Source organism: Streptomyces sp. NPDC001828, from assembly GCF_042892175.1.
Taxonomy (GTDB): Bacteria; Actinomycetota; Actinomycetes; order Streptomycetales; family Streptomycetaceae; genus Streptomyces.
Window position 1 is genome coordinate 169,297 of sequence record NZ_JBIATV010000005.1, and the last position, 227,147, is coordinate 396,443.

Below are 227,147 nucleotides of genomic sequence, written 5' to 3' on the forward strand. Positions count from 1 at the left end.
TGCCTGGACCGGGACTTCCACCGGCGCCGAGATCGAGTTCCCCGACAGCAGGCCCGGTGAGCCCGAGGTCTCGCCGTCCGTGGTGGCGGCCTGGGCGTAACTGCCGCTCATCGAAAGGACACTCGTGGCTGCCACGGCAGTAAACAGGGTCTTGCTGATGACCTGGCGCAATGGGCTGTCTTCCGTGTCGCAGGGAAAAACTGGAGGAAAACCGGAGGGAAAACCAACTTTGGGGCGTGCGGAGGGCACGCCCCAAAATCGGAGTGGAGAGTCCTGGTGCTACATCACTTGTTGATGCAGGTGTTGCCGAACGCCGGGTTCAGCAGCGCGATCACGTTGACGGTGTTGCCGCACAGGTTGATCGGCACGTGGACGGGGACCTGGAGCAGGTTGCCCGACAGGACACCGGGGCTGCCGACGGCCGCACCCTTGGCGCCGGCGTCCGCGAACGCCGGGGCGGCCGCGCTACCCGCGGCGATGACCAGACCGGTCAGAACCGTCGCAGCCTTCATGTACTTCACGTGTGTTTCCTTCCCTCAGTCAAAAAGTCGCGCAACCAGTCGTTGCTCACGGCGCGTTGCCAGAGCTTTCGCCCAAGGAGCCGCTGACAACGTGGTAACGACTGATCCGGGCAAAGGAAACCGAATGGGAAGTGCCCCGCCGAGTTCCTCACCCAAATGGCAGGAGGTAACGCCCCGCACTCTTACGCGCTTTCCCTGAAAGATATTTGACGCAAAAAAACTCGGGCTGCCACGCTCCCCGGAGGGGACCGCGACAGCCCGAGCGGCTACGTACGAGATCAGCCGTTCGCGGCACCGTTGCCGGACAGGACCGGGATCTGGTCCAGGATGTGCGAGAGCGGCTCGTCGCCCTTGGCCTGGGTCGAGTTCTCGGTGCACTGCTGGTTCTGCGGGGCCGAGAGGACCGGCACGTCCTGGAGGACGGTGACCGGCACGAGGCCGACCAGGGACGCCAGGTTGGCCTTGACCGGAACACCGAGGCAGGGCTTGTTCAGCGTGCCCTGGACCAGGGACAGCTGGGGGCTCATGTCGCCGTCGGTCTTCGAGTTGCCGAAGGCCTGCTTCGCGCCGTTGCCGCTGAGCGAGGTCGTGCCGCCGTGGTCGCCGATGGCCATGGCCGGGGAGGCCAGCATGGCGGAGGCGCCGACGAGCGAAACGGTGGCAGCGGACGCGGCCATAACCTTCTTGAGCATGGTCTTCCCTTTTCTTGGTGGAGAGCACGTGCAGTACCGCGCTCTTATTCCACTGCGCCGTACTACTGCCTGGTCAACTTCGCCGCACTGGTTTGGTTCCGGCGCTTCACCCGAACGGTTCCGCAAGAGGCGTCAGGATGCCGAACAATGCCCCGAACGCAACGCCGGAAAGCCGCGATCGGTTCTCCATATAATCCCAGCCTGGAATCGCCGCAGGAACCCGGAAGGTCGCATTTTCGTACGGCCGAAAGAGTGAAGGGCAGAAACCAATCCTCGGTGCGGCCAGTTGGGCAGGTGGCTCCGTATGGGGCATCCACCAGAAAGGGACCAGCGTGATCAAGAAGGCTATGGCGGCAGCAGCCGTCGGCGTGTCCGTCGTCGGCGCGTCCGCGGCGATGGCGCCGCAGGCGATGGCGATCGGCAATGGCGGCGGCACCAGCTCGGTCAGCGGCAACGGCGCGATGCAGGCGTACGGGAACTCCTCCACGTACGGCAACATGAGCCCGCAGATCGGCCTGATCCAGGGTTCGTTCAACAAGCCCTGCATCGCCCTGCCGGCCAAGGCGAACCTGGCCTCCCTCGTGGGTCTCGTGCCGGTCACCGTGCTCCAGGACGTGCCGATCCTCTCCGCGCCGCAGACCCAGCAGTGCACCGAGAACTCGACGCAGGCCAAGGGCGACGAGCCGCTCTCCCACATCCTGGACAACATCCCGGTGCTGTCCGGCAACGGTGCCGCGAACCACTGAGACCAGGGTTCCCAGGACAGCCGGACCGCTGTCAATCCCTTCGGTGGTCCGGCACCCTGATTTCCACGGCCGGATCGCCGGTGAATTCCGGCGATCCGGCCTTTTGCCGTGCTTGGCATTGCTCGGCACCCGACGGCGTAATTCAGCCCGCTTTACGTCGGCCAGCAGGAACCGTTGACGATTTCGTTCCATTCCCAGTCGGGGCGGCCAGGCACCGTACGCCCTTCTGCGGCCCAGGAACGCACCAGGCCCGCGTAGAGGGGCTCGGCCGCCGCCTCGCTCTCGAATCGTCGACGGGTGATCGGGATGAAAGTCTGCCGGCGCCAGGCACCCTGCGTCTCAGTCATGTTTCCTCACCATCGGTCGTGGTGACTGCCTAATACCACGGCCGGGCGGATTTGAATTCCGCAATGCTCTGTCCGGGGGACAGGGCGCAACTTAAAGAGATTCTTTCCGTTTCTCTTCACAGATCCCCGTCAGTGGAATCAGACCAACAGGAGTAGACATGCAGAAGTTGTGGTCGGCCGCAGCCGTCGCCGCAGCCGTTTCCGGTGTCGCGATGATGGCCGCGCCGCAGGCGATGGCGATCGGGGACGACGCCGGTACGACGTCGCTCAGCGGCAACGGCAGCGAGCAGGCCTTCGGCAACGCCAAGACCGAGGGCGACATGAGCCCCCAGATGACCCTGGTCTCGGGCTCCCTGAACAAGCTCTGCGCCGGCGTCCCGGTCAAGGCCAACCTGGCGTCCCTGGTCGGCCTCGTGCCGGTCACCGTCCTCCAGGACGTGCCGATCCTCTCGGCGCCGCAGAACCAGCAGTGCACCGAGAACTCGACCCAGGCCAAGGGCGACGAGCCGCTCTCGCACATCCTGGACCAGATCCCGGTCCTGTCCGGCAACGGTGTCGGCAACGGCTGAGCACCAACCGCCTGAACGACGGCCGGTCCCGGGTCACCCGGGGCCGGCCGTTCGCCGTGGTCAGGCCAGCACCTCGTCGAGCAGCACCGCCCACTGCGCCACCACCCGCTCACGGCGGGCCGCGTCATCGGTCAGCAGATTCGCGAGGCCCAGGCCGCGGGCCATGTCGAGGAAGCCCTGCACCGTCTCCCGCACGCCCGGCACCGACTCGTCCGCGCCGAGGAGTTCCACCGCGATGCGGTGCGATTCACGGCCCACCTTCGCCTCCAGGTCGGTCACCCGGGCGTGCAGCTGCGGCTCGTTGGCGGCCGCGACCCACAGGTGCAGCGCGGCCCGGAACAGCGGGCCGGTGTACAGCCCGACGAGCCCGGCCACGACCTCCCCCCGGTCCCTGCGGTCCAGGGCCCGCAGCGCGAACGAGCGCTGCTCGGCGACGTATTCGACCGCCGCCGTGAACAGGTCCTCGCGGGTCGGGAAGTGGTGCTGGGCCGCGCCCCGCGAGACCCCTGCGCGCTCGGCGACCACGGACACCGTCGAGCCCGCCCAGCCGTGCTCGGCGAGGCAGGCGACCGCCGCCTCCAGAAGGCGCTGCCGGGTGGCCCGGCTGCGGTCCTGCTTCGGGGTCTTCGGTGGGGTCACAACACCCATGCGGGGTCCCGTCGTTCGAGGAAGGCCGTCACTCCCTCCCGCGCCTCGGCGGAGGCGAAGAGGGACGCCGAGCGGGCGGTCAGCTCCTTCGACCAGCGGTCGAAGGTCTCGGACACGGTAGCCGTGACCAACGCCTTCGAAGCGGCCAGGCCCTCGGGGGAGGACCGGCGCAGCCCGTCGAGGACCGGTTCCAGGGCCGCGTCGATGCCGTCGTCGGTGGCGACGGCCAGCGTGACGAGCCCGGTGCGGGCCGCCTCCGCCGCGTCGAACCGCTCGCCCGTCAGGTAGTAGCGGCTCGCGGCGCGCGGATCCATGCGGGGCAGCACCGGCATGGAGATCACGGCGGGTGCGAGGCCGAGCCGCGCCTCGGTGAACGCGTACGAGGAGCCGGGTCCCGCGACCGCGATGTCGCAGGCGGCGAGCAGGCCGAGGCCGCCCGCGCGGACGTGTCCCGTCACCCGCGCCACGACCGGTTTGGGCAGCTCCACCACCGTACGCATCAGGGCGACGAAGGCCTCCGGGTCGGGCGGCGCCTTCAGGTCGGCGCCCGCGCAGAACGTGTTGCCGGTGTGGGTGAGCAGCACGGCCCGTACGCCCGGATCGCCGGCGCTGTGCGCGAGCGCCGCGCCGAGCTCGGCCACCAGGGCCGCCGACAGGGCGTTGCGGTTGGCGGGCGAGTCGAGGGTGAGGGTGGTGATGCCCCGCTCGTGGGTCTCCTGGATGACTGTCACGCCCGTCCCTTCCACCGCTGCTGTCGGCCGCTCCGGTTCATGCCCGGTCCTTCTCTCGCTGTCGCAGTTCACGCCGCAGGATCTTGCCGGACGCGGCCCGGGGCACGCTCTCGACGAACTCCACCCGGCGCACCTTCTTGTACGGGGCGACGCGTTCGGCGACGTACGCCGTCACCTCGTCCGCGTCGAGGTCCGGCGCCCCCGCCTGGCGTACGACGAAGGCCTTGGGCACCTCGTTGCCGTCGGCGTCGTACACGCCGATGACCGCCGCGTCCGCTATGGCGGGGTGGGTGAGCAGGAGCGCCTCCAGGTCGGCGGGGGCGACCTGGAAGCCCTTGTACTTGATGAGTTCCTTGACCCGGTCGACGACGTACAGCCAGCCGTCCTCGTCCACGCGGCCGACGTCGCCGGTGTGCACCCAGCCGTCCGCGTCGATCATGTCGGCGGTCTCCCCGGGCCGGCCGAGGTAGCCCTTCATGACCTGGGGGCCGCGGATCGCGACCTCGCCCTCCGCGCCGGGTTCGGCGTCGCGGGCCGGGTCGTCGAGGCGCAGGATGCGCATCTCGGTGGACGGAATCAGTTTGCCGACCGCGCCGGGCGGCGGGTCAGGGGTGGCCAGCGGGACGGTGTGGGTGCCGGGCGAGAGCTCGGTCATGCCGTACGCCTGACGTACCGGCGGCAGCTTGAGCCGGGCCGAACAGGCCGCCGCCAGACGGGAGTCGAGGGGGGCCGCCGCGCTCATGACGTACTCCAGGGAGGACAGGTCGTACTGGGCGACCGCCGGGTGCTTGGCCAGGGCGAGCACCACGGGCGGGGCGACGTACAGGCCCGTGATGCGGTGCTTCTCGATGGCGCCGAGGAACTGGTCGAGGTCGAAGCGCGGCAGCACCACGACGGTGGCGCCGCAGCGCAGGGGCGCGTTCATGAGCGCGGTCATGCCGTAGATGTGGAAGAACGGCAGGACGGCGAGGATGCGGTCGCCGGACACCATCGGGACCAGCGGGTGGAGCTGGGCCAGATTGGTGGCGATGTTGCGGTGGGTGAGCATGACGCCCTTGGGGACGCCGGTGGTGCCCGAGGAGTACGGCAGGACGGCGATGTCCTCGGCGGGGTCGAAGGTGACGGCGGGCTCGGGGGCGTCGGAGGTCACCAGGTCGTGGACGACCGAACGGTGGCCCTCGGCCCGGTCGCAGACGAATATCTCCTCGATGCCGCCGACGAGTTCGGCCGCCCGGCGAGCGGTCTCCAGGAGCGGGGACACGGTGACGATCCAGCGTGCCGAGGAGTCCTTGAGCTGCTTGGCGAACTCCTCGGGCGTGCTGAGCGGATGCACGGTGGTGACGGCGGCCCCGGCCCGGCTCGCCCCGTGGAACACCACCGGATAGAGGATCGAGTTGGGGCTGTGCAGGGCGAGGACGTCACCCTTGCACAGCCCGGACGCGGCCAGCGCGGCCGCCAACTTCCGGTGCCAGACGTCGATTTGGGCATACGTGATGGCGGTCGCGCCGCTCGGGTCCGTGCCGTCGACGAGGGCGACGGTGTCGGGGTAGGTGGCGGTCGAGCGGGCGAGCACCGCCTCGTGGATGGGCTCGTCGACGACGGACACGTCGGCGTACTCGCTGCGGAAGACGCGGGGCGCGCTGGGCGCGGGAACGGCGGGGGAGTCCATGGAGGGGTCTCCTAGTACGGCTGAGGGGACTTGTCGAGGCCCGGAGGACTTGTCGAGGCCCGAAGCACTTGTACGGGCCGGAGGACTTGTCGAGGCCCGAAGCACTTGTACGGGCCGGAGGACTTGTCGGGGCGCGCGGGCAGCGCGCGGCCCGCGCGCCCCGCGAAGCGGTCAGTACGACTTGGGGAGACCCAGGGACTGGTGGGACACGTAGTTGAGGATCATCTCGCGGCTGACCGGCGCGATCCTGGCCACGCGGGCGGCCGTGATGAGCGAGGCGAGCCCGTATTCGCGGGTCAGGCCGTTGCCGCCCAGGGTGTGGACGGCCTGGTCGACGGCCTTCACACAGGCCTCGGCGGCCGCGTACTTGGCCATGTTGGCGGCCTCGCCGGCCCCGATGTCGTCCCCCGCGTCGTACAGCGCGGCCGCCTTCTGCATCATCAGACGGGCCAGTTCGAGCTCGATGTGCGCCTGCGCGAGCGGGTGGGCGATGGCCTGGTGGCCGCCGATGGGGAGCTTCCACACCTGGCGCGTCGTGGCGTAGTCGACGGCCTTGGCGAGCGCGTAGCGGCCCATGCCGATCGCGAACGCGGCCGTCATGATCCGCTCGGGGTTGAGGCCCGCGAACAGCTGGAGCAGACCCGCGTCCTCGTCACCGACGAGGGACTCGGCGGGCAGCCGCACATCGTCCAGGACGAGCTCGAACTGCTTCTCCGCCGCCTGGAGTTCCATGTCGATCTGCGAGCGCTGGAAGCCGGGGGTGTCGCGCGGCACGATGAAGAGGCAGGGCTTCAGGCTGCCGGTGCGAGCGTCCTCGGTGCGGCCGACGATGAGGGTCGCGTCCGCTATGTCGACGCCGGAGATGAAGACCTTGCGGCCGTTCAGGATCCAGCCGTCGCCGTCACGCCGTGCGGTGGTGGTGATGCGGTGCGAGTTGGAGCCGGCGTCGGGCTCGGTGATGCCGAACGCCATGGTGAGCGTGCCGTCGGCGAGTCCCGGCAGCCAGGTCCGCTTCTGCTCCTCGGTGCCGAAGCGGGCGATGACCGTGCCGCAGATGGCGGGCGAGACCACCATCATCAGGAGCGGACAGCCCGCCGACCCCAACTCCTCCAGAACGATGGACAGTTCGGCCATGCCGCCGCCCCCGCCGCCGTAAGCCTCGGGCAGGTTGACGCCGAGGTAGCCGAGCTTGGCGGCCTCCGACCACAGCGCCGCGCGGTCGAAACCGCGGCCGTGCCGGGCGCCGAGCGCGGCGACGGCGGCCCGCAGATCCTTGTTCTCCTGGCTTTCGATGACACCGCTCATGCTTCTTCGGCCTCCGATACGACAACGGCGAGCAGGGCACCGACCTCGACCTGGCGGCCGGGGACGGCGTGGAGCGCGGTGAGCGTGCCGGAGGCGGGAGCGATGACGCGGTGCTCCATCTTCATGGCCTCCAGCCAGAGCAGCGGCTGCCCCGCCCGGACGCGGCAGCCTTCCTCGACCCCGTCGGCCACCCGCACCACGACCCCCGGCATGGGGGCGAGCAGTGAGCCGGGCGCGACGAGGTCGCTGGGATCGGTGAAACGGGGGTGGGCGGTGAGGGTGTGACACCCGGAAGCGGTGTCCACATGGACGGTGTCGCCGTAGCGATCGACCGTGAACTCCCTTACCACGCCGTCGATTTCGAGGCGTACGCGACCGGGCTCGGCCGAGTCGAGCCGCACCTGCGGATGGCCGTCCGCTTCGAGGCCCCGGCGGGTGAGGCGGTAGCGGACCTCGTGTTCGCCGTACCGCTTGACCTGTGGCTGGGACGGCACATTGCGCCAGCCGCCGCCGAACCGGCCGCGCCGCGACGCCGCGTCGGCGAGGGCGGCTGCGAGGGCCGCGTGGTGCGCGCCGGGGAGGGGGGCCGTGAGTTCGGGGAGGTTGCGGTCGTAGAAGCCGGTGTCCAGGCGGGCGGCGTCGCGGTCGGCGAAGTCGGGGTGGCGCAGGGAGCGTACGAGCAGGTCGCGGTTGGTGGCCGGGCCGTGGATGCGGGCGCGTTCGAGGGCGCGGGCCAGCTTGCGGGCGGCTTCGGCGCGGGTGGGGGCGTGGACGACCGCCTTGGCGAGCATGGGGTCGTAGTGCACGCCGACGGTGTCCCCGCAGGCGTACCCCTGGTCCAACCGGACCCCGTCGACGGCCAGTTGACGGATCGTGCCGGTCTGGGGCGCCCAGTCGGCGGCCGGGTCCTCGGCGTAGAGGCGGGCCTCGATGGCGTGGCCCCGGGGAGCGGGCGGGGCGGCCGGGAGGGCCTCGCCTTCGGCGATGCGGAGCTGGAGGGCGACCAGGTCGATGCCGAACACGGCCTCGGTGACGGGGTGTTCGACCTGGAGACGGGTGTTCATCTCCAGGAAGTGGGCCCTGCCGTCCGCGACCAGGAACTCCACGGTCCCGGCGCCCCGGTACTCGGTGGCCTTGGCGGCCCGTACGGCCAGGGTGTGCAGCTCGTCGGTCAGGTCCGGCCCGAGCCCGGGCGCCGGAGCCTCCTCGATGACCTTCTGGTGGCGGCGCTGGAGGGAGCAGTCACGGGTGCCGAGGACCCAGACCGTGCCGTGGGCGTCGGCGAGGACCTGCACCTCGACATGGCGCCCGCCCTCGATGTACGGCTCGACGAACACGTCCCCGTCGCCGAAGGCACTCAGCGCCTCGGCGCGTGCGGCCACCAACTCGCCTTCCAGTGCTACGAGTTGACGGACGACCCGCATGCCGCGCCCGCCGCCTCCGGACGTGGCCTTGATGAGCAGGGGAAGGTCGGCCTCGGCGACATCGGCCAGGTCCAGGGGCGGCAGCCCCATGAGGTGCTTGGCCCGGGTCTTGGAGGCCATGGCCTCGATGGCCTCGGCCGGCGGCCCGATCCAGACGAGCCCGGCGCCGGTGACCGCGCGCGCGAAGTCGGCGTTCTCGGAGAGGAAGCCGTACCCCGGGTGCACGGCGTCGGCGCCGGCGGCGAGGGCGGCCTTCACGATGAGGTCGCCGCGCAGATACGTCTCGGCGGGCGTGGCCCCCGGCAGCCGTACGGCGCTGTCCGCCTCCCGCACGTGCAGGGCACCCGCATCCGCGTCCGAGAACACGGCGACGGTGGCGATGCCCAGGTCGCGGCAGGTGCGGAAGACGCGGCAGGCTATCTCGCCCCGGTTGGCGACGAGCACCGACTTGATCATGGCTTTCGGCTCGGTCATGGCCCTCACATCCGGAAGATGCCGAAGCCGCCGCGGGCGCCTTCGACGGGAGCGGTGTGGATCGCCGACAGGCACAGGCCCAGGACGGTCCTGGTGTCGCGGGGGTCGATGACCCCGTCGTCGTACAGGCGCCCCGACAGGAACATCGGCAGCGACTCGGCCTCGATCTGCTGCTCGACCATCGCGCGCAGGCCGGCGTCCGCGTCGTCGTCGTACGGCTGCCCCTTCGCCTGCGCGGAGGCCCGGGCCACGATCGACAGGACGCCGGCGAGCTGCTGCGGCCCCATGACGGCGGACTTGGCGCTGGGCCAGGCGAACAGGAAGCGGGGCTCGTACGCCCGCCCGCACATCCCGTAGTGACCGGCCCCGTAGGAGGCGCCGACCAGCACGGACAGATGCGGCACCTTGGAGTTGGACACCGCGTTGATCATCATCGCGCCGTGCTTGATGATGCCGCCCTGCTCGTACTCCTTGCCGACCATGTAGCCGGTGGTGTTGTGCAGGAACAGGAGCGGGATGTCCCGCTGGTTGGCGAGCTGGATGAACTGCGCGGCCTTCTGCGACTCGGCGGAGAACAGCACGCCCTGCGCGTTGGCGAGGATGCCGACGGGATAGCCGTGCAGCTCGGCCCAGCCGGTCACCAGGCTCGTCCCGTACAGCGGCTTGAACTCGTCGAAGTCGGAGCCGTCCACGATGCGGGCGATGACCTCGCGCGGGTCGAACGGCGTCTTCAGGTCCTCGGGGACGATCCCGAGCAGCTCCTCCTCGTCGTACTTGGGCGGCTCGGCGAGACGGGCCGGATCCGGGTGCGCCTTGCGGTGGTTGAGGCGGGCGACGATGCGGCGGGCCTGGCGGATCGCGTCCCGCTCGTCGACGGCGAAGTGATCGGCGAGCCCGGAGGTACGGGCGTGCATCTCGGCGCCGCCGAGCGACTCGTCGTCGCTCTCCTCCCCCGTCGCCATCTTGACGAGCGGCGGTCCGCCGAGGAACACCTTGCTCCGCTCCCGGATCATCACCGTGTGGTCCGACATGCCGGGGATGTACGCGCCACCGGCCGTGGAATTGCCGAAGACGACGGCGATGGTGGGGATCCCGGCGGCGGAGAGCCGGGTGATGTCCCGGAAGATCGCGCCGCCCGGGATGAAGATCTCCTTCTGCGAGGGGAGGTCCGCGCCGCCGGACTCGACGAGGCTGATGCAGGGGAGGCGGTTGGTGTACGCGATCTCGTTGGCGCGCAGTGCCTTCTTGAGCGTCCAGGGATTGGACGCGCCGCCGCGCACGGTGGGGTCGTTGGCGGTGATCAGGCACTCGACACCCTCGACGGTGCCGATGCCGGTGACCATCGAGGCGCCCACGGGGTAGTCGCTGCCCCACGCCGCGAGCGGGGACAGCTCCAGGAAGGGGGTGTCCTCGTCGAGCAGCAGCTCGATGCGCTCGCGGGGCAGCAGTTTCCCGCGCCGCCGGTGCCGCTCGGTGTACTTCTCACCACCGCCGGCGAGGGCCTTCGCGTGCTCCCCCTCCAACTCGGCCAGCTTGGCCCGCATGGCTGCGGTGGCCTGCCGGAACTCGGGGGTGGTGGGGTTGAGGGTGGTGGGGAGGGTGGGCATGGGACTCCTTGGGGGGCTTGGGGGGAGGCTCCTTGGGGGGTGCGGGTGGGGGCGCCTGCGGCGGGCGAGTTCCCCACCCCGCCCCTTCCCGAGACCCTCCGGGGGAAGTGGTTCGGCTGCGGACCGTGCGTGGCTGGTCGCGCCCACGCGGCGGAGCCGCATATGTCACAGCCCCGCGCCCCTAAAGGCCTTGGTGCGGGCCCGCGTCGGGGCATTTCAGCCCGTCATGGGGGTCCCCCCGGCCCTTGAGGCCTTGGGGGAGTTTGAGGACGAGCGCCCTCAAGGCGCGAACGGGGTCTGGGGCGGAGCCCCGGGGGTCTTCCACCCCCGGAGGGTCTAGGGAAGGGGCGGGGTGGGGAGTGACTCACCCCAGCAAATCCACCGGCACCGCGACGACCCTCCCCCGCAACCACTCCCCCACCCCCTTCCCCTGAGGATCGAACCGCGCCTGCGAAGCGACCCCCTCCCCCAACAACCCCTCCACCAAGAAGTTCAGCGCCCGAAGGTTCGGCAGAACATGCCGGGTGACGTTCAACTCGCCCACCTCGGGCAGCAGTTCACGCAGCGCGTCCACGGTGAGCGCATGCGCCAGCCACGCCCACGCCGCCTCCGACCGCGCCCACACCCCCACGTTCACGTCCCCGCCCTTGTCCCCGCTCCGAGCCCCCACGACCGCCCCCAACGGCACCCGCCGCGTCGGCCCCGAGGGGTCGAACGGAGGAAGGGCCGGCTCCGGGACCGGGCCGAGGGCGGTGCTGCGGGGAGCGGGAGGTATCAACTCCCTTACGCCGTCCGCCAGTACGGCGACCTGTGTGACCGAGCCCGCCGCCACGTACTCCGCCGAGAACACCCCGTACGGCGCCCCCTTCGACGGCGGGGCCGTCACATGGAAGCCGGGGTAGCTGCCGAGCGCCAGCTCGATGGCGGCGCCGCTCACCACACGGCCCACCGCCTCGGGGTCGGCGTCGCGCACGACGAGCCGCAGCAGCGCACTCGCGCACTCCTCGGTGGACGCGTCCGGCCGGTCCGTGCGGGACAGCTCCCAACTGACCACCGCAGGACGGGATTTGGCGTGCTCGAAGGCGTCCTCGATCTGCGCCCGCACCAGATCGGCCTTCGCCTCGATGTCGAGCCCGGTCAGCACGAACACGACCTCGTTGCGCCAGCCGCCGATCCGGCTGATCCCCGCCTTGAGGGTCGGCGGCGGCGCCTCGCCCCGCACCCCGGTGATCCGCACCCGGTCGGGACCGTCCTGGTCGAGCCGTACGGTGTCGAGCCGCGCGGTGACATCGGGCCCGGCGTACCGGGCGCCGGACGTCTCGTACAGGAGCTGGGCCGTGACCGTGCCCGTGTCGACGAGGCCGCCGGTGCCGGGGTGCTTGGTGATGACGCACGAGCCGTCGGCGTGGACCTCGGCGAGGGGAAAGCCGGGGCGGACCAGATCGCGGCTCGGAACGTCGGTGAAGAAGGCGTAGTTCCCGCCGGTGGCCTGGGTTCCGCACTCCAGGACGTGCCCGGCGACGACCGCGCCGGCCAGCGCGTCGTAGTCCTCGGGCCCCCAGTCGAACCACCATGCGGCGGGGCCGGTGACCAGTGCGGCGTCCGTGACCCGCCCGGTGACGACGACGTCCGCCCCGCCGCGCAGGCAGGCCGCGATCCCGCCGCCGCCGAGGTAGGCGTTGGCGGTGAGCGCGCCCTCGGGCAGCGGCAGCGCGTCCCCCTCGACGTGGGCGACCCGTACGGGGACGCCCACGCGTGCGCTCAACTCCCGCACGGCGGCGGCCAGTCCGGCCGGGTTGAGCCCGCCGGCGTTGGCGACGATCCGCACTCCGCGCTCCTGGGCGAGCCCGAGGCACTCCTCCAGCTGGCGCAGGAACGTCCTGGCGTACCCGAGCCGTGCGTCGCGCAGGCGGTCGCGGCCGAGGATGAGCAGGGTGAGTTCGGCGAGGTAGTCGCCGGTCAGGACGTCGAGGGGGCCGCCGGTCAGCATCTCCCGCATGGCGTCGAACCGGTCGCCGTAGAACCCGGAGGCGTTCCCGATGCGCAGTATTCGCCCGCCCTCGCTCATCGGTCCGCCTCGGCGGTACGGGGCGGGCGGCCGGGTCCGGCGGGGCCCGCGAAGGCCTGGGCGATGTCGAGCCAGCGGTCGGCGTCCGGGCCTTCGGCACGTACGGCCGTGTCGTCGCGGTGCAGCCGCTGGGTGACCAGCAGGCAGAACTCCAACGCGTCGCCGGTGACGCGCTGTTGGGCGTCCTCGGGCCCGTACGCCCAGAGGCCGTCGCCGTCCGGCGCGGTGAGCTCGACCCGGAACTCCTCGGCCGGGGGCGTCAACCCCCGTACGGCGAAGGCGTAGTCGCGGGCGCGGATGCCGATGCGAGCGACGTGGCGGAGCCGGCCGGTGGGGCGGCGGGTGCGGCCGAGGGCGTCGAACACGTCCTGGCCGTGCGCCCAGGTCTCCATCAGGCGCCCGGTCGCCATCGACGCGGTGGACATGGGCGGCCCGTACCAGGGAAACCGCGCCCCAGCGGGGGCCGCCCGCAGCGCGTCCTGGAGCTGGACGCGACTGTCCCGCCACCAGGAGAGCAGCTCGGCGGGCGGGAGCAGGGCGCCCGCCTCGGCCCCGTCGTCCACGAAGGTGTCCGGCGCGGCGGCGGCCTTCTCGACCTCGGCCGCGAAGGCTTCGGGGTCGGTGACGGAGAGCAGGGCCGCGGTGTCGGTCCAGGCGAGGTGGGCGACCTGGTGGGCGATGGTCCACCCCGGCGCGGCGGTGGGCGTGGCCCACTGGGCCGGGCTCAACTCGCCGATCAGCACGTCGAGTTCGCCGCCCTCGGCACGCAGATCGTCAAGTACGGCTAGCACGGCGTCGGTTGGACCGGCCGGTTCGGACACGGTGCGCTCCCCTCCGGGACAGCGGACAGTGGACAGCGGGTGTGCCCCGGAGCATGGCAGTCGGCCACGAAACAAGCAAGCGTGCTTGCATGTATTTTCGGCCGCGGACGGGACGCCTTGGCGAGCGTCAAGATCTCTCGGGTCACGGCCTTGTCCCAGGCGCCCTGGAGAGGGAGTTGGCGGCGAAGGGCGGCGGAAACCACCGTCCCGCCCGGGCCGTGGCACGCCCCCCGGCGGCGACCAGCACGGAGAGCCGCGCCTGTGAGACGACTGTGCGTGTAACAGGAATGTCTTAGGCGGCGGGCGGGAGGAACGGTTCGCCGGGCCGTGTGGTCCTGTTGGGCACAAGCGTTCGCTGGTACCGACCCGTACCGAGCGGCCCGTACAGCCAACCGATACTGAGGAAGAATCGATGCGCGTTCGCAAGCTCACCTTCGCAGCCCTGGCCGTCGCCGCGGGTCTCTCGCTCACGGCCTGCCAGAGCGACGACGGCTCCACGGCGCAGAACGACCCGTCGGCCCCCTCCACCGCGGCCGCCTCGGGCGGCGGTTCGGGCTCGGCGGGCGCGAACGCGGGTACGGGGGCGAGTGCGGGCACGGGCTCGGACCAGGGCAGCGGCAAGGGCACGGGCGGGACCGGCGGCAAGGGCACGACGGCCGGAACCGGCTCCAGCGGATCCGGCTCCGGCGGCAGCGCCAAGGGCGGCAAGTGCCGCACCGGCGACTTGAGCATCACGGCGAAGGACGCCACGGTCGGCGGCGACGCGGAGCGCACCGTGGCCGTGGAGTTCAACAACACCAGCGGCCACGACTGCATGGTGTCCGGGTTCGCGGGCGTCGACCTGAAGACCAACTCGGGCACCATTTCGGCCAAGCGGACGGGCGAGTCGGCCACCCCGTACACCCTCAAGAACGGCAAGTCGGTCTACTTCGGCATCACGTACCCGGTCAACGACACGGGCGGCTCCGGCATCCGCATCACGGGCCTGCTCGTGACCCCGCCCGGAGAGACGAAGACGGTCACCCTGGCCTGGCCGGGCGCCTCCTCGCTCCCCGTCACGGAGAGCGGCGGCACCCCGGTCAAGGTCGGCCCCATCGGCAGCGCGGGCCAGGGCGGCGCGAACTGACCCAAGAATCCCGCCCGAACGGCCCCGCCCCGCGCGGGCCGGACGCGGCCGGGGCCGGGCGGGGGCTGAGCCACAGGGGGGCGCAGCCCCCGCCGGTCGTGGGGGGCGCGGGCTCTGGGGGCTGTGCCCGGGGGGGGTCGGCCGGAGGTGACCGGCCCGGGGCGTGGGCGGGGCCGGGGGTGCGGCCAGGGTGGGGGCGGGTGGGCAGACGCCGTCGGGGCCGCGCCGAGGGGGCCGGCACGGGGAACGCCCTCCGGTAAGGGAGCCACCCCGCCGCACCCGGAGCTAACCCGAGACCACCCGAATCTGCGTCCGCACCGCCCCCATACTCGCCCCGATCACCAGCCCGATCGCCAGCGCCTGGGGCCAGGACAGCGCCTGGTTCAGGATGAGGAAGCCGGCCGTCGCCGCGATCGCCGGCTCCAGGCTCATCAGGATCGCGAAGGTCGATGCGGGCAGGCGCCGCAGGGCCAGGAGTTCCAGGGTGTACGGCAGCACCGAGGACAGGACCGCCACGGCCGCGCCGAGCGCCATCGTGGAGGGGACCAGGAGTTTGCCGCCGGCCTGCGCGATGCCGATCGGCAGGAACAGCACCGCCGCCACCGCCATGGCGAGGGCAAGCCCGTCGGCCTGCGGGAACCTCCGGCCCGTACGCGCGCTGAACAGGATGTACACCGCCCAGCACGCCCCCGCCGCGAGCGCGTACGCCGCGCCGACCGGGTCCAGGCTGTCGAAGCCGCCCCCGCCGAGGAGCACGACGCCCGCGAGGGCGAGCGCGGCCCACAGGACGTTGACCAGGCGCCTGGACGCGAACACCGAAAGGGCCAGCGGGCCGAGCACCTCCAGGGTGACGGCGACGCCGAGCGGGATGCGGTCGACGGCCTGGTAGAACAGCCCGTTCATGCCCGCCATCGCCACGCCGAACGCGACGACCGTGCCCCAGTCCGCCCGCGAGTGCCCCCGCAGCTTCGGCCGGCAGACCAGCATCAGCACGACCGCCGCCGCCACGAGCCGCAGCGTGACGACTCCGGCGGCCCCCGCCCTCGGCATCAGCGTGACGGCCACGGCCGCCCCGAACTGCACCGATATGCCGCCCGCCACCACCAGCGCCACCGGACCGAACGCCGCCCGGCGCCCGCCCCGGCCCGACGCCTTCAGCGCACCGGCAGCCTCCGGCACGGCGACGGCGGCCGCCGCGACCGGCTCCGCCGCACCCGCGCCCTTGACCGGATTCACCGGCGCTCACCTCAATCGGCCCCTGAGGGCTAGTTCATTACATTGGACTTATGGATTTAGTATTCTGCACCCACTCCCTGCTCCGCAACCGCCTTTTCGACGGTGGGCGCAGTGGCTCCCTCCCTCCAATGTAAGCGGGCCGTGTAAGCGGCACCCCCGCCCGGTACCCCTCACCCCTCGCCGCCAAGGCCCTCCGCGAGCACCTCCGCGAGATGCCTCGCCCGGTGGCCCGCCAGCTGGGCCAGCTGCGTACGGCAGGAGTAGCCGTCGGCCAGGATCTCCGTACCGGGAGCGGCGGCCCGTACCGAAGGGAGCAGCTGGTCCTCGGCGCAGGCCAGCGACACCTCCCAGTGCCCGCGCTCGAACCCGAAGTTCCCGGCGAGACCGCAGCACCCGCCGCTCAGCTCCCCCGCCAGGCCGGCCCTCTCGCGCAGCCGGCGTTCGGCGGCGTCACCCAGGACCGCGTGCTGATGGCAGTGGGTCTGCCCGGCCACGGGCCGGTCGAGGCGCTGCGGACGCCAATCGGGCGCGCACTCCTCCAGCGCCTCCGCGAAGGTGCGTACCGAGGCGGCGAGCCGGGCCGCACGGGGGTCGTCGGGGAGCAGCTCGGGCAGGTCCGCGCGCAGGGCCGCCGCACAGCTCGGTTCGAGTACGACCACGGGACGGGCCTCCTCGCCCCCCGCACCCAGGTACGGCTCCATCGCGTCCAGGGTGTGGCGCAGCACCACCTTCGCGCGGTCCAGCTGTCCGGTGGACACATAGGTGAGGCCACAGCAGACCCGGCCCGCCGGAAGCTCCGCCTCGATCCCCGCGTCCGACAGGACGCGCAGCGCCGCCCGCCCCACCTCCGGGGACAGGTGGTTGGTGAACGTGTCCGGCCACAGGAGCACCGCCGCCCCGCCCGGCACGGGCCGACCGCGCAGCCCGCTCAGGAACGTGCGCGGCGCCAGCGGCGGAATCGCACGCTCCGGGGCGATGCCCGCGAGCCGTTTCGCGAATGCCGCGAGCGGCCCGACCCGGGCCGCCGCGTTCAGCGGACGGGCCAGCGGCGCGGCGAGCCGCAGCCACTCGGGGAGCCGTCCCAGGGCGTAGTGGGCGGCGGGACGGCGGCGCCCCTCGTAGTGGTGGTGCAGGAACTCCGCCTTGTACGTGGCCATGTCCACGCCCACCGGACAGTCACTGCGGCAGCCCTTGCAGGAGAGGCAGAGGTCCAGCGCGTCCCGCACCTCCGACGACCGCCACCCGTCCGTGACCACCTCGCCCGCCAGCATCTCGTGCAGCAGCCGCGCCCGCCCCCGCGTCGAGTGCTCCTCCTCGCCGGTCGCCCGGAAGGACGGACACATGACGTCCCCCGAACCGCTCTTGCTGGTACGGCATTTGGCGACGCCCACACATCTGCGTACCGCCGCCGAGAAGTCGCCGCCGTCGTCCGGGTAGCCGAACTCGACGTCCACCGGGCGCCCGGGCAGCACCTCGAAGCGCAGGTTCTCGTCGAGGCGGGCCGGGCGGGCCAGGACGCCCGGATTCAGGATGCCGTCCGGGTCCCAGAGGTCCTTGAACTCACCGAACAGGCCGACCAGTTCGGGCCCGTACATCTTCGGCAGCAGTTCGGCGCGCGCCTGCCCGTCGCCGTGTTCGCCGCTCAGCGAGCCGCCGTGGGCGACCACCAGGTCGGCGAGGTCCTCGGAGAACGCGCGGAAGCGTCCGATCCCGGCGGGGGTGAGCAGGTCGAAGTCGATGCGGACGTGGATGCAGCCGTCGCCGAAGTGCCCGTACGGGGTGCCGTGCAGACCGTAGGAGTTCAGGAGAGAGCGGAACTCCCGCAGATACGGGCCCAGTTGGGCGGGCGGCACCGCGCAGTCCTCCCAGCCGGGCCACGCCTCGGTGCCGTCGGGCATCCGGGTCGCGGTGCCCGCCGCGTCCTCGCGGATCCGCCACAGCGCACGCATCCCGGCCGGGTCGCTCACCACGAGGGAGTCCAGCGCCCCGCCGCGCCGGGCCAACTCCCCCGCCCGGGAACGCGCTTCGGCCTCCGTCGCCCCGCCGGTCTCGACGAACAGCCACGCCCCGCCGCGCGGCAGACCCGCCCCGCCCCGCACCCGTACGAGATCGGCGGCCATGCCCTCCACGGTCAGCGGGCCGTGCGGAAGCAGGGCCGGGGCCGCTTCGGCGGCCGCGCTCTCGTCGGCGTAGCCGAGTACGGCCAGGGCTCGGGCCTGCGGGGACTCCACCAGGCGTACGGTCGCCTCGGTGACCACGCCGAGCGTGCCCTCGCTGCCGCAGAACGCCCGGGCCAGGTCGGCCCCGTGCTCGGGGAGCAGGGCGTCCATCGCATAGCCGGAGATGCGGCGCGGGAGGTCCTGGGGGTAGCCGGTGCGGAGGGCTGACAGATGACGGATGACGAAATCGCGTAGCCCAACAGGCGATGTCGAGTTCTGCCAGCCCCGCGCCAGGCGGTGCGTCCCGCCCCCCGCGCCCACGACCGTCAGCTCGTGGACGTTGTCCGCCGTGGTCCCCCACGCCACCGAATGCGCCCCGCACGCGTTGTTGCCGATCATCCCGCCGAGCGTGCAGCGGCTGTGCGTCGAGGGGTCGGGGCCGAAGGTGAGGCCGTGGGGTGCGACCGCGTCCCGCAGCACGTCGAGCACAACTCCCGGCTGCACCACGGCCGTTCGGGTCGCCGCGTCCACCGAGACGAGCGAGCGCATGAAGCGGGTGAAGTCGAGCACGATCCCGGTGCCGGTGGCCTGGCCCGCGATCGAGGTGCCGCCGCCGCGCGGCACCACCGGCACCCCGTACGTCCGGCAGACGCCGAGGACCGCCGCCACGTCGTCGGCGTCGCGCGGGGCGACCACGCCGAGCGGCACCCGGCGGTAGTTCGAGGCGTCCATCGTCGTCAGGGCGCGGGCGGTGACCCCGAGGTCCACCCGGCCCCGCACCACCCGCGACAACTCCCGCTCCAGCTCCCGCGAAAGCCCCCGCTCCGGCCCCCGTCCCCCCGCCCGCACCCCGCCGGATCCGCGCCCGGGGCCGTGCCCCGAGCCGCGCTCCGAGTCACGCCCGGAGCCGCGCCCCGAGCCGCGTTCGGACTTCGGTCCCTGCCCCTTCGCCGCATCTTCCATGGGGCCCAGGATGCCCCCGCCCACCCCTGGTGCGCGGGCACCACGACGTCACTCCGCGCATGTCCTGAAACCGCCAGGATGACCTGAATGCGCCTGGCCAACGGTCCCAATGTGCGGGAATGTTCACCAAGAACTATCCAATTCGATCACCAACTCTCCTATAGTTGCCCCTCGTTCCCTGTGAGACAGGAACGGCACCTTCCCTTTCACCCGCCATAAGCGCTGTAAGGCATTGATCGATGACGGCGTCGCCCTCCCCCATCCGCCCCTCCGCGCTGGCCCTGTTGATCACCGCGGTGGTCACCGGCGCGTTCTGCACGGCGGCGGTGGTCTCGGCCGAGCCGGGCTCCCGTGCCGTACTCGCCTGGAGCCTCGCCATCGCGGCCGCCCTGCTGAGCGCCGGCGCGTACGCCGTGACGCACAGCGTGCTGCGCAACCGCGTCCTGCGTGAGCGCCTCGCCGCGCTGAACGCCCAGATCGGCGCGCAGGAGGCGAACGCCGCCCGGCGCAGCGCCGACGCGGTGCGCCTGGACGCGGCCCATGCCGCCGAGCGAAAAGCCCTGCTCGCCGCCCACGCCGCCGAGCTGCGCCGCGCGGAGTCCGCGCGCGCCGCGGCCCTCGCCGCCACCGCCAACGCGGCCGGACGCATGCAGGCGCTGGCCACCGGCATGCTCGCCGACCTGCGCGACATGGAGCACCGGCACGCCGACGAGGAGGTGCTGGGCGACCTCCTGCACCTCGACCACCGCACCGCGCAGGCGGGCCGTCTCGCGGACTCCATCGCCGTACTGACCGGGGCCCGTTCGGGCCGCCGCTGGGCACGCCCGATCGTGATGGAGTCCATCCTGCGCGGCGCCATGGGCCGCATCGGCGGCTACCAGCGGGTGCGCCTGCACTCCACCAGTGACGCGGCCGTCGCCGGGCACGCCGCCGAGGGCGTCATGCACGCGCTCGCCGAACTCCTCGACAACGCGGCCAACTTCTCGCCGCCGACCGCCGAGGTCCACGTGTACGTGGAGGAGGTGCCGGCCGGGGTGATCATCACCGTCGAGGACAGCGGTCTCGTCATGAGCGACGTGCAGCTGCGCCGGGCCGAACAGGCCGTCTCCGGACGCCTTGCGGACCTCGCGGGGCTCTCCGGGACCCGGCTCGGCCTCGCGGTCGTCGGCCGGCTCGCCCGCAAGCACGGCCTCACCGTGTCGTTCCGGCCCTCCGCGCGCGGCGGCACCGGCGCCCTGATGCTGCTCCCGCACGAGCTGGTCACCCATGTCGCCACCACGCCCGCGGCGGCCCCGGCCGCGCCCGTCCTCGACGTACCGCGGGACCTGCTGCCTCCGGAGCCCGCCACGGCGGAGTCCGGGACCCCGGCCGCGACCCGGGCAGCCGCTCAGGACAGCGAGCCGGAGACCGCTCACGAACCGGCCGCCGAGCCCGCGTCCGGCACCACCGCCCGCCCCGCCACCGCCACCCCCGGATCCGGCGGCAACGGCAGCGAGACCAGTGGCGAATTCCCGGAGTTCGGCGAGAGCGGGCTGCCCAGGCGCAAGCGCGGCCGGGCGCTCGCCGCAGCCCATCCCGAGGGGCCCGACGCCCCGGCGGCCCCGGCCCGCGCCGCGGCCGCGGCCTCGGACGCGGCCGCCCGCTTCAGCAGCTTCCGCCAGGCCGTACGCGCGAACTCCCCCACCCCGGAAGGCAACTCCGAATGACCGGCACCACCACCGACGAGAAGCTCAACTGGCTCCTGGAGAACCTGCTCCAGCGCACTCCCGGCGCCCGTCACGCGCTCGTCCTGTCCCGTGACGGCCTCAAGCTGTGCCGTACGCCGGAGCTCTCCGTCGACCAGGCCGACCAGCTCGCCGCGATCGCCGCGGGCATCCAGAGCCTGTCGCACGGGGCGTCCATGGAGTTCGGCGACGGCAGCGGCGGGGTGCGCTCCGCGATGGCCGAGTTCTACGGCGGCATCCTGTTCATCGTCGAGGCCGGCGAGGGCGCGCACCTCGCGGTGGTCGCCGCCGAGGACGCGGACGCCGGGCTCGTCGGGCACAACATGTCCGAGCTGGTGGAACAGCTCGGCGAATACCTCAGCGCCGAGCCGCGGGCATGAGCCGGCCGGGCCGGGACGACTCGCCGGACCGGCTCTACACCCTCACCGGCGGGCGCAGCCGCTCCGGCTCGGACGCCTTCGACCTGGTCACCCTGGTGGTCACCGAGTCGGAACCGGCACCGGGCATGCAGTCCGAGCACGCGGCGATCCTGCGCATGTGCCGCTTCCCGACCGCGGTCGTGGAGATCGCCGCCGAGCTCGGCCTGCCCGTCACGGTGGTCCGCATCCTGCTCGCCGACCTGCACGACACGGGCCGCATCAGCGCCCGCCACCCGCGCACCGCACACCGCCTTCCCGACCCCGACATCCTGGAGCAGGTGCTCGTTGGCCTCCGAAATCTCTGAACGGCCCGCCCTCGCGGGGACCGCCGACAACGGCCTGAAAATCGTGGTCGTCGGTGGTTTCGGCGTCGGGAAGACGACCATGGTGCGCTCGGTCAGCGAGATACGTCCGCTGAACACCGAGGAGACCATGACCAAGGCGGGCGAGGCCGTGGACGACCTCGACGGGGTCCGCACGAAGACGGCCACCACCGTCGCCTTCGACTTCGGCCGCATCACCCTGGACGCGCGCAACGTGCTGTACCTGTTCGGCGCGCCCGGCCAGGAGCGGTTCTGGTTCCTGTGGGACCGCCTGTTCGCGGGCACGCTCGGCGCGGTCGTCCTCGTCGACACCCGGCGCCTCGCCGACTCCTGGTACGCCATCGACCGCCTGGAGCACCACGGCACGCCGTTCGTCGTGGCGTGCAACGACTTCGGCGGGCCCGCGCACACCGAGGCCCAGGTGCGCGAGGCGCTCGACCTGCCGGCCGAGGTGCCGCTGCTGCGCTGCGACGCCCGCGCCCGCGAGTCCAGCAAGACCGTCCTGATCGCCCTCGTGGAACACCTCGCACGCCTGCGACAAGCACCGGAGCTCATACCGTGACGTGCCCCATCCCCGCCCCCGTCCCGCTGAGCGGCCCCCGGTTCCAGACCGAGCCGAACGAGCTGTACCGCGACCTGCGGCGCGACCACGGCGCCGTGGCGCCCGTGGTCCTGGACGGCGACGTGCCGGCCTGGCTGGTGCTCGGCTACCGCGAACTGCACCAGGTCACCAGCGACCCCGCGCTGTTCTCGCGCGACTCCGACCTGTGGAACCAGTGGGACCGCATCCCGGCCGACTGGCCGCTGCTGCCGATGATCGGCCGCAAGCAGCCGTCGATCCTGTACACGGTCGGCGAGCGCCACCGCGAGCGGGCGGCGATGGTCTCCGACGCCCTGGAGGCCGTCGACCCCTTCGAACTGCGGGCGCACGCCGAGCGGTTCGCGGACGAGCTGATCGACGCGCTGTGCGGCGCGGGCGGCTGCGACATCGTCGGCCAGTACGCGATGCTCCTGCCGGTACGCGTCCTGGCCCGGCTCTACGGGTTCGCCGACGAGCAGGGCCCGGGCCTGGTCACCGCCATGAACGACATGATCAACGGCCGGGAGGGCGCCCTGGAGGGCCAGCGCCACCTCGCCGAGTCGATGTACGCGCTGCTGACCGCGAAGCAGGTCGAGCCGGGCGAGGACGTGGCGTCCCGGATGCTCGCCAACCCGTACGGCTTCACCGTCGAGGAGGTCGGCCAGGACCTGATGGTGATGATGGCCGCCGGCCACCAGCCCACCGCCGACTGGATCGGCAACTCGCTGCGCCTGATGCTCACCGACGACCGGTTCGCGGCCTCGCTCGCGGGCGGGCGGCACAGCGTCGGCGAGGCGATGAACGAGGTGCTGTGGGAGGACACGCCGACCCAGAACGTGGCGGGCCGCTGGGCCGCCCGCGACACCCGCCTGGGCGGCCGGCACATCCGGGCCGGCGATCTGCTGCTTCTCGGCCTGGCCGCGGCCAACGGCGACCCTCAAGTGCGCACCGACGCGGGCGCGTTGACCGGCGGCAACAGCGCGTTCTTCTCCTTCGGGCACGGCGAGCACCGCTGCCCCTTCCCCGCGCAGGAGGTCGCCGAGGTCATCGCCCGGACCGGGATCGAGGTGCTGCTCGACCGGCTGCCGGACGTCGATCTCGCTTCCGCCGCCGGGGAGTTGACCCGGCGCCCGTCCCCGTGGCTGCGGGGCCTGACCGAGCTTCCCGTGACGTTCACTCCCACTCCCGCCCTTGGAGCAGCCAGATGAGCAGCCCGTCGCAGTGCCCCGTGGACCACAGCGGTGCCATCACCCTCGACCCGTTCGTCGCCGACCTCGACGCCGAGAGCGCGGCGCTGCGCGCGGCCGGCCCGCTGGTACGCGTCGTGCTGCCGGGCGGGGTGGCCTGCTACTCGGTGACGCACCACGCGGAGGCCCGCAAGCTCCTGACCGACCCGCGTCTGGTCAAGGACATCGACGTGTGGGGCGCGTGGAAGCGCGGCGAGATCCCGCAGGACTGGCCGCTGATCGGGCTCGCCAACCCGGGGCGCTCGATGCTGACCGTGGACGGCGAGGAGCACCGCCGCCTTCGCGCGCTCGTCGCGCAGGCGCTGACCGTGCGCCGGGTCGAGCGGCTGCGGGCCGGCATCGAGGCGCTCACCACGTCGATGCTGGACCGCCTCGCGGCCCTGCCCGAGGGTGAAGTCGTGGACCTGAAGGCGGAGTTCGCCTACCCCCTGCCCATGAACGTGGTCAGCGAACTGATGGGCGTGGACGCGGCCGACCACCCCCGTCTGAAGGCCCTGTTCGAGAAGTTCTTCTCCACGCAGACGCCGCCGGAGGAGGTGCCGCGGATGATGGCGGACCTCGGGGAGCTGTTCGCGGGGATCGTCGAGTCCAAGCGGCGCGAGCCGGGCGACGACCTGACGAGCGCGCTGCTCGCCGCCTCCGAGGACGGCGACCACCTCAGCACGGAGGAGATCACCAACACCCTCCAGCTGATGATCGCGGCGGGGCACGAGACCACGATCAGCCTCATCGTGAACGCGGTGGTGGCGCTGGAGACGCATCCCGGGCAGCGCAAGCTGGTGCTCGAGGGGGCGGTGCCGTGGGAGAACGTCATCGAGGAGACCCTGCGGTGGTCGACGCCGACCTCGCACGTGCTGTTCCGCTTCGCGACGGAGGACGTCGTGGTGGGGGACCGGGTGCTTCCGGCGGGTGAGGCGCTGATCGTCTCCTTCGGGGCGATCGGGCGGGACGAGGCACAGCACGGGGCGACGGCGGGGGACTTCGATGTGACCCGCGCGCCGAACCGGCACATCTCCTTCGGACACGGCCCGCACGTCTGCCCCGGCGCGGCGCTGTCCCGCCTGGAGGCGGGGGTGGCCCTGCCGGCCCTGTACGCCCGCTTCCCCTCCCTGAACCTGGCGGTCCCGGCGGACGCCCTGCGCAACAAGCCGATAGTGACCCAGAACGACCTCTTCGACCTCCCGGTCCGGCTGGGCTGAGCCCGCGGCCCCTGGAGTACCCCGGTGGCTTCGCCCCCGCCCCGTTGTTCGTCTGCGGCCCGGCGGGGGCCGTTCGCGCAGTTCCCCGCGCCCCTGAATGTCGAGCGCCGTTCAGGCGCGATACGGGGGTGCAGGGGGCGGAGCCCCCGCCCGGGGTCCGGGGCGGAGCCCCAGGGGGCCGGGGCTGTGGGGGCCGTCTCATCGGGCGGACCCGGGGGACCGGGCGGGGCGGAACCGGATACGCTCCCGGACGTGGCTGAGATCCAGATTCCCGCTGACATGAAGCCCGCCGACGGCCGTTTCGGCGCGGGCCCCTCCAAGGTGCGTACGGAGGCGCTGGACGCCCTGGCCGCCACCGGCACCTCCCTCCTCGGCACCTCCCACCGCCAGGCCCCGGTCAAGAACCTGGTCGGCGAGGTGCGCCAGGGCGTCCGGGACCTCTTCTCCCTCCCCGAGGGCTACGAGGTGATCCTGGGCAACGGCGGCTCCACCGCGTTCTGGGACGTCGCGACGCACGGCCTGATCGAGAACAAGTCCCAGCACCTGAACTTCGGCGAGTTCTCGTCCAAGTTCGCCAAGGCGGCCAAGCTCGCGCCGTGGCTGGCCGAGCCGACCGTGATCAGCAGTGACCCGGGCACCCACCCGGACCCGAAGGCCGAGGCGGGCGTGGACGTGTACGCGTTCACGCACAACGAGACCTCGACCGGTGTCGCCGCCCCGATCAAGCGCGTGGCCGGCGCCGACGAGGGCGCCCTCGTCCTGGTGGACGCGACCTCCGGCGCCGGCGGTCTGCCCGTCGACATCACCGAGACGGACGTCTACTACTTCGCCCCGCAGAAGTCGTTCGCCTCGGACGGCGGCCTGTGGCTCGCCGCGTTCTCGCCCGCCGCCCTGGAGCGCGCCCAGCGCGTCCACGCGAGCGGCCGTCACGTGCCCGAGTTCTTCTCGCTGCCGACCGCGATCGACAACTCGCTGAAGAACCAGACGTACAACACCCCCGCCCTGTCCACCCTGTTCCTGCTCAACGAGCAGCTGAAGTGGATCAACGGCCAGGGCGGTCTCGACTGGGCGACGGGCCGCACCGGCGCCTCCTCGCGCACCCTGTACGGCTGGGCCGAGGAGTCCAAGCACGCCTCCCCCTTCGTCACGGACCCGGCGAAGCGCTCGCAGGTCATCGGCACGATCGACTTCGCGGACGACATCGACGCGGCCGCGGTCGCCAAGGTGCTGCGCGCGAACGGCATCGTCGACACCGAGCCGTACCGCAAGCTCGGCCGCAACCAGCTGCGCGTCGCGATGTTCCCGGCGATCGACCCGGCCGACATCGAGGCCCTGACGGCCTGCGTCGACTACGTCATCGAGCAGCTCTGAGCATCCCGCGGCAGGCATCTCGCCTCCGCACACGAGGGCCCGGCACCGGTCACGGTGCCGGGCCCTCGTGCGTGCCCGGGTGCCCGGATACCGGGATCCGCGCCGGGACCTACGTCCCAAAAATGCAGGTAAAGCGGGCGTATGGGGTGGGTCATGAGCGCAGCGGCCGGGCCGTTCGCGGGGCCGGGACCTTCGGCAGGGCCCGTCCGGCGGTGCTCGTACCGGCGAAACCAAAGCGCGCGGCAACTCCTCCTTATCGGTGCATCCGGTGAACAGCCGGACAAAAAGGGAGAATTGATTATGCGCAAGGCATTCACCGCTTCCGCCGTCGTCGTCGCCACGGCGCTCGCCCTCGCCGCTCCGGCCACCGCGTTCGCCGCCGGGACCGCGTCCGCGTCCCCGACCGACTCCGCGTCCCCCTCCTCCGGCTCGGCCTCCCCGAGCTCCTCGGCCTCGCCCTCGGGTTCCCCGACGCCCACGCCCTCCGCCCCGAGCGTGACGCTGTCCTCGGACACGGGCCGCCCCGGCGACAAGATCACGATCACCATCCGGCAGAGCGGCCACAAGGGCACCGCCCACGTCGTGTCCAAGGCGTTCGGCGGCCGGGTGAACCTGGCCCCGGACGCGAAGGCGACCGGGGTGTGGCACGGCACGGCGACCGTCGCCAACTACCCGCGGGACTACTTCGGCGTCCAGGCCTTCGTGGACGGCAAGCTCTTCGACACGGTCAAGTTCACCGTGGGCGAGCCGAGGGACGACCACAAGGACGACCACCACGGCAAGGGCGACCACGACACGACGCCCCCGCCCGCCCCGCACCACGACACGACGGCCCCGCGCCACCACACGGCACCCAAGGGCGGGGTGAACACCGGCATGGCGCCCGCCCCCGAGGACCACGCCGCGACGAACTCCGCGCTCGCCCTCGGCATCACCGGCATAGGCGCGAGCGCGCTCGGCGGCGCGGGTCTGCTCAACCGGCGCGGCCGGAAGCAGGACTGAGCGCGTGACCGCCCGCACCCCCTCCGCACGCCCGGGCGCCCGAGCCCCCTACCGCCACTCCCGCCGGGGCGCCCGCGCCGCCGCCCTGGCGGTGACCGCCGCCCTCGCGGTGGCACTGGCCGCGACCGGATGTTCCCGGGGCGACGGCGGCGCGGCGGGCTCGCGCGCGGCGGCGGACGTCACCCCCGTACCGGCGCTCGCCGCCTCCGTTCCGGACCGCGTCACCATCCCGGACATCAAGGTGGACGCCCCGCTGGGCGAGGTCGGCCTCGCGGCGGACGGCACGATGCGGACCCCGCCGTTCGACCGGCCCCAGGAGGCCGACTGGTACGAGGAGGGCCCCACTCCGGGCGAGCGCGGACCGGCCACGATCGTGGGCCACATGGACACGGCCGATACGCCCAAGGCGGTCTTCCACGACCTGGCCGGGCTCAAGAAGGGCGAACGGATCGAGGTGCACCGCAAGGACGGCGCCGAGACCGTGTTCGCGGTGGACTCGGTGGACACCTTCAAGAAGGACGACTTCCCGACCCAGAAGGTCTACGGCGCCACCGACCGGCCCGAGCTGCGCCTGATCACCTGTGGCGGGTCGCTGACCAAGGACCGCCACTGGGACTCCAACGTCGTCGTCTTCGCCCATCTGACGGGCAAGGCGTAGTGCCTCCGGCGGGCGTCGGGGCGCGGGCACCGGCCCGCGCCCCGGCCGCCCCGCACGGCCAATAACCGCCCTATCCCGCAAGGGAGTTGCTCCCTACCATCCAAAGCGATCCGGCGCGTACCGCACCACGCCCGGACCGGTCCGAAGGTTTGACATGTCCATGCCTCAACTATGTCTCTTCGAAGACGTACCGGGGCCATGGGCGCTCGGCTGGACTCCCCACATCCACGCAAGGCCACCGACAACCGATCGGAGCATCATGCCCGGTGCACTTCTCGCAGGCGGCGCGACCGCGGCGTTCCTCGCCTCCACGCTCTTCACCCAGGCGGCCCCGGCCGCACCCTCCTCCATCGTCGCGCCGCCCGACAAGATCGTGATCGAGGTCGCGACCGTCAACGGCTCCGGCTGTCCGATCGGCACCGCCGCGGTCGCCGTCGCCCCGGACAACACCGCCTTCACCGTCACCTACAGCCAGTACATGGCCCAGGTGGGCGCCGGCGCCAAGCCGACCGACTTCCGCAAGAACTGCCAGCTCAACCTGATCGTGCACGTCCCCTCGGGCTTCACCTACGCCGTCGCGAGCGCCGACTACCGCGGCTACGCCCACCTGGAGAGAGGGGCGAGCGCCACCCAGAAGGCCTCGTACTACTTCCAGGGCTCGCCCGACACGGCGAGCAGAACGCATCCGTTCAACGGCGCCTACGACGACGACTGGCAGGCCACCGACTCCACCGACTGGGGCCAGCTCGTGTGGGCCCCCTGCGGCGTGCAGCGCAACTTCAACATCAACACCGAGCTGCGGGTGAACCTCGGCACCTCGGACCCGAAGACCAACAGCTTCATGGCCATGGACTCCACCGACGGCGACATCCAGACCGTCTACCACCTGGCCTGGCAGGCGTGCCCGCCGCGGCGCTGAGCCGCGAACGCCGGGGCCCGCGCCCGCGCGGCGCGGGCCCCTCAGCCGGGCCGCCGCCGCAGCATCCGCTTCGCGCCCAGGCCGAGCACGGTGGCGCCCGCCAGAACCATCGCGCCGAGCAGAAAGTTCCCGCGACTCGCCCCGCCACCCGAACGGGTGGAACTGCCGCCCGCCGAGGGCGACTTGGCGCCGTCCTCCTTGAGGGGGACTCGCACCACCTCACTGTCGGCGCCCTCCGAACCGACCATCAGGGCGCTGCCGTCGGGGGTGTACGTCACCGATTCGGACTGCCCCTGCACGGGCGTGCCCGGTACGGCGTGCCAGTCGCCGAGCGGGTCGCCGGCGCCGCCCTTCCAGGCGTATTCGGCCAGCGCCAAGTAGCCCCGCAGCGCCAGCTTCGTACCGTCCGGCGAGAAAGCCCCGTCGGTCACCCAGGGCACCTCGCCGACCCGGCGGAAGACGTTCGTGCCGGTGGCGGACAGCCTGGCCGGGCCCTCGTAGAGGCCGCCGCCGCCCTCCCGCTTGGAGGCGATGTAGACCCGGCCGGTCTTCGGATGGACCATCAGCGCCTCGGCGTCGCGCGGCCCGTCGGCGTACTGGACGGTGAACTGCGTGGCCTTGACCGTCTGGTCCCTCAGCTGGGCGGGCTCATGGAAGCGGTAGATCCAGACGTGGCTCCAGGAGCCGTCGAGGTTGTCCCCGATGTCACCGACGTACAGGTCGCCGTCGGGCCCGATCGAGATCGCCTCCACATCGCGCGGGCGCCCGACGCCCTCCAGGGTGATCCGGGCGAGGGTCTGCCCGGTCCGCGCGTCGACGGCGTAGACGTAGGGGCCGTCGCCGCTGTCGTTGTGCGTCCAGTAGACGCCCGGGTGGGCGCGGCTCGCGGCCAGGCCGCTGGACTCCTTGATCCGGGGGTCCTTGATGGTGAACCCGCCGTCGTCGGCCGCCGCCGGCCCCGCCGCACACACCAGGACCAGCCCGGCCACCCCGCACACCCTCCACAGCGAACGCATGCCCCCAGTGTCCACGGCCGTCTCAGGACGCCGTCGGGGTGCCCACCGCGCCACGTTGCGCCCTGGGTGTCCGCCCTGCCCCGCCGTCACCGTGTCCGGGGTGTCCACCGTCACGTCGCCGCCCGGCGTACCGATCGGTAATGATGACCCCCATGCGTTTTCTCTTCGTCGGCGACTCCATGACCATCGGATGCCCCGGCGACTTCACCTGGCGCTACCGCATGTGGCGCCACCTCGAGACGTCCTTCGACGGCCCGTACGAGATCGTCGGGCCGCGCACCGCGCTGTACGACCCGGCGGCCGGGGCGGCCGTCTCGCACACGTACGCCGACCCCGGCTTCCCGGCCGCCGCCCGCCGTCACCTCGCGGGCTGGGGCGAGGGCTGGCTGCACATGGCGCCGGTGATCGGCCCGGCGGTCGCCGAGGGCCGCGCGGACGTGCTGCTCGTCTCGCTCGGCCTGATAGACCTCGGCTTCTACACGGACGCCGTCCAGACCGCCGCCAACGTGCGCGCGTTCGTCGAGGGCGCCCGGGAGGCCAACCCGCGGATCCGTGTCGTGGCGCTGCCCGTCATCCCGAACATCCGGGCCGAACAGGACGCGCCGTTCGCCGCCGAGGTGGACCGCTTCAACGTGCTGCTCGCCAAGTCGGTCGCCGACCTCGACACGGCCGCCTCGCCGCTGCTGCTCGCCCCGGTCGCGGACACGTACGACATCCACCGGGACACCTACGACGGTACGCATCCGGGGCCGAGCGGCGAGCACAAGCTGGCGGCCGCGTTCGCGGACGCGCTGCACGGCGCCTGGGAGCTGGGCGGGCGCTACGCGCCGTAGGAGGCCCAGTTCCGGACCGCGAACCTGCTTCCCTCGCGCAGGACTTCGAAGGCGCCGGGGCCGCCGAAGTGCGCCGGCACGACCAGTTCGCGCTCGTCGGCGGCCCGGCCCAGGATGCGGTGACGGGTCGCCTCGGCCCGCGTCCCGTCCTCGCAGAAGCAGCTGTTGTGCGACGGGTGGGCGATCTGTACCGGGCTGTGCAGCAGATCGCCGACGAACACGGCCCGCTCGCCGCCGGATTCGAGCCGCAGCACGGACGAACCCGGGGTGTGTCCGGGCGCGGCCTCCAGGACGAGGTTGTCGTCGATGCGGTACTCGCCCTCCCACAGCACGGCCTGCCCGGCCCGCACGACGGGCGCGACGCTGTCCTCGAACAGGGCCACGTCGTCCGGGCGCATGGCCCGCCCGTTCGCCGGGTCGAAGTGGGCGTGGTCGGCGGCCGGCATGAGGTAGGTGGCGCGGGGGAACGCGGGTGCCCACACGCCGGGCCCCTGCCCCACCGTATTCCAGCCGACGTGGTCGGCGTGCAGATGGGTGTTGACGACGACGTCGACGTCCTCGGGCCGCACCCCAGCGGCCGCCAACTGGCCCAGGAAATCGGTGTTCCGGTGGTGGAACATCGGCATGCTGGGCCGTTCGCGCCCGTTGCCGACGTTGGTGTCCACGAGGACGGTCCGGCCGCCGCTGCGCAGGACCCAGGTCTGGAGCGCCCCGATCCACTGGTCGCCGTCCCGCTCCCAGAAGTGCGGCGCGAGCAGCTCCTCGTGTTCCTTCCACGTCTCGATCCCGGCCCCGGGCACGATCCTGCGGGCGGGCCCGAAGGCGCCCTCCCACTCCACGACCCTGATGATCTCGACCTCGCCCAAGGTGATGCTCCGCATGCCCCGCCGCCTTCCGCTCGCCCCACGCCGTCGCTCGCCGTCGCTCGCCGTCCGTCGGTTCGACCCTAAGCGGCCCGGAGTGAGCCGTTCAATGCTTCCTCGGCTCATCCGAATACGCGGACGTCTCACCGTCCGGCGGCTGCCGCCTAAGCTGGCGGCATGGACCTGGTGAGCGACGCGATCTCGGCGGTACGGGTGGGGCGGCCCTCCTCCACCAGGCTGCGCGTGGGCGGGAGTTGGTGCGCCCGGCTCGACCCGTACGAGGGCGCGGGCTTCCACGTGGTCCTGGAGGGAAGCTGCTGGATGCGGACGGAGGGAGGATCGGCGGTCGCCCTCGCCACGGGCGACGCGGTGCTGCTTCCGCACGGCAGCGGGCACGTCATCGCCGACCGCCCGGCCGACCCGGCCACCCTCGCCGGAGCCGTCGACTTCGCCACGTGGTCGCGCGCGGCGGCCCCCAACTCCCGCACAAACAGCGGGGATACGGAGCTGCTGTGCGGAAAGTACCGGCTCGACCGGCGCCACACGCACCCCCTCATGGCCGACCTGCCGGACCTCGTGCACATCCCGAACCGCCCCGGCCACCACGACGAACTACGCGCTGCCATCGGCCTGTTGGGCCGCGAGGTGGGCGCCACGCACCCCGGCTCGGCCGTCGCCCTGCCGAGCCTGCTCGATCTGCTGCTCGTCTATCTCGTACGGGCCTGGATGGCGGACAGCACCACCGCGCGCTGGCCGGCCGCGCTGCACGACCCGGTGGTGGCCGCGGCCCTGCACGCCCTGCACGAGGACCCCGCCGCCGGCTGGAGCAACGAGCGCCTCGCCGCCCAAGTCGGCGTGTCCCGGGCCACGTTGGCGCGCCGCTTCACCGCACTGGTGGGCCGCCCGCCGATGGCGTACCTCACCTGGTGGCGCCTCACCCGGGCGGCGGCGCTGCTGCGCACCACACCGGACGCGCTCGACGCGATCGCCCCGCAGGTCGGCTACAGCACCCCGTACGCCCTGTCGCACGCCTTCAACAGGCAGTACGGCACGACGCCGGGGCGCTACCGGGCCGGGCTCACGGCGTGAGGACGAGCTTGCCCCGGGTGTGACCGCCCTCGCTCAGTTCCAGGGCCTTGGCGGCCTCGGCGAGCGGGAACGTCTCGGCGTGCCGGACGCGCAGCCTGCCCTCGGCGGCGAGCCGGGCATGGGCCTCGAAGACCGGCACCGGGTCCGCCATGGCCTGGCCGCTGAACGGGACGCCGTGCTCGGCGGCGGCCGTGTCGGCGATGGTGACGATGCGCGTGGCGGTGCCGCCGCGCAGCTCGATGGAGTCGGGCAGCGCCCCCTTGCCGGCCGCGTCGTACACCGCGTCGACGCCCTGCGGCGCCACCTCGCGCACCCGCTCGACCAGGCCGGCCCCGTACGCCAGGGGGATCGCGCCCAGCTCGCGCAGGAAGGCGTGGTTGTCCGGCGAGGCGGTACCGATCACGGTGGCGCCCCGGGCCACCGCGAGCTGCACCCCGACCGAGCCGACGACGCCCGCGGCTCCGTGCACCAACAGGGTCTCCCCGGCGGCCAGTTCGAGCTGGTTCAGGACCCGCTCGGAGGTCTCGCCCGCGATGGGGAGGGCCACGGCCTGCTCCCAGGTCAGCCCGGACGGCTTGGCCACGACATGGGTGGCCAGGGCGTACTCGGCGTAGGCGCCGGTGTCCGAGTGTCCGAACACCTCGTCGCCGACCGCGAACGCGGTGACGCCCGGGCCCAGTTCGTCGACGACGCCCGCCAGCTCAAGACCCGGGATCGCCGGGAAGGTCACCGGGAAATTGTGGCGCATCCAGCCGTTGCGGATGCGGTAGTCGACCGGGTTGACGCCGGCCGCGGCCACCTTCACCCGCACCTGGCCGGGACCGGGGCTGGGCTTGTCCGCCTCGCCCAGGGCCAGCACCTCGACGCCGCCGAACCGCTCGTAGACGATCGCTTCCATCACAACTCCTCGCATCGCTCGCCACGTCATGGCCGGCGTGGTGGATCCAGCGTCCATCGCCTCCCCGCCCGATCCGGCCCGCCCAACGGCCAGTTCGACCTGGCCGCAAGACGGGGCACGCACGGCAGCGGCGACCGTACGCTGGGGCGATGGAGCCCCGCACGAGCCGCACCGCACCCGCCGCCGCCCATGCCGCGACGCCCGCCGCCCTCGTGCTAGCGCGCGCCGCGGAACTGGTGCGCGGCCCGATGCACGAGATCCTGCCGACCCTGTCCGCGGCACTCGCCCCGCTGGCCGCGCACACGGTCGCCGCCGAGCTGTCGGGCCAGTGCGCGCACTCGCCGTTCAAGGTGCACGTGCCGCACGGCGACGCGGGGTCGGCCCCCCGGATCACCGTCGCCGACCTCCAGGCGCTCGGCCCCCGCGTCACCCCCGGCCACCCCTGGCAGGGCACCGCCGTGATCGGCGGCGCGGAGCGGGCCGTGGTCGCGGTCGCGAGCGAGGCCGCGCCGATGGCCGGGCAGCCACCGCTCCTCGTCCTCGTACGCACCTCGCCCGGCGCCCTGTTGACGGACGCGGACGCGGAGACCGCACAGCAGCTGTGGGACCTGGCGACCGGACACCGGGCCCGCCTCACGTCCGAGGCCGTGCCGGGCGCCCTCGCCCAGTCCCGGTCCACCGCGGCCGAGCGGGCCCGCGTGATCGCCGAACTCGGCGAGGCCCACGAGGCCGCGCTCACCGCGCTGCTCGGCGTGCTGCGCAGCAAGAGCCTCGACGACCGGGAGGCCCGCTCGCGCGCCGTCGACCTCTCGGTGTCCGCCCTGGTCGCGGTGCGCACCGAGGCCGACCGCAACCAGGAACTCACCGAGGAGCCGGCCGCCGAGGCCTTCGCCCGGCTCGCCGACTCCCTCAAGCCTCTGCTCCGCCACAGCGAGGTGCGCCTCGAATGCGCGCCCCCGGAGGCGGAGACCGCCGAGACATCCATCGCGGCGGACGTCGCCCACCTCGCCCGCGCCGCCGTACGCGCCGTCGTCCTCGCCATGGCCGGCCAGCAGGGGGTGGGCCGCATCCACGTCCGCTGGCGGCTCGCCGACTGCCAACTGACCGCCGCCGTACGGGACGACGGGCCCGGCGAGCTGCCGCGCGCCGCCCTCGACACCCATCGCGTGGCCCAGCGCCTGGCCGCGCTCGGCGGCACCCTCGCCGTGGACGCGCTGCCCGGCTGGGGCACCACCGTCACCGCGACCCTGCCGCTCGGCACGGCCCCGGGCCCGCGCCTCGACCCGCTGTCCGGGCTGCATCCGCGCGAGGCGGAGGTGCTCGGCCATCTCGCCCAGGGCCACCGCAACCGGACGATCGCCGAGGAGCTGCACATCAGCGAGTCGACGGTGAAGTTCCACGTCGCGAACATCCTGGCCAAGCTCGGGGTGAGCTCCCGGGGGGAGGCGGCGGCGATGCTGCACGCGGTGGCATAGGACCCGGCCCGGCCCGCTCGGGCCCGCCGGGGCCCGCTCCGGCCCGCCGCCGGGGCGGCTGCGGGCCGTTGTCAGTGCCGGGTGCGACCCGGCCGCCGGGGCGGCTGCGGGCCGTTGTCAGTGCCGGGTGCCAGACTCGATCGCGTGAACGAACGGTGGGCCATCGAGGCGACCGAGGGCGGCGGGGCACGGCTCGCACCCCTGGGGGACGACGGGCTGCCCACGGGCCCGGTCCGCGAGGAGGCCGACCTGATCGCGGCCGTCCGCCGGCGCCCCGAGGTCGGCCGCTGGGTGTGGCGCTCCACCGCCGGGATCTACCCCCGGCTGCTCGCCGCCGGTGTCCGGATCGAGCGGTGCTACGACATCGAGGACGCCGAGCTGCTGCTGCTCGGCCACGAGGGCCGCTCCGGCGAGCCCCGCTCGGCCGCGGCCGCCTGGGCCCGCCTGCACGACAGACCCGTACCGGCCGACCCGCCCCCACGCGCGGCCGAACCGGGCTCGCAGTCCTCCCTCTTCGAGCCCCAGAGCAGCTCGGGGCTCCCCTTCGACGCGCTCCTCGAGGTGTACGCGGACCAGCAGCGCCGGCACGACCGCGCCGAGCACCCGGGGCGGATGCGGCTGCTCACCGCGTCCCAGTCGGCGGGGATGCTGGTCGCCGCCGAGATGAACCGGGCGGGCCTGCCGTGGCGGGCCGACGTCCACCGCGCGCTGCTGCACGGCCTGCTCGGCGAGCGCTACGCGAGCGGCTCCCCGCGCACCGGGAGCGGCGGCGAGCCGCGCCGTCTGGCCGAGCTCGCCGACCAGGTGTCGGCGGCGTTCGGGCGGCGCGTCCGGCCCGACCTGCCCGCCGATGTGGTCAAGGCGTTCGGAGAGGCCGGGATCCGCCTCAGGTCGACGCGGCGCTGGGAGCTCGCCGAGGTCGACCACCCCGCCGTGGAGCCCCTGATCGAGTACAAGAAGCTGTACCGGATCTGGACCGCGCACGGCTGGAGCTGGCTCCAGGACTGGGTGCGCGAAGGCCGCTTCCGCCCCGAGTACACCCCCGGCGGCACGGTCAGCGGCCGCTGGACGACCAACGGCGGCGGCGCCCTGCAGATCCCCAAGGTCATACGGCAGGCGGTCGTCGCCGACGACGGCTGGCGCCTGGTGGTGGCCGACGCCGACCAGATGGAACCCAGGGTGCTCGCCGCGATCTCCCGGGACCGGGGCCTGATGGAGGTGGCGGGACACGACGGCGACCTGTACACTTCGCTGTCCGACCGGGCGTTCTCCGGCGACCGCGAACACGCCAAGCTGGCCCTGCTGGGCGCGATCTACGGCCAGACCTCGGGCGACGGCCTGAAGAACCTGGCGGCCCTGCGAAGACGCTTCCCCCTCGCGGTGGCGTACGTGGACGACGCGGCGAAGGCCGGCGAGGAAGGCCGCCTCGTACGCACCTGGCTCGGCCGGACCAGCCCGCCCGCCGCCGGCGCCGGCGAGGCCGACGAGGCGGGCATCCCGCAGGAGCAGGAAGTCCAACTGCCCGGCGCGGGCGGCGAGTTCACGCCCGGCTACGCCTCCAGCGACGCCCGGGCACGCGGCCGGTTCACCCGCAACTTCGTGGTGCAGGGCAGCGCCGCCGACTGGGCCTTGCTGCTGCTCGCCGCGCTGCGGCAGGCGATCTCCACGGCCGGGCTCCGGGCCGAGCTGGTCTTCTTCCAGCACGACGAGGTGATCGTGCACTGCCCGGCCGAGGAGGCCGACACCGTGGCGAAGGCGATCCGCGAGGCCGGCGAACTGGCCGGACGGATCGCCTTCGGGACCACACCGGTGCGCTTCCCCTTCACGACGGCGGTGGTCGAGCGCTACTCGGACGCGAAGTAGGGCTGTGGGCGCCCTACTTGAAGGTCGCGCCCGCGCCACGTGAAGGCCGTGCTCGCCCTTCTTGAAGGCCGTGCACGCCCTGCCTGGGGGCCGTGCACGCCCTGCCTGGGGGCTGGCCGTGCACGCCCTGCTCGCGGAACGTGCGCGTCCTACTTGAAGGCGGACCAGTGCGGGTCGAGGGCGATCGTCCGCAGTTCGTCCAGGGTGAGGGCGGGCTCGGCGCGGGTGGCCGGCTTGCTCTGGTTCCCCGTGTTGAAGGCCGATACGACGACCCGGAACCCGTCCGGGCGCACGGTGTCGGCGGTCCACGTCACGACCCCCGCGCCGCCCTTCTCACCCGGCTGCTTGTCCAGGCCGATCCGGGTGCCGTCCGGCAGCGTCGAGAGCTCGCCCTGCGGGGTGACGTCCGACATCCGGGACTGCACGTTGATCTGCACGAGGCTGCTCCCCTTGCCGTCGTCGACCACGGCGAAGGCGAAACCGTCCTGGTTCCCCCGGTCGACGACCTTGAGGCCCCTGCCCGCCGGGAACAGGGCGATCAGCTGCTTCTCGATCGCGCCACCGGTGTCGGCCGGTCTGCCCTGCTTGGGGGCCTCGCCGAGCCCGTCCGCCACCGCGAGCCACTGGGGAGAAGTGGCCAGCGCCTTGAGCTGGGCAAGGCCCAGCGGCGGGGTGTCCCGGGTGGTCGCGGCGCCCTTCTCCGAGGGCGCGTTCCACTCGCTCACGTCGACGAGGGCGCCTTTCGGGGTGAGCAGAACGGCCCGCCACCGCTTGGTCGGCTCGCGCCGGTCGGGGTACTCATAGCCCTGGAACAGCATCAGCCGGGAGCCGTCGCCCAGCTTCTCGGCCGTGCACGCGTCGAAGTCCACGAAGGCCTTCGCCGGGCAGGCGACCTGCTGTCCGCTGGACTCGGCGGCCGGGTCGGCCCTGCTCACCGACAGCGCGATCGCGCCCGCGCCCTTGCCGTCGTCGAACACCACGGACGCGGTCGGCGCGGCCGCACCGGGCCGCTCGGAGGGCGCCGGGTCACCCGGCCCGCTCCCCTGCTCCTCGCTGACGTCGCCCTTGGGCAGCAGCGACTTGAGGAGCTCGACCATCCGCGCCCCGCCGACCTTCCCGGCCACCGCCTGGGCCGGATGCGTCGGCGCGGCCACCGAGGCGCCCCCGCCCCCGTGCCCGTCCTCGCCGCCGACCAGCCCCGAGGCGTACGCGCCGCCGAGGCCCACGGTGGCGAGCGCGAGCACGCTGCCGGTGACGGCGGCCGTCCGGCGTCGGGCCAGGCGGCGCCGGCCCCGCACGAGTCCGGACTCCACCAGGTCGCGCCGGCCGTCGAGTTCGAAGCTGTCCCCGGTGTGGTGCATGGCTTCGCCGAGTCGGTCCTCAAAGGGCATGGCAAACCACACCTTCCTGTTGCGATGACTGAGAGATTTCAATGCCGCCGGACGCCGAGCGCCAACTGGTCGCTCCCATAAGGGCGTTGGGGTCAGGGTGCGGCGTATTCGGCCAGTGATCCGCCGAGCCGCTCGCGCAGCTTGGCCAGGGCGCGCACCGAGCGGGTGCGCACGGCGGCCGAGCTGACGTTCAGAGCGTCCGCCGTCTCCTCGATGCTGCGGTCCTCCCAGTAGCGGAGCACGATGACCGCCCGGTCCTTGGGCGAAAGCCCGCCGAGCGCGTCAAGCAGGGCGACGCGCAAGGCCGGATCGTCACCGGCGGCGACCAGGCGGTCCGGGACCTCACCGAGCGGCCGCTCGGTGGCCGAACGGCGCCGGCGGTGCGTGAGGAAGGCCCGCACGAGCACCGTCTGCGCATAGGCCGCCGGATTGTCGATCCTGGCGACCCGCCCCCACAGCGCGTACATCCGCCCCAGCGTCTCCTGCACGAGGTCCTCGGCGAGGTGGGTGTCCCCGCTGGTCAGCAGGCAGGCGGAACGGAACAGCTGCCCCGCCCGCCCGGCCGCGAACTCCCTGAACTCCTCGGCCCGCGACAGCCGCGAACCCCCCACCGGCCACCCCCGTCCCCCCGACCACACCACGGCTCCGCCCCGCCCCCCGCTCCTCACGCATCCCCCTACACCCCACCGACGCGCTGAACCCCCCACAATGTTTCACCCCACTTTCCGAAGCGTCGGCGCCGGGCCCCCGCAAGCCCAGAACTCACACGCCGTACCCGCCGAACTCGGCCGCGTACTGCTCCGGGAACCCGGTCCACTTGAGCGCGGGGCGGTCCCCGCGACGGGCCCGGTGCAGTGGGCCATCGCCTCGCGCGGGAGCCGGTCCCCCGCCTCCCGCTCCCCCCGGCTCCGGGTCACCGAGGAAGCCGAGGATGCGGTCCGCTTGGGCGGCGGGGAGTTCGGCGCGCTCCGGCCAGTACGGGACGTAGTCCCCGGCCCATTCCGCCTCCTGCGGCACCACACCGTCCAGCTAGGCCGCGACGAGGCGCGCGGTCTCGGCGGCCTGGCCTGCCGCCGGCCGGCCTCGGTGAGCAGGGTCGGTATCTGACGGTCGGTATCTGACCACCGGTGTCTGACAGTTGACGCAGCCCCGCACGTGATCGGTTCGCCATCGGTTCGCCATCGGTTTGCCATCGGCTCGCAGCCGGGCAGCAGACCCTCGAACCTGAAATTTGTTCACTTTCCATTGACAGCGCACACCCCGGGGCCCAAAAGTTCCCCCATGACGCCGCCGCCCCTGCCGCCGCTGCCCTCTTTCCCGCCCGACTTCCTGTGGGGGGTCTCCGCCTCCGCGTTCCAGATCGAGGGAGCCGTGGACGCCGGGGGGCGAGGGCCCTCCGTCTGGGACGCGTTCACCCGGGAGCCCGGCCGGATCAAGGACGGCTCGCACGCGGACGTGGCCACCGATCACTACCACCGCTATCGCGAGGACGTCGCGCTGATGGCCCAACTGGGCGTCGGCGCCTACCGCTTCTCGGTGTCCTGGTCCCGCGTCCAGCCCTCCGGCGAGGGCCCGGTCAACCAGCGGGGGCTCGACTTCTACGACCGCCTGGTCGACGAGCTGTGCGCCGCCGGCATCGCCCCGGTCCCCACCCTGTTCCACTGGGACACCCCGCTCGCCCTGGAGGAGCGCGGCGGCTGGCTCGACCGGGACACGGCGTACCGGTTCGCCTCGTACGCCTCGGTCGTCGCCGAGCGGCTCGGGGACCGGGTCCCGCGCTGGATCACCCTCAACGAGCCCGCCGAGATCACGCTGCTCGGTTACGGGATCGGTGAGCACGCCCCGGGCAAGCGGCTCGTCTTCGACGCGCTACCGGTCGCGCACCACCAACTCCTGGCGCACGGACTGGGAGTTGAGGCGCTGCGCGCGGCGGGGGCGCGGGAGATCGGGATCGCCGCGTCGCACAGCCCGGTGTGGACGGCGGGGGAATCCGAGGAGGACCGTGCGGCGGCCGAACTGTACGACACGTTGATGAACCGTCTCTTCGCCGACCCGATCCTCACCGGCGCCTACCCCGAGGGCTGGGCCGAGTTGATGCCGGGCCCGGTCGCCGAGGACCTGAAGGCCATCGCGGCCCCGCTCGACTGGTACGGGATCAACTACTACAACCCGGCCCTGGTCGGCGCGCCGAAGCCGGACGCCCTCACCAGCCTCGCCGGGATCGAGCTGCCGCCGGACCTGCCGTTCGGCCTGCACGAGATCGAGGGCCGCGAGCGCACCGACTTCGGCTGGCCCGTCGTCCCGGAGGGATTGCACGAGCTGCTGGTCGACTTCCGTGCCCGGTACGGGACTTCACTGCCCCCGGTCGTCATCACCGAGAACGGCTGCTCGTACGGGGACGGACCCGATCCGGCGGACGGCGGCCGGGTCGCCGACGCCCGGCGGATCGCCTACCACGACGGCCATCTGCGCGCCCTGCACCGGGCGATGGCGGAGGGCGTCGACGTGCGCGGCTACTTCGTGTGGTCGATCCTGGACAACTTCGAGTGGGCGGAGGGATATCGGCAGCGCTTCGGCCTCGTCCACGTCGACTACGAGACCCTGGCGCGCACGCCGAAGGACTCCTACGCCTGGTACCGGGACGTGATCCGCGCCGGACGCCCGGGCGGTTCCGGAGGCGCCCGGTGACAGCGGAGCCCGGGGCCGAGGCCCTGGGCGGGCCGGCGGAAAGCGTCGAGGGGGAGCCCGGCGGCCGCTGGGTGGGGGCACTGTCGCTGGCGAATCTCGGGGTGTGGGTGGGCTGGTTCGGCCCGCTGCAACTACTCCTGGCCCGCCAGGCCGAGCACTTCACGCCGGACCACAAGGCCTCAACCCTGGCTCTGGTGACGGGACTTGGGGCGGCCGTCTCGATGGTGGCGAACCCGGTGTTCGGCGCGCTGTCCGACCGTACGACGGCACGGGTCGGGCGGCGCGTCCCTTGGGTGGTGGCGGGCGGCGCGGGCGGGGTGGTGGGACTGCTGGTCCTGGCGTGGGCGCCGGACGTGGCCGTAATGGCGGCGGGCTGGTGCCTGGTCCAGTTGGCCCTGAACGCCTCGTTCGCCGCGCTGACGGCCGCCGTACCGGACCAGGTGCCGCACCGCCGGCGCGGCATGGTGGGCGGCTGGCTCGGCGTGTCCCAGGTGGTCGGCATCCTGGTGGGCACGGCGCTGGCGACGGTGGCGGGCGGCATCACGGCGGGCTATGTGGCGTGTGCGGCCTTCTCGCTCCTGTCGATCGTCCCTTACGTGATCATGCGCAGGGACTCCTCGCTGCCGCCGGGTTCCCAATCCCCTTTCCAGTGGCGGGAGTTCGTGCGGGGCTTCTGGATCGACCCGCGCCGCTTCCCGGACTTCGGGTGGGCGTGGCTGACGCGCTTCCTGATGAACCTGTCGTACTCGATCAGCACGATGTACCTGCTGTACTACCTGACCGACGCGGTGCGCTACACGGGCGACGCGGACACCGGTGTGCTGATCCTGACCGCCCTCGACGCGGTGACGCTGCTCGGCACGGTGGTGATCAGCGGTGTCTGGTCGGACCGTACGGGCCGGCGCAAGGTCTTCGTCGTGTGGTCCGGGCTCGTCATCTCCGCGGCGACGCTGCTGCTCGCGGTGTGGCAGACGTGGACCGGGGCGGTGGTGGCCTCGCTGGTGCTCGGCGTCGGGTACGGGGTGTACACCTCGGTCGACTTCGCGCTGCTCACCGACGTGCTGCCGAGCGCCGCCGACCGGGGCCGGGACCTCGGCGTGATCAACATAGCCAACGCCCTGCCCCAGGTCCTGGCCCCGGTCGTCGCGGCCCCCGTCGTCACCCATCTCGGCGGATACGGGGTCCTGTACGCGCTGGCGGGCGCGATCGGGGTGGGCGGGTCGGTGCTGGTGGGGCGGATTCGTTCGGTGCGGTGAGGCGGGGCGGGGCTGGCTGGGCCGGCGGCCCGGTCGGCGGGCCGGGAACCCCGGAGCGGGGGGGCGAGGGGGCCGGGGGGCGAGGGGGCCAGGGGCTGGACAACGGGGCCGGCGTCCGTCATGATCATTTTACTAACCCTTGACCCTTCTTCGCGACCTCTGCTAAACAGTCCAATGTCTTGAACGGAGCCCCGATCGGGCCTTGAATGGCGCCTTGCGGGATGCCGTGCGGGACGTGGCGGACACGGCCGTTCCGGACGGGACTTCGACCTGGCCAACTGGGCCATGGGAAGCAGAAGTTGAGGCTTCCGGCAGCAGGAGGGCGGATTCGATGGACGGCGTTCCGCGCGTGCCCGGCCCCCTACCGGCGGCGGCATGCCGGGCGCCCCGCCCCCGCGTCGTCGTCACCGGCCTCGGCGCGGTCACCCCGCTCGGCCTCGGCGCCGAGGTGCTCTGGCAGGGGCTGCTCGAAGGGCGCTCGGGCGTCCGCCCGCTGGAGGGTGAGGAGTTCGCCGACCAGCCCGTACGCATAGCCGCGGCCGTCCCCGTCGACCCGGCCGAACTGCTGCCCAAGCCGCAGGCCCGGCGCATGAACCGCGCGGCCCAGTTCGCGGTCCTCGCCGCGCGCGAGGCCTGGCGCGACGCGGGGTTCGCCCCGTCCGGCACCGCCGCCAGCGGCATCGCCGCGGAACGCGTCGGGGTCTCCCTCGGCACCATCATCGGCGGCGCCCGCGTGCTGGTCGACGGCGACCGGCGGCTGCGCGACAAGGGGCCGCGCGCCATGTCGCCGCTCACCGCCCCGATGACCGTGCCCTCGCAGGCGGCGGCCCAGGTCTCGCTCGACCTGCGGATCACCGGCGAGGCGCGCACGATCGTGAGCGCCTGCGCCTCGGGCACCGAGGCCATAGGGCAGGCCATCGACCGCATCCGGCAGGGACATGTGGACGTCGTGCTCGCGGGGGGTGCCGAGGCGACCATCACGCCGGCCGTGATGGCCTCGTTCGCCGCCATGCGCGCGCTGTCCACCCGCAATGACGAGCCCGCCGAGGCGTCGCGGCCCTTCGCGAAGGACCGGGACGGGTTCGTGCACGGGGAGGGCGCCGGAGTCCTCGTCCTGGAGCTGGAGGAGCACGCCCGGGCGCGCGGCGCCCGCATCTACTGCGAGGCCGCCGGCTGGGGTCTTTCGGCCGACGCCCACCACCTCGCCGCGCCGGACCCGTCGGGCGACGGGGTCGTACTCGCGCTGCACCGCGCGCTCGCGGACGCCGGATCGGGCCCGGCCGACGTCGTCCACATCAACGCGCACGCCACCGCCACGCGGGAGGGGGACCTCGCGGAGGCCGTCGCACTGCTCAGGCTCCTCGACGAACGCCCCGCCGACGCCCCCGACGTCCCCGTGACGGCCGTCAAGGGCAACCTGGGCCACCTCCAGGGCGCGGCGGGCGCGGTGGAGGCGGTGGTGGCCGCACTCACCCTGCACCACGGCCGCATCCCGCCGACGCGCGGCTGCGAAGTCATCGACGCGGCCTGCCCGTTGGACGTCGTCACGCGCACACCCCGTCCGCTGTCGCCCAGCGGGGACATCGTCCTGAGCAACTCCTTCGGCTTCGGCGGCCACAACGCGGTACTCGCCCTGCGGCGCGCGGGTGCCGGCCCTCTGTCGGCCGAGGGGACGGGGACGGGCCGCCCGGGGGGCGAGGGTACGGGGACGGGCCCCTTGGGGAGCGCGGGTACGGAGACGGGCCGCCCGGGGGGCGAGGGTACGGAGTCGGACTCCTTGGGTACCGGCGGCCCGGGAACGGGCCCCTTGGGGACTCACGGCCCGGGGACCGAAGGCCTGGGGGCGGACCGCTTGGCGGACCTCGCGCACGAACTCGCCGACGTGGTCTACACGGCGTACCGAACGGCCTTGTCGTACGGCATCGATCTGGACGCGGTGATGGCCGAGGCCCACCGGGCCCCCGACTCCGAAGCGGGCTCCGAAGCGGGCTCCGCACCGGGCTCCGCCTGATCCAGGGGCACTGCCAGCGGGAGGGGGAGGGGGAGCGGCAGGGGCTGGGGGATGGCCGCCGCCATCAGGCGCAGCGCGTCGGACTCGTCGGCACTGGCCGGGATGACCAGCAGGTCCCACCTGCCCCTGCCGGGTGCGAGCAGGCAGACCGTGTCCGGGGCGTGCCGGGCGGTGGCGCGGTGCAACTGGATGACGTGGTTGGCGAGCAGGATCCGGCCGGGAAAGGCGGACCACATGGCGGCGTTCACGGTCGCGTGCGCGATCTGCGGCCAGCTGTGGGGCAACGCGCGGATCAGGTGCGGCAGTTCGACGGTCAGGTCGTCGGAGCGCGGCCACCAGAGGCCGTCGATGGCCTGCGGGCCGCCTTCGCCCGGCGTCAGCCGGAGGCGTGCCGTGCCGGGTACGGACAAGGGGTGAAGCGGTGTGGTGGTCATGATCGCGGTGCCTCCGGTGCGGGCGATGGTGCCGGGCCTTTCGGTGCTCGGGCGCGGCGGGGTCCCCCTGCTCGGGCGAAGCCGAGAGCTTGGGGGCGGGTGGTCGCAGTGGTGCGGGTTGTGCCGGCTCCCGCCGAAGGGGAGCGGGGCGGGGACCACAGGTTGGCGGCCCGGTCGTGGCGCCGGGGGCAGCCATCCGCCGCCGAGCCCCAGGAACGGCACGACGGCGCTGCCCCCGGCCACCGCCGCGTCCAGCTGCTCGGCGCCGGTGCGCGCGGGCGCCGGGAGGCCGCGGGGGAAGGGCGCCTTCCCGTCGTACGCCTCGGGAGGGGGCTCGTCGGCCTGGCTCGGGGCGGCCGCCGGTGGGGTGGCGGTGAGGGGCTTCCCGCAACTGGCGGACATGTAGGGCTCCTTGGCCTCGGTCGGTTCGCTGCGTTCGATGCGGCCGGGGTCCGGGGCTGCGGGAGTCGAGTTGGGGTGTGGTGCCGGGTGATGGACGCTGCGGCTATCGGTGCGGTTGGCGGCGCACTAGGGGCCGGGGCGGAACCGGCCGAGGTCGGAGTGGCCGGTTCCCCGGACACGTCGGGTCTTATGGAACGGTTGAACCCGTTGAACCCGTTGAACCCGTTGAACCCGTTGGACCCGTTGGATCCGCCGAGCCCGTTGGACGTTGAGCCGCTGGATCGCGTGTGCCGTGCCGACGATGAGGATCATCAGGACGGCGACGGTCAGGAACTCGGTCACGCCGGTCACGCCGGTCACATCCCCATGATGAGACGGCTGGCCGGGACCGGAATCGCGACGCGGGCCGGGGGCGCGCCGCCCTCGTGCTCCCCCGACGCCGAGGCATCCTCCGCCCCGCCCTCCACCGCCGCCCCGAACCGTGCCTCCGCCGCCATGAGCGCGCCGGCGGTCAGTGCCGGCCCCGCCGGGTCGCTCGCGGCGGCCATCAGGCGGGCGGCCGAGGCGGCGGGGGTGTCCGGCGGGATCACCAACAGGTCCCAGCGTCCAACGGTGTTGGACAGCAGGAGCAGCTTGTGCGGATCCTGCTCAGCCTTGAACCAGCCCACCTTCACCACGTGCCCGCGTACGGGCACCTTGCGCGGGACGACGGGCCAGTACCGCGGGTTCACGGCGATACGGGTGACCCGTCCCCACAGCGGGTCGAGTACACCGATGAGTGCGGGGAGTTCAACGGCCAGATCCCGCGATCGCGGCCACCAGGCCCCGTCGAGAAGCCCCCGCGAGCCGTCGCCGCCCTTCAGCGCGACACGGGCGGCCGACGGCGCGCCGGTCTCGTGCGAGGAAAGCCGGATGTCGGGGGTGGCGCCATCAAGACCGGTGCCGATGTCGGTACCGGTAGCGGTGTCGGTGGTCGCGGCCATGTCGCGGACCTGTCTCCGGGTCGATGAAACGCCGCCCGGGATATTCGCTCTCACCGAGAACGACGCCGACGTGGCAGCCAGTGTGCGAAATGCCCTCGATGCGCCCAGGCTACTCCCCCACCCGGCCGGCGGACCGCGAGCAGACCCGAACAAAAGCAAAAGCCCCAGGTCACGGCGAGTGAGTCCTGGGGCTTCTACAGAGCCGCCTTCGGGCCCGGCGTCACTGACCCGGATCTGACGGATCAGCTTCCACGTCTCCGGCTGGCTCGGCTTCCGGCACTGCACTCATCGAATCGCCGGCGCGGTAGTACCGCCAAGCACTCTTGTACTCATTCGGGCTGTCGTCATACATGATCACGTAACCCATGAGGGCCGTGACCTGCCAGCCCTCCGGTGCCTCCGCGGAGATCAAGTGGAAGGCCTCATTGGCCGTCATCGCTGCCGTCGGCACCCGAAGGTGGCGAGCTTTGAACTCCGCCGACTTCCCGTACCTGAAGTTGTACGGGAGGCCGGCCTTGACGGCCTCCATGAGCGCGTGCAGTGACGTCTCACCGGGCTCCAGACCCTCGATCGGTCGATCGAGATCGATGGGAAACAAGACATCGAAGTGGTTCTGCTTCAGGACCGTGCTGTCCCGCTGGCGGCCGGGGTCCTTGTTGCCGAAGCCGTTGTTGTTCCAGGGGATGTCGCCCATGCCCTTGTGGTGGCTGATGAGTAGCTGTTCCGGGGCGAGGGCCGAGAAGTCCTCCGCCACGTACAGGCATGAGAAGGCCATCTCGGACGGGGAGATGTTCCGGCGCCCCGAGATCTTGCGGAGGTGATCGCGAAGGCGGGCCGGCAAGGACTTGTCGGCCTTGCCGACGTAGACGAACTTGCCATTCAGGTAGAGCTGGTAGACCCCGGGCTTCTCCTTGAGTCGCGCGATGGACTCCTCGGTGAGCGTGGCCCTATCCAACCCCTTGAGTGCCGCTGCCAGCTGGTCACCGAGGGCCTTGGTGATGCTCAAGGTGAAGTCCTTGTGGTACTGGGTCCCGTCGTCAGCGCTAACCACCGGCGTCATCCGTCTTACTCCCCTGGTCGACATGATCCCGGGGCACCTTATAGCCGGCCCGTGACCACCAACGGTTCGTCTCCTCAGAATGGCCGGAAGATCCACAACTCCGCGGTATGCTTTTGCAATGGGTGAGCTGCAAGAAGATCCAAAGAGCAATCGCACGGCCGTCGAACTCTTCGCTGGTGCTGGGGGTCTAGCCATGGCCGTACACCGCGCCGGCTTCCGCCCTCTCCTCTTCAACGAGTTCGCCAAGCGGGCGTGCGAGACCTTGGAGGCCAACGGTGCCGCGCGGCTGCCCGAGGGTGAGAAGCCCACTCGGGCGCCTGAGCTCGGCGAACGCGTGCCGCTCGTCGCGGGTGATGTCCAAAATCTCGACATGGACTACCTTGCGGGCGAGGTCGACGTGCTCGCTGGCGGTCCTCCCTGCCAGCCGTTCAGCCTCGGCGGCGTCGCCAAGGGCGACGAGGACAAGCGGAACATGTTTCCGCAGATGTTCAAGGCAGTCCGTCAGATCCAGCCGAAGGCTGTGATCTGCGAGAACGTGCGTGGGTTGCTCAGGCCATCGTTCCGTCGCTACTTCGACTACATCCAGCGCGAACTGGAACTGCCCTTCGAAGAGCGAGCCGATCGCACCTGGGAACAGCATTACGATTACTTGCTGGAGCGGCGCGAGAAGGAGCCGGACGACCCCACGAAGCGGTACGACATCGTCATGATGCCGGTCAACGCCGCTGACTACGGGGTACCCCAAATCCGCAACCGCGTGATCATCGTCGCGTTCCGTCGTGATCTGAACGTCGACATGAACCTGTTCAAGCGGCTCGTGAAACCGACCCACTCCGAGACTGGCCTGTTCCGGTCCATGGAGGACGGAAGTTATTGGGAGCGGCACTCGAATGTGCCCGACCACGTGCGCGAGCGGGTCATGGCTCGCCTCCCGAAGTCCATGCCGATGGACGACGGACTGCTGCCCTGGCACACCCTGCGTGACGCGATCGCCGGCATCGGTGACAACAAGCCGCTACCGGAGGTACCGGATGAGTGGCTCGACCGCACGGAACATCTTCTCGGCGGATTCACCGAACACATTGGCTGGCCCGGAGCTCGCGTCTACGACGGACACACGCCCAACGAACTCGACCGACCCGCGAAAACCGTCAAGGCGGGCGTGCACGGTGTACCTGGCGGGGAGTCGGTCATGCTTCTGGACGAGGTGGTGGCCGACAGGGCCCATGGGGGCGTCCAGTACAAGCACAGGTACATGACGGTCCGTGAAACCGCCCGGGCCATGACCTTCCCGGACACTTGGGAACTCAAGGGCCCCCGCGGGGAAAAAATGCGCCAGTTGGGCAATGCCGTACCCGTCGCCCTCGGAGAGGTCTTCGCCAAGGCGGTTGCCGCCGTGCTCGATGACGCGGAGGAACGCCAAAGGTGAGCGGTCCCACTCGCAGAGCGCAGCGCCGCTGGAAGCACGATCCGCCGCCAATCCAGGCATGGAAGGGGCGCCCCGGGAGGACACGAGCCGCCATCGCGGCTGAACAAGATCGCGCTGCCGGGGGTCGCCACCGCCGCTCCGTAGACCTTGGCGAGGGTCGGCTTGCCCGGGCCTCGGTCGAGCTCAAAGTACTTCCCGACACACGACGCATTCGCGCGTACTTGCGCTGGTCCGACAGTGGCAGGTCTCCCGCCCGCTACCTGGGCCATGTCGAGCACGACACTCGGGCCGCGAATCTTGCCGAGGGCTGGAAGATGGCCTGGGAAAAGGGCCTTCTCCGCGAGGATGTGGCATCAGAGGGGTCTTGGGCTTCCTCTCCAGCGGTACGTGCCTCGATGCGGGGCAACCGGAACAAGGACACCAAGCCCGAGCTACGCCTGCGGTCACTGCTCCACAAACAGGGCCTCCGCTACCGAGTGGCATCACGCCCTCTGCCTGAGCTGCGGCGCACCGCTGATGTCGTCTTTTCGAAGGCCAGAGTCGCGGTCTTCGTCGACGGTTGTTACTGGCATGGCTGCCCGGAACATTTGCGACCTTCCAGCGTGAACGTCGAGTTCTGGCGCGAGAAGATCGCAAGCAACCAGGCCAGGGACTTGGAGACGGACCGCCTCCTGCAAGATGCTGGCTGGACAGTCGTGCGCGTCTGGGAGCACGAGGATCCCGACACAGCTGCCGCACGTGTGATCAGCACGGTGCGAGGCTCGTCACCGAACCAACACTGAACCGTGCCTATGGTTTAGCCACGCGGACTGCGGTTCTCAGTCTTCCTCACCAAACCTACGGAACGCTAGGGTGGGTGAGGGGATGGCCGCAGCGATAAGTAAAATTCAGCGCATGGTCCCCAGCTCCAATGGCACGATGCCTACACACTTCAACCCGTTGGGCATTGATTTGCTCAGCAGAAATCTCCGGGAAGAGATGGACGGGCGCCCTCGCGTTCCCTTGGGAGAGGTGAAGCGCTTCATGGGCGCAGGGCTGTATGCGCTCTACTATAAGGGCGACCTTGAGATCTACAAGGAATTGAAAGATTCCGATTGCCCTATATATGTAGGGAAGGCCGCAGCCGGAAATAGTAGCTACGGCGACTCCCCAAACCTCACCGAGCCCAAGCTATTCGAGCGAATAAACGATCACCGCAGAAGCATTAATGAAGCACCCAACCTTGGCGCCTCGAATTTCGATGTCAGATATCTTACCCTAGATGACATCTGGATAGTCTTGGGGGAACGGGCCCTTCTCCGTACCCACAGCCCCGTTCTTTGGAATACCGTCATGACAGGCTTCGGCGCCAACCCTCCAGGCGGAGGGCGACGGAACGCCCGCTCAGTCTGGGATTCGATTCATCCTGGCCGCCAACGAGCGGCAAATTTGCTGTGCAACCGTAGCTACAGTCGCAACGAGATGAGGAAATTGATCTCAGACGGGATCAAAATTTCCCTCATGCCCGCCAGTCCACAACGCGACCATAAATTGTCGGAGCTTCGCAACCGTCCCGTCAAAACGATTTGGCAGGAGGCGAAGGGATCGGGCGGAGCAAGCAAACCTGTCCACGTGTTCCGGGAGGAAGTATTCTTGGAAGAGAATAGCCACTTCGGAGTGGACACCGATACCATCAATTGGATGTCGATGGAAACGCCAGAGCAGGAAAGCTCACCAACGGTCACGCTGGACACCGTAGAGGACTGAAATCCACGACTGACGGCAGCGCAATTAATTCGGGTGCGCTGCCCATTCTAACGTAAATCCATGCGCCGCCGCTGCCTCAGCGGCGGCGCATGGTCAGCTGCTACTCCTCTTCCAGCCCCTTCACGTCTTCCCAACTATCTGAGTGGGCTTCCTCTGCCGCCTCAGCGATTGCCGCATACATCTTCAAGCGTCCGCTGATTTTATCAAGGCGCAAACCCAGGTCCTCGGCATGCACTTGAGGCCATCCTTGCTCTCTGACGAACGCGCGGCTATGCCCACGCACACTTTCGGCTGCCACGAGCGCGCTCTCCAGAGACGCCACCAGGTTCGCAAAGTGCGCCTTGGCTGCTTCAAACTCGCTTTCCGGGGTGGTGACATCACCCTCGACGGGCGAGGATGCGACAGACTCTCCCAGTGCGGTAAACGTGGTCCGCAGCCACTGGTCGTCCGCTTCGATGGGCTTGCTACTCAGGTTTAGCTGAGGTGTTCCGCTCTCATCAACCCTTTGGGGTTTCCTGTTTTGGCGTCCGTCGACAATCGCCCTGTGCAGAGTCCTGATTCCGTGGGCGCTCTCCGTCATCCGCTGTAGCACCGATGAGGGGGTGCGATAGTCGACAGTGCGTCCTCGTGCCTCTCTGACGAGAATCCCGTGCACCGCCAGGTAGTAGCCGCCGCGGACACCCAACTCGACGCCAGCCGCTCCTGCCGAGCCGGCTTTCGCCAAATTGCCGAGTGCCGATTCCAACATCTTGTCAGGATCGTTGTCGCCGCTGATGTGCCACCCGGGAGCTTGGAGCGGCGTCCACTTCAGCATGCGCTGCAACGTGCTGCGAGTCCCGCTTACCCGGTCTGCGCCATCAGCATCGGCGTGTGTCGCACGCCAAGGTCGCAGGATCATTTCAGTGACAACCTTGGCCTTGAAATCCCCTGTGACTTTGCTCTTGGCCGTGATCCTCAGTACACCCCGACGGAAGATGGCATGATCTTCCGCGCTGAGGAATGTGGAGACGATCTCTGCCACTCGGGTGTCGGCCCACGGATCGAGGACATTCGACTGCACCTGTTCGGGCGTCAGGTCGGCGGCGAACCACTCCGCACGTGTACGGGTGAGCCGACCAGCTCCCAGGAACTCTTCGATGACAGGGTCCGCCAATGCGTCATTCTCACTCGCCGTTCCCCAAGGTTTTGGGGGCTCGACGTGAGTGATACCGACGATGAACTTGACAGCCTGGTCGTACTTTAGCGCAGAGCGCTCGTCCGGGATGAATCGCAGCACCAGGGTTGCCGGAGCTACGAGCGACCGTGCCCTCTTGACATCTTCAGAAGTGACCTCTTCTCGAGGCCGTTCGCCAGTACCCAAGACCTGGCTCAACAGCTGACGATACTTGCGGTCGTCTCCCGGCAAGCCATACAACACATCGCTAGCGCCCAGCGCGTGAATCCGGTGACTCGCGGAGATCCTGCTGCTTCCGTCGGCACCGGCCAGGGCCCATACAGGCTGCTCGTACTCGGATTCGTGATCGATCCTGACCACCGTAAGCAGCAGCTCTCTTAGGATTCCGTGCTGCCCGATTGTCTCTACCAAGTCGTTATGCCTGGCGAGAAATCCGTTCGACCTGTCCATGGCGCTCACCACATGAGCGCGCGACTGTGCGCCTAGGACGAGCTCTCCCGTTTCTCCTCGCGCCGCCTCAAGGCCACGCAAGGGAGGAAAATGGCCGGGCGCCAGAGCACCCGAGAGGGGATATACTCTATAGCCAGCCTCTCGATTGTTTCCAGGGAAATGACATACGGCAGGCGCCCAGACCTGAGTGGTAATCGTGTGAAGGACTCCTCCGGGAACACGCATGACGTCGGGATTTTGGAGCCGCTTCCTGGCTTCTTCCGGCCGCGCGATTGCCCGGGCGATAGCCGTAGCCGCCCCCTCGCTAAACCCCTGAGTTACTAGAGTGCTGGCGAGTTTGCGCACCGCCGGGGTCCTCGGGAGTGCGGGCAGCCCGTCTGGCAGAGATGGAAGATCCTCGTCCATACGGTCAATGTCATCCGTACCTGGATCTGGCATCTTTAGAGAGGCAGGGCTTCCCGTGCCTGCCGAGCCGAAATCTGGTTCAGATTCGCTGGCCAAGGACTGAACATCATGGTCGTGGTTCTCCTCCACAGCATGTCCTTCCGATCTTTGTGAAAAGAACTGCGGCAGCGCCGGTGTTCGTTGAGGCGATCGGAACCTTCTGAGCAGAATGCCGTTTCGGACAAACAAAAGGCCCTACCGCCTCGCCTGGAGACGTAGGGCCGAATTACGACCAACTGTCCCCGCTGTGGCATCCCGAGAACTTCGGTGTTGCCAAGCGGCCGTTTTCAGTGCCAATCGCCTGTCGGGTCCTCGGTCTAGATGACGGTGCGACCACTGCCAACACACGGGAGTTGAGCCATGTGTCGCGGCGTGTTGGGACGGAAGACGCCCAATTCCAAGATCCTGGCACGTCTGCAGACACATCGCCGAGTTTTCATGTATTTTCCCCAGATCCCATCGATATCTGCTATGAGGACATTCGGCAGGGTCCTGTTGATCAAGCTTTCGGTGGCAGACGCGCGCGTCACGGCACCGCCGGACAACGATCAGGCGCCAGCGGTCTGCCTGGCCCACGCGCTCCTACGGAACTCCTAGAGGAGACCTGCCAACGGCAGCCCCCTCACCTGCCACCCACTTGACCGATCACATCCGCATGCTGAAGTTTGGCCAAAGCCTCACGGACTGCGCGTTCAACTAATCGCCGAGTCAGCAGGAGCCGGCGGCGTACGCGAAGCACTTCGTCCCATCGGCAACTGCCCTCCCAGAGCCTCCGCCTCGGGGGCAGCCGGGTTGGAACAGTCCAGCTCGCACCTCGGGAAGCCAGAGGTGAACGTCGTGCTCCCTGTTACGGGTTCGAACTAGCCCTGTCCGTAAAGCCGATGACTTGGTGAGAGTGAGGCGAGCCAGCCCGGTGATGCTCACCCGCCGCACCTGACCAAGTTGTCGCTCGGTCATAGTTACTGCGTTCCACACTCGCTCATCATGTGCCTAAGCAGCGCCTACCCCGACGCTCGGTACAATTACATGACCGATCAGGAGAGCAAGGCGCCCACGAGTACCGCGCTGTAATGCACAGCCTGATGCCAGCGCTTGCAGTAGCGCTTCGGACGCCACAGTGAACGTCGCGTGAATCCCCTTTCACACCAGACGCACGGCCGAGCCTTCGCATCCCCCATGGCCCGACTCTAACGGGCCTTCCACGCAGTCATCTTGCCTGACCGCAGTTCTAACAGTGACCACCGTGCCTGCAACTTCCTGCGGGAGCAGGGAACATCATGGCTGAGGTGGACGTTCCGGACGACGGGGAGACGAAGCGAGCGCATGGCCGGGACCGAAGGGCGCCTTCGACTCGTTTAAGCTGCCCTCGGCTCCGCCATCCGCGCCCAAACGGCTGTGAAGGCTGACTAGCGCGGACGAGGCTGTCGCGTTCCCGCAGCCGATTGATCGTGACCGCGACGGGCAGCGTATCCGTGGTCGACTTGCCATAGGGCAGGATCAACCGCTGTTACGCCCGACGCTCAGCAAGATCGCATCCGGAACTGGTATCGCTGTCACTTGGCCGTCACGCAGGTCAGCGGCGGTCGCGTCAGGGCAGGATCTAATCTGCTCGCGCCATCACGCGGAACTGCATGTCTGCCCGCACGTTTTCCGTGGAAAGGCCTCGCCGTACTGGTGCGAGGCCGCGCTGGTCGCGCACCGCCTGAGGCGCCCGTTTGTCCGAACTTCCTCTGCGCGTCCACTCATAGGGCGAGGACACTCCGGAGATCAACCGGGGCGAGAAGCCGAATATACGACTCACGCTGTTCGTGGTCGATGAGGATTAGGAGTACTGGCCGTAACCCGGGGCATGGCGGGGGTACCTGCCTTCCTCCGGGCCTGCCTCACCCCAGCAAGTGATGACGTCCGCTCGGAAGCTGGACTACAGGGCTGGTTTCCAGAAGCGCCGCGACCATTACCCGCACCGTTTCGCGCACCTTCGGTCGGCGTCCACACCTTGAGCACGCCTCTCGATGTTGTTTCGTACTCAGTAGGCCTGGGCCCGTCGATGCCGTATCCAAAAATAGCAAAAGCCCCAGGTCACGGCGAGTGAGTCCTGGGGCTTCCACAGAGCCGCCTTCGGGATTCGAACCCGAGACCTACGCATTACGAGTGCGTTGCTCTGGCCAACTGAGCTAAGGCGGCACCGCTCTGCGCACCATGGTGCGAGCAGCAGCGTCGCCAAGTCTACACAGTTTCTGGAGTGGTCCCGACCAGCCCCGGGGTGGGCCGCTGCGGGGCTATGAGCAGCGCTTTCCCTTGGCCGGCGGGGTGCCGTCGAGGAGGTAGGTGTTGATCGCGGTGTCGATGCAGTCGCTGCCGCGGCCGTACGCGGTGTGGCCGTCGCCCTCGTAGGTGAGGAGGGTGCCGGAGGAGAGCTGGGAGGCGAGGGACTCGGCCCACTTGTAGGGGGTGGCGGGGTCGCGGGTGGTGCCGACGACCAGGATCGGGGCGGCGCCCTTCGCCTCGATGCGGTGCGGGGCGCCGGTGGCCTTGACCGGCCAGTACGTGCAGTTCAGGCCGGACCAGGCGAAGCCGTCGCCGAACACCGGGGAGGCCTGCTCGAAGGAGGGCAGGGTCGCGGACACCTGGGCGGGCCCGGCGTAGGACGGTGGCAGGTCGAGGCAGTTCACGGCGGCGTTGGCGAACATCAGGTTCGCGTACTTGCCGCTCTGGTCGCGCTCGTAGTACGAGTCCGCCAGGGCCAGCAGGCCCGCGCCGTCGCCGCTCATGGCGCGGGTCAGGGCGGTGCGCAGTTGGGGCCAGGCGCCCTGGTCGTACATCGCGGCGATCACGCCCGTGGTGGCGAGGGACTCGCCGAGCGTGCGGCTCTGGCCGGTGGGGATCGGCTTGGCGTCGGTGTCCTTGAAGAACTTCCGCAGCCGGTCCGAGGCGTCCGACACGGACTCGGTGCCCAGCGGGCAGTCCTTCTGTTTGACGCAGTCCGCGGCGAAGGACTGGAAGGCGGTCTCGAAGCCCGCGGTCTGGTCGCGGTTCATGTCCAGGGAGGACAGCGACGGGTCCATCGCACCGTCGAGAACGAGCCGGCCGGTGCGGGTCGGGAACAGCTCGGCGTACGTGGCGCCGAGGAACGTGCCGTACGAGGCGCCCACGTAGTACAGCTTCTGGTCGCCGAGCGCCCCTCGCAGGACGTCCATGTCGCGGGCCGCCTCGACCGTGGACACATGGGGCAGGATCTTGCCGGACTTGGCCTCGCAGCCGTTCGCGAAGTCCTTGAACGCCTTGGCCAGGGCGTCCTGTTCGGCCGGGTCGTCGGGGGTCTGGTCGACCTCCGTGTAGGCGTCCATCTGCTTGCCCGTCAGGCATTCGACGGGCTCGCTGCGGGCCACGCCGCGCGGGTCGACGGCCGCCATGTCGTAGCGGGCCCGTACCGGCGCGGGGTAGCCGATGCCCGCGTACGACTGGAGGTAGCCGACCGCCGAGCCGCCCGGGCCGCCCGGGTTGACCAGGAGCGATCCGATCCGCTTGCCGGGGCCGGTCGCCTTCACACGGGCCACCGCCAGGTTGATGGAGGGCCCGTCGGGTTTCGCGTAGTCGAGCGGCGCCTTCATCGTGGCGCACTCGAACTTGCCGACACCGCAGGCCCGCCAGCTCAGCTTCTGTGTGTAGTAGGGGGCGAGGGCCTGCGACGTCGCGGCGTCGCCCGGGCCCGCCTTGCCGGCGTCGTGCGGGGAGGCGTTCGCGGACGTGGACGAACTGCCCGACGAGCAGCCGGAGATGAGCAGGCCGGCCGTCGCGGCGGCGATGGCTGAGGTACGGAGCAGGCGCCTTGGGTCCATCTGCGGAGCGTATCCGTCCGGTGACGTGATGTGCGCGGCGCGCGGCGGTGCGGCTCGTACGGGTGATCCCGTCAACCTCGTCCGTCCCGGCGTCCCCCGCGCCCGCATGACCCGCCCCCTTCCGCCCTGGCTCAGCCCGCTCGCAGCGCCAGGGTCATCGACTCCATCGCCAGGAGCGGGGCCACATTGCGGTCCAGGGCCTCGCGGCAGGCCAGGATCGACTCGATGCGGCGCAGGGTGCGCTCGGGGCCGGACGCTCTGGCGATCCGGTCCACCGCGTCCCGTACGTCGTCGTTGGCGATGGCCACTCCGGAGCCCAGTTGCAGCGCGAGGACGTCGCGGTAGAAGCCGGTCAGCTCGGTCAGTGCCAGGTCCAGGCTGTCGCGCTGCGTGCGGGTCTTGCGGCGCTTCTGCTTGTCCTCCAGCTCCTTCATCACCCCCGCGGTGCCTCGGGGCATCCGGCCCCCGGCGACGCCGCCCATCGCGGCCTTGAGGTCCTCGGTCTCCTTGACGTCGACCTCCTCGGCCATCTGCTTGGCGTCCTCGGCGGCGGTGTCGACCAGCTCCTGCGCGGCCTTGAGACAGCCGCCCACGTCGTCCACGCGCAGCGGCACCTTCAGGACGGCGGCCCGCCGGGCCCGGGCCGCGGCGTCGGTGGCCAGGCGGCGGGCCCGGCCGATGTGGCCCTGGGTGGCGCGGGCCGCCGCGTAAGCGGCCTCGGGCTCGATGCCGTCGCGCCGGATCAGCACATCGGCGACCGCCTCGACGGGCGGGGTGCGCAGGGTGAGGTGACGGCAGCGGGACTTGATGGTGGGCAGCACGTCCTCCAAGGAGGGCGCGCACAGCAGCCACACCGTGCGGGGGGCGGGCTCCTCCACGGCTTTGAGGACGGCGTTGGCCGCCTGCTCGGTGAACCGGTCGGCGTCCTCGACGATGATCACTTGCCAGCGGCCGCCGGACGGCGACATCTGGGCGCCGCGCACCAGCTCGCGGGTCTGCTTGACGCCGATGGTGAGGCCCTCGGTAGTGATGACCGTGACATCGGCGTGCGTACCGATCAGGGCCGTATGACAGCCGTCGCAGAACCCGCAGCCCGGTTCGCCGCCCAGCGCGCGGTCCGGGCTGACGCACTGCAGGGCGGCCGCGAAGGCGCGCGCGGCGGTGGGGCCGCCCGAGCCGGGCGGGCCGGTGAAGAGCCAGGCGTGCGTCATCTTCGACGCCTCGGGGCGCGGCTCGCCGGAACGCTCGGCGGTGACCAGCACATCAGCGTCCCGGGCGGCGGCACCCAGCTGCTCCTGCAATTGGTCCTGGCCCACCAGGTCGTCCCAAACGGCCATCTGCTGCCCCTCCGTCCCTCTGGTCGCTGCTGCGCCCATTGTGCGCCACCCCACTGACAACGGACGCCAGTGGGCAAAACCCCGCAGGTCAGGGCGAGGGAACGGTCCCTGTCCCCGGCCTGCGGCTGCCCTCCGCGCGCACGCCGCTGCCGCCCTACCGCACCGCGACCGGCGCCCCTCGTCACGCGCGGACGCCTGCCCACGGCACCACGACGGCCAGCTCTCGGCACGCATCGGAGCGCGCCCCGCGAAGCCGAGACGGCTGCTCGTAGGCGCTCCCGAGCCGGCCGGCGACCGGTTGCTGGCCGGCTGCCCTGCGGCACTTGCGACTCTAGAAAATTCCGGGCCCCCAAACGATCGTGCTGGCACGCGACCTGCTCTGCGTGCCAGCACGAATGCCGGGGCTACGGGGAGCCCGAGGGCTCCCCCGGGATCAGCGCCTGCGGCGGCCGCCCCGCGGGTTGTCGTCCTCGTCGTCGCGCGGGCCGAGCAGTTCGTCGGCGAGCGTCGGCAGGTCGTCCAGCGGGGTCTCCTCCGCCCAGTCCGAGCGGCGGCGCGGCCGCTCCTGGCCGGTCTCCGGGTCGATCTGGGGCAGTTCGCGCGTGCGCTCGTTGCCGCCCTCGGCCGGGTTTCCGGCGTCGCGCTCGTCACGGAACAGGCCCGGCGGCACCCGGTCGGCGGGAGTGTTGCCACGTACCGGCGGCAGGACTGCCGTCTCGTCGGCGGCCCGGGCGTCCCGAGCCGCGTCCCGGCCCGCGTCCCGGCCGACGTTCCGGCCGGTGTCGCGGCCCGCGGCCGGCACCGACGGCAGCACGGTCGTCTCCTCGGCGTCGGGGGAGTGAGCGGACTTGCCCGCCGTACCCGAACGTCCAGCGCCCGCCGCGCGATTCGTACGTTCCGCATCCGGCTTGGGCACCGGCACCGGCTGGGTGATCTCGTTGGGCTCGGCCACCGGGACCGGCTGGGTCACCTCGTTCGGGCTGATGACCGGCGTCTCGACCGTGATCTCCGACTCCGAGACATCGGCCGGACCCGCGGACCGGTCGGAGTGACCGGAACGGTCCGTGCGGTCCGGGCGGTCCGAGCGCTCGGACCGGTCCGGGCGTCCAGCGCCCGTGCCCTCGGCAGAGCCCGCCGAACCGACCGCACCCGACGCGTTCCCCGCGGCGGCCGCCCGGCGCTGCCTGGCCGCCGCTTCCTCGGCGGCGGCGACGGCGGCGGCCTCCGCCAGACGGCGGGCCTCCTCCGCGCGCAGCAGCGCCTCCTCGGCCTTGCGCTGCTTCTCCAGGCGGCGCGCCTCCGCCTCGGCGCGCAGCCGGGCCTCCTCCTCCGCCTGCTTGCGCAGGCGTTCCTGCTCGATGGCGCGCGCCTTCTCCTCGGCCTCGCGCCGGACCCGCTCCTCCTCGGCGAGCCGCCTGGCCTCCTCGGCCCGCTGCCGGGCCTCCTCCGCCTGGCGCTCCTCCTCGCGGCGGCGCGCCTCTTCCAGCTCGCGCCGCTTGCGCTCCTCCTCCTCGGCGCGGAGCTTGGCGAGCTGCTCCTGGCGCTCGCGCTCCAGGCGCTCCTCCTCGGCCTTGCGCGCGGCCTCTTCCTCGGCGCGCTTGCGGGCCTCTTCCTCGGCCTTGCGGCGCGCCTCCTCCTGGGCCCGCACTTCGGCCTCGGAGAGCGGCAGCATCCGGTCGAGCCGGTGGCGTACGACCGTGGTGACGGCCTCCGGCTCCTGGCCGGCGTCGACCACCAGGTAGCGGGAGGGGTCGCCGGCGGCCAGGGTGAGGAAACCGGACCTGACCCGGCCGTGGAACTCCGGCGGCTCCGACTCGAGACGGTCCGGCGCCTCCGTGAAGCGCTCGCGGGCCGTTTCGGGCGAAACATCGAGCAGAACGGTCAGATTCGGTACGAGTCCGCCAGTTGCCCACCGGTTGATCCGGGCGATTTCGGTCGGAGACAGGTCACGACCCGCCCCCTGGTAGGCCACGGACGAGTCGATGTAGCGGTCCGAGATGACGATCGCGCCGCGTTCGAGAGCGGGCTTCACCAGCGAGTCGACGTGCTCCGCGCGGTCGGCCGCGTACAGCAGCGCCTCGGCGCGGTTGGACAGGCCGGCCGACGACACGTCGAGCAGGATCGACCGCAGCCGCTTGCCCACCGGCGTGGCGCCGGGCTCGCGCGTGACCACGACCTCGTGTCCCTTGGCCCGGATCCACTCGGCGAGCGCCTCGGCCTGGGTGGACTTGCCGGCCCCGTCGCCGCCCTCCAGGGCGATGAAGAAGCCGGTCGCGGCCGGGGACTGCACCGGGTCGGCGCCGCGCACCGCGTCCGTCAGGTCGCGCCGCAGCGGCACGCCCTGGCGGTCGTCGGCCTTGGCGAGCACCACTGCGGCCAGGGGCAGCAGCAGCGCGCCGACCAGCATCAGCGTGAACCCGGCGCCGCCGTGCGCGAAGACGAACGAGCCCGACTCGACCCGGTGGCTGCCGATGGCCGCGGCGAGCAGCGGCGCGACGATGGCGCCGAGCCCGATCGCGACCCGTACGACCGCCTGGAGGTGTTCGGCGGTGCGGGCCCTGCGGTACTCCTCGGTCTCCTGGTCGACCAGTACGTGCCCGGTGTTGGCCGCGACACCGGCGGCGACGCCCGCGATCAGCGCGATGAACAGCACCGTCGCGAGGTCCGGCACGAGGCCTATGGCGAGCAGGGCGATGCCGGTGACGGCGATGGCCAGGGCGAGCAGCCGGCGCCGGGAGAGGACCGGAAGAATCTTGGCGGCGGTACGGATGCCGAGCACCGTGCCGCCGGTGAGGGCGAGGACCAGGAGCGCGAACGCGGCCGGGCCGCCGCCCAGGTCCATGGCGTGCAGTACGGCGACCGAGGCGGCCGCGGCGATGGCGGCGGCGATGGCGGCGCAGGCGAGGACGAGCAGCGGGATGGCTCCGGTGCGGCCCTTGTCGGGGCCGCTTGCGGTGCTGGGCCTGCGCAGCCCCTCCAGCGGCGAACGGGCGCGCGGGGTCTGGGTGCTGGGCAGTTCGAGCAGCGCGACCACGGAGATGGACGCGGCGAAGAGCCCGGCCGCCAGGTACGAACCGAGCGCGGCCTGGTGCAGCTTGAACCACTCGATGCCCGCCCCGAGCACATTGCTGACGAGGGCGGCGACGAGCAGGGCCGCGGCGCCCAGCGGGATGGCGACGAAGGTCGTGCGCAGCGAGAGCCTGCGCAGCGCGTCGAGGTGGTCGGGCAGCGGCCGGACGGCGGCGCCCTCCAGCGGCGGGGCGGGCAGCAGTGCGGGGGCGGCGCTCTCCTTGGCGACCGTCCAGAACCGCTCGGCCACGCCCGCCACGAAGGCGGTGACCAGAATGAGGAGCAGTGCGTTGCGGGGGGTCCAGTCGATCCACAGGGGCGCGACGATCAGCAGCGCGGCCCGTACGCCGTCGGCGCCGACCATCGTCCAGCGCCGGTCGAGCGGCCCGCCCGGCGCGGTGAGCGCGGAGACCGGGCCGAGCAGCGCGGCGCCGAAGAGCACCGTCGCGAACGCCCGGGCGCCGAGCACCGCGGCGACCGCGAAGGCGGCGCCCCGGTATCCGCCGCCGAAGGACTGCTGTTGCAGGGCGGCCTGCAACGCGAGGAGCAGCGTGACGAGTACGGCGAGCGCGTCGCCGATCCCGCCAACGAGCTGGGCGCTCCACAATCGTCGCAGTGGGGGGATGCGCAGCAGGGCGCGTACGGCGCGCTCGCGTGAGTCTGCGGCTAGGCCGTCGGTGATGGGGCTCACGACCGTGGGTGTCGCCCCGGCTCCTTCAGAGCTTGGGGGTTGCTCGGCTCCTCGCGTCATCCGCCCAGCCTATCCGGAGCGTGCGGGTCCCGGCGGGGGTGCCCGAACATATGGGCGGACGACGCGACTCGGGCTGCACCGGGCCTCGACGCGGAACGGGGGGCCGGGGCGTGTGCCCCGGCCCCCCGCCCGTCGTCGGACCTACTCCGAGGGCGCCGTCTTCTTGGCGGCCGCCTTCTTCGCCGGGGCCTTCTTGGCGGCCGTCGTCTTGGCCGCGGTGGTCTTGGCCGCCGCCGTCTTCTTGGCGGGCGCCTTCTTGGCGGTGGTGGCCTTCTTGGCCGTCGCCTTCTTCGCGGGGGCCTTCTTGGCCGTCTTCTTGGCCGGGCCCTTGGCGCGCTTCTCGGCGAGCAGCTCGTAGCCGCGCTCCGGCGTGATGTCCTCGACGCTGTCGGCGGTCCTGAGCGTCGCGTTGGTCTCGCCGTCGGTGACGTACGGGCCGAAGCGGCCGTCCTTCACCACGACCGGCTTCTCGCTGACCGGGTCGACGCCGAGCTCCTTGAGCGGCGGCTTGGCCGCGGCGCGGCCCCGCTGCTTGGGCTGGGCGTAGATCGCGAGGGCCTCGTCGAGCGTGATGGAGAAGAGCTGGTCCTCGGTCTCCAGGGAGCGCGAGTCGGTGCCCTTCTTCAGGTACGGCCCGTAGCGGCCGTTCTGCGCGGTGATCTCCACGCCCTCGGCGTCGGCGCCGACCACCCGGGGCAGCGACATCAGCTTGAGGGCGTCGTCGAGGGTGACCGTGTCGAGGGACATCGACTTGAAGAGCGAGGCGGTGCGCGGCTTGACCGCGTTCTTGCCGGTCTTCGGCGTGCCCTCGGGCAGGATCTCGGTGACGTACGGGCCGTAGCGGCCGTCCTTGGCGACGATCTGATGGCCGCTCACCGGGTCGGCGCCCAGCTCGAAGTCGCCGCTCGGCTTGGCGAGCAGTTCCTCCGCGTACTCCACGGTCAGCTCGTCGGGCGCCAGGTCTTCCTGGACGTCGGCGCGCTGGTGGCCCTCGGAGTCCTTCTCGCCGCGCTCGACGTACGGGCCGTAGCGGCCGACGCGGAGCACGATGCCCTCGCCCACGGGGAACGAGGAGATCTCGCGGGCGTCGATGGCGCCGAGGTCGGTGACGAGCTCCTTGAGCCCGCCGAGGTGGTCCCCGTCGCCGTTGCCGGCGGCGGAGGCGGTACCGGCCGTCGCCGCGTCGCCCTCGCCGAAGTAGAAACGCTTCAGCCACGGCACCGACTGGGCCTCGCCCCGCGCGATGCGGTCGAGGTCGTCCTCCATCTTGGCGGTGAAGTCGTAGTCGACGAGCCGGCCGAAGTGCTTCTCCAGGAGGTTGACCACGGCGAAGCTCAGGAACGACGGGACGAGCGCCGTGCCCTTCTTGAACACATAGCCGCGGTCCAGGATCGTGCCGATGATCGAGGCGTACGTCGAAGGACGCCCGATCTCGCGCTCTTCCAGCTCCTTGACCAGCGAGGCCTCGGTGTAGCGGGCCGGCGGCTTGGTCGCGTGGCCGTCCACCGAGATCTCCTCGGACGACAGCGCGTCGCCCTCGGCCACCTGCGGCAGCCGGCGCTCGCGGTCGTCGAGCTCGGCGTTCGGGTCGTCCGCGCCTTCGACGTAGGCCTTCATGAAGCCGTGGAAGGTGATCGTCTTGCCGGAGGCGCTGAACTCGGCCTGCCGGCCGTCGCTCGCCCGGCCCGCGATCTTCACGGTCACCGAGTTGCCGACCGCGTCCTTCATCTGGGAGGCGACGGTGCGCTTCCAGATCAGCTCGTAGAGCCGGAACTGATCGCCGGTCAGGCCGGTCTCGGCGGGAGTGCGGAAACGATCACCCGAAGGACGGATCGCCTCGTGCGCCTCCTGCGCGTTCTTGACCTTCCCGGCGTACGTGCGCGGCTTGTCCGGCAGGTAGTCGGCGCCGTACAGCTGCGTCACCTGGGCCCGGGCGGCCGAGATGGCCGTGTCGGACAGCGTCGTGGAGTCCGTACGCATATAGGTGATGAAGCCGTTCTCGTACAGCTTCTGGGCGACCTGCATGGTCGCCTTCGCTCCGAAGCCCAGCTTGCGCGAGGCCTCCTGCTGGAGCGTCGTCGTACGGAAGGGGGCGTACGGCGAGCGGCGGTAGGGCTTGGACTCCACCGAGCGCACGGCGAAGGAGGAGTCGGCGAGCGCCGCGGCCAGGGCCCGCGCGTTCGCCTCGTCCAGGTGCAGGACGTCGCTCTTGAGCTGTCCGTCGGGGCCGAAGTCGCGGCCCTGCGCGATGCGCCGGCCGTCGACCGTGTTGAGCCGGGCCACCAGCGTGGACGGGTCGGAGGCGTCGCCCGCCCGGCCGGTGGAGAACGTCCCGGTCAGGTCCCAGTACTCAGCGGAACGAAACGCGATGCGCTCGCGTTCCCGCTCCACGACGAGCCGGGTGGCCACCGACTGGACGCGCCCGGCGGACAGCCGCGGCATGACCTTCTTCCACAGGACCGGGGACACCTCGTAGCCGTAGAGGCGGTCGAGGATGCGTCGGGTCTCCTGGGCGTCGACCATGCGCTGGTTGAGCTCGCGCGGGTTGGCGACGGCGTCCCGGATGGCGTCCTTGGTGATCTCGTGGAAGACCATCCGGTGGACGGGGACCTTGGGCTTCAGGACTTCCTGCAGGTGCCACGCGATGGCTTCGCCCTCGCGGTCCTCATCGGTGGCGAGGAAGAGTTCGTCGGACTCGGCCAGAAGCTCCTTGAGCTTCCTGACCTGGGCCTTCTTGTCGGCGTTGACGACGTAGATCGGCTGGAAGTCGTGTTCGACGTCCACGCCGAGACGGCGCACCTCGCCGGTGTACTTCTCGGGCACCTCGGCGGCGCCGTTCGGCAGGTCGCGGATGTGCCCGACGCTCGCCTCGACGACATAACCGGGGCCGAGATAGCCCTTGATCGTCTTCGCCTTGGCAGGAGACTCGACGATGACGAGTCGGCGGCCGCCCTTTGCGGTCTCGCTGGTCGGGGACAACTTCGCTCTTCTCTCCGGTCGGCTCTCGGGTGTCAGTACGTGACGCTGCGGAGTGTGACGGTACAACCCGCCCCCGTGTCAAACAGCAAAAGCCCGCAGCGGCCACTCGAACGGTAACCCGACTTACCGCGATCCTGCCGCCCGGACCGTCCCGAAGCCTTCCGAAAAGCGTTTCATCCCCTTTCGGGCTATATGCGAGCGAAGCACCACAGCCCGAGCAGCAGGAACGCGGCGCCGAAGACGCTCGCGAGCACCGCGGCGGGGAGCGGCGGAGCGCCGTGCGCCACCGGCGTGCCGCGGCGTACACAGGACGCGGTCCACAGCAGCAGGGCGGCTCCGAACAGCGCGAACACCGCCCCGGCGAAGACGGCCGGCCCCGTCTCGGTCCCACCCATAGCGTTCATGGGCGCGATCCTGACCGGCGCGGCGCACCCCCGGGCAGAGCGCGGGCCGCATCCGGGACAACGGCGGGTGAACGGTGACCCGATCATGCACATTTCAGCCAGATCCCCCGGGCGTGGAGCCTCCCGGCGTGCCCCCGAGGCGTCATGCGTCACATCGGCGCCGCGCGCCACATCCCATCGAGCGTGGCCAGCGCGCCCGGCCGCCCCCGCCGCGGCACCCGCCGGGCCGCTTCCGCCGCGTGTGGCAGCGGTCGTACGTCACCCGGCGTACACACCTCGACCGGGCGGCACCTTCGCGGCGCCCATCGGGCCGCCCGTCGGATACGGCGTACGGCCCGGGGTGCCGCCGCCCCTGAGCGGGCAGGGGTTCGCCGCCGGGGGCGAACCTCCGCTCCCGGAGCGGCAGTTCAGCCCCGGCTCACTCGCCCACCGGCTCCAGGAAGCCCTGCTCCACCAGGAGGCGGATGGCCTCCGGTGTGCGGTCCCGCAGCAGCACCGGGTCCTCGTCGATCAGCTGGGCGATCGCGTCCAGAATCCGGCCCGCCGGCAGCTCGCCGTCGCAGACTCCGGCGAACCCGGCGCCCACCGTGTCCACCTTGGTGGCCCGGCGCATGCCGCGGTTCTGGCGCAGCACCACGTGCTCCGGGTCCTCGGCGCCCGGCCGGCCCACCTGCTCCTGCACCACCTCGTCGGCCAGCCGGAACCGGTCGGCGAGCAGCGCCGCGTCGTCGTGGCGGCGCAGATAGTCCTGCCGCTCGAAGTGGCCGCGCACCGCGTCGCCGAGCGGCTGCTCGACGGGGTGCGGCCACTCCTCGGTGACGATGGACGGCCGGTCGCTGTCGGTGCGGCGCAGGGTGATCCAGCCGAAGCCGACCGCCTTGGTCTTGCGCGCCTCGAACTCGTCGAGCCACGCCTCGTAGCGCTCCGCGTACCGGGCCGGGTCGCTGTGGTGGTCCCCGGCGTCGCGCAGCCACAACTCGGCGTACTGGGTGATGTCCTGGACCTCGCGCTGGATGATCCAGGCATCGCAGCCGCGCGGAACCCAGGAGCGCAGCCGGTCCTGCCACTCCTCGCCCTCGACGTGCTGCCAGTTGGCAAGGAACTGGGCGTATCCGCCGGGGTTGAGGCGCTCCCCCGCCTGCTGAACGAGCGTGCGGCACAGATCGTCCCCGCCCATGCCGCCGTCCCGGTAGGTCAGCCGGGCGCCGGGCGAGATCACGAACGGCGGGTTGGACACGATGAGGTCGAACGTCTCCTCGCCGACCGGCTCGTACAGCGAGCCCGTCGCCCGCTCGGCTTCCGGCGCGCCCGACAGGGCGAGGGTGAGCCGGGTGAAGTCGAGGGCCCGCGGGTTCAGATCGGTGGCGGTGACGCGGGTCGCGTGCTGTGCCGCGTGCAGCGCCTGGATGCCGGAGCCGGTGCCGAGGTCGAGGGCGGAGCCCACGGGCAGCCGGACCGTGATGCCCGCCAGGGTGGTGGAGGCGCCTCCGACGCCGAGGACCATGGCCTCGTCGCGCCCGCTCGCCCCGCCCGCGCCGCCGACCGCGCAGCCCAGGTCGGACACGATGAACCAGTCCTGCCCCTCGGGCCCGCCGTAGGGGCGCACGTCCACCGTGGCCCGCACCTCGTCGCCCTCGCGGACCACCCAGCCGTCCGCGAGGGCCTCCTCCAGGGGAAGGGCCGCACGCGCGCTCTCGTGGGTGACGGGCTGCTGGAGCAGGAAGAGCCGCACCAGCGTGTCGAGCGGGGTACGCCCCCGGGTGGCGCGCAGGGCGGGGACGGTCTCGCTGCGGGCCAGCGCCGCGTAAGCCGGCGCGCCAAGGAGGTCGAGCAGGCCGTCGGCGGTGAAGGCGGCGGCGAGCAGGGCGTCACGCAGGCGGGCTGCGTGACCGGGCGCGGGAAGACTGGTCGTACTCACCCCGCCATTGTGGCCGCTGCCTCTGACAATCACCCCATCACGCCCGTGGCCCGGCCCCCGCTGAGGGGCCGGGCCACGGACGAGGGCGCGTACGGACTACGACTTGGCGCTCTCCGAAGGAGAGGCCGCCGCGGAACCCGAGGGCGACGCGGAAGCCGACGGCGAGGCCGGGCCGTCGGCCGGCGCACCCGCACCCGACGCGGGGGCGGACGGCGTCTGCTTCTGGCAGCCGGGCTGCTTCTGCATGGCCTTGCCGACGTCGCCGGCCTCCAGCTTCTTCAGGGACGCGTCACCGGTCGAGCTGATCTTGCCGAGCTCGGTGGCGATGTCCTCAAGGCCCTTGGCGAACGCGGCCTGGTCACCGGCGTTGAGCGCGTCGACCTTCTTCTTCAGGTTCGCGTACGACACGGAGGAGGCGTTCAGCTCCTTGACGGCCTCCTGCTGGGTGGCGGCGCCGTCCTTGACCGGCGGAGCGCCCGCCTGGTCGACGGCCGAGCCCAGCGCCTTGTAGGCGTCCGAAATCTGCTGGAAGGCGTTCGAGTCGGTCTTCTGCACGTCGGCCGGCTTGCTGTCGTCACGCGTCTGCGCCTGGATCGCGGCGTTGGCGTCAGTGATCTTCTTGAACTGGGGCTGGGCCGAGTTGCAGAAGGTCTTCGCCCAGTCGTCGACCTTCTTGCTGGAGTCGTCGCTGCAGCCCGACAGCGTCAGGATCAGTACCGCACCGCCGGACAGTGCGGCTGCAAGCTTCTTGTTCACCGGTTTGGTCCCTTCCAAGGCTCTCGGCCCCGGAACATACACGCCAAGTGGGCGACAATCGCTTGCCGTCCGTGTGATCTGCCCCCTATTGCAGCCATTTGCACCAAGCAGAACGGGCGGACGGTGTGTCAAACCCCACCGCCCGCCCGCCCTTTGCCGATCCTGCGGCTACGAAACCACCGCCGGGTCAGCGGACTTCGCGACCCGCTCGTTGTTGCCGTCGTCACCCACGGCCACGCTGCGCCGCTTCGACACGTACACCGCGCCGATGATGACGAGGATGGCGAGCGCCGCCACGATGCCCCGCACGAGCGGGTTGGCGTCGTCGCCGTAGCTGAACTTGACGATGGCCGGCGCGATCAGGAGCGCCACCAGGTTCATCACCTTCAGCAGCGGGTTGATCGCGGGGCCCGCGGTGTCCTTGAAGGGGTCGCCGACGGTGTCGCCGATGACGGTGGCGGCGTGGGCCTCGCTGCCCTTGCCGCCGAAGTGGCCGTCCTCGACCAGCTTCTTGGCGTTGTCCCAGGCGCCGCCCGAGTTGGCGAGGAAGACCGCCATCAGGGTGCCGGTGCCGATCGCGCCCGCGAGGTAGGAGCCGAGCGCGCCGACGCCGAGGGTGAAGCCGACGGCGATGGGGGCGAGCACCGCGAGCAGGCCGGGGGTGGCCAGCTCGCGCAGCGCGTCCTTCGTGCAGATGTCGACGACCCGCCCGTACTCCGGCTGTTCGGTGTAGTCCATGATCCCGGGGTGCTCGCGGAACTGCCGCCGCACCTCGAAGACCACGGCACCGGCCGACCGGGACACGGCGTTGATCGCGAGCCCCGAGAAGAGGAAGACGACCGCCGCGCCCAGCATCAGCCCGACCAGGTTGTTGGGCTGTGAGATGTCCATGCTCAAGGTCAGCTCGTTCGCCTTGGCGTGGACGTCGCCCACGGCCGTGGCGATGGCGTCCTTGAAGGAGCCGTAGAGCGCCGCGGCCGCGAGGACGGCCGTCGCGATGGCGATGCCCTTGGTGATGGCCTTGGTGGTGTTGCCCACGGCGTCCAGGTCGGTGAGCACCTGGGCGCCCGCCCCCTGGACGTCGCCGGACATCTCCGCGATGCCCTGGGCGTTGTCGGAGACCGGCCCGAAGGTGTCCATGGCGACGATCACGCCGACCGTGGTGAGCAGGCCGGTGCCGGCCAGTGCCACCGCGAACAGCGCGAGCATGACCGAGGTGCCGCCGAGCAGGAAGGCCCCGTATACACCGAGGCCGATCAACAGGGCGGTGTAGACGGCCGATTCGAGCCCGATGGAGATGCCGGCCAGCACGACGGTGGCGGGTCCGGTGAGCGAGGACTTGCCGATGTCCCTGACGGGACGCCGGGTGGTCTCGGTGAAGTACCCCGTCAACTGCTGGATCAGCGCCGCGAGAACGATGCCGATGGCCACGGCGACGAGCGCGAGGATCCGCGGGTCGCCGTCGTGCGTCTTGATCACCTCGTCCGTGACGCCGTTCAACTTGGCGTACGAGGACGGCAGATAGACGAAGACCGCGACGGCCACCAGGGCGAGCGAGATCACCGCGGAGATGAAGAAGCCGCGGTTGATGGCCGACATCCCGCTGCGGTCGGCGCGCCGCGGGGCGACCGCGAAGATGCCGATCATCGCGGTGACCACGCCGATCGCCGGGACGATCAGCGGGAAAGCGAGGCCCGAGTCGCCGAACGCCGCCTTTCCGAGGATCAGTGCCGCGACCAGGGTCACGGCGTACGACTCGAACAGGTCGGCCGCCATGCCGGCGCAGTCGCCGACGTTGTCGCCCACGTTGTCCGCGATGGTGGCGGCGTTGCGCGGGTCGTCCTCCGGGATGCCCTGCTCGACCTTGCCGACCAGGTCGGCGCCGACGTCGGCGGCCTTGGTGAAGATGCCGCCGCCGACACGCATGAACATCGCGATCAGCGCGGCGCCGAGCCCGAAGCCCTCCAGGACCTTGGGCGCGTCGGCCGCGTACACGAGCACGACTACGGAGGCACCCAGCAGGCCGAGGCCCACCGTGAACATGCCGACGACGCCGCCCGTACGGAAAGCGATCTTCATGGCCTTGTGGGAGACCGCGGTGAGATCCCTTTCGGGTTCGCCCTCGGCGGGAGTCGCCTCTCGGGCGGCCGCCGCAACGCGCACATTCGCGCGCACGGCGAGGCGCATCCCGATGTATCCCGTCGCCGCCGAGAACACGGCGCCGATCAGGAAGAACACGGAACGGCCGACGCGCTGCGACCAGTTGTCGGACGGCAGCAGGAACAGCAGGAAGAACACCACGACGGCGAAGATGCCGAGGGTGCGCAACTGCCGGGTCAGATAGGCATTCGCGCCTTCCTGCACGGCAGCCGCGATCTTCTTCATCGAATCGGTGCCCTCGCCCGCGGCGAGGACCTGGCGCACCAGCAATTGGGCGACGATCAGGGCCGCCAGCGCGACAGCCGCGATGACGATCACGATCGTCCGGTTGCCGTCGGTCAGTACCGCGGCGGCCAGGGATGTGGGGTGGTCGAGTTCCGTTGGGTTGAAGAGCCCCGCCATTCGTCCTCCTTGACGCTCAGAGCTCAAGATGTGGACGGATTGTAGGTAGCGGAACACGATCAAAACAGGGCGCCGCAAATGGAATTGACCTTCATCGGCTCATCAGAGAGAGATCCGGTCACGAAAATGCCCCCGAAAGCGGTAATGGGGCAAAAGCATTGACGCTTGATCAGCGATCTAGGAACGGCCGGTAACGATCGGCGGCCGACGGCCGAAATCCGGCTCAGAAAATGAAAAAGGCCCTGCTCAGCAGGGCCCGTCTCAATATCGAAAAAAAGTGGATCAGGGAAGCAGCGCGGCCGGTGTGGTCGGCCAGCTCATCCGGATGACACCCCCGGACTCGCCGGAGGTGACCTCCACATCGTCCACAAGACCACTGATGACGGCGAGGCCCATTTCGTCCTCCGCGCCGTCGTCGCTCTCGTCCTCGGGGCCAGAGGCGCGCACGCCCGGCACCGACGAGGCGCCGCCGCCCGATCCCGGCACCTCGTCGCCGACCTCGATGGAGAACAGCTTCTCCTCCTCGGTCAGGACGACGTGGACGGGGGCGTCGATGCCATGCGAACGGTGCAGCCCGACAGCACGGCTGCACGCCTCACCGACGGCGAGTCGGACCTCGTCGAGCACGGCCTCGTCGACCCCGGCCCGGCGCGCCACGGCGGCCGCCACCAGACGGGCCGTCCTGACGTGTTCGGGCTGGGCACTGAAGCGGAGTTCAACGGTGGCCATGGGCGATCCCCCTCGAACGTACGGGCGTACATCTCAGGGGCCCCGGGCCACAGTGCCGCCCGGCGCCCCTGTCCTTCCTCCGGAGCCGTCGAAGGACGGCCCCGTCAGTCGGTCGCGTTGACGGCCTCGTCGACCGAGCCGTGGATCGGGAACACCTTGGTGAGCCCCGTGATCCGGAAGATCTTCAAAATGCGCTCCTGGTTGCAGACCAGGCGCAGCGAGCCCTCGTGCGCGCGCACGCGCTTGAGCCCACCGACGAGCACGCCCAGGCCGGTGGAGTCGAGGAAGTCCACGCCCTCCATGTCGACGACCAGGTGGTAACTGCCGTCGTTCACCAACTCGACCAACTGCTCGCGCAGCTTGGGCGCGGTATACACATCAATCTCGCCACCGACCTCGACGACCGTACGGTCGCCACCAGGGCCGGACACATTGCGAGTCGACAGGGACAGGTCCACGGATCCTCCAGCACCTTGCTATCGAGCGGCCGCCCCCTGAGACTCCCCGGCGGAGCCAGAGAACGGATCGCCAGCCGCGATGGCATTCAATCACTTACCAGCAGCCATGCACGACGCCTTGGGACCATTGTCCGCTACGCCAGTGACACACTCGGTGCCGATGGCCAGGAAACTCCGCCCCAGAACACCCGCCGACAGCACGGGTGAACGACCCGACCCCGGCACGGTCCTCGACCGGCTCACCGCAGGGGCGGGCCGGGCTGCGCGCATCACTCATACGGAGCACTTGCCCCCGCGTGCGGGCCGTCATGCAGTCTGGCCGCACCTCATCCGCCCGGAAGTGATCAACGCCATTCAGGCCGCCGGCGTCGAGCACCCCTGGGCCCATCAGGCGGCCGCCGCCGAGCACGCCCTGAACGGCGAGTCGGTCGTGATCGCCACCGGCACCGCCTCCGGCAAGTCGCTGGCCTATCTGGCGCCCGTCCTCAGCACCCTCCTGGACGGCTCCGAGGCCCCGAACGGCCGGGGCGCGACCGCCCTCTACCTCGCCCCGACCAAGGCCCTCGCGGCCGACCAGCGCCGCTCGGTGAAGGCACTCTCGGCCCCGCTGGGCAACGCGATCCGGCCCGCCGTGTACGACGGCGACACCCCGGTCGAGGAACGCGAGTGGGTACGCCAGTACGCCAACTACGTCCTCACCAATCCGGACATGCTGCACCTGGGCATCCTGCCCTCCCACCCCAGGTGGTCCTCCTTCCTGCGCTCCCTGCGCTATGTCGTCATCGACGAGTGCCACACCTACCGCGGCGTCTTCGGCTCCCATGTCGCCCAGGTCCTTCGCCGCCTTCGCCGTCTGTGCGCCCGCTACGGCGCCGACCCGGTCTTCCTGCTGGCCTCGGCCACGGCGGCCGAGCCCGCCCTCGCCGCGGGCCGCCTGACCGGCCTGCCCGTCGTCGAGGTCGCCGACGACGCCTCCCCGCGCGGCGAGCTGGTCTTCGCCCTGTGGGAGCCCCCGCTGACCGAGCTGCACGGCGAAAAGGGCGCGCCCGTGCGCCGCACCGCCATCGCCGAGACCGCAGACCTCCTCACCGACCTGGCCGTGCAGGGCGTCCGCACGGTCGCCTTCGTCCGCTCCCGGCGCGGCGCCGAGCTCATCTCCGTCATCGCCCAGGAGCGCCTGTACGAGGTCGACCGGACCCTCGCCCGGCGCGTCGCCGCCTACCGGGGCGGCTACCTCCCCGAGGAGCGCCGCGCCCTGGAGCAGGCGCTGCACTCCGGCGAGCTCCTGGGCCTGGCCGCCACCACCGCCCTGGAACTCGGCATCGACGTCTCCGGGCTCGATGCCGTCCTGATCGCCGGCTACCCGGGCACCCGGGCCTCGCTGTGGCAGCAGGCCGGCCGGGCCGGGCGCTCGGGCCAGGGCGCCCTGGCCGTCCTGATCGCCCGCGACGACCCGCTGGACACGTATCTCGTCCACCACCCCGAGGCGCTGTTCCAGCAGCCCGTCGAGTCCACCGTGCTCGACCCGGACAACCCGTACGTCCTCGCCCCGCACCTGTGCGCGGCGGCCGCCGAGCTGCCGCTCACCGAGCCCGACCTCGAACTGTTCGGGCCCGCGAGCCCCGAGCTCATGCCGCAGCTGGAGCGGGCGGGGCTGCTGCGGCGCCGCAGCAACGGATGGTTCTGGACCCGCCGCGAGCGGGCCGCCGACCTCACCGACATCCGGGGCGGCGGCGGCCGCCCGTTCCAGATCGTCGAGGCCTCGACGGGGCGGCTGCTCGGCACGGTCGACGCGTCCGCCGCCCACACCGCCGTCCACGACGGCGCCGTCCACCTTCACCAGGGCCGTACGTACCTGGTGAAGCACCTGGACCTGGAGGACTCCGCCGCCCTCGTCGAAGAGGCCAGCCCGCCCTATTCGACCGTCGCCAGGGACACCACCTCCATCTCCGTTCTGACCACCGACACCGAGATCCCCTGGGGAGCCGGCCGCCTCTGCTACGGCTCCGTCGAGGTCACCAACCAGGTCGTCTCCTTCCTGCGCCGCAGACTGATCACCGGCGAGGTGCTCGGCGAGACCAAACTCGACCTGCCGCCCCGCACCCTGCGCACCCGGGCCGTGTGGTGGACGGTCACCGAGGAGCAGCTCGACGCCGCCCGGATCAACCCGGAGATCCTCGGCGGCGCCCTGCACGCCGCCGAGCACGCCTCCATCGGGATGCTGCCGCTCTTCGCCACCTGTGACCGCTGGGACATCGGCGGCGTCTCCATCCCGCTGCACCCGGACACCCTGCTGCCGACGGTCTTCGTGTACGACGGCAACCCCGGCGGCGCGGGATTCGCCGAGCGCGCCTTCCACACCGCCGCGAGCTGGCTGACCGCGACCCGCGAGGCGATCGCGTCCTGCGAGTGCGAGGCCGGCTGCCCGTCCTGCATCCAGTCGCCCAAGTGCGGCAACGGCAACGACCCGCTGCACAAGCGCGGCGCCGTCCGCCTCCTCACGGAACTGCTGCGGGGAGCCCCGGAAGAGCCAGCGACGGCCCCGCCCGGGCCCTGACACTGGGCGCGTACGGGCCGAACTTCGCCCGTACCCGTACGTCCGCGATCTCCCCCGTCACCGTGCAGCGCACCAGCTCGGCGCCCTGCGCCCGGGCCACCTCCAAGGCCTTGGCGCAGGAGTCCGGCGCGCCCCACAGGGCCCGGTCGGCGGCCGCGAGCGCGGCCAGATCGGCGGCCCCGCCGGCCCGGTGCCGGGCCGCGACCGCCTGGCCAAGGCCCAGGACGGCCGCGAACACCGCGCACATCGTGGCGGCGGTCAGCGCCACCCACACGGTGGCGGAGCCCCGGTCACCACACCCCGCGCGCGCCGCGCGGCGAACGCCACAACTCCGGTCCCCCATGCGATGGGCGCCACAACACCCCTTCTCCGTAAGCCGGTTGACCAGGCCCGGTATCCATCGCCCCAAGGCGCCACAACCTCCCTCCGCCGTCAGCCGGTTGACGAGGCCCCGTATCCGTCGCCCCAAGGCGCCGCTCCGCACCCGCACGTTCACAGGCCCTCCCCCACCGTGTCCTCGGCGAGGGCCGCCGCCTCCGCGCTCAGCGTCAGGGCCAGCTGGTGCGGCCCCGGTGTGGCGGACTCCACCCGGACCCGCCACAGCTCCCCGGTCCGCCGCACGGTGACCGTGGCGCCCTTCGGCGCCGCCGAGCGGGCCGCCGCCACCGCGACGGCCTCCGGCTCGGAACGGGCCACCGCACGGGCCCCGGCCCTGGCCGCGTCCACGCAGCGGATCTCGGCGGAGGCCGCCGTGAGCGCCCAGAGCAGCGCGAGCGCGAATCCCACGAGGGCCGGGATCGCGACGGCCGTCTCGGCCGTCACGAACCCCCCGTCACCCCGGCGCAACCCACCGCCCCGCTCAGAACTGCACATCGAGCGCCTTGGTGATCAGCTGGGTCAGCGCCGTCACGACCCCGTCACTGGTGACGACCTTGTACAGGATCGCCGCGAAGGCGCAGGCCGCCAGCGTCCCCACGGCGTACTCCGACGTCGACATCCCCGCATCGCCCCGCACCCGGCGCCGCACGGCAAGACCCCACCGCCGCACCCGCCGCCTGACTGCGTCCGCCTGCCGGTTCACGATTGCGTCGCTCATGATCCTCAACTCCCTTTGCCTGTATGACTGCTGACTGCTGACTGCTGACTGCTCGACGAGCGCTTACCTCTGTGTGTTTGCTTGCTCGCCGACTTACTTGCTTGCTCGCTAGTTGGTTGGTTGGCCCGTGCAGTGACTGGGCCGGCCCGGGCGCCGGCGGGACCGTTATTGGCCGGCCGGCCCAAGCGTGGGCTGGGCCGCGAGGGGCCGACCGGCCCGCTCGCCTTCATTGCCGCGCCCCCGACGAGCCGCCCCTCCGGCGGAGCCGTACCGCGTTCACCGCCGGAGCAGGCCGCCCGCCAGGCCGATCACCACCGGGGCGACCCCCGCCGCCAGGAACGCTGGCAGGAAGCAGAGGCCCAGCGGGCCGGTGATCAGGACGCCCGCGCGCCTGGCCCGCGCCGATGCCCGGCGGGTTCGTTCGGCCCGGCAGCGCTCGGCCACGCGGGCGACGGGGCCGGCCGCGGGGGCTCCGGACGCGGCGGCCCGCTCAAGGCAGCGGGCCAGCTCGGACGCCCCCGGTATCGCGCCCAACCTCCCCCACGCGGCGGCTGGTTCGCCGCCCATGCGAAGCTCGGCGGCGATGCGCCCGAGGCGTGCGCCGACGGGCCCGGCCAGCGAGGCGCCGACCGCTCCCGCCGCCTCGCCCGGCCCGGCGCCGGCCGCGAGGCAGGCCGCCAACAGGTCGGCGGCGAGCGGGAGTTCCCGGGCCGCGGCCCGCTTCACCTCGGCTCCGTCCCCCCGGTCCCCGCGCCGACGCCCCCACACCCGGGCCCCGTACGCCGCCACCAGGCCCGCCAGGATGCCCGCCGCCCCGCCGACCAGTACGTATCCGGTCGCCAACGCCCCCAGCGGCAAAGCCCATTGCCCCAGGCCCGCCGCCCATCGCGGGCTCCAGCGGCGGCGCCGAGTGGCCGGTGCGCCAAGGGCCAGCAGCGCGGCCACCCGGCGCCGCACCCTGCGCTCCTCGCGGCGCTGGGTCACCTCCGCGACCGCCCACAGGGCGAGGGTGCCCGCCCCCAACACCGCCCCCAGCCTGTGGACAACGTCCGGCCCGAACGGGGTCACCGCCCCTCCCCCGCCCGCACGATCCGCGCCGCCCACCACACCCCGGCGGCTTCCAGGACTCCGGCCACCACCAGGCACCCGAACCCGGCCGCGCTGTGCAGCAGCACCTTCAGCGGGCTCGCGCCCATCGCCGTGCCGAGCACGAGGCCCAGGGCCGGCAGGAACGCGAGCAGCAGCACGGTGGTGCGCGGGCCCGCCAACTCGGAGCGCAGCGCGTCCTGTTGTTCCCGCTCGGCCCGCAGTACGCCTTCCAGGCGCTCAAGGCCGGAGGCGAGACCGGCCCCGCCGTCCACCGCGACCTGCCAGCACGCGGCCACCCCGGCGAGACCCTCGGCGCCCGGCTCCCCGGCCGCCTCGCGCAGCGCCGCCGGCACATCGCCGCCGAACGTGGCGGCCGCCACCACCGGTGCCGTCGCCGCGCCCAGGGCCGCCGTGTCCCGGGCGGCCGCGGCCAGGGCCCGGCCGGGCTGGCGGCCCGCCCGCAGCTCTCCGGCCACCGCGGCACACCAGGCGATCACCTCGTCGGCCCGCCGCGCCCTGGCCCGTTCACGCTCCCGGGCCCGCAGTCGCCGCCCCACCAGCGGCACCGCTGCCGCCCCGGCCACCAGCGGAAGCACCGACCCGCCCAGAAGGGCGAGCACCAGGCCCAGCGGCAGGCACAGCCACTCCATCCGCCGGAGCGCCCGCCTCCGCTCCTTCTCCAGCCACCGCCCGAGCGGCGACGCCGTGAACGCGGCTCCCCCGCCCGGCGCGCCCCCGTCTCCGCCGCCGCCTCCGCTTCCGGCGCCCGCGAACATCAGCCGGGCCCGCCGCATCCCCTGGTCCTGGCCCATCCACAGCCAGGCCGCGGCCCCCGCGCACATCGCCGCCCAAGCGGGCAGTCCCATCGAATGACCCGTCACCACGCACCCCCGATCAGCGCCCGCAGCCGCTCCCACCCCGAGTCGCGGACAAACCCCTGCGCGCCCCAGCGCAGCGCCGGAACCGTCCTCACCAGGCCCGCCTCGTCCCGCTCCAGGACACGCACCTCGGCGATCCGGCGCTGCCCGTCCCGGTCGCGTACGAGATGGACCACCACCGAGAGCGCGGCCGCCAACTGGCTGTGCAGCGCGGCCCGGTCGAGGCCGGCCGCCGTACCCAGCGCTTCGAGGCGGGCCGGCACATCGGCCGCCGAATTGGCATGAACCGTCCCGGATCCTCCTTCATGGCCCGTATTCAGGGCGCCCAGCAGATCGGTCACCTCGGCGCCCCGCACCTCGCCGACGACCAGGCGGTCCGGCCGCATCCGCAGTGCCTGGCGCACCAGGTCCCGCAGGGTCACCAGGCCCGCGCCCTCCTGGTTGGCCGGCCGTGATTCGAGGCGCACCACATGCGGATGGTCGGGTCTCAACTCGGCCGAGTCCTCGGCCAGTACGATCCGTTCGCCCTTCCCGACCAGGCCGAGCAGGGTCGAGAGCAGCGTGGTCTTGCCAGTGCCCGTGCCGCCGCTCACCAGGAACGACACCCGGGCCTCGACGAGGGCCCGCAGCAGCCGCTCGCCGCCGGGCGGTACCGTCCCGGCCGCGGTGAGTTCGGCCGGCGAGAACGCCCTGGGCCGCACCACCCGCAGGGACAGGCAGGCCGAGCCGACGGCGATCGGGTCCAGGACGGCGTGCATCCGGGTGCCGTCCGGGAGGCGGGCGTCCACCCAGGGGCGGGCGTCGTCGAGCCTGCGTCCCGCCACCGCGGCGAGGCGCTGGGCCAGCCGGCGCACCGCGATCGCGTCGGCGAAGCGGATCCCGGTCAGCTCGAGCCCGGCCCCCCGGTCGACCCACACCCGGTCGGGCGCGGAGACCAGGACGTCCGTCACGTCCGGGTCGGCGAGCAGGGGCTCAAGCGGCCCGGTCCCCACCAGCTCGGACCGCAACTCCTCTGCTCCGCCCAGGACTTCGGCGTCACCGAGCAGCCGTCCCTGCGCGCGCAGGGCGGCCGCGACCCTGGCCGGTGTCGGCTCGGCCCCGCTCTCGGCCAGGCGCTGGCGCACGGCGTCGAGCAGCGGCGGTCCGGCGCCTCGAACGGTCCCTCCCGTGGCCCACGCCCCGGCACCGGCCGGCGTCGGCGCGCTCGCGGAGCTCCAGCCCCCGGTCATGACGGCACTCCGCCCGTGAGGCCGCCGGCCAGCGCCTGGTCCCAGAAGGCCGTGCAGAATCTGGCCAACGGCCCCCGTGCCGCGCTCCCCGGCGGAGCCCCGCCCTCCTGGGCCTCCAACAGTCCTGATTCCACAGGCAGTTCACCCGCCAGCGGGAGGCCCAGGGCATCGGCCACCCACTGTTCGTCGAGCCCGGACGCGTAGGGCCCGCGTACGACCGAACGGAGATCGCGCAGCACCATGCCGACCGAGGCCGCGACCCTATTGGCCGCCGCGACCGCGCGCAGCTCGGCCGGGACGACGAGCAGGCCCAGGTCCAGCTGGGCCAGCGCCTCGACCACCGCGTCGTCGACCCGGCGCGGCAGGTCGACGACGACCACTCCGCCCCGGCGTCGGGCCGCCGCGAGCACCGCGCGCATCGCCTCGCCCGGGATCACCACGGAGTCCCCGCGGTCCCAGCTGAGCACCCTCAACTGGTGGAGGTGCGGCAGGGATTCCTCCAGGGCTCCGCCCGCGACCCGCCCTCGCGAGGCGGCGAAATCCGGCCATCGTCGACCGTCGGCCTGCTCCCCGCCGAGCAGCACATCGAGGCCGCCGCCGAGCGGATCGCCGTCGATCAGCATCGTGCGCTGCCCGGCGCGGGCGGCGGTCACCGCGAGGGCGCAGGCCAGCGTCGAGGCTCCGGCGCCGCCGCGACCGCCGATCACGCCGACGGTCAGGGCGGGGCGGCCCACGCCCTCGGCCGCGTCCGCGATCCGGTCGACGAGCCACGGCTCGGCGTCGGGCAGCCGCAGCACATGGTCGGCCCCGAGCTCGACCGCCGCCTGCCACACCCCGGGGTCGTCCTGGTCCCGGCCCACCAGGAGCACCCCGCGTCTGCGGGCCGAACCGAGCAGCCGGGGCGCCGCGTCGTCGCCGACCAGGATCAGCGGCGCGCTTTCCCAGCCTCCCCTGCGGTCGGGCACCCCATGACACACCTCAGGCTCGGTGCCGGCCGCGGCGCACAGCCGCAGCAGATCATCGAGCAGTTCCTCGTCCTCGGTCACGATCAGCGGTCCGCCGCGCCGTCCTTCCGCGCCCGGCGGCCGATCGGAAGCCATGACTCCGTCCACGATTTCCGCCCCCTCTCAGTGCGATTCCCGCGTCCGCGTTCTTCGCGAACTGGAATCACGGTGGAGGGAGACCCGAAATAATGTGGATCTTGATCCAAATCTGTGGACAACATCGACGTTGTGAATATCCCGTTCACCCATACCGGCGACTTCCGGAGCGCAGCGCAACCACTACACTCAGTAACCAGCCACGGGCAGGGTTGCGCGGTGCGCGAGAGCGCGAGGAAGAGCGGGGAAGGGGGACGGCGATCGGATCCAGGGGCCGAAAACGCATCCGGACATGCGACGACCCCCGCCGGGGGGGAGAGCGGGGGTCGTCCCCACGGTCTGACTCGGGGGGGGAGGAGCCGGACCGGGTTAGCACGGTCGCGAACGATCCGTGACTTCCATGGTGTACCCGAGAGCCTTCTCAGGCAAACCCACGCGCCTCAGCTTACGCCGAATGGTGGGCGCCTATGCTCGGGCTCGTGGAAAACCACTCGCTGCCGCGCACCGCCGCCTTCTTCGACTTGGACAAGACAGTCATTGCCAAGTCGTCGACGCTGACGTTCAGCAAGTCCTTCTATCAAGGAGGGCTGATCAACCGCCGCGCCGTACTGCGTACCGCGTACGCGCAGTTCGTATTCCTCGCGGGCGGCGCCGACCACGACCAGATGGAGCGGATGCGCGAGTATCTGTCCGCTCTCTGCAAGGGCTGGAACGTCCAGCAGGTCAAGGAGATCGTCGCCGAGACCCTGCACGATCTGATCGACCCGATCATCTACGACGAGGCCGCCTCCCTGATCGAGGAGCATCACGCCGCGGGCCGGGACGTGGTGATCGTGTCGACCTCGGGCGCCGAGGTGGTCGAGCCGATCGGCGAACTGCTGGGCGCCGACCGGGTGGTGGCCACCCGAATGGTGGTCGGCGACGACGGCTGTTTCACGGGGGACGTCGAGTACTACGCCTATGGGCCGACGAAGGCCGAGGCCGTCAAGGAGCTGGCCGCGTCCGAGGGGTACGACCTCGCGCGCTGCTACGCGTACAGCGATTCGGCGACCGATGTCCCCATGCTGGAATCCGTCGGCCACCCCTACGCCGTCAACCCGGACCGGGCGCTGCGCCGCGAAGCGACCGCCCGGCAATGGCCGGTTCTCGTCTTCAGCAAGCCGGTCAGCCTCAAGCAACGGCTGCCCGCCATCAAGATGCCGCCGCGCTCGGCACTGCTGGCCGCGGCGGCGGTCGGTGCGGCCGCGGCGACCGCCGGCCTGGTCTGGTACGCCAGCCGCCGACGGGACGCCGCCTCCGTGTGAGCCGGCCGGCCACCCCGCACGGCGGGTGCGGGTGCGGCCCGCCCACGGGAACACCGGGATGCGGACGACCGTTTCGCCCCTGTTTGAACCTAAAAGTAAAGAACTGTGGTCAGGGGTTTCGCTTCCCGCCGGACGGGAGTAGAAAGGACTCAACGGCCCGCGAGACCTGGGACATCCGAGAGGATCACCTTCTACGCAACAAGGCCCCACGGACCGAGCATGGACATCGAGCACCCACGCGACGTCGACCCGTCGATTACGGGCCAGCCGCACCAGGTGAACGGGCAGAGAATCCCGGCCTGATGGGCAATATTCGAGGACGCTTGGTAACACGGTGGACATGCCAGCGGCGGTATCGGACATCGATACCGCCGCAACCCTTTTCCCGCCCGCGCGGGCGGAGTTCACCGCCTAGGCAGCGCCGCGCTGCAGCGCCTCGCAGACCGCCGTGGACTCGCGGGCGCCCAGCTCGACGGCCTTGCCGCAGTGGGTGATCCAGGCCGCCATGCCCTGCGGGGTGCCCGAGACGTACCCGTCGAGCGCCGCCGCGTAAGCCGCCCGGCCGAGTTCCGCGTGGCCGGTCTCGGAGGGGCAGACCGCCTTGGGATCCAGGCCGCTTCCGATCAGCACGATCCGCTCGGCGGTGCGCGCGACAAGTCCGTTGTGCGAGGTGAAGGGCCGCAGCGCGAGCAGCTCGCCGTGCACGATCGCGGCGGTCACGAGCGCCGGGGCCGAACCGCCCGCGATGATCAGCCGGGAGAGGCCGTCGAGCCGGCCCGCGACCTCGTCCGCGTCGGACAGCGGGAGTTCGATCAGGGGCTCGTCGACGCTCTCGCCGCCCTGCCGGGGCCGCCCGACCGCGTCACCGGAGTCCGCGGCCGCGACCAGATGCAGCCGGGCCAGCACCCGCAGCGGCGACTGCCGCCAGATGGACAGGAGTTGACCCGCCTCCGCGGCCAGGCGCAGGGCCGCGCCGACCGTGCGCGCCTCGGGCTCGCTGCCGAAGTCGGTACGCCGCCGCACCTCTTCCAGGGCCCAGTCCGCGCCGGACAGGGCCGCGCTGCCGCGGGCCCCGCGCAGCGCCGCCTCCGAGGTGATCTCGTTGCTGCGGCGCCGCATCACACGGTGCCCGTAGACCCGGTCCACGGCTTTGCGCACGGAGTCCACGGCGTCCGGGACGCCCGGCAGCCCACCGAGGGCGACAAGAGGGTCAGCGGCGTTCGTACTCATAGGTAAGGAGGCTACGCGTCCGCAAGCCCGGCCCCACCTTCGAGTGGTCTTCTTCACTCGCCTTGCATACTTACCGCCACCATGCGATTACCGTTGGTGAACATGAAGATCGCTTTCGTGGGGAAGGGCGGCAGCGGCAAGACGACGCTGTCCTCGCTCTTCATCCGCCACCTCACCGCCAACGAGGCCGCCGTCGTCGCGGTCGACGCCGACATCAACCAGCACCTCGGGGCCGCGCTCGGGCTCGACGACGAGGAGGCCGCCGCGCTGCCCGCGATGGGCGCGCACCTGCCGCTCATCAAGGAGTACCTGCGCGGCACCAACCCGCGGATCGCCTCCACCGAGACGATGATCAAGACGACCCCGCCCGGCCACGGCTCCCGGCTGCTGCGGGTGCGCGAGGCCAACCCGGTGTACGAGGCGTGCGCGCGCCGGGTCGCCCTCGACGACGGGGACATCCGCCTGATGGCGACCGGCCCGTTCACCGAGTCCGACCTCGGCGTCGCCTGCTACCACTCGAAGATCGGCGCGGTCGAGCTGTGCCTGAACCACCTGGTGGACGGCGTGGACGAGTACGTCGTGGTCGACATGACGGCGGGCTCGGACTCCTTCGCCTCCGGCATGTTCACGCGCTTCGACATGACGTTCCTGGTGGCCGAGCCGACGCGCAAGGGCATCTCGGTCTACCGCCAGTACAAGGAGTACGCCCGGGACTACGGGGTCGCGCTCAAGGTCGTCGGCAACAAGGTGCAGGGCCCGGACGACGTGGAGTTCCTGCGTGCCGAGGTCGGCGACGACCTGCTGGTGACGGTGGGCCACTCCGACTGGGTGCGCGCCATGGAGAAGGGCCGTCCGTCCCGCTTCGAGCTCCTGGAGGCCGACAACCGGCTGGCCCTGCAGACGCTGCAGGACGCGGCGGACGATTCGTACGGAAACCGCGACTGGGACCGCTACACGCGGCAGATGGTGCACTTCCACCTGAAGAACGCGGAGAGCTGGGGCAATGCGAAGACCGGGGCCGACCTGGCCGCGCAGGTCGACCCGGCCTTCGTACTGAGCGAGCGGCTGCTCGACGAGGTCAGTGAGCCGCAGCCTGCCTGACGGCGGGCTCCGCCGGCTTCAGCGGGGCCACCGGCTTGGCCGGAGCCGCGGGCTGGGCGGCCTCCAGGGCTGCCCAGCCGCCCTTCGGCGCCTCGCCCACCTTCAGCGAGTTGAACTTGGCGAGCACGGCCGGGTCCTGGGCGTCCAGCCAGTCGGCGAGCTGGCGGAACGAGACGCAGTGGACGTCGCGCTTCACACAGACCGTCCTGACGGTCTCCTCGACGGCCTTCATGTAGGCGCCGCCGTTCCAGGACTCGAAGTGGTTGCCGATGATCAGCGGGGCGCGGTTGCCCGCGTAGGAGCGGTCGAAGGCCTGGAGGAGGCCGTCGCGCATCTGGTTGCCCCAGTACTCGTGCTGATCGGCGTCACCGGTCATCGCGTTGGACTGGTTCATGTAGAAGTTGTAGTCCATGGACAGGGTCTCGAAGCCCCGGCCCGGGACCGGCACCAGCTGCATCGACAGGTCCCAGACGCCGTTGTCGTTCTTCTTCGGCCAGACCTGGTCGTTGACGGCGCTGGTGTCGTAGCGGAAGCCCAGCTGGCCCGCGGCCGCGACGAAGTTCTTGCGGCCCTCCAGGCACGGGGTGCGGCCGCCGACGAGCTCCTTGTCGTAGTCGAACGGAAGCGGCTCCTCCGCCTTCAGGCCGGAGTTCGTCTTCCAGTTCTTCACGAAGGACTTGGCCTGCGCGATCTCGCTCTTCCACTCGTCCACCGACCAGGTGCCGACGCCGCCGTCGGGCCCGCAGTAGTGGCCGTTGAAGTGGGTGCCGATCTCGTTGCCCTCCTGCCACGCCGCGCGCAGCTGGGTGACGGTGTCCTGGATTCCCTTGAGGTCGTTGAAGCCGATGTCCGAGGTGCCCGCGGAGTGCTTGGGCGCGGTGTACAGCTTCGCCTTCGCGTCCGGGAGCATGTACACGCCGCTCAGGAAGTACGTCATGGTCGCGTTGGACTCCTTGGCGACCTGACGGAAGTGCGAGAAGAGCTTCTGGCTGTCCTCACCGGCGCCGTCCCAGGAGAACACCACGAACTGCGGTGGCTGCTGACCCGGTTTCAGCTTCTGGGCCTTGAGCAGGTGCGGCTGGAGCCCGGTGTAGGCGGTCGAGCCGTCCCCGATGAGGTGGGGGACGAGGTTCGGGGCGGCGGCCGCCGGCGGGCCGCCCGGGGTGCCCGGCTTGGCCGGGGTGGTGCCGGAGGAGCAGCCCGCGGCTCCGACGGCCAGCGCCGCGGCGATGACACCGGCAGCGATCCTCTTGGTGGCGTGCGTGGCGGCGATCATCCGCCCACCTCTTCCTTGCGGTTATGTGCGTTGAATGCCGTCACGGCGCCGCAAAAGTCGCACGGGGGCTGAAGGCCGAAGGTACGACAAGCCGCACGAAAAGCGTTCTATTCACTCTCCGGAGTGAATCGCTGCCCCATATGCCCTAAACACGAAGTAAGGCGCTTTACTCTGCATTACGATTCGTTTACCGAGAGTTGAGAATCCCGCCGCTGCACTGCCGTGACCCACGGCCGCGACCCCACGTTCCGCGACCGCGCTGCCCCGGAGGAGACGGGAACATGCCTGCTTGCGTACCCACTCGCGCCCAGCCCCCAGCTCGCCCGCCCCGCCTCCGGCGTCCGCGCAAGCCGGCTCCCCCCGGGGGCCGGTCCGGGCGCCGCTTCCAGATCAGGGGCGCCGATGTGTCGGCGTCCATCACCGTCTTCCTGCTCGCCGTTCCGATGTCGCTCGGCCTCGCCGTCGCCATCAACGCGCCCCTGGAAGCCAGCCTCATCGCCGCCGGCGTCGGCGGGATCGTCGCCGGGCTTCTCGGCGGCTCGCCCCTGCTCGTCAGCGGGCCCTCGGCCGGACTGACCGTGGTGTCCGCCGAGATGATCCAGACCTACGGCTGGCGCACCACCTGCGCCATCACCGTGTGCGCGGGCCTGCTCCAAGTCGCCCTGGGCTGCCTGAAGACGGCGCGCTCCGCGCTCGCGGTCAGCCCCGCCATCGTGCACGGCACCCTGGCCGGGATCGGGGCGGCCATCGCGCTGGCCCAGCTCCACATCGTCCTCGGCGGCTCCCCGCAGAGCTCCGCCGTGGCCAACGCCCGGGCGCTTCCGGGCCAGTTGGCGCAGGTAGGCCCCGCCGAGCCGCTCATCGGCGCGCTGACCCTCGCCGTACTACTGCTGTGGCCGCGCCTTCCGGGGCGGATCGGAAAGGCGGTGCGCCGGATCCCGGCCGCGCTCGTCTGTGTGGTGGTGGCCACCGGCGTCGCCGCCTTCGCCGCCCCCCGGATCGCCCGGGTCGACCTGCCCTCCTGGGGCTCGCACGTACTGCCCGCGATGCCCCACGGGCCGGTGCTCGGGCTCATCACCGCGGTGCTCACGGTGACGCTGGTCGCGAGCCTGGAGTCGCTCCTTTCCTCGGTCGCCGTGGACCGGCTGGCGTCCGAGCGGCCGGGCAGCACCGTCCCGCGCGCCGACCTCGACCGCGAACTGCGCGGCCAGGGCATCGCCAACGCCGTCTCCGGACTGCTCGGCGGCATGCCCGTCTCCGGTGGCGCGGTGCGCGGCAGTGCCAACGTCCGGGCCGGCGCGACCGGCCGGGCCTCGACCGTGCTGCACGGCGTGTGGGTGCTGCTCGCCGCCGGGCTGCTCGTGACCGTTCTGGAGTGGATCCCGCTGGCCGCGCTCGCCGCGCTGGTCATGATGGTCGGCATCCAGATGGTCAACTTCGCGCACATCCGCAACGTCCACAAGCACCGCGAATTCCTGGTGTACGTGGCGTCCGTCGGCGGAGTGCTCGTGTTCGGGGTGCTGCAGGGAGTGCTCCTGGGGATCGCGGTGGCCGTGGCCGTCGCGCTGCACCGGCTCTCCCGCACCCGGATCATCACGCATGAGGGGGCCGACGGTGCCTATGTGGTGCGCGCCCGCGGCCAGTTGACGTTTCTCGCCGTGCCCCGGCTCACCCGGGCGCTCGGCCATGTTCCCCAAGGAGCGGACGCGATCGTGGAGTTGGACGGGTCATTCATGGATCACGCGGCCTTCGAGGCGCTGCAGGGCTGGCAGGACGCGCATCGCGCGCGCGGCGGCAAGGCGCGGATCACCGGGCGCGCCGGGGCCAGGGTCGCCGAGCCCGCCTCCGCCGCACAGAGCTGCTGCCGCCCCTGGACGCCGTGGCGCAACCACCACTGCCACGACCAGCCGGCGCAGCGCGCCCACGGCCATCAACTGGCCAGCGGGCTCAGCTCGTTCCAGCGCAACACCGCTCCCCTGGTCCGTGACGAGCTGGCCCGGCTCGCCCGCGAGGGCCAGCGGCCGCAGCAGCTCTTCATCACCTGCGCGGACTCCCGTCTGGTCACCAGCATGATCACCTCCAGCGGCCCGGGAGACCTCTTCACCGTGCGCAACATCGGCAACCTGGTGCCACCGCCGGGCGCCGAGGGCGCGCCGGGCGCGGACGACTCGGTGGCGGCGGCCATCGAGTACGCCGTGGACATCCTCAAGGTCCAGTCGATCACCGTCTGCGGGCACTCCGGGTGCGGTGCGATGCAGGCGCTCATGTCCGGCAAGCCCGATGCGCCGATGACGCCGCTGCGCCGCTGGCTGCGGCACGGCCGGCCGAGCCTGGAGCGGATGGCGAGCCGGCACCACGCCTGGGCCCGGATCGCCGGGCGGCTGCCCGCCGACGCGGTGGAGCAGCTCTGCCTGACCAATGTGGTCCAGCAGTTGGACCATCTGCGGCAGCACGAATCGGTCGCCCGCGCACTCGCGGCCGGCACCCTCGCGCTGAACGGCATGTACTTCCACGTCGGCGAGGCGCAGGCCTATCTGCTCTCCGCCGACGACCACGAAGAGGTCTTCGAGGGCGTCGGCGTCAACCTCCTGGAGGACACGCACGCCTGAACTCGCGGCGCCCAGCCGATCACGTACGGCCTCTTCCGCCCCCGGGAGAGGCCGTACGCGCGTCATGCCGGTGACCAGGAACCTCTACAGGTCTAAACCAATTTCCTGGAGCCCCTTGTCACCCGGGCCGCGGCCTGATGAGCTATGGCCCGGGACACATACGCACAGAGGACGCCCTGGGAAAGGGAGATGTCGTGAGCAACGAAAGCCTGGCCAACCTGCTCAAGGAGGAGCGGCGGTTCGCGCCGCCCTCCGAGCTGGCCGCGAATGCCAACGTGACCGCGGAGGCGTACGAGCGGGCCGAGGCGGACAGGCTGGGCTTCTGGGCCGAGCAGGCCCGGCGCCTGACCTGGGCCACCGAGCCGACCGAGACGCTCGACTGGTCGAACCCGCCGTTCGCGAAGTGGTTCGCCGACGGCAAGCTGAACGTCGCGTACAACTGCGTCGACCGCCATGTCGAGGCCGGGAACGGCGACCGGGTCGCCATCCACTTCGAGGGCGAGCCCGGCGACAGCCGCTCGCTGACTTATGCCGAGCTCAAGGACGAGGTGTCAAGGGCCGCCAACGCCCTGACGGAGCTGGGAGTTCAGGCCGGCGACCGGGTCGCGGTGTATCTGCCGATGATTCCCGAGGCGGCCGTCGCGATGCTCGCCTGCGCCCGGATCGGCGCCGCGCACTCCGTGGTCTTCGGCGGCTTCTCGGCCGATGCCGTCGCCTCCCGCATCCAGGACGCCGACGCCAAGCTCGTCATCACCGCCGACGGCGGCTACCGGCGCGGCAAGCCGTCCGCCCTGAAGCCCGCCATCGACGACGCCGTCGCCCGCTGCCCGCAAGTGGAGCACGTCCTCGTCGTGCGCCGTACGGGCCAGGACACCGCGTTCACCGAGGGCCGCGATGTGTGGTGGGACGACATCGTCGCCCGCCAGTCGGTGGAGCACACGCCCACCGCGTTCGACGCCGAGCACCCGCTGTTCATCCTGTACACGTCGGGCACGACGGGTAAGCCCAAGGGCATCCTGCACACCTCCGGCGGCTACCTCACCCAGGCCGCGTACACCCACCACGCGGTGTTCGACCTGAAGCCCGAGAGCGACGTCTACTGGTGCACCGCCGACATCGGCTGGGTCACCGGGCACTCGTACATCGTGTACGGGCCGCTCGCCAACGGCGCGACCCAGGTCATGTACGAGGGCACCCCGGACAGCCCGCACCAGGGGCGGTTCTGGGAGATCGTGCAGAAGTACGGCGTGACCATCCTCTACACCGCGCCCACCGCGATCCGTACGTTCATGAAGTGGGGCGACGACATCCCCGCAAAGTTCGACCTGAGCAGTCTGCGGGTCCTGGGTTCGGTCGGGGAGCCGATCAACCCCGAGGCGTGGATGTGGTACCGCAAGCACATCGGGGCCGACAAGTGCCCGATCGTGGACACCTGGTGGCAGACCGAGACCGGCGCGATGATGATCTCGCCGCTGCCCGGAGTCACCGAGACCAAGCCCGGCTCCGCCCAGCGCGCGCTGCCCGGCATCTCGGCGACCGTGGTCGACGACGAGGCCCACGAGGTGCCCGACGGCGGGGGCGGCTACCTGGTCCTGACCGAGCCGTGGCCCTCCATGCTGCGCACCATCTGGGGCGACGACCAGCGCTTCATCGACACGTACTGGTCGCGCTTCGAGGGCAAGTACTTCGCGGGTGACGGCGCCAAGAAGGACGACGACGGCGACATCTGGCTGCTCGGCCGGGTCGACGACGTCATGCTCGTCTCCGGCCACAACATCTCGACGACCGAGGTCGAGTCCGCGCTCGTCTCGCACCCCTCGGTCGCCGAGGCGGCCGTGGTCGGCGCCGCCGACGAGACGACCGGGCAGGCCATCGTGGCCTTCGTGATCCTGCGCGGCAGCGCCGCCGAGACCGAGACCCTGGTCGAGGAGCTGCGGGCGCACGTCGGCTCCGCGCTCGGCCCGATCGCGAAGCCCAAGCGCGTCCTGCCGGTCGCCGAGCTGCCCAAGACCCGCTCGGGCAAGATCATGCGCCGCCTGCTTCGCGACGTGGCCGAGAACCGCGAGCTGGGCGACGTCACGACCCTGACCGACTCCTCGGTCATGGCGCTGATCCAGACCAAGCTGCCGAGCGCCGCCAGCGAGGACTAGGCGGCAGCAGTCGCTCGAAGGGCCCGGCCGCACGCGCGGCCGGGCCCTTGTGCGTGCCGGCTTTTTCGACGCGCCCGCTCCCGGCGGGCCCTCGTGCGTGCGGCCCGTTCGCGCGGCAGCTCCGACGGGCCCTTCTCGCGCGCCGTGCGGACGGTATGCCCCTAGGGTGATGATCACCGGATACACCCAGACGACGCACCGCTCGGTAAAGTTAGGTAAAGTAAGGAAAGCGTCAAGGACGCGACAAGAAGGTCAGGTGCGCCGGGAAGTCTGGTCGGCAACGAGCTCAGTCATGCCCGCCGAACCGACCGGAGGTCGCCCTCGTGGCCACACCCACCCCCAGCAAGCCGAAGTTCCTGCGCCGCCTCTCGCTCCCCGAGCGCAACTTCGTCGCCGAGGCCCTGCGCGCCGAGACCGTCGGCGGCGTCCTGCTGCTCGTGGCCGCGATCGCCGCCCTGATCTGGGCGAACACCCTGGGTTCGAGCTACGAGTCGGTCCGCGGCTTCCATCTGGGCATCAGCTCCCTGGGCCTCGACCTCTCCATACAGCACTGGGCGGCCGACGGGCTGCTCGCCGTGTTCTTCTTCGTCGCCGGCATCGAGCTCAAACGAGAACTCGTCGCCGGTGAACTGCGCGACCCCAAGGCCGCCGCGCTGCCCGTGATCGCGGCGGTCTGCGGCATGGCCGTCCCCGCGCTCGTCTACGCCCTGGTGAACGTTTTCGGCAGCGGATCCCTTGACGGCTGGGCCGTGCCGACCGCTACGGACATCGCGTTCGCCCTCGCCGTACTCGCGGTCATCGGAACCTCGCTGCCCTCCGCCCTGCGCGCCTTCCTGCTCACCCTCGCCGTCGTCGACGACCTGTTCGCGATCCTGATCATCGCGGTCTTCTTCACCAGCAGCATCAACTTCGCCGCCCTCGGCGGAGCCGTCGTCGGGCTCGCCGTCTTCTGGCTGCTGCTCAGGAAGGGCGTACGGGGCTGGTACGTCTACGTCCCCCTCGCGCTCGTCATCTGGGGCCTGATGTACAACAGCGGCGTCCACGCCACCATCGCCGGTGTCGCGATGGGCCTCATGCTGCGCTGCCACCGCGAGGAGGGCGAGGAGCACTCCCCCGGCGAGCACATCGAGCACCTGATGCGCCCGGTGTCGGCCGGTCTCGCGGTGCCGCTCTTCGCCCTGTTCTCGGCCGGTGTGGGCATCAGCGGAAACACCCTGGCCGACGTGTTCACCCGGCCCGAGACGCTCGGCGTCGTGCTCGGCCTGGTCGTCGGCAAGGCCGTCGGCATCTTCGGCGGCACCTGGCTCGCCGCCCGCTTCACCAAGGCCGAACTGAACGACGACCTGGCCTGGCCCGACGTCTTCGCCGTCGCCTCGCTCGCCGGCATCGGCTTCACGGTCTCGCTGCTCATCGGGGAGCTGGCCTTCGACGGCCAGGACCAGCTGACCGACGAGGTCAAGGCGGCCGTGCTCGTGGGCTCCCTGACCGCGGCGGTGCTCGCCTCCGTCCTGCTCAAACTGCGGGTGCGCAAGTACAAGGCGCTCGTCGAGGACGAGGAGCGCGACGACGACCAGGACGGCATCCCCGACATGTACGAACTGGACAAGCCGGAGTACCACCTGCGGATGGCCACGATCTACGAGAACAAGGCCGCCGAACACCGCAGGCTGGCGCAACTGGCGGGGGCGGGGCGCGACGACGGCGACAGTCCGGCATGATCTGACCACGGACCTGTAGGACTGGTAGGACCCGTTGGACCCGTCGGTAACCGAGTAGAGATGAGGGAGTCAGCGATGAGCGACCCCAGCCACAACGCCGGCAGCGCCGAGCGCAGCCTCGGCCAGCTGGTCGCCTCCGCGACCGCGGAGATGTCCGCCCTGGTGCACGACGAGATCGCGCTGGCCAAGGCCGAGCTGCGGCAGGACGTCAAGCGCGGAGCGGTCGGTGGCATCGCCATCAGTACGGCCGGCGTGCTCGCGCTGTTCTCGCTGCCGGTGCTGAGCTTCGCGGCCGCGTACGGCATCCACAACCTGGGGCTCGGGCTCGCCTGGTCGTTCCTCATCGTCGGCGGCGCGTTCCTGCTCCTCGCCGCGCTGCTCGGGGTGCTCGCGGTGACCAAGTTCAAGAAGGTCAAGCCGCCGGAGAAGTCGATCGCCTCGGCCAAGGCGACGGCCGCCACGCTCCAGGGCGTCAAGCCGCATCCGCGTCCGGCCACCGTCGAGATCGCGGTCACGGACACCGGCGTCGCTGTGGCACGCTCGTCTGCATGACCGCACCCGATACCGGCACCGGAAGCCCCGGCGGCACCGGCAGCCCCGTCCGCATCGATGGTCCCTGGACCCATAGGGACGTGGCGGCCAATGGTGCGCGCTTCCACATCGCCGAACTCGGCGACGGGCCACTGGTGTTGCTGCTCCACGGCTTCCCGCAGTTCTGGTGGACGTGGCGCCATCAGCTGACCGCGCTGGCCGACGCGGGATACCGCGCGGTCGCGATGGACCTGCGCGGCGTGGGCGGCAGCGACCGCACCCCGCGCGGCTACGACCCGGCCAACCTCGCGCTCGACATCACCGGCGTCGTACGGTCCCTCGGCGAGCCGGACGCGGCCCTGGTCGGCCACGACCTGGGCGGCTATCTGGCGTGGACGGCGGCCGTGATGCGCCCCAAGGTGGTGCGCCGGCTCGTGGTGTCGTCGATGCCGCACCCGCGCCGCTGGCGCTCGGCGATGCTCGCCGACTACAAGCAGACCTCGGCCGGCTCCTACGTCTGGGGCTTCCAGCGGCCGTGGCTGCCGGAGCGTCAACTGGTCGCGGACGACGGTGCGTTGGTCGGCCGGCTCGTACGGGACTGGTCGGGTCCGCGCCAGCCCGAGGACGAGGCCGTGGAGACCTACCGGCGCGCCATGTGCATCCCGTCCACCGCGCACTGCTCGATCGAGCCGTACCGCTGGATGGTGCGCTCGATGGCCCGGCCCGACGGCATCCAGTTCAACCGGAGGATGAAGCGGCCGGTCCGGGTGCCGACGCTGCATCTGCACGGATCGCTCGACCCGGTGATGCGCACCCGCAGCGCGGCGGGCTCGGGCGAATACGTCGAAGCCCCTTACCGCTGGCGGCTGTTCGACGGTCTGGGGCACTTCCCGCACGAGGAGGATCCGGCCGCGTTCTCCACCGAACTCGTCAACTGGCTACGGGATCCGGAACCGGATCGCTGAGTTCCGGTGACACTGTGGGAACTGCTGTCCTACGAACGGCCAAATGCCCGGCGCATAGGCCAATTGGCCCCCTCCGGAGCGGTTACCGACCATGGGCCCCGGGCACACGTCGGGGTATGGGCTGGACGCACGACTACGGTGATGCAGCACGCAACCGCCGAACGGCCGCAGGGCCGGTCTCGTACGAGAGGGGCGGCCCTCAGGGGCAGGGGCTACAACACCCCTCCCCGGATTCCCAGGAGGTGGGCATTCCGCGCATCCTGCGACGCCGGGCCCGCTGGGTCTCGGCCCGGCTGCGCCACGTGCGGACCTAATCGACCCTGAGGTAGCCGAGGCCGGGGTGGGCGCCGCGATAGCCGTCCAGAAGCCTTCGGGCGACCTGGACGGAGTCGATCAGCGGGTGCAGGGCGAAGGCCTTCACCGCCGCTCGCACCGATCCGCTCGCGGCCGCCTCCAGGACACACCGCTCGACCGCCTTCACCGCGCTGACCAGGCCCGCCTCATGGCCCGTCAGTTGCGAGACGGGCAGCGGGCGGGGGCCTGACGCATCCACGCGGCAGGGGATCTCGATGACGGCCCGCTCGTCGAGCGCGCGCAGGGAGGTTCCGTTGCGCACGTTCAGGATGAGCGTCGCCGCCTCGTTCCTCGCGATGGCCCGCATCAGGGCGAGTGCCACGTTCTCGTACCCGCCCGACTCCATGTCGTCGTCGTCGCGCGAGCCGGCCCCCGACACGTTCCGGTTCGCGGCCATGTACGTGGCGTCGCGCTCGGCCCGGGTGCGGTCCCAGGCCGCCCACACCGAGGCGTCGGGGACGGTCTCAGCGGTGGCGTAGAAACGTGCCTGCTGGTCCTTGAGGAAGGCGCCCCGGGTCTGCTCGGCCCGCTGGTAGGCGTTCACCGCCTCGCGGTTGAAGTAGTAGTAGTGCAGATACTCGTTCGGCACGGAGCCGAGCGAGCGCAGCCAGTCGGCGCCGAACAGCTTGCCCTCCTCGAAGGAGGTGAGCACCTCGTCGCCCTGCTCGAACAGGCTCGGCAGCACGTTCTTCTCGCCCTCGTACAGGCCGTGCAGCCAGCCCAGGTGGTTGAGGCCGACATAGTCCAGACGCGCCGTCGCGGGGTCGACGCCCAGCGTGCGGGCGACCCGGCGGGCCAGGCCCACCGGCGAGTCGCAGATGCCCACCACGCGGTCGCCGAGGTGCTCGGCCATCGCCTCGGTGACCAGGCCGGCCGGGTTGGTGAAGTTGATGACCCAGGCGTCGGGGGCGAGCGCCCTGACCCGGCGCGCGATCTCGGTGGCGACCGGCACGGTCCGCAGCCCGTAGGCGATGCCGCCCGCGCCGACCGTCTCCTGCCCCAGGACGCCTTCGCCCAGCGCGATCCGCTCGTCGGCCGCGCGGCCGTCGAGACCGCCCACGCGGATCGCGGAGAAGACGAAGTCCGTGCCGCGCAGTGCCTCGTCGAGGTCGGTGGTGGTGCGCACCGAGGGGGCGTCCTCGATCCCGTACGCCCGGTCGGCGAGGACCCGGCCGATGGCGTGCAGCCGCGCCGCGTCCAGGTCGTACAGGACCACCTCGGTGACCCGCCCGGGCGCGCGGTCGCGCAGCAGGGCGCCGTACACGAGCGGGACGCGGAAGCCGCCGCCGCCGAGGATCGTCAGTCGCATCGGAGCCTTCTCGTCAGGTGGTCATCAGGAGGTCGGGGGTCCTGTGGAGTTCAGGGGCCTCAGGAGGTCAGGGGTCCGCAGGTGGTCACAGGGCGCACTGCTGGCTGTCGACCTGCTGACTGGCCGTGCGGCCCTGCTGGATGTCGGCCTGGATCTCGTCGGCGGTCAGCGCGTAGCCCGTGTCCGGGTCGTCCAGCGACTTGGCGAAGACCACCCCGTACACCTTGCCCTGCGGAGTCAGCAGCGGGCCGCCCGAATTGCCGGGGCGGACCGTGGTGAACAGCGAGTAGACATCGCGGCGGACCGTGCCCCGGTGGTAGATGTCCGGGCCCTTGGCGCTGATCCGGCCGCGGATGCGGGCGGAGCGGACGTCGTAGGGGTGGTCCTCGGGGAAGCCGGCGACGATCGCGCTGTCGCCGGTGCGGGCGTCGGCGGAGGAGAACTCCAGGGGGGGCGCCTTCAGGTCCGGCACGTCCAGGACCGCGATGTCCCGGCGCCAGTCGTAGAGCACGACCTTCGCGTCGTACGTACGCCCCTGGCCGCCTATCTGGACGGTCGGCTCGTCCACCCCGCCCACCACGTGCGCGTTGGTCATGACGCGGCGGTCGCCGAAGACGAAGCCGGTGCCTTCTAGGCGCTTGCCGCAGCTCGGGGCCATGCCGACGACCTTGACGATGGACTTCTTGGCGGCGGCCACGACCGGGCGGCCGACGAGCTTGGGATCGGGTGCCTGGACGTCGGGGATCGACTCGTTGGAGAACGGCGTGAAGACCTGCGGGAAGCCGTTCTGCGCGAGGACCGAGGAGAAGTCGCTGAACCAGGTGGAGGCCTGTTGGGGCATCACATTGGACACCCCGAGCAGGACCTTGGAGTTGCGGACCTCCTTGCCCAGCGTCGGCAGGGCCGTCCCGGCGAGGGCGGAGCCGATCAGCCAGGCCACGAGCAGCATGGCGAGGACGTTGACCAGGGCGCCGCCCGTCGCGTCCAGGGCTCTCGCGGGCGACCACGTGATGTACCGGCGCAGCTTGTTGCCCAGATGGGTGGTGAGGGCCTGGCCCACCGAGGCGCAGACGATCACGACGACGACCGCGACGACGGCCGCTGTCGTCGAGACCTGGGACTCGTTGGTCAGCTGGTCCCAGATGAGCGGGAGCAGGTACACGGCGACGAGGCCACCGCCGAGGAACCCGATCACCGACAGGATGCCGACGACGAAGCCCTGGCGGTAGCCGACGATCGCGAACCACACGGCGGCGACCAGCAACAGGATGTCCAGCACGTTCACGAGCCCCAGCCTGTCACGCGTGCCAGTCGAGCGGCACCCGCTTGGCCCGGTCCCACGGGCGCTCCCAGCCCGCGTAGTGCACGATCCGGTCGATCACACCTGCCGTGAACCCCCAGACCAGCGCCGATTCGACCAGGAATGCCGGGCCTGCGTGTCCCTTCGGGTGGACCGCGGTGGCGCGATTGGCCGGGTCCGTGAGATCCGCCACGGGGACCGTGAAGACACGGGCCGTCTCGCCGCTGTCGACCGCGCGCACCGGCGTCGGCTCGCGCCACCAGCCGAGCACGGGCGTCACGACGAAACCGCTCACCGGGATGTAGAGCCGGGGCAGCACGCCGAAGAGCTGGACGCCGGCCGGGTCGAGCCCGGTCTCCTCCTCGGCCTCGCGCAGCGCGGCCCGCAGCGGGCCCGTGGTGGCCGGGTCGCCGTCCTCGGGGTCGAGGGAGCCGCCCGGGAAGGAGGGCTGGCCGCCGTGCGAACGGAGCTGGCTCGCCCGCTCCATGAGGAGCAGCTCGGGGCCGCGCGGGCCCTCGCCGAACAGCACGAGCACGGCGGACTGCCGCCCGTCGCCGCTCTCCGGCGGCAGGAACCGGCTCATCTGCTCGGGCGCGACGGACTCGGCCGCCCGCGCGACCGGCGCCAGCCAGTCGGGCAGGCCTTCGCTGCTCACGGTGAGGCCGTGCCCGTCCACCCGGCTGCCCGGCTCGGCACCGGCAGCCCGGCCGTGCTCCACCCGGCCGCCGGCGGCGGGCTCGGGGGCGGGCTCGGTGACCTCGGGGGCGAGCGGTCCGGCGGTGTCCTGTGCGGGCCCGCCCGTGCCGCGCTGGGCGTCGGGCACGGCCTGGCCGCGCTGGGCTTCGGGCCGGGCCGGAGCGTGCGGGGCGTCGGACCCGGCCGGTCCTTCGGCGCGGTCCACGGCCGTCGCGTGGCCGGGGCCGCCGACGCGGCCGCTCGGGGCGCCGCCAAGGCCGCGCCCGGCGTCCGTCCGGCCGGCCCGGCCCGCGGCGCGGCCGAGGCCACCGACACCGCTCAGATCACCGTCGTACGTCTCGCTCGTGTGCGTCATCTGCACCCCCGTTCGTTTCATCGACCACAACGCGTGTGCCGGTCGCTTTCGTTCCGGGCCGCGCCGGCGTCCGTCTTCCGGGTGACGTCAGCCGGCTCCCAGCGGCGGCGCGGGCAGCCCCGGGTAGTCCGGCGGCGGGCTCAGCCGCTGGCCGGGCAGCCCGCCCTTCTCGTACTTGAGGAGCTTGCGCGCCTTCTCGGGGTCGGTCTCGCCCTCGCCGTAGGACGGGCAGAGCGGGGCGATCGGGCAGGCGCCGCAGGCGGGCTTGCGGGCGTGGCAGATGCGGCGGCCGTGGAAGACGACCCGGTGCGAGAGCATCGTCCACTCGCTCTCGGGGAAGATCGCGCAGATCTCCGCCTCGACCTTCACCGGGTCGTCCTGATCGGTCCACCCGAACCGGCGCACCAGCCGCCCGAAGTGGGTGTCGACGGTGATCCCCGGCACGCCGAACGCGTTGCCCAGCACGACGTTCGCGGTCTTGCGTCCGACGCCCGGCAGCTTGACCAGATCCGCGAGGCGGCCCGGCACCTCACCGCCGAACTCGTCTCTGAGGGCGATGGCGAGGCCCATGATCGACTTGGTCTTGGCCCGGAAGAAGCCGGTGGGCCGGATGATCTCCTCGACGTCCTCGGGGTTCGCCGCGGCGAGGTCCTCGGGGGTCGGATAGGCGGCGAAGAGGCCCGGCGTCGTCTGATTGACCCGCAGGTCGGTGGTCTGCGCGGAGAGGACCGTCGCGACCAGCAGCTCGAACGGGTTGCGGAAGTCCAGCTCGGGATGGGCGTACGGGTAGACCTCGGCGAGCTCGCGATTGATCCGCCGGGCCCGCCGCACCATCGCCGCGTGCGACTCGGGCTTGCCGCCCGGGCCCTTCCCCATGACACCCCCGGCCCCGCTGCCGGCCCCGGCCTTCTCCGTGGCGGCGACCTTCTTGGCGGCGGCCCGGGTCGAGGCGGCCTTCTTCGTCGCAGCGGCCTTCTTCGTCGCAGCCGCCTTCTTCGTCGCGGCAGCCTTCGTCGCGGCAGCCTTCTTCGTCGCAGCCGCCTTCTTCGTCGCGGGCTTCACGGCAACGGCCTTCTTCGTCGCAGCGGCCTTCTTGGCGGCCCCGGGCGCTTCGGCGGCCTTCTTGGAGGCCGGCTGCCCAGCGGCCGCCTTCTTGGCGGCGGGGTCCTTGGTCATGGCCGCCTTCTTCGAGGCAGGGTCCTTGGTCGCGGCGGACTTCACCGCGACGGCCTGCTTCGTCGAAGCCGCCTTCTTCGTCGCGGCCGCCTTCTCGGAAGCGGGGTCCACGGTCGCGGCCTTCTCGGTCGCGGACCGCTTCGCGGTGGGCTTCACTCGGGCGGCCTCTCCGTTCGGGTCGGCGGGGTTGACGACCGGCTTGGCCGCCCGTGCCGACGGGGTGGCTCCGGGGCCCCGCGAGGCCCGCTTCGCGGGCTCTTTCGGCTTGGACGCGGGCTGTTCGCCCACAGCGGAATCGTTCTCTGCGGACACTCTTCCAGCCCCCCTGGCCTGCGCTCTCACCGGCGAATTGGACACTCGGCCAGCCTAAAGCCCGACACTGACATCCGCCCCGGCCACCGCGAATCACAGCCCCAATCGGCCCCCTGACTCACGGTCCGGCACTCCAGTACGTCATCCTGTGATTGATCGCACTGTTTATACCGTCCGGCAAAATGGGGAGCTGGATCCCCTGATAACCGGTCACAAGGAGAGATTCGTGGACGACGTTCTGCGGCGCGCCCCGCTCTTCGCGGCGCTCGATGACGAGCAGGCCGCGGAGCTGCGCGCCTCGATGAGTGAAGTGACGCTCGCCCGCGGCGACGCGCTCTTCCACGAGGGCGACCCGGGTGACCGCCTGTACGTGGTCACCGAGGGCAAGGTGAAGCTGCACCGGACCTCACCCGACGGCCGCGAGAACATGCTGGCCGTTCTCGGCCCCGGTGAGCTGATCGGCGAGCTGTCGCTCTTCGACCCGGGCCCGCGCACCGCCACCGCGACCGCGCTGACCGAGGTCAAGCTGCTCGGCCTGGGCCACGGCGACCTTCAGCCCTGGCTGAACGCCCGCCCCGAGGTGGCCACCGCGCTGCTGCGCGCCGTCGCGCGCCGGCTGCGCAAGACCAACGACCAGATGTCCGACCTGGTCTTCTCCGACGTGCCGGGCCGTGTCGCCCGCGCGCTCCTCGACCTGTCGCGCCGCTTCGGCGTGCAGTCCGAGGAGGGCATCCACGTCGTGCACGACCTGACGCAGGAGGAGCTGGCCCAGCTGGTCGGCGCCTCCCGCGAGACGGTCAACAAGGCCCTCGCCGACTTCGCCCAGCGCGGCTGGCTGCGCCTGGAGGCCCGCGCGGTCATCCTGCTGGACGTGGAGCGCCTGGCGAAGCGCTCGCGCTGACCCGCTCGTACGCGAAAGGGGCCGGCCCCGCACGGGACCGGCCCCTTTCGCCTGCCCGCACGGACACCGGGCCCGCCCTCAGATGAGCCCGTGCTCCCGCAGGTACTCCAGCTGCGCGCGCACCGAGAGTTCGGCGGCCGGCCACAGCGAGCGGTCGACGTCCGAGTAGACCCGGGCCACCACGTCCGCCGCCGTGCGGTGGCCGTTCTCCACCGCCGTCTCCACCTGGGCGAGCCGGTGGGCGCGGTGGGCCAGGTAGAACTCGACGGCTCCCTGTGCGTCGTCGAGGACCGGGCCGTGCCCCGGCAGGACGGTGTGCACGCCGTCGTCGACCGTCAGCGAACGCAGCCTGCGCAGGGAGTCGAGGTAGTCGCCGAGGCGGCCGTCGGGGTGGGCCACCACGGTCGTGCCGCGCCCGAGGACGGTGTCGCCCGTCAACACCGCCCGGTCGGCGGGCAGATGGAAGCAGAGCGAGTCCGCCGTGTGGCCGGGCGTGGGCACCACCCTCAGCTCCAGGCCGCCGGTGGTGACGACATCGCCGGCCGCGAGGCCCTCGTCCCCCAGGCGCAGGGCCGGGTCCAGGGCGCGCACCGGGGTACGGGTCAGCTCCGCGAAGCGGGCCGCGCCCTCGGCGTGGTCGGGGTGTCCGTGGGTCAGGAGGGTCAGCGCGACCCGCTTGCCGGCCTTCTCGGCCGTGGCGATGACATGACTGAGGTGCCCGTCGTCGAGCGGCCCGGGGTCGATGACGACGGCCAGGTCGGAGTCGGGCTCGGCGACGATCCAGGTGTTGGTGCCGTCCAGGGTCATCGCGGAGGCGTTGGGCGCGAGGACGTTGATCGCACGGTCGGTCGCGGGGCCCGAGAGGACCCCGCCGCGCGGCTGCCCGGGAAGGGCGGCGGCGTCACTCATACGGCACCTCCGGGGGTGGCGGGGCAGGCGGTGGGAGCCATCAGGACCGGCCCCCGGCCGGGATGTGCTTGGTGAACTCGTCGTGGCCCGGCCAGCTCAGGATCAGTTCCCCGGTGTCGGTCAGGCGGGCCCGGGCGAGGACCGGGGTCAGATCGCGTCCGGCGGCGGCCGCCAGGGCCTCGGCGGCGCCGGCGTACGGGAGGAGGTCGCGCAGGGTGGAGATGGTCGGCGGCATCATCAGGAGCTCGCCCCTGTCGTAGCCGGCGGCGGCTTCGGCGGGGCGGATCCAGACCGTGCGGTCGGCCTCGGTCGAGGCGTTCCGGGTCACCTGGCCCTCGGGCAGGGCGGCCACGAAGAACCAGGTGTCGTACCGCCGGGGCTCGAATTCCGGGGTGATCCAGCGCGCCCAGGCGCCGAGCAGGTCCGAGCGGAGCACGAGGCCGCGCCGGTCGAGGAACTCGGCGAAGCTCAGCTCGCGGGTCACCAGGGCCTGGCGGTCGGCCTCCCAGTCGTCGCCGGTGGTGTCGCCGACGACGGTGGTGGCGTCGGGGCCCGCGAGGAGGACGCCCGCCTCCTCGTAGGTCTCGCGCACGGCGGCGCAGACGACGGCCTGGGCGGCGGCGGGGTCGGTGCCCAGGCGTTCGGCCCAGGTCTCGCGGGTCGGGCCCGCCCAGCCGAGCCGGGCGTCCTCGGCGTCGCGGGGGTCCACGCCGCCGCCCGGGTAGGCGTACGCGCCGCCGGCGAAGGCCATGGAGGTGCGGCGGCGCAGCATGTGCACGGCGGGGCCGGTGTCCGGGCCGTCGCGCAGCAGCATCACGGTCGCGGCCCGCCGCGGCTCGACCGCGGTGAGCTCGCCTGCGGCGAGGGCGCGGATGCGGTCCGGCCACTCCGGCGGGTACCACTGACCATTGGGCATGGGCGGATGCTACGGGGTGGCGTGCGGATGTTCGAGGGGGTGCGTGTAGGTGACATCCCTTTGACACGTCCGACGGCGTTCGGCACGCGTCCGGCACGCGGAGGACCCGCGGGCCGTCGGATCGACGAAGGGCCGGCCCCTGGGGGCCGGCCCTTCGCGACAGGCGGTCGGTCCTCGGCGGACCGGGACCCGGGATCAGGCCTGGACGAGTTCCACCTGGATCTCGACCTCGACCGGGGCGTCGAGGGGCAGCACCGCGACGCCGACGGCGCTGCGGGCGTGCACGCCCTTGTCGCCGAGGACGGCGCCGAGGAGCTCGCTGGCGCCGTTGAGGACGCCGGGCTGCCCGGTGAAGTCGGGGGCGGAGGCCACGAAGCCGACGACCTTCACGACGCGCGCGATGCGGTCCAGGTCGCCCACGACGGACTTGACCGCGGCGAGCGCGTTGAGGGCGCAGGTGGCGGCCAGTTCCTTGGCCTCCTCCGCGGTGACCTCGCCGCCGACCTTGCCGGTGACGGGCAGCTTGCCCTCCACCATGGGGAGCTGGCCGGCGGTGTACACGTACGCCCCGGACCGCACGGCCGGCTGGTACGCGGCGAGCGGCGGGACGACCGACGGGAGGGTCAGGCCCAGTTCCGCCAGCTTCGCCTCGACGGCGCTCATGCCTTCTCCCGCTTCAGGTAGGCCACCAACTGCTCGGGGTTGTTCGGCCCGGGGACGACCTGGACAAGCTCCCAGCCGTCCTCGCCCCAGGTGTCCAGAATCTGCTTGGTCGCGTGCACGAGAAGGGGCACGGTCGCGTATTCCCACTTGGTCATGGGCCCGACTGTAGCCGCTGCCCGCCGCCCCCTCGCGCGGGCTCCTTACCCGGACCACATGCGTAGGTCGCGGGCGGACTGGTTAGGCTCGAAGGTGTGAGCAGGCTCCAGGTCGTCAGCGGCAAGGGCGGTACCGGCAAGACCACGGTCGCCGCAGCACTCGCGCTCGCCCTCGCGACGGAGGGCAGGCGCACGCTCCTCGTCGAGGTCGAGGGCAGACAGGGCATCGCGCAGCTCTTCGAGACGGAGGCCTTTCCGTACGAGGAGCGCAAGATCGCCGTGGCGCCCGGTGGCGGGGAGGTGTACGCACTGGCCATCGACGCGGAACGGGCGCTCCTCGACTACCTCCAGATGTTCTACAAACTGGGCGGCGCGGGCCGGGCGCTGAAGAAGCTCGGCGCGATCGACTTCGCGACGACCATCGCGCCGGGGGTCCGGGACGTGCTCCTGACCGGCAAGGCGTGCGAGGCGGTGCGCCGCAAGAACAAGCAGGGCGCGTACGCGTACGACTACGTCGTGATGGACGCGCCGCCCACCGGGCGCATCACCCGCTTCCTGAACGTGAACGACGAGGTGGCGGGCCTGGCGAAGATCGGCCCGATACACAATCAGGCGCAGGCCGTCATGCGGGTCCTCAAGTCCCCCGAGACGGCAGTGCACTTGGTGACGCTCCTGGAGGAGATGCCCGTCCAGGAGACGGTGGACGGGATCGCCGAGCTGCGCGGGGCCGAACTGCCGGTCGGCAAGGTCATCGTGAACATGGTCCGCCCGCACCTCCTGGACGAGGCGGCGGTGCGGGGGGTCACCGGCGACCGGCGCAAGGAGGTCGTCAGGACGCTGACGCGGGCCGGGGTGACCGGCTCGGCGAAGCTGGTGACGCCGCTCCTCGAACAGGCCGCCGAACATGCGGAGCGGGTGGAGCTGGAGCGTGAACAGCGCGCTGCTTTGGGCACGTTGGGACTCGCGACGTACGAACTGCCGCTGATCGGCGAGGGAATGGACCTGGCCGGGCTCTATCGCCTGGCCTCGGAACTGCGCAAGCTCGGGGTGGGTGAGTGACGTTGGACGCGGCCGGGGCACTGGCGATCGATCCACTGCTCGACGATGCGGGCACCCGCATCATCGTGTGCTGCGGATCGGGCGGAGTCGGCAAGACAACTACCGCCGCCGCACTGGGAGTTCGGGCCGCCGAGCGGGGCCGCAAGGTCGTGGTGCTCACCATCGACCCGGCCCGCAGGCTGGCCCAGTCCATGGGCATCGACTCGCTCGACAACACCCCCCGCCGGGTCAAGGACGTCCAGGGCGAGGGCGAACTGCACGCCATGATGCTCGACATGAAGCGGACCTTCGACGAGATCGTCGAGGCGCACGCGGATCCCGAGCGGGCCAAGGCGATCCTGACGAACCCCTTCTACCAGTCCCTGTCGGCCGGCTTCGCGGGCACGCAGGAGTACATGGCGATGGAGAAGCTGGGACAGCTGCGGGCCAGGGACGAGTGGGACCTGATCGTGGTGGACACCCCGCCGTCGCGCTCCGCGCTCGACTTCCTGGACGCGCCCAAGCGGCTCGGGTCGTTCCTGGACGGCAAGTTCATCAAGCTGCTGATGGCGCCCGCGAAGATGGGCGGCCGGGCCGGGATGAAGTTCCTCAACGTCGGCATGTCGATGATGACCGGCACGCTCGGCAAGCTGCTCGGCGGACCGTTCCTGCACGATGTGCAGACCTTCGTGGCGGCCATGGACACGATGTTCGGCGGGTTCCGGACCAGGGCCGACGCCACCTACCGGCTGTTGCAGGCGCCCGGCACGGCGTTCCTCGTCGTCGCGGCGCCCGAGCGGGACGCGCTGCGCGAGGCCGCGTACTTCGTGGAGCGCCTGGCCGCCGACGACATGCCGCTGGCCGGGCTCGTACTGAACCGCGTGCACGGCAGCGCGGCCGCCCGGCTCTCGGCGGAGCGCGCTCTGGCCGCGGCGGAGAGCCTGGAGGAGGCCCCGGAGGGACCTGCCGAAAATCTTGACGAACGCGGCATTGTGGATCAGGAGGCCGGGAAGGCTGGAGGTCGTGGCTCCGGCGTTTCCTCTCCCGAGACCGCTACAGCCGCCCAAGCCACCGAGGTTCCCGAAGGCGTTGCCGACGCTGCCGAGCCCGGGGATTCCCCTTCGGCGGACGATTCCGTCGAGCGGCTGACCGCAGGGTTGCTGCGGCTGCACGCCGAGCGGATGCAGGTGCTCGCGCGTGAACAGCGGACGCGCGACCGTTTCGCCGCACTCCACCCCGAGGTCAAGGTCGCCGAAGTGGCCGCCCTGCCGGGCGATGTGCACGACCTCGCGGGGCTGCGGACCATCGGGGAACGGCTCGCGGCCGGTGGATCTCCGGCCGGAGCTTCCTGAGTTCCCGGCTCCGTCAGCCCACCGCCGCGTACGCCTCGTCCCCGAAGGAATGCGGGTAGTCGTAGTCCGAGTCCTCCTCCGCGCACACGGGCAGGATTCCCGTGCTGCGCTCGTACTCGGTGCGCGCGGTCTCCAAGAGGCGGTGCCACGAGGTGACGGTGGGGCGCCTGCGCAAAAGGGCGCGTCGCTCCCGTTCCGTCATTCCGCCCCACACGCCGAATTCGACGCGATTGTCGAGCGCATCGGCCAGGCACTCGGTCCGCACCGGGCAACCGGTGCACACCGCCTTGGCCCTGTTCTGCGCTGCGCCTTGTACAAACAGTTCGTCCGGATCGGTAGTGCGGCAGGCTGCCTGCGCACTCCAGTCGGTTACCCAGCCCATGCCGGCGCCGTCCTCTCCCGAATCGAGGCTCCCCCACGGCGGCAGAGGCATATTCACCGCTGCCAGTTGAGGACGTTACGGAAGGTGGGCACAGCGCAACACCCCCGTCGGGCCCAATCTTGAATGGCCCGAACGGACTATGCGTACGCGGCAGATCACCCAACGGAGTGACCGGAGGACATGCGTGACCAATCCGAAATAACGGGACGTATCAGCTGAGGCGCAACGGACACCGGGTGACGCATGAGGTGCAATCGGACATCAACTGGGCTGATTCTCGCCGGATTCGGGGACGGCGGAACACTCCCCAGTGCGGCCGGGGTCTTGATGCGCAGCCGCACTGCTGTGACAGTTGAGAGCAGCTTAGGCCAGAGCCTTCACCTGTGTCCGGCGATTGAGAACGTAGGCTGCCCCCCATGGCAATGAAGCGATCGGGCGGAGGCCTGACCGGGACCCAGCAGGCGGCCAAGTTCCTTGGCGTGAGTGTGTTGGCGGGGGCGGTGCTCGCCGGGATCGCCCTGCCGGCGGCCGGCGCACTGGGGCTCGCGGCCAAGGGCACGGTCGAGGGGTTCGACGAGATCCCGGCCAACCTGAAGACCCCGCCGCTGAGCCAGCGCACCACGATCCTGGACAACAAGGGCGGCACGATCGCCCAGGTGTACTCGCGCGACCGCACCGTGGTGCCGCTCGCCGACATCTCCCCGTACATGCAGAAGGCGATCGTCGCGATCGAGGACTCGCGCTTCTACGAGCACGGCGCGATCGACCTCAAGGGCGTCCTGCGCGCGATGAACAAGAACGCGACCAGCGGCGGTGTCGCCCAGGGCGCGTCCACGCTGACGCAGCAGTACGTGAAGAACGTCTTCGTCGAGGAGGCCGGTGACGACCCCGACAAGGTCGCCGAGGCCACCCAGCAGACGATCGGCCGCAAGGTCAAGGAGCTGAAGTACGCGATCCAGGTCGAGGAGGAGCTCGGCAAGAAGAAGATCCTGGAGAACTACCTCAACATCACGTTCTTCGGGCAGCAGGCGTACGGCATCGAGGCCGCCGCCAAGCGCTACTTCTCCAAGCCGGCCAAGGACCTCACCCTGGACGAGTCGGCGATGCTGGCCGGCATCGTGCAGTCGCCCAGCCGGTACGACCCCGTCAACGACGCGCAGGAGTCCAAGAAGCGCCGCAACACGGTGCTCCAGCGGATGGCCGACATGAAGGACATCTCGCAGGGCGAGGCCGACAAGGCCATGGAAGAGCCGATCAAGCTCAATGTGAGCCGGCCCAAGAACGGCTGCATCACCGCCGTCGAGGGCGCGGGCTTCTTCTGCGACTACGTGCGCGAGGTCTTCCTGTCCGACCCGGTCTTCGGCAAGACGAAGGAAGAGCGCGCCAAGCTCTGGAACCAGGGCGGGCTCACCGTCCAGACGACGCTCGACCCGCAGGCCCAGAAGTCGACGCAGGAGTCGATCAAGGCGCACGTCTACCAGAAGGACTCGGTCGCGACGGCCGTCACGCTGGTCCAGCCCGGCAGCGGCAAGATCCTCGCGATGGGCCAGTCCAAGCCGTACGGCTTCGGGGACAACGAGACGCAGATCAACTTCTCGGTCAACCGCCAGATGGGCGGCTCCAACTTCGGCTTCCCGGTCGGCTCGACCTTCAAGCCGTTCCTGGCCGCGGCGGCGATCGAGGGCGGCAAGCCGCCGACCCAGCAGTACCCCGCGCCGTACGAGATGGACTACCCCGCGTCGGTCCAGACGTGCAACGGCAAGCCGTGGGTGAACGACCCGAAGCACCCGGCGCACCTGGAGAACGAGAACGAGAGCGAGATCGGCCCGTTCTCGCTGAAGGACGCGATGGCCAAGTCGGTCAACACGTACTTCGTGCAGATGCTCGGCGACATCGGCATGTGCCCCGTCTCCCAGATGACGGACCGGCTGAAGGTCACCCAGGGCAACGGCGACAAGCTCCCCATGGTGCCCTCGGCGCTGACGCTCGGCTCCACCGGCATCTCGCCGCTGACGATGGCCTCGGCGTACGCGGCCTTCGCCAACCGGGGCACGTACTGCACGCCGATCGCCATCGAGTCCATCAAGAAGGTGGACGGCTCCCCGCTGCCGGTGCCGAAGACGGCCTGCTCGCAGGCGATGCAGCAGAGCACCGCGGACAGCATCAACACGCTGCTGCGCGGCGTGGTCGACTCCGGTACCGGTACCGAGGCCGGCCTCAAGGACCGTGACAACGCGGGCAAGACGGGTACCACCGACGCCCGCAAGAACGCCTGGTTCGTCGGCTACACCTCGAACCTGTCGGCCGCGGTGTGGGTCGGCAGCCCGTCCCAGCGGGTCGAGATGAACAACATCACCATCGGCGGCCAGTTCCAGGAGCAGGTCTACGGTGGCCAGGTCCCCGGTCCCATCTGGCGCGACGCGATGACCGGCGCGCTCCAGGGCCAGAACTCGCCGCCCTTCGTCAGCGTCAACATCCCCGACAACGGCGGCCAGAAGCCGGGCGGCGACACGACGACGACGGCCGGCGCGCAGGGCAACAACGGCGACAAGAGCAAGAACAAGGGCAAGCACAAGCCGAAGCCGGGCGGCGACAACAAGCCTCCGGGCCGCGGCGGCCAGGACCCGTTCCCGGGCATCTCCCTCCCGCCGGGCGTGGTGGGCGGCGACACGGGCGGGTGGCCGCAGTAGCGGCGGTGACGGTGTCGCGTTCGTAGTCCTCGACACGTGAAGGGGCGCCCCGGGATGTGGATCCCGGGGCGCCCCTTCGGCGTACGTGCTGTGCCGGAGGTCAGCCGGCCAGGCGCTGCTTCACCGCGGCGGCGACGCGCCCGCCGTCGGCGAGGCCGGCCACCTTCGGGTTCACGATCTTCATGACGGCGCCCATCGCGCGCGGCCCCTCGGCGCCGGCGGCCTTCGCCTCCTCGACGGCACTCGCGACGATGGCCGCGAGCTCGTCGTCGGAGAGCTGCTTGGGCAGGTACGCGTCGAGGATCTCGCCCTCGGCCAGCTCACGCGCGGCGGACTCGGCCCGGCCGCCCTTGTCGAAGGCCTCGGCCGCCTCGCGGCGCTTCTTCGCCTCCTTGGCGATCACCTTGAGGACCTCGTCGTCGGAGAGCTCGCGCGCGGACGTGCCGGCGACCTCTTCCTTGGCGACGGCGGTGAGGGTCAGCCGGAGCGTGGACGAGCGGAGCTCGTCGCGCGCCTTCATGGCGGTGGTGAGGTCGTCCTTGAGTCGGGCCTTGAGCGTGGTCATGTCCCCAGTGTGTCAGGTGCCGTGCGCTGCCCGCCCGCCGATTGATCCCGCGCGGTTGATCCCGCCACCGCCGGGTCTGCGACGATGGACGCATGCGCGCGCGATACGGAATTCCCTTGGGTATCACGGCGGTCGGGGCCGCCGGCTTCGCCTATGCGGCCGGCTTCGAGGTGAGATCGTTCCGGCTGCGCCGGGTGACGGTGCCCGTGCTGCCGCCGGGGGCGCGCCCGTTGCGCGTCCTCCAGGTCTCGGACATCCACATGGTGTCCGGCCAGCGCAAGAAGCGGGCGTGGCTGCAGTCGCTCGCGGGCCTGCGCCCCGATTTCGTGGTGAACACCGGCGACAACCTGTCGGACCCGGAGGGCGTCCCCGAGGCGCTCGACGCCCTCGGCCCCCTGATGGAGTTCCCCGGGGTCTACGTCTTCGGCTCCAACGACTACTACGGCCCGAAGCTGCGCAACCCGGCCCGGTACCTGTTCGAGAAGGCGCAGGGCAAGCACGGCCTCAACGGCAACGCGCCGGCCGTCGGCGTCGTCCACAACCCGTGGGAGGACCTGCGGGACGCCTTCGACTCGGCGGGCTGGGTGAACCTGAGCAACGCCCGGGGCCGCCTCAAGCTCGACGGGATGGAGCTGGCCTTCACCGGCCTGGACGACCCGCACATCAAGCGCGACCGGTACGAGCGGGTGGCCGGGGGCCCCGAGACGGGCGCGGACCTGTCGATCGCGGTGGTCCACGCGCCCTACCTGCGCTCCCTGGAGTCCTTCACGGCGGACGGCTATCCGCTGATCCTGGCCGGCCACACGCACGGCGGCCAGCTCTGCATCCCCTTCTACGGCGCTCTGGTCACCAACTGCGACCTGGACACGGACCGAGTGAAGGGCCTGTCCACGCACGAGGCCGACGGCAACCGCGCCTACCTCCACGTCTCGGCCGGCTGCGGCACCAACCGCTACACCCCGGTCCGCTTCGCCTGCCCCCCGGAGGCGACGCTGCTGACGCTGGTGGGCCGGCGGTAGGGCGGCGCCGCTTCAGGGGGCTCTGCCTTTAGGGGGCTCGGGGCGGGCTTGCGGTGCGGGGGGCGCGGGGGGCGCGGGGCTGGCTTGGGCTTGCGGTGCCGGGCGGGGCTGGCCCGCTCTGCGGCGAGGTCCGGCATGGGCGGGGCCGGGATGGGGACGGGCCAGGCACCGTCGAGGGACCGGGCACGGGCTGGGCTGGGCTGGGCTGGGCACCCTCGCGGGACCCGGCACGGGCGGGGCCAGGGGCAACCCCCTACCGTGAACCCATGCGTAACGACCACATTTCCCCCAATACACACCAGACGCCCCAGACACCCCAAACAGCCGGGACGTCCTCTACGCCCGGGTCAGTGCGGGGTAGGTCGGTGCGGGGCGGGTCCGTACGGGGCGAGTCCATGCGGGGCGGGTTCGTGCGGGGTAGGTCGGTGCGGGGCGAGTCGGTGCGGGGCAGGTCCGTGCAGGAGGGGCGCGGGGGCGGCCCGGCCGACGCACCCGCTTCCGCCGTCCTGCCGACCGCCCGCCGCCCCTACGCGGCAGCCTTCCGCGCGCTGATCTGCGCGGCCGCGGTGGTCGGCATCGTGATCGACCTGCTGACGGGCAGCCCGCCGCGCGTGCTGAGCTACTTCACGATCCAGTCGAACGTGCTCGTGGCCGTCGCCTTCGGCTGGTCGGCGGTACGCGCCTGGCGGGGCCGGCCGCCGCTCCCGGCCCGCGTCACCGGGGGCGTACTCCTCTACATCTCGATCACCGGCCTGGTCTACCACCTGGTCCTCGCCAACAGCTCCAGCGGCTTCTCGATGACGGGCGACCAAGCGGTGGCCGTGACCGGCTGGCGAACCGTGTCCAACCAGCTCCTGCACACGGTCACGCCGCTCGGCGCGGCCCTGGACTGGCTGCTCCTGACCCGCCCCGGCGGCCTGCGCCCGCGCCACGCCGCGCAGTGGCTCCTGTATCCGCTGGCCTACTTCGCCTTCGCCCTGATCCGAGGCGCCCTGCTCTCTCCCGGCACCACGGCCCGCTACCCGTACCCCTTCCTCGACGTCGCCCAGCACGGGTACGCGGCCATCCTGACCAACGCGGTGGTCCTCGGCCTCGCCTTCTACGCACTGGCCCTGTTGATCACCGGCCTGGACCGCGTCCGCCCCTGCCTCCGGGGCCCCGAAAACCGGATTTCGTCTCCAGCCGCCAGTGGGCTAAAGTAAACGACGTCGCCGCGACAAGCGGAGACGATCGGGGTGTAGCGCAGCTTGGCAGCGCGCTTCGTTCGGGACGAAGAGGTCGTGGGTTCAAATCCCGCCACCCCGACAGCCGAAACACCAGATCAGGCGAGTACTCACGCGAGTACTCGCCTGATCTGTTTCTGCCTGTGGGCCGAGCCCCGGCCCCGACGAACCCGGCCGCTTCCCCAACGCGCAACCTGGCGGCGCTCCGCCCTCGGAGTCATCATCCTCGGCAGGCTCCCTTGATCGGCCTGATGAGGATGCGGTCATACGATCACCTCTGCCTTACCGAGCAACAGCGCCCCACCCGATCCGTCGCTGAGTGCCGTGGCCAGCCAGGGGCCATGTCTGATCAAGCTTGGGACGGCGAAACCGACTACACCAGGGCTCAAGGGTGGGCTCGGATCACGACCGTGATCGCATTGGTCTGCTCGCTGGGAGTCATTGCACTTGGAGTCGTCGCCGTCTTGGGCCTGACGCGCTTCATTTACCTCGTGGATGCGCTCAGCGGTTAGCCCGCTGCCGCCGGCCTCCGCGCCCCTCCCGTGGCCAACGCCCTCTCGATCAAACGGGCTTGGCCGAACAGTGCGTGGGCGCCTCGTCGGCGTACGTGCTGAGCTCGCCGATGAACTCACGGTAGCTGTCGAGGGCGCTGCGGTCCTTGCTGGGCGGCTCGCCGATCCACTGCTGCCAGAGTGTGCGGCCAGCCCCACTCCGTGCCGAAGAGCGGCTGTGACACGAGGCTGACGAGGCCCTGGGCTCCTATGACGTAGCCGATGCTTTCGACGGCGTATCCGATGGTTGCTCGCACGGATCAACGTTCTCGCGGGCGGGCCGCAAGGGCGTCCTCTTCAGGGCCGATCGCGTAGTAGGCCAAAGGATGTAGAGGGTGTAGCGGATGTAGAGGACGTAAAGGATGCGGTCGGCGAACGCCCCGGCCCGGCGCCGTCGGCAAGCGCCCCGGCCCGGCGTCCTTCCACAACTGGTGTCCCGGAAAAGACCCGTTGAGGGCGGGCGGGAGCCGACCGGGGCGGCGCACCATGAGTATGTGGGGGGCTTCCGATATGCGACCCGTCGCTGATCCACTCCGCGTACCTTCGGATAGCGGCGCTGGTGACGGGGCTGCACCAGGGTTCGGCCGCGCGTACCAACGCCCGGTCAGGGAGCCTGGTTTGCCGAGTGGGAACCACGGCACCGGCACGGCCGGAACCGGTGGACGACGAAGGAGAAGCGAAACGTGATCATCGCACTCGATGGGCCCGACGGCGCGGGAAAGTCCACTCAGCTCGCCCGGCTCGCGGACTGGGCCGGCGAACTGGGCGTGTCGTTCAGGACCGTCAGCAAGTGGCAGCTGTTCGACGAGACCGTGATGCCCGAGGCCCGGTTCCTGCGCGGGTCCCGGCAGGAGGAGATACGGGTGTGCATCGCGGAAATGCCCTCTCCGGCCCGCATGCTCTTCCTCGGCTGGATGAACACGATGGCCGCCCACTACGCGGCCGCCGCCCAGGAGGAACTCGTCGTCCTCGACGGCTACTGGGCCAAGCACGCCGCCGCCGAGCTCATCTCCGGCACCCACCGGGGTCTGGTGGAGGCCATCGTCGAGGCCATCGCGCCGGTCGACCGGATCATCTACTTCGACGTCGCGCCCGAGGAGGCGCTGCGGCGCAAGAAGGGCGACCTCGCGCCCTACGAGTGCGGATGCGACCTGGAGTGCCGCCCCGAGAACTTCCTGCGCCACCAGAGCGCGGTCCGCGAGGTGTTGCTCGGCTGGGCGAAGGAGTACGACTGGAGCGTGATCCGCACTGATTCTCCCGGGTCGGCCCAGCAGGAGCTGAAGACGATCGTCGCGGCGCTCCTGAAGGACCAGTGATGCGGCGCAGCCTCGCGGCCGCGCTGTTCGTCCGCTATCTCGGCACGGGGGTGTGGGCCCCGCTCCAAGTGCTGTTCCTGGTAAGGATCGTGGGGCTCGACACCTCGCGGGTCGTCACCGGGCTGACGGCCGCGTCCCTCGTCGGCCTGCTCGCGGGGCCGGCCGCCGGACGCCTCGCCGACCGGTTCGGTCCGCGCGAGGTGGGGGTGTCGGGTCTGCTGGTGCAGGCGGTCGCGTCGGCGCTGCTGCTCACCGTGGGCAGCTTCGAGGGCTTTCTCGCGGTGATCGTGCTGGTCGCCGTCGGCAAGGGCGCCTTCCCCGCCATCACCGGCGCCCTGATCGCCCATGTCGGCGGCGACGACAAGGTCATGTACCGGGCCAGGCTGTACTCGCTCCAGAACCTGGCCATGGTCAGCGGATCGCTGCTCGGCGGCATCGCGCTGCAAGTGGACAGCAGGACGGGCTACACGGTCGCCGTGCTGGCCGACGTCTGCTCCTACCTCATCGCCGCCGGTCTGGTGTGGCGGCTGGGGCATCTGCCGCCGGTGGAGCGGGACGCCACGGTCTCCAGCAAGCGCCAAGCCGCCCTGACCGACCGCCCGTTCGTCGCGGTCAGCCTGCTCGCCGGGGTGCTCGTCATGTTCGAGACGTTCCTCGCGGTGCTGATGCCGGTGTGGATCGCGGAACACACCGACGCCCCGCGCTGGACCGTGTCCCTCACCTTCGCGCTGAGCGCGGTCCTCGTGGTGGTCTTCCAGACCCGGGTCGCGCGCGGGGTGGAGACACCACGGGACGGCGCCGTCGCCCTGCGCCGCAGCGGCCCGGCCGTCGCCGTCGCCGTACTCATGGTGTACCTGGCCGCACATGTGTCGGGCGCGGCCGCGATGGCGCTGCTGCTGGCCGGGACCGCCGTGCTGACGCTGGGCGAGATGGTCTTCACGGCGGGCGAGTACGCCGTGTCGTTCGGCCTGGCACCCGACCACGCGCAGGGCGAGTACCAGGGCGTGTTCGGTCTGGGCACCGGCCTGGGCACCGCCGTGGCGCCCTCGCTCCTGAACGCGCTGTGCCTGATGGCCGGCCCGCTCGGCTGGCTCGCGCTGTGCGGGATTCTGATATCGGCGGGGGCGGCCGTACCACCGGTGGTACGCCGCGCCGAGACACGCTCCCGGGCGGCGTAGCGGTGGAGTGACCGGTCCTCAGCGGGGGGAGGCGATCCAGGTGCGGAACATCATCCGCGCCTCGGACGCCGCCTCGCCGTCCTCGAAGGGCGTACGGCCGTGGATGACGGACCGGTTGTCGATGAAGACCATCTCGCCCGGCCGCAGCCTGCCCAGCGTGTGCAGCTCCTCGCGCTCCAGCAGGGCGTCGAGGTGGTCGAGGGCGGCGGTCTGTTCCGGGGTCAGCGGCGGGACGCCCTCCTGGCGGTGCCCGGCCTCGACGTACTCCCGCAGGTAGTGGACGCGGGCGGAGCCGTCCGCGAAGTCGAGGACCGGCCGCTCCACGGTCCGGGGCGCGTCCGGGGTGTCGGCGCGGGTGTCGAAGTGGAACGGCCGGCTCAGCACGTCCAGGACGTCGGGCCGGGCCCGCAGCTCGGCGAGGACGTCCTGGACGTGGACCATGACGAGGGAGCCGCCCCGGGCGGCCTGGCGCACACAGAACAGCGTGAAGTAGTCGGGGACCGTGCCCGGACGGTGGAAGCCGTCGGTGTGCAGGTTGCCGCCCTGCCGCGTGTCGGAGTACCGGGCCGTGGCCCGGTCCAGGCGCACCCCGCGGTCCTTCACCTCGCGCACCAGGGCGCCGGTGAAGTCCTGCGGCATGACGTCGCCCAGCATCCGCGAGGCGGCGACGGTGAAGTGCCGCGCGGCGGCGAAGGACAGCCCGCCGAGCCCGGTGAGCACGAAGCAGCCGGGCCGCCGGTCGAGCCGCTCGGCCGCGTGGGCGCGCAGGCGCAGCGCGAACTCCTCGTGGCGCGCGTCCGGTTCACCGCGCTCCTCCGCCTCGGCGATGCTGTCGGCCAGTCCGGGATCCACGGCGAACCGCACGTCCGGGAAGGAGTCCTGGTCGTCCTTCATCTCACCCTCCTCGGGTTCTCACACATGGGTGGTCACATGCCCGCCGGCCCAGGCCGCGATCTCGTCGCCGTAGTGCCGTATGCCGGACACCTCGCTCGCCGCGAGCGCCGCCATCGTGCGGCCCACGGCCTCCTCGCGGGTGCCGGCCGTGGCCAGAACCTGGACGAGCATGCTCTCGTGGCGCACCTGCCGGGTCACGTCCAGCGTGCAGGCGTACGACACCCCTGGTCGCTCGGCAAGGCGCAGCACGCTGAGGCGGCCGGGGCGCGGCGAGTCGGGGCGGACGAAGAGGCGGGCCTCCACGACGTGCGGGGCGGGGTCGTCGCGGACCGCCCATTCGTCCAGCAACTCGCCTTGAGCCAGGGCGAGTTGTAGTGCAATCAGGTCGATGCCGGTCTGCGCCTCGCACATGCGGTAGGCGCCGGTGAGTCTTGGGTTGATCTCCAGGAAGTGGTAGCCGTCGGGGCTCACCACGAACTCCACGCTGCTGACCCCGCGGAAGTCGAGCCCCTCGGCGAGGACTTGGGTGTGCCGCCGCATCGCGGCGGCCATGTCCGCGGGCACGTCCAGGACGGGCGCGGCATCCAGGAGTTTGAGGTGGCCCGCGACCAACAGGCTCTCCCGGGAGCCCAGATGTGCCACGCGGCCCTCTCGGTCGACGGCGACGGTGACGCCGACGATGCGGGCGTCCTCCACATAGCGTTCGGCGTACCAGGTCATGGCCCCCGGATCGGGGTCCGCGTCGAGGACGAGCCGCAACTGGGCTTCCGTGTACACGACTTGGACGCCCTGGCCGTAGCAGCCGCTGCGCGGCTTGAGGACGAGCGGGAAGCCGGCCCGGGCGGCAAGCTCCATGATCGCCGCCCGGCCGTCGGCGTGCGGCAGCACCGGTACGCCGAGCCGCTCGGCCGCGGCCACCGCGAGGGACTTGTCCCCGGCGGTGGTCAGCAGCTCGGGCCCGGCCCCGGCGCACACGATGCCGGCCTCGGCGAGCAGGCGCGGCAGCTCCGGGTCCTCGGCCAGGGCGCCGTGCCCGGGGTGGACGAGCCCGGCACCCGAGCGCACGGCCGCGCCGACGATCCGCGCCACGTCGTCGTACGGATTGGCCCCGGCGAGCGGCTGGAGCCGCTCGACGGCGTCGGCGCCCAGCGCATGGGCCTGTTGCGGATCCGCCGCCGACACCACGGCGACCGGGGAGAGCCCCGCCGCCCGGGCGCTCTCGACCGCCCGGGCGGCGATGGCGCCACGGCCGGCTATCAGGACTCTTTCCATCAGGGCGTCCCCATGTCAGACGATCACGCGGTAGTGCGTCACGAGGCGCCGTTCGTCGTCGAGGATGTGGAAGGCGATCAGCGGCGGCAGGTCGTAGTCGACCTCCGGGCGCCCCTCGAGCGGCAGCGGCACCGTGGAGGCGATGCCGGGGCCCACGACCAGCGGGCGGCCCGCGAAGGTCGTGGCCGCCGCCGTGTGGGAGTGGCCGCACAGCACGGCCACCACCTGGGGGTGCCGCTCCAGCACCGCGGCCAGCCGCTCCTCACCGGACTGCTTGATCCGGTCGACGTACGGCAGGTGCAGCACGACCGGCGGGTGGTGGAAGCAGACGAAGACCGGTACGCCGTCGGCGAGTTCGGCGAGCGTCGAGTCCAGCCACTGGAGGGTGTGGTCGGTCAGGAAGCCGTCGTCCTGGCCCGGGATGGTCGAGTCGCACAGCACGAAGACCGCGCCGTCGGTGCGCACGACCCGGTTGATCTCCTCGTCGGTGGCGGCCTCGCCCAGCAGCCCCTTGCGGAACTCGGCCCGCCGGTCGTGGTTGCCGGGCAGGGTGAGCACCGGGTAGGGCAGCTCCAGCAGGGCAGCGGCCTCGTTGTACTCGTCGGCCGTGCCGTGGTCGGCGATGTCGCCGGTGGCCAGCACCACGTCGACGGGCCCGGGCATGGAGCGCAGGAAGGACGTGACCCGGGAGGCGCGTTCGGTGGCCCGGGGGCCGCCGTCCAGGTGCAGGTCGCTGATGTGCGCGATGGTGATCAATGCAGTGACTCCTCGACGCTGGTGCTCGACATGGCGGCCGCCTTCTGGAAGCGGGCCCCGATCTCGCCGTCGCCGTGCGCGGAGGTGACCCGGGGCGGGGTGCGGCAGCAGCCCCGTCGGATCGTCACCCCCGCCATGTGCGGTCCTGGCGACGTCCCGTGGACGCGCGGTCGGTCCATCCGCCGTCGAACGGGTCCGCGCGGCCCGGCACGGCCCAGGGAGAGGACCGGTTCCGCCCGGCGCGGCCGGGAGGCCCGCCGGCCGCCCGTGGAATCGTACGCGCCGTTGTCGAGGTCGGTCCGTACGAGTGCCACGCCCACGTACGCGGGCGTGGCACTCAGGTCGCTAACGAACGTTGGCGACGATGGTGGCCTGGTCCACCTTCTTGGCCTCGGGCTTCGTGTAAGCCTTCATGTCTGTCACCCCCCTGCCGTGCTCGTGCGGCGTACTTACGGATCGACTGTCCCGATTCGTGGTGGCGCGGCGGTGGTCCGGCGGAAGTTCGACGGCCCCGCGCCTTCGCGTGAGTGGTGTGCGGCATCCCCAGCCTCCAGCCATGGAGGCGTGAACAGGGTTGTCAGGCAGGGGAGTTGGTGACCTTGGCCCGTCTGGAGAGCGCCCCGAATCCGCTTCCCGCGAGGGCGAACACGGCTCCCAGCACCAGCCAGCCGAGGTCCCCCCGCGCGAGCACCACCCCGATGAGGAAGACCGGCCCCACCACGCGCTGCAGCCCGTATCCCATGCTGAAGGCCGCCATGTACTCGCTGCGCCGAGCCTCGGGCGCCCAGGCGAAGGAGACCTCCCAGCTCACCACGGAATGGATGTTCTCGGCGATGGTGAGCAGCACGACCGCGAGCGCGCACACGGCCACGGCGAGCCCGGTCGGCATCCTTCCGACGGCCACGCACAGGGCGCAGAAGACGACCAGCAGGACGACGGACGCCCACAGCAGCTCACGGGTGCGGCTGACCAGCCCGTTCATCCGGCCGAACAGGACCTGAAGTCCCACGCTGAGCGCGGTGTTGACGACCAAGAGGACGGACATCACCACCGGGGAGAGACCGATCGCGGTCACCATCCACAGCGGCAGCAGTTCGTTCAGGACGGAGTCGTGCAGGAAGAGCAGGCCGTTGGCGCCGACGAGGGCGAGGAAGCGCAGGTTGCGCAGGACGGGCGGGGCGTTCGTCGTCCCGGCCGGTCCGGCGGATCCCGGGTCGGCGGACCCCGCGTCGACGGACCCCGGATCGGCGGACCCCGGGTCGGGCGTCCGTTTCCTCTCGTCGTCCAGCCGGCGGCCCAACCGGGCCACCACGGCCGCGAACACGAAGAACGACAGCCCGTTGACCGCCAGCAGCGAGGCGTTGACCAGCCGCGAGTCCGTGGCCAGGGCCAGTCCGCCGAGGAGGGTGCCGGCGCCTATCGCCGCGTTGCGCACGGCGCTGATCAGCGACATGGCCCGCACCCGACCCGCCTCGTCGAGGAGGCCGGCCACCAGCGACTGCTGGAGGGAACTGGTGGTGGTCTCAAGTCCCATCAGCAGCAAGGTGATCCCGAAGAACCAGGCGTAGTCGTCGACGAGTGCGTACCCGAGGAAGCCCACACCGCGCAGGCACAGCGCGCCGACGTACACCCCGACCAGACCGACGCGGTCCGCGAGCCGTCCGACGGGGATCGGGGTGAGCAGGCCGAGGACGGCTCCGACCGACATCGCGGCCGTCACCGACACCACGTCGAAGCCGACGATCCGCACGAAGTACAGCAGGACGACGACCGTGCTCAGACCCGTGCCGAGGGAGTCGACGGCCGCCCCGAAGCCCAGCCAGCGCACGTGCGAGGCGGCGGCGGGGCGCCCGGGTCTCGGGGTGCGCGGATCCGACAGCACCGTCATGCCAAGGCCTCATTCCGCGGTCGCGGGGGTGGACGGTCGATCGTCGGGCGACCCGGTGGTCCCCCGGTGGTTTCCGCCTGGTGCTTCCGGGCGCCGACCGGCGTGGCCGGTTCGGCCCCGGGCCGAGGCTCCCCGCACGGCGCCCGGGAGCGCGCGGTCACGGCCGCCCGAGCGCGCTGGAAGCGGTCGGACAGAGGTGAGCGGGCCCCGGCCCCACGCCGTGGCAGACTCGGCTGGGGAACCTGGCGAAGGGGGAAGGCGTGGGGTCGTCGGAGTTGCTCATCGTCCTCGACCGGGACGGCGGCACGCCGTTGCAGCAACAGCTCTGTGAGCAGATCACGGCCCTGGTCCGGGCCGGCCAGCTGCGCCCCGGCGACAGCGTGCCCGCGTCCCGCGAGCTCGCCCAGCAGCTCGATGTGTCGCGGACCGTCGTCACCCGGGCCTACGAACTGCTGCGGGCCAACAGCATCATCATCGCCAAGCGCGGCTCCGGCACGAAGGTCGCCCCGCTGGCCGGAGGCGGCCCGCCCTCCCAACGCCCCTCCCCACAGGCCGGGTTCGCGCCCCAGCCGCCCAGGGCCACCGACGGGAGCAGCGCGCTGTGGCAGCCGTGGGAGCCGCCGCCCACCCACCATCCGAGCAGCGCCCTCGACTTCCGGCACGGCACCCCGGCGCTCGCCGAGTTCCCCGTCGCGCGCTGGCGCCAGTCCCTGCACGACGCGTACGGCCGCGCCGATGTCGCGTCCCTCGGGTACGGGCCGGCCGAGGGGTCCTCGACGCTGCGGACCGAGATCGCCACGCTGGTGCGCCAGAGCCGGGCCCTGGACGCCTCGCCCGACCACATCATGGTGACGAGCGGCGCCACCCAGGCCCTCGACATCCTGGTCCGGATGCTGGTGGGCCCCGGCGACGTGGTGGTGATCGAGGACCCGAGCCACACCGTCCTGCGCCAGGTCTTCGGCTGCTCGCAGGCGCACGTGGTGCCGGTGCCGGTGGACGAACAGGGGCTGCGGGTGGACGAGATCGACGCGTGCGTCCGCGCGCACGGCCACGACCCGGCGCGCGTGAAGCTGGTGTACGTGACGCCCTCGCACCAGTTCCCCACCGGCTTCATCCTGTCCGAGGGGCGGCGGCGCGGCCTGTTGCGCTGGGCGTACGAGCACGGGGCGATCGTCCTGGAGGACGACTACCACAACGAGTTCACGTTCACCGGCGAGCGGCTGCCCGCGCTCGCCGCCGAGCGGCACCGCGACACCGTGGTGTACGTCGGCAGCTTCAGCAAGACGCTCTTCCCCGCGCTGCGCATCGGCTACGCGGTGCTGCCGCCGCACCTGGTGCGGCCCTTCCTCGGCATCAAGTGGATCACCGACCGGCTCACGCCCACGGTCGCCCAGGACGCGCTCGCCGACTTCATCGCCACCGGCGCCTACGCCCGCCACATCAGCCGGATGACCCGCCTGTACCGCCAGCGCCGCAGCCGCCTCCTGGAGGCGCTGTACGAGCACTTCGGAGCGGAGGTGCGCATCTCCGGGGAGGCGGCGGGCCTGCACGTCCTGGTCACCCTCACCGGTGCGCGCGGCATCCCGGAGGAACGGATCGCGGAGGCCGCGGCCGGGCTCGGGGTGCGGATCTACCCGGCGTCCGGCTACTTCGTCCAGGACCCCCCGGCCGAGCCGACGTTCCTCATGGGGTACGCGGCCCTGCCCGCCCCGCGCATCACCCGTGGCGTCGCCCTGCTCGCGGACGCGGTGCGCGAGGCGACGGGGCGGGCGGGGCACACGGGCGGGGCCGCCACGAGCGCCTGGCCCGGCAAGGCCGCCGCGCCGGACCTCAACTCCCCTGCGCCTGCGGCTCGGTGAAGCGCGGGCGGTGGAAGCGGGCGCGCAGGGCGTGCGGGACGGTGCAGTCGAAGTGGGCCTTCGCGGTGCGGCCGTCCGCCGACAGGTTCGGCGAGTACGCGGTGGACTGCGAGGGGTCGAGCGGGAAGCCGAGCCGGTCGGGCAGCACCGCCACGTCACGGTCGGCCTGGAGCCGGGTGGTCATCGCCCACCACAGGTCCGCGTCCGACTCGAGGTCGACGTCCTCGTCCACCGACACCGCGAGCTTCGCCATCCGGAACTCCTCCAGGACGGACTCGGCGGCCTTGCGGACCACCTCGTCGTCCGCGGCCGACCGCTTGGCCCGCCACTGCAGGACGACCATGAGCTGGCCGCCGCCCGCGGTGTGGCAGTGCACTCCCTTGACCGGCGCGTCCAGCTCGCGCAGCCGGGCGAGCACCGCCGCCTCCATGCCGAAGCCGAGCAGCACCGACTGTTCGTGGCCGGGCCCCGAGACGGTCTGCAGGATCGCGCCCTCGCGCGCCGTGATGCCGGTGACCCGCACGCTCGGAAGCCCCGGGTGGGCGCGGCCCCGATAGCCGAGGAACTCCGGTGTGGCGTACGGGCCTTGGGGGTTCTCGGGGGCCGTGTCGGCGAGCAGCTCGCCCTCGATGACGTACTCGGCATGCGCTATGCACTCCGCCGCCACGGTCCGGCAGTCCGTCAGCTCGACCGGCGCCCCGCCGAGCGCGCCCGCCACCCCCAGCTCGTCGACACCCGCCGGAACCAGCGAAGTCGGGCAGCACGACGAGAGCAGGACGGCCGGGCCGAGTCCCAGGTGGATCGCGACGGGCAGGTTCTCGCCCCGGCGCCGGGCCGCCTGGTGGGCGGCTTCCAGATCGCGGCCCGGCACCATCCAGATGGAGAGCCGGTCCGGGCCCTGGACGCACATCCGGTGGATGGACAGGTTGCGCACCCCGGTGTCCGGGTCGGTCGCGAGGACCGAGCCGAGCGTCAGATACGGGCCCGCGTCCTCGTCGGTGAGGACGGGCACCGGCAGCGCCGTCAGGTCCGGCGGGAGCAGGGTGCGCACCGGCTCCCGGCCGCCCCGGCTGCGCACCGGCGCGACCGGGGACTCCACCGCGTCCAGGATCCGCCGGGGCAGCAGGCCCGGCGTGGTGCCGAGCAGGGCCGCCGCCCGGCGCCGGGTTCCGTACAGGCCGATGAGGACGGCCCGGGCGGGCGCCCCGCCCTCGGGGACGACCCGCTCGAAGAGGACGGCGGGGCCGGGCCCGGTGGGCGGCGGGGCGGGCGTGCCGGCCCACTTCGCGTAGCGGGCCGAGACCCCGAACCGGGCCGGGACCTCCGCCCGCTCCCGCACCAGCTCGCCGGGCATGGGGTCGAGCCCGGCGAGCGCGGTGCGGAGGTCGGCGAGCCGGCGCCCTGTCATGCCGCGCCCTCGCGGGTACCGGCGGGTTCGGCCCGGTGTTGGGCCGATGCCCTGCGTTCGGCGAGCAGCTCCATCTGAAGGTCCGTCAACTCGGTGATCAGGACCCGGTAGACGCTCTCCGCGATGCCCGGCGGCATGCCCTCCTCGACGGCGAGCCGCCGCACCTTCTCGATGACCTGGGCCACCCGCCCGGGCGAGCGCACGGTCTCCTCGTCGTTCTTGAAGGCGGTCAACTCGCGTACCACTACCGTGCGTTGGGCCAGCAGGGCGACGATCTGGCGGTCGAGCGCGTCGATGGACAGGCGCAGCTCGTCGATGCGCTCCGCCCCGGTGGTGGCTCGGGTCACGGGGCGGGGACCTCGTCGATCACGTAGACGACGGTCGGCTCGTCGTCGGAGCCCTGGGAGCGGTGCCGCTCGTCGCCGGGGATGATGAAGCCCATGCCGGGGCGGCACGGCACCGAGCGGTTGTCGAAGTGGATGGTGAACTCGCCCTGGAGCACCCAGCCCTGGTGGCCGCGCTCGCACCACTCCAACTCGTTGAAACCGGCGGGCAGTTCCATCAGCCGGACCCGCTTGCCACCGGTGTAGGCGATCTTCACCCGGCCGTCGGCGCCGGGCTTGTTCCATTTCTCCCACGGGATGGCGTCGAAGTCGATGCCGACCAGGGCGGGCGTGGTGGTGCTCACAGGGCTCTCCTCGGAGGTTGGTTCGGGTCGGGTCGGGTCAGGTGTGGCTTCAGGACAGCGAACGGCTGCGCTCCACGCGCTCGTTGCGGTCGTCCAGGGGAAGCACCGGCTCCCCCGTGTCCGAGCGGTGCTTGCGCAGCAGCAGGGTCATGTCGATCATCCGGTGGGCCATCCGCTCCAGGGCGTCGACGCCCTCCGGGTCGTTCAGGCCCGGCGTTCCGGTGGTGTTGCGCAGCAGCGCCGGGAAGCCGCTGCCCACCAGGATCATCCGGTTGAGCAGCAGGTTGTCGACGAGCTGGTTGTGCACGGAGGCGTCGCTGTAGCGGCGGCCCGTGACGATGATGCCGCCGACCTTGTTGGCCAGCGGGCGGTCGAAGCGCAGGAATCCGACACCCGCCCGCTCTATGAATATCTGCATGAGGTGCGCGAGGCCGAAGCCGTGCACGGGCACCGCGTAGATGATCCCGTCCGCGCGCTTCATCTCCTCGACGATGCCGGGCATGTCGTCCGGCAGCGCACACGGCAGGGTCCGGCTGTTGCAGTCGCCGCACGGGCTGCACGGCGAGATGCGGTGGTCGCGCAGGTGGACCGTGCGGAACGTGGCGCCGCGGCCCCGCACGAGTTCTCCCGCGTATTCGAGGGCGAGGTCGGTGTTGCCGCCCGGCCGCTCGGAGCCCGATATCCCGAGGATGACGGGTTGGTCGGAACGTACTCCCTGCATGTCTTTCCCCCATTGACCACTGGTCCTACGGGGGCGGGCCGTCCGGGCCCGCCCCTCCCCCTGACGGCCGGCTCCCCTCGGCCGTCAGTCGTGCCCTCGCGTGTGTGCGTCAGTCCGTGAGCTTTCCGGCGAAGTAGTCGATGTAGGCCTGCATGTCGAAGTGGCCGTGGCCGGAGAGCGAGAACAGGATGCTCTTCGACTCGCCGGACTCCTTGCAGGCCAGCGCCTCGTCGATGGCCGCGCGCACGGCGTGGGTCGACTCGGGCGCCGGCACGATGCCCTCGTTGCGGGCGAAGGTGACCCCGGCCTCGAAGCAGGCGGTCTGCGGCACCGCGCGCGCCTCCAGGAGGTCGAGCTCCTTCAGCTGGCTGATGATCGGCGACATGCCGTGGTAGCGCAGGCCGCCCGCGTGGATGCTCGGCGGCACGAAGGTGTGGCCGAGGGTGTGCATCTTGGTGAGCGGGGTCATCCCGGCCGTGTCGCCGAAGTCGTACTCGAACTTGCCCTCGGTCAGGGTCGGGCAGGACGACGGCTCGACCGCGATGGCCCGCACCGAGCGGCCGCCGCGCAGCTGCTCGCCCAGGAACGGCAGGGCGAGCCCGCCGAAGTTGGAGCCGCCGCCGGCCGCGCCGATCACGATGTCCGGGTAGTCCTCGGCCAGCTCCATCTGGAGCAGGGCCTCCTTGCCGATGATCGACTGGTGCGTCAGCACGTGGTTGAGGACCGAGCCGAGCGCGTACTTGGCGGAGCCGCCGCTCTTGACGGCCGCCTCGACCGCCTCGGAGATCGCGAGGCCGAGGCTGCCGGGCGAGTTCGGGTCGGCGGCGAGGGCGGCCCGGCCGGCCTCGGTCAGCTCGCTCGGGCTCGCGGTGACGCTGGCCCCGAACGTCTCCATCAGGCCGCGCCGGTACGGCTTCTGCTGGTAGCTGACCTTCACCATGTAGACCTCGCAGATGAGGCCGAAGTACTGGCAGGCGAGCGAGAGGGAGCTGCCCCACTGGCCCGCGCCGGTCTCCGTGGTGAGGCGCTCCACGCCCGCCTGCTTGTTGTAATAGGCCTGCGGGATCGCGGTGTTGGGCTTGTGGCTGCCGGCCGGGCTGACGCCCTCGTTCTTGAAGTAGATGCGGGCCGGGGTGTCGAGGGCCTTCTCCAGGCGCCGGGCCCGCACCAGGGGGCTCGGCCGCCACTGCTGGTAGACGTCGATGACGGCGCCCGGGATGTCGATCTCGCGGTCGGTGGAGAACTCCTGCGCTATCAGCTCCGGCGGGAACAGGGGCTCCAGGTCGGCCGGGGTGATCGGCTCGCGGGTGCCCGGGTGCAGCATCGGGTCCAGCGGCTTGGGGAGGTCGGCGACCACGTTGTACCAGGTGGTGGGGATCTGCGATTCGGAAAGGAGGAACTTCGTCTGGGGCATGAAGACTTTCCTGTGAGTGAGGTGGAGCCGGTACGGAGTGAGGAGGAGTGCGGGTGGGCTAGGTGTTCGCCGGGGCCGCCTTCGGCTCCGGGTCGGCACTGGACTTGAGGGCCGCGGGCGGCCTGATCCGCAGCACGGAGAACGCGGCGATCCCCACGAGCGGGGCGATGAGGAGCGTCACGAAGACGGGCCGGTAGCCGTCGGCCGTCCACAGGACGCCCAGGCCGACCGGCACGACGAGCCGGGCAAGGCCGAGGACGAAGCCGTTGAGCGCCATGAAGCTGCCGACGCGGCCCTCGTCGACGTGGTCGGCGACATAGGTGGGCACGACGACGGACACGATGATCTCGCCGAGCGTCCACACCACGGTGGAGAGCAGCAGCGCGGGCAGCGAGAAGCCGAAGACGATCACGGCGAGCCCGAGCGTCCACAGCAGCCCGGCCACCAGGAGCAGCGCCTTGGTGCCCCGGCCCCGGATGTGCTTCTCCATGAGCAGACCCAGGCTCACCACGACGACGCTGTTGATCGTGTAGACGGCGCCGACCAGGCCCGCCGAGTCGTGCAGGACCGTGGTGACCGCCAGCGGCAGCGCGTATTCGAGGCCGATGAGCGGCACGACGTAGAAGAAGGAGACGAGGACGAGCAGCAGCACGTGCCGGTGCCCGAGCGGGCCCGAACGACCCCTCCCCGTCGGGGACTTGGGGGTTCGCTTCCGGCGGTCGCGCGGCACCCACAGCGTGATCATCGCCGCGCACAGCAGGCCCGCGAAGATGTTCCCGGCGAACATGACGTGGTACGAGTACGCGGCGGCGACGCCGCCGAGGAGCGGGCCCACGCCCATGCCCAGGTTGTTGCCGACGTAGCTGATCGTGTAGGCGAACGGGCGCTGCTCGGGGGTGGTCAGATCGGCGACCAGGGTGTTGGAGGCCGGGCTGAACATGCCCATCCCGACCAGGGCGACGAACAGGAGCGCCGCGTACGTCCAGGGCGCGCCGTCGAGCAGGGCGAGGCCGAGGTAGCCGGCCGCGTTGAGGATCAGCGCGCTCAGGAGCGCGGTGCGCCGGCCCTTCAGATCGCACAGCGGGCCGCTCAGGAGGCTGCCGACCAGGAGGCCGGTGCTGCCGATGGAGATGAGCAGGCCCGCCTCGCCGGGGCTGAGGTCCTTGCCGCGCACCAGATAGACGGCGAGCAGCGGGAAGACGAACATGCCGGCCCGGTTGACGAAGGAGGCGAGGAACAACACCCGCAGGGCGAGCGGGAGTTCCTTGAAGCGCGCGACCCACAGCACGGCTAGGCCCCGGTCTCTACGCGGAAGCTGTCCCGCACCGTCTTGAAGCGGGCCTTGACGTCCTCGAAGTCGGTGCCCTCGCACACGTACCAGCCGAGCACGTCGTTGGAGGCGGTCGGCGGGGCCAGCACATCGCCGACGCTCTTCCACACGTCCGCGTCCAGCACGCCCTCCAGGGCGGTCAGTTCGGCGGCCGAGGTGATCGCGGTGATGGTGCCGTACTCGGCGGACGACAGGTATTCGGTGCCGACCTCGGGACCGAGCCGGGCGGCCGGGCGGTGGTCGGGGTCCAGCTCCAGACGGCACCACTCGCCGGCCAGGTTGATACCGCGCCCGGCCTCGACGGCGGGCACGATGGAACCGCCGCCGGCCCGGGCACCGGCCTCGCCGAAGACGATCTCGCCGTCGTCCAGGAGGAAGAACTCGGCGTGCACCACCCCGGTGCTCAGGCCGAAGCCGCGAAGGACCACCGCGTTCAGCTCCAGGATGCGCTGCTCCCTGGGCGTGAGGTCGTGCTTGCGGGAGATGGTGCCGCCGGGCTCGTCGCGGTAGTCCAGGACGGAGTACGTGTACTGGGACAGCTGCTCGAAGACGGCCTCGCCGCGCTGGAAGAGGGAGTCGACGTGGAACTCGGTGCCGCGGATGAACTCCTCGACCCGGTACTCGTGCCGGTCGTCGCCCATCTCGCCCCAGACCCGGTCGAGTTCGGCCCGGTCGTCCACGCGGTAGGTGTTGCCGCAGGCCCAGCCGGTGTACGGCTTGACGACGACGGGGTAGCCGACCTGCTCGGCGAACTCGGCGACGGCGGTGACGGTGTCGGGACGGCAGGAGCGGGCGACCCGCACGCCGAGCTCCTCGGCCCTGCGGTGCATCACGTTCTTGTCGCGGAAGTTGAGCGCCTGGTCGGGGGTGAGGCCGGGGATGTCGTGGTCGCGGCGGGCCCGGCTCGCGGGCAGCACATCGCCCTCGAACAGCGGGAAGATCCGCTCGACGCGGTGCTCGGCGACGATGGTGTCGACGGCCGCGCGCACGGCCGCCGTGTCGTCCAGGTCGGCGTGGTACTGCGCGAGGCCGTCGGCCTCGGGGGCCTCCCAGCCGGTGGGCAGCAGCACCACGCTGTCGACGCCGAGCTCGGCGGCGGCCGCGACGACGGCGCGGAACTGGGCGGTGTAGCGCCCAGCGGCGGGCCGGTAGACCACCAGGATCGAGGGGTTCATGCGGTGCTCCTCATGCGAGGCCGGGATACGGGCCCGGGCGGGACGGGACGGCGGCATCAGCGGACGGCGGCGGCCGAGGGGGCGAACAGCTCCCCGCCCGGCGTGGCCGCGTCGAGCACCAGGGCCGGTCCCGGCTCGGCGCCGAGCCCGGTCAGCGCGGTGCCCAGGCGGTCGAGGGCCTCCTCGACGACGGCCCGGCCGCCCTCGTGCGCGGACTCCACGGTGAGCAGCAGCCTGCGGCGGCCGACGTCGGTCTTGACCACGTCGCCCTGCCGCCAGTTCCAGCGCCGTGAGTGGGCCCGGCCGCGGGCGTCGGCGTAGACGACCTCGCCCGGGTCGGGGTTCTCGGTGGCGTCGGGCGCGCCGAGCGGCGCGAAGACCTCGTCGCCGTGCGCGAGCCGCACCTCCAACTCGCCCTGGATGTCGCCCACATCGCAGGACGCGACGGGGAGGCGGGTGTCGAGGGAGACCGCGTTGCAGAGGTCGACGAGCGCGTTGATCCGGGGCAGCCGATCGCCCTTGGCGACCCGTCGCAGCACCGACTCGGCGGCGCACGGGAAGCGGTTCGGGTTGACGTCGACCGTGCGGTAGGCGTCCCGCCAGGCGGCGATCGGGGGCAGCGCGGAGACGTCCGCCTTGCTGAGACCGGCCGCGTGCAGCGCGTCCTCGGCGGCGGTGAGCCACCCGTCGATCTCCCCGGACTCCCTGACGACGTCGACGTCCGGTACCGCGATCAGACCGAGCACATAGCCGGGCACCCGCTCGGACAGGCGCCGGTCGACCGTGACGGTGAGGGGGTGGACGCTGCCGAGGGCGTGGGTGGAGCTCTCCATGGACGTGGATTCCTTCGACTGTGGGGATTCCGTCGCTGTTACCAGGCGGACCGCTGATGACGTTCCGACACTAGGGAGCGGGCAGGGGCCCGGCTGTGGCCAATTTCCGGCAATTCCAGAAGTCCACTTGCGCCCCCGCCCGCCCCTCATCCGGTCTTCTCGGCGGGCCGGGGCGCCGCCGGGACGTCGGCGGTGGCCGGGGCCGCCGTCTTCACGCGGACGCCGATGAGGGCCGCGCCCAGGGCGAGTACCGCGAGGACGGCGCCGAGCTGGCCGAGCCGGTCCAGGGCGTGGGCGCCGCCGTGGGCGATGACCCGGCCGCCGATGAACCCGCCGAGCGAGATGCCGGCGAAGGTGGCCGAGGAGTTCAGCGAGAGCAGCAGCGGCCCCGAGGTGGGTGCGATCGCGAACAGGCGGTGCTGCTGCGGGGGTTGGGTCGCCATCGCGGTGATGCCCCAGGCGCCCATGGCGAGCTCGGCGGTCGCGAGCCCGTCCCGGGTCAGCGGCAGCGTGGCGAGGACCACGGCGAGCCCCGCCACGGAGGCGAGCAGGACGGGCGTGGGCCCCCAGCGGTCGGTGGCCCGCCCGCCGAGGACCGTGCCGCCCACCGCGAGCACCCCGAAGACCAGGAGCAGCAGGGCGAGGGTGGTGCCGTCGCCGTCGGTGGCCGGGGCGAGCACCGCGCCGATGTAGGTCAGGACGAGGTAGCCGCCGGTCATGAACAGCAGGGTGGTGAGCACGGTGAACAGCACCCGTGCGTCCCGCACCGGGGCGAGCCGGGCCGCGAGCCCGGGCGCGGCGGGCAGCCGCACTTCGGGAAGCCCGCCCGCGACGGCGGCCGCGCACAGCACGCCGAGCCCGGCGAGCAGCCAGAACGTGGCGCGCCAGCCGAGGTCGGCGGCCAGCCAGGTGCCGAACGGCACCCCGGCTACGGTCGCCGCGGAGAGCCCGCCGAGCACCACGGCCATCGCCCGGCCGCGCCGCTCGGGCGCGGACAGAGCGGCGGCGGACGCGGAGGCCGCCGGGATGTAGAGCGCGGCTCCGGCGGCGGTCGCCACCCGGGCCGCCAGGAGCCAGCCGAGCCCCGGGGCGAGCGCGGAGGCCGCGTTCCCGAGCGCGAAGACGACCAGCGATATGACGAGTACGGTGCGTCGCTCCACGCGCCCGGTGAGCGCGCCGAGCACCGGCGCGAGCACGGCATACGTGAGGGCGAAGACGGTGCTGACCCAGCCCACGTCGGCGAGGTTGGACTTCAGCCCGTCGACCACCTCGGGCAGCACCCCGGCCACCACGAAGGTGTCCGTGCCGATGGCGAAGGCGCCCACCGCCAGGACCGGCAGGACGGGAAGTACGGCTCGGGTCCTGCTCATCACGCGGCTCCAGCCGGGACTCGGGTACGGAAGGGGGCGGCGTCGCCCGCGACGGGGGCGCCGCCGAGGAGGACGAGTTCGATCGCGCCGGGCCGGCTCAGGACGGTGATGTCCTCGGCCGGGTCGCCGTCGGTGACGACCAGGTCGGCGAGGCGGCCGGCGGCCACCACCCCCGCGTGGTCCCCGCGCCCGGCGAGCCGCGCCCCGTTGGCGGTGGCCCAGGTCAGCACGGTGGGGGCGGGGATGCCCGCCATCGTCACGTACAGCTCAAGCTCCTTGGCGTAGCTGCCGTGCGGGGTCCAGGCGAACCCGAAGTCGTCCCCGGCCACCACCGGGATGCCGAGCTCGACCATGAGCGGCAGGATCCGCAGCGTGTTGGCGACCTCGGCCTCGAATTCGAGGGTCTCCAGGTACTCGGTGGTCTTGCCGTGCTCGGTGCCCGTGGTCAGCAGCATGTGCGGCTGGTAGAGGCTGGGCACGACGAAGATCCCGCGCTCGGCGATGGCGTCGAGCGCGGCGTCGTCGGCGTAGGTGGCGTGGTCGATGACGTCGACGTCGGCGGCGATGGCGTTGCGGATCCCGGCGAGGCCGCGCGAGTGGGCCCGCACCTTGGCGCCGAGCCGGTGCGCGGTCTCGGCGGCGATCTTCAACTCCTCGGCGGTGAAGAGGAGTTCGTGCGAGCGTCCGTTGGGAAAGGTGTCGTCGCCGGACGAGAACACCTTGACGATCTCCGCGCCCTGCGCGATCTCCCCCTCGACGTACGCCGCCATCTCCTCCGGGGTGTCGGCCAGGCGCATCAGATCGGACGGGATGCGCTTCTTGACCTCGGGGTTCCGCCGCTCGGGCGGCCCCGACACCATGAGGTCCCGGCTGCACGGGGTGATCCGGGGCCCGGCGAGGCGCCCCGAGTCGACGGCCCGGCGCAGCGCCATGTCGATCCCGGCGACGGATCCGGCGCCGACGAAGGCGGTGTAGCCGAGGGCGAGGAGGTTCTTGGTGTTCTCGGCCGCGCCGAGGGTGACCTCGGGGATGGAGTGCTTGAACAGCATCTCGCGGCCGTCGAGAACGTCGAGGTAGGCGATGTGGGTGTGGCCGAGCGTCATTCCCGGCATGACGGTCCGGCCGTCGAGGTCGAGTACGTCGATGTCGGGGGTGTGCAGGGGGGCGAGGTCCTCGGGGAGGACGGCCTCGATGCGGTCGCCCTCGATGAGGATGCTCCGGCGGGGCACGGAGGGCCTTCCGAGGCCCTCCTGCACGGTGGCTCGGTGGAGCAGGGTCTTGCGGCGTGCCATGGTTTCTCCTAGCGCTGTCAGTTGGGCTGCAACAGGTCCGTCCACCCCCCTGGGGCTCCGCCCCAGACCCCGGGGTTTGGCCCCTCCCCGCCCCTTCCCTAAACCCTCCGGGGGTGGAAGTGGGGTGGGTGGGCTTCCGGGGCTGCGCCCCGGGCCCCCCTGTTTTCGGCTGCGGACCGTGCTCGCTTCTCGCGCAGTTCCCCGCGCCCCTAAATGCCTTGGTGTCGGCCAGCACCCGGTTCTTCAGCCCGTCCGGCGATTGAGGACGAGCGCCCTTCAGGCGCGAACGGGGGTCTGGGGGCGGAGCCCCCAGGGTCCTTCAACCCCCGGAGGGTCTCGGGAAGGGGCGGGGTGGGGAGAAACCCGAGGTGGGCCCGCACCGCGCCGTCAGGGGGACGCCGGTTCCGCCCCCTCCGCTCGGCCGAACAGCGTCCAGATGATCTCCGCGCCGGGGCGGCGGGCCACCCAGCGCAGGCCGTGCGCCCGCACACCCGGCGCGTTGGTGACCGCCAGTTCCGCGCCGCCCGCCGCGAGGATCTCCGCCGCGTGCTGCGTGGAGGCCGCGTCGACCCAGACGACCTCGCGCCCGGCCAGGCCCGGCGGAGCCACCTCCGCATAGATCCGCCGCACCTCCCACATCGCGGCGACCGCCACGGGCCCCTCCCCCGGAGGAACCCCCGCCGCCGCACCCGGACCGGCCGGGCTCGCGATCCCGTACTCCGGCGTGGCCTGCGGGAAGAACGCCCGCAGCCGCAGATCCCGGTGCCAGTGGAAGCCGGTGAGCCCGCCGTACGCACTCGGCACCAGCGCCAACTCGACGGTTCCGCTGAGGAGTTGGTGCAGCACGTCGTCGAACGTGGTGAACAGCTCGACCCGCAGCCCGTGCTCCGCCGCGAGGAACCGCGCGGCCAGGTCGCTGGACGTCCCGGCCGGCCCGAGCGTGCCCAGGGTGGTGCCGGGCCGGGCGGCCCAGCGTCCGGCGAGTTCGCTCCAGCGCGCCGTGTACTCCTCGGCCAGCACGCCCGGCAGGGCGCCCGCGTCAGCTTTCGTAGCCACGGTTCGCCGCCATCTTCCGGGCCACCTGCGTCTCGTGGTCGGGCGCGGTGCGCCGGTCCACGATGCGGGCGGCCTTCCAGCTGACGAAGGCCCCCGTGCTGACGATCGGGTCGAGGCCGTCGCTCAGCTCGACGGTGACGGGCACCCCGAGGGCCTCGGACGCCCGGGCGCGCACCGCGTCGCTGAGCCCGGGGGCGTCCTCGACCAGGCCCTTGAGCAGTTCGAGGCGTACGGTCAGGCGGTCCCGCCCGCTGTCCTCGTCCCGCTCGATGACCACCTGGTACCCGGCGGACCCGGTGACCCCGGTCATGACCGCCGACTCGATCTGCCCGGCGGTGAACCGGCGGCCGCCGAGTTCGAGGCGGTCCAGGGTGCGGCCGACGATGCGTACGAGATCGCCCGGCAGCTCGCAGCCGCAGTCGGACTCCTCGACGACGACGGCGTCACCGGTGCGATAGCGAACGAGGGGCTTGACCCCGTCGATCAGCATGGTGACGGTCAACTCACCGCTGCCGCGCGGCCCTTGCGACTCGTCCGTCTCCGGGTCGACCACCTCGATGACGTAGTTGGTCTGCGACAGATGCATCCGCTTGTTACGACAGGCGGTCGCGATGACGAACGCCTCCTGCGATCCGTACAGGATGTTGTAGACGTCCGCGCCCCAGACCGTCTCCAGGTTGTGCGCGAGGGCGGGGGTGCACATCTCGCCGGTGACGAAGAGCAGCTTGACGGAGAAGTCCTCGCGCAGGTCGTAGCCGTAGTGCTCGGCGGCCTTGGCCAGGGTGAGGGCGACTCCGGGGGTGCAGCAGATGACCTCCAGTTCGAGGTCCTTCATCAACTGGAGGGCCTTCTCGAAGCCGATGACGGGCGAGTACGGCCAGATCTTGGCGTTCATGGAGCCGGTGTTGCGGGCGATGTCGCCGAGGGTGTCGCCGAACGAGTGGACCTCGGTGGGGCCCATCAGGCCGATGCGGGGCCGGTGTTCGCCGAAGTGGTGGCGGAAGATCGAGTCCCAGGACTCGGTGATGTGCGCGTTGCTCGCGACGATCTCGCGTCCGTCGCGGGGGCAGGGGGTGGCCCGGCCGGTGGTGCCGGTCGTCTCGTAGAAGAAGAGCGAGTCGGCGAGCGGCCGGCTGAGGACGTCGAGCATCTCCTCGCGCAGATGGGCCTTGGTGGTGAAGGGCAGCGCGGTGAGGTCGTCCGGGGTGGCGGAGCTCAGGTCCGCGTCCTTCAAGTGGCGCGCGTAGAAGGGCGACTGGGTGCTGACTTGCTTGAGCACGGTGGCCAGCTGTCCGGTGCGCCACTGCGCGAGGGCGGTGTCGGTGAGGGTGCGGGCGTAGAAGGCGCGGTGCAGTTCCAGGTAGCGGGTGGCGAATTCCGCGGCGGGGCCGGCTGTAGGGAGCCACATGTCGGGTTCTCCTCGGGAGTGGTGGTCGTCGTTCGGCGGCGGGCCGGGCTGGGCCGGGCCGGGCTGGTCGCGCCTCCGCGTGGCGGAGCCGCGCGGTGTCACAGCCCGCGCGCTCCTTGAGCGGCGCCTGCCGTCGGGCTCGTCGTACGGGCGAGGAAGTTGGCGAACAGGCGCATGCCGTCCTCGGTCATCACGCTCTCGGGGTGGAACTGCACGCCCTCCACCGCCAGGCCTTCGTGGCGGACGCCCATGACGTAGCCGTCGTCCTCGGAGGTCGCCGTCACGGTCAGCTCGGGCGGCGGGTCGGTGACGATCAGGGAGTGGTAGCGGGTGACGGTCAGGGGCTGGGCGGCGCCCGCGAAGACGCCGAGGCCGTCGTGGCGGACGGGGCTCGTCTTGCCGTGCATCAGGCGCTGCGCGACGGCGATCCTCGCGCCGTACGCCAGGCCGATGGCCTGGTGGCCGAGGCAGACGCCGAGCAGCGGGACCCGCCCGGCGAAGGCGTGCACGAGCTCGACGTGGCCGGAGGCCGCCGGGTGGCCGGGGCCGGGGCCGAGGACCACCGCGTCGGGGGCGGAGGCGATCAGCTCCGCCACGGAGCGGGTGCGCGAGCGCACGACCTCCGTCTCGGCGCCGAGGCTGAGCAGGTACTGGTCGATGATGTGGCTGAAGCTGTCGTACGCGTCGACGAGGAGGACCTTCACTTCAGCAGCTCCTCGCCGGTCAGCGCCCAGTACGTGGCGCTCATCTTGGCCAGCGTCTCCCGCCACTCGGCGGCGGGCTCGGAGTCGGCCACCATCCCGGCCGAGGCCTGGGTGCTGTAGCGGACCCCGTCGTGGACGGCGGTGCGGATGCACAGGGCGAGCACCGCGAAGCCGCGTACGTCGACGAGGCCGAGGGCGCCCGCGTAGATGCCGCGCGGGTGCTCCTCCAGGTCGTCGATGATCTCCATGGCGCGCAGCTTGGGCGCGCCGGTCATCGTGCCGGCCGGGAACGTCGCGCAGATCGCCGCCCACACGTCCGTGCCGCTCCTGACGCGGCCCGAGACGGTGGACACCAAGTGGTGGACGTACGCGAAGGGTTCGACCTCCATCATCGTGTCGACGGAGAGCGTGCCGGGCTCGCAGACCCGGCCGATGTCGTTGCGGCACAGGTCGACGAGCATGACGTGTTCGGCCCGCTCCTTGGCGCTGGCCCGCAGCTCGGCCACCCGGCGGGCGTCCTCGTCCGGGTCGGCGGCGCGGCGCGCGGTGCCGGCGATGGGCCGCATCGAGATGGCGTCGTCCTCGACCCGGATGAACAGCTCGGGGCTGGCCCCGATCACGGTCCGACCGGCCCAGGGCACGAGGTACATGTACGGCGACGGGTTGCGGTGGCGCAGCCGCCGGTAGACCTGGAGCGGGGTCAACTCCGTCTCCACGTCGATGCGGTGGCCTATCTGTATCTGGTAGCTGTCGCCTATGCCTATGTGGTGCAGGCAGCGCTCGGCGCGCTCGATGAAGGTGGCCTCGTCCACGGTGTCCCGGACGGACGACGCCACCGGCGCCTGCGGTACGCCCTCGCCGCCCGCGCCCCCGGCCGCCCGGACGGCCTCGACGACGTTACGCAGCGACGGCTGTCCGGCGGCTGCGGTCAACTGCGGCCCGGTCGCGGCGAGATGGCGTACGCCGCCGCGCTTCAGGTCGTACCAGACCGTGTCCTTGAAGAGGGTGAGCGTGCAGCGCGGCAGCCCCGACTCGGGCTGGCTGCTGGGGAGTTCCTCCATCGCCCGGGCCGCCTCGTAGGACAGGGTGGTGAGGAATCCGAAGGCGAAGGTGCCGGTGGGCACGTCCGTGTCGACGTCGAAGAGGGCCTGGACGGCGCGCAGCACCCGCCAGACGGTGCCGGAGTCGCGCACGGGCCACTGCCGGGCGCCGTCGGTAGCACCCGCGACCGTACGGCCGCCCGCGCCGACGGCGGCCGTGAGCGCGGCGCCGAGCCGGCCACCCAGCGGGCCGGGGGCGACGAGTTCCAGCCGGTCGGCGTGAACGCGTAGTTCGGCGAGGCGCCCGTACCCCACGGCGGCGTAGTGGCGGTCCTGGTCGGGACCGTCGAGACTTTCGAAAAGATAGACATCGCCCTGTTCCCGGGTGCGGGAGAGGGCCTCGTAGAGTCCCAGCGCTTCGACCTGCGGGAGTTCCTCGGAAACCACGCGGACCGGAATGTTCACGACCGCTTCGTCCGGACGCAATTCACCGTCGTACGCTGGTACTTCTGACAGTTCTGCTAGATCTGACAACAAGGACACGTCGAAAGCCTTCCTGATCCGACTGGACCGTAGGGGCTTCGAGGAATGAGCATGCACGTCGACGGGGCGCCGCTGGCCCGGCTCCGCACGTCACGCATGTCCGGGCCGTTCGCGCCGGACTCCCCCGTCCCACCCCCACTCGCCGTTTTCCCCTGGCGACGAATGTGTGTGCTCAACGACTCCATCAAATGTGGGACCGGCCCAGCCATACCACTTCGGCCTCCGGAGAGGAGACCACTTTGTCGCTGCAGCTAGCCCTCACCCTGGACCGTGAATCGCGCCACCCGCTTGCTGTTCAAATACGCAATTCGCTGCGCAAACTGATTGAGGATGGAACTTTATGGCCGGGGACCCGGATTCCGTCCAGTCGTCAACTGGCCCTGGATATCGGGGTGTCCCGCAGCGTCGTCGTAGAGGCCTATGAGCAGCTGTCGGCCGAGGGCTATTTGCAGACCCGACACGGTTCGGGGACGACGGTGTCGGAGCGGGCCGGGGCGCCCGACTCGACCTCCCGTCTGGTGCCGCCCGACCCGGAGACCGCGCCCGAGGCGATGTGGGACCTGCGCACCGGCACGTCCAACGTCGTGGACTTCCCCCGCCAGGAGTGGATCCGCTGCATGACGGCCGTCGTCGCCGACGCGGGCCACCAGGAGCTCGGCTACTCGCCGCCGGCCGGCGTCTCGCTGACCCGCCGGGTCCTGACCGGCTACCTCGGCCGGGTGCGCGGGGTGCGCAGCCGGCCCGAGGACCTCATGGTCACCGCGGGCTTCGCCCAGGGCCTGGCCCTGATCTGCCGGGTGCTCCTGGACCGGGGCCACACCACCCTCGCCGTGGAGGACCCGGGGCACCCCGGCGAGCGCGAGTTCGTCACCAGCTCGGGGCTGCGGGTGGTCGGCATCCCGGTGGACGAGGACGGGCTGCGGGTCGACCTCCTGGAGCAGAGCGGCGTCCGCGCGGTACTGCTGACCCCGGGCAACCAGTTCCCGACCGGGGTCCGGCTCGGCATGCCCCGGCGGGAGCGGCTGATCGCCTGGGCCCGCGAGGTCGGCGGCTACATCATCGAGGACGACTTCGACAGCGCCTTCCTGCACCGCTCGGACCGGCTCCCGGCGCTCCAGAGTCTCGCGCCGGACCGGGTGGTGTACGCGGGCAGCGCGAGCAAGACGCTGGCCCCGGCGCTGCGGCTCGGCTGGCTGGCCGCGCCCTCGGAGCTGATGGCGTCGGTCGAGTACGTGCGGGCGGGCTGGGACATCGGCTGCTCGGGCCTCGAACAGCTCACCTTCGCCCGCTTCATCGACACCGGCGCGCTCGACCGCTACCAGCGCCAGCTGCGTACGGAACTGCACCGGCGCCGCCAGACCATCCGCCGCCAGGTGGAGGCCTGCCTGCCCGGCGCCCGTCTCACCGGCGGCGAGAGCGGGCTCCAGGCCTATGTCCAGCTCCCGTCGCACATCGAGGAGAAGGCCCTCCTGCGCGCGGCCCGCCGCCGCTCGGTGCTGACCCGTGGCGGCGCCTTCTACGCCCTGTCGGACACCGCCCGCCCACCCGCGCTCGTCCTCAGCTACGCCACGGTCACGTGCTCGGGCCTCGGCCAGAGCATGGTGGCGCTGGGTGAGGCGTACCAGGAGGTGGGCGGCTGACCGGCCCGGGGCCGAGGAGGCGCCCCCTCACCCCGCCGGGCGGCGGATCCAGGCGTCCAGGGCGGGACCCTGCGGGGGCGGGGTGGTGAGCGGGGATCTGGTCCAGCCCCAGGAGGCGTAGGCCGCTGCCGCCGCGTCGTTCGTGGCGGGGATCAAAGTGGTGAGCAGATCGGCCTCCTGGCGTGCCAGGAGGCGCTCCTGGAGGCGGGTCGCGATGCCGGTGCGGCGGCGGGTGGGCAGCACCATGAGTTCGGCGAGCGCGAACACCCGGTCGGCGGTGGCCAGTTCCTCGTTCCCGTCGGTCGAGGCGCCCCGGAAGCCGTGCCACCACTCGCCCTCGCGCCCGGGCGGGTAGCCGTAGGCGCAGCCCACCAGAAACGGATCGCCCGCGATGATCATGTCGAAGCCTGGGCGCTGTACGTCCTCGGCGAAGCGGCGCAGGAATCCGCTCCGCCCCAGGGGCTCTACGCCCGGCACGTCGTCGTACGCCGCCGTGTACAAGTCCGCGACGGTTTCCCTCTGCTGCTCGGCCTGCCATCGGGACAGCCGCCGCAAGAACACCTCTGTCATCACAACAGCGTGGCAGGTCAAGGCGGTTGGAGGAAGGTGCACGGAGGAGGCGGGGCCCGGCGGCCGCGCCCGGCCCCGGCGCGCGTTGACCCGGCCACGCGGTCGGCACACACTGGCCGGACCATGGACGACGAACCGATCGTGACGCTGCACGGTGAGCGCGCGCTCATCGACCGGGCCGGCCATCTCTTCGCGGGGGCGCGGCACGAGTTCCTGGTCGCCGCCGCCGACCCGCTGACCTGGTCGGCCGGGGTCCGCACCGCCTTCGCCGCCGGGCTGCGGCCCACCACCGAGCCCGGCGGCCCCGCCCTGCGCAAGCTGTACAGCCCCGAGGCGCTGCCCGACGCCCGGGCCGAGCGGCGACTGGCCAGGATGGCCGCGGGCGGGGCGGACATCCGGATCTGCACGGCGCCGCTCGGCCAGGAGACCATCGTCCTCGACCGCCGGATCGCGATCCTCGCCGGCGCTCCCGGCCACGGACGGCGTACGTACACGGTGATCCGCACGCCGGACGTCGTGGCGGGGCTCCGCTCGCTGGTCCACGCCGCGTGGGCGTCCTCGCCCGAGCTCGACGACCATCTTCGCCGGCGCCCTCCGGCCCTGGGCGCGGACGCCCGGCGGATCCTGCGGGCGCTCGCCGCCGGGCACACCGACGAGGTGGCCGCACGGCAGCTCGGGATGTCCCTGCGGACCTACCGCAGACGGGTCGCCGAGCTGATGGAGGCGCTGGGCGCGACCTCCCGCTTCCAGGCGGGGCTCCGGGCGCGCGAGCTGGAGGGGCACGTCTGAGGAGGGCGGGTGCCCGGGCCCGGGGAGTCGTCCGGGGTGCGAGGGGCCCGGAACAAGGCTCCGCACACCCTGATGCAAAACGGCAGATGCGAGCCATAATCTCGTACATGACTCATAAACGCGTGGCCGAGCGGCACATTGCGGTAGTGGGTGCGGTGGACCGGCCCGTCGAGCTGAGCGTCGCCGAACTGCGCGAGCGGTGGCCGCAGCGGACGGCGGCCGTCAGCTTCGACTGCGCGACCAGCGGACCGCGGGCCCACACCTTCACGGGGCCCCTGCTGCGCGAGGTGATCACCGAGGCGGGGCCCGGCTTCGACCCGGCCCGCCGCAAGGACCGCTCCCGCTTCCTCCTGGAGGTCACCGGCGAGGACGGCCACGCGACGGTGCTGTCCTGGGCCGAGATCGACGAGGACTTCGGCAACTCGCCGGTGCTGCTCGCCACGACCCTGGACGGCCACCAACTGGACGGTGTGGGAGCCCAGTTGGTGGTGCCGTCCGACCGGTGCGGGGCGCGTTACATCAGCGGGATCACCCAGGTGCGGCTGCGCGCGTGCGGCGGGGCGGCGGATCAGGGCAGGCACGGAGACGACCGGGTGGCGGATCAGGTCGTGTACGGGGACGGCGGGGCGATCGGCAGACCCGTGTAGTTCTCGGCGAGCTCGGCCGCGGCGTGCCGAGAGTGGGCGATGCGGTCGAGCTGGGCCAGCTGCAGCCGGGTGTGGAACGCGGACCGCGCCGGATCCGCGTGCAGCAGCTCGGTCATCGTGTACGAGAAGTGCTCGGCCCGCCACACCCGGCGCAGACAGGTCCCGGAGTACGCGTCGAGGCGCTCCGTCGAGCCGGTGACATGCCGCTGGACGAGCGCGCGGGACAGCTCGACGACGTCGGCGACGGCCAGGTTGAGCCCCTTGGCGCCGGTCGGCGGCACGATGTGCGCGGCGTCCCCGGCCAGCAGGAGACGCCCGTACCGCATGGGCTCCATGACCCAACTCCGCATCGGCAGAACCGACTTCGCGGTGACGGGGCCGCGCTCCAGCTTCCAGCCGGGGTCGGCGTCGGTGGCGAGGCGGGCGTCCAGCTCGTCCCAGACGCGCGCGTCGGGCCAGTCGGCGGGGTCGGTTCCGTTGGGCACCTGGAGGTAGAGCCGGCTGACGCTCGCCGACCGCATGCTGGCGAGGGCGAACCCCCGGGAGGAGTGCGCGTAGATCAACTCCTCGTACACGGGCGGGGCTTGGGCCAGGATGCCGAGCCAGGAGTAGGGGTACGTCCGCTCGTACGTGGTGCGGAGCGCGGCGGGGACGGCGGCGCGGGACACTCCGTGGAAGCCGTCGCAGCCGATGACGTAGTCGCAGGTGAGGGTCGCGGGGTGCGGCCGACCGTGACCGGGTGCGCGGTAGTGGATCACGGCGCGGGCACCCTCGTGGACGCCGTCCAGCCCGTCCACCCCCTCCACTTCCGCCTCGAAGAGCAGCGGGGGGCCGTCGGCCAGCTGGCGGGCCACCAGGTCTTTGACCACCTCGGTCTGGGCGTAGACCATCACGCGGCGGCCGCCGGTGAGGGACCGGAAGTCGATGCGGTGGGACCGGCGGTCGTAGCGGAGCTCGATGCCGTCGTGCGGCTGCCCCTCGCGGTCCATGCGCTCGCCCACGCCCGCGGCCCGCAGCACGTCGACGGTGCCCTGTTCGAGGATGCCCGCGCGCTGGCGCCGCTCGATGTACGCGCGGTCGCGGCTCTCCAGGACCACGCAGTCGATCCCGGCGTTGTGGAGCAGCCGGGCGAGCAGGAGCCCTGCGGGGCCCGCGCCGATGATGCCGACGGTGGTGTGGGCGGGGGCGGTGCGGGCGAGGGCGATGCGGGCGGGGGCGGTGCGCTTCTCACGGCCGGCCATGTCAGGCGTCCTCCCCCTCGGCCTGTGCCTCGTACTCGCTGATCGCCCGTTCCGCCACGGTGAAGGCGGAGTTGGCGGCGGGGACCGAGCAGTACACGGCGCACTGGAGCAGGATCGCGGCGATCTCGTCCGGGCTGAGACCGCCCCGGAGGGCGCCCTTCACATGCAGGGCCAGCTCGTCCTTGTGGCCGCCCGCGACGAGGGCGGTGAGCGTGATGACGCTGCGGGTCCTGCGGTCCAGGGTGTCGCCGCCCCAGATCTCGCCCCAGGCGTAGCGGGTGATGAAGTCCTGGAAGCGGGCGGTGAAGGGGGTCGTACGGGCCTGGGCCCGGTCCACGTGGGCGTCGCCGAGTACGGAGCGGCGGGCGCGCTCGCCGGCCTGGCGCGGCGGCTCGGGGTGGGTGCGCGCGAAGTGCTGGAGCAGGGCGTCGGTCATGGCTCGGGGCCGCTCCACGTTGGCGAGGTGGCCGGCGCGGGGCAGCTCGACGAGCTGGGCGTCGTGGATGCCGTCGGCGAGTTCGCGGGCGTGCGAGGGCGGGGTGGCCAGGTCGTCCCGGCCCGCGAGCACGAGGGTGGGGGCGGTGATGCGGGCGAGCTCGGGGCGCAGGTCGAGCCCGGCGAGGATCTCGCAGCAGACGGCGTACGCCTCCGGGTCCACGCGGTGGTGGGCGGCGACGAGGTGTTCCGGGGGCGGGAACGCGGGGGTGAACCAACGCTTCGGGGCGCTGTCGGCGACCGCCCCGATCCCGTCGGCCCGCACGGTGGCGGCCCGCTCGGCCCAGGGTTCGGGCGGGCCGAAGTGGGCGGAGGTGCAGAGCAGGGCGAGGGATTCGACGCGCTCGGGGTGCCGCGCGGCCAGCCACGCGCCGACGGCCCCGCCGAGGGAGACTCCGGCGAAGGCGAACCGCCCGACGCCGAGCGCGTCGAGCCGCGCGAGCAGCAGCTCCCCCAGCGTCTCGATGCGGGCCGGGGTCGGGGCCGCTGCCGGTGCCGGTGCCGGTGCCGGTGCCGCTGCCGGGGCGTCGCCGTGGCCCGGGAGGTCCCAGGGGATGACCGTGAAGCGGGTGCGGAGTGCGGGGAGTTGGGCTTCCCAGAGCGACTGGGTCGTACCGAGGGAGGGGACGAGGACGAGGGTGGGCCGCGACATGAGGTTCCTTGAGGCCGTTTCAGTTCTGGGCGGGGAGGGCTGAGGCAGTGGTGGGTTGAACGCGGTTCGGCACGTGCGGGCGGTGGGGGCCGTTCGCGCAGTTCCCCGCGCCCCTGAAACCCGTTCTCGGCTGCGGGCCGTGGGGGCCGTTCGCGCAGTTCCCCGCGCCCCTGTAGGTGAGCGGGACCCCCGGTCGCGCCCACCGCGGCGGAGCCGCGCAGATGTCACAGCCCCGCGCCCCTAAACCCCCTTTCGGCCTCGCAGCGTGCGGGGTCTGGGGCGGAGCCCCAGGGGGACGGTCAGCCGGGGAAGGTCAGGAACGCCGTTTCCCCCTCCCCCTGCAACCGCACGTCGAACCGGAACACCCCCACCCCCTCCCCCCGCGCCAGCAGCGTCCCGCCCCGCTCTCCCGCCAGGGCCTTCAACTCCCCTTCCCCACCCAGCCCTTCGACGTACGCCCGCGTGAACAGGTGCCGGGACAGGCCCCGGGCGAACAGGCAGATCGCGAGGTAGGGGGCGGCCGGGGGCGGGGGCAGGGTGCGCAGCGACCAGTGGCCGGCCGCGTCCGTCGGGACGCGGCCGAAGCCCGTGAACGTCAGCCCGTCGCGGGGGAGGAAACCGCCGTCGGACGGGTTCCGCAGCCACGAGCCGGGGCGGCCCGCGAGGGAGCCGTCCGGTGCGGCCTGCCAGAACTCCAGGAGCGCGTCCGGCACCGGCTCGCCGGCCCCGTCGTACACGTACCCGTGCAGCGTGATCGCGTCCGGATGGCCGGGCGGCACGAGGTCCCCGCCGCCCGGGAAGGGCAGGGCGTACCCGTAGAAGGGACCCACGGTCTGGGCGGGGGTGGGGCGGGGCGGGGTCACGCGGTCACCTCCGGGTCGGGCGGCGTGGCGGCCGGGCCGTCGAGCACGATGTCCCAGCGGTAGCCCAACGACCAGTCGGCTACGGACAGTTGGGGGTCGTACGTCGCCGCCAAGCGGGCCCGGTCCGCCTCGTCCGTGACCGTGTGCAGGATCGGGTCGTACGCCAGGAGCGGGTCGCCGGGGAAGTACATCTGGGTGACCAGGCGCTGGGTGAAGGCCCGGCCGAAGAGCGAGAAGTGGATGTGCGCCGGGCGCCACGCGTTCTCGTGGTTGCCCCAGGGGTAGGCGCCCGGCCTGACCGTGGTGAACGCGTACCGCCCTTCGGCATCCGTCAGGCACCGGCCCGTACCGGTGAAGTTCGGGTCGAGGGGCGCCGGGTGCTGGTCGCGTTGGTGGGCGTAGCGGCCGGAGGCGTTCGCCTGCCAGATCTCGACGAGCTGGCCCCGGACCGGCCGGCCCGAGCGGTCGAGCACCCGGCCGGAGACGGTGATGCGCTCGCCGTGCGGCTCCCCCACGTGCTGCCGGGTCAGGTCCGCGTCCAGTTCCGTCACCTCGGTGACGCCGAAGACGGGGCCGTAGAGTTCGACCGCCTCGGGGTCACCGCCGCCACCGCCCACGGCCAGCGGCGCCCGCGTCGGGACGCGCAACGCCCCGCTGCGGTACGGGAGCACGGGCCGCTCGCCCGCCACCCCGGCCGTCTCCTCACGTATGAGTGTCATCGCCCTGCCACCTCTCCCGCTCCCTGGTTTGCCTCAGCTCCCCCGTACGCACCCTCACCCGCGCCCCCGTCCGCGCGCGCACCTCCTCCGCGTCGACTCCCGGCGCCGTCTCGACCAGGACGAAGCCGTCCTCGGGGTGGACGTCGAGCACGGCCAGGTCGGTGATGACCCGGTGTACACAGGCCCGGCCGGTGAGCGGCAGGGTGCAGTGCTCGACGAGTTTCGGGGTGCCGTCCTTCGCGGTGTGCTCGGTCAGCACCAGCACCCTGCGCACCCCGTGCACGAGGTCCATCGCGCCGCCCATCCCCTTCACCAGGCGCCCGGGGACGGCCCAGTTGGCGAGGTCACCGCCCGCCGAGACCTGCATCGCGCCGAGGATCGCGGTGTCGACGTGGCCGCCGCGGATCATTCCGAACGACAGCGCGGAGTCGAAGAACGCGGCGCCCGGCAGCACGGTCACCGTCTCCTTGCCCGCGTTGACGAGGTCCGGGTCCACGTCGGACTCCCAGGGGTACGGTCCGACGCCGAGAATGCCGTTCTCCGAGTGGAGCACGACGTCCACGCCCGGTGGCAGATGGCCCGGAACCAGGGTGGGCAGGCCGATGCCGAGGTTCACACAGCTTCCGTCGGCGAGCTCGGCGGCTGCCCGCGCGGCCATCTCGTCCCGCGTCCAGCCGTTCACCGGGCACCCTCCCCGTCGCCGCTCCGTCGCACCGTTCGCCTCTCAATACCCTTGTCCGCGGCCTGAGTTGGTGTCAACGGCACGACTCGCTGCACGAAGATCCCCGGCACGTGCACCGCGTCCGGATCCAACTCCCCGAGATCCACGAGGTGTTCGACCTCGGCCAGCGTCACCCGGCCCGCCATCGCCGCGAGCGGGTTGAAGTTGCGGGCGGCGCGCCGGAAGACCAGGTTGCCGTGCCGGTCGCCCTTCCAGGCCCGTACGAGGGCGAAGTCCGTGGTGATGCCGTGCTCCAGGACGTGCTCGCGTCCGGCGAACTCCCGCACCTCCTTGGGCGGTGAGGCCACGGCCACCTCGCCGCCCGGCCCGTACCGCAGGGGTAGCCCGCCGTCGGCGACCTGGGTGCCGACGCCCGCCGGGGTGTAGAACGCGGGGATGCCGCAGCCCCCGGCGCGCAGCCGCTCGGCGAGTGTGCCCTGCGGGACCAGCTCCACCTCCAGTTCGCCGGCGAGGTACTGGCGGGCGAACTCCTTGTTGGTGCCGATGTACGAGCCGGTCACGCGGGCGATGCGGCCGGCCGCGAGCAGGACGCCGAGGCCGCCGCCGTCCACCCCGCAGTTGTTGGAGACCACGCTCAGCGCGGTGGCGCCCCGCGCGTACAGGGCGGCTATCAGCACGTTCGGCACCCCGCTGAGGCCGAAGCCGCCGACCGCGAGGGAGGCCGCGTCGGGGATGTCGGCCACCGCGTCCGCCGGGGCCCGTACGACTTTGTCCATGCTCGGCTCACACCCGCTCTCGCTGCCGTGCCCACCGGCCCGGGGACCGGGCCGGACCACGGCTCTCGCCAATTGTTCGCCAGATGAACTAGAGTTCAGAATCGCGTCGGCCCCGAGTGTGCTTTCTGCGGGCCCACGCGTCAACACCCCGCACCCCTATTCCGCGCCTCAACAGCCGCTCCCCGGAGGCCAGATGAGCACCGCCCCCGCCGAAGCCGTCGGCCCGCTGATGCGCGGGGTCGCCGTGCTGCGCGCGCTCAGCGACGCGGACGGGCGGCTCAGTCTCGGCGAGCTGGTCCGCGCGACGGGCCTGGCCCGCTCCACCGTCGACCGGGTCGCTGCGACCCTGGCCCGCATGGGTTACGTACGCCTGGACGCGCCGGCCGTGACGCTCGCCCCGCGCCTCATGGAGCTCGCCAACGCCTACCTGGGCGCGCTGCGGCTGCCCGCGCTGCTCGGCCCGCTCGCCGTCCAACTCGCCGAAGAGCTGGACGAGTCGGTGTCGCTCGCGGTACCGGACGGCGACGGCATCCGCTTCGTCCACCAGAGCACCCGGCGCCGCGCGATGTCGCTGACCTTCCGCATCGGCGACCTCCTGCCCGCCGAACGCACCGCGCCGGGGCCCCTGTTCGCCGCGCACTGGACGCCCGAGCAGTGGGCCGCCTGGCGCGAGCGGCGTGCCGCCGACCCCGAGGGCCTCGGCTTCCCCGGCGTGCCCCCGGGTACGGGCGGCCGTTTCGAGGAGCGGGTCGACCGGGCCCGTACCGCGAGCTGGGCCGTCGACGACCAGCTCATCGAGCCGGGCCTGGTCGCGGTGGCCGTGCCGCTCCGCGACCCGGCGGGCCTCCCGCTCTGCGCGCTCAGCGTCGTCAGCCACACCAGCCGCCACAGCGCCACATCGCTGCGCGAGGCCGTCCTGCCCCGGCTGCGCGCGGCCGCCACGGCCATGGAGTCCGCGCTCGCGGGTCCACCCGGCGCGGCCGGTCCGGCCGGCTCCCACCCGCCCGAACTCGCCCTCGCCGCCTGGACCTCCACCTCCAAGCAGGAGCTCGGCGCCGAGTTCGTCGAGTCGCTGGCCCGCGGGCTCACCGTCATCACCGCGTTCGGGCCAGGGCGGGCCGAGCTGACCCTCAGCGCCGTCGCCGAGGCCACCGGGCTGCCGCGCGCCACCGCCCGGCGCGCCCTGATCACCCTGCACCACCTGGGCCTGGTCGCCGCCGAGGGCCGCGCCTTCCGGCTCACCCCGCGCGTCCTGGCGCTCGGCTGCCCGCCCCTCTCCCGTACGACGCTCTCCGACATCGCGGCGCCGCACCTGGCCGCCCTGGTGCGCACCGTGCACGACTCGGCCTCGCTCGCCGTACTCGATGGAGACGCCATCCACTACACGGCCCGGGTCGCCACCACCCGGATCATGAGCGTCAACATCACCCTGGGCACCCGCTTCCCCGCGTACGCCACCGCCATGGGCCGCGTACTGCTCGCGGATCTGCCCGCGCCTCAGCGCGCGGAACGGCTCGGCCGTACGGCGCTGCCGGCGCTCACACCGCGCACGGTCACCTCACCAGCCGTACTGACAGACGTCCTCGACGAGGTGGCCGGGCAGGGGTACGCGGTGGTCGACGAGGAGCTGGAGGAGGGGCTGCGCTCGATCGCGGTGCCGGTGCGGGACGCGGCGGGGCGGGCGGTCGCCGCGGTGAACGTGGCCATGCACACGACGCGGCGCACCCTGGCCCAGTGCCGCGCCGAGCTGCTGCCCGAGCTGCGGGCCACGGCCGCGGCCATCGAGGCCGACCTGCACGTGGTGAACCGCTTCCGCCGGTCCTCGGCCGTCTGACCGGCACCCGCGCCCACCAGCACGGGAGCGCCGGGTTCGGAACCGGCGCGCGTTTGTCACCTCGACTCCCCGCGCTCTCCCTCTAATCGGTTAATTCAGGGGAAGGCGGACATGTTCATGACCCCGCTCGGGGATACAGCGCAAGTCCGCTGCCCAGCTGTCCCCCGACATACCGGAGTACGCCACGTGGAGACCACAGACGCCGTGTGGAGCTGCCCCTTCGACTACGCCGACGCGCTCGAGTTCGACCCGCAGCTCCAGCGGATGCTGGCCGAGGAGCCGGTCGCCCGGATCCGGATGGCGTACGGCGAGGGCGAGGCCTGGCTCGTCACCCGGTACGAGGACGTGCGGACGGTGACCACCGACCGCAGGTTCAGCCGGAGCGCCGTCATCGGCCGCGACTTTCCCCGGATGACCCCCGAGCCCATCGTGCAGGCCGAGTCGATCAACCTCATGGACCCGCCGGCCAGCAGCCGGCTGCGCAGCCTCGTCGCCAAGAGCTTCGCACCCAAGCACGTGGCGCGGATGCGCGAGCGCACCCAGAAGGTGGTCGACGAACTGCTCGCCACCATGGCCGCGCACGGCTCGCCCGCCGACTTCGTCGAGCACGTCGCGGCCCCGCTGCCCCTCGTGACGATCTGCGAGGTGCTCGCCATCCCCGACGGCGAGCGGGACTGGCTGCGCGCCCACGCGCTGACCATGATGAACATCGGCGCCGCCGGGCGCGAGGCGGCCGTGCTCGCCAAGGCCGAGCTGCGCGCCTACTTCACCGACCTCACCGCGGCCCGCCGCCGGTCCCCCGGCGACGACCTGATCTCCACCCTCGCCACCGCCCGCGACGGCGACGAACTCCTCGACGACCAGGAACTCGCCGTCATGGCGATGGTCCTGCTCATCACCGGGCAGGACACCACCACCTACGAGCTCGGGAACATCGCGTACACGCTCCTGACCAGGCCGGACATCCTCGATACCGTGCGTGCGCGCCCGGACCGCTTCCCCTCGGTCCTCGACGAGCTGCTCCGCTTCATCCCGTTCCGCAAGGGCGTCGGCATCCCGCGCGTCGCCATCGAGGACGTCGAGCTGAGCGGGGTGCTCATCCGGGCCGGGGACGTCGTCCACGTCTCCTACCTCACCGCCAACCGGGACTCCCTCAAGTTCGACCGGCCCCACGAGGTCGACCTCGACCGGGGATCGGTCCCGCACATGACGTTCGGCTGGGGCGCCCACCACTGCCTCGGCGCCCCGCTCGCCCAGATGGAACTGGAGGTGGCGTTCACCTCCCTGCTGACCCGCTTCCCGGGTCTGCGGCTCGCCGGCGACCCCGGCGACGTGCCGTGGAACACCCACTCCATCTGGCGCCACCCGCTCAGCCTTCCGGTCGCCTGGTGACCAACACCCCATCATCGAAGGGAAGTTAAATGGCCACCCTGTGCCGACCGGCGGTCGCCGTGCCCGACCACGTCATCACCCAGGAGCAGACCCTGGCGCTCGCCCGCGAGACCCACGCCGGGCATCCGCAGCGCGATCTGGTCCTCCGGCTCATCGAGAACACCGGCGTCAAGACCCGCCACCTCGTCCAGCCCATCGAAGAGACCCTGGCCCACCCCGGGTTCGAGATCCGCAACCAGGTGTACGAGGCCGAGGCGAAGAGGCGGGTGCCCGAAGTGGTGCGCCGCGCCCTCGCCAACGCCGAGGTCGAGCCCGCCGACATCGACCTGATCGTCTACGTGTCGTGCACGGGCTTCATGATGCCCTCGCTGACCGCCTGGATGATCAACACGCTGGGCTTCCGCTCGGACACCAGACAGCTGCCCATCGCCCAGCTCGGCTGCGCGGCGGGCGGCGCGGCGATCAACCGCGCGCACGACTTCATCACGGCCTACCCGGGCTCCAACGTGCTGATCGTGTCGTGCGAGTTCTGCTCGCTGCTCTACCAGCCCACCGACATCGGCGTCGGCTCGCTGCTGTCCAACGGCCTTTTCGGAGACGCCCTTTCGGCCGCGGTGGTACGCGGCGAGGGCGGCGTCGGCATGCGGATCGAGCGCAACGGCTCGCACCTGGTGCCGGACACCGAGAACTGGATCTCGTACGCCGTGCGCGAGACGGGCTTCCACTTCCAGCTCGACAAGCGGGTCCCGGGCACCATGGAAATGCTCGCCCCCGCCCTCAAGACCCTGGTGGCGCAGCACAGTTGGGAGGTCGGCGCGCTCGACTTCTACATCGTGCACGCGGGCGGCCCGCGCATCCTCGACGACCTGTGCCACTTCCTGGACCTCGGCCCGGAGATGTTCCGCTTCAGCCGCGACACCCTCACCGAGCGCGGCAACATCGCGAGCTCGGTGGTCTTCGACGCGCTCGCCCGGCTCTTCGACGAGGGCGGCATGGCCGACGGCGCCCGCGGCCTGATCGCCGGCTTCGGACCCGGCATCACCGCGGAGATCGGCGTGGGCAGCTGGAACGCGGGCCCGCACCTGGACGAGGAGCTCACCGCGCTGGCCGCACGGGCCTGAACCACCGCAGCGGCGCTACTGGTTGAGGTCCGGCACGGCTACTCGTTGACCAGCACGGGAATGGAGAGCACCGCGCTGGTCGGCGTGCCGGTCAGGCCCCTGGCCCTGATCTCGAAGTCGATGCCGGCCCCCTCGGCGGCCGGGGTGTGGCCGCCCTTGTGCTCGTCGTGGCCCTCCTCCGCGTACTGGAACGAGCCGGTGCCGAGCAGCTTGCCGTCCGCGCCGTAGTAGGCGGCGCGCAGTTCCAGGGCGATCAGCTCGCTGACGTCCGAGGTGACGGCGAGGTGCCCGGTGACGATCGGCCCGGCGCCCAGGGCGCCTCCGGTCACCTTCACGCGGTCCGTGAACGGCCCCTGTTCCAGGCGCACTTCGCCGCTCGCCAGCTTCTGGTACGCGGCCGGGGCCGCGGCCTGCCGGGGCGCCGCGAAGGTCACCGAAGGGACGGCGCTCGGGGCGTCGTCGGCCCGCTCGCCGGAGCCGCCGCCGGACCCGCCGCAGGCGGTCACCAGGGCGAGGACGAGGGCGGCCAGGACGGCCGGGGCGGCTGTGCGGTTCATTGCCTGGGGCTCCTGCGGAGTAGGACGAGGGGGCCGGGGGCGAGTGCCCCCGGCCCCCGACCGGCGGGCGGCGGGGTGGTCAGGCGCGCGGGGCGCGGCCGAACAGCGAGCCGTACATCTTCCCGTACAGGTCGGTGTTGAGCTGGCTGGCCGCGAAGCGGTCGGCGCCGGGGCCGTAGGCGAAGATCGGCACGTCCGCGCCGGTGTGGTTGCCCGACAGGTACGTCAGCCACAGGCTCGCCTCGGGGCTGCCGTCCTTGACGCCCTTGGGGTCGTCGGGGGTGCGGAAGGTGGCCGGGGCGAAGTTCTTCGCGTCCCCCGCGCCCGCGCCGTTGGCGATGCCGGTCGAGCGGGCCGGGTCCTTGGCGCCCGAAGTGGCGCGCGAGGGAAGGGAGTTGTTGGCCGGGTTGCCGGCGTCCGTGTTCGCGGGGGGCGCCACCGACTCGGCGTTGGTGTAGGTGCCCTTCTCGATGATGTTGAAGCCGGCGCACTCGTGGTCGGCGGTGACGACGACCAGGGTGTGGCCGTCCCGCTTCGCGAAGTCGGTGGCCGCCTTGACCGCGTCGTCGAACGCCTTGACCTCGGCGAGCGTCTGGGCCGCGTCGTTGGCGTGCGAGCGCTTGTCGATCTGGGCGCCCTCGACCTGGAGGAAGAAGCCCTTCCTGGAGCGGCCGTCGAGCAGGTCGATCGACTTCTTCGCCATCTCGGCGAGCGTCGGCTCCTGCTTCTGCGGGGCGCCGGCGGGCAGGCCCGCCTTCGCCTGCTCGACCGTCAGGTTGCCCCGGTTGAAGAGTCCGACGACCTTCTTGCCGCGCGCCTTGTCGAGGTCGGCCTTGGTGGCGACCTTCTGCGAACCGGCGGTCTGCGCGGGCAGCTTCGGGTCGCCGAAGGACCCGAGCACCTGGTAGCCCTGCTTCTGGAGCGCCTGCTGGTCGTCCGGCTCGAAGCGGGCGAGGCCGCCGCCGAGGACCACGTCGGCGGTGCCGTTGCGGGCGATCTGCTCGGCGATCGGGGTGATCAGCGTCTTGTCGGCGGGCGCCTTCTCGTAGCTGCCGTCCGCGTTCTTCGGCAGGCAGGCCGCGTCCGAGTACGTCGGGCCCTGGCAGCCGCGCAGCAGCGCGTGGCTGAACTGGGCGGCGGGCGTGGCGTCGGTGATCTCGGCGGTCGAGACGTTGCCGGTGGCGAACCCGGCCGCCTTGGCCTGCTCCATCAGCGTGACGCGCCGCTTCTCGTAACTGTCCACGCCGATCGCGGCGTTGTACGTCTTGACGCCCGAGGCCCAGGCGGTGGCGGCGCTCGCCGAGTCCGTCACCAGGGCGGGCTGGTCGCTGCCCTTCTCGACGGCGTACGTGGCGACCGCGCCGGTGTAGGGCAGTCGCTCCATGTTGAGCTTGCCCTGGGCGCCGTAGAAGCGCTCGCGGCCCGCGGTGACGTGGGTGCGGCCCATGCCGTCGCCGAGCAGGTAGATGACGTTGCGTATCTCGCGGCCGTTGCCGTGGTCGCCGTGACTGCCGTGCTGGGGCTGGGAGTTGGCGGTGACGGCCGAGCCGGCGGCGACCGCGGAGGCCGCCGCGACGACCGCGAGCACCTTCATTGCCTTCTGTCTCATGGCCGTGAAGCTATGAGTCGGATGTGAACGGACCGGGAGGTTCAGGCGGCCGCGAGGCGAACGCCTTTACCTCCCGCATAACTTTTCCGTCCCGGTGCTTTGCCTTTTGCGGACCGGGCCCTTACCCGGGGCGCCGGGGCGGCCGCCCCGGCGGGCGGCCTATCCGTAGGAGAGGTTGGAGCAGATGTTGTCGTCGGCCGAGCGGGCCTTGTCGGCGACGGACGACGGGACCGCGGCGGGGGCGCTGGGCTCCGCGTCCGCGCCGTCCGCCTTGTACTGGGTGCCGATGATGACGTTCAGACCCGGCGCCTTCGCCTGGCGCAGCAGGGCGCCGGGGAAGTGCGTGGCGAGCGTCTTGGCCTTGGCCTCGTCGTTCGCCCCGTACTCGATGATCGTGTGCGTGTAGTCCTGGGAGGCGGCCGTGGTGGCGCCGGTGACGGTGAAGCCCGCGGCCCTCAGGGAGTCGGCGACCTTGGCCGCGAGGCCCTTGGTGACGGTCCCGTTGTAGACGGCGACGCTGATCCCCTTGCCGGAGGCCGGGGCGGCGGCCGACGCCGACGGGCTCGGCGACGCGGCCGCGCCCTTTCCGGCGGCGTCCTGCCCGTCGACGGTGCGGTCCGCGCGCAGCGCCGCGAACAGGGCGTCGGCCTCCGGCTTGACCACGGCGACACGGGCGCCCTCGTAACGCCAGGGCAGGGTCACGAACTTGGTGTTGTGCAGGTCGATGTCCTTCATCGACATCGCGAACGAGATCAGCTTGCTCGGCGAGCCGAGGCCCGAGTCGACGGTCATCGACTTGGTGGCCGCGTTGGCGAGCGGCAGCAGCGTGGTCGGGTCGAGGCCCTCGCCCTTGACCTTCTTGATCAGGCTGCCGATGAAGGCCTGCTGGCGCTGGATGCGGCCGATGTCGGAGCCGTCGCCGATGCCGTGCCGGATGCGCACGTAGTCGAGCGCCTTCTGGCCGGAGACGCTCTGCGGGCCCTTGGCGAAGACCAGGCTGCCCTTGTGGCCGAGGTTCGGGTTGAGGTCGCCCTGGTAGACGTTGTTGGGCACGCACACGTCGACGCCGCCGACCGCCTCGGTCATCCTCGCGAAGCCCGCGAAGTCCATGACCATGGTGTGGTCCACGCGCAGCCCGGTCAGCTTCTCGACGGTGTTCTGGGTGCAGGCGGGGTTCCCCTGAACCGTTTCTCCCACCTCGAACGCCGAGTTGAACATCACATTGTGCTTCTCCTTGGTCCAGCTGCCGCTCGGCAGCTTGCACGGCGGTATGTCGACCAGGGAGTCACGCGGTATGGAGACGGCCACCGCGTGCTTCTGGTCCGAGTACACGTGCAACAGGAGCGCGGTGTCCGAGCGGCCGATGTCGCCCTTGCCGTGGCCGTACTGGGCGTTGTCGCCCGAGCGGGTGTCGGAGCCGATGATCAGGACGTTGGAGCCCTTGGTGGAGGCGGCGGGGCGGTCGGCGGAGATGCCGCCGTCGTCGAAGGTCTTGATGTTGCCGTTCAGCTGGAAGTAGATCCAGCCGCCGCCGGCCACCGCGAGGACGACGACCGAAAGGCCGGTGACCCCCGCGATGCGGGCGCGGCCGCGCTTGTTGCGGCGCGGCGCGGCGGAACCGCCGCTCTCACGACTGCTTGCCGCTCCCGCTTTGTGGCTGCCGGCCATCGGACCCCTCATCCCTCATTCGCGCCTCTTCTGTAGAGGAGACGGTGAGTCGCACCCTCTGGTTGTACAGTTGCGCAATGTAGCAAGTCTCACTGAGAGCCAGCAGCCCCGGCCGCACGAAGAAATCGGCCGGACGAAACGGCTGCGGGACGCGAACGAGGAAGGACGGCGGGATGTTTCTGCGCAATGGTCTTGAACCGTGGCACCTGCTGATCGTGGCCGTAGTACTGATCCTGCTGTTCGGTTCCAAGAAGCTGCCCGACACGGCACGCGCGCTGGGCAAGTCCCTGCGCATCCTCAAGAGCGAGACCAAGGCGATGCGCGAGGACGGCACCGAGCCGGCACCCGCCACCGCCACCCCGGCCCCGCAGGTCACCCCGGCCCCGGTGCACACCGCCGACCGCACCCAGGCGGACGCTCCCGCGCGCCCCGCCCAGTAACCCCGCACGCCGTACGCTCGGCAGGCATGGAGCAGCTGCCGACGTACGACGACGTGGTCCGCGCGCACGAGCGGATCACCCCGCAGGCCCACCGCACCCCGGTCCTGACCTCCCGGCTCACCGACGCCGAGCTCGGTCTGAGCCTCTTCCTCAAGTGCGAGAACCTCCAGCGGATGGGGGCGTTCAAGTTCCGCGGCGCCTTCAACGCGCTGTCCCGGTTCGACGCCGGGCAGCGCCGCGCGGGCGTGGTCGCGTACTCCTCCGGCAACCACGCCCAGGCCGTCGCGCTCGCCGCCTCGCTGCTCGGCATCCCGGCGACCATCGTCATGCCGCACGACGCGCCCGCGGCGAAGCTGGCGGCGACCCGGGGGTACGGGGCCGAGGTCGTCCCCTACGACCGCTGGACCGAGGACCGCGAGGAGATCGGCGCGGCCCTCGCGAAGGAACGCGGCCTGACGCTGATCCCGCCGTACGACCACCCCGACGTGATGGCGGGCCAGGGCACCGCGGCCAAGGAGCTCTTCGAGGAGACCGGCCATCTGGACGCCCTGTTCGTGCCGCTCGGCGGGGGCGGGCTCCTGTCGGGCAGCCTGCTCTCGGCGGGCGCGCTCGCGCCGTCGTGCGCGGTGTACGGGGTCGAGCCGGAGGCGGGCGACGACGGGCGCCGCTCGCTGCGCGCGGGGCACATCGTGCACATCGACACCCCGGCGACCATCGCGGACGGCGCCCAGACCCAGCACCTCGGCGCCCACCCGTACCCGCTGATCCGCGACCACGTGACCGACATCATCACGGCCTCCGACGCCCAACTGGTCGACTGCATGCGCCTGTTGGCCTCCCGCATGAAGATCGTCGCCGAGCCGACGGGCTGCCTCGGCCTGGCCGCCGCCCGGGAGCTGGCCGAGCGGTACCGGGGCCGGCGGGTGGGCGTGATCATCAGCGGCGGCAATGTGGACATGGCGCGGTTCGCGGAACTCCTGGCCGGGTGACGCCGGCGGGTGCGGGCGGAGTTGTCCACAGGCTGAGGGGGACGCGCACGGGATGTGGGCGCTTCGGCGCATGATGGGGGCATGAGCGACATGAACGAGATGCCGGAGTGGGAGAAGCGGTTCAGGGCACCCCGGGTGGGGCTCCCCGACTGGGCGGAGGACGCCCCGGACCGCTCGCTGTTCGTGTCGAACGCGACGGGGACGTACGAGCTGTACGCGTGGGACCGGGCGACCGGCGGCCAGCGCCGGGCCACCGACCGGCCCAACGGCACGACGGACGGCGTGCTGACGCCCGACGGCGAGTGGATCTGGTGGTTCGACGACACCGACGGCGACGAGTTCGGCGTCTGGCGGCGCCAGCCGTTCGGCGGCGGCGCCGACGAGCCGGCCGTGCCCGGCCTGGACCCGTCCTACCCGGGAGGCCTCGCGCTCGGCCGGGACGGCACGGCGGTGGTCGGCCGCTCCACCGACGAGGAGGGCTCGACGATCCACGTCGTCCGCCCCGGCGCGGCCCCCGTGGAGATCTACCGGCACCGCGAGTCGGCGGGCGTCGGCGACCTCTCGCACGACGGGACCCTGATCGCCGTCGAGCACACCGAGCACGGCGACGCTATGCACTCGGCGGTGCGCGTGGTGCGCCCCGACGGCTCGGCGGTGGCCGAGCTCGACGACACCAAGGGCGGCACCGAGGAACTGGGCCTGGAAGTGCTCGGGTTCGCACCGCTCGCGGGCGACACCCGGCTGCTCGTCGCCCACCAGCGGCGCGGGCGCTGGGAGCCGATGATCTGGGACGTGGCCTCCGGCGAGGAGAGCGACCTCGCGCTCGACCTGCCGGGCGACGTCTCGGCCGAGTGGTATCCGGACGGCTCGGGCCTGCTCGTCGTCCACAGCTTCGAGGCCCGCAGCGGTCTGTTCCGCTTCGACCTCGCCACCCGCTCCCTGATCGAGATCGACACCCCGGCCGGTTCGGTCTCGGGGGCCACGGCCCGGCCCGACGGCACGGTCGAGTACCTGTGGTCGTCGGCGGCGAGCCCCTCCGAGGTGCGCTCCACCACGGGCGAGGTCGTGCTCGACCCTCCCGGGTTCAAGGCGCCGGGTTCCGTGCCGGTGGAGGACGCCTGGGTGGAGGGCCCCGGCGGCCGCGTCCACGCGCTGGTGCAGCGCCCCGCGGGGGAGGGCCCCTTCCCCACCCTGTTCGAGATCCACGGCGGTCCGACCTGGCACGACAGCGACGCGTTCGCCTCCGGCCCGGCGGCCTGGATCGACCACGGCTTCGCGGTGGTACGGGTCAACTACCGCGGCTCCACCGGGTACGGGCGGGCCTGGACGGACGCGCTCAAGCACCGGGTCGGGCTCATCGAGCTGGAGGACATCGCGGCGGTCCGCGACTGGGCGGTCTCCTCGGGCCTCGCCGACCCCGCGCGGCTCGTCCTGGCGGGCGGCTCCTGGGGCGGCTACCTCACCCTGCTCGGCCTCGGCACCCAGCCGGACGCGTGGGCGCTCGGGCTCGCGGCGGTGCCGGTCGCGGACTACGTCACGGCGTACCACGACGAGATGGAGGCGCTGAAGGCGATGGACCGTACGTTGCTGGGCGGCACGCCGGAGGAGGTACCGGACCGCTTCCGGGCGTCCTCGCCGTTGACGTACGTCGATGCCGTGACGGCGCCGGTCTACATCTCGGCCGGGGTCAACGATCCGCGCTGCCCGATCCGGCAGGTGGAGAACTATGTGGACCGGCTGGTCGAGCGGGGAGCCGTGCACGAGGTGTACCGGTACGACGCGGGGCACGGCTCCCTCGTCGTCGAGGAGCGCATCAAGCAAGTCCGCCTCGAACTCGACTTCGCCGCACGCCACTTGCCGGGCTGACCCCGGGGGGTTTGCCCGCCCGCCCGTGACCCGGGGTTGGTCGGGCCCCGGCCCCGGGGGTTCGCCCACCCACCCGCCCATGCGGCGGGTTGGCCCGGCTGAGCCCTGGGGCTGCGCCCCAGACCCCCTGAGGGGCTGCGCCCCTCGAACCCCCGCAAGGGGCTCCGCCCCCTGCACCCCCGTTCGCGCCTAAAGGGCGCTCGTCCTCAAACGCCGGACGGGCTGAAATACCCCGGTGCGGGCCAGCACCAAGGTCTTTAGGGGCGCGAGGAACTGCGCGAACGGCCCCACGGCCCGCAGCCGGATGAACGCCCCGCCCAGCCCCTCCGGCGTCTGAGGAGCGGGCCGGGGGCGCAGCCCGCGAAGGGGGCCGGGGCGGAAGCCACGAGGGGGCCGGGGCGGGAGCCACGGGGTACTTGCGGGCACCCCGGAGCCCAGCCCCCCGGCGGGATTCCGTACCGTGGGGGTTGTGTACCGGTTCCTGCTCACACCCCGCTGGTGGGGAATCCACGTCTTCGTCCTGCTCGCCATCCCCGTCTGCATCTTCATGGGCTCCTGGCAGCTGGGCCGCTTCGAGGACCGCGTGCAGTCCCACGACGCCGCCGAGAAGGCCCCCGACCCCGCCACGCAGAAGGCCGAGCCCCTCGCCTCGCTGCTCCCCGTGGACCAGCGCACCTCCGGCCGCCCGGCCGCCGCGCACGGCCGGTACGCCGAGCAGTTCCTGGTGCCGGGCCGCGAGGTCGACGGCAAGTCGGGCAGCTACGTCCTGAGCCTGCTGCGTACCGACGGCGGCAAGGCGCTGCCCGTCGTGCGGGGCTGGGTCCCGCAGGGCGCCAAGGCCCCGGCCGCGCCCACCGGCGAGGTCGGCGTCACCGGCATACTCCAGGCCTCCGAGAACGCCGGCTCCGACGGGGTGCACGCACAGGGCGGGCTCCCCCGGGGCCAGGTCGGCATGATCAGCGCGGCCGCCCTCGTCAACCTCGTGCCGTACCAGGTGTACGACGCCTGGGTGACGCTGCCGCGCGCCGACAGCGGGATGACTCCGGTCCCGGCCAGCGCCCCCCAGAACAGCGGGCTCGACCTGAAGGCGTTCCAGAACCTCGGCTACACCGGCGAGTGGTTCGTCTTCGCCGGGTTCGTGGTCTTCATGTGGTTCCGCCTGGTCCGGCGGGAGGCCGAGGCCCTGGAGGACGCCGAGCTCGGGCTCTCCCCCGAGACCGAGACCGAGACCGAGAAGCCGGGCACCCTCGAAGGTTCGTCCCTGCCCGGATAGAACTGCGGCCCGGATAGGACTACGGCCGGCCAGTGCTACGGCCTGGCCATTGTTACGGCGTCGCCGTCGCGGGCGCGCCCGCGTCCAGGACGCCCGTCTTGTAGATCGTTCCGGCGCACGCGTTCGGGATCTTCGCCTCCGCCGACGGCGCACCCGGCTCGGCGACATGCGTCACCGCCACCGTGCCGTCCGCCGTGCCGGCCGGGGTGCCGCCGTCCGCGGCGAGCTGCGGCTGGCCGCTGCCCGTGGTCGGCGAGACGATCCCGCTGTTGCTGCCGGCGCTGCCGTTGGACGGGGTGGGGTCGGGCGACGGGGTCGCCTTGGGACAGGTGTCCGACGGCACCCAGGCGAACCGCACCTCGTACGCCGCTGCCGGCGCGAGGACCAGGCTCGCGGCGTCCTGCGAGGGGTCGGGGAGCCCGGGGGCCGGGTCGCCCGCCGCGTGCTCGACGACGGTGATCTTCGCCGGGTCGGCCGCGCCCTGCGCCTGCACGTTGAACTTGCCGACCCCGCCGATCGCGCACTTCTTGTCGGAGGCGTTCACGATGCGGAAGGCGCCGTAGACCCTGCCGGTCGCGTCGGGCTTGCCGACCTTCGCCGACTTCACGCTCAGCTCGGCCGCCTCGCACGTCGGCGAGTCCACCTTCACCGGCCCGCCGCCCGGCCCGGTCGCGCCACCGGCGGTGCTGCCGGCCGCGCCCTTGCTGAGCGTCGGGGTGGGGCCCTTGCCGTCGGGGGTGCCGGGCGCGCTGCCGACGGCCGAGGGGCGGCCGCTGCCGTCCGTGCTGTCGACCGTGCCGGACGCCGTGCCGGGGGCCGCGTGCGTCCGCTCGCCGTGTCCGGCGACGGCGGGCTGATCGCCCGCGCTGCCCGAGGTGTTGGCGACGTGCAGGAAGGCGGGCACCGCGGTGGCCACCAGGAGTGCGGCGGCGACCGAGCCGACGACGGCCTGACGCTTGCGGGCGCGCCGCACGGGCACCGCGGCCCGCAGATGTTCGAGCGCCCCCTCCGAGGGCGTCAGCTCGTCGACCGCGCCGTGCAGGAGTCTGCGCAGGGCCTGTTCGTCGGCTGCCCGCGGGCTCCCGGGGGCGGGTGGCGAGCCGAAGGGAGGGGTGCCGGTGCTGTTCTTTTCCGGCGATGTGTCCACGAATCCGTATCCAGTCAGGTCGTTCAGGTCATTCCTGGGCCGCTGGTCCGGCCCGCTCTTGCCGTATGCCCCGTATCCCCCGCGTTCCCCGCGTACTTGGCGCTCTCCGTGTCCCCCCGGCCGCCCGTCGCCGTTCCTGTCGGGGCCCTTCATGCCGGGGCCTCCATGGCGATGCGCAGGGCGGCTATGCCGCGCGAGCCGTACGCCTTCACCGAGCCCAGGGATATGCCGAGCGTCTCGGCGACCTGGGCCTCGGTCATGTCCGCGAAGTACCGCAGCACGAGCACCTCGCGCTGGCGGCGCTGGAGCCCCCGCATCGCCTTGATCAGGGCGTCGCGCTCCAGCTGGTCGTACGCGCCCTCCTCCGCGCTCGCCATGTCGGGCATCGGCTTGGAGAGCAGCTTCAGCCCGAGGATGCGGCGGCGCAGCGCCGAGCGCGACAGGTTCACCACCGTCTGGCGGAGGTAGGCGAGCGTCTTCTCCGGCTCGCGCACCCGGCTGCGCGCCGAGTGCACCCGGATGAACGCCTCCTGCACGACGTCCTCGCAGGAGGCGGTGTCGTCCAGGAGCAGCGCGGCGAGGCCGAGGAGCGAGCGGTAGTGCGCGCGGTAGGTCTCGGTGAGGTGATCGACGGTGGTGCCTGCCGCCATGACCTCGTCAGCGCTCTCGCGCGAGGAGGCCGTCGGGGACGGTACGCGTGCGGGACGGGTGGCGGGCATGGGCGCGATCACCGGCATGCCACCGGGCGTGCCGAGTCGTCGGCGCGGGCGGACTGCCATGCCACCGCGCGCCGGTACCGCTCTGAAGTCGAGTACCTCTGCCACGCCTGTTGGACACGTTCCTCCCCGTCAGGGTTGTACGCGTACGACACTGTTTTTGGCGGTGCGACAAATACCCTCATCCGTACCCGCTCTTCCCCAATGCCCCATTTTTTACGGCACCTTGAGGGGCGACCGCATAGACGCTCCATGCCGGTCTGCGGTTGCAGGGACACGGAAATGAATCGTGTAACAAGGCGTTGGTGCAGTTCAAGTGGTACAGACCAGCGACTTGCTCACAGAGCGTTCACAGATCCTACAAATGGGTGCGCTTCAGCGCTCGGTGAATTCGCGGGCCGCCAACTCCGCGATGTGCGCGGCGTTCAGGGCGGTGCCCTTGCGGAGGTTGTCGCCGCAGACGAAGAACTCCAGTACGTGCGGATCGTCCGGCGAACTGCGCACCCGGCCGACCCACGTCGGGTCGGTGCCCACCACGTCCGCGGGCGTGGGGAACTCGCCGGCGGCGGGGTCGTCGAAGAGCACCACGCCGGGCGCGGTCGCCAGGATCTCGTGGGCCCGCGCCACGTCCACCTCGGTCTCGAAGCGGGCGTGCACGGACGCGGAGTGCGTGGTGACGACCGGGACCCGCACACAGGTGGCGGCCACCGGAAGCCGCGGCAGGTCGAGCAGCTTGCGCAACTCGGCGCGCAGCCCCAGCTCCTGCGAGGACCAGCCGTCCTCGGCGAGCTCGCCGGCCCAGGGCACCACGTTCAGGGCGACCGGCGCGGGGAACGGGCCGAGGTCGTCGCCCACGGCCCGGCGCACATCGCCCGGACTCGTACCGAGCCCGGTCCCGGCGACCAGCGAGATCTGCCGGCGCAACGCCTCGACGCCGGCCTGGCCCTCGCCGCTGACGGCCTGGTACGTGGAGACGACCAGCTCGCTCAGCCCGAACTCGGCGTGCAGCGCCCCGACCGCCACGATCATGGCGAGGGTGCTGGCGTGCGGGCTCGCGACGATGCCGCGCGGCCGCATCCGTACCGCGTGGGGATTGAGCTCGGGCACCACCAGGGGGACGTCGGGGTCCATCCGGAAGGCGGCCGAACTGTCCACCACCACCGCGCCCTTGGCGGCCGCGACCGGCGCCCAGCGGGCGGCGATGTCGGCGGGCACGAGGAAGACGACGACGTCGGAGCCGTCGAGGGCCTCCTCGCTCAGCGCGAGGACCTCGCACTCCTGGCCCCGTACGAGCAGCTTGCGGCCGGCCGAGCGCGCGGACGCGACGAGGCGGACCTCGCCCCACACGTCGGCGTGCTGGGACAGGATCTGGAGCATCACCGCACCGGCGCCCCCGGTCGCTCCGACGACCGTGAGCGCCGGTCCCGGGGTCATCGCCCGGTGCCTCCGTAGACGACGGCCTCGTCGCTGTCGGAGTCGAGGCCGAAGGCCGAGTGCACGGCGCGCACGGCGTTGTTGACGTCATCGGCGCGGGTGACGACCGAGATGCGGATCTCGGAGGTCGAGATGAGCTCGATGTTGACGCCCGCGTCCGACAGGGCCTCGAAGAAGCCCGCCGTGACACCCGGGTTGGTCTTCATGCCGGCGCCGACGAGGGAGATCTTGGCGATCTGGTCGTCGTAGCGCAGCGACTCGAAGCCGATGGTCGGCTTCGACCGCTCCAGGGCGTCGATGGCCTTGCGGCCCTCGGCCTTGGGCAGCGTGAACGAGATGTCGGTGAGCCCCGTCGAGGCGGCGGAGACGTTCTGCACCACCATGTCGATGTTGATCTCGGCGTCCGCGATGGTGCGGAAGATCGCCGCGGCCTCGCCCGGCTTGTCGGGCACCCCGACGACCGTGATCTTCGCCTCGGAGACGTCGTGGGCGACTCCGGAGATGATGGCGTGCTCCACCTGCTGGTCCCCTCGCGGTTCGTTGCTGACCCAGGTGCCCTGCAGTCCGCTGAAGGACGAGCGCACGTGGATCGGAATGTTGTAACGGCGGGCGTACTCGACGCACCGGTGCAGGAGCACCTTGGAGCCGGACGCGGCCAGCTCCAGCATGTCCTCGAAGGAGATCCACTCGATCTTCTTCGCCTTCTTCACGACACGGGGGTCCGCGGTGAACACGCCGTCGACGTCCGTGTAGATCTCACAGACCTCGGCGTCGAGGGCCGCGGCGAGCGCCACGGCCGTCGTGTCCGAACCACCACGCCCGAGCGTGGTGATGTTCTTGCCCTCCTGGCTGACGCCCTGGAACCCGGCGACGATGGCGATGTTGCCCTCGTCGATCGAGGTCCTGATGCGGCCCGGGGTGACGTCGATGATCCGCGCCTTGTTGTGGACGGAGTCGGTGATGACGCCGGCCTGGCTGCCCGTGAACGACTGGGCCTGGTGGCCCAGGCTTTTGATCGCCATGGCAAGCAGCGCCATGGAGATGCGCTCTCCGGCGGTCAGCAGCATGTCGAATTCCCGCCCGGCAGGCATGGGAGACACCTGCTCCGCGAGCTCGATCAACTCATCCGTCGTGTCGCCCATCGCGGAAACCACGACGACCACCTGATGGCCGTTCTTCTTGGCTTCCACGATCCGCTTGGCGACGCGCTTGATGCCCTCGGCATCGGCAACGGAGGAGCCTCCGTACTTCTGCACGACAAGGCCCACGTGCGCTCCTCGCTCAGTTCATTACTGCGGTCGGCTCAGTTTAACGAGCGGGCCGGATTCGCCCCTGTCGTATCACTTCGTGAGATGTCCCGCTCACTTGGTGATCACCGGGCCGGTCCGGACCGCTCGCAGGATCCGCCTGCCCATGGGGTCCCGAAGTACTCGGCTTGTGGGCGGCGTCACAGCAGCCGACCGCGGGCCCGGCCCGCTCACGGGCGGGCCCGAGCCCCGGTGCGCGAGAGCCCTACTTGGCGTCGCGCAGGCCGAGCCCGAGCGGGCCCGCGAGCTCCTCGGCCATGACCCGGCCGGCCTCCTCCTCCAGGGCGTCCTCCGTCAGGTCCTCGTCGGTGTCGAGGCCGTCCAGCGCTTCGAGCGGCTGGTCGAGGCGGACGTGGGCGACGAGCGACTGCAGCGCGCGCAGGGCGGCGGAGGCCGTCGAGCCCCAGTTGGAGAAGTAGGAGAACTGCCACCACCACAGCGCCTCGCTGGTGCGGCCCGCGCGGTAGTGGGCCAGGCCGTGGCGCAGGTCGGTGACGACGTCGGCGAGGTCGTCGGAGATCCGGTGCGCCACCGGCGCCTTGCGCGGCTCGTACGGGTCGAAGACCTCGGAGTACACGTCGATCGGTTCGAGCAGCCGGGCGAACCGCTCGCGCAGCTCGTCGAGGTCGCCCTCCGGGCCGAGGTCGGGCTCGTAGCGCTCGTCGGGGACGATGTCCTCGTGCGCGCCGAGCCGGCCGCCGGCGAGCAGCAGCTGGGAGACCTCCAGGAGGAGGAACGGCACGGCGCTGTCGGGCTCGTCGCCCTTGGCCACTTCCGTGACCGCGACGATGAAGGACTCGACCTGGTCGGCGATCTGGACCGCGAAGGAGTCCGGGTCCTGGGTGGTCGCGTGCAGCGTTGCGTCAGACATCGAGTCGACCTTCCTCGTAGCCCTGCCGGGCGTACTCCTGCTGGGCGTCATACATCGAGCAGCCGCCTTCCTTCGAAGGCACGGCCCAGGGTGACCTCGTCGGCGTACTCGAGGTCGCCGCCGACCGGCAGGCCGCTGGCGAGCCGGGTGACCCTGAGGCCCATGGGCTTGATCATGCGGGCGAGGTACGTCGCCGTGGCCTCGCCCTCCAGGTTCGGGTCGGTGGCCAGGATCAGCTCGGTGACCGTGCCGTCCGCGAGGCGCGCGAGCAGCTCACGGATGCGCAGGTCGTCCGGGCCGACGCCCTCGATCGGGCTGATGGCCCCGCCGAGCACGTGGTAGCGGCCGCGGAACTCGCGGGTCCGCTCGATGGCCACCACGTCCTTGGGCTCCTCCACGACGCAGATGACCGTCTGGTCGCGGCGCGGGTCGCGGCAGATGTTGCACCGCTCCTCCTGCGCCACATTGCCGCACACCGCGCAGAAGCGGACCTTGTCCTTGACTTCCAGGAGGGCGTGCGCGAGGCGGCGCACGTCGGTCGGCTCGGCCTGCAGGATGTGGAAGGCGATCCGCTGCGCGCTCTTGGGACCGACGCCGGGCAGCCTGCCCAGTTCGTCGATGAGGTCCTGAACCACGCCTTCGTACAACGGAACGCCTCTCGTGGGTTGCTCTGACGCCTACGGTAGTTGGTGCGCGTCCGCCCCAGTAGGGCAGGCGCACGGGCAGTCCGCGCGGGGCGGCGCGCGCCCCGGCCGGGCCGGTCCTAGAAGGGCAGTCCGGGCATGCCGCCCAGGCCCTGCGCCAGCGGGCCGAGCTTCTCCTGCTGGAGCTGCTGCGCGTTCTCGTTGGCGGCCTGCACGGCCGCGACGATCAGGTCCGCGAGGGTCTCGGTGTCCTCCGGGTCGACCGCCTTGGGGTCGATGGCGAGGGAGCGCAGCTCGCCCGAGCCGGTCACGGTCGCCTTGACCAGACCGCCGCCGGCCTGGCCCTCGACCTCGGTCGCCGCGAGCTCTTCCTGGGCAAGGGCGAGATCCTGCTGCATCTTCTGGGCCTGCTGAAGAAGCTGCTGCATGTTGGGCTGGCCACCACCAGGGATCACGTTTCACTCCGGGTTTCGGTAGGACGGGTTCGACGGGGCGGGGGGCCGCGCCGTCCCTTTCGGCACTCCGAGCCTACGTGGTCGACAGGCCGCCTGCTCCGCAACTCTTTCGAGTGATGCGGAGCGTGTCGCTATACCTGATCAAGGGCCACTTCCGGGCGGAAATACCTGGATATCGACCCCGGGGCCCTCCATTCGGCGGTAGGAATGGCGCTCGGACGCCTCAGTAGGCGTCAATACGCCCACGCGCACCGCAGGTGCCGGCGGGCGTGACGTCCTTCGCTACGGCATTTACTACGTCAAGCACGCGTTCACTACGTCCAGTACACGTCTATGTCCAGTACACGTCCAGGTGCCCGTACGTCACTCGATGTCGCAGAGGGTCACAGCAGCAGTGCGGAGGGAGCGGCCGGGTGAGCCAGCCGGCGGACATGCAGCCCGAGGGGGCCCCGGGCCGGGCCCGGCGGGACGAGGGTGCGCGGACGGGCGATCTGACCGGGCGGCCGTTCCCGCTCGGCGACTGGGGCGAGCCCGCCGAGCGCCTCGACGAGCTGTACCGCTGGGTCGAGGACGGCGCCCTGCGCACCGCCGAGTGGTACCTCGCCGACCGGCTGTGGAAGCGCCGCGGCGCGCGCGTCCTGCGCTGCGCCACGGCGGCCGGCGCGATCGCGGGCGCGGTGCTTCCGCTGCTCGATCTGACCCGGGCCCTTGAGGGCGCGGCGGGCTACGGCTACGTGTGTCTGCTGCTCGCCGGCGCGTGTCTGGCGTGCGACCGCTACTTCGGGCTGACCTCGGGCTGGATGCGGGACGTGGCCACCGCGCAGGCCGTGCAGCGCAGGCTCCAGGGGCTTCAGTTCGAGTGGGCCTCGGAGAGCGTGCGCGAGGTGCTCGGGCCGACCGAGGGCACCGCGAGCGAGGCGGCCGAGCGCTGCCTTTCGGTGCTGCGCCGGTTCACCGAGGACGTGACCGAGCTGGTCCGCTCCGAGACGGCGGACTGGATGGTGGAGTTCCGCTCGGGGCCCGCGCCGCTGGTCATGCAGACCCTGAGCGCGGCGGCCCCGCGCTCGGACGGCGCCCCCGGCCCCGGCCGCTTCCCGCTGCCCCCGGCCACCCGCCCGAACATGCCGCGCCAGCGACCGCCGGAGGGCCCGCGCTGAGCGCGCCACGTGAAGCCAAGGGCCCGGGAAGGCCGGGGCTCCCGGGCTGAGCCCTCCGACGGCCCTCGGCCCGGCTCAGCTCAGGCCGGCCCAGCCCGGCTCAGTTCAGGCCGGCCCAGCCCGGCCCGCCCCGGCTCAGCTGAAGATGATCATCGAGCCCTGCGCGAGGCTGCGGGTGGCCGCCGCGTGCAGCCCCAGCCACACGTGCCGCTCGCGCGCGAACGGGCTCTCGTCGTAGGGGATGGGTCCGGCCGGCTCCTCGAGCGAGGTGGGCCGGGCCGGCGGGGCGGGTGCGGTCGGCGGGTTGGCCGGATCTATTCCGATGGCCGGACCCACGAACTGCAGCTCCCGCAGCAGCCCCTGCGCCGAGCCCAGCGGACCACCGCCCGCGAGCAGCTCCTCGTTGGAGAGCGGCGCCGCGAAGTCGACCGGCACGTAGGCGCCCGCGTGGTCGTAGTGCCAGACGAGGTGCGACTGCTGGGCGGTCGGCTCGAACATCTCCAGAAGCTGTTCGTAGTCGCCGCCGAGCTCGTCGACCGGCGTCACCGCGAGGCCGCACAGCTGGAGCAGGTAGGCGCGGCGCAGGAAGTGCAGCGCGTCGTAGTCGAACCCGGCCACCGGTGCCACGTCCCCGGACAGGCCCGGCATGTACGCGAAGACCGGTACGGGCGGGAGCCCGGCGTCGCCGAGCGCCTTGTCGTACGAGGCGATCTCCTCCGCGAACGGATTGTCGGGGCTGTGGCACAGCACGTCGACGAGGGGGACCAGCCACAGGTCACAGGCCAAGACGGGCTCGCTCTCAACTCGTTTCGTGCGATGGTCGGGACAGCGTAATGCGCCGGGCACGCCGCGCGAAGAGTGCCCGTCAACTCCCGGTGCGGGGTGACCGGATCCCCCCGTGCCCGGTCGGGAGGGTTTACCCACGAGGCCGTCTGTTACTCGGACTTGGGAGCGGGGGCGCTCGACCCGAGACGCGGAGACCTCACGGGCACCGGCGGCCGTCGGGGGTCCGGTGGCTCACCAGCACCGCAGCCCGTCAGGGGGGCCCGTGGCTAACCGGCACCGCAGCCCGTCAGGTCGGCGACGGCTCACCGCACCTGTGACACGTCCCAGATCCAGACCCCGCCGACCTTCGTGCCCGGCTTCCCGCCGAGCAGCCGGCTCACCGTCTCGTACAGCTGGGGCGCCTGCGGCTGCGGGGCGAGGACCAGGACGCCCGCGTGCCAGTACGCGAAGTCCGCGCGGGCCTGGTTCTGCCAGTCCGTGCCGATGTCGGGGATGGGCTTGCCGGAGCGGATGTCGCCGAACAGGTTGGACGTCCAGCGCGGCGAGGCCCCGTAGATGCCGATGCGGTCCGGACCCCAGGGCCCGTTGAAGTAGCCGCCCGGCACCGAGAAGCCGAGGCCGGTCGACGACTGCCAGTGCAGGGCCTCCGCCGAGCCGGGGTCGGGCAGCGGCACCGGGACCAGGGACTCGCCCGGCTTCACGTACTTCTTCCACAGGCCCGCCGAGATGAACTCGGGCACCTCGGGGCGGGCGTTGGTGGGGAACGACGTCGGCACGATCGGGAGCAGCGCGAGGGCGATCGCGGTGAAGCCGGCCGCCCGGGTCGCCCGGGCGCGGCTGAGCGCGAGACGCCCCGCGCTCAACGCGATCAGGGCGCCGAGCACCGGCGCGCAGATCATCGCGACCCGGCCCTCGATCACCGACTCGAAGAGCGGCTTGTGCGCGAACAGCTTCCAGGGCCCGGTGAACACCACGTCCGTGTAAGGGATGCGGATCTTCTGCCCGAGCGAGAGGACCGCCGCCGCGACGCCGGTGAACGCGAGCGCCTTGACCAGGGGCCGCCGCCACAGGCGTACGACGAGGGCGAAGGCGAGCGCCACCAGCGGCCAGCCGTAGAAGGCGTTCTGCTCGGTGCGGTTGAGGGCCAGTCTGTCGGCGGTGGCGTCGTCGCCCCACAGCGAGCGGCCCGCGAACTCGATCAGGGCGAGCGGCGAGTTGCCCGCGCTGTCGCCGTGCAGCACGCTGTGGTAGCTCTGCGCCCCGGCGAACTGCCGGTAGAGCGGATACGCGACCAGGACCAGACACACCCCGACCGCGTACGCCATCCCGCGCGCGAGCGGCCGGACCGCGGCCCGGGCGACATCGCGCCGGGCCAGCGCGTACGACAGCGCGAACAGGGCCATGCCGAGCGAGGCGAGCAGCAGCACCTCCTCGCCGAGGAAGATCTGGTACGTCGTGAACAGGCCGAGGACCAGCCCGTCGCGGCGGACGTTCCGGCCCTCGCAGAGCCGCAGCGCGCGGTCGATGATCAGCGGGATCATGAACAGGACGCAGAAGTTCGGGTGGGCGTTGGCGTGCGAGATCACCGGCGGCGCGAAGGCCGCGAGCGCCCCGCCGAGCCCGGCCGCCCACCGGTTCTCGGTCACCCGCCGGGCGAACAGCCAGTACCAGGCGTACGCGGTCGCCGATATCCCCAGGGTGAGGATGAGCGCCCAGGTGACGGTCGGCCCGAAGGCGAGGGTGACCGGGGCGAGGGGCGCCGACAGGCCCAGCATCGGGGTGTTGCCCATGAGGTTCACGCCGTCGGGGAAGTTCTGGACGGTGGTGAACAAGGGGTCGCGCAGATGGGCCACGTTGTCCGCGGTGACCGAGAAGAACCACTCCCACTGGTTCTGGTCCTGCATCGAGTCGCTGAGGTAACCGCGCCCGAGGTCGCCCCACAGGTTCTTGTAGAGCAGCACGCTCGCCAGCAGGTAGAGAGCGCCGAGCACCAGGTCGACGCGGCGCACCGCGCGCGCCTTGAGGCGGCCCAGCTCCCACAGGACCTTGCCGTAGTCGGCCGCGCCCACCTTGGAGCCCTCCTGGTGCGACCAGCGCACCGGTACCTCGGCGACCGGCCAGCCCTTCCGGCGGAAGAACTGGAGGATCTCCACGTCGATGCCCCAGCCGTCCAGGCGGGCGTCCGCGAACGCGGCGCGCGCCTTGTCGCCGTCGAACAGCTTGAAGCCGCACTGCGTGTCATGGATGCCGGGCACCGCCACGGCCCGGATCAGCCGGTTGCCCATGCGGCCCACGGTCTCGCGCAGCCGGCTCTGGTGGACCTCGATGCGGGCCCCGGGGTGGGCGCGCGAGCCGATCGCGGCGGCCGTGTCGCCCTCGGTCATCGCCTTGGCGAGATGGTCCAACTCCTCGATGGGGGTGGCCAGATCGGCGTCCGTGACCAGGACGCGGCGCCCGTAGGAGGCGAGCACCCCGAGCCGCAGGGCGTGGCCCTTGCCCCGGTTGGCCTCGCTGACGACGACGCTGACGCGCGGATCCCGGGCGGCGGCTTCCCGCGCGACCCGTACGGTCTCGTCGCTCGACCCGTCGTCGACGACGATCAGCTCCCAGGAGCAGCTGTCGCCGAGGTGGGAGCGGATCGCGTCGAGGGTGGGCGCGAGGCGCTGGTCCTCGTTGTAGGCGGGGACGACGACGCTCAGTTCGACCTGTCCGGCCGGATCGGTGATCACCGCGGTAGCCGCTCCGCCCATATGAGGGATTCGTCGTTGTAGGCGGCTATCAGCGCCCGAGCCGCCTCGAAGTCGCCCAGGGCGAGCGCCGAGACGACCTCGCCGTGGCCGGTCCACAGCCAGTCGCTGAGGTCGCTGTGGCCGCGCAGGTACGGGACCGCGAACACCCAGCTCTGCATGCGCAGGCGGTGCAGGAAGTCGGAGATGTAGGAGTTCCCGGCGAGCGCGCACAGCTCCCGCCAGAACCGCAGGTCGTAGCCGACCAGAATGTTCAGGTCACCGCCGCGGGCGGCCCGCGCGGCCTCTTCGCCGCGCCGCCGCACCGACACCAGGGCCGGGCCGTGCGCCTCGACGGAGCCGGGGACCGCGGCCCGCCGGAATATCCCGTCGACCACGAGCGCCCGGGCCTCGACGATGCCCTTGTAGTCCTCGACGGTGAACACCCGCACCCGGAAGCCGCGGTGCTGGTCGGAGTCGAGCAGGCCCTGCGCGCACAGGTCGACGAGCGCCTCGCGCACGGGCGTCGCCGAGACGCCGTACTGCTCGGCTATCTGCTTGACCGTGAATTCCTCACCGGGCTGCATACGCCCCGCGAGCACCTCGTCACGCAGCGCGTCCGCTATCTGTTGTCGAAGGGTGTTGCGGGTGACCGCTCCGCTCGCGGGCATGACTCGCTCCCCTCCTCCGGCTCCGGGCCACCCTATGGGGTGCCCGGAAACCGGACAAAGGAGAGCGAGGATTTGCCCCTTGATCAGGGCGGATGCGTCATCGGCACCGATAGGTGATCAATGCCGGCGCCTCACACGGTGTACCGGTCGGCCACCGTCAGCGCCTCGTCGAGCACCGCGAGGCCTTCCTTGGCCTCACCCTCGGTGATGTTGCAGGGCGGCACGACATGGGTGCGGTTCATGTTGATGAAGGGCCACAGCCCGTTCTTCTTGCAGGCGGCGCCGAAGGCGGCCATCGGGGCGTTGTCCGCGCCGGTCGCGTTGTACGGGACCAGCGGCTCGCGCGTCTCCTTGCTGCGCACCAGCTCCAGCGCCCAGAACACGCCGAGCCCACGCACCTCGCCGACGGAGGGGTGCCGCTCGGCGATCTCGCGGAGCCCCGGCTCCAGCACCGTGGCACCGATGTGGGCGGCCTGCTCGACGACGCCCTCCTCCTCCATCACGTTGATGGTGGCGACGGCGGCGGCGCAGGCCAGCGGGTGCCCGGAGTAGGTGAGCCCACCGGGGAAGGGCCGGTGCTCGAAGGTCTCGGCGATCTCCCGGCTGATGGCGACGCCGCCGAGCGGCACGTACCCGGAGTTGACGCCCTTGGCGAAGGTCAGCAGGTCGGGCACCACGTCGTAGTGCTCGGACGCGAACCACTCGCCGGTCCGGCCGAACCCGGCCATGACCTCGTCCAGGACGAGGACGATCCCGTACTTGTCGCAGAGCGCGCGCACGCCGGGCAGGTAGCCGGCCGGCGGCGTCATGATCCCGGCGGTACCGGGCACCGACTCCAGGATGACCGAGGCGATGGTGCCGGGACCCTCGAAGACGATGGTGTCCTCAAGGTGCCTGAGCGCCCGCGAGCACTCCTCGGCCTCGGTGGTGGCGTGGAAGGGCGACCGGTACAGGAACGGCGCCCAGAACCGCGCGACCCCGGCCGAGCCGCTGTCGGAGGCCCAGCGGCGCGGGTCCCCCGTCAGGTTGATCGCCGTGTTCGTACCGCCGTGGTACGAGCGGTACGCGCTCAGCACCTTGTGGCGGCCGGTGTGCAGCCGGGCCATCCGGATCGCGTTCTCGACGGCCTCCGCACCCCCGTTGGTGAAGAAGATCTTGTCGAGGTCGCCCGGGGTGCGCTCGGCGATCAGCCGGGCCGCCTCCGAGCGCGCCTCCACGGCGAACGCGGGCGCGAAGGTCGTCATCGTCGCGGCCTGCTCCTGGATCGCGGCGACGACCTTCGGGTGCTGGTAGCCGATGTTGGTGAAGACGAGCCCGCTGGTGAAGTCGAGGTAGCGGTTGCCCTCGTAGTCCCAGAAGTACGACCCCTCCGCGCCGGCCACGGCGAGCGGGTCGATCAGGCCCTGGGCGGACCAGGAGTGGAACACGTGCGCGCGGTCGGCGGCCTTCACAGCCGCGCCGGCCTGGGGATCGGGGGTGCCTTGAGGGGTCATGCCCCCAGGGTAAGTACGCCCCACCGACGACGACCATGGCCATCCTGTACGCCTCACCCACCCCACCTCGGCAAAGTGTCGCCTTTGGCCCCACCCACAGCCCGAGGACGAAAGAGGGGTTCAGGGACGCGAGGAACCGCGCGACCAGCCCCCCACAGCCCGCAGCCGACAGCGGATGTCAGGGGCGCGGGGAACTGCGCGACCAGCCACCCACGACCCGAGGACGAAAGAGGGGTTCAGGGGCGCGGGGAACTGCGCGAACGGCCCCCACGGCCCGCAGCCGTGAACCGGCCTTCAGAGGGGGCCAGGGGCGCGGAGGCCAGCACCCCCCAACCCCCTACCCCCCAGCCCCGCAGGGCCCCCGCACTATCCTCACCCCGTCGACCGCACCGCACCGCCCACCCCACCCCACCCCCGGAAGGGCACCCGGCATGGACCGCACGCAGCCCCTACAGCCGGCCGACCCGGAGCGAATAGGCGGCTATCGCCTGCTGGCCCGCCTGGGCGCGGGCGGCATGGGCCAGGTCTACCTCGCCCGTTCCGACCGCGCCCGCACCGTCGCCGTGAAACTGGTCCGCCCCGACCTGGCCGACCAGGACGACTTCCGCGCCCGCTTCCGCCAGGAAGTGCTCGCCGCCCGCAGCGTGGGCGGGCAATGGACCGCCCCGGTCCTGGACGCCGACACCGACGCCCCCGTCCCCTGGGTCGCGACCGGCTACGTCGCGGGCCCCGACCTCCAGTCCGTCGTCGAAGACCACGGCCCCCTCCCCGAAGACTCCGTACGCGTACTCGCGCACGGCCTCGCCCGCGCCCTCCAGGACATCCACGCCGCCGGCCTCGTCCACCGCGACCTGAAGCCCTCCAACGTGCTGGTCACCGTCGACGGCCCCCGCGTCATCGACTTCGGCGTCGCCCGTGCGCTGGAAACCAGCACGGACGGCGGCCTGACCCGCGCGGGCGCCCTGATCGGCTCGCCCGGGTTCATGGCGCCGGAGCAGATACGCGGCGACCGCGTCACCCCCGCCTGCGACGTGTTCTGCCTCGGCTCGGTCCTGGCGTACGCGGCGAGCGGCAGACTCCCCTTCGGGGAGGCGACGAGCGGGGTGCACGCGCTGATGTTCCGCATCGCGCAGGAGCCCCCGGACCTCGACGGCGTACCCGAGTCCCTCCAGGAGCTGATCGGCGACTGCCTGCACAAGGACCCGGCCGCCCGCCCCACCCTCGGCCGCGTCCTGGAGCGCCTCCCCGCCACCACCCCCCACCCGTGGCTGCCCACCCCCGTGGTGGCCCAACTGGCAAGCGAAGCGGCCAAGTTACTGGACCTGGAGAACCCCGGCCCGCCCACTCCCCCGCCGCACGACCAGTACGGCAAGCACGACCAGCACGACCGACGCGGCCGGCACGACCGACATGACTGGCACGACCGCCACTACACCCCCACCTACTCCCCCTACGCCCCCGAGCCCGACCCGGAACCCCCGCTGCGCCGCAGCGCCAAGACCACGGCGGCGCTGATCGCGGTGGCGCTCGTGGTGGCGGTCGGCGCGGGCGGTTCGGTGTACGCGTTCATGCGCGGCGGCCCGCAGAAGCCGCCCCCGAAGGCCACGCCGACGGCCACCCCGGACTCCGGCGCCCCCTCCGACTCCCGCACCCCGGACGTCGTACCGCAGCAGTACATAGGCAGCTGGTCGGCCGTCATAGCGAGCAACTCCGGTGACAATCAACGGCACTTGGTGATCCGCCCGGGCCGCGTGGGCGACCCGGTGCTCACGCTCACGGCCGACGGCAGCGGCTACCACTGCGTCTTCCAGGCCCGCCTGGCCGAACCCCCCGACTCGTCCGACGCCCCGCTCAAGATCGGACCGACCGAAGTGGCCCCCGGCTCGACCGGCACCTGTGACCCCGGAAAACCGAGCACCGTCAGTGTCATGCCGGACGGCCGCCTGCACCGCCAGACCGTGGGCGCACCCGAGTTCCTCGACTACACGAAGAGCAGCGGCTAGCGGATCGGGAAGCCGAAGGTGTGGCCCTGCTCCTTGAGCCAGGGAAGCAGCTTGCGCAGGGCCTCAAGGGTCTGCGCGCGGTTGCCGCCCGCGTCGTGGAAGAGGATCGTCGGCCCGTTGTGCAGTTCCTTCTCGACGGTGGCGACGATGGCGTCGGCCCCCGGCCGCTCGAAGTCCTTGCTGTCCACGTTCCAGCCCAGCGGACGCATGCCGCGCGAGGCGGCGAGTTCACGGCTGTACGGGGTGAACGCCCCGCCCGGCGCCCGGTAGTACATGGGCCGTACCCCGCCGGACGCCTTGGTGATCATGTTCTCGGCGTCGAGGATCTGCTGCGACTGGTAGGCCTGGGGCTTCTTGTCCATGGAGGTGTTGTGGGACACGGTGTGGTCGCACAGCCGGTGCCCGGCCGCGACGACCTTCTTCACGAGGTCCGGGTGGGCCTGCGCCTGCGTACCCACCATGCAGAACGTGGCCTTCACGCCGTACTGCCGCAGCAGATCGAGGACTTGGGGCGTCCACGTGGGGTCGGGGCCGTCGTCGATGGTGATGTTCACGCCGCGCGGGCCCGCGTCCGAGGAGTGCGCGATGGTCGTGTCGACCCGCTTGCCGTCATTGCCGGGCTCGGCCGGCGCGCTCGCCTTCGGTGACGGGCTGTCCGCCGAGCCGGCCTGTGCGGTCCACACCGACGCCCCGGTGGCGAGCATCGTCACCCCGAGCGCGGCACCGACCAACTTGCCGTACCAGCCTCGCCCGCCGTGCCGTGCCATGTCCGCCTCTTTTCGTCGCAGTCCCTCGTCCGCCCCCGGTCACCGAGCATGACGAGTCGTGGAGCCGAGAGGCTGCCTCCGTTACGGACTGCGGACAATTCCGGGAACGTTCCAGGACGCCCGGGCCGGCCACATGGCGTTGATGCGGCATCAATTACCCTCCGGCGAAACGAAAATGGCGGTATGCCAGAGTGACCGCATGGTTCTTCTTGGTCAGGCACCTCAATACACCGCCCATCAAGGCCCCTCCCGCCGGAACCTCCTGATAGCCCTCGCAGTCGGCATCGCCGTCTGCCTCGGCATCGGAGCCGTGGCCGTTTCGGCCTTCAACGACAAGCCGGTGTTCCACGAGGACGTCGCCTACGAGGGCGGTTACGTGGTCGCCCTGTCCGGAATGAAGGCGGACCCGACCGGGAAGACCCAGGGTTTCCTCAAGAGCGGCGGCTGCGAGCAGTGGCGCCACGAGCAGGGCGGCCCGAAGGCCGCGGCCTCCCCCGAACGCTGGCTCCAGGGCTGCCGGGACGCGGCCGACGACGGCGACTGCCGGGACGGCCAGGCCGTCGCCAAGCCCAAGGGCTCGACGGGGATCAGGGGCCTCGTCTGCGACAGCGGCAAGGGAGTCCGGAAGCCGGCCGCGGCCAACTGAGCGCCTCTCGCCCCTCTCACTCCTCTCGCTCCCGGATCACTCCCTGAGCTGACTCACGACCGCGCACAGCAGCGGCGTGTGCACGAACCGGTCCGGTCCCGACGGCGGAAACCGTCACGACAGCGGCCACGTGTGCCCGTTCAACGCGGGTACGGGTACGTAACTCGCCCTGCCATGAACCGAGTTGAACGGAATCGCCACGGCGGGCCAGGACCGGTGTGACGTGCTGCGCGGCGGCACCAGGAAGTACACCGCCCGGCAGCCGAGCGCATCCGCGACGATCGGCCCCGGATCACCCCCGGTCAGCTCCTCCATCGCGTCCGCGACGCAGCGCCCCGCGTCCCCGTCGACCCGTACCGCGTCGAATTGCACGCCCGCTTTTCTCAGCCGGATGCCGGAGAGCGGAATCCAGTCCAGATTTGCCTCGCCGATTCGCGTATCCACGGGGACAGTTTCGGCCCGTCCCGCTACCGTTTTCCATGGCCTCGGAGGGTCCGTCGGGGAGTCGTTGACCAGCCCCAACTCCCTTGCGAGCGAGTCGAATTCGGCGGGGTTGAGTCGTGACCGGTTGAGACCGGTCGAGTCGGAGCGTGATCAGAAATGGCACGAGCGGAAAACAAGGTGACGGCGGGGCCGACGGCCCAGATGGTGGCGAGCCTCGCTCGCAAATTCCGGGTACGGAAAGGGTGGACGCAGGAGCAACTGGGGCAGCAGATCGGCTTCTCCTCAGCGGCCGTGAGCGCCATGGAGACCCTGGCCCAGCCCGCGAGCGACGACATGCTGGTGCAGCTTGAGCGGGTGCTCGGGGACGGCCTGGAAATCTTCGAGGACGCGCGCGTTCCGGTGCGGTTGGAGAAGTATCCCGTGCAGTTCCAGGACTACGCCCTGCTGGAGCAGACGGCCGTAGTACTCCGCCTGTACGCGACCCTCGTCATTCACGGGCTCTTCCAGACGGAGGAGTACGCGCGAGCGCTGATCGGCGGCGGCTACCCGCCCTTGCCCGAACAGCGGGTCGAGGAACTGGTGGAGGCGAGGATGGCACGACGGGCCCTCTTCGACTGTACGCCGGTCGCGCTGATCGAGGCGGTGCTTGAGGAGTCCGTGCTGCGCAGGGTGATCGGCGGGGCGGACGTCATGCGCGGCCAGATGCGGCACCTGGCGGAGTGCGCACGGCGGCGTAATGTGACACTCCAAGTGCTGCCTATGGACTGTGGGTTGAACGGAGAGCACGCGGGCGCCCGAGGCGGGATGAACGTTCTGGAGACCCCGGAGCACGACCACCTCATCTACCTGGAGCCGCAGGACGAGAGCCTACTGATCACCGACCCCGCAAAGGTGAGTACGTATGCCCAGCGCTATGCGAAGATCCGAGCACAGGCTTTGGACCCTCGCGCATCACTGGGTCTCATCGAGGAGTTGTCGGGAGAGTAGAGATGAGCAACACCCTCCAGTGGTTCAAGTCCAGCTACAGCAGCTCCAGCGGCGGCGACTGCGTAGAGCTGGCCCTCACCTGGCGCAAGTCCTCGTACAGCAGCGACAGCGGCGGGGACTGCGTAGAGGTAGCCCTCCCCTGGGCCAAGTCCTCGTACAGCAGCTCCAGCGGCGGCAACTGCGTAGAGGTAGCCGCCTGCTGCGAGGCCGTCCACGTGAGGGACTCCAAGGTGGCGGACGGACCTTCGTTCGCGATCGCACCGGGTGCGTGGGCCGCGTTCCTGGAGTGGGAAGGCGCGGCGAACTGAGGGGCGGGGGGCTGGGACGCGGGTCCCGGCCCCTCAACCCGCTTGCGTCTGCGGGCCGTGCGTGGCTGGTCGCGCAGTTCCCCGCGCCCCTGTAGGTAACCAGGGTCTTCCGGTCGCGCCCACCGCGGCGGAGCCGCGCACACGTCACAGCCCCGCGCCCCTGTAGGTAACCAGGGTCTTCCGGTCGCGCCCACCGCGGCGGAGCCGCGCACATGTCACAGTCCCGCGCCCCTTATCAGCACCGGGTACGGGGACATCTTCAGCCCGTCATGGGGCCTGGCCCTTGAGGCCTTGGGGGACATTGAGGACGAGCGCCCTCAAGGCGCGAAACGGGGTCTGGGGCCGAGCCCCAAGAGCGCGCCGTCACCCACCCCACCCCCGGAGGGTCAAGGGAAGGGGCGGGGTGGGGGAATCCTCCACCACCCACCCCCGGAGGGCGACGCGGTGACAAGGCTGGGACGGAAGCGCGTTGCACCTGCGACAGCCGTTCGATAGACATGGAAGTCGCCGCCCGAGGCACAGGGGGCGGCGCGCGGCCACCGGGACGGCGGCCGCGACGGGGACGGCGACGTCAATTACGGGGGTGTGTGCGTGAAGTTCGACATGGGGTCCACGACTCTGTCCGATCTGGGGAAGAGCACCGAGGGATCGAGCTCCGATCTGGGCTCGCTGATCCGGCAGTTGATCGCCGCGGCGGACCCGCTGGAGGGCAAGTTCAACGGCTCCGGCAAGGCCGCGTTCGACTCGTTCAAGGCGCATGCCGACGAGATCACCAACGATCTGAACGGGTCGCTCCAGGACATCCTGGGCGGACAGTCCGGTATGGACACCGCGTTCAACGCGGGTGACCACGAGCAGGAGTCCAACGCCCACAAGAACATGTCGGCGGCCAACTTCGACGCGGCCCGCTTCGGCGGACGCCACTAGGTACGGGGGATCAGGGACATGGGTCACAACCAGGACCGGCTCAGCTACGACACCGGCGCCTCGACGGAGGTGCAGGGCGGTCTCGCCGGGATCGTCGGGCATCTGGAGCGGGTGCTCAACGACCGCGACCGGGCCGTGAAGGCGGCGATGGCCGAGTTCACCGCCGACGGCGTCTCGGACGAGTACCACGGCAAGGAGCTGCGCTGGAACAAGGCCGCGGCCGAGGTCCGCGAGATCATCCGCCTGGTGCGCGGGACGCTCGAACTCAACGACGGCACCGCGCACTCGACGCTCTCGAAGGCCAAGTCGGCGGTCGACGCCATCGGTTAGGGCGACGGGCTCGCCCTGAACAGGCGTACCGCAGTGGGCAGTTGAAGGACGGGGGTGTGGTGCGATGACGAGTTGGGACATCAAGCCGGCCGGGGTGTCGGGCGTTCTGAAGAAGACGGCGACGGCGGCCGAGGCCATGTCGAAGGCCGGAACGGCGATGCAGGAGAGCCTGAAGTCGGCCGCGACGAGCGCGGGCACGATCTCCGGCCCGTACTGCGGCGAGGCCCCCATGGGCCCCGTCGGCGGCGCGCTCGGCGAGTTCATGCAGCACAAGGCGCAGGAGCTGGGCTACATCGCGGTGCGCACCGAGCATTCGCTGAACGGTGCGTATGACGCGACGACGGAGTACGTCAAGGGCGACCTCGACATGGCCGCGAACAAGCAGAAGCAGGCCGTGAGGGATCCCGTCGTCAACGACCAGGGCCAGGAGTTGGGGCCGGACGGCAAGCCCGTCCCGCAGCCGCCCGCCGACAAGTCCGGGGGCGGCAAGTGAGCAAGGACGTCATCGAGCCCGCCGGCATTCCGATGTTCACCGGCAACCTGGAACAGCTCGGCAAGGACGCCGCCGCGCTCACCAAGCAGGCCGGGGAATTCCGCGACGGCGGATCCAATGTCCACAAGGAGTTCCAGGGCCTGTCCGCCTGCTACCAGGCGCCCGAGGCCGACCAGCTGTTCGCCACCACGCTCCCGGTGAAGACGAAGTCCGACGACTTCGCCGACGGTCTCGAAAAGGCGGCCGCGGCCCTCACGACGTACGAGTCCCAAGTCAAGCCGCTGGTCGACAGGTTGAAGAGCCTGCGCACCGAGGCGTTCGCCTTCACGGACAGCATCGCGGGTGACGACCACTGGCGGCGCGACCAGAAGAAGATCGACCACAACGAGCGGCTGATGAACGACGTCGCCGCCACCGTCGCCGCGTTCACGGACGCCGAGCGCGCGTGCCACGACGCCATCACCGCCCTCGTCAACGGCAGCAAACTGTCGGTGGACGACGGCAGCCACAAGCCGGGCATGTACGGCTACTCCGCCGACGCGCTCAAGCACGCCGAGGAGACCCCCTGGGGCGGGCACGCCGAGCGCGAATACACGGGGCTGCGCTGGCTGTGGGAGCAGACGAAGAGCTTCGTGTGGGACGGGTTCATCGTCGACGGCATCTGGGGCACCATCAAGGGCCTCGGAACGCTCGTCGGAACCGACGGCTGGGACAAGGCGGGCCAGGCCTGGACGGGTCTCGCGAAGCTGGCGACCGGCCTCGCGATCACCGCAACCCCGTTCGCCGCCGCCTACTGGGCCGTCCCCGACAAGGACCTCCCGGGCTGGCTGCGTGATTCGCGTACGGCGATGAAGGAGACCGGCAAGGCGCTGGTCGCCTGGGACGAATGGGGCAAGAACCCGGCGCGCGCGGCCGGCGGCGTCACCTTCAACGTGCTGACCACGGTCTTCACGGGCGGCGCGGGCAGCGCGGCCAAGGGCGGGGCCGTCGCCAAGGTCCTCTCCGTCACCGGCAAGGTCGCCAAGGTCGTCGACCCGATGACGTACGTCGCCAAGGCCGGCAAATTCGGCGTGATCAAGGTCGGCGACCTGTTCGGCAACCTCAAGAACGTCACCTCCGGCCGTTACGCCGACGTCCTGGCCGGCGGCGGGCGCTTCGACATCGACGGCAGTTACGTGAAGAACGCCGATCTGCCCGTGGTGAAGGGCAACTACATCGAGTGGCCCGGCGGCAGCCGCCTCAACCTGGACGACGGCTCGGTCATCAAGCCGGACGGCACGGCGTCGGCGGCGAAGGTGGAGCTGAGCGCGGACGACATCGCCCGCCTCAAGAGCTCGCTGCCGCATGTCGGCGAGACCGTCCCGACGGGCGCGCCGCATGTCGGCGAGACCGTCCCGACGGGCGTCAGGGAGCCGGTCCTCGCGGGGGCGCACACCGGCGAGAGCGCCGCGGGACACCCTGGGGGCCCTCCGCGTCCCGGGGAGGTGCCCGATCGGGCGGGGCACGCACCGGGGCACGCACCCGGCGGTTCGGCTCACGACCACGGCAGAGGTCCCGAGGCCTCCCACTCGTCCGGCAACGGATCGCCCGCCCAGCACAGCGGCTCAAGTCCCACCGACCCTGCCCACCACGGCTCTTCCGCCACGCATCAGGGAGGTGGCGGCGGCAACGGCGGGGGAACGGCCCACCCCTCGGGCCCTGCCACACCGCACGCCGGGTCATCGGGAGGCGGTGTCGACGGAAGTGCTCCCTCGGCGGACCCCGGAGGCCACCCACCGCTGGACCCCAAGGTCGTCGACGACCGCATCAAGGCGCTGGACGATCGCCAGGGCGGGGAGGGGCACGCTCCCGGACGCCACCTCTACCCCGATGACCAGGCGTTGCAGGATCGCCTGGGAACCGTCCTCCACAACGCCGGCGGGGCGCCGGTGGTCTACGGGCCGAACTCCGACTACGCCGGGCTGCTCAAATCGGAGAACAACGTCGACCCGCTGACCGGCACCACGGTGGACGGCGTCCACGGTGGTACGCACCGCGTGGGTCCGTATGCGACGAGGTTCGACCACCCCGAGGACATGGTCCGGGCCGACCAGTATTTCCGCGACGAGATCGCACGCACCGGAGAGCCGCCGGGTCCGACGGCGATTGATCAGGTACTCGGCGCCGAGGGACACGAGCGCCTGTCCGGCTACTATCGGAACCCGGCAGATCACGGCGAGTTCCTGCCCGTGGACTTCGAAGGCGGGTCAATTCTGCCGGTGTACAGATTCCACGACGGTAAATGGAACCTGCACACGATGTTCAGCAACCCGGCACCCGGCCGCCACCCCTGATGGAGCCCTCTTGAACGGCGAACTGCAAAAGTTCATCACGACATACCTGCAGCTGGAGCAGGCCTACGACACCAGCGGCTACCTTCGTCCGACGCTCATGGCCTTCAATGCGAACTTCGTCGAGAACGTGCGGGTCGGACTGTACGAGCTGTTGCGCGAAAGGTCCCTCACAGTCGCCGAATATGAGCGTCTGACGAACATCGAATTCCCCGACTCGGACACACTGTACGAATACCTCCAGGGGATTTACACCTACCTCTTCGACGGGGGTTCGGAGCAGCCCTCGCCGCCGGAATAGAAGAGGTCGGCCTTCACTCGCACTTCGTGCGAATCTGCCCTGATTCGGGCCGCTCGCCATCGGTCGGCTCGGCGAATTCCCGGCATAGGAGCCAAGTTGACCAGCCCGACCAAGATTTCCCGGACCCCGTACGACCCGGGCGAGAACCCTGCCGAGTTGCTCAAGGGGGTCGACGCACGGACCCTGCGAGAGATCGAACGCGTCGAGCGGTCACCGCACATGTTCGGCCTCACCTTCGGCAAGACGCTCAGCACCGCCTACATCCACTGCCTTCACGACCCGACCGCGAACGCGAGCGAGACGTGGGAGGCGTGGGTGGCCGCGATGCAGACCGGGTCCGCGCTCTTCGCCTCCGCCACGGCGCCCGAGGGGGCCACGGTCGAGTGCATGATCGCGCACGAGAAGCGGACCGTTCCGGGCCTCGGGGGCCCCACGCACTTCACCGACCCCGGCACCTGGCTCCAGGCGTTCTGGCTCGCCATCATCTGCCGTGACCAGCCCCGGATGACTCAACTGGCCAACGTGCCCATGGAGTTGCTGCGTGGCTCGGAGGCCGAGTTCGAGGAGTACATCTACTCCTGGGTCGAGGCGCTCCAGACGTACTGGCTCGAAGGCGAGGGCCTCGGGGACAAGCTGGTCGCAGCGTTCGACGGCACCAACCCGGAGAACCTCCGGTTCGTCGGCCGCGAGCTGATGCTCAAGATCCTCTATCCCCCGCTCAACGTCTTCTACCGCTTCATCACCCAGGACGACGAGGAGTTCGACAAGGCCCTCGTCCAGGCTGTCGAGCTGCACCACGACTACTGGACGACGTCCGACGAAGAACGCAGCGAAGACCTCGACGGAGCCGTCGCCCTCGCCCCCCTCGCCCTGGCCTGCCTCGCCTACGACGCCGGACGGCCGATCACCGTCGAGTCGGAGTACCTCCCCGAGAACCTGCTCGACCGCAGCTGGCTCGGGGAGTTCCCGACGTAGGCACTCCGGTGCGGCCTACGGGGTCAGTGCCGCGCCCGCGTAGTGGGCGGCTGCCTCCTCGAACTGGAGGACCGCGTGGGACGCGACCGTGTGGACGTCGCGCCAGCAGCGCTGGAGGGTGCCCTCGCCGTCGCGGGCGTGCAGACCGCCGGTGCGGAAGAGCCGTTCCACGGCGGTGACCAGGAGATCCGCCACGACCGCCGCGTCGCGGTGGTTGCGGGCGACGCCGAGCCGGGTGACCGGCTCGGCGTCCGCGCGCCGCGCCGCCTCCGCCAGCATCAGTACGGCCGCCTCGATCTCGGCCGACGAGCGGGCGAGGCACCGGTTGAGGGGGCCACGGGAAGCGGCATCGCTCTCGGCGGCCTTCGGGGCCGCCCAGCCGGTCCAGGCGTGCAGGGCGGCGCGGGCGGCCCCCACGGCGGGCGCGCTGAAGATCAGCCCGCCGACCAGCTGCGCGGGGACGCCATGGCAGCGTGACGCGCCCTCGCCCGCCCGTCCGGCCAGCATGTCGGCGAGGACGAACGAACGCCGGCCCGGCACCGAAGTGGGCTTCAGGACAACGGAGTTGCTGCCCGTTCCGCACAACCCGGTGCTGCGCCAGGAGTCGACCACCTCGACGTCCGCGTACGGCACGGCGAAGACGCGCACCGCGCCCTGCTCCTCGGCGCCCTCCGACACGGTGGCCGCGAGCAGCACCCACTGGGCACTGTCGATGCCGCTGACGCAGTCCCACTCACCGCTCACCGACCAGTCGCCGTTCGCGGTGCGCGCCGCGCGGGCCCGGTGCGGCGCCAGGCCCGTCGAGATCCGTACGTTCGGCGAGGCACCCCACAGGTCGCGCTGACCCTCCAGCGGCAGGTACGCCCCGAACCGGCTGTGCGCGGCCCAGAGGCCGGCGCACCAGGCGGCCGACGCGCACGCCTCGCCCACCTCGGCGACGGCAGCCAGCAGTGTTGCGAAGTCGCCCTCCGTACCGCCCCAGCGCCTCGGCACGAAGTAGGCGGGGAACCCGGCCAGGGTGAGCGCCGCGACCGTCTCGGGGCTCAACTTCCTTTCTGTCTCGGCCAATTCGGCGCCGCGTGCTGCCGCCGAGCGGGCTGTGGCCACCAATGGGGGTGCCAGTAGCGGAAGTTGCTGCGTGCTCGGTCTCTCGACTTCGGGAGTGCTCAGCGTCATACCCGTACTCCCTGCTGCGGAATGAAGGCGAGCCGGGGCACGACGGGACGCGACCACAGGGTGGTGACGGTGACGAAGGGGCGGCCGTTCTGGTAGGCGCCGACGCGCAGCCGGCGCAGCGACGGGTCGCCGGTCGGCTCGTCGGCCTCCTCGACCACCAGCCGCGTGGGCACGTCCAGTTCACCGAACGCGAGGCACTCGACCTGCGCCGAGACCAGGGCCAGCGGGGCGCCCGGGTTGCCCTCGTGGACCAGCACATGTCCGAGCTGGCGGGCGCCCTCCATCGCGACCATCAGCGGCACGTGGTCGCTGGGGTGATCGAAGAAGATGGGGTGGTCGGTGTTGACCCGGAGCCACCAACTGCCGTCCCGTGCACCACCGTTGAGGAAGCCCTGGGCCAGGACGCAGTCCTTGTCGCGGAGCCGGCCGACCGCGGCCGGCGCCACCGGCAGGCGACGGACCGCGTCGCCCGCGGCGAGCTCGTCGGCCTTCCGGCGGCGCAGCAGCGAGTAGCGGCGCTCGTCGACGGCGATCCCGCTGATCATGCCGCGCCCGTACACCTTGCCGTCGATGGTCAGCGCCACGTCGAGGCGCATCCCGTACCGGTTCGGCGGCCGGTTGCCCTCCCACCTCCACTCGGCTTCGAGCACCACGTTGAGCGGGGCCGCGCCGACCCTGAGCGGCGCGGCGTCGTCCAGGTCGAAATTCAGCCGGTCACCGATGAAGCGGTGCGTCAGCGGTACTCCGAAGTAGGTGTGCGGCAGGTAGACGAACATCTGCCGGATCGTCTCCGCGAACAGCAGCGGATCGGTGCGGCCCGTCGCGTCGGGGTTGTGGAGCGCGTGGTCGCGCGGCCACTGGGCGGCGACCAGGAAGCGCGAATCGTCGAGCCGGACGCTGTCGGTGAGCAGCACCTCGGCCACCGAGGCCCGGTGGACCAGGTGCCGGGGCACGGGCTGCTGGAAGGAGAGCGCGGGCTCGCCGTCGGGGTCGTACGGGCTGTTCAGGACCGGCGCCGCCAGGTCCAGGACCGGTTTTGGCGCGATGGACGTCTGCCTCACAAAATCCCCCAATGAAGTGAGTGAACAAGCCAGAGCGCGGCAATCCGCACCGCAGGCCTTCCAAGAACATACCTTCAAGAAGGTATTGTGGGAAAGCCTTCTCGGCGCGGATCCATGGCGCCAGGCACCGCACAGCGAACAGAAGGGACTGGGCATGAGCACAAGGGCCCGCCAGAAACCCGCCGCCACCGACCTCAAGCAGGAGCGCGCGATCCGGACCCGCACCCTGATCCTGGACGCGGCGGCACGCGCTTTCGCGGACAAGGGGTATCCGGCGACCACCATCCTCGACGTCGCCGAGCTGATGGGCGCGACGAAGGGCGCGGTGTACTTCCACTTCGCCAACAAGAACGCGCTCGCGGCGGCCGTGACCGAGGAGTTCTACGTACGCCTGCGGGTCATGGCGCAGGAGGTCGAGGACCAGGCCCTGCCCCCCGGGGCCGCGGTGTGCGAGCTCCTGACGCGTACGGGTGTGATGTTCCGTGACGACCAGGTCATCCGGGCCGGGGCTCGGCTGCAGATCGAGCAGTCACTGATCGACGCGGACCTGCCGACGCCGTTCCTCGGCTACACCGAGATCGTCACGGGGCTGCTGCGGGCGGCCGCGACGGAGGGGGCGCTGCCGGCCGGGAGCGACCCCGAGGTGATCGGCAGGGTGCTGGTTTCGGCCTTCTTCGGCGCTCAGCACATGTCGTGGGTGATGAACAACCGGGCGGACATCACCCAGCGGGTGGAGGAGATCCTGGCCACGGTGCTGCCGGGTCTGCCCGGCTGAGGAAGCCGATCGCCTTCGGCCGGTCGCGCGAGTTGCCCCGGGCTTCCAATGGGGCTTTCTCACAGCCGAGTTGGCGCACGCGTGAGGACATCGTTGTCCCGGGTCGGCCGACGGCGCCTGTACGTGCTCGGCGTACCCGTGCGCGGTCGGCGCGCCCGCGCGTGCCCGGCGCACCCGCACCCTTCCACCGGATGTATCGGAAGTGGCAACTTTTCGATCTTAAAAAGATTCCTTCCAGAGGGTATCTTTCTCGGAAAGTGCGCAGCTCACCGGAGGGTGGCAGATGAACCAGCAGGAGCGGTCCCGGCGCACCCGGGAGCAGGTGCTGGACGCGGCGGCCCAGGAGTTCGCCCGTCACGGGTACGCCGACGCCGCCGTACAGACCGTCGCCGCGCACACCGGAATGACCAAGGGCGCGCTCTACGGGCACTTCCCCTCGAAGGAGAAGCTCGCCGCCGCTCTCGTCGCCGCGGGCTCCCAGCACTGGACCCGGCTCCTCAGGGACGCCGAGCGACCCGGCACCCCTCCGGCGGCCGCGCTGCGGACGCTCACGGTCGGCCTCGCGCACGCACTGCGTGAGGACACCCGGCTGCGGGCCGCGTTCCGCCTGGCGAACGACGAGCTGCTGGCCGGGACCGGGGCCGGGGGACTGCTGCGCGAGGTGCGTCAGGCCGTCGTGGCCGGGGTGCGGCGTGGGCAGGCGGAGGGCACGGTGACATCCGCGTACTGCGCCGAGGTCATCGCCCAGCTGCTGGTCTCGGTGATCCTGGGTGCACAGTCGGCGGCCGCGTCGGCGCTGACCCGCGAGGACCCCTTCGAGCCGTGGCTCGATCGGGTGTGGGAGCTGGTGCATTCGATGCTTGGGGGTGGGCGGGAGGGGCGGATGCCTTCGGCTTCGCCGAACCCCCTATCGGTCAAGTCCCCTGATTTAGGCGATGGTTGAGGCTGGTGATTTAGGCGATGGTTGAGGCCGGTCGCGGAACGCGCCGCGGTAAGGGGCTAGGACACCCCTGGCAGCGTGCGGCCGCCCGCCTCGGTCACGTGGGCCCGCAGGGCCGGGTCGTCGCCGACGACCACGGGGTGGCCCACCGCGCGCAGAAGTTGCAGGTCCGAGGAGTGGTCCCCGTACGCGAAGCAGTCCGCCGGGTCCACGCCGTGCCCGGCCGCCCACGCCAGGGCGACGTCCGCCTTCGCCTCGCCGATCATGGGGCGTACGACCTCGCCGGTGAGGCGACCGTCCATGACGAGCGGGGACGTGCCGAACACGTCGTCCGCACCGAGGTGTTGGGCGATGGGACCCAGGCACGGGAAGAAGGATCCCGACACCAGCACCGTGGCGTGGCCGGCGTGCTGGTGTCCGCGCAGGGCGGCGACGCCGGGGGGATGGAAGAAGCCGCCGGTGCTCAACCGCGCCTGGAACCAGGCCTGTCCCTGCTCGGCGAGTTCCTCCTCGGAGGCGCCGGCGTACAGCCCGTAGTAGGCACGGTTCGCCTGTTCGCGGGGAGCGCCGGCGTCGCGCATGCGCGTGAGGGCTGCGCGGGCCCGGGTGTAGGCGGTTGGGGGGTGGCCGGTGGCTTCGTAGTGGAAGCGGAGGAAGTCGAAGAGGGTCTTCTGGGTTACGAGGGTCTCGTCGACGTCGAAGAACGCGGTTGCGGGGGTGGGGTGTTGGGGCATGGGGCCTTCCTCGATGGCGGGGCCAGATCATCGGCTGCGGGGGTTTGGCTGGGAACCCCGGTTCCAGGGGGTGGTACGGGGGGTGTGGCGTGGGCCAAGGGGCAATCAACGCGGAGCAAAACCCCCGGAGGGGGTTGCCCACCCACCCGCCCGTCACCCGGAGTTGGTTGGGTTCCGGCCCCTGGGGCTCCGCCCCAGACCCCCTGCGGGGGCTCCGCCCCCTGCACCCCCGTATCGCGCCTGAACGGCGCTCGTCCTCAAACGCCGGACGGGCTGAAGATGCCTGCGCTGGCCAACACCGAGCCTTCAGGGGCGCGAGGAACTGCGCGACCAGCCCCCCACGGCCCGAGGACGAAAACGAGGTTAGGGGCGCGAGGAACTGCGCGAGCAACCACGCACGGCGCGAGGACGAAAACGGGGTTGGGGGCGCGGGGAACTGCGCGAGCAGCCCCCCACGGCCCGCAGGCCAAAACGGGGTTGGGGGCGCGGGGAACTGCGCGAACGGCCCCCACGGCCCGCAGCCGTGCGCACGAACCCCTCCCCCGCGCTACGGCGCGCCCGTGGCAGGACCGCACCGAATGGCTCCGGACAAAGCTCCGGACAAAAGGGAGTTGGGGGCAAGCGGACATCACCGCGACGGGGCGCCATAGCGGCGGGCCTCTGAGACCAGGCGGGGGACTATCTCCCCCGCCCGGCCCAGGAAATAGAAGTGCCCACCCCTGTAGAGGTGCCGGCCGGCCGGCCGTGTCGTCGCCTCGGACCACGCGACCAGCTGCCTGGGCGAGACGACCGGATCGTCCGCACCCCCGAACAGCGACAGCCCCACCGGCACACGTGCCACCCTCGGACGCCACCCCTCCGCCAGGCGGAAGTCGTCCCGCACACGCGGAGCGATCCGTCGCCACACGTCGTCGTCGGACAGCGCGCGCTCCGGCATCCCGCCCATCTCCGCGAGAACCGTCCGCAGCTCGACGTCCGGCAGGCTGTGTACCGGCCGGCCCCGCCAGGACTCCGCCGCCAGCAGCGGGGCCCGGCAGGCGGACACCCCCAGCCAGCTCGGCATGCGAGCGCCCAACTCGGCGAGCTTGTACGTGAGTTCGTACGCCACCGCCGCGCCCATGCTGTGGCCGAAGAGGGCGTAGGGGCGGTCCAGGCTCGGCGTGATCGCCTCCGCGAAGTACGCCGCGAGCGCACGCGCGTCCTGGAGGGCGGGCAGGCCGCTCAGCCGCCGGCGCCCCGGTGCCTCCAGGAGGCAGACCTCCCAGTCGACCGGGAAGTGCTGCACCCAGTCGGCGAACACCCGGTGCGAACCCGCCGCGTGGTGCAGCAGGAAGATCCGCATCGCCGGGTCGGCCACCGGCCGGGGTATCACCACGGAAAGCGCGCGCTGGTCGAAGTAAGCGCCGAGTACTTCTCCCGGCTGCCCCGCCGGTCCCGGCAGGCCCGACAGGCCCGGCCGCTCCGGGTGTCCCACTGCTTCCATCTTCCCCCGCCTCCCCCAACCGCTCCCGCCGACCGCTCCGTACCGAGGTGCGGCGAAGCGAACGGCCGCCGCCGCTCGCCCCGCCGCACCGACCAGGGGGGCGCCTAGGGCACCAGCACCAGCCGCCCGCGCGTGCCGCCCTTGGCGAACTGGGCGTGCGCCTCGGCGGCCTCGTCGAAGCCGAAGGTGCGGGCCACGCGCAGCGTCAGCGCACCGGACTCGACCAGGAACACCAGCTCGGCGAGCTGGTCGGCGTTGCTCTGCACCGAGACCGCGTCGACGCGGATGCCGCGCTCGGGCTCCGGGGCGGCCGGGCCGAACACCCCGGTGTACGCGCCGCCGTCGCGGACCGCGGCCAGCGCGGCCGCGCCGAGGACCGCCGTGTCCAGGACGCCGTCCGCACCGGCGGGCAGCGCCGCCCGGACCGCCTCGGACAGGTTCTCCGTACGGCCGATGAACGTGGCGCCCGCTGCGGTGACGAACTCGCGGTCCTCGGGGCCCGCGACGCCGTAGACCTTGAGGCCTCGGCGCGCGGCGAGCTGGAGGGCGTAGCCGCCGACCGCGCCCGCCGCGCCCGTCACGACCAGGCTCTGGCCCTCGGAGAGGCCGAGGAGGTCGAGCGCCTGGAGCGCGGTGAGCCCGTTGAGCGGCAGGGTGGCCGCCTCGGTGGCCGGGACGCCGCTGGGGGCGATGGCCACGGCGGAGGCGTTCAGGACGATGTACTCGGCCTGGGCGCCGGCCATCGTGGCGAACCAGTCGGACAGGCCGACCACGGCCTCGCCCGCCTCGAAGTCGTCGACGCCCTCACCGAGCGCGTCGACGGTGCCGGCCACGTCCCAGCCGAGCGGGTACTGGTCGAGCTCCGGCAGGAAGGGGGCGAGGGCCCCGGCCCGGGTGGCCACGTCCACCGGGTTGACCGTGGCGGCCCGTACCCGGATGCGTACCTGGCCCGCGCCGGGCTCGGGGACCGCCACCTCGGCGACCTCCAGAACGTCCGGCTCTCCGAAGGCCTTCACGACGATTGCGCGCATGGGTCAAATACCTTTCTGGTGCGGGTGGTTGGGATGCTTGTGTGCGGGCTGCCCGCGAGGCTGACGCCGGGGTGCGGGGCCGGGGTGCGGGGCCGGGGGGCGGGCCGGCCCCGCGCCGTGAAGCCGGTTACGCGTCGGCCGTCGCCCGGCGCGACTTCGGCAGGAAGAACACGGCGAGCAGGATCATTCCGGCGAGCAGCACGCCGCCGTTGACCAGCGTCGCGGTGCGTACGCCGTCGAGGACGACCTGCGCGTCGGTCCTGCCGGGGTGCGGTTCGCCGGCGTGGGCGGTGGCGATGGTGCTGAGGACCGGGACGCCCAGGGTCAGGCCGACCTGCTGGGTCAGGGTGGTGAGGCCGGTGGCCAGGCCCTGCTCCTCGTCCGGGAGGCCCGAGGTCGCGGTCACCATGTAGGAGACCACCGCGGTGATGTGGCCGTAGCCGGAGACGGCGGTGCCGACCAGGACCAGGGTGATCCAGCTCTTGGTGTCGCCGACGAAGAACAACATGAAGCTGGCCGACGCCTGGATGGTGAGGCCGACGACCAGGCCTCCGGGGCCGCCCACCTTGCCGATGAGGCGCGGGGCGACGGTGCCGCCGACGAAGGCCGCGGCGCCGAGCAGGCCGAAGGTCAGGCCGGTGACGAGCGGGGAGTAGCCGAGGACGCGCTGGAGGTAGAGCGTCATCAGGAAGGTGAGGCTGCTCGCCATGGTGAAGGTGACGATGCCCGCGAAGTTGCCCCAGCGGACGGTGCGGCGCCTGACCACCCGTACCGAGACCAGCGGCTGGGCGGTGCGCAGCTCGATGGCCCAGAACAGGGCGAGCAGGGCGATGCCCGCGATCAGCGGGACGAGGGTGGCGGCGCTGGTCCAGCCCTTCTCCTGGGCGGTGCTGATGCCGTAGACCAGGGCGAGCAGACCGGCGGAGACGGTGACGGCGCCGGGGACGTCCAGCTTGGCGGTACGCGAGCCGCGGCTCTCCTGGATGACGGACAGGCCGATGAAGAACACGGCCGCGCCGACCGGCACGTTGATGAAGAAGGTCCAGCGCCAGCTCAGCAGGTCGGTCAGGACACCGCCGAGGACGGCGCCGGTGATGAAGCCGGCCGACAGCATGGCACCGTTGAGGCCGAGCGCCTTGGCGCGCAGCGGGCCCTCGGAGAACGTGGTGGTGAGCAGCGACAGGGCCGCCGGGGTGACGATGGCGGTGGCCAGGCCCTGGGCGACGCGGCCGACGAGCAGCATCTCGGGCGAGGTGGCGAGGCCGCCGACCAGCGAGGCAAGGGTGAGCATGCCCATGCCGGTCAGGAAGAGCCGACGCCGGCCGAACAGGTCGGCGACGCGGCCGAACAGGAGCGTGAACCCGGCCGCGGCGAGCGCGAACGCGGTGGTCACCCACTGGAGCGAGCCGATCGAGAAGCCGAGGCCGGTGCCGATGTCGGGCAGCGCGACGTTGAGGATCGAGAAGTCGGCGGCGAGCATGAACTGCGAGCCGAGGAGCAGGACGAGGATCAGCCGCTGACGGGACGTCATACGGAGCTGGGGCGGGTCGGCCACCGATGCGATGGTCGGCGTTTCACTGACGGTTGCGGACATGCGAACTCCTACACGGAACGGGCTGCGGTGACGGCAGTGGGGGGATTCATCGCTGGAGGGTGAGCGAGGGGCGTGCCACCTCCACCTCGTCCGTGGGAGCGGGGACGGGCGGCGCGGCGGGCGCCGGGCGGCGCGGCCGGCTCAGGAGCCGGACCAGCGGCATCTCGACGGCGTAGTACAGGACCGTCGCGGCGAGCAGGGAGAGCGCGAGGATCAGCGCGGTGACGCCGATCGCCTGGGGGGTGTCCCAGGAGCGGGTGGCGCCGAGCGCGTAGTGCACCCAGCGCATGACGAGCTGGTGAACCATGTAGAAGGCGAACGACACGTTGCCGAGCCAGACCATGGTCCGGCCGCGCCACGGGGAGGCCTTGCCCTGGATGTCGGCGACGGCGGCCGTGGGGATCAGCAGCGCCAGCGGGATGACCGCCCCGGCGACCAGGCCGAACAGGTAGGGCAGGTACGAGGAGCCGATGTAGCCGGCCAGGGACAGGACGGTGGCGGCTCCCAGGCCGATGCGCGGCCAGCGGCCGGACTCGACGATCAGCGCGAGGACGATGCCGAGGACGAACTCCAGCATGCGGACCGGCGGCAGGGTGTAGACGAACCACATGCGGTCCTCGGACACCGGCAGGCCCGGCACCAGGGGTCCGCCGTGGAAGAAGGTGTTGGCGAGCACCGGCATCAGCCAGACCAGGCCGACGAGCAACACGGCCGTGGGCCACAGGAGTTGCGGCCGGATGCGCCGCACGGCCCACAGGGTCGCCGGGAACATGAGGTAGAAGAACGCCTCACAACCCAGCGACCAGCTGGGGATGTTCATGCTGAAGAACACGCCGCCGCGCGGGAACCAGTCCTGGATCATGAACAGGTTGGGCAGCGAGTCGAGGCCGATGCCGCCGAAGTGACCGGTGAGCGTCAGTCCGCTCAGCGACAGGAAGACGAACGCGGCGGCCCACGTCACCAGGTGGTTGGGGATGATCTTCACCGCACGGCGGCGCCAGAAGCTCCGGGCCGGGTCGTACTTGCGGGCGGTCCAGGTGAGCAGGAAGCCGCTGAGGATGAAGAAGAAGGTCACCCCGACGCCGCCCTGGCTCGCCGAGTGCGACATCCACTTGTTGACCGTGGGCGAGGCGAAGATGGCGACGGCGTAGATGTGGAACGCGAAGACCATCAGGGCGGCGACGGTGCGCAGACCGGTGAGCGAGGGAAGTCTGTCTCTGCTGGGTGGCGCGACGGACGTGGTCACGGCGATCAATTCCTGCTTTCCTTTTCTCCAGGCGCATTGCCTTACGTAAGTGCAGTTGCTGTGCTTTCCCGGCGCCCTTTCGACGCTAGTGGCGCCACCATCGCGCGGGAATTCCGCTTTGGGTGCGCCCCCTTGTGTCGAAAGTGGTACGACCGGGGCGCGGCGGCCCGCTACGCGGCGTCGGGGTGGGCGTCGAGCACCGGGCGGACGGTGGCGAGCGCGTTCAGGGTGCGCGGGATGCCCGCGTACAGGGCGACCTGCGCGACGGCCTGGACGACCTCGCCCTTGGTGGCGCCGGCCCGCAGCGCGCCCGCGGTGTGGAAGGCCAGCTGGGGGGCGCTGTCGCCGAGCGCGGCGAGCATGCAGACGGTGGCGAGTTCGCGGGTGCGCAGGTCGAGCCCCGGGTCGCCGACGAGGGCGCCGAGGCCGTGCTGGATGTGCGCGCCGAGGCCCGGCGCGAGGTCGCCGATGGACTCCCACGGCGTGCGGTCGCCCTCGGCTGCCAGCGCGCGGAACACCTCCTCGCCGGTGCGCGGGGCGAGCGCGGGGCTGGCGTCGACGGACATGATGAGCCTCCTGGAAATACCTCTTGGGACGCATCCGGGCATGCCGCCGGAGGTATTCCGGTGTCACGCAATCGGAATACCCGGCGGACCGCTCAGCGCATAGCGTCGTGTTTCTCGGTGATGGATGCGGATGAAGGGCCGGTCGCTGGTGGACGGGCGTTTCGAACCGGCTTTCAGGACCGCCCTCTTGGAGCGGCGGCCCTGCGGGGACGACTCAGGCGGATACGGCGGCGGTGCGGCGGATGCGGCCGGAGATCCAGGTGTCCGTGCCGAAAGCCGGCTCGTCGAAGACCTTGAAGTCCCGCGCGGTGAAGACGAAGAGCCTGAGGGCCGAACCGGTCGGATCGGGCACGGCAGCGGCCCGGGCCGCTCCTGCGAAGGCGGGGAAGCGGTCGGCGAACACCGCGCTGCCACGGGCCAGTTGGACGCCTGCGGCCAGTGCGCAGTGCCCCTGGAGCTGAAGGCCCTGCCGGGTGCCGGGCGTGCCCGCCTGGGCGGTGTCAGCGACGGTCACCGAGACCCGGCCCGCGCTGTTCACGAGGTTCCGTACGTGCCCGGAACCGGGCCGTGTCAGGCAGTACAGATGGAGGTCGAAGTCATATGCGAAGTAGGCGTTGTGCGACCACGGCGCTCCGTCGTCGCCGACGGTCGCCATCGACAGCAGCCGGGTGCCGTCCAGCAGGGAGCCGATGGACTCCGTCACCGCCAGAAAACCGGGCTGTCCGTCCGGGTCGTGGTCCAGGTCGATGCGCATCGGGGAATGCGTCTCCTCTACGGGTACCGGCGGCGGCCCGGGGGATCGGCCGCCGCCGGAGTCTGGGGAACCGGTGCTCAGGACAGGAAGTGGCCGCCGTCGACGGTGACCACGGAGCCCGTGCTGAAGCCGTTGTTCATCAGGTACACGTAGGTGCTCGCGACCTCGGACACCTTGCCGACGCGGCCCACGAGGAGCTTGTCGCCGAGTGCCTGGTACAGCTCCTCGGGCTCGGGGACGCTGCCGTCCCACAGCTCGGTGCGGGTCGGCCCGGGGCGGACCACGTTGACCCGGATCGGGCCGAGTTCGACGGCGAGGGCGCGGCCGAGGGCCTCGGAGGCGCTGGTGATGGAGGCGGCGACCATCCAGCCCTTGGCGGGGCGGGCGCCGGCGCTGCCCGAGCTGAGCACGATGGAACCGCCCTCGCGGATGTGGGCGGCGCCGTAGCGGGCCGCGGTGAACGCGCCCCAGTAGCGGACCTTGAAGAACTCCTGCGCCTGCGCCACGTCCGTCTCGTCGAACGACTTGATCTGGAGCGGGTCGCCGGCGGTGTAGACGAGGTGGTCGAACGCGCCGAGCCCGTCGAAGAAGCGGCGCACCTCGTCCTCGTCCGTGACGTTCAGGCTGAAGCCCTGGGCGTCGTCCGGCAGCCGCTTGAGGGCGCGGTCGACCTTGTCCTGGCTGCTGGAGGCGATGACCACCTGCGCGCCTTCGGCGGCGGCCAGTTCGGCGACCGAGAACCCGATGCCCGAGCTGCCGCCGAGGAGCACCACACGCTTTCCTGCAAGGCTCATTTCCGTACCTTCCCAATTGTTCGGCAAGTCGATTTCCGATGTGCCAACAATGCACGCGGCTCAACTCCCGCGTCCAATACCTAAGTTGCTTCCTGTGATACCCGAACCGCACCAAAGGAAAAGCAAGAAGGAAGGAGAACGACATGGACCTCGATCTTCGCAAGGTGCGCTACTTCGTGGCCGTCGCCGATCTGCTGCATTTCGGCCGGGCCGCCCAGACGCTGCACATAGCCCAGCCCGTACTCAGTCGGCAGATTCGCTCGCTCGAACAGGACATCGGACTCGAACTCCTCGCCCGCAACCGGCGTTCGGTGGCGCTCACGGCCGCCGGGCGGCAATTCCTGGACGACGCGCGCGAGTTGCTCGCGAGTGCCCAGGCGGCCCGGCACCGGATGTACCGGGCGGCGGGCGGCGAGTCGCAGCTGACGGTCGGCTTCGGCTGGGGCATGACGGTGGCCGCGATCACCGCGGAGTTCGCGGCGCGCCACTTGGAGGTGACGGTGGACGTACGCCAGCTCGCGCCCGGCACCGAGGCCGAGGCGGTGCTGCGGGGCGCCGTGGACGTCGCCTTCGTGCGCGCGCCGGTGCCGAGGGACGGCATCGAGCTGACCCCGCTGGGCAGCGAGGACCTGGTGGCCGTGCTGCCCGCCGGCCACCGGCTCGCCGCGGCGCCCGCCCTGACCGGCGCGGACCTGGCGGGCGAGCCGCTGCTGCGCCGGGCCGGCGGGGTGCAGAGCGTGGTGCGCGGGGAGGCCTCGCTGATGCGGGCCGCGTGGAGCGCGGGGCCGGTCGAGGAGGAGCTGGAGATGGTGGCGCGCGGCTGTGGGATCACCCTGCTCCCGCAGTCCGCCGCCGCCTTCTACACCCGCCCCGGGGTGCGCTACGTACCCCTGCTCGACCTCGCTCCGCAGGAGATCTGCCTGGCCCGCGCGGCCACCGACCGCTCGGACCTGACGGCGTCGTTCGTCCGCACGGCCGAGGCGGCGGGGTGGGCGGGAGCCCGTCCGGCCGAGGCGGCGGGGTGGGCGGGAGCCCGCACGCCCGCCCCCGCCTGAGGAGACCGGAGACGGCCTACGGCTCCAGCACCACCTTCCCCATGACGTGCCCCGACTCGATCAGCTCGTGCGCGGTGGAGGCCTCTTCGAGAGGCAGCGCCCGGCCCACGTACGGGCGCAGCAGGCCCTGCTCGGCGAGGGCCGCCATCGCCTCCAGGCCCACGTAGTCGGGCTCCACCGAGACCCCGGCGAAGCGGAAGCCCGCCTCGCGGGTGCGGGCGGCCAGGGCCGCGTCGGAGCGGGCGATCGCGGTGACGAGAAGGCCGCCGGGGCGCAGGGTGCGCAGGGAGCGGTCCGCGTAGTCGCCGCCGATCAGCTCCAGGACCGTGTCGACGTCCTTGACGGCGTCCTCGAAGTCCACCGCCCGGTAGTCGATCACCTCGTCCGCGCCGAGCCCGCGCAGGAACTCGTGCTTGGCCCGGCTCGCCGTGGTGATGACGTGTGCGCCGCGGGCCTTGGCGATCTGGATGGCCAGGTGCCCCACTCCCCCGCCGCCCGCGTGGATCAACACCCGTTGTCCCGGCCCCACTTGGGCGACCTCGACCAGGCTCTGCCAGGCGGTGAGGCCGGCCAGCGGGATCGCCGCGGCCTGGGCGTGGCTCAGCGCGGCCGGCTTGCGGGCGAAGTGGCGCGAGGGGGCCGCGACGAACTCGGCGTAGGCGCCCGCCGCGCGCGGGAACAGCGGCATGCCGAAGACCTCGTCGCCCTCCTGGAAGCGGGAGGTGCCGGGCACGACGTGCTCGACGACGCCCGAGACGTCCCAGCCGAGGATGAACGGCGGCTCTCCGTGCAGTGGGAAGGCGCCGCTGCGGATGATGGCCTCGACCGGGTTCACCCCGATCGCCTTGACCCGCACCAGGATCTCGGTGGGCAGCGGCACGGGCCGCTCCGCCTCCCCGAGGGTCAGCACCTCGGGCCCGCCGAAGGCCTGCTGGACGATCGCTCGCATACGAATGCTCCTGTCGTGTCCGGTACTTGGGGGTACTCAGGGGACTGCTACGTCCCGCATCCTTCCCTTTCCACCCCTCAGGAGAAGCCCGAACTATTCCGACGGAGTAGCCGGATGCAACTTTTGAAACCCGGCCGGGGGCCCATGGGGGAATTCTCTCCGAGAGGGCGGCTCACTACTGTCATTTCCTGTCGGACGGCAGCACATTCAACGCCTGCCGAAACCAGTGGAGTTCAGGGAGAAAAGCCGTGACCATTCAGCAGGATGTCGCCACCTCCGCACCCGCGACGCTCGGCTCGGAGGGCGACGACGGAATCATTCTGACCGTCGTCGCAAGCTTCGAGAACATAGCCGCCGAGCACCGCGACGAATTCCTGGAGGGCGCCCAGCGCGAGGCATACCTCTCGCTGCGGGACGAAGAGGGAACGATCAGCTACCACATCGTTCCGGACCAGGACGACCCCACGCGGGTGGTGTTCCAGGCGACGTTCACCGACGAGGCGTCCTACCTCCAGCACCAGAACAACGCCCCGGCCCAGGAGTTCCTGGAGATGGTGGCCCGCAACAAGATCGACGGGCCGAACATCTACGTCAACAACTTCTCCATCCCCAACGTCAACCACCCGCCGCGCGGCATCTGAGGCGCACCGGCCCCCGCCCCCCTTCGATGGAGCAGGACATGACCGACAACACGCCTACCGTTCTGATCACCGGAGCCACCGCCGGGCTCGGCCGCCACCTGGCGCACGAGCTGGTGGCCGGCGGCCGGCGCGTGCTGGTGCACGGGCGGGACCCCGAGCGGGTCCGCCGGCTCGCCGCGGAACTGGGCACGCTCGCCATCCCGTGCACGGCCGATCTGTCCTCGCTCGCCGAGGTGGAGTACCTGGCCGAACAGGTCCGTGCCGCCACGTCCCGGCTCGACGTCCTGGTCAACAACGCCGCCGTGGGCTTCGGCCCGCCCGGCGAGGCCAGGCAGACGAGCCGGGACGGGCACGAGCTCCGGTTCGCCGTGAACTACCTCGCCCCGGTGGCGCTCACCCGCTCACTGCTTCCGCTGCTGGCGCGCACGGCCCCGGCCCGCGTCGTCAACATCGGCTCCGTGGGCCAGGCGCCATTCGATCCGGCCGAGGCCACCTTCTACGACAACTACCGCGGTGTGGTGGCCTATCGGCGCTCCAAGCTCGCGCTGGTCGCCTTCACCTTCGACCTCGCCGAGGAGCTGCGCGGCAGCGGCATCAGCGTCAACTGCCTGCACCCGGCGGGCTTCATGGACACCGGCATGGTGCGCGAGAGCCGCATCCAGCCGCTGGCCACCGTCGAACAGGGCGCGGCGCCCACGCTGCGTCTGATCACCGACCCGGGCATGGAACACGTCACGGGCGAGTACTTCGACGGCTTCTTCCCGGGCCGGGCCCTGTCGGAGGCGTACGACCGCCAGTTCCTCGGGAAGCTGCGCAAGGTCACCGACCAGCTGCTCGGCCGCGTCGAGGTGCCCGCCGGGGTCTGCCCGTACACCTTCGAGGGACAACTCCCTTCGGTGGGCGCCTCGTTGGGGCCGGTGAACTTCCGGATGTCCGGCGCGCCGACCGTGCTGCGCGCCACCGTGCGGGGCTGAGCCGACGCCCGCGCGCCCCGCCCCGTACGACCAGCGACAGGAGAGGAGTGTCATGAATTCCGCGACGACCGCCCTGGCGTCCATCGACGACAGTCTCGGCCCGGTGGGCCGCAGGTTCTTCGGTGACGGCCACCGCAGGGTCGACTACCGGTTCGGCGACGTGGTCGTCGCCCCGGGACCGCAGGGCAGCGGCACCATCACCGCGACCGCGTCGGTGATCTGCCCGCCCGACTGGTCCAAGAAGGGCGACACCGACCAGCGCCCCCACCTGAGCACCATCGACGCCCTGATCATCGGCGCCCGCCTCGGCGAGATGTTCCTGACCCGCAGGCACGGCCTGAGCGAGCGCGAGCGGGCGGCCATGTGGGTGCGCCGGGTGGAGATCCGCGCCGGGAACGCACCGGACGAGGAGCACCTCGAAGCGCTCACCGCCGAGGCGCGCCTGCGCACCACCCGGGAGCACGACGGCGACCCCTCGGCCGCTCTCTCGGTCCTCGACTGCACGGTCGGCGGCATGCGAGTGCGCTGCGACATCGTCCACCCGGCGGGCCGCCTGACCGCGGCCGGCACCGCCGCCTACGACACCGACCTGGCCGCGCTGCCCGCGGGCGTCTACGGCGAGGGCTTCAAGCACCGGCGCCAGCCGATCACCGAGGTCACCGTCGACCTCGCCGGACAGCGCGCCGACGCCACCGTCACCGTGGTCCCGGTGCCGGGCGCGCACCGCGGCGCGGTCGGCATGGAGGGCTCCTACCAGCCGTCGGTGTCCTTCATCGACGCCTTCGTGGTGGCCCTTCAGATGGGCCAGGCGCTCCTGTACGGCCTCGACGGCGTGGACCGCGCGCACAGCAACACGCTGTGGATGCGCCGCACCGTCCTGGAGAGCGACACCCCGCACCGCACCGCGGACACCCCCTTCCCGGTGACCACCGAGCTCACCGACAGCACGCTCCTGGAGGTGCGCGGGGCCCGGTGGCGCACCGCCGACATCACCAGCGGCTGCGCGGGCGTACGCGTCATGTGCTCGGTGACCCACGAGATCCCCCGGCTCGCCGCCACCGCCGCCGGCTGAGCAGCACGCCCGACTCCCCTATCCGAAAAGGCAGTTACGCACATGAGGCTTGGCATCTCCGGCACCTACTCGTCCGGGAAGACCCTGACCGCGCTCGCCCTCGCCCACTACACCGGCCTGCCGCGCACCATGGCGAAGACCATGCGCGAGATCCTCCCGGAGGCGGCTCCCGGCAAGACCCTGGAGGAGTGCACCGCCGCCGAACTGCTCCAGATGATCGTGGTGCGCCACACGGAGCGGGTGAAGTACGAGTACCAGCTCGCCGACGGCTTCGTCTCCGACGGCTCCTCGCTCCAGGAGTGGATCTACGGCGCGCTGCGGGTCCGCGTCGGCATCAACCCGAACGACTCGGTGGGCCTGGCCGAGGGCGAGGACGTCGAACGCACCGCGGAGATCGCCTTCTTCGACGCCGTGATGCGTCAGCTGGGCGTCTCCTTCAAGCAGCACGTCAAGCGGAGCTTCGACGCCTTCGTGCACCTGCGCAACGAGCTCCCGCTCTCCGCCGACGGGCACCGCCCGGTCAACAACCGCTTCCGCACCATGGCCGACGAGCGGCTGCTCGAAGTCCTGGCGGAACTGGAGATCCCCGTCCACATCATCGGCGGAACACTGCCGGAGCGCCTTCGCGAGATCGTCGCCATCACGGGCCTGACCCCGGTCATGACCGAGGAAGAGGCGATAGCGAAGGCACGGGAGGCGTACGGGCAGATCGACACCACGATCGAGACGCGGCGCGAGCCGGCGATCGCCGCCTGACCACCCAACCGTCCACACGAGCCATCCGACGACCGACCGGCAGACAGTTGACGCCGTGCGCCGGTCGGTCGCCGCATGGTCTCGCTCAGACCATCGAGGGTCCAGCATGGATAGTACTACCCGACTGACGGCTGTTCTGGAGGGGCTGGGGACCGCGCTCCCGCCCCGTGTCGTCACCAACGCGGAGCTGGCCGAGCGGCTCGACACCTCGGACGAATGGATCCGCAGCCGTACCGGAATCACCGAGCGGCGCATGGCCGGGCCGGACGTCGCCACCAGCGACCTCGCGGTCGAGGCGGGCGAGCGGGCCCTGAAGTCCGCCGGGGTCAGCGAGGTCGACCTGGTCGTGGTCGCCACCACCACCCCCGACCACCCGTGCCCGGCCACCGCGCCGGACGTCGCCTCCCGGCTCGGCCTCGGCCCCGTCCCCGCCTACGACATGGCCGCGGTCTGCTCCGGATTCGTGTACGCGCTCTCGGGAGCGGCCGGGGCGATCGCCTCCGGCCAGGCCCAGCGCGTCCTGGTGATCGGGGCGGAGACCTTCACCTCCATCATCGACCCCGAGGACCGCTCGGGCGCCGTCATCTTCGGCGACGGCGCCGGCGCGGTGGTGCTGCGGGCCGGCCGGGCCGACGAGCCGGGCGCGCTGCTCGGCTTCGACCTCGGCAGCGACGGGGCGCTCGCCGACCTCATCAAGATCCCCGGCGGTGGTTCGCGGCAGCGGGCCGGCGGCCGAGCTCCCGACCCGGCGGACTCCTGGTTCACCATGCAGGGCCGCCAGGTGTTCACCAACGCCGTGAAGCGGATGGCCGATTCGGCCGGCACCCTGCTCGGCCGGATCGGCTGGGAGGTGGACTCGGTGGACCGCTTCGTCGGCCACCAGGCGAACGTCCGCATTCTGCACGCCGTGGCCGAACAGCTCGGGGTACCCGTCGAGCGTGCCGTGATCAACCTCGACAAGGTCGGCAACACCTCGGCCGCCTCCATCCCGCTCGCCCTCGGCGACGCGGCGGCGGCCGGTGACATCACGGCCGGCGACCGCGTCCTGATGAGCGCGTTCGGTGGCGGCGTCACCTGGGGCTCGGCCGCCCTGGTGTGGCCCGAACTCACCCCGGTGTGACCGCCCCGGCTGACATGAACTCCCGTACGCACAAAGCCACTTCGAGCATCCCCAGAAGGAGAAAGTCGATGTCACAGCTGCTGGCCGACGACCTCATACAGATCCTGACCGACAAGTACGGCCTCCCGTCCGAGGAGCTCTCCGCCGAGACGCGCTTCGAGGCCCTCGAATTCGACTCGCTCGTCATGGTGGAGCTCGCCGTGATCCTGGAGCGCCGCCTCGGCGTCCCGGTCACCGACGACGAGCTCCTGTCCGTCGAATCCATCGGCGAGGCCGCCGAGCTGCTCAGCACCAAGGGTGTGAAGGTCTGATGCAGTGGGACACCACACGCGCACCGCTGGCCGGTGACTCCCCGGAGGTCCTGATCGTGGGCGCGGGCCCGGTCGGCATCACGCTGGCCTGCGAGCTGCTCCAGCAGGGCGTACGCATCCGGCTCATCGACCGCCGCGCCCGCATCGACGAGTCCGACCCGCACTCCAAGGGCATCCTGGTGTGGCCGCGCAGCCTCGAAGTGCTGCGCCGGATCGGCGTCAGCGAGCGCCTGGCCGCGACGGGCCATCAGAGCGAGGGAGTCGGCTACTACTCCGAGGGCCGGCTGCGCGGCACCGCGCACATGCACCGGCTGCCCGACTCGCCCTACCCGTTCGTCCTGACACTGCCCCAGCGCGAGACGGAGCGCGTGCTGCGCGACCGGCTCGCCGAGCTCGGCGGGTCCATCGAGTTCGGCACCACCATGGAGGACCTGGACACCACCTCGCAGACGCTGCCCCGGGCCGTGCTCAGCCGCTCCGACGGCACCGCCGAGACCGTGCTCCCGCTCTACCTGGTCGGCGCCGACGGCCCGGGCTCGCTCACCCGCGAGATGCTCGGCATCCGCTTCGACGGCGAGCCCATCGACGTCACGTACGCGATCGGCGACGCCCCCATCACCGGCGGGGTGCCCGACAACGCGCAGTACTACTACTCGCGGGACGGCGTGGTGGCCCTGGTGCCGCTGGCCGGCGGGCACTACCGGATCGCCGCGAACATCCCGCACCGCGGCGCGGACGAGGGCAACCCGTCGCGTGAGCTCATCGAGAAGGTCATCAACCAGCGTGCGCACACCGACTTCAAGGTGGGCGAGCCGGTGTGGACCCGCTCGTTCCGCCCGCGGCTGGGTCTGGCCGAGCGGTTCAGCCAGGGGCGCTGCTTCCTGGTCGGCGACTCCGCGCACGTGATCAGCCCGGCCGGCGGCCAGGGCATGAACATCGGCTTCCAGGACGCCGCCAATCTGGGGTGGAAGCTCGGCGGGGTGATCCAGGGCCGGCTCGACGAGGCGATCCTGGAGACGTACCACCCCGAGCGGAGCGTCGGTGCCGTACGGATGTCGAAGACGTCGGCGGCGCAGGCCCGCTTCGCGATGCAGCGCTCCACACTGCGGATCGCGGTGCGCGACGCGATCTTCGTAACGGCCGGCTGGACCGGTCTGATCCAGCGCATCCTGGTGCCGCTGCTCGCCCAGGCGGACGTCGACTACTCGGAGTCGGTCACCGACCCGCTGTTCCGCCGCATTCCGCACCCGGCCCGGGTCGGCCAGCGCGTGCCGCTGTTCGCACCGCCCGTGCAGGACAACGGGGTTCCGGCGCTCGACCCGTACAAGTACACCGTGGTGCTGTGGCCAGGCCGCCGGGTCCCGGCCGACTGGGCGGACACGGTGGCCGGTCTGCGCCGGCGCTTCACCGGCCAGGTCGCCGTGCTCGACCTGGGCGGGCTGGACGCGGCGGCCGCGAAGCCGCTGCGCCGGGCCTTCGGCAAGCAGCCGGTGATCGCGACCGTGCGCCCCGACGGGCACCTGGCGCACCGCGCTCCGGTGACCGCGCCCGCCCGGACCCAGACCTTCCTGCGCGGGGCCGCCCCCACCGAGGTCCCGGTGCCCGCCCTCGCCTGAGGAACGGTCCCGGTCCGGCAGCTGCACCTGCCGAACTCCCCTGCTCCACCCATGAGTCACCACTCCGATCCAGCCATGAGTCACGAGGAGACAGCCATGTCCGTCCAGACGATCGCCGGCACCACCGAGACGATCCAGGAGTTCTTCACGCGCTTCGGCGCGGGCGACCTGACCGCCCTGCTCGACCTGTTCACCGACGAGGTCGACTGGAACGTCCCCGGCTCGGCCACCGTGCCGTGGACCGGGCGCCGCACCACCAAGGAGGAGCTGGCGGCGTTCTTCGTGAGCGCGGGCGAAGAGGTGGAGACCACCGAGCGGTTCGAGGTGGACAGCATCGTCGCCGAGGGCGATACCGGTGTCGCGCTCGGGCGCTTCATCCACGTCATCCGGCGCACCGGCAAGAAGTTCAGCTCGGAGTTCGCGCTGCACATCGCGGTGGCCGACGGCAGGATCCGGCTCTACCACATGTTCGAGGACGGGGCCGCGGCGGCCGAGGCGTTCGCCGCCTGACGGCCGAGCCGCCCGGCGCGGGGCGGGAGGGGTCTCACCTCTCCCGCCCCGCGGGCTGCGGCACCCGGCCCAGCTGGGAGCGCGGCTGGAGCGGAGCGATCAGCGAGGCGGCGACCGCCTTGTTGACGGCGTCGATGCGGGACACGGCGTCCAACTTGCCGAAGATGTTGCGCAGATGACGCTTGACCGTGCCCTCGGTGATGCCGAGCCGCACCGCGATCTGACGGTTGCTCAGAGCCTGGGAGACCAGGGTGAGCAGCTCCCGCTCGCGCGGCGAGATGCGGTTGTCCTGCGCGCCCGGTGCCAGCGCCGCGAACTGGGACACCGAGATCTGCACCTCGTCGCCCTCGCGCATCACACCCCGGATCACCGAGGCCAGATGGTGCCGGCTCACCCGCTTGTTGAGGTAGCCCCGGATGCCGAGGGCCAGCAACTCCCGTACCAGGTCCGGGCTTTCGTGCATGCTGAGGATGATGATCCGGGTGCGCGGGGACACTTCGAGGACGCGCGGGACCGTCATCCCCACGGGTGCGCCCGGCATCTCCACGTCGAGGAGCAGGACGTCGGGCCGCAGCCGTGCGCAGAGCGCGACGGCCTGAGCGCCGTCCGCGCCGTCGCCCACCACCTCGAAGTCGCCCTCGGCCTCCAGGCATTCGCGCAGGGTCTCGCGCAGGATCGCGTGGTCGTCGACGAGCAGGATGCGCACCGGGGGCGCCGGGGTCTCGGTCACGGCCGCCGCCCCAGCGGCAGCGGCAGCCAGGCGGTGACCCGGGTGCCCCGGCCCGGCACGGAGGCCACGGTGAGCGTGCCGCCCAGGCCCCGGGCGCGTTCGCGCATGGAGGCCAGGCCGATCCCGCGGCCGGCCGGTGGTGCGCCGATCATGTCGAATCCCTTTCCGTTGTCCTCGACCACCGCGGACGCGGTCGTGTCGGTGATGTCCGCGTAGACCACGACGTGGTCCGCCGCCGCGTGCGTGGACACGTTGCGCAGCGCCTCGCACAGGATCAGGAACAGCTGGCCGCGGTGTTCGTCCGGGAGCCGCGCGGGCTGCCCGGTCACCTGGACCACCACCCTCGTCCCGACGGGCATGAGCCCCTTCGCGAAGGCGCGCAGGTCCCCGGCCAGGTCGGTGCGGGCGAGCGGGCGAAGGCCGCCCGGCGCTTCGGTGCGGGCCGCCAGCGGGGCGCGGCCGTCGGACAGCTGCCCGGCCAGCTCGCGGGTGACCCGCATCGCCTCGGCCAGGGCCCGCAGGCCCCCGGAGATCCGCTCGGCGGCCAGCTCCGGGTCTTGGGTCAGGTGCAGCTCGACGAGCTCCAACTGCCTGTGCGCGACGGCGAGTTCATTGCCCACCCGGTCGTGCAGTTCACGTGCCACCCACTGGTGACGGCTCCGCCCGGTCCACTGGCGCCGGCGGGTCTCCTGCTGCCGCATCGGTCGTTCCTTCCTCGCTGGGTGCGTGACGGAGTACGTACGAACAGGGGAGGGCCGTGGGGCGGCACCGGCAGTGCGCGCACCCTCACCAACGAGCACCACAATAAAATACCTTCACGAAGGAATCAATCTCTGGCATGCTGATTCCCGGATCAGGGACCCGAATTCACCGCCCGGTCGGCCGAGGCCGGCCCCTCAGTTCAGGCAGGAGTACTCATGACCGTGCTCGACCAGAGGCTCGACGCGCACACCCGGCTCGGCGAACTGGAACGGCTGCGCGCCCGGGCCCACGAAGGGCCCGAGCCCCAGGCCACCGAACGTCAGCACGCCCGGGGCAAGTTGACCGCCCGCGAACGCGTGGCGCTGCTCCTCGACGAGGGCTCGTTCACCGAGATCGAGTCGCTGCGCCGGCACCGCGCGACCGGCTTCGGCCTGGAGCACAAGCGCCCCTACAGCGACGGCGTGGTCACCGGCTGGGGCACCGTCGAGGGCCGCACCGTCTTCGTCTACGCCCATGACTTCCGCATCTTCGGCGGCGCCCTCGGCGAGGCGCACGCCGAGAAGATCCACAAGCTGATGGACCTCGCGTTCGCCGCCGGCGCCCCGCTGGTCAGCCTCAACGACGGGGCCGGCGCCCGCATCCAGGAGGGCGTCTCCGCGCTCGCCGGATACGGCGGCATCTTCCGCCGCAACGTGGCGGCCTCCGGGGTGATCCCGCAGATCAGCGTGATGCTCGGCCCCTGCGCGGGCGGCGCGGCCTACTCCCCCGCCCTCACCGACTTCGTCTTCATGGTCCGCGGCATCTCGCAGATGTTCATCACCGGGCCCGACGTCGTGCAGGCCGTCACCGGTGAGAAGGTCAGCCAGAACGAGCTGGGCGGCGCCGATGTGCACGCCCAGCTGTCCGGGGTGGCGAGCGCCGCCTACGACGACGAGGAGAGCTGCCTCCTCGACGTGCGCCACCTGCTGTCCCTGCTGCCCGCCAACAACCACGAGACGGCGCCCGCGCTGCCCTGCGAGGACCCGGCCGACCGGCGCTGCGACGGGCTCCTCGACCTCGTGCCCGCCGAGCCCAGCCGCGCCTACGACATGCGGCGGGTCATCGAGGAGGTGGTGGACGACGGCGACTTCTTCGAGGTGCACTCCGCCTGGGCCGCCAACCTCGTCTGCGCGCTCGCCCGGCTCGACGGCCAGGTGGTGGGAGTCGTCGCCAACCAGCCGTCGGCGGTGGCCGGGGTGCTCAACATCGAGGCGTCCGAGAAGGGCGCCCGCTTCGTGCAGTTCTGCGACGCGTTCAGCATCCCGCTGGTGACCCTGGTCGACGTGCCCGGCTTCCTGCCCGGCGTCGACCAGGAGCACGAGGGCATCATCCGGCACGGCGCCAAGCTGCTGTACGCGTACTGCAACGCGACCGTGCCGCGCATCCAGCTCATCGTGCGCAAGGCCTACGGCGGCGCCTACATCGTGATGGACTCGCGCTCCATCGGCGCCGACCTCTCGCTCGCCTGGCCGTCCAACGAGATAGCCGTGATGGGCGCCGAGGGCGCTGCCAACGTCATCTTCCGCCGCGAGATAGCCGCCGCCGAGGACCCCGACGCGGCTCGCGCCCAGCGCATCAAGGAGTACGAGAGCGAGCTGATGCACCCCTACTACGCCGCCGAACGCGGCCTCGTCGACGAGGTCATCGACCCGCGCGACACCCGCTCGGTGCTGATCCGGGCGCTGGCCATGCTGCGCGGCAAACACGCCGACCTGCCGGCCCGCAAGCACGGGAACCCGCCGGTATGAGCGCCCCCGACGGCCGCGCCGCCGCCTTCCACGTCGTACGCGGCGCACCCGACCCGCACGAACTGGCCGCCCTCACCGCGGTGTTGCTGGGCCTCGCCCGCAGCGCCGAACAGCCCGCCCCCACCGCTCCGCCGCCCCGGCCCGGCTGGCGCCGGCCACGTCGGGCGGGGCGGCCGGGCGCCGGATCCTGGCGGCGCTGACACCTTCGGTGCCGGCGCCCTGCCCCTTCCGAAGCAGCCACGGCCGACAGTCGAGCGCCGGCCGTTAGCGTTCCCGAAACGTCAGTGTTCCCGGAGCGCAGTGTTCCCGGAACCCCAGGGACGGAAGGAGTCGGGCGATGGCACCGGACCGCGCGGCGATACGCGAACAGCTCGTGCACGGCACCACTGAACGGGTCACGGGGCGACAGCAGTTGAGGTGTCTGGACACCTGGGCCCGCTGTGCGCCGATCCGGCTCGCGGGATACGAGGAGGACCTCGCCGAGCCGCACATCCTGCCCGGAATCGACTGAGCGGGGCCCCGGGCGGCCGGTCGGCCGCCCAGAGCCCCGCTCATCGTTCCCGCGCCCGCGGGCACACCCGAAGGCTGCCCGCGCGCCCGCCTACAGGAAGGAGTTGATCTCGATCGTCTCGGTACGGCCGGGGCCGACGCCGATCGCGGAGATCGGCGCTCCGGACATCTCCTCCAGGGCCTTCACATAGGCCTTCGCGTTCTTCGGCAGCTCGTCGAAGGTCTTGGCCTTGGTGATGTCCTCGGACCATCCCGGCAGCTTCTCGTAGATCGGCTTCGCGTGGTGGAAGTCGGTCTGGGAGTACGGGAGTTCCTCGACGCGCTTGCCGTCGATCTCGTACGCGACGCACACCGGGATCTCCTCCCAGCCGGTCAGCACGTCCAGCTTGGTGAGGAAGAAGTCGGTCAGGCCGTTCACGCGGGTCGCGTAGCGGGCGATCGGCGCGTCGAACCAGCCGCAGCGGCGGTCACGGCCGGTGGTGACACCGCGCTCACCGCCGATGCGGCGCAGCGCCTCGCCGTCCTCGTCGAACAGCTCGGTCGGGAACGGGCCCGCGCCGACGCGGGTCGTGTAGGCCTTGAGGATGCCGATCACGCGGCTGATCTTCGTCGGGCCCACGCCCGCACCCGTGCAGGCGCCGCCCGCCGTCGGGTTCGAGGAGGTGACGAAGGGGTACGTGCCGTGGTCCACGTCGAGCAGGGTGCCCTGGCCGCCCTCGAAGAGCACGACCTTGTCGTCGTCGAGCGCCTTGTTGAGGATCAGCGTGGTGTCGGCGACGAACGGCTTGAGCTGCTCCGCGTACTGGAGCATCTCCTCGACGATCTTGCCGACCTCGATCGCGCGGCGGTTGTAGACCTTGGCGAGCAGCTGGTTCTTGCCCTCAAGGGCCGCCTCGACCTTCTGCTCCAGGATCGACTCGTCGTAGAGGTCCTGGACGCGGATGCCGACGCGGTTGATCTTGTCGGCGTAGGTCGGGCCGATGCCGCGGCCGGTGGTGCCGATCTTCCGCTTGCCGAGGAAGCGCTCGGAGACCTTGTCGAGCGTGACGTTGTACGGCGTGATCAGGTGAGCGTTACCGCTGATCAGGAGCTTGGACGTGTCGACGCCTCGCTCGTTCAGTCCGCTCAGCTCGGAGAGCAGGACCGCCGGGTCGACGACGACTCCGTTACCGATCACCGGGGTGCACCCCGGTGAGAGGATCCCGGAAGGGAGAAGATGCAGCGCGTACTTCTGGTCGCCTACGACAACCGTGTGGCCGGCATTGTTGCCGCCCTGGTATCGCACCACATAGTCAACGGATCCACCGAGGAGGTCGGTGGCCTTTCCCTTGCCCTCGTCACCCCACTGAGCACCGAGCAGCACAAGTGCGGGCACAGGCGTACACCCCTTCCGGGCGGGGCATGTCCAAGGTCAGGGGCATACGCGTTCCATATGTGGATGCGTACACCATGGGCCTGAACCGAAGAACGCTTGCCCCGGAATAGACGAAGCCCCTGGCGCAATAGCGCAAGGGGCTCTTGCACAAAGATGCTACCCGAGGAAGGACCGAGGTGTCGGCTGCGCACCAGCTCGTCGTGCTCATCGACCCGGTCGCCCGCCGTATTGACGGCGAGTCCGTACGGATCGCGAAAGATGTGCTGTGTGCGGGAGCACAGGCGAAAATCTGCTGGCCACAGGGCCCGGAGGAGTTCGCCAGGGCACTGGCCCGCAGGGGCGGACGGCGCACCGTGGTGGTCGGCGACGACCAGGCGCTGCTACGTACGGTGACCACGCTGTACAAGGAGCGTGAGCTCGACCGGGGCGCTCTCGCCCTGGTTCCGGTGGGTTCGGCGGACTCGCTGGAGCTGGCCCGCACGCTCGGGGTGCCGATGGGGGCGGTGGCGGCCGCGCGGGCCGCCCTGGAGGGCGCCGGGCGCCGGCTCGACCTCCTCGTCGACGACAGCGACCAGGTGGTCCTCGGCGCGCTGCGCGTCCCGGCACCGCCGCACCCGCTCCGCGCCCGGCCCGCCTCGCCGACGGTCTGGGGCGCGGCCCGTTCGGTGCTCCGCACCCTGGTGCGGGCGCCCGCCCCGGTGTCGGCGGCCGTCGCGCACCGCCTCCGGGTCGAGGCCGACGGGGTGCTGCTCAGCGATCTGGACCGGCCGGTGGCGGGGGTGTCGGTGGCCTCGGCCGACGGCCTCGCGCAGGTGGTGGTGCACGGGCGCACCGGCGAGCGGGCGCGGGCGGCCGCGCGGGCGGTGACGATCTCGGGGCCGGTGGGCGGCTTCCGCTACCGGGCGGACCAGATCGTGGCGGGCCCGGTCCGCACGCGGACGTGGACCGTGCGGGCGGGCGCCTGGGAACTGGTCCTGCCCGGCTGACCCTGAGGCTTTCAGGGGCGCGGGGAACTGCGCGAAAGGGATGCCGGGGCGCGGGGGCCCGCGCCTAGCGGGGTGGGATGGGAGGGAGGTCGAGGGTGGTGCGGTGTTCGCGCCAGCGGTCCATCAGCTGGGACAGCTCGCCGTGCAGGAACGTGAAGAACGCCGCCGTCTCCGCCATCCGCGCCCCCGCCGCCGTACCGGGCCCGCCCGCGCTCGCGACCCCGTCCCGCATGACCTGCTCCCAGCGGGTCAGGATCCGGTCGCGGTTGGTGAAGGTCTCGTACCAGAGCTCGTTGTGCAGCACGTACCGGTCGCGCCGGGAGCCCGGCTCGCGCTCGCGCCCGACCATGTTGACCTGGGCCAGGTAGCGCACCGCGCCCGAGACCGCGGCCGGACTGATCCGCAGGGCCGCGGCCAGTTCGGCCGAGGTCATCGAGCCGGTCTCGGAGACGAGCAGCGCCGCGAAGACGCGGGCCGCCATCCGCTGCATGCCCGCCTCGGCGAGCTCGGCGGCGAACCGCTCGACGAAGCGGCCCGCCGCGTCCTCGTCCCGCCCCTCCGGACCGCCCTGGCCGCCCGCCGTGTCCCTCGCGTCCGGCCCGTCCGGCACCTTCCGCCCCTTGTCCTCCGCGCTGCTCATGACCTCGACCCTATCTGCCCCTTCATACGGTTCCTTATCTTCACAAGTTCGTGAAAGTACAGTACGTTCAAAAACATGACGAAGGCAATCACGGTCGCCGGACTGCACAAGTCGTTCGGGCGCACCCGCGCCCTGGACGGGCTCGACCTCGCCGTCGAGGCCGGGGAGGTCCACGGGTTCCTCGGCCCCAACGGCGCCGGGAAGTCCACCGCCATCCGGGTGCTGCTCGGACTGCTGCGCGCCGACTCCGGCACCGCCCGGCTGCTCGGCCGCGACCCCTGGGCCGACGCCGTGGAGCTGCACCGGCACGTCGCGTACGTGCCCGGCGACGTGACCCTGTGGCGCAACCTCTCCGGCGGCGAAGTCATCGATCTGTACGGCAGGTTGAGGGGCGGCCGCCTCGACGCGTCACGCCGCCGGGACCTCGTCGCGCGCTTCGAGCTCGACCCGACGAAGAAGGGCCGCACCTACTCCAAGGGCAACCGGCAGAAGGTGGCCCTGGTCGCCGCGTTCGCCTCCGACGTCGACGTACTGATCCTCGACGAGCCGACCTCCGGGCTCGACCCCCTCATGGAGGAGGCCTTCCAGGACTGCGTCAAGGAGGAACGCGACCGAGGCCGCACCGTCCTGCTCTCCTCGCACCTGCTCAGCGAGGTGGAGAGCCTCTGCGACCGGGTGAGCATCATCAGGCGGGGCCGGACGGTGGAGACGGGCTCACTCGCGGAGCTCCGCCACCTCACGCGCACCTCCGTGACGGCCGAACTCGCTTACGCACCGGGCGAATTGGGGCGGCTGCCCGGCGTGCACGACCTCGACGTACAGGGCGGGCGGGTCAAGTTCCAGGTCGACACGGACAAGCTCGACGCGGTGCTGCGCTCGCTCACCGAGTCGGGCGTACGGTCCCTGACCTGCACGCCACCGACCCTTGAGGAGCTGTTCCTGCGCCACTACACGGGGGCGGAGGAGGTGGCCGCGCGATGACCACGATGGTGTTGCCGCTTGACGGGCATTTCCGCGAACTGGCGGGCACGAGAGGTCTGTTGAGGCTGGCGCTGCGCCGGGACCGGATGATGATCCCGGTGTGGGCGGTCGCGCTCGGCGGCCTCGTCGCGAGCGGCGCGAGCACGCTGGAGAAGGTGTACACGACGGCCGCCCAGCGCGCGGACATCGCACGCTCGATGAGCGACAACGGCTCACTGCGCGCCCTGTACGGACCCGTCTTCGGCGACTCGCCGGGCGCCCTGACCGCGTGGCGGTTCGGCGGGTTCGGGTACGTGCTGGCGGCGGTGATGAGCCTGCTGATCGTGGTGCGGCACACGCGGGAGGAAGAGGAGACGGGCCGTCAGGAACTGCTCTCCTCGGCGATGGTGGGCCGCCGTGCGCCCCTCACATCCGCCTTGCTCGCCGCGCTGGTCGCGAACACGGCGGTGGCCGCCATCATCACGGCCGGACTGGCCAAGTCGACCGGAAACACGGCGAGTTCGGCGGCGCTCGGCCTGACCACCGGGGCGGTCGGAATGCTGTTCGCGGCCATGGCGGCGATCATGGCGCAGGTGACGGAGAGCGCGCGGCTCGCCAAGGGCCTGACGGGTGCGGTGCTCGGCGCGGCGTTCCTGCTGAGGGCGGCAGGCGACACCGCGACCCGCGACGCCTCCTCGGTACTCGACCGGCTCTCTCCGCTGGGCTGGGCCGAGAACGTACGGCCGTACGCGGGCGAGCGGTGGTGGGTGCTGCTGATCATCGTGGCGGCGGCCCTCGCGCAGGGGGCGGCGGCATACGTGCTGGCCGGGCGGCGCGACCTCGGGATGAGCTTCGTGCCGCCACGGCCCGGCCCGGCCGAGGGGCGCATCGCGACGGCGTTCGGGCTCGCCTGGCGCCTCCAGCGCGGTGGCGTGCTCGGCTGGGCCATCGGATTCGCGCTGGCCGGGCTGCTGTTCGGCGGGATGGCCGACGGGGCGGCGGCACTGGTCGGCGACAACGCGCGCACCAGGGAGATCGTCCAACGCATGGGCGGTCAGACGGGGTTGACCGACGCGTTCCTGGCCACGATGGCCGGCCTGCTGGGGATGGTCGCGGCGCTGTACGCCACCTCCTCGGTGCTGCGGCTGCACGGCGAGGAGACCGGCGGGCGGGCCGAACCGGTCCTGGCGGCCTCGGTGGGCCGGGTTCGGTGGGCGGCCGGGCACCTGGTGATCGCGTTCGGCGGGGCGGCCCTGATCATGGTGACCGGCGGGCTCGGCCTGGCGGCCGGCCACGGTGGCGACACCGGTCCGCTCCTCGGCGCGGCCCTGGTCCAACTCCCCGCGATCTGGACCCTGGCGGGCCTTGCGGTGCTGCTGTTCGGCGCGTTCCCGAGGCTCGCCCCCGGGGCCCTCGGCGTGGTGGCCCTGTGCCTGGCCCTCGGCTGGATCGGCCCCGCCCTGAACCTGCCGACCGCCGTCCTGGACGTGTCCCCCTTCGGCCATCTGCCCAAGCTGCCGGGCGTGGAGATGGCGTGGACTCCGGTACTGCTCCTGACGTCGCTTGCCGCAGTGCTGGTCGGGGCGGGGCTTGAGGCGTTGCGGCGCCGGGACGTGGTGGGCTGAGGACGGTTCGCGGGTGGCTCAGCACTCCACCCGGAGCTCCTTGAGCCCCCGGATGACGAACCCGGGTCCCCACTCGGGTTCGCTGGCAAGGCGCATCCGAGGTGCCTTCCTCAGCAACTCCCCGAAGGATGCGAGCAGTTCGAGCCGGGCGAGCGGGGCGCCGAGGCAGTAGTGGATGCCGGCACCGAAGGAGATGTGCGGGTTGTCCGCGCGGGTGAGGTCGAGGACGTCGGGGTCGGCGAAACGGGCGGGGTCCCGGTTGGCCGACCCGAAGAGCAGGGCGACCTCGCTGCCGCGCGGCAGCGTCTGCCCGGCGAACTCGATGTCTTCGAGCACCCAGCGCTCGAAGAGCTGGAGCGGGGTGTCGTACCGCATCAACTCCTCGATGGCCGTGGGCAGAAGGACGTCCGGGTCGGACCGGAGGGCGGCGAGCTGGGCGGGGTTGCGGAGCAGCGCGTACCAGCCGTTGGCGGTGGTGTTCACGGTGGCCTCGTGGCCGGCGTTGAGGAGCAGCACGCAGGTGGAGATCATCTCCTGCTCGGTGAGGCGGCGGAGGGCAGCGCTTTCGCCTTCGCCGTCGCTTTCGGCCTCCTCGTCGTGCGCGGCGATGAGGGCGGAGATCAGGTCGTCCAGGCCGGGCTTCTTGCGCCGCTCGGCGATCAACTCCCGTAGATACGCCGTGAATTCGACCGAGGCCCGGACGGCTCGTGCGGCGGTCTCCTCACCCGGGTCGAGCTCGTACATGCCGCAGATCGCGGCGGACCAGGGCCGCAGGAGGTGCCGGTCGGCGTCGGGGATGCCGAGGATCTCGGCGATGACGGCGACGGGCAGGGGCTCGGCGACCTCGGCCACGAGGTCACCCCCGCCGGCCGCGCGGAAGTCGTCCACGAGACGGGCGGCGAGGCGGCGCACGGTGGGGGCGAGGCGCTCCACGGTGCGGGGGTTGAAGGCCTGCGAGACGAGCCGGCGGATCCTGGTGTGGTCCGGGGGCTCCAGGTCCAGCATGCCGCCGTCGTTGAGGGTGTGGAACGGTTCGTGCGCCGGGGGCGGGGGCGTCCGGCCGAACTCGGCGTGGGTGAAACGGTGTTGGTAGGTACGGCCCAGCCTCCGGTCCCGGAGCAGCGCGCGGACGTCGGCGTGGTGGGGGATCAGCCACTGCCCGGTGGGCGGGTAGTGGTGGATGCGGCCCCCTGCCCGGAGTTCCTCGTACGCGGGGTAGGGGTTGGCGATGAAGTCGCGCTCGGCGGGGCGGAAGGGGATGGGGTGCATGGGCTCGACGATCCGGGTTCACCCCCGGGGAGATCAAGGGGGCGGGCCGGTTCGAGCCCGTCGGCCGTCGACTGCGGACCCCGCGTGCACGCCGCGCCCTGGAGGGGTCGGCGTGTACGCCGCGCCCTGGAGGGGTCGGCGTGTACGCCGTGCCCTGGAGGGGTCCGGAAGCAGCCGCCCGGCCGACGCCTCGACGCGTCGGCCGACGGCACACCCGGACCGGCATCGGGCCGGCCGGACGGCACTGACTAGCAGGACAGATTGCCGCCGGCGCTGACGCCGAGGTCGCGGGTGAACTTCTCGAAGAGGTTGATCCGGTCCTGGCGCTCGGCGGGGTTCTTCCCGTCGCATTCGAGGTCGCCGTTGATGCTGCGGATCGTCTCGCCGAACCCCTTGTTGTGCACGATCGCGTCATGCGGGGTCGTCCTGCCCGCGCCCTTCTGGCTGTTCCAGAACCACAGCCCGGTCTTCCAGGCCACCGCGGAATCACGCTCGACCTTGTAGGGGTCGCGCAGCAGGTCGATGTGCAGGGCGTCACCCGCTGCCTTGTAGTTGAAGTTCCAGCTCAGCTGCAGCGGCCCGCGGCCGTAGTAGGCCTTGTCACCGGCCGGGCACCCGTACGGCTGGCCGCGGTCGCAGTAATGCCCGTAGTTCGCCTTGTTCTGCTCGACCACGTACTTCAGCCCGGCGGTCTCATGACTCACGTTCGCCAGGAACGCCGCCGCCTCGCGCTTGCGCGTCGCCCCGTCACCGGAGTTCGCGAACCCGGGGTACGCACCGAGCGCCTGGGTCAGTCCTTGGTAGGTGTAGAAGGGGTTCCGGCCCGGGAACATGTGGTCGAACTGCGCCTGGCTGACCACGAACGACCCGGCGGCGGAGGCGGGCACCGCCGGCACCGCGGCCACCAGACCGGCCAGCACCGCGGTAGCGCCCAGCCCGGCGACCGCGCCGGAGCGGAAGCGGGTCCCGAAGCGGGACAGGGAACGAGACAGGGACATCTGCACTCCTTCACCGGCGCGGACCGCGCCGCTTGAGACGCCGAGAGGAACATCTCGGGTGGCCGAGACCCCCGTGGCGGGGACCATGCCAGAGTGTGATGCAGTTTCGCCACGTTTCAGCGGAAGTTGGTGATCTGTCACCCGCAGGTTGCCTATGCCTTCGGCACGTTGACTTGTGGGTTCGCACCGCACTCTCCGAGCGGGCGAACCATCGGGCGACGAAGTCGCGCCCCGGCCGCCAACTCCGTCCGCAGACCGTGCGTGGCTGGTCGCGCAGTTCCCCGCGCCCCCAACCCCGTCTTCGTCCGTCCACCGTGCATGGTTGCTCGCGCAGTTCCCCGCGCCCCTAGCGGTACTGGTGCCGGCCCGCACCGGGCATTTCAGCCCGTCATGGGGGTCCCCCCTGGCCCTTAAGGCCTTGGGGGAGTTTGAGGACGAGCGCCCTTAAGGCGCGAACGGGGGTCTGGGGGCGGAGCCCCCAGGATGCCCGGAGCCAACCAACCCCGGGCAACGGGCGGGAGGGTGGGCAAACCCCCCGGCTAGGACGGGGTCACCAGGCGGGTCTCGTACGCGTACACCGCCGCCTGCGTCCGGTCCCGCAACCCCAACTTCACCAGCACCCGGCTGACGTGCGTCTTGATCGTCGACTCCGCCACCACCAGCCGGTCCGCGATCTCCAGGTTCGACAGACCCTGGGCGATCAGCACGAGCACCTCCGTCTCACGGTCGGTGAGCTCCTCCACCTGCCCCACCACCGCGGAGCCACCCCGCTGGGACGGCATCACCCGCGCGAACTCGTTGATCAGGCGCCGGGTCACCGAGGGGGCCAGCAGCGCCTCCCCCGAGGCCACCACCCGTACACCGTCGGCGAGTTGGCGCGCCGAGGCGTCCTTCAGGAGGAACCCGGACGCCCCCGCCCGCAGCGCCTGGTACACGTACTCGTCGAGGTCGAACGTCGTCAGGACGAGCACCTTGGAGGAGTCGTCCGCCGCCACGATCTCCCGCGTCGCCTCGATGCCGTTCATGCCGGGCATCCGGATGTCCATCAGGACCACGTCCGGCCGCAGCGCCTGCACCTGGGCGACCGCCTCGCGCCCGTCGACCGCCTCGCCGACGACCTCGATGTCCGGCTGCGCGCCGAGCAGTACGGAGAAGCCCTCGCGCACCATCATCTGGTCGTCGACGATCAGCACTCGGATCGTCATGCCCGCTCTTCCGTTCTCTTGGCCAGGTCCACACCCGGCTCCTGCTCCGGCTCGGCCGCCGCCACCGGGATGAAGACGGTCACCTCGTAACCGCCCTCCGCCGTCCGCTCCGCGGTCATCGCCCCGCCGAGCATCGCGACCCGCTCCGCCATGCCCGTAAGACCGTGCCCTGAGCCCTGTGACGGGCCCGCCTCGCTGGTCGCGGGGCCGTTGAGGATCCGCAGGCCGAGCCCGCCCAGAACGTATCCGATCTCCACCCGCGCCCCCGACCCGGGCGCGTGCCGCAGGGTGTTGCTGAGGGCCTCCTGGATGATCCGGTACGCCGACAGCTCGACGCCCTGCGGGAGTTCGCGTACCGCACCGGTGATGACCTTCTCGACCGGGAGCCCGGCCTCGCGGACGTTGGCCAGCAGGCCGTCCAGGTCGGTGAGGGTGGGCTGGGGGGCGTCCGGCGCCTCGTAGTCCTCGGCGCGTACGACCCCGAGGACCCGGCGCAGTTCGGTGAGCGCGGTCACCGCGTTCTCGCGGATCGTGGCGAAGGCCTGGGCGAGCTCGGGCGGCGTGTTCTCCACCCGGTAGGGCGCGGCCTCGGCCTGGATGGCGACCACCGACATGTGGTGCGCGACCACGTCGTGCAGCTCGCGCGCGATGTTGGTGCGCTCCTCCAGGACGGTGCGCCTGTCGCGCTCCACCGCGGTCACCGACTTCTCCGCGCTGACCTGCCGCTCGGCGTCCTTGCGGATGTGCCCGACCGAGATGACGAGCAGGACCATGCCGTAGAAGATCGCCACCTGCACGCTGCCGAGGGTGTGGGCACGGCCGCGGAGCACGCTCAGGACCACGCTGAGGCCGAAGGTCACCAGCCACATGTTGAGCGCGATGCGGGGGCGGGTGCGCAGCGCGACCACGGCCAGGACGGTGAGGTGCATGAGGCCGGACCCGGGGGTCCAGGGGGTCATGCTGCCGTGGTTCCCCATCATCCCGGTGAGCAGGAGCGCCCCGCAGGACAGCCAGAACGCGCCGATGGGGCGCACCAGCGTCATGACCACCGGCACCGCGAGCAGCATCCCGCTCACCAGGAAGGCGAAGCCCCCGGTGAGTCCGCTCAGGCTGCGCTCGTAGCCGAACGTCATCGCGCAGAACGCGAGGAAGCAGACCACCGCGTGCGGCAGCCAGGCCACGATCTCCCGGGCCCGGCCCGGGAGCATGCGGGCTATGGGGCCGTCCGTCCGCCGGGGCGGCAGCGGCCGGTAGGCGAACGCGTCGTGGAACAGATCGCCGCGCAGCCCCGCGTACGCGTCCATCGCCCACCGGAACTCCGGGGTGCGCTCGGCGACGCCGCCCGCTGCTGTGCTGCCGCTGCCCTGCTCGGGCCTGATCGTCTTGTTCACACCCACCAAGGTAGGCGGCGGCACGGGCCACGGCGTCCGGCTGGATACGGATCCTGCGGGGTCCGCCTCAGGGACTACGCGGGCCCTGTCAGGCCCGGACCCCTGCCAGGCCGGGCCCCCGGCCGGCCTCGGGTGCCCGGTCAGTCACACCGTCGAGGCCATCCGCCCGGTCACACCGTCGCCGTCACCTTGGCGACGAACGCCGCCACGTTCGCGACCGTCCGCCCGATCTTCTCCTCCTCCGTGAGCGTCTCGTGCAGCCGCGCGCCGGCGCCCGCGTCCTTCTTGCCGCGCACGTAGAGCGAGCAGTCGAGGTCGGCGCATATGTAGGCGCCCACCGAGTTGCCCTCCTTGCCGGGCTTGCCCGCCTTCGGCGCGACCATCAGGGCGACGCCGCCGGAGTGCGTGGTCAGGCACATCGAGCACATGCTGCGCCGCTGCTGGCCCGATACCGCGCTGGAGCAGCGCATCGCGAGGCCGTACGGGCGGCCGTCGAGCTCCACCACGAGGTAGCCGCGGTCAGGGGCCTGCGGGTCGCGCCAGCCGAGGTAGTCCAGGTCGTCCCAGGGACGGTCGGCCAGGTCGCGCGGCACGGCCAGGCGCTTGGCCTCACCCTTGGTGCAGTTCACGAAGGCGGCACGGATCTCTTGTTCGGTCAGCGGCTTCATGAACCTCACGGTAATTTGCCTAAAGCCTGTAGGCAAATTAATAATTGGTTCAGGCAAGACAGACCATCACTCAGGGAGAGGCAGGGCATGGCACGGGTAGGACTGACCACCGACCGCCTCGTCAGGGCGGCCGCCGAGCTCGCCGACGAGAGCGGCCTCGAGCAGGCGACCGTCTCGGCGCTGGCCCGCCGGTTCGACGTCAAGGTCGCGAGCCTGTACTCGCACGTGAAGAACTCCCAGGACCTCAGGACCAGGCTCACCCTGCTCGCCCTCGAGGAACTCGCGGTCCAGGCCGCCGACGCCGTGGCCGGCCGCTCCGGCAAGGACGCCCTGGCCGCGCTCGGCAACGTCTACCGCGACTACGCCCACGAGCACCCCGGCCGTTATGCCGCGGCCCAGCTGCGGCTCGACCCCGAGGCCGCGGCCGCGAGCGCCGGGCGCAGGCACTCGCAGCTGACCCGGGCGATCCTGCGCGGCTACGACCTGCCGGAGCCGGACCAGACGCACGCGGTACGGCTGCTCGGCAGCGTCTTCCACGGCTACATCAGCCTGGAGATGGGCGGCGGGTTCAGCCACAGCGCCCCCGACACCCAGGAGACCTGGGACCGCACCCTGGACGCGCTCGACGCCTTGCTGCGCAATTGGCCGACGCCATGACCGGGCCCGCAGAACCGCTCGGCCCCACCGCCCCGACCGGCCCCGCCGACCCGTCCAACCCGTCCGACTCGCCCACTCCGTCCGACCACACGAACCCGAACGGTGACCCCGTGAACGCCACCACGACCACCCCCATCACCGCCGAACTCCTGCGCGGCGCGATCGAGTTGGAGCGGACCGAGCACGGCATACTGCCGCACCGCCTGCCCGCCGCCGCCCTCGCCCGCGGCGCCGACGCCCAGCTCGCCATGGCCGAGGCCCAGCCCTCCGGCGTACGCCTCGCCTTCCGCACCCGGGCGACCGCCATCGAGCTGGACACGCTGCCCACCAAGCGCGCGTACGTCGGCGCCCCGGCCCGGCCGGACGGCGTGTACGACCTGATCGTCGACGGGCGCCCGGCCGGCCGGGGCAGCGTGAGCGGCGGTCACACCCTGACCGTCGACATGGCCGCGGGCACCGCCGAACACCGGCCCGGGCAGCCCGGCACCCTGCGCTTCGGCGGGCTTTCCGGTGACGACAAGGACGTCGAGATCTGGCTGCCGTACAACGAGACCACCGAGCTCGTCGCGCTGCGCACCGACGCCCCCGTCGAGCCGCTGCCGGACCGGGGCCGCAAGGTGTGGCTGCACCACGGCAGTTCCATCAGCCACGGCTCGGACGCGGCGAGCCCCAGCACCATCTGGCCCGCGCTCGCCGCGTCGCTCGGCGGCGTCGACCTGGTCAACCTGGGCTTCAGCGGCAGCGCCCTGCTCGACCCGTTCACCGCGCGGACGATGCGGGACACCCCGGCGGACCTGATCAGCGTCAAGATCGGCATCAATCTGGTCAACCTCGACGGGATGCGGCTGCGCGTGTTCACCCCGGCGGTGCACGGGTTCCTCGACACGATCCGCGAGGGCCACCCGACAGCCCCGCTCCTGGTGATCTCGCCCATCCTGGCCCCCATCCACGAGGACACCCCGGGCCCCTGCGCCATGGACCTTTCGGCGCTCGCCGCCGGGCAGTTGATGTTCCGGGCCGAGGGCGACCCGGCGGAGCGGGCGGCCGGCAAGCTCACCCTGAACGTCATCAGGGACGAGCTGGCCTCGATCGTCGCGGCCCGGGCCAAGGAGGACCCCAACCTCCACTACCTGGACGGCCGTTCACTGTACGGCGAGCCGGACGCGGCCGAGCTGCCGCTGCCCGACGCGCTGCACCCGGACGCCGCGACCCACCGCCTGATGGGCGAGCGATTCGCCCAACTCGCCTTCAAGGAGGGGGCGTTCCAGTCACGGGAGAGCTGACGGGCCGCGGGGCCCACTTCCGAGAGGGCTAGTAGGCCAGCTGGGCGATCTCCTCGGCCACCACCGCGCACGCGTCGGCCGCCGGGTCGATGAGCGGGAAGTGGCCGACGTCGTCGAGCAGGGTGAGGCCCACCGTCTCCCCCGCCTTCGCCGCCGCGTCCACGTACGCCTCCGCCACCGCCTGCGGCACGACGATGTCCTCGCGGCCCTGGACGACGGCCGTGGCGATGCCCGTCGGCAGCAGGGCGGAGGGGTCGGCGTACTGGGCACGCTCGCCCAACTCGCCCCCCTCGCCGAGGAGTTGGAGCACCGCGCCGGAGCACACGTCGAGTTCCACGGCGGTGGCGAAGTCGGCGATGGGGGCCAGCGCGACGACTCCGCGCAGGGCCGCCGGGTAGGGGCTGCGCCACGGGGAGCCGGACGGCAGTACGTGCCGGGCCGCGGCCCACAGGGCGAGGTGGCCGCCCGCCGAGTGCCCGGTCAGTACGGTGCGGCGCGGATCGGCGCCCGGGACGGCGTCGCGCGCGAGGGCGGGCAGCGCGTCCAGGGCGGCGGCCACGTCGTCGAAGGTGTCCGGCCAGCGCCCGGCCACCGGGCCGTCGCCGCCCTGCTGCGGCAGCAGACTCCCGCGCCGGTACTCGACGTTGGCGACGGCGAACCCGCGCCGGGCCAGGAAGTCGGCGAACGGGGTGATGTGCGCCCGGTCGTAGGGAGCCCGCCAGGCGCCACCGTGCAGCAGCACCACCAGGGGGGCGCCGGTGCCGGGGCCGCGCGGGGCATAGAAGTCGATCACCTGGTCGGGGTGGTCGCCATAGGCGGCGGTGGCGTCGGGGGCGACGGCGGGATGCGAGAAGGCGGAGGCCTCCTCGGCCGCGTCGCGCTGCGCGGGATCCGTGTCACGCTCTGCGGGATCCGTCATTCCCCAACCTTTCGCCAGGCCAAGCCGGTTGATCACCCGGGTGCCACGGACGCTACCAGGGCGTCCGCGGCACTCCTGCGGGGCCGGTGCGCCGGGACTCCTCCCGGCCCACCGCCCCCGAGTCCGACCCGACCCGTCCCGGCCCGCTCGGCTCAGCTCAGCAGCGCCGCGAGTTCCGCCGCCGCCCGCTCGGCGTCGGCGAAGCCCACGTACAACGGGGTGAAGCCGAAGCGCAGGACGTCGGGGCGGCGGAAGTCGCCGACCACGCCCCGCTCGGTGAGCGCGCGCATCACCTCGCCCGCCCCCGCGCAGCTCAGGGACACCTGACTGCCGCGCTCCGCGTGCGGGACGGGGGTCACCGAGGACACCCGGCCCGCCGGGACGTACGCCTCGACGCACTCCAGGAAGAAGTCCGTCAGGGCCAGGGACTTCGCGCGGACCGCCTCGACCGGGACGCCGTCCCACACGTCGAGCGCGGACTCCAGGGCCAGCATGGACAGGATGTCCGGGGTGCCGACCCGGCCCCGCGTCGCGCCCTCGCCCGGCACGTACGCCGGCCGCATGCCGAAGGGGTCCTCGTGCGAGTTCCAGCCCGGCAGCGGGGTGTCGAAGCGGGGCTGGTGGTCGCCGCGTACGTACAGGTACGCCGGTGAACCCGGGCCGCCGTTCAGGTACTTGTAGGTGCAGCCCACCGCGAGGTCGACGCCGTGCGCGGCGAGGCCCACCGGCAGCGCGCCCGCGCTGTGGCACAGGTCCCAGACCGCGATGGCCCCGGCCGCGTGGATCGCCGCCGTCATGGCGGGCAGGTCGTTGAGCCGGCCCGAGCGGTAGTCCACGTGGTTGACCAGGACCGCGGCCGTGCGCGGCCCGAGGGCCCCGACGATCTCGTCCGGTGCCAGAGCACGGATCTGACGACCTGTCATGCGCGCGGCGGACTCGGCCACATACCCGTCCGTGGGGAACGTCGAGGCGTCCACCAGGATCTCGTCCCGGTCCTCACCGGCGATGCGCACCGCGGCCACCAGCGCCTTGAAGACATTGACGCTCGTCGAGTCGCCGACCACCACCGTGCCGGGGTCCGCCCCGATCAGCGGGGCGATGCGGTCGCCGATCCGCTCCGGCGCGGTCCACCAGCCGCTCTCGTCCCAGGAGCGGATGCGCAGCTGTCCCCACTCGCGCGCGATGACGTCCTGCATGCGCGCCGGGACGTGCCGGGGCAGCGCGCCCAGGGAGTTGCCGTCGAGGTAGACCACGCCCTCGTCGAGCGCGAACAGGTCGCGGTGCGGGGCGAGTTCGTCTGCGGCGTCCAGCGCCGCGGCCTTCTTGGCCAGCACCTCAGACATGGCTGCGCGCCGTCCACAGCTCGGGGAACACGCTCTTGGTGGCCCGCTTCTCCAGCCACGCCACTCCGGCCGAGCCGCCGGTGCCGGTCTTGGCGCCCATGGCCCGCCGGGTCGCCACCAGATGGTCGTTGCGCCATCGCCACACGAGTTCGCCGACATCCGTCAACGCCTCGCCCAGGCGCACCAGTTCACCGTTCTGGTCGCCCGTGTACAGCTCGGTCCAGACCGCCTCGACCCGGGCGTCCGGCTCGTACTTGCGGGTCAGGTCGCGCTGGAGGACCTCCGCCGGAATCGCGTAGCCGCGGCGCGCGAGCAGCGCCAGCACCTCGTCGTACAGGCTCGGCTCGCCCAGCGCCTTCTCCAGCTCGGCGTGCACGCGGGGCGCGCCCCGGTGCGGCACCAGCATCGAGGCGGACTTGTCGCCGAGCAGGAACTCCATCCGCCGGTACATCGCCGACTGGAACCCGGAGCCCTCGCCGAGCGCGGACCGGTAGGAGTTGAACTGGGCCGGGGTCAGCTGCGCCAGCGGCGTCCACGAGGCGTTCAGCGCCTCCAGCTCCCGTACCGAGCGCTTCAGGGCGTCGACGGCGACCTGCACGCGGTCCGCGCGCAGCGCCCGCGACGCGGTCTCCCACTCGTGCACGATGACCGTGAACCACAGCTCCATGACCTGGGTGGTGACCAGGAAGACCATCTCGCCCGGGTCGTCGGAGCGCAGGTGCTGGAGGTGGGTGAGGACGTCCGCCTGGACGTAGTCCTCGTACGGAGTGGTGCCCTCGAAGTCCAGATTCGGGGTCTCCGGCTCGTCACCCTCTTCGGGTGGCACGACCGGTTCGGACATCTTTGATGACATCGCTGTCTCCTCGATGTGTCCGGGTAGCGGTCCGCCCCTTCCTTGGTCGGCATCGGAGCCCCGGTCCCCACCCGCATCATAAACACGGTTCCGTCCGCTTCGTCAGGGCACCGATGGCCCCGTGACGAACGTCCCGCCGGAGGTGTACGGCCAGGCGTTGGACTTGCAGCCGTTGAGGCCCTTGATCTGCTGCATCATCACCGGCGCGAGCTTCCCGGCGCCCGGGCAGGCCATGTGCTGGTGGTAGCCGATCAGGTGGCCTATCTCGTGGTTGATGATGAGGTGGCGGTACTCGGCGGGCGGCCCGTCGTACTGCGGGGAGCCCGTCACCCAGCGCTTGAGGTTGACGATGACACCGCCCGTGACCTCGCAGTTCAGCTCGCCGCCGGTGTCACCGTTGACCGCGCACAGCTTGTCCGTGGTCTTGGGGGTGGCGATCTTGATCACGACGTCCGCGCCGCTGGAGACCAGCTGGAAGCGGCCCTTGCCGTGCGCGGCCCAGCTGCGCGGGTCGGACAGGATCGCCTGGATGTCGACGGCGGCCTGCTTGGCGGAGACGTCCACGCCGTCCTCGACCTGCACCTGGTAGCGGCGCAGCGGCCCACCGGTGCCGACGATCTTTCCGGAGGCCTTGGCGGTGGTGAAGGTGCCGGGCCCCGACTGCGGTACGGCGTCGGCCTTCGGGCTGCCCGAGGCGCTCGGGGACGGCGAGGGCCGCAAGTCGACCGGCCGGGGCGGCTGCTCCTCCATGGGGCTCGCCTCGATGTTGCCCGGCTCCGTGGCGGCCTTGTGTCCGCCGCCGGGCCACTGGGCGAGGGCGACTCCGCCGATCAGGGTGGCCCCGAGCAGCGCCCCGGCGACGAGCAGCACGCGCGGGCGCCCTCGTCCGCCCCGCCGTCGCCGCTGACCGTGCCGCTCACGAGCCTGCTTCCGGCCGTCGCCGGACACACCGGCCGTGCCGGCGTCACTGCGGGCGCCTCGCTTGCCCAAGACGGAGTTCTCCCCTGGTCCCCGGCTGGAGTTGGGGGGAGAGGAGTGGGGCCTCTGCGCCAGCCTGTCGATGCGGCCGGGCGCGCGATCGTTCCGTTCGCGACTGCCCGGGCCGTCCGTGTCAGACATACAGATGCCACGGACGGCCCGAACGTTCCCTTTCGGCCAGGGTTCGGCCGGGGGCGGGTCAGCCCAGGGTGTCGGCGGCGAGCGTCGAGGAGTCCCGCAGGAAGCTCGTGCAGCGCTCGTACTCGGCGTCCTCGCCGATCGCCTGCGCGGCGCGCGCGAGGGCGTGCAGGGCGCGCAGGAAGCCGCGGTTGGGCTCGTGCTCCCACGGCACCGGGCCGTGCCCCTTCCACCCGGCACGGCGCAGCGAGTCCAGGCCGCGGTGGTATCCGGTACGGGCGTAGGCGTACGACTCGACCGTGCGGCCGCCGTCGAACGCGTCGTCGGCGAGCTGCGCCCAGGCGAGCGAGGAGGTGGGGTACTTCGCGGCGACGTCGGCGGGGGCGGTCCCGGCGGCGAGCAGCTCGCGCGGCTCCGGGTCGTCGGGCAGCAGGGTGGGGGCGGGGCCCCCGAGGAGGTTCTCGTGAATGGACATGCGGCCCAGTCTGCCACCGCGAATCCCGTGGGCCGGGGGTGCCGCCCGGGCTCCGCCCCGGACCCCGGTTCCCGCCCCGCCCCGCCCCTTCCCGCGACCCTCCGGGGGAGAGTTCATCGGCCGCGGACCGTGGGGGCCGTTCACGCAGTTCCCCACGCCCGTGGCGGCACCCAGACACCCCGGGGCTAAGCCGGATCGCCCCGGTCGGGCTCGATCGCGGGGCCGGAGACGCCGGCCTGCATGCGGCACCGGGGGGCGACCTCCGCCGCCGGCCTGCGGACGGTCAGGAACGCGATCAGCGAGGCCAGCACCAGCGACCCCGCGCACATCGGCATGGCCCGCCGGAACGTCGACCCGAACTCCGCCGCCGAGCGGTACGCCTCCGGTCCCATCCCCGCGGCCAGCGGCAACGCGGCGACCGCGATCAGGCCCGCCGCACGCGCGGCCGCGTTGTTGATGCCGCTGGCCAGCCCGGCCCGCCCCTCGTCGACCGAGGCCAGCACCGTCGCGGTGAGCGGCGCCACCAGGGTGACCATGCCGAGGCCGAGCACCAGGAGCGCGGGCAGCACGTCCCGTACGTACGAGGCGTGCTCGCCCACGCGCAGCATCAGCAGCATCCCCGTCGCGCAGAGCAGCGGGCCGACGGTGAGCGGGATGCGCGGCCCGATCCGCTGGCCAAGCTCCCCGGAGCGGGCCGAGAGCAGCAGCATGAGGACGGTCGTCGGCAGCAGGGCGGCGCCCGCCCCGAGCGCCGAGTACCCGGCGACGACCTGGAGCTGGAGGGCGGCCAGGAAGAAGAACCCGCCGAAGGCGGCGTACACGCACACCGTGACCACGTTGACGGAGGTGAAGGTGCGGGAGCGGAAGATGTCCGGCGGCAGCATGGGGTCGGCCAGATGCCGCTCGCGCCGGACGAACGCGCCGCCGAGCCCGAGCCCGGCGACCCCCGCCCCGACGACCAGGCGCGAGGCGCCCTGCCCGGGGGCCTCGATCAGCGCGTACGTCACCAGGGCGAGCGTCAGGGCGCCCAGGGCGGCGCCGGTCACGTCGAAGCGGCCGGTGTGGGTGCGCGGGTCGCGCGACTCCGGTACGTGGCGCAGGGCGACGGCCACGCACAGCGCGGCCAGCGGCACGTTGATCAGGAACACCCAGCGCCAGCCGGGGCCGTCCACCAGCCAGCCGCCGAGGAACGGGCCGACGGCGGCCCCGACCCCGCCGAGCCCGGACCAGACGCCGACCGCGCGGGCCCGGTCGTCCGGGTGGAAGCCCGACTGGATGATGGCGAGGGAGCCGGGCGTGAGCAGGGCGCCGCCGATTCCCTGGAGGGCGCGGGCGGCGATGAGGACGCCGGCGTTCGGGGCGAGGCCGCACAGCAGCGAGCCGGCGGCGAACCACACCACCCCGATCACGAACACCTTCCGCCGTCCGTACCGGTCGCCCAGGGCGCCGCCGAGCAGGATGAGGCCGGCCAGCGTCAGCATGTAGGCGTTGACGGTCCACTGGAGTACGGCCATGTCGGTGTCGAAGTCGGCGCCGATGTGCGGCAGCGCGACGTTGACGACGGTCGAGTCCAGGAGGGCCATGCCCGAGCCGAGGACCGTGGTGAGCAGCACCCAGCGGCCGGGGCCGGTGCCCATGCGTACGTTGTCCGCCACAGCACGACTGTCCCCCACCCCGCCGTCCGGCGAAACCCGGGGGCCTGGCCCCGCGCTGCCAACAGGGGAAAACGCCTCGGGCCCGGCCACCCCCGAAGGGGTGGCCGGGCCCGAGGAACAGCGGCGCCGGACTACCGGCGGCGCATGACTACTTCAGCTTCGTACCCGTGGAGCGCAGGTTCGCGCACGCCTCGGTGACCCGCTTGGCCATGCCGGCCTCCGCGAGCTTGCCCCAGGTACGCGGGTCGTACGTCGACTTCTTGCCGACCTCGCCGTCCACCTTGAGGACACCGTCGTAGTTGCGGAACATGTGGTCCGCGACCGGACGGGTGAAGGCGTACTGCGTGTCCGTGTCGAGGTTCATCTTCACGACGCCGTTCTCCAGGGCGGTCGCGATCTCCTCCGCCGTGGAGCCCGAGCCGCCGTGGAAGACGAAGTCGAACGGCGAAGCCTTGCCGTACTTCTCGCCGACGCCCGCCTGGAGGTCCTTGAGCAGCTCGGGGCGCAGCACGACGTTGCCCGGCTTGTAGACGCCGTGGACGTTGCCGAAGGAGGCGGCCAGCAGGTAGCGGCCCTTCTCGCCCAGGCCGAGCGCCTCGGCGGTGCGCAGCGCGTCGTCGACGGTCGTGTACAGCTCGTCGTTGATCTCGTGGCTGACGCCGTCCTCCTCGCCACCGGTCGGGGTGATCTCGACCTCAAGGATGATCTTCGCGGCGGCGGCCTTCGCGAGCAGCTCCTGGCCGATGGCCAGGTTGTCCGCGAGGGTCTCGGCGGAGCCGTCCCACATGTGGGACTGGAACAGCGGGTTCAGACCCCGGGCCACGCGCTCGGCGGAGACCTCGATCAGCGGGCGGACGTAGCCGTCCAGCTTGTCCTTGGGGCAGTGGTCGGTGTGCAGCGCGACCGTGATGTCGTACTTGGCGGCGACGACGTGCGCGAACTCGGCCAGGGCGACAGCGCCGGTGACCATGTCCTTGTTGTACTGGCCACCCAGGAACTCCGCACCACCCGTGGAGATCTGGATGATGCCGTCGCTCTCGGCCTCCGCGAAGCCGCGCAGCGCAGCGTGCAGGGTCTGGGTCGAGGTCACGTTGATGGCCGGGTAGGCGAACTTGCCTGCCTTCGCCCGGTCGAGCATCTCGTTGTAGACCTCGGGGGTTGCGATGGGCATCTGTCCGCTCCTTGTGATGTGCGGGGTGTGCGATATGTGCTGGCCCTGACCTGGGGGCGACGTCATCGTCGCGGCCTATCTTTCCAGACTCTGACCTCAGCTCCACCCGGCGGACGCACCAAGGGCGGGCTGTTTCACGTGAAACAGCCCGCCCTTTTGAAAATGTGCAGGTCAGCGCGCCGGTCCCGGGAGGCCCGGGACCTAGGTCACGAGTTTCACGCCCGGGTCACCGCTCCGCGCGCCCCTTACCCGGGACCTCGCGCACGCTGGACGCGGGGCTCCGCGCCCGCTTACGCCAGACCGAGTTCCGTCGAGGAGAAGGCGTGGACGTACGGCACGCCCGCGCCCTCGGTGATCTTCTCGGCGGCCCCGGTCGCCCGGTCCACGATCGTGGCGACGGCCACGACCTCGGCGCCGGCCGCGCGGACCGCCTCGACGGCGGTCAGCGGCGAGCCGCCGGTGGTCGAGGTGTCCTCGACCACCAGGACCCGGCGGCCCTTGATGTCCGGGCCCTCGACCTGGCGCTGCATGCCGTGCGCCTTGGCGGCCTTGCGGACGACGAAGGCGTCCAGGGTGCGGCCACGGGCGGCGGCGGCGTGCAGCATCGCGCCGGCCACCGGGTCGGCGCCCATGGTCAGGCCGCCGACCGCGTCGAAGTCGAACTCGGCCGTGACATCGAGCATCACCTGGCCGACCAGCGGCGCGGCGACGCCGTCAAGGGTGACCCGGCGCAGGTCGACGTAGTAGTCGGCCTCGATTCCGGAGGAGAGGGTCACCTTGCCGTGCACCACGGCCTTGTCCTTGATCTGCTGGAGCAGCTCAGCGCGTACGTCAGTCATGGCAGTCAGCTTAGAGGCGGCGCCAGCTCCACGTCGTCGCCAGCTCCAGGGGCTCGATGGGGGTGACCAGGCGGGGCAGCGTGTTGAGGCCGTTGGGCGGGCCCGACTGCGGCTCCACGCACACGGCCTCGGCCTGCTCGTCGTAGACGACGACCCACTCGGTGGGGCTGGTCACCTTCAGTTCGAGGCGGCCGGGCCAGGTGAGGGTGACGTCGACGCCGTCGGGCATCCCGAAGCAGTCGTCCCAGGGGCCCGGCAGCGGGTCGATCCGCCGTCCGGTGGGCAGGTGGTCCTCGCCGCGCTCCTCCTGCCACGCCGCGTCGAAGGCGAGCCCGACCCGGCTGCCCTCGATCTCCCGCACGAACCAGGGGTGCCAACCGACCTGCGCCGGAAAGGAGTTGTCGTACGTCTCGACGCCCATGCGCACGGTCAGCGCGTCCGGCGTCAGCTCGAAGATCTGCGTCACCCTGCCGCTGAACGGCCAGGGCTCGGCCAGTTCGTAGGTGAACACGGCCTCGGTGTCCGAGACCCGCGCGGTCTTCCACGCGTGGTCGCGGGCGGTGCCGTGGATGGCGTGCGGCGGCGAGTTGAGGGGGAGCTGGTACTTCACCCCGCCGTCACGGAACTGGCCGTTCTCGACGCGGCCGCACCACGGCACCATCGGGAAGCAGCCGTACTTGTCGCCCTGGCGCAGCACCTCGGTGCCGTCGATCCGCAGGCTGCTGATCCGGCAGCCGTTGCCCGCGTCGACGGTCAATTCAGCGGCGCCGACGCCCAATTTGATCTGGTCACTGCTCACGCCTTCGACCCTAGCCGGTGATCCCCGGCCGCGGGATCAGCGCCCGCGCCACAGATCCGGACAGGACCCTCCCGGCCGCCCGGTCGCCGGGCGCTCAGTGCCGGCGCCGCAGCGCGCGGCCGACCACGACGGCGGAGGCGAGCGCGAGGGCGGCGGCCGGGGCGACCCAGCGCAGGGTGGCGCTCGCGGTGCTGCCGGAGGGCGCGGGCACCGGGGCGTACCGGCCGCGCGGCGGCGCGTGGTCGACCTCCTCGGCGCTGCGGCCGATCATGGTGCGGCGGGCGTGCGCGGCCTCGACGGGCACGGGCTCGCCGACCTCGATGGCGAACTCCTCGTCGGCGAGCGGGTCGAGGGAGGGCGGCGGCACCTCGGCGTCGAAGACCGAGGCGAGCTCGTCGGCGTCGAGGTCGCCGTCGAGTTCGGCGTCCAGGCCGGAGACGCGGTCCGGGTCCCGGGCGGGCACGTGGTCCGAGCCCTCCAGGTCCGTGTTGAGGTCCGTCTCGGCGGCCTCCGCCTTCGGGAGCCCCGCGTCGCCGGCCGCGCCCGCGAGGTCCGGCTGGTCCGTCCGGGCGGGGCGGGCCAGCTGCGCGGCG

General features: G+C 71.8%; 204 protein-coding genes, 2 tRNA genes and 2 pseudogenes (2 of these 208 only partly in view). 82 read left to right on the top strand and 126 right to left on the bottom strand.

From position 1 onward, the window contains the following. The 3 genes from ACFYZA_RS17125 to ACFYZA_RS17135 all read right to left on the bottom strand — a co-directional run. Window positions 1-111, bottom strand: partial view of a chaplin family protein gene (locus tag ACFYZA_RS17125; protein WP_388491544.1) — the start only. 1,248 nt of this gene lie to the left of the window's left edge; the window shows 111 of its 1,359 coding nt (coding positions 1-111); its start codon is at window positions 109-111; its stop codon lies beyond the left edge, outside the window. Window positions 112-284: 173 nt separating this feature from the next. After that, complete coding sequence (locus tag ACFYZA_RS17130; protein WP_382582688.1) at window positions 285-512, bottom strand: chaplin; 228 nt, start codon at window positions 510-512, stop codon at window positions 285-287. 287 nt (window positions 513-799) lie between these two features. Continuing rightward, the gene (locus ACFYZA_RS17135; protein WP_388491207.1) at window positions 800-1,213 is read right to left on the bottom strand and encodes a rodlin; all 414 of its coding nucleotides are present in this window, start codon (window positions 1,211-1,213) and stop codon (window positions 800-802) included. A gap of 332 nt (window positions 1,214-1,545) precedes the next feature. Here ACFYZA_RS17135 and ACFYZA_RS17140 point away from each other — a divergent pair, with 332 nt between their 5' ends. After that, the gene (locus ACFYZA_RS17140; protein WP_388491209.1) at window positions 1,546-1,959 is read left to right on the top strand and encodes a rodlin; all 414 of its coding nucleotides are present in this window, start codon (window positions 1,546-1,548) and stop codon (window positions 1,957-1,959) included. A 152-nt stretch (window positions 1,960-2,111) separates the two neighbouring features. Here ACFYZA_RS17140 and ACFYZA_RS17145 read toward each other — a convergent pair whose 3' ends face one another. After that, on the bottom strand, window positions 2,112-2,306 hold the full coding sequence (locus tag ACFYZA_RS17145; protein WP_382582102.1) for a hypothetical protein: 195 nt from the start codon (window positions 2,304-2,306) through the stop codon (window positions 2,112-2,114). 158 nt (window positions 2,307-2,464) lie between these two features. On the opposite strand from ACFYZA_RS17145, the gene ACFYZA_RS17150 reads away from it, so the two are divergent. Further along, window positions 2,465-2,875 carry a rodlin gene (locus tag ACFYZA_RS17150; RefSeq protein WP_382582105.1) on the top strand — a complete coding sequence of 137 codons (411 nt, stop codon included), beginning with the start codon at window positions 2,465-2,467 and terminating at the stop codon, window positions 2,873-2,875. Between the two features lie 60 nt (window positions 2,876-2,935). Here ACFYZA_RS17150 and ACFYZA_RS17155 read toward each other — a convergent pair whose 3' ends face one another. The 8 genes from ACFYZA_RS17155 to ACFYZA_RS17190 form a co-directional block, all read right to left on the bottom strand. After that, entirely contained in the window at window positions 2,936-3,523 is a 588-nt protein-coding gene (locus ACFYZA_RS17155; RefSeq protein ID WP_382582107.1) for a TetR/AcrR family transcriptional regulator, read from the bottom strand. After that, entirely contained in the window at window positions 3,511-4,254 is a 744-nt protein-coding gene (locus ACFYZA_RS17160; RefSeq protein WP_388491213.1) for an enoyl-CoA hydratase family protein, read from the bottom strand. The genes ACFYZA_RS17155 and ACFYZA_RS17160 overlap by 13 nt, the downstream gene beginning before the upstream one ends. 37 nt (window positions 4,255-4,291) lie before the next feature. Further along, window positions 4,292-5,923 carry an AMP-binding protein gene (locus ACFYZA_RS17165; protein WP_388491215.1) on the bottom strand — a complete coding sequence of 544 codons (1,632 nt, stop codon included), beginning with the start codon at window positions 5,921-5,923 and terminating at the stop codon, window positions 4,292-4,294. A gap of 171 nt (window positions 5,924-6,094) precedes the next feature. Further along, complete coding sequence (locus ACFYZA_RS17170) at window positions 6,095-7,228, bottom strand: acyl-CoA dehydrogenase family protein (RefSeq protein WP_382582116.1); 1,134 nt, start codon at window positions 7,226-7,228, stop codon at window positions 6,095-6,097. Next, on the bottom strand, window positions 7,225-9,108 hold the full coding sequence (locus ACFYZA_RS17175) for an acetyl/propionyl/methylcrotonyl-CoA carboxylase subunit alpha (RefSeq protein ID WP_388491548.1): 1,884 nt from the start codon (window positions 9,106-9,108) through the stop codon (window positions 7,225-7,227). The genes ACFYZA_RS17170 and ACFYZA_RS17175 overlap by 4 nt, the downstream gene beginning before the upstream one ends. A gap of 23 nt (window positions 9,109-9,131) precedes the next feature. Beyond that, window positions 9,132-10,733 carry an acyl-CoA carboxylase subunit beta gene (locus ACFYZA_RS17180; protein ID WP_388491216.1) on the bottom strand — a complete coding sequence of 534 codons (1,602 nt, stop codon included), beginning with the start codon at window positions 10,731-10,733 and terminating at the stop codon, window positions 9,132-9,134. Window positions 10,734-11,097: 364 nt separating this feature from the next. Further along, window positions 11,098-12,801, bottom strand: a complete 1,704-nt coding sequence (locus tag ACFYZA_RS17185) for an acyclic terpene utilization AtuA family protein (RefSeq protein WP_388491217.1) — start codon at window positions 12,799-12,801, stop codon at window positions 11,098-11,100. Next, entirely contained in the window at window positions 12,798-13,622 is an 825-nt protein-coding gene (locus tag ACFYZA_RS17190) for a TIGR03084 family metal-binding protein (protein WP_388491219.1), read from the bottom strand. The genes ACFYZA_RS17185 and ACFYZA_RS17190 overlap by 4 nt, the downstream gene beginning before the upstream one ends. Window positions 13,623-14,034: 412 nt before the next feature. Here ACFYZA_RS17190 and ACFYZA_RS17195 point away from each other — a divergent pair, with 412 nt between their 5' ends. After that, on the top strand, window positions 14,035-14,748 hold the full coding sequence (locus ACFYZA_RS17195) for a DUF4232 domain-containing protein (protein ID WP_388491221.1): 714 nt from the start codon (window positions 14,035-14,037) through the stop codon (window positions 14,746-14,748). 285 nt (window positions 14,749-15,033) lie between these two features. On the opposite strand, the gene ACFYZA_RS17200 is transcribed toward ACFYZA_RS17195, so the two are convergent. Further along, window positions 15,034-15,984 (bottom strand): DMT family transporter, encoded by a 951-nt coding sequence (locus ACFYZA_RS17200; RefSeq protein WP_382582130.1) that lies wholly within the window; start codon window positions 15,982-15,984, stop codon window positions 15,034-15,036. A gap of 170 nt (window positions 15,985-16,154) precedes the next feature. Continuing rightward, a complete protein-coding gene (locus tag ACFYZA_RS17205; RefSeq protein WP_388491224.1) occupies window positions 16,155-19,106 on the bottom strand; it encodes an FAD-binding and (Fe-S)-binding domain-containing protein in 2,952 nt (983 codons plus the stop codon). A gap of 239 nt (window positions 19,107-19,345) precedes the next feature. On the opposite strand from ACFYZA_RS17205, the gene ACFYZA_RS17210 reads away from it, so the two are divergent. The 10 genes from ACFYZA_RS17210 to ACFYZA_RS17255 all read left to right on the top strand — a co-directional run bounded on the left by ACFYZA_RS17210 (window position 19,346) and on the right by ACFYZA_RS17255 (window position 28,548). Beyond that, entirely contained in the window at window positions 19,346-20,812 is a 1,467-nt protein-coding gene (locus ACFYZA_RS17210) for a sensor histidine kinase (RefSeq protein WP_388491226.1), read from the top strand. Then, the gene (locus ACFYZA_RS17215; RefSeq protein WP_100573913.1) at window positions 20,809-21,210 is read left to right on the top strand and encodes a roadblock/LC7 domain-containing protein; all 402 of its coding nucleotides are present in this window, start codon (window positions 20,809-20,811) and stop codon (window positions 21,208-21,210) included. Before ACFYZA_RS17210 ends, ACFYZA_RS17215 begins: the two co-directional genes overlap by 4 nt. Next, complete coding sequence (locus tag ACFYZA_RS17220; RefSeq protein WP_382582139.1) at window positions 21,207-21,554, top strand: DUF742 domain-containing protein; 348 nt, start codon at window positions 21,207-21,209, stop codon at window positions 21,552-21,554. The genes ACFYZA_RS17215 and ACFYZA_RS17220 overlap by 4 nt, the downstream gene beginning before the upstream one ends. Next, window positions 21,535-22,134, top strand: coding sequence for an ATP/GTP-binding protein (locus ACFYZA_RS17225; RefSeq protein ID WP_382582142.1), 600 nt, complete (start codon window positions 21,535-21,537; stop codon window positions 22,132-22,134). Before ACFYZA_RS17220 ends, ACFYZA_RS17225 begins: the two co-directional genes overlap by 20 nt. Continuing rightward, entirely contained in the window at window positions 22,131-23,360 is a 1,230-nt protein-coding gene (locus ACFYZA_RS17230; RefSeq protein ID WP_382582144.1) for a cytochrome P450, read from the top strand. The genes ACFYZA_RS17225 and ACFYZA_RS17230 overlap by 4 nt, the downstream gene beginning before the upstream one ends. Beyond that, a complete protein-coding gene (locus tag ACFYZA_RS17235; RefSeq protein WP_382582147.1) occupies window positions 23,357-24,598 on the top strand; it encodes a cytochrome P450 in 1,242 nt (413 codons plus the stop codon). The genes ACFYZA_RS17230 and ACFYZA_RS17235 overlap by 4 nt, the downstream gene beginning before the upstream one ends. A gap of 252 nt (window positions 24,599-24,850) precedes the next feature. Further along, window positions 24,851-25,969, top strand: a complete 1,119-nt coding sequence (gene serC / locus ACFYZA_RS17240) for a phosphoserine transaminase (RefSeq protein WP_382582150.1) — start codon at window positions 24,851-24,853, stop codon at window positions 25,967-25,969. A gap of 300 nt (window positions 25,970-26,269) precedes the next feature. Further along, complete coding sequence (locus ACFYZA_RS17245) at window positions 26,270-26,971, top strand: hypothetical protein (RefSeq protein ID WP_382582152.1); 702 nt, start codon at window positions 26,270-26,272, stop codon at window positions 26,969-26,971. Between the two features lie 4 nt (window positions 26,972-26,975). After that, complete coding sequence (locus ACFYZA_RS17250; RefSeq protein ID WP_388491230.1) at window positions 26,976-27,629, top strand: class F sortase; 654 nt, start codon at window positions 26,976-26,978, stop codon at window positions 27,627-27,629. A 259-nt stretch (window positions 27,630-27,888) separates the two neighbouring features. Continuing rightward, complete coding sequence (locus ACFYZA_RS17255; protein ID WP_382582157.1) at window positions 27,889-28,548, top strand: DUF4360 domain-containing protein; 660 nt, start codon at window positions 27,889-27,891, stop codon at window positions 28,546-28,548. Window positions 28,549-28,589: 41 nt separating this feature from the next. Here the strand turns inward: ACFYZA_RS17255 and ACFYZA_RS17260 are convergent, their stop codons facing one another. Beyond that, window positions 28,590-29,564 (bottom strand): WD40 repeat domain-containing protein, encoded by a 975-nt coding sequence (locus ACFYZA_RS17260; protein WP_388491233.1) that lies wholly within the window; start codon window positions 29,562-29,564, stop codon window positions 28,590-28,592. Between the two features lie 152 nt (window positions 29,565-29,716). Here ACFYZA_RS17260 and ACFYZA_RS17265 point away from each other — a divergent pair, with 152 nt between their 5' ends. Continuing rightward, entirely contained in the window at window positions 29,717-30,397 is a 681-nt protein-coding gene (locus tag ACFYZA_RS17265; RefSeq protein WP_382582163.1) for a GDSL-type esterase/lipase family protein, read from the top strand. Here the strand turns inward: ACFYZA_RS17265 and ACFYZA_RS17270 are convergent. Beyond that, window positions 30,385-31,278, bottom strand: coding sequence for an MBL fold metallo-hydrolase (locus tag ACFYZA_RS17270; RefSeq protein WP_388491236.1), 894 nt, complete (start codon window positions 31,276-31,278; stop codon window positions 30,385-30,387). The genes ACFYZA_RS17265 and ACFYZA_RS17270 overlap by 13 nt on opposite strands. A 159-nt stretch (window positions 31,279-31,437) precedes the next feature. Here ACFYZA_RS17270 and ACFYZA_RS17275 point away from each other — a divergent pair, with 159 nt between their 5' ends. Continuing rightward, complete coding sequence (locus ACFYZA_RS17275) at window positions 31,438-32,349, top strand: AraC family transcriptional regulator (RefSeq protein WP_388491239.1); 912 nt, start codon at window positions 31,438-31,440, stop codon at window positions 32,347-32,349. Here ACFYZA_RS17275 and ACFYZA_RS17280 read toward each other — a convergent pair. Next, window positions 32,339-33,247, bottom strand: coding sequence for an NADP-dependent oxidoreductase (locus ACFYZA_RS17280; RefSeq protein WP_388491241.1), 909 nt, complete (start codon window positions 33,245-33,247; stop codon window positions 32,339-32,341). The genes ACFYZA_RS17275 and ACFYZA_RS17280 overlap by 11 nt on opposite strands. Window positions 33,248-33,396: 149 nt before the next feature. Here ACFYZA_RS17280 and ACFYZA_RS17285 point away from each other — a divergent pair, with 149 nt between their 5' ends. After that, window positions 33,397-34,722: a LuxR C-terminal-related transcriptional regulator gene (locus tag ACFYZA_RS17285; RefSeq protein ID WP_382582174.1), complete on the top strand. Its 1,326-nt coding sequence runs from the start codon at window positions 33,397-33,399 to the stop codon at window positions 34,720-34,722. Window positions 34,723-34,866: 144 nt separating this feature from the next. Next, complete coding sequence (locus ACFYZA_RS17290) at window positions 34,867-36,585, top strand: bifunctional 3'-5' exonuclease/DNA polymerase (protein ID WP_388491244.1); 1,719 nt, start codon at window positions 34,867-34,869, stop codon at window positions 36,583-36,585. Window positions 36,586-36,734: 149 nt separating this feature from the next. On the opposite strand, the gene ACFYZA_RS17295 is transcribed toward ACFYZA_RS17290, so the two are convergent. The 3 genes from ACFYZA_RS17295 to ACFYZA_RS17305 all read right to left on the bottom strand — a co-directional run bounded on the left by ACFYZA_RS17295 (window position 36,735) and on the right by ACFYZA_RS17305 (window position 38,993). Beyond that, window positions 36,735-37,976: a hypothetical protein gene (locus ACFYZA_RS17295; protein WP_382582179.1), complete on the bottom strand. Its 1,242-nt coding sequence runs from the start codon at window positions 37,974-37,976 to the stop codon at window positions 36,735-36,737. A 92-nt stretch (window positions 37,977-38,068) separates the two neighbouring features. Further along, window positions 38,069-38,587, bottom strand: coding sequence for a SigE family RNA polymerase sigma factor (locus ACFYZA_RS17300; RefSeq protein WP_388491245.1), 519 nt, complete (start codon window positions 38,585-38,587; stop codon window positions 38,069-38,071). A 151-nt stretch (window positions 38,588-38,738) separates the two neighbouring features. Then, window positions 38,739-38,993 carry a hypothetical protein gene (locus tag ACFYZA_RS17305; protein WP_388491247.1) on the bottom strand — a complete coding sequence of 85 codons (255 nt, stop codon included), beginning with the start codon at window positions 38,991-38,993 and terminating at the stop codon, window positions 38,739-38,741. Window positions 38,994-39,257: 264 nt separating this feature from the next. On the opposite strand from ACFYZA_RS17305, the gene ACFYZA_RS17310 reads away from it, so the two are divergent. The 3 genes from ACFYZA_RS17310 (at window position 39,258) to ACFYZA_RS17320 (ending at window position 43,931) form a co-directional block, all read left to right on the top strand. After that, entirely contained in the window at window positions 39,258-40,664 is a 1,407-nt protein-coding gene (locus tag ACFYZA_RS17310; RefSeq protein ID WP_388491250.1) for a GH1 family beta-glucosidase, read from the top strand. Next, window positions 40,661-41,920 carry an MFS transporter gene (locus ACFYZA_RS17315; RefSeq protein ID WP_388491253.1) on the top strand — a complete coding sequence of 420 codons (1,260 nt, stop codon included), beginning with the start codon at window positions 40,661-40,663 and terminating at the stop codon, window positions 41,918-41,920. Before ACFYZA_RS17310 ends, ACFYZA_RS17315 begins: the two co-directional genes overlap by 4 nt. A 331-nt stretch (window positions 41,921-42,251) precedes the next feature. After that, a complete protein-coding gene (locus ACFYZA_RS17320; protein WP_388491255.1) occupies window positions 42,252-43,931 on the top strand; it encodes a beta-ketoacyl-ACP synthase II in 1,680 nt (559 codons plus the stop codon). Window positions 43,932-43,996: 65 nt separating this feature from the next. On the opposite strand, the pseudogene ACFYZA_RS17325 reads toward ACFYZA_RS17320, so the two are convergent. The 3 genes and pseudogenes from ACFYZA_RS17325 to ACFYZA_RS17335 form a co-directional block, all read right to left on the bottom strand. Further along, window positions 43,997-44,767, bottom strand: a pseudogene (locus ACFYZA_RS17325) (DUF5994 family protein); the annotation flags it as partial. Window positions 44,768-45,123: 356 nt separating this feature from the next. Then, window positions 45,124-45,750, bottom strand: coding sequence for a DUF5994 family protein (locus ACFYZA_RS17330; protein WP_388491258.1), 627 nt, complete (start codon window positions 45,748-45,750; stop codon window positions 45,124-45,126). A 220-nt stretch (window positions 45,751-45,970) separates the two neighbouring features. Then, window positions 45,971-46,756 (bottom strand): GIY-YIG nuclease family protein, encoded by a 786-nt coding sequence (locus ACFYZA_RS17335; protein ID WP_388491260.1) that lies wholly within the window; start codon window positions 46,754-46,756, stop codon window positions 45,971-45,973. Between the two features lie 172 nt (window positions 46,757-46,928). Between ACFYZA_RS17335 and ACFYZA_RS17340 the strand changes: the two genes are divergently transcribed. From ACFYZA_RS17340 to ACFYZA_RS17350, 3 genes are all read left to right on the top strand, one after another. Further along, window positions 46,929-48,239 carry a DNA cytosine methyltransferase gene (locus tag ACFYZA_RS17340; protein ID WP_388491262.1) on the top strand — a complete coding sequence of 437 codons (1,311 nt, stop codon included), beginning with the start codon at window positions 46,929-46,931 and terminating at the stop codon, window positions 48,237-48,239. A 314-nt stretch (window positions 48,240-48,553) separates the two neighbouring features. Then, window positions 48,554-49,021, top strand: coding sequence for a very short patch repair endonuclease (locus tag ACFYZA_RS17345; protein WP_388491550.1), 468 nt, complete (start codon window positions 48,554-48,556; stop codon window positions 49,019-49,021). 112 nt (window positions 49,022-49,133) lie between these two features. Further along, window positions 49,134-49,985, top strand: coding sequence for an Eco29kI family restriction endonuclease (locus tag ACFYZA_RS17350; protein WP_388491265.1), 852 nt, complete (start codon window positions 49,134-49,136; stop codon window positions 49,983-49,985). 100 nt (window positions 49,986-50,085) lie between these two features. Here the strand turns inward: ACFYZA_RS17350 and ACFYZA_RS17355 are convergent, their stop codons facing one another. From ACFYZA_RS17355 to ACFYZA_RS17410, 12 genes are all read right to left on the bottom strand, one after another. Next, window positions 50,086-51,609, bottom strand: coding sequence for a hypothetical protein (locus ACFYZA_RS17355; protein ID WP_388491267.1), 1,524 nt, complete (start codon window positions 51,607-51,609; stop codon window positions 50,086-50,088). A gap of 2,554 nt (window positions 51,610-54,163) precedes the next feature. Then, window positions 54,164-54,237 (bottom strand) — tRNA-Thr (locus tag ACFYZA_RS17360). Between the two features lie 95 nt (window positions 54,238-54,332). Further along, a complete protein-coding gene (locus tag ACFYZA_RS17365) occupies window positions 54,333-55,892 on the bottom strand; it encodes an alpha/beta hydrolase (RefSeq protein WP_388491269.1) in 1,560 nt (519 codons plus the stop codon). A 131-nt stretch (window positions 55,893-56,023) separates the two neighbouring features. Further along, window positions 56,024-57,229 carry a DNA polymerase III subunit delta' gene (locus ACFYZA_RS17370; RefSeq protein WP_382582200.1) on the bottom strand — a complete coding sequence of 402 codons (1,206 nt, stop codon included), beginning with the start codon at window positions 57,227-57,229 and terminating at the stop codon, window positions 56,024-56,026. 433 nt (window positions 57,230-57,662) lie between these two features. After that, entirely contained in the window at window positions 57,663-61,049 is a 3,387-nt protein-coding gene (tmk, locus tag ACFYZA_RS17375) for a dTMP kinase (RefSeq protein WP_388491271.1), read from the bottom strand. Between the two features lie 141 nt (window positions 61,050-61,190). Further along, window positions 61,191-64,028 carry a type I DNA topoisomerase gene (topA, locus tag ACFYZA_RS17380; protein ID WP_382582206.1) on the bottom strand — a complete coding sequence of 946 codons (2,838 nt, stop codon included), beginning with the start codon at window positions 64,026-64,028 and terminating at the stop codon, window positions 61,191-61,193. 188 nt (window positions 64,029-64,216) lie between these two features. Further along, the gene (locus tag ACFYZA_RS17385; protein WP_382582696.1) at window positions 64,217-64,423 is read right to left on the bottom strand and encodes a hypothetical protein; all 207 of its coding nucleotides are present in this window, start codon (window positions 64,421-64,423) and stop codon (window positions 64,217-64,219) included. Between the two features lie 427 nt (window positions 64,424-64,850). Then, entirely contained in the window at window positions 64,851-66,350 is a 1,500-nt protein-coding gene (locus tag ACFYZA_RS17390) for a methyltransferase (protein ID WP_388491274.1), read from the bottom strand. A gap of 96 nt (window positions 66,351-66,446) precedes the next feature. Beyond that, on the bottom strand, window positions 66,447-67,106 hold the full coding sequence (locus ACFYZA_RS17395; protein WP_388491276.1) for a small secreted protein: 660 nt from the start codon (window positions 67,104-67,106) through the stop codon (window positions 66,447-66,449). Between the two features lie 168 nt (window positions 67,107-67,274). After that, on the bottom strand, window positions 67,275-69,668 hold the full coding sequence (locus tag ACFYZA_RS17400) for a sodium-translocating pyrophosphatase (RefSeq protein ID WP_382582214.1): 2,394 nt from the start codon (window positions 69,666-69,668) through the stop codon (window positions 67,275-67,277). Window positions 69,669-69,950: 282 nt separating this feature from the next. After that, window positions 69,951-70,397 (bottom strand): ATP-binding protein, encoded by a 447-nt coding sequence (locus ACFYZA_RS17405; protein ID WP_382582217.1) that lies wholly within the window; start codon window positions 70,395-70,397, stop codon window positions 69,951-69,953. Between the two features lie 104 nt (window positions 70,398-70,501). After that, window positions 70,502-70,855 (bottom strand): STAS domain-containing protein, encoded by a 354-nt coding sequence (locus tag ACFYZA_RS17410; RefSeq protein ID WP_053728100.1) that lies wholly within the window; start codon window positions 70,853-70,855, stop codon window positions 70,502-70,504. A 79-nt stretch (window positions 70,856-70,934) separates the two neighbouring features. Between ACFYZA_RS17410 and ACFYZA_RS17415 the strand changes: the two genes are divergently transcribed. Then, complete coding sequence (locus tag ACFYZA_RS17415) at window positions 70,935-73,412, top strand: DEAD/DEAH box helicase (protein ID WP_388491280.1); 2,478 nt, start codon at window positions 70,935-70,937, stop codon at window positions 73,410-73,412. On the opposite strand, the gene ACFYZA_RS17420 is transcribed toward ACFYZA_RS17415, so the two are convergent. The 7 genes from ACFYZA_RS17420 to ssd all read right to left on the bottom strand — a co-directional run bounded on the left by ACFYZA_RS17420 (window position 73,354) and on the right by ssd (window position 78,804). Further along, window positions 73,354-73,680 (bottom strand): Rv3654c family TadE-like protein, encoded by a 327-nt coding sequence (locus ACFYZA_RS17420; RefSeq protein ID WP_388491282.1) that lies wholly within the window; start codon window positions 73,678-73,680, stop codon window positions 73,354-73,356. The two genes, ACFYZA_RS17415 and ACFYZA_RS17420, sit on opposite strands and share 59 nt — an antisense overlap. 224 nt (window positions 73,681-73,904) lie before the next feature. After that, a complete protein-coding gene (locus tag ACFYZA_RS17425) occupies window positions 73,905-74,285 on the bottom strand; it encodes a TadE family type IV pilus minor pilin (RefSeq protein ID WP_382582227.1) in 381 nt (126 codons plus the stop codon). Continuing rightward, window positions 74,272-74,508: a DUF4244 domain-containing protein gene (locus ACFYZA_RS17430; RefSeq protein ID WP_382582230.1), complete on the bottom strand. Its 237-nt coding sequence runs from the start codon at window positions 74,506-74,508 to the stop codon at window positions 74,272-74,274. Before ACFYZA_RS17430 ends, ACFYZA_RS17425 begins: the two co-directional genes overlap by 14 nt. 276 nt (window positions 74,509-74,784) lie before the next feature. After that, window positions 74,785-75,576: a type II secretion system F family protein gene (locus ACFYZA_RS17435; RefSeq protein ID WP_388491285.1), complete on the bottom strand. Its 792-nt coding sequence runs from the start codon at window positions 75,574-75,576 to the stop codon at window positions 74,785-74,787. Then, window positions 75,573-76,463: a type II secretion system F family protein gene (locus ACFYZA_RS17440; protein WP_388491287.1), complete on the bottom strand. Its 891-nt coding sequence runs from the start codon at window positions 76,461-76,463 to the stop codon at window positions 75,573-75,575. Before ACFYZA_RS17440 ends, ACFYZA_RS17435 begins: the two co-directional genes overlap by 4 nt. Before the next feature lie 11 nt (window positions 76,464-76,474). Continuing rightward, on the bottom strand, window positions 76,475-77,704 hold the full coding sequence (locus ACFYZA_RS17445; protein WP_382582238.1) for a TadA family conjugal transfer-associated ATPase: 1,230 nt from the start codon (window positions 77,702-77,704) through the stop codon (window positions 76,475-76,477). After that, the gene (gene ssd / locus ACFYZA_RS17450; RefSeq protein WP_388491289.1) at window positions 77,701-78,804 is read right to left on the bottom strand and encodes a septum site-determining protein Ssd; all 1,104 of its coding nucleotides are present in this window, start codon (window positions 78,802-78,804) and stop codon (window positions 77,701-77,703) included. Before ssd ends, ACFYZA_RS17445 begins: the two co-directional genes overlap by 4 nt. A gap of 467 nt (window positions 78,805-79,271) precedes the next feature. Between ssd and ACFYZA_RS17455 the strand changes: the two genes are divergently transcribed. After that, window positions 79,272-80,108 carry an HAD family hydrolase gene (locus ACFYZA_RS17455; RefSeq protein ID WP_388491292.1) on the top strand — a complete coding sequence of 279 codons (837 nt, stop codon included), beginning with the start codon at window positions 79,272-79,274 and terminating at the stop codon, window positions 80,106-80,108. Between the two features lie 411 nt (window positions 80,109-80,519). On the opposite strand, the gene ACFYZA_RS17460 is transcribed toward ACFYZA_RS17455, so the two are convergent. After that, the gene (locus ACFYZA_RS17460) at window positions 80,520-81,338 is read right to left on the bottom strand and encodes an oxidoreductase (RefSeq protein WP_388491294.1); all 819 of its coding nucleotides are present in this window, start codon (window positions 81,336-81,338) and stop codon (window positions 80,520-80,522) included. A gap of 102 nt (window positions 81,339-81,440) precedes the next feature. Between ACFYZA_RS17460 and ACFYZA_RS17465 the strand changes: the two genes are divergently transcribed. Beyond that, on the top strand, window positions 81,441-82,439 hold the full coding sequence (locus ACFYZA_RS17465) for an ATP-binding protein (protein ID WP_388491297.1): 999 nt from the start codon (window positions 81,441-81,443) through the stop codon (window positions 82,437-82,439). Here ACFYZA_RS17465 and ACFYZA_RS17470 read toward each other — a convergent pair. Continuing rightward, complete coding sequence (locus ACFYZA_RS17470) at window positions 82,417-83,715, bottom strand: hypothetical protein (RefSeq protein WP_382582253.1); 1,299 nt, start codon at window positions 83,713-83,715, stop codon at window positions 82,417-82,419. The two genes, ACFYZA_RS17465 and ACFYZA_RS17470, sit on opposite strands and share 23 nt — an antisense overlap. 281 nt (window positions 83,716-83,996) lie before the next feature. On the opposite strand from ACFYZA_RS17470, the gene ACFYZA_RS17475 reads away from it, so the two are divergent. From ACFYZA_RS17475 to ACFYZA_RS17500, 6 genes are all read left to right on the top strand, one after another. Then, a complete protein-coding gene (locus tag ACFYZA_RS17475) occupies window positions 83,997-86,324 on the top strand; it encodes a SulP family inorganic anion transporter (protein WP_382582256.1) in 2,328 nt (775 codons plus the stop codon). 137 nt (window positions 86,325-86,461) lie between these two features. Continuing rightward, a complete protein-coding gene (gene acs, locus ACFYZA_RS17480; protein WP_382582258.1) occupies window positions 86,462-88,474 on the top strand; it encodes an acetate--CoA ligase in 2,013 nt (670 codons plus the stop codon). Window positions 88,475-88,797: 323 nt separating this feature from the next. After that, window positions 88,798-90,192 (top strand): Na+/H+ antiporter NhaA, encoded by a 1,395-nt coding sequence (nhaA, locus tag ACFYZA_RS17485; RefSeq protein WP_382582261.1) that lies wholly within the window; start codon window positions 88,798-88,800, stop codon window positions 90,190-90,192. 75 nt (window positions 90,193-90,267) lie between these two features. Beyond that, on the top strand, window positions 90,268-90,744 hold the full coding sequence (locus tag ACFYZA_RS17490) for a phage holin family protein (RefSeq protein ID WP_382582263.1): 477 nt from the start codon (window positions 90,268-90,270) through the stop codon (window positions 90,742-90,744). Then, window positions 90,741-91,688 carry an alpha/beta fold hydrolase gene (locus tag ACFYZA_RS17495; protein ID WP_376209559.1) on the top strand — a complete coding sequence of 316 codons (948 nt, stop codon included), beginning with the start codon at window positions 90,741-90,743 and terminating at the stop codon, window positions 91,686-91,688. The genes ACFYZA_RS17490 and ACFYZA_RS17495 overlap by 4 nt, the downstream gene beginning before the upstream one ends. A 116-nt stretch (window positions 91,689-91,804) precedes the next feature. After that, the gene (locus ACFYZA_RS17500) at window positions 91,805-92,002 is read left to right on the top strand and encodes a hypothetical protein (RefSeq protein WP_161256350.1); all 198 of its coding nucleotides are present in this window, start codon (window positions 91,805-91,807) and stop codon (window positions 92,000-92,002) included. Here ACFYZA_RS17500 and ACFYZA_RS17505 read toward each other — a convergent pair. The 4 genes from ACFYZA_RS17505 to nth form a co-directional block, all read right to left on the bottom strand. Next, window positions 91,999-93,351, bottom strand: coding sequence for a 6-phospho-beta-glucosidase (locus ACFYZA_RS17505; protein WP_382582267.1), 1,353 nt, complete (start codon window positions 93,349-93,351; stop codon window positions 91,999-92,001). The two genes, ACFYZA_RS17500 and ACFYZA_RS17505, sit on opposite strands and share 4 nt — an antisense overlap. 85 nt (window positions 93,352-93,436) lie before the next feature. Further along, a complete protein-coding gene (locus tag ACFYZA_RS17510; protein WP_382582270.1) occupies window positions 93,437-94,636 on the bottom strand; it encodes a MarP family serine protease in 1,200 nt (399 codons plus the stop codon). Window positions 94,637-94,649: 13 nt separating this feature from the next. Beyond that, the gene (locus tag ACFYZA_RS17515) at window positions 94,650-95,327 is read right to left on the bottom strand and encodes an NUDIX hydrolase (protein WP_388491553.1); all 678 of its coding nucleotides are present in this window, start codon (window positions 95,325-95,327) and stop codon (window positions 94,650-94,652) included. A gap of 462 nt (window positions 95,328-95,789) precedes the next feature. After that, entirely contained in the window at window positions 95,790-96,878 is a 1,089-nt protein-coding gene (nth, locus tag ACFYZA_RS17520; RefSeq protein ID WP_388491556.1) for an endonuclease III, read from the bottom strand. 538 nt (window positions 96,879-97,416) lie between these two features. Here nth and ACFYZA_RS17525 point away from each other — a divergent pair. Next, window positions 97,417-98,091 (top strand): Crp/Fnr family transcriptional regulator, encoded by a 675-nt coding sequence (locus tag ACFYZA_RS17525; RefSeq protein ID WP_017947815.1) that lies wholly within the window; start codon window positions 97,417-97,419, stop codon window positions 98,089-98,091. Window positions 98,092-98,169: 78 nt separating this feature from the next. Here ACFYZA_RS17525 and ACFYZA_RS17530 read toward each other — a convergent pair whose 3' ends face one another. The 4 genes from ACFYZA_RS17530 to ACFYZA_RS17545 form a co-directional block, all read right to left on the bottom strand. Further along, on the bottom strand, window positions 98,170-99,000 hold the full coding sequence (locus ACFYZA_RS17530) for an MBL fold metallo-hydrolase (RefSeq protein ID WP_388491303.1): 831 nt from the start codon (window positions 98,998-99,000) through the stop codon (window positions 98,170-98,172). A gap of 40 nt (window positions 99,001-99,040) precedes the next feature. After that, window positions 99,041-99,916: an NUDIX hydrolase gene (locus ACFYZA_RS17535; protein WP_388491305.1), complete on the bottom strand. Its 876-nt coding sequence runs from the start codon at window positions 99,914-99,916 to the stop codon at window positions 99,041-99,043. Between the two features lie 195 nt (window positions 99,917-100,111). Further along, window positions 100,112-100,579: a RidA family protein gene (locus ACFYZA_RS17540; protein WP_382582280.1), complete on the bottom strand. Its 468-nt coding sequence runs from the start codon at window positions 100,577-100,579 to the stop codon at window positions 100,112-100,114. Then, window positions 100,576-100,734, bottom strand: a complete 159-nt coding sequence (locus ACFYZA_RS17545; RefSeq protein ID WP_003967454.1) for a DUF4177 domain-containing protein — start codon at window positions 100,732-100,734, stop codon at window positions 100,576-100,578. The genes ACFYZA_RS17540 and ACFYZA_RS17545 overlap by 4 nt, the downstream gene beginning before the upstream one ends. 96 nt (window positions 100,735-100,830) lie before the next feature. Here ACFYZA_RS17545 and ACFYZA_RS17550 point away from each other — a divergent pair, with 96 nt between their 5' ends. Together ACFYZA_RS17550 and ACFYZA_RS17555 are read left to right on the top strand one after the other, a co-directional pair. Further along, window positions 100,831-101,793: an ArsA-related P-loop ATPase gene (locus ACFYZA_RS17550; protein ID WP_388491308.1), complete on the top strand. Its 963-nt coding sequence runs from the start codon at window positions 100,831-100,833 to the stop codon at window positions 101,791-101,793. Next, on the top strand, window positions 101,790-103,124 hold the full coding sequence (locus ACFYZA_RS17555) for an ArsA family ATPase (RefSeq protein WP_382582286.1): 1,335 nt from the start codon (window positions 101,790-101,792) through the stop codon (window positions 103,122-103,124). Before ACFYZA_RS17550 ends, ACFYZA_RS17555 begins: the two co-directional genes overlap by 4 nt. 13 nt (window positions 103,125-103,137) lie before the next feature. On the opposite strand, the gene ACFYZA_RS17560 is transcribed toward ACFYZA_RS17555, so the two are convergent. After that, on the bottom strand, window positions 103,138-103,506 hold the full coding sequence (locus tag ACFYZA_RS17560; RefSeq protein ID WP_382582706.1) for a WhiB family transcriptional regulator: 369 nt from the start codon (window positions 103,504-103,506) through the stop codon (window positions 103,138-103,140). Window positions 103,507-103,922: 416 nt separating this feature from the next. Between ACFYZA_RS17560 and ACFYZA_RS17565 the strand changes: the two genes are divergently transcribed. Next, complete coding sequence (locus ACFYZA_RS17565) at window positions 103,923-106,196, top strand: transglycosylase domain-containing protein (protein WP_382582289.1); 2,274 nt, start codon at window positions 103,923-103,925, stop codon at window positions 106,194-106,196. Between the two features lie 100 nt (window positions 106,197-106,296). Here ACFYZA_RS17565 and ACFYZA_RS17570 read toward each other — a convergent pair whose 3' ends face one another. After that, window positions 106,297-106,761: a GatB/YqeY domain-containing protein gene (locus ACFYZA_RS17570; RefSeq protein ID WP_382582292.1), complete on the bottom strand. Its 465-nt coding sequence runs from the start codon at window positions 106,759-106,761 to the stop codon at window positions 106,297-106,299. A gap of 92 nt (window positions 106,762-106,853) precedes the next feature. Here ACFYZA_RS17570 and ACFYZA_RS17575 point away from each other — a divergent pair, with 92 nt between their 5' ends. From ACFYZA_RS17575 to ACFYZA_RS17595, 5 genes are all read left to right on the top strand, one after another. Further along, the gene (locus tag ACFYZA_RS17575; protein WP_388491312.1) at window positions 106,854-107,780 is read left to right on the top strand and encodes a metallophosphoesterase; all 927 of its coding nucleotides are present in this window, start codon (window positions 106,854-106,856) and stop codon (window positions 107,778-107,780) included. 455 nt (window positions 107,781-108,235) lie between these two features. Continuing rightward, window positions 108,236-108,982 carry a Pr6Pr family membrane protein gene (locus tag ACFYZA_RS17580; protein WP_382582298.1) on the top strand — a complete coding sequence of 249 codons (747 nt, stop codon included), beginning with the start codon at window positions 108,236-108,238 and terminating at the stop codon, window positions 108,980-108,982. A 29-nt stretch (window positions 108,983-109,011) separates the two neighbouring features. After that, window positions 109,012-109,085, top strand: a tRNA-Pro gene (locus ACFYZA_RS17585). Window positions 109,086-110,237: 1,152 nt separating this feature from the next. Then, entirely contained in the window at window positions 110,238-110,870 is a 633-nt protein-coding gene (locus tag ACFYZA_RS17590; RefSeq protein ID WP_388491315.1) for a thymidylate kinase, read from the top strand. Beyond that, window positions 110,870-112,048 (top strand): MFS transporter, encoded by a 1,179-nt coding sequence (locus ACFYZA_RS17595; protein WP_382582361.1) that lies wholly within the window; start codon window positions 110,870-110,872, stop codon window positions 112,046-112,048. The genes ACFYZA_RS17590 and ACFYZA_RS17595 overlap by 1 nt, the downstream gene beginning before the upstream one ends. 18 nt (window positions 112,049-112,066) lie before the next feature. Here the strand turns inward: ACFYZA_RS17595 and ACFYZA_RS17600 are convergent, their stop codons facing one another. From ACFYZA_RS17600 to ACFYZA_RS17620, 5 genes are all read right to left on the bottom strand, one after another. Continuing rightward, on the bottom strand, window positions 112,067-112,942 hold the full coding sequence (locus ACFYZA_RS17600) for a TauD/TfdA family dioxygenase (RefSeq protein WP_382582363.1): 876 nt from the start codon (window positions 112,940-112,942) through the stop codon (window positions 112,067-112,069). An 18-nt stretch (window positions 112,943-112,960) separates the two neighbouring features. Continuing rightward, entirely contained in the window at window positions 112,961-114,214 is a 1,254-nt protein-coding gene (locus ACFYZA_RS17605; RefSeq protein ID WP_388491317.1) for a biotin carboxylase N-terminal domain-containing protein, read from the bottom strand. A gap of 15 nt (window positions 114,215-114,229) precedes the next feature. Then, entirely contained in the window at window positions 114,230-114,967 is a 738-nt protein-coding gene (locus tag ACFYZA_RS17610) for a metallophosphoesterase (RefSeq protein ID WP_388491559.1), read from the bottom strand. Next, window positions 114,967-115,098 carry a hypothetical protein gene (locus ACFYZA_RS17615; RefSeq protein ID WP_382582368.1) on the bottom strand — a complete coding sequence of 44 codons (132 nt, stop codon included), beginning with the start codon at window positions 115,096-115,098 and terminating at the stop codon, window positions 114,967-114,969. Before ACFYZA_RS17615 ends, ACFYZA_RS17610 begins: the two co-directional genes overlap by 1 nt. 449 nt (window positions 115,099-115,547) lie before the next feature. Then, complete coding sequence (locus tag ACFYZA_RS17620) at window positions 115,548-116,858, bottom strand: MFS transporter (RefSeq protein ID WP_388491320.1); 1,311 nt, start codon at window positions 116,856-116,858, stop codon at window positions 115,548-115,550. Window positions 116,859-117,118: 260 nt separating this feature from the next. Here ACFYZA_RS17620 and ACFYZA_RS17625 point away from each other — a divergent pair, with 260 nt between their 5' ends. Next, a complete protein-coding gene (locus ACFYZA_RS17625; protein ID WP_388491321.1) occupies window positions 117,119-118,717 on the top strand; it encodes a PLP-dependent aminotransferase family protein in 1,599 nt (532 codons plus the stop codon). Here the strand turns inward: ACFYZA_RS17625 and ACFYZA_RS17630 are convergent. The 14 genes from ACFYZA_RS17630 to ACFYZA_RS17695 all read right to left on the bottom strand — a co-directional run bounded on the left by ACFYZA_RS17630 (window position 118,689) and on the right by ACFYZA_RS17695 (window position 133,621). Beyond that, entirely contained in the window at window positions 118,689-120,125 is a 1,437-nt protein-coding gene (locus ACFYZA_RS17630; protein WP_382582377.1) for a UbiD family decarboxylase, read from the bottom strand. The genes ACFYZA_RS17625 and ACFYZA_RS17630 overlap by 29 nt on opposite strands. Next, complete coding sequence (locus tag ACFYZA_RS17635) at window positions 120,122-120,472, bottom strand: chorismate mutase (RefSeq protein WP_388491324.1); 351 nt, start codon at window positions 120,470-120,472, stop codon at window positions 120,122-120,124. The genes ACFYZA_RS17630 and ACFYZA_RS17635 overlap by 4 nt, the downstream gene beginning before the upstream one ends. Further along, complete coding sequence (locus tag ACFYZA_RS17640; protein WP_161248212.1) at window positions 120,469-120,813, bottom strand: cupin domain-containing protein; 345 nt, start codon at window positions 120,811-120,813, stop codon at window positions 120,469-120,471. The genes ACFYZA_RS17635 and ACFYZA_RS17640 overlap by 4 nt, the downstream gene beginning before the upstream one ends. A gap of 49 nt (window positions 120,814-120,862) precedes the next feature. Continuing rightward, window positions 120,863-121,534, bottom strand: coding sequence for a flavodoxin family protein (locus ACFYZA_RS17645; protein WP_382582384.1), 672 nt, complete (start codon window positions 121,532-121,534; stop codon window positions 120,863-120,865). A gap of 109 nt (window positions 121,535-121,643) precedes the next feature. After that, a complete protein-coding gene (locus ACFYZA_RS17650) occupies window positions 121,644-122,948 on the bottom strand; it encodes a TrpB-like pyridoxal phosphate-dependent enzyme (RefSeq protein WP_382582387.1) in 1,305 nt (434 codons plus the stop codon). A gap of 58 nt (window positions 122,949-123,006) precedes the next feature. Continuing rightward, entirely contained in the window at window positions 123,007-124,236 is a 1,230-nt protein-coding gene (locus tag ACFYZA_RS17655; protein WP_388491326.1) for an MFS transporter, read from the bottom strand. Between the two features lie 2 nt (window positions 124,237-124,238). After that, the gene (locus ACFYZA_RS17660) at window positions 124,239-125,453 is read right to left on the bottom strand and encodes an ATP-grasp domain-containing protein (RefSeq protein WP_388491329.1); all 1,215 of its coding nucleotides are present in this window, start codon (window positions 125,451-125,453) and stop codon (window positions 124,239-124,241) included. A 56-nt stretch (window positions 125,454-125,509) separates the two neighbouring features. Then, complete coding sequence (locus ACFYZA_RS17665) at window positions 125,510-126,286, bottom strand: B3/4 domain-containing protein (RefSeq protein ID WP_388491332.1); 777 nt, start codon at window positions 126,284-126,286, stop codon at window positions 125,510-125,512. A 146-nt stretch (window positions 126,287-126,432) separates the two neighbouring features. Further along, complete coding sequence (locus ACFYZA_RS17670) at window positions 126,433-127,656, bottom strand: MFS transporter (protein ID WP_388491335.1); 1,224 nt, start codon at window positions 127,654-127,656, stop codon at window positions 126,433-126,435. After that, complete coding sequence (locus ACFYZA_RS17675; RefSeq protein ID WP_382582401.1) at window positions 127,656-128,948, bottom strand: amidohydrolase family protein; 1,293 nt, start codon at window positions 128,946-128,948, stop codon at window positions 127,656-127,658. The genes ACFYZA_RS17670 and ACFYZA_RS17675 overlap by 1 nt, the downstream gene beginning before the upstream one ends. 387 nt (window positions 128,949-129,335) lie before the next feature. Next, window positions 129,336-130,004 carry a hypothetical protein gene (locus ACFYZA_RS17680; protein ID WP_388491337.1) on the bottom strand — a complete coding sequence of 223 codons (669 nt, stop codon included), beginning with the start codon at window positions 130,002-130,004 and terminating at the stop codon, window positions 129,336-129,338. Beyond that, window positions 129,988-131,412: a phenylacetate--CoA ligase family protein gene (locus tag ACFYZA_RS17685; RefSeq protein WP_382582407.1), complete on the bottom strand. Its 1,425-nt coding sequence runs from the start codon at window positions 131,410-131,412 to the stop codon at window positions 129,988-129,990. The genes ACFYZA_RS17680 and ACFYZA_RS17685 overlap by 17 nt, the downstream gene beginning before the upstream one ends. A 98-nt stretch (window positions 131,413-131,510) precedes the next feature. Then, window positions 131,511-132,116, bottom strand: coding sequence for an anthranilate synthase component II (locus ACFYZA_RS17690; RefSeq protein WP_388491340.1), 606 nt, complete (start codon window positions 132,114-132,116; stop codon window positions 131,511-131,513). Then, window positions 132,113-133,621 carry an anthranilate synthase component I family protein gene (locus ACFYZA_RS17695; RefSeq protein WP_388491343.1) on the bottom strand — a complete coding sequence of 503 codons (1,509 nt, stop codon included), beginning with the start codon at window positions 133,619-133,621 and terminating at the stop codon, window positions 132,113-132,115. The genes ACFYZA_RS17690 and ACFYZA_RS17695 overlap by 4 nt, the downstream gene beginning before the upstream one ends. A gap of 266 nt (window positions 133,622-133,887) precedes the next feature. Here ACFYZA_RS17695 and ACFYZA_RS17700 point away from each other — a divergent pair, with 266 nt between their 5' ends. Next, on the top strand, window positions 133,888-135,339 hold the full coding sequence (locus ACFYZA_RS17700) for a PLP-dependent aminotransferase family protein (protein WP_388491345.1): 1,452 nt from the start codon (window positions 133,888-133,890) through the stop codon (window positions 135,337-135,339). A gap of 27 nt (window positions 135,340-135,366) precedes the next feature. On the opposite strand, the gene ACFYZA_RS17705 is transcribed toward ACFYZA_RS17700, so the two are convergent. Beyond that, complete coding sequence (locus tag ACFYZA_RS17705) at window positions 135,367-135,909, bottom strand: hypothetical protein (RefSeq protein WP_382582418.1); 543 nt, start codon at window positions 135,907-135,909, stop codon at window positions 135,367-135,369. Window positions 135,910-136,032: 123 nt separating this feature from the next. Between ACFYZA_RS17705 and ACFYZA_RS17710 the strand changes: the two genes are divergently transcribed. Both ACFYZA_RS17710 and ACFYZA_RS17715 read left to right on the top strand, forming a co-directional pair. After that, window positions 136,033-136,698, top strand: a complete 666-nt coding sequence (locus ACFYZA_RS17710; protein WP_388491348.1) for a DNA-binding response regulator — start codon at window positions 136,033-136,035, stop codon at window positions 136,696-136,698. Window positions 136,699-136,805: 107 nt separating this feature from the next. Next, window positions 136,806-137,345 (top strand): molybdopterin-dependent oxidoreductase, encoded by a 540-nt coding sequence (locus ACFYZA_RS17715; RefSeq protein WP_388491349.1) that lies wholly within the window; start codon window positions 136,806-136,808, stop codon window positions 137,343-137,345. Here the strand turns inward: ACFYZA_RS17715 and ACFYZA_RS17720 are convergent. The 6 genes from ACFYZA_RS17720 to ACFYZA_RS17745 all read right to left on the bottom strand — a co-directional run bounded on the left by ACFYZA_RS17720 (window position 137,300) and on the right by ACFYZA_RS17745 (window position 142,773). Continuing rightward, the gene (locus ACFYZA_RS17720; protein WP_388491352.1) at window positions 137,300-138,586 is read right to left on the bottom strand and encodes a 4-hydroxybenzoate 3-monooxygenase; all 1,287 of its coding nucleotides are present in this window, start codon (window positions 138,584-138,586) and stop codon (window positions 137,300-137,302) included. The two genes, ACFYZA_RS17715 and ACFYZA_RS17720, sit on opposite strands and share 46 nt — an antisense overlap. Before the next feature lies 1 nt (window position 138,587). Continuing rightward, window positions 138,588-139,733: an alpha/beta fold hydrolase gene (locus ACFYZA_RS17725; RefSeq protein ID WP_388491353.1), complete on the bottom strand. Its 1,146-nt coding sequence runs from the start codon at window positions 139,731-139,733 to the stop codon at window positions 138,588-138,590. Window positions 139,734-140,032: 299 nt separating this feature from the next. Beyond that, window positions 140,033-140,596, bottom strand: coding sequence for a protocatechuate 3,4-dioxygenase subunit alpha (locus ACFYZA_RS17730; protein WP_388491354.1), 564 nt, complete (start codon window positions 140,594-140,596; stop codon window positions 140,033-140,035). Next, window positions 140,593-141,315: a protocatechuate 3,4-dioxygenase subunit beta gene (gene pcaH, locus ACFYZA_RS17735; protein WP_382582435.1), complete on the bottom strand. Its 723-nt coding sequence runs from the start codon at window positions 141,313-141,315 to the stop codon at window positions 140,593-140,595. The genes ACFYZA_RS17730 and pcaH overlap by 4 nt, the downstream gene beginning before the upstream one ends. Further along, the gene (locus ACFYZA_RS17740) at window positions 141,299-141,997 is read right to left on the bottom strand and encodes a 3-oxoacid CoA-transferase subunit B (RefSeq protein WP_382582438.1); all 699 of its coding nucleotides are present in this window, start codon (window positions 141,995-141,997) and stop codon (window positions 141,299-141,301) included. Before ACFYZA_RS17740 ends, pcaH begins: the two co-directional genes overlap by 17 nt. Then, entirely contained in the window at window positions 141,994-142,773 is a 780-nt protein-coding gene (locus ACFYZA_RS17745) for a CoA transferase subunit A (RefSeq protein WP_388491356.1), read from the bottom strand. Before ACFYZA_RS17745 ends, ACFYZA_RS17740 begins: the two co-directional genes overlap by 4 nt. A gap of 193 nt (window positions 142,774-142,966) precedes the next feature. Between ACFYZA_RS17745 and ACFYZA_RS17750 the strand changes: the two genes are divergently transcribed. From ACFYZA_RS17750 to ACFYZA_RS17760, 3 genes are all read left to right on the top strand, one after another. Next, complete coding sequence (locus ACFYZA_RS17750) at window positions 142,967-144,607, top strand: IclR family transcriptional regulator C-terminal domain-containing protein (protein ID WP_388491358.1); 1,641 nt, start codon at window positions 142,967-142,969, stop codon at window positions 144,605-144,607. Window positions 144,608-144,793: 186 nt separating this feature from the next. Continuing rightward, window positions 144,794-145,999: a cytochrome P450 gene (locus tag ACFYZA_RS17755; protein WP_388491361.1), complete on the top strand. Its 1,206-nt coding sequence runs from the start codon at window positions 144,794-144,796 to the stop codon at window positions 145,997-145,999. A 29-nt stretch (window positions 146,000-146,028) separates the two neighbouring features. Then, window positions 146,029-147,120, top strand: a complete 1,092-nt coding sequence (locus ACFYZA_RS17760; RefSeq protein WP_382582450.1) for a type III polyketide synthase — start codon at window positions 146,029-146,031, stop codon at window positions 147,118-147,120. A gap of 38 nt (window positions 147,121-147,158) precedes the next feature. On the opposite strand, the gene ACFYZA_RS17765 is transcribed toward ACFYZA_RS17760, so the two are convergent. The 3 genes from ACFYZA_RS17765 to ACFYZA_RS17775 all read right to left on the bottom strand — a co-directional run bounded on the left by ACFYZA_RS17765 (window position 147,159) and on the right by ACFYZA_RS17775 (window position 150,954). After that, window positions 147,159-147,677, bottom strand: coding sequence for a hypothetical protein (locus tag ACFYZA_RS17765; RefSeq protein WP_388491364.1), 519 nt, complete (start codon window positions 147,675-147,677; stop codon window positions 147,159-147,161). Window positions 147,678-147,756: 79 nt separating this feature from the next. Further along, complete coding sequence (locus ACFYZA_RS17770; protein WP_388491366.1) at window positions 147,757-149,286, bottom strand: alkaline phosphatase; 1,530 nt, start codon at window positions 149,284-149,286, stop codon at window positions 147,757-147,759. A 159-nt stretch (window positions 149,287-149,445) separates the two neighbouring features. Next, the gene (locus tag ACFYZA_RS17775) at window positions 149,446-150,954 is read right to left on the bottom strand and encodes an LCP family protein (protein WP_382582459.1); all 1,509 of its coding nucleotides are present in this window, start codon (window positions 150,952-150,954) and stop codon (window positions 149,446-149,448) included. A gap of 173 nt (window positions 150,955-151,127) precedes the next feature. Here ACFYZA_RS17775 and tatA point away from each other — a divergent pair, with 173 nt between their 5' ends. The 4 genes from tatA to ACFYZA_RS17795 all read left to right on the top strand — a co-directional run bounded on the left by tatA (window position 151,128) and on the right by ACFYZA_RS17795 (window position 155,522). Continuing rightward, a complete protein-coding gene (gene tatA / locus ACFYZA_RS17780; RefSeq protein WP_382582462.1) occupies window positions 151,128-151,394 on the top strand; it encodes a Sec-independent protein translocase subunit TatA in 267 nt (88 codons plus the stop codon). A gap of 26 nt (window positions 151,395-151,420) precedes the next feature. After that, on the top strand, window positions 151,421-152,383 hold the full coding sequence (locus ACFYZA_RS17785; RefSeq protein ID WP_388491369.1) for a threo-3-hydroxy-L-aspartate ammonia-lyase: 963 nt from the start codon (window positions 151,421-151,423) through the stop codon (window positions 152,381-152,383). Between the two features lie 81 nt (window positions 152,384-152,464). Beyond that, on the top strand, window positions 152,465-154,249 hold the full coding sequence (locus ACFYZA_RS17790) for a S9 family peptidase (RefSeq protein ID WP_382582467.1): 1,785 nt from the start codon (window positions 152,465-152,467) through the stop codon (window positions 154,247-154,249). 469 nt (window positions 154,250-154,718) lie between these two features. Further along, the gene (locus ACFYZA_RS17795) at window positions 154,719-155,522 is read left to right on the top strand and encodes an SURF1 family protein (protein ID WP_382582470.1); all 804 of its coding nucleotides are present in this window, start codon (window positions 154,719-154,721) and stop codon (window positions 155,520-155,522) included. 52 nt (window positions 155,523-155,574) lie between these two features. Here ACFYZA_RS17795 and ACFYZA_RS17800 read toward each other — a convergent pair whose 3' ends face one another. The 7 genes from ACFYZA_RS17800 to ACFYZA_RS17830 form a co-directional block, all read right to left on the bottom strand. Continuing rightward, on the bottom strand, window positions 155,575-156,669 hold the full coding sequence (locus tag ACFYZA_RS17800) for a hypothetical protein (RefSeq protein WP_382582473.1): 1,095 nt from the start codon (window positions 156,667-156,669) through the stop codon (window positions 155,575-155,577). A 149-nt stretch (window positions 156,670-156,818) separates the two neighbouring features. Then, the gene (locus ACFYZA_RS17805; RefSeq protein ID WP_382582476.1) at window positions 156,819-157,448 is read right to left on the bottom strand and encodes a SigE family RNA polymerase sigma factor; all 630 of its coding nucleotides are present in this window, start codon (window positions 157,446-157,448) and stop codon (window positions 156,819-156,821) included. A 312-nt stretch (window positions 157,449-157,760) separates the two neighbouring features. Continuing rightward, complete coding sequence (locus ACFYZA_RS17810; protein WP_382582479.1) at window positions 157,761-158,819, bottom strand: aspartate-semialdehyde dehydrogenase; 1,059 nt, start codon at window positions 158,817-158,819, stop codon at window positions 157,761-157,763. Further along, a complete protein-coding gene (locus ACFYZA_RS17815) occupies window positions 158,816-160,087 on the bottom strand; it encodes an aspartate kinase (RefSeq protein ID WP_382582482.1) in 1,272 nt (423 codons plus the stop codon). The genes ACFYZA_RS17810 and ACFYZA_RS17815 overlap by 4 nt, the downstream gene beginning before the upstream one ends. 244 nt (window positions 160,088-160,331) lie before the next feature. Continuing rightward, complete coding sequence (locus ACFYZA_RS17820; protein ID WP_382582485.1) at window positions 160,332-160,997, bottom strand: DUF5063 domain-containing protein; 666 nt, start codon at window positions 160,995-160,997, stop codon at window positions 160,332-160,334. A 47-nt stretch (window positions 160,998-161,044) separates the two neighbouring features. Beyond that, the gene (gene recR, locus ACFYZA_RS17825) at window positions 161,045-161,644 is read right to left on the bottom strand and encodes a recombination mediator RecR (protein WP_100573787.1); all 600 of its coding nucleotides are present in this window, start codon (window positions 161,642-161,644) and stop codon (window positions 161,045-161,047) included. 116 nt (window positions 161,645-161,760) lie between these two features. Beyond that, window positions 161,761-162,096, bottom strand: coding sequence for a YbaB/EbfC family nucleoid-associated protein (locus tag ACFYZA_RS17830; RefSeq protein WP_100573786.1), 336 nt, complete (start codon window positions 162,094-162,096; stop codon window positions 161,761-161,763). Window positions 162,097-162,509: 413 nt separating this feature from the next. Here ACFYZA_RS17830 and ACFYZA_RS17835 point away from each other — a divergent pair, with 413 nt between their 5' ends. After that, a complete protein-coding gene (locus ACFYZA_RS17835; RefSeq protein WP_382582490.1) occupies window positions 162,510-163,253 on the top strand; it encodes an SLATT domain-containing protein in 744 nt (247 codons plus the stop codon). Between the two features lie 135 nt (window positions 163,254-163,388). Here ACFYZA_RS17835 and ACFYZA_RS17840 read toward each other — a convergent pair whose 3' ends face one another. From ACFYZA_RS17840 to ACFYZA_RS17855, 4 genes are all read right to left on the bottom strand, one after another. Further along, window positions 163,389-164,039 (bottom strand): hypothetical protein, encoded by a 651-nt coding sequence (locus ACFYZA_RS17840; RefSeq protein ID WP_382582493.1) that lies wholly within the window; start codon window positions 164,037-164,039, stop codon window positions 163,389-163,391. A 302-nt stretch (window positions 164,040-164,341) separates the two neighbouring features. Next, window positions 164,342-166,789 carry a dolichyl-phosphate beta-glucosyltransferase gene (locus ACFYZA_RS17845; protein WP_382582496.1) on the bottom strand — a complete coding sequence of 816 codons (2,448 nt, stop codon included), beginning with the start codon at window positions 166,787-166,789 and terminating at the stop codon, window positions 164,342-164,344. Beyond that, window positions 166,765-167,436 (bottom strand): GntR family transcriptional regulator, encoded by a 672-nt coding sequence (locus ACFYZA_RS17850; protein ID WP_388491377.1) that lies wholly within the window; start codon window positions 167,434-167,436, stop codon window positions 166,765-166,767. The genes ACFYZA_RS17845 and ACFYZA_RS17850 overlap by 25 nt, the downstream gene beginning before the upstream one ends. 131 nt (window positions 167,437-167,567) lie before the next feature. After that, a complete protein-coding gene (locus tag ACFYZA_RS17855; protein ID WP_388491379.1) occupies window positions 167,568-168,929 on the bottom strand; it encodes an aspartate aminotransferase family protein in 1,362 nt (453 codons plus the stop codon). A gap of 431 nt (window positions 168,930-169,360) precedes the next feature. On the opposite strand from ACFYZA_RS17855, the gene ACFYZA_RS17860 reads away from it, so the two are divergent. Continuing rightward, entirely contained in the window at window positions 169,361-170,932 is a 1,572-nt protein-coding gene (locus ACFYZA_RS17860; RefSeq protein ID WP_388491382.1) for a serine/threonine-protein kinase, read from the top strand. Here ACFYZA_RS17860 and ACFYZA_RS17865 read toward each other — a convergent pair. Then, complete coding sequence (locus tag ACFYZA_RS17865) at window positions 170,929-171,699, bottom strand: polysaccharide deacetylase family protein (protein WP_382582508.1); 771 nt, start codon at window positions 171,697-171,699, stop codon at window positions 170,929-170,931. The genes ACFYZA_RS17860 and ACFYZA_RS17865 overlap by 4 nt on opposite strands. Before the next feature lie 199 nt (window positions 171,700-171,898). Between ACFYZA_RS17865 and ACFYZA_RS17870 the strand changes: the two genes are divergently transcribed. Further along, window positions 171,899-172,345, top strand: coding sequence for a hypothetical protein (locus ACFYZA_RS17870; RefSeq protein ID WP_388491384.1), 447 nt, complete (start codon window positions 171,899-171,901; stop codon window positions 172,343-172,345). 117 nt (window positions 172,346-172,462) lie between these two features. On the opposite strand, the pseudogene ACFYZA_RS17875 reads toward ACFYZA_RS17870, so the two are convergent. Further along, window positions 172,463-172,789: pseudogene (locus ACFYZA_RS17875) on the bottom strand (hypothetical protein); the annotation flags it as partial. Between the two features lie 156 nt (window positions 172,790-172,945). Here ACFYZA_RS17875 and ACFYZA_RS17880 point away from each other — a divergent pair. The 8 genes from ACFYZA_RS17880 (at window position 172,946) to ACFYZA_RS17915 (ending at window position 179,440) form a co-directional block, all read left to right on the top strand. Continuing rightward, window positions 172,946-173,776, top strand: a complete 831-nt coding sequence (locus ACFYZA_RS17880; RefSeq protein ID WP_382582517.1) for a Scr1 family TA system antitoxin-like transcriptional regulator — start codon at window positions 172,946-172,948, stop codon at window positions 173,774-173,776. A gap of 2 nt (window positions 173,777-173,778) precedes the next feature. Then, on the top strand, window positions 173,779-174,084 hold the full coding sequence (locus tag ACFYZA_RS17885) for a DUF397 domain-containing protein (protein WP_382582519.1): 306 nt from the start codon (window positions 173,779-173,781) through the stop codon (window positions 174,082-174,084). 591 nt (window positions 174,085-174,675) lie between these two features. Then, window positions 174,676-175,011, top strand: a complete 336-nt coding sequence (locus ACFYZA_RS17890; protein WP_382582522.1) for a hypothetical protein — start codon at window positions 174,676-174,678, stop codon at window positions 175,009-175,011. Between the two features lie 18 nt (window positions 175,012-175,029). Next, window positions 175,030-175,341 carry a pore-forming ESAT-6 family protein gene (locus ACFYZA_RS17895; protein WP_161245533.1) on the top strand — a complete coding sequence of 104 codons (312 nt, stop codon included), beginning with the start codon at window positions 175,030-175,032 and terminating at the stop codon, window positions 175,339-175,341. 64 nt (window positions 175,342-175,405) lie between these two features. Further along, window positions 175,406-175,834: a DUF6507 family protein gene (locus ACFYZA_RS17900; protein ID WP_382582525.1), complete on the top strand. Its 429-nt coding sequence runs from the start codon at window positions 175,406-175,408 to the stop codon at window positions 175,832-175,834. Continuing rightward, complete coding sequence (locus ACFYZA_RS17905; RefSeq protein ID WP_388491388.1) at window positions 175,831-178,167, top strand: hypothetical protein; 2,337 nt, start codon at window positions 175,831-175,833, stop codon at window positions 178,165-178,167. The genes ACFYZA_RS17900 and ACFYZA_RS17905 overlap by 4 nt, the downstream gene beginning before the upstream one ends. Before the next feature lie 10 nt (window positions 178,168-178,177). After that, the gene (locus ACFYZA_RS17910) at window positions 178,178-178,465 is read left to right on the top strand and encodes a hypothetical protein (protein ID WP_382582531.1); all 288 of its coding nucleotides are present in this window, start codon (window positions 178,178-178,180) and stop codon (window positions 178,463-178,465) included. A gap of 96 nt (window positions 178,466-178,561) precedes the next feature. Beyond that, window positions 178,562-179,440 carry an immunity 49 family protein gene (locus ACFYZA_RS17915; protein ID WP_388491390.1) on the top strand — a complete coding sequence of 293 codons (879 nt, stop codon included), beginning with the start codon at window positions 178,562-178,564 and terminating at the stop codon, window positions 179,438-179,440. A gap of 15 nt (window positions 179,441-179,455) precedes the next feature. Here the strand turns inward: ACFYZA_RS17915 and ACFYZA_RS17920 are convergent, their stop codons facing one another. Beyond that, on the bottom strand, window positions 179,456-180,487 hold the full coding sequence (locus ACFYZA_RS17920; RefSeq protein WP_388491393.1) for an oxidoreductase: 1,032 nt from the start codon (window positions 180,485-180,487) through the stop codon (window positions 179,456-179,458). Between the two features lie 125 nt (window positions 180,488-180,612). Beyond that, entirely contained in the window at window positions 180,613-181,677 is a 1,065-nt protein-coding gene (locus ACFYZA_RS17925) for a ScbA/BarX family gamma-butyrolactone biosynthesis protein (RefSeq protein ID WP_388491396.1), read from the bottom strand. A gap of 154 nt (window positions 181,678-181,831) precedes the next feature. On the opposite strand from ACFYZA_RS17925, the gene ACFYZA_RS17930 reads away from it, so the two are divergent. After that, window positions 181,832-182,452, top strand: a complete 621-nt coding sequence (locus ACFYZA_RS17930) for a ScbR family autoregulator-binding transcription factor (protein ID WP_388491399.1) — start codon at window positions 181,832-181,834, stop codon at window positions 182,450-182,452. Window positions 182,453-182,735: 283 nt separating this feature from the next. Further along, window positions 182,736-183,395: a TetR family transcriptional regulator gene (locus tag ACFYZA_RS17935; RefSeq protein ID WP_388491402.1), complete on the top strand. Its 660-nt coding sequence runs from the start codon at window positions 182,736-182,738 to the stop codon at window positions 183,393-183,395. Between the two features lie 56 nt (window positions 183,396-183,451). Here ACFYZA_RS17935 and ACFYZA_RS17940 read toward each other — a convergent pair whose 3' ends face one another. The 8 genes from ACFYZA_RS17940 to ACFYZA_RS17975 form a co-directional block, all read right to left on the bottom strand. After that, window positions 183,452-184,126: an HAD family hydrolase gene (locus ACFYZA_RS17940; protein ID WP_388491404.1), complete on the bottom strand. Its 675-nt coding sequence runs from the start codon at window positions 184,124-184,126 to the stop codon at window positions 183,452-183,454. 628 nt (window positions 184,127-184,754) lie between these two features. Next, a complete protein-coding gene (locus tag ACFYZA_RS17945) occupies window positions 184,755-185,609 on the bottom strand; it encodes a thioesterase II family protein (RefSeq protein WP_388491406.1) in 855 nt (284 codons plus the stop codon). 104 nt (window positions 185,610-185,713) lie between these two features. Then, entirely contained in the window at window positions 185,714-186,640 is a 927-nt protein-coding gene (locus ACFYZA_RS17950) for an NADP-dependent oxidoreductase (RefSeq protein ID WP_388491409.1), read from the bottom strand. Window positions 186,641-186,767: 127 nt separating this feature from the next. Further along, on the bottom strand, window positions 186,768-188,234 hold the full coding sequence (locus ACFYZA_RS17955) for an MFS transporter (protein ID WP_382599072.1): 1,467 nt from the start codon (window positions 188,232-188,234) through the stop codon (window positions 186,768-186,770). Window positions 188,235-188,280: 46 nt separating this feature from the next. Beyond that, a complete protein-coding gene (locus ACFYZA_RS17960) occupies window positions 188,281-189,480 on the bottom strand; it encodes an acyltransferase family protein (protein WP_382599074.1) in 1,200 nt (399 codons plus the stop codon). A gap of 170 nt (window positions 189,481-189,650) precedes the next feature. Further along, a complete protein-coding gene (locus tag ACFYZA_RS17965) occupies window positions 189,651-190,046 on the bottom strand; it encodes a carboxymuconolactone decarboxylase family protein (RefSeq protein WP_382599076.1) in 396 nt (131 codons plus the stop codon). Between the two features lie 214 nt (window positions 190,047-190,260). Then, on the bottom strand, window positions 190,261-190,800 hold the full coding sequence (locus tag ACFYZA_RS17970; RefSeq protein WP_388491411.1) for a pyridoxamine 5'-phosphate oxidase family protein: 540 nt from the start codon (window positions 190,798-190,800) through the stop codon (window positions 190,261-190,263). A 77-nt stretch (window positions 190,801-190,877) separates the two neighbouring features. Then, a complete protein-coding gene (locus ACFYZA_RS17975) occupies window positions 190,878-191,594 on the bottom strand; it encodes an SDR family oxidoreductase (RefSeq protein WP_388491413.1) in 717 nt (238 codons plus the stop codon). Window positions 191,595-191,737: 143 nt separating this feature from the next. Between ACFYZA_RS17975 and ACFYZA_RS17980 the strand changes: the two genes are divergently transcribed. Continuing rightward, window positions 191,738-192,649, top strand: coding sequence for a LysR substrate-binding domain-containing protein (locus ACFYZA_RS17980; RefSeq protein ID WP_388491415.1), 912 nt, complete (start codon window positions 191,738-191,740; stop codon window positions 192,647-192,649). 16 nt (window positions 192,650-192,665) lie between these two features. On the opposite strand, the gene ACFYZA_RS17985 is transcribed toward ACFYZA_RS17980, so the two are convergent. Continuing rightward, entirely contained in the window at window positions 192,666-193,598 is a 933-nt protein-coding gene (locus tag ACFYZA_RS17985; protein ID WP_388491418.1) for an NADP-dependent oxidoreductase, read from the bottom strand. Between the two features lie 248 nt (window positions 193,599-193,846). Here ACFYZA_RS17985 and ACFYZA_RS17990 point away from each other — a divergent pair, with 248 nt between their 5' ends. From ACFYZA_RS17990 to ACFYZA_RS18025, 8 genes are all read left to right on the top strand, one after another. Next, window positions 193,847-194,239: a putative quinol monooxygenase gene (locus ACFYZA_RS17990; RefSeq protein ID WP_382599086.1), complete on the top strand. Its 393-nt coding sequence runs from the start codon at window positions 193,847-193,849 to the stop codon at window positions 194,237-194,239. Window positions 194,240-194,277: 38 nt separating this feature from the next. Further along, window positions 194,278-195,213 carry an SDR family NAD(P)-dependent oxidoreductase gene (locus tag ACFYZA_RS17995; RefSeq protein ID WP_382599087.1) on the top strand — a complete coding sequence of 312 codons (936 nt, stop codon included), beginning with the start codon at window positions 194,278-194,280 and terminating at the stop codon, window positions 195,211-195,213. Between the two features lie 52 nt (window positions 195,214-195,265). After that, window positions 195,266-196,285 carry an AvrD family protein gene (locus tag ACFYZA_RS18000; protein WP_388491422.1) on the top strand — a complete coding sequence of 340 codons (1,020 nt, stop codon included), beginning with the start codon at window positions 195,266-195,268 and terminating at the stop codon, window positions 196,283-196,285. Between the two features lie 42 nt (window positions 196,286-196,327). Next, entirely contained in the window at window positions 196,328-197,041 is a 714-nt protein-coding gene (locus ACFYZA_RS18005) for an AAA family ATPase (protein WP_382599091.1), read from the top strand. Window positions 197,042-197,147: 106 nt separating this feature from the next. Further along, the gene (locus tag ACFYZA_RS18010; protein ID WP_382599094.1) at window positions 197,148-198,161 is read left to right on the top strand and encodes a beta-ketoacyl-ACP synthase III; all 1,014 of its coding nucleotides are present in this window, start codon (window positions 197,148-197,150) and stop codon (window positions 198,159-198,161) included. 68 nt (window positions 198,162-198,229) lie between these two features. Beyond that, on the top strand, window positions 198,230-198,472 hold the full coding sequence (locus ACFYZA_RS18015) for an acyl carrier protein (protein WP_382599096.1): 243 nt from the start codon (window positions 198,230-198,232) through the stop codon (window positions 198,470-198,472). Further along, the gene (locus ACFYZA_RS18020; RefSeq protein ID WP_388491425.1) at window positions 198,472-200,088 is read left to right on the top strand and encodes an FAD-dependent monooxygenase; all 1,617 of its coding nucleotides are present in this window, start codon (window positions 198,472-198,474) and stop codon (window positions 200,086-200,088) included. The genes ACFYZA_RS18015 and ACFYZA_RS18020 overlap by 1 nt, the downstream gene beginning before the upstream one ends. A 96-nt stretch (window positions 200,089-200,184) precedes the next feature. Beyond that, window positions 200,185-200,598 carry a nuclear transport factor 2 family protein gene (locus ACFYZA_RS18025; RefSeq protein ID WP_388491428.1) on the top strand — a complete coding sequence of 138 codons (414 nt, stop codon included), beginning with the start codon at window positions 200,185-200,187 and terminating at the stop codon, window positions 200,596-200,598. A 34-nt stretch (window positions 200,599-200,632) separates the two neighbouring features. On the opposite strand, the gene ACFYZA_RS18030 is transcribed toward ACFYZA_RS18025, so the two are convergent. Both ACFYZA_RS18030 and ACFYZA_RS18035 read right to left on the bottom strand, forming a co-directional pair. Next, complete coding sequence (locus ACFYZA_RS18030) at window positions 200,633-201,328, bottom strand: response regulator (RefSeq protein ID WP_388491431.1); 696 nt, start codon at window positions 201,326-201,328, stop codon at window positions 200,633-200,635. Beyond that, the gene (locus ACFYZA_RS18035) at window positions 201,325-202,029 is read right to left on the bottom strand and encodes a sensor histidine kinase (RefSeq protein WP_388491434.1); all 705 of its coding nucleotides are present in this window, start codon (window positions 202,027-202,029) and stop codon (window positions 201,325-201,327) included. Before ACFYZA_RS18035 ends, ACFYZA_RS18030 begins: the two co-directional genes overlap by 4 nt. 216 nt (window positions 202,030-202,245) lie before the next feature. On the opposite strand from ACFYZA_RS18035, the gene ACFYZA_RS18040 reads away from it, so the two are divergent. The 3 genes from ACFYZA_RS18040 (at window position 202,246) to ACFYZA_RS18050 (ending at window position 204,328) form a co-directional block, all read left to right on the top strand. Continuing rightward, window positions 202,246-203,817, top strand: coding sequence for an acyl-CoA carboxylase subunit beta (locus ACFYZA_RS18040; protein WP_388491436.1), 1,572 nt, complete (start codon window positions 202,246-202,248; stop codon window positions 203,815-203,817). Further along, entirely contained in the window at window positions 203,814-204,017 is a 204-nt protein-coding gene (locus tag ACFYZA_RS18045) for an acyl-CoA carboxylase subunit epsilon (RefSeq protein ID WP_382599108.1), read from the top strand. The genes ACFYZA_RS18040 and ACFYZA_RS18045 overlap by 4 nt, the downstream gene beginning before the upstream one ends. Window positions 204,018-204,154: 137 nt before the next feature. Beyond that, a complete protein-coding gene (locus tag ACFYZA_RS18050) occupies window positions 204,155-204,328 on the top strand; it encodes a hypothetical protein (RefSeq protein WP_382599110.1) in 174 nt (57 codons plus the stop codon). A 90-nt stretch (window positions 204,329-204,418) separates the two neighbouring features. Here the strand turns inward: ACFYZA_RS18050 and ACFYZA_RS18055 are convergent, their stop codons facing one another. Next, on the bottom strand, window positions 204,419-205,702 hold the full coding sequence (locus ACFYZA_RS18055) for an adenylosuccinate synthase (RefSeq protein ID WP_100573773.1): 1,284 nt from the start codon (window positions 205,700-205,702) through the stop codon (window positions 204,419-204,421). A 176-nt stretch (window positions 205,703-205,878) separates the two neighbouring features. Between ACFYZA_RS18055 and ACFYZA_RS18060 the strand changes: the two genes are divergently transcribed. Beyond that, window positions 205,879-206,688, top strand: coding sequence for a diacylglycerol kinase (locus tag ACFYZA_RS18060; protein ID WP_382599112.1), 810 nt, complete (start codon window positions 205,879-205,881; stop codon window positions 206,686-206,688). A 64-nt stretch (window positions 206,689-206,752) separates the two neighbouring features. Here ACFYZA_RS18060 and ACFYZA_RS18065 read toward each other — a convergent pair whose 3' ends face one another. Next, complete coding sequence (locus ACFYZA_RS18065) at window positions 206,753-207,328, bottom strand: GbsR/MarR family transcriptional regulator (RefSeq protein WP_382599114.1); 576 nt, start codon at window positions 207,326-207,328, stop codon at window positions 206,753-206,755. 75 nt (window positions 207,329-207,403) lie between these two features. Between ACFYZA_RS18065 and ACFYZA_RS18070 the strand changes: the two genes are divergently transcribed. Both ACFYZA_RS18070 and ACFYZA_RS18075 read left to right on the top strand, forming a co-directional pair. Beyond that, window positions 207,404-208,309, top strand: coding sequence for an ATP-binding cassette domain-containing protein (locus tag ACFYZA_RS18070; protein WP_388491441.1), 906 nt, complete (start codon window positions 207,404-207,406; stop codon window positions 208,307-208,309). Next, on the top strand, window positions 208,306-209,913 hold the full coding sequence (locus ACFYZA_RS18075; RefSeq protein ID WP_388491444.1) for an ABC transporter permease: 1,608 nt from the start codon (window positions 208,306-208,308) through the stop codon (window positions 209,911-209,913). Before ACFYZA_RS18070 ends, ACFYZA_RS18075 begins: the two co-directional genes overlap by 4 nt. Window positions 209,914-209,931: 18 nt before the next feature. Here ACFYZA_RS18075 and ACFYZA_RS18080 read toward each other — a convergent pair whose 3' ends face one another. The 5 genes from ACFYZA_RS18080 to ACFYZA_RS18100 form a co-directional block, all read right to left on the bottom strand. Continuing rightward, complete coding sequence (locus tag ACFYZA_RS18080; protein WP_388491447.1) at window positions 209,932-211,182, bottom strand: cytochrome P450; 1,251 nt, start codon at window positions 211,180-211,182, stop codon at window positions 209,932-209,934. Window positions 211,183-211,430: 248 nt separating this feature from the next. Beyond that, complete coding sequence (locus tag ACFYZA_RS18085; protein WP_388491449.1) at window positions 211,431-212,180, bottom strand: chitinase; 750 nt, start codon at window positions 212,178-212,180, stop codon at window positions 211,431-211,433. Window positions 212,181-212,719: 539 nt separating this feature from the next. Further along, complete coding sequence (locus tag ACFYZA_RS18090; RefSeq protein ID WP_382599124.1) at window positions 212,720-213,385, bottom strand: response regulator; 666 nt, start codon at window positions 213,383-213,385, stop codon at window positions 212,720-212,722. Next, window positions 213,382-214,689 carry a sensor histidine kinase gene (locus tag ACFYZA_RS18095; protein ID WP_382599142.1) on the bottom strand — a complete coding sequence of 436 codons (1,308 nt, stop codon included), beginning with the start codon at window positions 214,687-214,689 and terminating at the stop codon, window positions 213,382-213,384. The genes ACFYZA_RS18090 and ACFYZA_RS18095 overlap by 4 nt, the downstream gene beginning before the upstream one ends. Window positions 214,690-214,946: 257 nt before the next feature. Further along, a complete protein-coding gene (locus ACFYZA_RS18100; RefSeq protein ID WP_382599126.1) occupies window positions 214,947-215,444 on the bottom strand; it encodes an FBP domain-containing protein in 498 nt (165 codons plus the stop codon). Between the two features lie 87 nt (window positions 215,445-215,531). Here ACFYZA_RS18100 and ACFYZA_RS18105 point away from each other — a divergent pair, with 87 nt between their 5' ends. Together ACFYZA_RS18105 and ACFYZA_RS18110 are read left to right on the top strand one after the other, a co-directional pair. Continuing rightward, window positions 215,532-216,101, top strand: coding sequence for a TetR/AcrR family transcriptional regulator (locus tag ACFYZA_RS18105; protein ID WP_388491452.1), 570 nt, complete (start codon window positions 215,532-215,534; stop codon window positions 216,099-216,101). After that, window positions 216,098-217,384 (top strand): GDSL-type esterase/lipase family protein, encoded by a 1,287-nt coding sequence (locus ACFYZA_RS18110; protein WP_388491455.1) that lies wholly within the window; start codon window positions 216,098-216,100, stop codon window positions 217,382-217,384. Before ACFYZA_RS18105 ends, ACFYZA_RS18110 begins: the two co-directional genes overlap by 4 nt. Window positions 217,385-217,412: 28 nt before the next feature. Here ACFYZA_RS18110 and ACFYZA_RS18115 read toward each other — a convergent pair whose 3' ends face one another. The 10 genes from ACFYZA_RS18115 to ACFYZA_RS18160 form a co-directional block, all read right to left on the bottom strand. Then, window positions 217,413-218,303 carry an alpha/beta hydrolase gene (locus tag ACFYZA_RS18115; RefSeq protein ID WP_388491457.1) on the bottom strand — a complete coding sequence of 297 codons (891 nt, stop codon included), beginning with the start codon at window positions 218,301-218,303 and terminating at the stop codon, window positions 217,413-217,415. A gap of 152 nt (window positions 218,304-218,455) precedes the next feature. Beyond that, a complete protein-coding gene (kynU, locus tag ACFYZA_RS18120; RefSeq protein ID WP_382599134.1) occupies window positions 218,456-219,646 on the bottom strand; it encodes a kynureninase in 1,191 nt (396 codons plus the stop codon). Further along, a complete protein-coding gene (locus ACFYZA_RS18125) occupies window positions 219,639-220,499 on the bottom strand; it encodes a tryptophan 2,3-dioxygenase family protein (RefSeq protein WP_382599136.1) in 861 nt (286 codons plus the stop codon). The genes kynU and ACFYZA_RS18125 overlap by 8 nt, the downstream gene beginning before the upstream one ends. Before the next feature lie 102 nt (window positions 220,500-220,601). After that, window positions 220,602-221,369, bottom strand: a complete 768-nt coding sequence (locus ACFYZA_RS18130) for a DUF3152 domain-containing protein (protein WP_388491461.1) — start codon at window positions 221,367-221,369, stop codon at window positions 220,602-220,604. A gap of 307 nt (window positions 221,370-221,676) precedes the next feature. Then, window positions 221,677-222,090 (bottom strand): DUF3151 domain-containing protein, encoded by a 414-nt coding sequence (locus ACFYZA_RS18135; protein WP_382599140.1) that lies wholly within the window; start codon window positions 222,088-222,090, stop codon window positions 221,677-221,679. 185 nt (window positions 222,091-222,275) lie between these two features. Further along, a complete protein-coding gene (locus ACFYZA_RS18140) occupies window positions 222,276-223,727 on the bottom strand; it encodes an MFS transporter (protein ID WP_382599144.1) in 1,452 nt (483 codons plus the stop codon). 166 nt (window positions 223,728-223,893) lie between these two features. Beyond that, complete coding sequence (gene fbaA, locus ACFYZA_RS18145; protein WP_382599985.1) at window positions 223,894-224,916, bottom strand: class II fructose-bisphosphate aldolase; 1,023 nt, start codon at window positions 224,914-224,916, stop codon at window positions 223,894-223,896. 290 nt (window positions 224,917-225,206) lie between these two features. Further along, window positions 225,207-225,755: an orotate phosphoribosyltransferase gene (gene pyrE, locus ACFYZA_RS18150; RefSeq protein WP_382599983.1), complete on the bottom strand. Its 549-nt coding sequence runs from the start codon at window positions 225,753-225,755 to the stop codon at window positions 225,207-225,209. A gap of 10 nt (window positions 225,756-225,765) precedes the next feature. Then, a complete protein-coding gene (locus tag ACFYZA_RS18155; protein ID WP_382599981.1) occupies window positions 225,766-226,554 on the bottom strand; it encodes an aldose 1-epimerase in 789 nt (262 codons plus the stop codon). 94 nt (window positions 226,555-226,648) lie between these two features. Continuing rightward, window positions 226,649-227,147 carry the 3' portion of an SRPBCC domain-containing protein gene (locus ACFYZA_RS18160; RefSeq protein ID WP_388491464.1) on the bottom strand. The gene runs 395 nt beyond the window's last position, so the window shows 499 of its 894 coding nt (coding positions 396-894); its start codon lies off the right edge, out of view — the gene reads right to left on this strand; its stop codon occupies window positions 226,649-226,651.

Excerpts from the sequence above, each read along its gene's own strand:
- pcaH (WP_382582435.1), bottom strand. The coding sequence starts at position 141,315 with ATGACACTCATACGTGAGGAGACGGCCGGGGTGGCGGGCGAGCGGCCC.
- ACFYZA_RS17760 (WP_382582450.1), top strand. The coding sequence starts at position 146,029 with ATGGCCACCCTGTGCCGACCGGCGGTCGCCGTGCCCGACCACGTCATC.
- ACFYZA_RS17620 (WP_388491320.1), bottom strand. The coding sequence starts at position 116,858 with ATGACGGTGCTGTCGGATCCGCGCACCCCGAGACCCGGGCGCCCCGCC.
- ACFYZA_RS17310 (WP_388491250.1), top strand. The coding sequence starts at position 39,258 with ATGACGCCGCCGCCCCTGCCGCCGCTGCCCTCTTTCCCGCCCGACTTC.
- ACFYZA_RS18025 (WP_388491428.1), top strand. The coding sequence starts at position 200,185 with ATGTCCGTCCAGACGATCGCCGGCACCACCGAGACGATCCAGGAGTTC.
- ACFYZA_RS17935 (WP_388491402.1), top strand. The coding sequence starts at position 182,736 with ATGAACCAGCAGGAGCGGTCCCGGCGCACCCGGGAGCAGGTGCTGGAC.
- pyrE (WP_382599983.1), bottom strand. The coding sequence starts at position 225,755 with ATGACTGACGTACGCGCTGAGCTGCTCCAGCAGATCAAGGACAAGGCC.
- ACFYZA_RS17785 (WP_388491369.1), top strand. The coding sequence starts at position 151,421 with ATGGAGCAGCTGCCGACGTACGACGACGTGGTCCGCGCGCACGAGCGG.
- ACFYZA_RS17155 (WP_382582107.1), bottom strand. The coding sequence starts at position 3,523 with ATGGGTGTTGTGACCCCACCGAAGACCCCGAAGCAGGACCGCAGCCGG.
- ACFYZA_RS17955 (WP_382599072.1), bottom strand. The coding sequence starts at position 188,234 with ATGTCCGCAACCGTCAGTGAAACGCCGACCATCGCATCGGTGGCCGAC.
- ACFYZA_RS18040 (WP_388491436.1), top strand. The coding sequence starts at position 202,246 with ATGACCGTGCTCGACCAGAGGCTCGACGCGCACACCCGGCTCGGCGAA.
- ACFYZA_RS17630 (WP_382582377.1), bottom strand. The coding sequence starts at position 120,125 with ATGACAGGGCGCCGGCTCGCCGACCTCCGCACCGCGCTCGCCGGGCTC.
- ACFYZA_RS18065 (WP_382599114.1), bottom strand. The coding sequence starts at position 207,328 with ATGAGCAGCGCGGAGGACAAGGGGCGGAAGGTGCCGGACGGGCCGGAC.
- ACFYZA_RS17320 (WP_388491255.1), top strand. The coding sequence starts at position 42,252 with ATGGACGGCGTTCCGCGCGTGCCCGGCCCCCTACCGGCGGCGGCATGC.
- ACFYZA_RS17220 (WP_382582139.1), top strand. The coding sequence starts at position 21,207 with ATGAGCCGGCCGGGCCGGGACGACTCGCCGGACCGGCTCTACACCCTC.
- ACFYZA_RS17205 (WP_388491224.1), bottom strand. The coding sequence starts at position 19,106 with ATGGAAGATGCGGCGAAGGGGCAGGGACCGAAGTCCGAACGCGGCTCG.
- ACFYZA_RS17820 (WP_382582485.1), bottom strand. The coding sequence starts at position 160,997 with ATGTCTGACGCAACGCTGCACGCGACCACCCAGGACCCGGACTCCTTC.
- ACFYZA_RS17995 (WP_382599087.1), top strand. The coding sequence starts at position 194,278 with ATGACCGACAACACGCCTACCGTTCTGATCACCGGAGCCACCGCCGGG.
- ACFYZA_RS17275 (WP_388491239.1), top strand. The coding sequence starts at position 31,438 with ATGGACCTGGTGAGCGACGCGATCTCGGCGGTACGGGTGGGGCGGCCC.
- ACFYZA_RS17400 (WP_382582214.1), bottom strand. The coding sequence starts at position 69,668 with ATGGCGGGGCTCTTCAACCCAACGGAACTCGACCACCCCACATCCCTG.
- ACFYZA_RS17705 (WP_382582418.1), bottom strand. The coding sequence starts at position 135,909 with ATGACAGAGGTGTTCTTGCGGCGGCTGTCCCGATGGCAGGCCGAGCAG.
- ACFYZA_RS17245 (WP_382582152.1), top strand. The coding sequence starts at position 26,270 with ATGCGCAAGGCATTCACCGCTTCCGCCGTCGTCGTCGCCACGGCGCTC.
- ACFYZA_RS17455 (WP_388491292.1), top strand. The coding sequence starts at position 79,272 with ATGCTCGGGCTCGTGGAAAACCACTCGCTGCCGCGCACCGCCGCCTTC.
- fbaA (WP_382599985.1), bottom strand. The coding sequence starts at position 224,916 with ATGCCCATCGCAACCCCCGAGGTCTACAACGAGATGCTCGACCGGGCG.
- ACFYZA_RS18125 (WP_382599136.1), bottom strand. The coding sequence starts at position 220,499 with ATGTCATCAAAGATGTCCGAACCGGTCGTGCCACCCGAAGAGGGTGAC.
- ACFYZA_RS17810 (WP_382582479.1), bottom strand. The coding sequence starts at position 158,819 with ATGACCCCGGGACCGGCGCTCACGGTCGTCGGAGCGACCGGGGGCGCC.
- ACFYZA_RS17270 (WP_388491236.1), bottom strand. The coding sequence starts at position 31,278 with ATGCGGAGCATCACCTTGGGCGAGGTCGAGATCATCAGGGTCGTGGAG.
- ACFYZA_RS18095 (WP_382599142.1), bottom strand. The coding sequence starts at position 214,689 with ATGGACGCGTACGCGGGGCTGCGCGGCGATCTGTTCCACGACGCGTTC.
- ACFYZA_RS17365 (WP_388491269.1), bottom strand. The coding sequence starts at position 55,892 with ATGGACCCAAGGCGCCTGCTCCGTACCTCAGCCATCGCCGCCGCGACG.
- ACFYZA_RS17135 (WP_388491207.1), bottom strand. The coding sequence starts at position 1,213 with ATGCTCAAGAAGGTTATGGCCGCGTCCGCTGCCACCGTTTCGCTCGTC.
- ACFYZA_RS17975 (WP_388491413.1), bottom strand. The coding sequence starts at position 191,594 with ATGAGCCTTGCAGGAAAGCGTGTGGTGCTCCTCGGCGGCAGCTCGGGC.
- ACFYZA_RS17345 (WP_388491550.1), top strand. The coding sequence starts at position 48,554 with ATGGCCTGGGAAAAGGGCCTTCTCCGCGAGGATGTGGCATCAGAGGGG.
- ACFYZA_RS17330 (WP_388491258.1), bottom strand. The coding sequence starts at position 45,750 with ATGGCCGCGACCACCGACACCGCTACCGGTACCGACATCGGCACCGGT.
- ACFYZA_RS17195 (WP_388491221.1), top strand. The coding sequence starts at position 14,035 with ATGCGCGTTCGCAAGCTCACCTTCGCAGCCCTGGCCGTCGCCGCGGGT.
- ACFYZA_RS17725 (WP_388491353.1), bottom strand. The coding sequence starts at position 139,733 with ATGTCGCGGCCCACCCTCGTCCTCGTCCCCTCCCTCGGTACGACCCAG.
- ACFYZA_RS18090 (WP_382599124.1), bottom strand. The coding sequence starts at position 213,385 with ATGACGATCCGAGTGCTGATCGTCGACGACCAGATGATGGTGCGCGAG.
- ACFYZA_RS17545 (WP_003967454.1), bottom strand. The coding sequence starts at position 100,734 with ATGACCAAGTGGGAATACGCGACCGTGCCCCTTCTCGTGCACGCGACC.
- acs (WP_382582258.1), top strand. The coding sequence starts at position 86,462 with ATGAGCTATGGCCCGGGACACATACGCACAGAGGACGCCCTGGGAAAG.
- ACFYZA_RS17720 (WP_388491352.1), bottom strand. The coding sequence starts at position 138,586 with ATGGCCGGCCGTGAGAAGCGCACCGCCCCCGCCCGCATCGCCCTCGCC.
- ACFYZA_RS18000 (WP_388491422.1), top strand. The coding sequence starts at position 195,266 with ATGAATTCCGCGACGACCGCCCTGGCGTCCATCGACGACAGTCTCGGC.
- ACFYZA_RS17660 (WP_388491329.1), bottom strand. The coding sequence starts at position 125,453 with ATGAACCCCTCGATCCTGGTGGTCTACCGGCCCGCCGCTGGGCGCTAC.
- ACFYZA_RS17215 (WP_100573913.1), top strand. The coding sequence starts at position 20,809 with ATGACCGGCACCACCACCGACGAGAAGCTCAACTGGCTCCTGGAGAAC.
- ACFYZA_RS17775 (WP_382582459.1), bottom strand. The coding sequence starts at position 150,954 with ATGGCCGGCAGCCACAAAGCGGGAGCGGCAAGCAGTCGTGAGAGCGGC.
- ACFYZA_RS17430 (WP_382582230.1), bottom strand. The coding sequence starts at position 74,508 with ATGAGCGACGCAATCGTGAACCGGCAGGCGGACGCAGTCAGGCGGCGG.
- ACFYZA_RS17570 (WP_382582292.1), bottom strand. The coding sequence starts at position 106,761 with ATGACCACGCTCAAGGCCCGACTCAAGGACGACCTCACCACCGCCATG.
- ACFYZA_RS18105 (WP_388491452.1), top strand. The coding sequence starts at position 215,532 with ATGGCACGGGTAGGACTGACCACCGACCGCCTCGTCAGGGCGGCCGCC.
- ACFYZA_RS18115 (WP_388491457.1), bottom strand. The coding sequence starts at position 218,303 with ATGACGGATCCCGCAGAGCGTGACACGGATCCCGCGCAGCGCGACGCG.
- ACFYZA_RS17235 (WP_382582147.1), top strand. The coding sequence starts at position 23,357 with ATGAGCAGCCCGTCGCAGTGCCCCGTGGACCACAGCGGTGCCATCACC.
- ACFYZA_RS18005 (WP_382599091.1), top strand. The coding sequence starts at position 196,328 with ATGAGGCTTGGCATCTCCGGCACCTACTCGTCCGGGAAGACCCTGACC.
- ACFYZA_RS17175 (WP_388491548.1), bottom strand. The coding sequence starts at position 9,108 with ATGATCAAGTCGGTGCTCGTCGCCAACCGGGGCGAGATAGCCTGCCGC.
- ACFYZA_RS17985 (WP_388491418.1), bottom strand. The coding sequence starts at position 193,598 with ATGCGAGCGATCGTCCAGCAGGCCTTCGGCGGGCCCGAGGTGCTGACC.
- ACFYZA_RS17130 (WP_382582688.1), bottom strand. The coding sequence starts at position 512 with ATGAAGGCTGCGACGGTTCTGACCGGTCTGGTCATCGCCGCGGGTAGC.
- ACFYZA_RS17465 (WP_388491297.1), top strand. The coding sequence starts at position 81,441 with ATGAAGATCGCTTTCGTGGGGAAGGGCGGCAGCGGCAAGACGACGCTG.
- tmk (WP_388491271.1), bottom strand. The coding sequence starts at position 61,049 with ATGACGCGAGGAGCCGAGCAACCCCCAAGCTCTGAAGGAGCCGGGGCG.
- ACFYZA_RS17715 (WP_388491349.1), top strand. The coding sequence starts at position 136,806 with ATGACTCATAAACGCGTGGCCGAGCGGCACATTGCGGTAGTGGGTGCG.
- ACFYZA_RS17565 (WP_382582289.1), top strand. The coding sequence starts at position 103,923 with ATGGCAATGAAGCGATCGGGCGGAGGCCTGACCGGGACCCAGCAGGCG.
- ACFYZA_RS17930 (WP_388491399.1), top strand. The coding sequence starts at position 181,832 with ATGAGCACAAGGGCCCGCCAGAAACCCGCCGCCACCGACCTCAAGCAG.
- ACFYZA_RS17170 (WP_382582116.1), bottom strand. The coding sequence starts at position 7,228 with ATGAGCGGTGTCATCGAAAGCCAGGAGAACAAGGATCTGCGGGCCGCC.
- ACFYZA_RS17260 (WP_388491233.1), bottom strand. The coding sequence starts at position 29,564 with ATGCGTTCGCTGTGGAGGGTGTGCGGGGTGGCCGGGCTGGTCCTGGTG.
- nth (WP_388491556.1), bottom strand. The coding sequence starts at position 96,878 with ATGACCAAGGACCCCGCCGCCAAGAAGGCGGCCGCTGGGCAGCCGGCC.
- ACFYZA_RS17870 (WP_388491384.1), top strand. The coding sequence starts at position 171,899 with ATGGTTCTTCTTGGTCAGGCACCTCAATACACCGCCCATCAAGGCCCC.
- ACFYZA_RS17445 (WP_382582238.1), bottom strand. The coding sequence starts at position 77,704 with ATGACCGGGGGCTGGAGCTCCGCGAGCGCGCCGACGCCGGCCGGTGCC.
- ACFYZA_RS17470 (WP_382582253.1), bottom strand. The coding sequence starts at position 83,715 with ATGATCGCCGCCACGCACGCCACCAAGAGGATCGCTGCCGGTGTCATC.
- ACFYZA_RS17940 (WP_388491404.1), bottom strand. The coding sequence starts at position 184,126 with ATGCCCCAACACCCCACCCCCGCAACCGCGTTCTTCGACGTCGACGAG.
- ACFYZA_RS17540 (WP_382582280.1), bottom strand. The coding sequence starts at position 100,579 with ATGAGCGCCGTCGAGGCGAAGCTGGCGGAACTGGGCCTGACCCTCCCG.
- ACFYZA_RS17185 (WP_388491217.1), bottom strand. The coding sequence starts at position 12,801 with ATGAGCGAGGGCGGGCGAATACTGCGCATCGGGAACGCCTCCGGGTTC.
- ACFYZA_RS17790 (WP_382582467.1), top strand. The coding sequence starts at position 152,465 with ATGAGCGACATGAACGAGATGCCGGAGTGGGAGAAGCGGTTCAGGGCA.
- ACFYZA_RS17425 (WP_382582227.1), bottom strand. The coding sequence starts at position 74,285 with ATGTGCAGTTCTGAGCGGGGCGGTGGGTTGCGCCGGGGTGACGGGGGG.
- ACFYZA_RS17700 (WP_388491345.1), top strand. The coding sequence starts at position 133,888 with ATGTGGGACCGGCCCAGCCATACCACTTCGGCCTCCGGAGAGGAGACC.
- ACFYZA_RS17710 (WP_388491348.1), top strand. The coding sequence starts at position 136,033 with ATGGACGACGAACCGATCGTGACGCTGCACGGTGAGCGCGCGCTCATC.
- ACFYZA_RS17605 (WP_388491317.1), bottom strand. The coding sequence starts at position 114,214 with ATGGAAAGAGTCCTGATAGCCGGCCGTGGCGCCATCGCCGCCCGGGCG.
- ACFYZA_RS17560 (WP_382582706.1), bottom strand. The coding sequence starts at position 103,506 with ATGGGCTGGGTAACCGACTGGAGTGCGCAGGCAGCCTGCCGCACTACC.
- ACFYZA_RS17745 (WP_388491356.1), bottom strand. The coding sequence starts at position 142,773 with ATGGACAAAGTCGTACGGGCCCCGGCGGACGCGGTGGCCGACATCCCC.
- ACFYZA_RS18075 (WP_388491444.1), top strand. The coding sequence starts at position 208,306 with ATGACCACGATGGTGTTGCCGCTTGACGGGCATTTCCGCGAACTGGCG.
- ACFYZA_RS17675 (WP_382582401.1), bottom strand. The coding sequence starts at position 128,948 with ATGGCACGCCGCAAGACCCTGCTCCACCGAGCCACCGTGCAGGAGGGC.
- ACFYZA_RS17645 (WP_382582384.1), bottom strand. The coding sequence starts at position 121,534 with ATGCAGGGAGTACGTTCCGACCAACCCGTCATCCTCGGGATATCGGGC.
- ACFYZA_RS18020 (WP_388491425.1), top strand. The coding sequence starts at position 198,472 with ATGCAGTGGGACACCACACGCGCACCGCTGGCCGGTGACTCCCCGGAG.
- ACFYZA_RS17495 (WP_376209559.1), top strand. The coding sequence starts at position 90,741 with ATGACCGCACCCGATACCGGCACCGGAAGCCCCGGCGGCACCGGCAGC.
- ACFYZA_RS18010 (WP_382599094.1), top strand. The coding sequence starts at position 197,148 with ATGGATAGTACTACCCGACTGACGGCTGTTCTGGAGGGGCTGGGGACC.
- ACFYZA_RS18135 (WP_382599140.1), bottom strand. The coding sequence starts at position 222,090 with ATGTCCATTCACGAGAACCTCCTCGGGGGCCCCGCCCCCACCCTGCTG.
- ACFYZA_RS17490 (WP_382582263.1), top strand. The coding sequence starts at position 90,268 with ATGAGCGACCCCAGCCACAACGCCGGCAGCGCCGAGCGCAGCCTCGGC.
- ACFYZA_RS17845 (WP_382582496.1), bottom strand. The coding sequence starts at position 166,789 with ATGGGCGGAGCGGCTACCGCGGTGATCACCGATCCGGCCGGACAGGTC.
- ACFYZA_RS17535 (WP_388491305.1), bottom strand. The coding sequence starts at position 99,916 with ATGCCCAATGGTCAGTGGTACCCGCCGGAGTGGCCGGACCGCATCCGC.
- ACFYZA_RS17595 (WP_382582361.1), top strand. The coding sequence starts at position 110,870 with ATGCGGCGCAGCCTCGCGGCCGCGCTGTTCGTCCGCTATCTCGGCACG.
- ACFYZA_RS17355 (WP_388491267.1), bottom strand. The coding sequence starts at position 51,609 with ATGGACAGGTCGAACGGATTTCTCGCCAGGCATAACGACTTGGTAGAG.
- ACFYZA_RS17600 (WP_382582363.1), bottom strand. The coding sequence starts at position 112,942 with ATGAAGGACGACCAGGACTCCTTCCCGGACGTGCGGTTCGCCGTGGAT.
- ACFYZA_RS17805 (WP_382582476.1), bottom strand. The coding sequence starts at position 157,448 with ATGGCAGTCCGCCCGCGCCGACGACTCGGCACGCCCGGTGGCATGCCG.
- ACFYZA_RS17670 (WP_388491335.1), bottom strand. The coding sequence starts at position 127,656 with ATGAGCAGGACCCGAGCCGTACTTCCCGTCCTGCCGGTCCTGGCGGTG.
- ACFYZA_RS17685 (WP_382582407.1), bottom strand. The coding sequence starts at position 131,412 with ATGTGGCTCCCTACAGCCGGCCCCGCCGCGGAATTCGCCACCCGCTAC.
- ACFYZA_RS18035 (WP_388491434.1), bottom strand. The coding sequence starts at position 202,029 with ATGCGGCAGCAGGAGACCCGCCGGCGCCAGTGGACCGGGCGGAGCCGT.
- ACFYZA_RS18100 (WP_382599126.1), bottom strand. The coding sequence starts at position 215,444 with ATGAAGCCGCTGACCGAACAAGAGATCCGTGCCGCCTTCGTGAACTGC.
- ACFYZA_RS18085 (WP_388491449.1), bottom strand. The coding sequence starts at position 212,180 with ATGTCCCTGTCTCGTTCCCTGTCCCGCTTCGGGACCCGCTTCCGCTCC.
- kynU (WP_382599134.1), bottom strand. The coding sequence starts at position 219,646 with ATGTCTGAGGTGCTGGCCAAGAAGGCCGCGGCGCTGGACGCCGCAGAC.
- ACFYZA_RS17880 (WP_382582517.1), top strand. The coding sequence starts at position 172,946 with ATGGCACGAGCGGAAAACAAGGTGACGGCGGGGCCGACGGCCCAGATG.
- tatA (WP_382582462.1), top strand. The coding sequence starts at position 151,128 with ATGTTTCTGCGCAATGGTCTTGAACCGTGGCACCTGCTGATCGTGGCC.
- ACFYZA_RS18050 (WP_382599110.1), top strand. The coding sequence starts at position 204,155 with ATGGCACCGGACCGCGCGGCGATACGCGAACAGCTCGTGCACGGCACC.
- ACFYZA_RS18110 (WP_388491455.1), top strand. The coding sequence starts at position 216,098 with ATGACCGGGCCCGCAGAACCGCTCGGCCCCACCGCCCCGACCGGCCCC.
- ACFYZA_RS17150 (WP_382582105.1), top strand. The coding sequence starts at position 2,465 with ATGCAGAAGTTGTGGTCGGCCGCAGCCGTCGCCGCAGCCGTTTCCGGT.
- ACFYZA_RS17180 (WP_388491216.1), bottom strand. The coding sequence starts at position 10,733 with ATGCCCACCCTCCCCACCACCCTCAACCCCACCACCCCCGAGTTCCGG.
- ACFYZA_RS17340 (WP_388491262.1), top strand. The coding sequence starts at position 46,929 with ATGGGTGAGCTGCAAGAAGATCCAAAGAGCAATCGCACGGCCGTCGAA.
- ACFYZA_RS17980 (WP_388491415.1), top strand. The coding sequence starts at position 191,738 with ATGGACCTCGATCTTCGCAAGGTGCGCTACTTCGTGGCCGTCGCCGAT.
- ssd (WP_388491289.1), bottom strand. The coding sequence starts at position 78,804 with ATGGCTTCCGATCGGCCGCCGGGCGCGGAAGGACGGCGCGGCGGACCG.
- ACFYZA_RS17265 (WP_382582163.1), top strand. The coding sequence starts at position 29,717 with ATGCGTTTTCTCTTCGTCGGCGACTCCATGACCATCGGATGCCCCGGC.
- ACFYZA_RS18015 (WP_382599096.1), top strand. The coding sequence starts at position 198,230 with ATGTCACAGCTGCTGGCCGACGACCTCATACAGATCCTGACCGACAAG.
- ACFYZA_RS17850 (WP_388491377.1), bottom strand. The coding sequence starts at position 167,436 with ATGCCCGCGAGCGGAGCGGTCACCCGCAACACCCTTCGACAACAGATA.
- ACFYZA_RS17295 (WP_382582179.1), bottom strand. The coding sequence starts at position 37,976 with ATGCCCTTTGAGGACCGACTCGGCGAAGCCATGCACCACACCGGGGAC.
- ACFYZA_RS17500 (WP_161256350.1), top strand. The coding sequence starts at position 91,805 with ATGGGCTGGACGCACGACTACGGTGATGCAGCACGCAACCGCCGAACG.
- ACFYZA_RS17285 (WP_382582174.1), top strand. The coding sequence starts at position 33,397 with ATGGAGCCCCGCACGAGCCGCACCGCACCCGCCGCCGCCCATGCCGCG.
- ACFYZA_RS17900 (WP_382582525.1), top strand. The coding sequence starts at position 175,406 with ATGACGAGTTGGGACATCAAGCCGGCCGGGGTGTCGGGCGTTCTGAAG.
- ACFYZA_RS17770 (WP_388491366.1), bottom strand. The coding sequence starts at position 149,286 with ATGAGACAGAAGGCAATGAAGGTGCTCGCGGTCGTCGCGGCGGCCTCC.
- ACFYZA_RS17860 (WP_388491382.1), top strand. The coding sequence starts at position 169,361 with ATGGACCGCACGCAGCCCCTACAGCCGGCCGACCCGGAGCGAATAGGC.
- ACFYZA_RS17750 (WP_388491358.1), top strand. The coding sequence starts at position 142,967 with ATGAGCACCGCCCCCGCCGAAGCCGTCGGCCCGCTGATGCGCGGGGTC.
- ACFYZA_RS17650 (WP_382582387.1), bottom strand. The coding sequence starts at position 122,948 with ATGCCCCAGACGAAGTTCCTCCTTTCCGAATCGCAGATCCCCACCACC.
- ACFYZA_RS17210 (WP_388491226.1), top strand. The coding sequence starts at position 19,346 with ATGACGGCGTCGCCCTCCCCCATCCGCCCCTCCGCGCTGGCCCTGTTG.
- ACFYZA_RS18045 (WP_382599108.1), top strand. The coding sequence starts at position 203,814 with ATGAGCGCCCCCGACGGCCGCGCCGCCGCCTTCCACGTCGTACGCGGC.
- ACFYZA_RS17440 (WP_388491287.1), bottom strand. The coding sequence starts at position 76,463 with ATGGGACTGCCCGCTTGGGCGGCGATGTGCGCGGGGGCCGCGGCCTGG.
- ACFYZA_RS17970 (WP_388491411.1), bottom strand. The coding sequence starts at position 190,800 with ATGCGCATCGACCTGGACCACGACCCGGACGGACAGCCCGGTTTTCTG.
- ACFYZA_RS17865 (WP_382582508.1), bottom strand. The coding sequence starts at position 171,699 with ATGGCACGGCACGGCGGGCGAGGCTGGTACGGCAAGTTGGTCGGTGCC.
- ACFYZA_RS17145 (WP_382582102.1), bottom strand. The coding sequence starts at position 2,306 with ATGACTGAGACGCAGGGTGCCTGGCGCCGGCAGACTTTCATCCCGATC.
- ACFYZA_RS17765 (WP_388491364.1), bottom strand. The coding sequence starts at position 147,677 with ATGAACCGCACAGCCGCCCCGGCCGTCCTGGCCGCCCTCGTCCTCGCC.
- ACFYZA_RS17460 (WP_388491294.1), bottom strand. The coding sequence starts at position 81,338 with ATGAGTACGAACGCCGCTGACCCTCTTGTCGCCCTCGGTGGGCTGCCG.
- ACFYZA_RS17370 (WP_382582200.1), bottom strand. The coding sequence starts at position 57,229 with ATGGCCGTTTGGGACGACCTGGTGGGCCAGGACCAATTGCAGGAGCAG.
- ACFYZA_RS17385 (WP_382582696.1), bottom strand. The coding sequence starts at position 64,423 with ATGGGTGGGACCGAGACGGGGCCGGCCGTCTTCGCCGGGGCGGTGTTC.
- ACFYZA_RS17475 (WP_382582256.1), top strand. The coding sequence starts at position 83,997 with ATGCCTGCTTGCGTACCCACTCGCGCCCAGCCCCCAGCTCGCCCGCCC.
- ACFYZA_RS17885 (WP_382582519.1), top strand. The coding sequence starts at position 173,779 with ATGAGCAACACCCTCCAGTGGTTCAAGTCCAGCTACAGCAGCTCCAGC.
- ACFYZA_RS17405 (WP_382582217.1), bottom strand. The coding sequence starts at position 70,397 with ATGGCCACCGTTGAACTCCGCTTCAGTGCCCAGCCCGAACACGTCAGG.
- ACFYZA_RS17945 (WP_388491406.1), bottom strand. The coding sequence starts at position 185,609 with ATGGAAGCAGTGGGACACCCGGAGCGGCCGGGCCTGTCGGGCCTGCCG.
- ACFYZA_RS17505 (WP_382582267.1), bottom strand. The coding sequence starts at position 93,351 with ATGCGACTGACGATCCTCGGCGGCGGCGGCTTCCGCGTCCCGCTCGTG.
- ACFYZA_RS17165 (WP_388491215.1), bottom strand. The coding sequence starts at position 5,923 with ATGGACTCCCCCGCCGTTCCCGCGCCCAGCGCGCCCCGCGTCTTCCGC.
- ACFYZA_RS18080 (WP_388491447.1), bottom strand. The coding sequence starts at position 211,182 with ATGCACCCCATCCCCTTCCGCCCCGCCGAGCGCGACTTCATCGCCAAC.
- ACFYZA_RS17350 (WP_388491265.1), top strand. The coding sequence starts at position 49,134 with ATGGTCCCCAGCTCCAATGGCACGATGCCTACACACTTCAACCCGTTG.
- ACFYZA_RS17415 (WP_388491280.1), top strand. The coding sequence starts at position 70,935 with ATGGCATTCAATCACTTACCAGCAGCCATGCACGACGCCTTGGGACCA.
- ACFYZA_RS17280 (WP_388491241.1), bottom strand. The coding sequence starts at position 33,247 with ATGGAAGCGATCGTCTACGAGCGGTTCGGCGGCGTCGAGGTGCTGGCC.
- ACFYZA_RS17665 (WP_388491332.1), bottom strand. The coding sequence starts at position 126,286 with ATGGAGAGCTCCACCCACGCCCTCGGCAGCGTCCACCCCCTCACCGTC.
- ACFYZA_RS17965 (WP_382599076.1), bottom strand. The coding sequence starts at position 190,046 with ATGTCCGTCGACGCCAGCCCCGCGCTCGCCCCGCGCACCGGCGAGGAG.
- ACFYZA_RS17255 (WP_382582157.1), top strand. The coding sequence starts at position 27,889 with ATGCCCGGTGCACTTCTCGCAGGCGGCGCGACCGCGGCGTTCCTCGCC.
- ACFYZA_RS17895 (WP_161245533.1), top strand. The coding sequence starts at position 175,030 with ATGGGTCACAACCAGGACCGGCTCAGCTACGACACCGGCGCCTCGACG.
- ACFYZA_RS17575 (WP_388491312.1), top strand. The coding sequence starts at position 106,854 with ATGCGCGCGCGATACGGAATTCCCTTGGGTATCACGGCGGTCGGGGCC.
- ACFYZA_RS17855 (WP_388491379.1), bottom strand. The coding sequence starts at position 168,929 with ATGACCCCTCAAGGCACCCCCGATCCCCAGGCCGGCGCGGCTGTGAAG.
- ACFYZA_RS18070 (WP_388491441.1), top strand. The coding sequence starts at position 207,404 with ATGACGAAGGCAATCACGGTCGCCGGACTGCACAAGTCGTTCGGGCGC.
- ACFYZA_RS17950 (WP_388491409.1), bottom strand. The coding sequence starts at position 186,640 with ATGCGCGCAATCGTCGTGAAGGCCTTCGGAGAGCCGGACGTTCTGGAG.
- ACFYZA_RS18140 (WP_382599144.1), bottom strand. The coding sequence starts at position 223,727 with ATGGGCACCGGCCCCGGCCGCTGGGTGCTGCTCACCACGGTCCTCGGC.
- ACFYZA_RS17530 (WP_388491303.1), bottom strand. The coding sequence starts at position 99,000 with ATGAGTGACGCCGCCGCCCTTCCCGGGCAGCCGCGCGGCGGGGTCCTC.